This window comes from Bradyrhizobium guangzhouense (genome assembly GCF_004114955.1).
Lineage (GTDB): Bacteria > Pseudomonadota > Alphaproteobacteria > Rhizobiales > Xanthobacteraceae > Bradyrhizobium > Bradyrhizobium guangzhouense.
In genome coordinates, this window is record NZ_CP030054.1 from 576317 (window position 1) to 805862 (window position 229546).

A 229546-nucleotide genomic window follows, 5' to 3' on the forward strand; every position below is an offset into this window, starting at 1 on the left:
CTTGTCGAGCTCGATCAGAGCCTTCCTCAGTTCGTCCCTTCTGGCATGCGTCATCGAGGCCTGTGATTGAGCAAGCTCACCAGCTGCCTTCTTCCACTTGCCGAACTCCGTTGTCTTCAGGCGGCTGTCCGCAGGCCCAGGCAAACGACTCGTCCAAACGACTTCGCCAATATGTGCCATTGATAGGCGTACGGTTCGCTATTTGCAATCGGCCCGACTGTGACTTACGCGCGTCTCATCATCTAGCTGCGGGCGCAGTTGCTCTGAATGTCAGAACGCGCAGAAACTCTGCATCGAATTATACGATGGCAACGAAAAGCTGCATATGGCTTCCGATACTCTTGACGAAGCACGAGCAAAGCATTTCAATCTGGGCGGGAGATCCGCGCGCGAGCGACGCGAAGCGGACAGGGGGCACAATCGATGTGGAAGATCAGCCGGGCCGCGGCTTGCCTTGGCGCCTGCTTTGCGATGGGCGGATGCACCAGCCTGTACTATGTGCACGATCCGCAGACTGGCGTGATCACAGCCGGCGAACTGCCATATTTTCTCAAATCGATCCGGTGCGAGGTCGTCACCTTTTATCAGATCGAGCGCGAAAGGCGGAAGCACTACCTCAAGATCTACAAGACCAGGCCGGAAGAGGCGTTCGACCGCTTCGCCCATTTCGACATCGACCCGTTCCTATACGGCACCTTCTTCCTGGAACTGAAAGTAACCGATACCGGCGGTGTCGGGTCCGGCACCGCCTTCGACTATAAGCGCGTTCTAAGTGCCACCACCGCCGAAGTGACCCATGTCGGCCCCACGGCTTCGGCGCAGGACACCTACGACCTGATCTGGTCATTTCTCTTGAAACAGAATGCCGAGCTTGCGTCTGATACCTTGCCGCTGGCATCTAGCCCGGCAACATATGAGCGCGGCTGCTACCGGGGAACGCCGACCGAGCTCCTCGAGCTCGAAGCTCTCGCCGAAAACAAATATCCGGAACGGGCCGCTTTCAAGCGCATCACCGTCGATGCCTCCAAGCCATTGGCGGCCTGGCTGCGCGACAATGCAATTTTGATCGCCGCCAACAACCTGACGCCGGCTATGCCATCGGAAATAGCTGAGCCAGCGCAGATGACCTATACTTTTTCGATCCAAGTGACCGGAGGCATCGAGGCCAAATACTCCCTTACATCGGCGCGCTGGACACCGGCCGCCATCCAAGCCTCCGCATCTGCGCAGCAATTCAGCAATCTCGGTATCTACATCAATGGGCCGAATGCCGTCTTGGCCAACGGAGCAAAGTCTGGCTCGGCCAGCTATGCAGCCAAACAGCCGGCGCTCGGATCAAAGGACAATCCGATTTACACGACACCAATCCCGGGAGGGGAAAAGTCGCAGGAGTTGCCGGAGAGCGGGGGGGCCGCAGCCCGCCGGCCAAGGGCTGGTGGTGGCCCGCGGACGAACGGCTTTATCTTCGCGCCGGTGCCAGTCTTCCCGCCATCTCCAACGCCTACTCAATAAAACATGACTCGTTACTGCCTGCTCGGATTGCTGGTTCTTCTCGTGCTCCTCCCCTGCAGCAGCGCGAAGGCTCAGCCTGCGCTTCCCTCAGGGGTGTCGGAGATGGAGCTCTTCGGAACTGTGATCCGCAGCTCCAAATGGGACGTGAAGGAAATCCCGGTCTGCTGGGAAAACCTCAATCCTCATGACCAGAAATATGCAGAACTCGTCCGAAAAGCCGTGGCCGAGACCTGGGAAAGCGCAGCACAAGGAGGCGTTTGGTTCGCCAAGACCTGGCCTGCCTGTAAAGAGGGCGCAGCCGGCGTCCATGTGCGCATCGCCGACGAGGGCGCGCACACCGACGTCGTCGGCAAGTATCTCGATGGCAAGTCTTCGGGCATGACCTTGAATTTCAGCTCCAATCATTGGAGTAAAGGATGCATCAATAAGCGCGAATTCTGCATTCGTGCGGTCGCTGTCCACGAATTCGGGCACGCGCTCGGCTTTACTCACGAGCAGAACCGCGACGATGCTCCGGAACAGTGCCGCAACGAGAAATTTTCAGGATCGGTCGGCGACTACAAAGTCACTAAATACGACCCCAATTCCATCATGAACTATTGTAATCCAGCATGGAACGGAAGCGGACAACTCAGCCCACTCGATATCGCAGCCGTCAGAACGTTTTATCCGTCCTGACCCTCGCCTTGCTCTTTGTCATCTCCGGGCAGGCGCTAGCCGATCGCGCCGCGGTGCAGATCGCCGCGCGCTATAACGTCAGGACTGTTCATGTCCAGTTTGTCGGCGTTATGTACAACGGCAAGCAGGAAGTCGGAGGCGGCTCCGGCCTTCTGATCGGCGACAACCTCGTGCTCACCAACAGCCATGTGGTCGGACGCGAGGAAAACTACAAGAGCTTTGAGGTCGATGCTCGCCTTGGCTCGCGCAACGCAAACCCAATCAAAGTCAGCGCGATTCACCGCGACGACGCCAACGATCTTGCCCTTCTCGAGTTGGCCCAGCCGGCCAGCAACAGCGGCGGAGCATCGCGCTGCCCAATGCCGGTCATCAATGAAAGCCAGCAGGCCCCAATGGGAACCCAACTCTATCTGCTCGGCTATCCCCTCGACCTGGATCTGAGCATATCGAGCGGCCTGATCAGCAATCAAACCAGCCCAAATGGGCGCTGGCAAACCGATACTGTCATGAACGTCGGCAACAGCGGAGGTCCCGCGTTCAACGAGTTCGGCGCGCTCCTCGGTATCGCTGTCGGCGGCATCGTCAAATGGAACGATGCCCAGGTCAACGGAGTGAATTTCATCATTCCTGCCACGGTCATAGCCGCGAGTCCGCTCTACAAGCTGATTGCGGCTATCCCCCAACCATCCGTCTGCTGGACCAAATGGGTCGACACTACAATCTCATTCGAGAACTGGAGCAAGCTCAACTCGACCCATGTGCAGACGCAAGCCAATCAGGGCGTGAAAATTCCCGAGATCCTGGCCGGCGCGCTTCACACGTTGCTTCCAGAAGACCGGCGGCTCATCGTCAATGTTCCGCTATCGCAACTCGTCGAGCTCAAGCAGATCGAGCGCTCATACACCGTCGACAAGACCAAGGATGATCATCCCGTCGTGTTTGCCGAGCATTCGGCCGACTACGCCGAGACGTTCCCAGCCGAGCCGGGCTACCGTATCACCGGCTGCTCCTGGCATGTCGAGACGGCAAACGGAGCCGGCAACATTGCTTGCGCCATCAACGATGGCGGTGCAGAGGCGCGCTTCACCTACAAGCTGACCAGTGGACCCGCCGTCGATCGGTACCGTGGATGGCTCGGTGCTACCGTCAATCTATCTCAAGTTCTTGCGAAGTAAGGAGGAGGGGCCATGGTCGTCTCGACATTGCGAGCCGATTCTTCAAATGCGCTGCACTGGCTCTCGTCGTTCCGGCAGCTCCGCGCGGCTTTAATTGCTCTGGTCTGCATGTTTGTCGTCGGCTGCGCTCATCAAGCACCTATCTCGAGACCGTCAAAGCCCCAAGCCCAAAACACGCATCAGCACCACGGGCGTGCATTGACAGGATATCACCATCATGCCGCAAGGTATTACGGCCCGAGGTATTATGGTCCGAGACGCCATGATTATGGCTATCATCGCCCCACAACGGGTGAGGCAAGTGAGGAAGCACCTCCCGAGAAACCGACGCCAACTGGCGCCGAGGCTCCCAACAAGCCCGCCATCAAGGGCTTGGTGCCCGTTTATTTTGCGACCAACCGCGAGGTGATGGGAGGCCCGAATCTGCAGCTGAAACAGATCACCTATGATCGTTCGGCCACGAATACCTATGGCTGCGTGACTGTGAGCATACCGATCGTTCACAAGATGGGCGAAGTCGAAACGCCAAAGACATATCTGTACGGCATTTGGACAGAGGCCGAGCAGGACGGAAAGCACTTTCGAATCCAGACTCTATCGAAGCTCTCACGAGAGGAGTTTGCCTCCGCGATCGCCAATCCTGCCGACAGCCTGATGCTGTTCGTCCATGGCTACAATGTTCCTTTCTCGGATGCAGCGTTCAAGGCCGCTCAGATTGCCTTCGATGCAAATTACAAGGGCCGCGTCATGATTTATTCCTGGCCCTCGAAAGGCGGGTTGGCGGATTACGATTACGACCGCGAAAGTGCTTTGCATGCCACCGATGGATTGTTCGATCTTCTCAAGCTCATCAAGACGGAGGGGAACGTTTCGCGGATCATCCTGATCGCACACAGCCTTGGCAGCGAAGTGGTATTGGGCGCCTTGCAGCAGGCAGCGCTGAGCCAAACAGCGCTTGGCATTACCGAGCTGATTTTCGCAGCACCCGACGTCGACCGTGACCTCTATCTGGAGCGGGCTAACCAGATCAAAGCGGCCGCGGGTGCGGTGACCGTGTACGCCTCGTCAACTGATCTGGCTCTGCTCGCCTCGATGAAGAAGGCGCAGTCGAAATCGCGAATGGGCTATGTGACTAAGAGCGGTCCAACTCTCGTCTCGGGCATCGAGACGATCGATGTCTCTGCGGTCGGAAGCGAAATGTTCGCGCTCAATCATAGTACCTATTCAACGAGCCGGGCGGTCCTCGACGATATCGGCCGGATCATCTCCTCATCTAGCCACCTCAAGCCACCGCAGCGGACCCCAACTTTGCGCTCGATGCCTAACGAGCTCAACGCGACCTATTGGATGTATCCTTACTAGTCATCTGGAACGCAAGTTCATCACATTAGTTGATGGCTCGAATCTTTGTAGAGGAGAGCGCTTGTGGGGAATGCAGGTGTGAGAGGCCGGCCGATCGCGCCGTTAGTGCTCAGTCCGCAGGAGCGCACGTACCTAGAGAGGCAAGTTCGTCGTCATCGTGTCGCGCGGTGCTATCTGAGCGATGCCGCGCGATCCTGCGATGTGCGGATGGCCTGCCAAGCAAGTCTGTGGCTGCTGAACTCGGCATCCATGAACACACCGTTGGCAAGTGGCGCCGTCGGTTTTTTTAGAAGGATCGCTGTGATGGCCTGCTTGATGAAGCCCGCCCGAGCCGCCCTCGCACCATCGACGACGATCAGGTTGCTGAGGTAATCGAGCGGACATTGCGTACGACGCCGGCCGACGCGACGCACTGGTTGATCCGCTCGATGGCTGCGGAAACTGGCTTTTCCCACACCACGATCCGCCGAATGTGGTCGGCGTTCAGCTTGCAACCGCACCGTAGCCAGACATTCAAGTTGTCGAGCGATCCACTGTTCGTCGACAAGGTACATTGTCGGCCTTTATCTATCCCCACCGAACCGAGCCGTTGTCCTCAGCGTTGATGAGAAAGCCAGATCCTGGCACTCGATCGCGAGCAGCCGGTCTTGCCGATGATGCCTGGGATGCCAGAACGTCGCACGCACAGTTATGTGCGACATGGCACGACCACACTGTTTGCCGCGCTCGATGTCGCTTCCGGCTTTGTCATTGGCAAATGCTACAAGCGTCATCGGGCGGTCGAGTTCTTGAAGTTCCTCAAGGAAATCGACGCTCAAATCCCCGAGGGGCTTGCGGTCCACATCGTCATGGACAACTACGCCACCCACAAGACACCTAAGATCAAGGCGTGGCTCGCTCGCCGGCCGCACAACCATGTCCACTTTACGCCGACTTCCGCGTCATGGATCAATCAGAACGAGCGCTGGTTCGCTGAACTCACCAGAAAGCAGATCCAGCGAGGTGTTCACACCTCCGTCAGACAGCTCGAGGCCGACATCCGTACCTTCATCGAACTGCACAACAATAACCCGAGGCCCTTCAAATGGACCAAGTCTGCAGACCAGATCTTGGCTTCCGTCAAACGCTTCTGCCACAAAGCCCAGCAGACTTTATGCGGCGAACTTTAGATTCACGTGACTAGGGGGGCGTGCGCATTAATCCTCGTTGATGTGCGGCTCGTTCCTATTTCGAAGCCTTTATGTAACGGCAGCAAATGTCGCGCAGCTTTCGCGGAATCGAGCAGTCTTGCACGATAGTGAGAAGCGGGCCGTGGTGAGATCGGGGACCGTACATGCATGCGCCCGGGAAGACCACAGTTTGGATCGGGATAGCGCGCATCTCGTCGTACGAGTGCCGCTTACTCAGTTGATGGTAAAAGTCCGTTCGGGCTTTTGATGTTTGAGCGTGCGACGCTCCATCATAACAGCCAGCCTTTGCGCTTTTTAGGTCTTGCCGAAGGAGGCGCCCTCTGGGTCCTCTGGCCGGGTCCGCTCTTCAGCATGAAGCCCATCAGAATGAGAGCTGAATACAGGGCTGCGCCGTCACCGCACTTGATCGCGGGGCGAGCATCTCTGAGGGGCCGCTCAGTCCGTGGTGGCGGCGCAAAGATCCGGCAGGCCAAAAGCATGATGGGCAACGACTGCAGTGTCCGAACGGATCCTCCGCTATTAATACTTCCATTATAATGGGTTGATTCTTGAGCTCACCTGCCATATACATCCCTAAAGGGATTTGTAAATGGACCTGACTGTAGAAACTTTCATAGAAGGCACGTGGCACGAGGCGGCCATTGTCAACTTGGAAGCCCCCGAAAAGGGCTACACGACGCCTTCCAGAACTAGCTACGAAATGGGCTATTTTGCCAAGTTCGGCGCCATTCCATTTGCGGAAGACCGTCCCCTTAAAGGCGTACATGCTTACTCGATCAACGCCCCAGTCGATCTGGTGGATCGCGCAGCAAGCACCTGGCCAGCTTTTCTACTGGACCTAATTCCTCAAGGTCACCACGCCGAGAGGATCGCGCGATTTCTGAACCTTCCGGTCGAGGCGCCTTCTACCCAAGTCCATCTTCTCATGAGAGCTGCGAGTTCTCCCGTCGGCAATATTCGCATCAAAGAAGCATATGATCAGGAGGTCGAACGTCTTCAGGACATATCGGTCGCGGGAATCACTATGGAAGAAATTCTCGATCGGAGCGATGCGTTTCTCGAAGTTGCTGATCGCTTTTCCTTGCTTGCCTCGGGTTCGAGTGGGCTGCAAGGTGACTGGCCCAAGGTGTCACTGACTCGCTCCCGAGACGGACTTTGGTATCCGAATTCGATGGTCCCGGACGCGGACGCCCTCGAATTTATCATCGTAAAGCTTCTGCGTAGTGATGAGCCGGTGGATCAGCGGATCCTGGAGTCTGAATCGGGCTATTCGGTGGTCGCAAAAGAGTTTGGCGTCAACGTCGAACGCACGAGCACCTACGGCAATGGTGTGCTTGTCATTCCACGGTTTGACCGCAGGGTGACGTCGGGTGGTCTAATCCGCTACGGACAAGAGAGTCTGGTCTCTGCGATTGGCGTTGCGGAGTTTGCATTTCAGAGCAGGCACGAAACTTATCTGAAAACAATCCAACAGGTCTCGTCGTGTCCGCTGGAGGACACGACGGAGTATCTGCTGCGAGATGTCTTGAACCTGGCTATGGGCAATCCCGATAATCATGGTCGAAACGCCGCGCTTAGAAAATTCCCGGATGGAAGCATACGTCTCGCCCCCTTGTTCGATTTCGCACCAATGAAGATCGCGACAGCGGGCATCGTCCGTTCCACAAGGTGGGGGTGCATGCTCGATGGTGGAGGACAGGACACCAATCCTGATTGGAGGCTCGTCTGTGAGACAGTTTCTAGCCCCAAGGTGCCCGCCCACAAATTGATGTCCGCTTTGGCAGCTAAGGAAGATCTTCTCCGGGCCCTTCCAGAGATTGCAAGAAAGTGCGGCGTGCCGGTCTCCGTCGTGACGAATGCAATCATTCGCAACGAAGATATGGCGAACGGTGTTGCCAAACTGCGCAATGTGACAGATTAGGCGAGCCTCATGGCCAGATGGCGTAAACCTACGAAAGAGGAGATCCGAGATCGTCGCGCCGCAATTGCAGCCAAAGCGCGCGCGGGTACTCTCCGCTTGCCGGAGGCTGTCGCCGAGATGCGTCAAGCCCTCGGGCTCACCCAGATTGAGTTCGCCCGACTGTTTAAGCTGACACCGCGCCAAGTCGCCGACATTGAAAGAGGAGCGGCCAATCCTACTGCGCAAACGCTAGACAAAATAGGTCGCGCATTCGGTTTCCAAATCGGCTTTATTCCGATCGCTGCTGGGGCGACAACGGCCTCTCGCGAAGATGAGAAATCTGCCGGGCCACATTGATGATGAGCGCGTCTCGAACCGAATAGATTCTTCCGAATGGCCATTCGTGAGGAATCTCTTTGGCGTGTTCGCAAACGGTCCGTAATGCTCTGGAGTTTTGAGGAGGCGCAAATCCGGTACGCTGGTCTATTTCAAGATGACACTGCCGGTGTGCCGGGCGAGCCCTTGGCCGACCAAAGGAGCGACGCTGATCGCAAAAAACAGCGGCAAGAGGTTGCGTCGAAGTGCAATTCTGCGAGATCTTGGCCTCTTTTCATCCACCTTGGTCGCCTTCGAACATCTTCGGCCGGTCGGCTTCCCCGTGGCGTTGCTGCAAGATCTTCGTTCAAACTTGACTGGAGGACGAATGTCTTGAACTGAAGAACTGACCTCGTACCCAGGAGGACAATGTCATAATCTTGAGCCGTGGGGTTCACAAACAAAGACAGCGCTCCATATCCCCAGCGAAAGTCGCGAGGCTTTTCGCATAGGAGAGAAGCCGAGCCCGGGCTGGATGCGCGTTAAACCCAAGCTCGCTCCAAGAGATTCGTATCATCAAATGTCGTGGAATGCGTAACCATTTGCGTCTTTTCGTTTCCGCTAGCGTTCACCGGACGACAGAGCCTTGAATTGCCAAGGCTCCCACCACGAAACTGACGTCATCAGCTCTACGGCGATCGGCCAAAAGATGACGTGGGGCGACGCATCCATGGCCGCGCGACCCCGTCGAAGGCCTCGAATGCGTCGATATCGCTGACATAACGCAGCGTCAGCTGGATATCGTCGAGCCCTTCAAGCAATGCTGTCCGACGCGAAGGCGACACGACAAACGGTATCGATAGCGAACACGACATCCTGATCTCACATCGCTCAAGATCGACCTTAATTTCACGCCCGGGGTCTTTCGCAAGCGCGCCTAGGATTTGCTCATAGTCGGCTTTGGGCAATGTGATCGGAAGAACGCCATTCTTGAAGCAGTTCTCGAAGAATATTTCCCCGAAGCTCTCGCGATAACGCAGCGAATACCAAATTGCTTCAGCGCCCAGACTGCTGCTTCTCGCGAGCTGCCGCAGCCAAAGTTATCGCCTGCCACGAGGATCGAGCTGCTCCGAAATGGCGGAATATTCAGCACAAAGTCGGCGCGTTCGGATCCGTCGTCCTGAAATCGGCTGTTGGCGAACAGGGCCTTACCCAAATTAGCGTTCGCAGAACGCATGAAGCGGGCAGGGATAATTGCATCTGTATCAATATTCGGGTCCGCCAGCACTGCGGCGACACCTTCCAACGTCACAAACTTTTCCATTTGCCGCCTCTATGCGTGCGCGAGCTTGCGAACGTCGGTGATGACACCCGTCACGGCGGCCGCCGCCACCGATGCCGGACTTGCAAGATGCGTGCGGCTATTTGGTCCTTGGCGATGCTCGAAGTTGCGATTAGAGGTCGCCATGCAGCGCTCACCTGGCGCGACTTGGTCGTCGTTGATCCCCAGACACATTGAACACCCGGCCTCTCTCCAGTCGAAGCCTGCATCGAGAAATACTTTGTTTAGACCGAGGGCCTCAGCCGCGCGCTTGACCGACGTCGATCCAGGCACAACCAGCGCCCGCACGCCTTTGGCGACCTTGCGCCCCTTGACGATGGCCGCTGCCGCCTGAAGGTCCGATAGGCGGCTGTTGGTGCAGGATCCAATGAAGGCGACGTTGATCGGAATGCCTTCAAGAGGCTGATTAGGTTTGAGGCCGATATAGTGCAGCGCCTGCTCCGCCATGGCGCGACGGACAGGATCGCCAATCAACACGGGATCTGGGATGTTTTCGTCGATACCTACGACATCGCCAGGTGTTGTCCCCCACGTCACCTGGGGGGCAATCTCGCTACAGTTAACCCTGATTTCCTTGTCGAAGAGAGCTTGCTCGTCTGTGTTAAGAGTGCGCCACTGATCTAATGCGGCCTGCCAATGCGCACCTTTGGGAGCATAGTCGCGGCCAGCGATATATTCATACGTGGTATCGTCCGGCCCGATCATGCCAGCACGTCCACCAAATTCAATGGACATGTTGCAGATCGTCATCCTGCCTTCCATGGACATCGCACGAATGACGGGTCCGCAATATTCGATGGCATATCCGCGCGCCGCCTGTGTTCCCTCTTTGCCGATCAAGTAAAGTATGAGGTCCTTGGCACAGACATCCTTTCCCAGACGTCCGGCGAACGTCACCCGTAGCGCCTTTGGCTTGCGCTGAAGTACGGTTTGGGTTGCTAGAACGTGCTCGACATCGCTTGTGCCAAAACCCCACGCATAGGCACCGAGCGCGCCATTTGTTGGTGTATGGCTGTCTGCGCAAACAACAGTCATCCCTGGCGTGATAAGCCCGAGCTCCGGCGCCACGACGTGTTCGATACCCTGCCTGGCATCAGCCAAGTCAAACAGCTCAATTCCGTGTTCGCTGCAGTTCCGTTCCATCAAGGTGATTAGCTCGCGCCCCTCGGGGTTCGAATCGACCGTGCGCCCAGGACGTGTCGAAACGATGTGATCCGTGACACCGAAAGTGAGATCAGGTCGACGCACAGATCGCGAGGCGCGCCGTAGCCCATCAAATGCTTGTCCGCTCGCCGATTCCTGGATGATGTGGCGATCGACATAGAGCAAGAAGACGCCGTCACCCATTTCCCGGATGACATGACTGTTCCAGATCTTTTCAAAGATAGACCGCGGTTGGATCATGTTACACCATGGCCGAGTTGCTCCCACGCTAAGAGCGGGTAGGCTTCACGCCAATTGCGTGATCGGCGACACCGGTCTTGATGCAGGAGGAGCTCGTCGACTAGTAAGAAATTGCAATTTCGAGCGGATGAGGGCTTATGGTCCGGTCGCCCACTTTTTGATATTTAGTCCTTACCCCTTCAGGCCCGATGCACCGGTAACACGGGACGGCTCTCGACTGAGCAGTCGAAACTTCTCAACCCAAGACTTGGCCTGGAACGCCAATGCGCGAGCGTCAGTGGAAAGCGTGACGAATCGAAAGCCACGCGTGACCATGCGCCACGCTTGTTCGGGACCAGGTGCGAAAATGCCTGCAATCAGACCCTTCTTAATGCACCCCTTCAAAACGCGATCGATGGCAGCGTCCACCTCGGTATCAAACTCCTCCAGCTGCGGCTTCCTGTTCAGGGACAGCGAGAGATCGCCTGGTCCGATATAGACACCATCCAGACCTGGCACATCAAGAATACTCTCGATGTTGGCGACGGCTTCAGCGGTTTCAATCATAGCGATGACGCTGAGCTCCCGGTTCGCATGCGCAGCATAGTCCTCGCCATAGGCCGTCGCCGCACGGACGGGGCCTAAGCTGCGCTGGCCCATCGGTGGATATTTGCAATATTGGACGAGGCGCTCAGCGTCCGCTGCCGTGTTGACCATAGGGCATGTCACACCAAGAGCACCTGCATCAAGCGCTTTCATGATGATTGCCGGGTCGAGCCAGGGGATGCGTACCAACGGGAGCACGTCCACGGCCGTAATGGCTTGTAGCATCGCGACGGCGGCATCGTACCCGATGAGACCATGCTGCAGGTCAAGCGTGATTACGTCGAAGCCTTGTCGAGCATAAAGTTCTGCCGAAAACGCATCGGGGATCGCGCAATAGCCGTTCAGTAAATGGCCATTTTCGGCCATGCGGCGATTTAGTCCTCGAAAGGGGGCCATAAGGAAGCTTTCTTTGCTGTGAATATGACGACTGGCCTCGATATCCTGTTGACGGCTGCTGGCATCGGAATGTCGTCGACGCCGCGCGCAACAAGTACACCACTGACCGCGTGATCACTTGACTGCTCCGATTGCGCCGGCAACCGCGCCTTGTTGTGCGCCGGAGCGGATTAGACCCTCAAGAACTCTAGACAAGCTTTTGCAAAAGGTCTGTCGCCAGTGGCGAACTTCTCATGCGCTCGATTTGCCAGCTAGCTGGTGGCTACCGCAACATAGCGCTTTGGCGTCACGCCGTGGACACGCTTGAAGTGCTTCGTGAAGTGACTTTGGTCAACGAAACCGACCTCGTAAGCTACTTGTGCCGCTGGCTCTCCCTGAAGAAGAAGATCAGCGCCGCGCGCGACGCGCCGTTTTATCAGATAGGCATGGGGCGTTACTCCCAAATCTCTTCGGAATGCCCTAATCAGTTGAAAGATACTTGCGCCCGTCTGACGCTCAAGATCGCGAAGCGTAATCCTGATCTCAGGGCTCTTCTTAATAAACGCGAGCGCAACTTCTGTAATGCTTCCGTCAGGGTCGCCGGGCGGAGCAGAGAATGCGTCTGCCGATACGACTGCCGTTTCCATCCCACAAGTCATGTCCAACTCTTGCTGCAGTGGACGAGTTTCATCGCGGGGCTGAGGATGAAGGCGATCAGCATGCCGCGCAAAGCAAGTTAACTGATGACTTGCATGAGTTTTTGCGATATAAGCGAAAACCTAGGGAGAATAATGGGTTATGGGCCAATACTTGCCCATGAATGCGCTACGAGCCTTCGATGCTGCGGCGCGTCATGGCAATTTCAGTCGAGCGGCGGAAGAGCTTTGCATTACCCAAGGGGCCGTCAGCAGGCATATCGCGGTACTTGAGACCCACCTCGGAATAAAGTTATTTGTTCGTAAGCATCGTCGCATCGAACTGACGGAAGAGGCTCGACGATATCATAAGCGGCTTCAGGTTGCGTTTGACGAGATAAGGTCCGCGACGTCCGAGATCTGCGCGTCGTCAAAACACAATGTCCTAAAGCTTAGGTGTTTACCCACCTTTGCCATGCGCTGGTTGATCCCTCGCCTCGCGAGGTTTCGCGAGCAATATCCGCAGGTGGAAATTCAGGTCTCAACCTCACAACAATCCCCTGCCAATTTTGAAGCGCAAGGCATCGATGCCTCGATCGAGTACGGATTGGGCCAGTGGCCTGGGCTCGAGGCCAAACATCTGTTCGACGAACTGCTCATCGTCGTATGCGGCCCCAAGCTTGCGAATGGAATGCCGGTCCCGCGCTATCCGCACGAACTCGATCATCACGTTCTTCTCCATTCCTTGCAGCGCCCGGATTTTTGGCGGCAATGGCTCCAGACTGCAGGCGCGCCGCAGGTCCCGGCCAACACGGGCCTACGATTTGAAAACTCGGGGCTCGCGTGCCAAGCAGCTATCGACGGCCTTGGTATTGCAATTGTGCATCTTCCCTTGATTGAAAGGGATCTCGAAACCGGCCGACTGATCGCACCGTTCAATCTCATTGTCCGCAACCAGATGGCATTCTATCTCGCTTATCCAACCGAAAAGAGCGATTTGCCGGCACTTGTCGCGTTCCGCGCAATGGCTGCTCGGTGAGGCGGCGGCAACCGTCAGATCCATCGATCTGAAATGGACGGGAAAGAAGCGACTCTCAGCCCCGGACATGGACCTTGTGACATCCGCGTAATATAGCGTGAGCAGCCCTTAACTGGTCTGCCCTCCGCGACCTGCGACTAACAGTCCCGGCGTCCCGCAAGATTATACAAGAATGCACTCCTCTAATGCCCTCTATCTGGGCCGAACGATGGGCGCAGTCGTCGCCTTGCTTGCGGCGCATGGCGGTGCACAAATAGGGGGACGGAAACAATGAAGCGCTTCAGCTTGCTGGCCTTCGCGGCGGTTCTTGCCTCACTGTCCATTTCTACAGATGCGCATTCTGCCGAGGTCAAGATCGGCATCATCGGCTCTTTTAGCGGCCCCTATGCCGAGTGGGGCGTCCAATTCAAACGAGCCGTTGACCTCTATGTCGAGAAGCACGGAGGAAAGCTTGGAGGCCACACCGTTGAGGTCCTCTATCGTGATTCTGGCGGCCCAAATCCCGCTCGAGCGAAACAACTCGCTCAAGAGCTGATCACCCGAGAGGGGGTACAATTTCTCGGCGGTATGGACTTCACGCCTAACGCGGTAGCCGTTGCCGATGTTGTGACGCAAGCGAAAATTCCCTTCGTCATTTTCAACGCAAATACCGCAGATACCACACGTAAATCGCCATATTTTTTAAGAGTGGGCTGCACCATCTGGCAATTGGCGTATGGCATCACGCGCTATGCTATTGATCAGGGCAAGAAGAAAGCTGTTGTCTTTGCCGTCGACTACGCCCCCGGTCACGACGCAATTGCAGCTTATGATGCCAATTACGGCAAGCTCGGCGGCAAGATCGTCGATGTCGTAAAGGTGCCTTTGGATACAACTGACTTCTCCAGCTACTTCCAGCGGCTGCAGGACGCGAACGCTGACGTTCTATTTACGTTCGTCCCGAACGGGCCCATCTCCGTTGCACTGTTCAAAGGGTATTTCGAGCGCGGCTTGGCACAACGGGGCTTGCAGTACTTTGGCCTCGGTGAAACCGAGGAGGCACCCCTCGCGGCATTGGGACAAACCGGCGAACTGGCCATCGGTGTATATTCCTCTCTCTTTTATGGTCCTCATTCGCCAGAAAGCACCGCGAATAAGGAGTTCGTCAATGCGCTGGAAGCAAAATACGGGAAGGGCGCCATACCTAATATCGGGACCGTTGAGGCGTGGGACGGCATACACCTGATCGCCCATATGACCGAAGCAACCGACGGGAAACTTGATGGTGAAAAAGCCTTGGCGGCCGCCAAAGGGTACTCCTGGGAGAGCCCGCGCGGATCGATCCGGTCGAACGGGACCTGATCCAAAACGTCTATATCCGAAAGGTCGAGAAGATCGACGGCGTCCTCGTAAATAAACAGGTCGCCGTAATTCCGAATCTCAAAGATCCCTGGAAGGAGGCCAATCCTGCCTCGCGCTGACGACGTTTAGGCGCGCGAAAATAGGGGAGTAGAATCAGGCCGCATGACTCCAGGCCAATGCGGCGGGACGTAATGGCCATTGGCAGCATGCTTGTGATGCAGGCGGTGTTTGAGGGATCAAGTGAATAGCTACTGGACGACGGGTATATCGCTTTTGATCGACGGCCTGTCCTTCGGGATGATCCTCTTTCTGATCTCCTCTGGCCTGACGATCACGCTCGGCGTGATGCGTCTTCTAAACATTGCACATTGTGGTTTCGCCATGATCGGCGGTTACACTGCACTCTCGCTCGTCAATCATTTTGGCCTGGGTTTGCTCGCCGCGCTTCCGATTGCTGTTGCAATCACGGCGATACTCGGGGCCATTCTTGAACGGACCGTATATCGATGGATCTATGAGACGAGTGCTCTCGGTCAAATCCTGATGACAATTGGCCTCACATTCATAATGATCGCCTCGATCAACGCCGGTTATGGCTCGCTGACGCATACATTACCAACGCCTGAATTCCTGGCGGGAGCATGGCATTTTGAAGAGATATCGATTTCTGCTTACCGTAGCTTTCTTTCAATCGTCAGCCTGACAATCGCAGGCCTGATTTGGTACGTCATCGAACAGACCGATTTTGGCGCCCGCTTGCGCGCCTCCGTCGATAATCCGCGCATGGCTCGCTGTGTCGGGATCAATGTGCGGCGGGTGTTCGCTCAGACCTTCGTTGCTGGGTGCGCGTTAGCGGCCATAGCCGGCGTACTTGGAACGCAGATGCTGCCGCTGCAGCCATACTATGCCACGAACTATATGGTCATGGTTTTGATCGTCGTTGCGGTTGGCGGCTTTGGCAGTCTCAAAGGATCGCTTATCGCCGCGCTCGGCTATAGCATCTTCGATACCTATTTTCGCTATCTCTTTCCGGCGGCCGGCGCTTTCGGCATCTACATTCTTCTGGCCCTCATTCTGTCCATTCGACCTTTTGGGCTTTATGGCCGTGCTTAAGGTAACTCCCTCAAAGGACACACCTAAACGGGACATCGCCGCGTCCTTTGGATCCCACCGCTTGGGACTTAGCGATGCGCTGGTGTGGGCGCTTGCAATTTTCGCTTATTTCTTCTTGGGCGCCTATCACCAGCTCGGCACCCAAGTCATCATCATGATCATCTTGGCTCTGTCGCTCGATCTCGCCATCGGTTACTCTGGAATCGAAAGTTTAGGTCATGCCGTCTTTTTTGGTATCGGAGCCTACGCCGCCGCCCTTTTTGCGCTCAATGTTTTATCTGAACCCTTGACCGGCCTTGTGGTAGGAGGGCTAGCTGCCGGCGCGTTCGGCTTCGTCACGGGTTTGCTGGTTCTTCGTGTTCGCGGCTTGACTCAAGTCATCCTCACGATCGCCATTGGTGCCGTCGTCCTCCAAGTTGCGACAACCTGGAAATCAGTAACGGGCGGAGATGATGGCCTTGCGGGGTATCAGGTCGCACCCATCTTGGGACGTTACTCGTTCGACCTCTATGGCCATACTGCCTATCTCTATTCGCTTTGCGTGCTGGCCTTCGTGTTTGCCCTTGCCCGGATCTTGGTAAACTCGCCATTTGGATATGTTCTGCGTGGGATACGCGACAACGACCAACGCATGCGCATGCTAGGCGTACCGGTCGCCGCACGGTTGCTTCTCATCTATTCGATTTCGGCAGCAATAGCGGGTGTGGCCGGTGCAATTTCCGCACAAGTCACCGGGCTTGTCGCAACCGACTCACTCTCATTCCTGCTATCCGGAAACGTCCTCATCATGTTGCTAATCGGCGGGATGGGGCGCCTGACCGGCGCATTCATTGGGGGCATTATTTTCGTCATTTTTTCTGATCGGGCCGCGGCGATAGACCCCTTCAATTGGTTGTTTATGCTGGGTGGACTCCTCATTCTCGCCGTCAGGTTTACACCTCAAGGCGTTGGTCCCTGGATTGATCGTATGGGTGGCTATCTCCTCGATCGCAGGCGGAAACCATGAATGATACGGTCCTCGAAATCGTCGGTCTGCACAAAAGCTTCGGTGCTCTCGCCGTCACGCGTAATATCAACTTCCGCCTTGAGATTGGTGCAAGACACGCTCTGATTGGTCCGAATGGCGCAGGAAAGACCACCCTTGTAAATCTCATCACGGGAGCGTTGGCTCCATCCTCTGGGTCGATCCGACTTGAAGGACGTGACATCACACGGTATTCGCCGCAACGCCGAGTCTCTCTGGGGCTCGCGCGAACGTTTCAAATAAACTCGCTATTCCCGTCCATGACGGTGGTCGAAAATATTGCCCTCGCGGTCGTTGCAAATATGCATATCGACGCAAAACTGTGGGGCGCGCTCAATAGGCGCAAGCAGGTTCTGATCGAACTCGAGCGGCTCCTAGACGTTTTTAACCTCAGTGGTTCGGCATGCCAATTGATTTCCAATCTCGCATATGGTCAACGGCGGCTCGTTGAGCTCGCGCTGGCGCTGGCTCTCAAGCCAAAGGTGCTCATTCTCGACGAACCTGCTGCTGGCTTGCCGAAAGAAGACAGCGGAAAACTTTCGGAATTGCTGCGGCGGTTGCCCGCCGACCTCGCAGTCATCGTCATCGAGCACGACATGCAGATCGTTTTTGGTTTCGCTGACCGTATCACGGTGTTGGCAGAGGGAAGCGTGCTGACGCAGGGAACCCCGTCCGAGATTCGAGCAGATGCTAAGGTACGAGAGGTTTACCTCGGACAGGCGCGCAATGACTGATTTGCTGAGACTGGAAGCTGTCACCGCAGGATATGGCTATGGCGCCGCGGCTATTGAAAACGTGGCTCTTTCGCTCCCGAGAGGGTCGTCATTGGCCGTGTTGGGACGCAATGGTGTCGGCAAGACGTCCCTGCTTGCGACCATTATGGGCCTAACGCAAATGGCCTCCGGCAAGATCACATTTGACGGCGGCGAGATCGGAGGCATCGATACCTACGAGCGGGCTCGCCTGGGCCTCGGTTACGTGCCTCAGGAACGAGAGATCTTTCCTTCCCTGACGGTAGAGGAAAACCTTTCCGTTGCAAGGGTTGATCGGGGAAAGTGGAACATTGAATCCGTGTTTGAGCTATTCCCCCGGCTTGCTGAGCGACGGCAGAACTTCGGAAATCATTTGTCGGGTGGAGAGCAGCAGATGCTGGCTGTCGGCCGAGCGCTCGTCAGCAATCCCGCTTTGCTTATTCTCGACGAGCCGTTCGAAGGATTGGCTCCGGTCATTGTTGACCAGCTTGTGGAAGCGCTCAAACGCATCAGAAAAGAAAGCGATATGACGTTTATCCTCGTAGAACACCATGTTGATCTAGCGCTGTCACTAACGGTCCAGGCCCTAATTCTGGATCGAGGCCAAGTGGTTTGGAACGGCAAAAGCAACGATCTGGCGGGCAATAAGTCCGTTCTATCGAGCCTCGTTGGCATCAGCTAGGGAGGTAGACGACCTCCGATTACATACCTACCGGCAACGATACCAGTGCCGAGGTTACGGTACGGGACAATTGCCTCCATCGACATTAATGGCTGTTCCCGTTACGAACGAGGCTAGGTCCGAGGCTAGAAAGCAGGCCACATTCGCAACCTCGGTCACAGTTCCAAGCCGACCGAGACGCACGCTCTTTCCTTTCTGCAAAACGAAGTCTTCGTAGCTCGCTTGCGGTGCGGTGGACCGGTGCATTCGTTTCCACTGGTCGGTTTCGATCGATCCAAGGCAGATGGCGTTGATAAGGACGTTATCCGGCGCGCATTCGTTAGCCAGCAGCTTCGTCATGGATAGGCCGGCCGCCCGGCTCAGCGCCGACGGAGCGGCGCCGGTACCGGCCTTTGCCGCAATGCTGAGAATATTGACAACTCGTCCCCAGCGTCTTGCTCGCATTCCAGAGAGGCAACGCTGAGTTAAGTAAAGTGCCCCTCCGACTTTCAGCATGAAATCGGACTGGAGTGCGTCCCACTCAACTCCCGATATTGGCTCGTGGGCAGCGTTGCCTGCGTTGTTAACGAGGACGTCAACATGACTGAAGTCGGGGGAGAGCCTCGACCAGGCCTGGTCAATCTGCAATTTGTTTCCGAGATCACATGAGATTCCAATCACGCGCTGACCGGTTGTGCTACTTATCTGGTCGGCGGTATCACTCACTTGTTGTTTATCTCGGGCGAGAATTGCAACAGAAGCGCCGGCCTCGGCGAACGCCAGAGCTATCGCTCGGCCAATGCCTCGGCTTCCGCCCGTTACGATTGCGGTTCGGCTTTTCAGCGAAATCTGCACTAAACTATCCTTGCTTGCTCTAGCACCGAGATTTCCATCGCAGCAGTCCGAAAATGCGGAACCGCGGACGAGTTACGTGGCGGGCGCAGAGGCCTGGGACCGGGCAACTTTGTCGAGCGCCTGCCAGTCTCGAAGTCCGACCGCCTCAGCAAAGGCCGCGCGAGCCGCCGGAAAATCGGCCAGTGCCGGGAGAGGGGACCCGTCGGCCGTGGACAACAACAACCCTGCGAGCGCGCTCGCCATCGCTTCTGTGGTCCGCAGCATCAAATAACTCGGATAAGCGATAAGATCGTAGCCCATCACAAAGAGATCTTGTGCCCGCGGCAGTTGCGCTTTCCCATCTTCAGTTAGGGCAAGCAGCTGGTGTTTCCCCCGGAAGGCACTCCCAACCGTCACGAGATCGTCATGTGCTTTCAATCCTGGAATAAATACACCATCCGCGCCCGCGGCTAAGCTGCGCTCCGCTCGCTTTAGGGCGCCATCTAGGCCAAGCGTTGTTAAGGAGTCCGTGCGGGCGATAATCAACATGTCGCCTGAACTGCGGGCATCAACAGCTGCCCGAAGCTTTGTTTCGAATTCTGCCATCGCGACAACAGCAGGAGCAGGATTATCGCCGGGTTGCTTGCTCGGGCGAGCCTGGTCCTCCAGGATCACGGCGCCAACACCAAGCGCCTCGTACGCGCGGATCATGCGAACAACGCTCTTGATGTCACCGTAGCCGTCATCGCCATCGGTGATGAAGGGTAGATCGGAGGCCGCCGCAATATCCTGAATACCGGCGACCATCTCGCCAAGCGCCGCAATGCCTAGGTCCGGCAACCCGTAACGGGCAGCAAGCATTGCCGACCCACCAATTGCAAACGCTTTGAACCCAGCCCGCCCTATCAGCCGGGCGGCAAAAGCATCTTGAGCAACCGGAAGGACGAGCGGTCGTCCGGCTTCCATGACCTTGCGCAGAGGAATACGAGCTTTCAAAAGACACCCAATGATGCGAGTACGGCAACGACGCGAGTCCGACAACCGTGAAAGCGGTTAGTGAAGGTCGCTCCAGTGCAGAAGACCATCGTTGGACTCAGCACGTTTCATAAAGCACGTGTACTATCAACCGACAGGCGCCGGCATCACTAGGAGAAAATTGCACGATGGGCTGCCCCGATAGCATTGCAATTTCTTGCTAGCGGATCAGCGCCTAAAACCCTGTACTCGCGCAAAATCCTGTGGCGACACGGCGGGCCTCAGGGCTAGTACTGCTCAAGCCAGAGGAGAACGTCGCACTCTTCTTTCATGGACGAGGTCGCATGACGAGTGGCCACCTTAGCTAGCCAAAGGGTGCGCCATGCCATAGTGCACTCAGCCAAGCGCGTGGTCTCTTGGTTCGCTGGGTCAGTGTCCGACGTGACGACATGGAGTAGATCTCGACAGGCGCCAAGGCCGGTCGAGCCTGGCCTTTTACTCAACCGAGCTCGCAAGGCACACATCTGGGCAGCTCAGACTAATGTTGCGTCCCGATGCGTGTGGCCGGTTCTGTCAACAATCCCATTCAATCGACCAGACACGGAGACTTCCACGATGACAGGACACACCAAACAGGAGCCTCGCCTGGCGGGAGGCGAAGATGCGTCCCTCCGGGGCAAGGTTGCGATCGTAACGGGCGCAAGCCGAGGCATCGGTGCTGCCATTGCGCTCGAGCTCGCGCAAGCAGGCGTCGATTCCGTTATCGTCGCCCGGGATGAGGCCATGCTCAACAGCGTTGCCGAACGCGCACGATCATTTGGAACAAGGGTAGAGGTCGTTGCTGGCGACCTGCGAAACGTGGAAACCGTTTCCTGGACGATCGACCGGGCCTTGGCCGCTTTTCAGAAGATTGATATTCTTGTCAACAACGCCGGTGCGACCACGCGGGGGCACTTCCTGGAGCTGCCCGATAGTGATTGGGAGGATGGTTTCGGCCTAAAATTCTTTGGTGCAATGCGCCTCTGTCGGGCGGCCTGGCCTACACTTGTTCAGACGAGTGGATCCGTCGTGAATATCGCCGGTGCAGGCGGCCGAACACCCGACATCTATTTCGCTATCGGTTCGCCAGTGAATGCCGCACTCAATAGTTTCAGCAAATTCCTCGCCGAGCTTGGCATTAGGGACGGCGTGAGGGTCAATTGTATCAATCCCGGCTTGGTGAGGACAGACAGATTGACAAAGCGCCTGACGCTGGAGAGCCGCGAACGACGCATCGACCCTGCCGAAATGGAATATCAGCTCAGCCGCGAGTTGCGCATTGCGCGAATCGGCGAGCCTGAGGATATCGCGGCGCTGGTTAGATTTGTCTTGTCAGATCGCGGTCGTCTCCTGCAAGGGGCTGCTATCGATGCGGATGCAGGTCTGACAAAAACGCTTTAGATTCGCCTAACCGCGCAACTCTGGTTCGTCGGCCCCACTCAGGGAGAATGCCGAGGTTCAGGTCGCGCGTATAACCAGGGCTGGCACGCTCGGCTCTTCTGCTGGAAGTCCTCAATGTCGGCGACGAATCTTAGCGTTTGACCAATCTCGTCGAGGCCCTCTAGCAGCGTTGCGCGACGGGCAGTTGGAATGTTAAAAGCGATTGTCCTGTCGTTCGGTAATTCGATGGTGCAGCTTTCGAGATCCACCGACATCGTCGGATCGTTCGTGGTCGCCAGGTGGTGATGGATCTCATCAACCTCTGCCTGCGGTAACGTGACGAGTAGCAGCCCGTTCTTGAACGAGTTTTCGTAAAAAATGTCGCCAAAGGTGGGTGCAATCACGCAGCGAATACCGAACCGTACCAGGGCCCAAACCGCGAACTCGCGGGAGCTGCCACAACCAAAATTGGCTCCCGCAACAATAACTTTGCTCTTGCGAAAGGGGGCGCGGTTCAAGATAAAGTCCGGCACCTCTTGGCCTTGCAGATCATACCGCCAGATCGCAAACAGGCCTTCCCCCGGATTGCTCTTCAAGCTGCGTTGCCAAGCGACCGAAATGATCGCGTCTGTATCGATGTTAGGGCGCGGGAAACTGGCCGCGACACCCTCGACACGTGTGTATTTCTCCATACGAATTCTCCGGCGGCCTAGGTTAAGTACCTTCTGACGTCCGTTACCGCCCCGGCAATCGCAGCGGCGGCCACCGAGGCGGGACTGGCTAGGTGGGTGCGACTCTTTTGGCCTTGGCGCCCCTCGAAATTGCGGTTCGACGTAGAGATGCAACGCTTACCGGGTCCTACAAAGTCATCATTGATGGCGACGCACATGGAACATCCGGCCTCCCGCCACTCAAACCCAGCTTCCAGGAAGACTTTGTCGAGCCCCAGAGATTCAGCGGCATGTTTAACCTGCGCTGAGCCGGGTACCACAAGCGCGCGTACATGCGAAGCGACCTTGCGCCCCCGCACGACTTCGGCGGCAGCCTCTATATCGGAAAGGCGGCTGTTGGTGCATGAACCGATAAACGCCACGTCGACGGTGAGCCCTTCGAGAGACTGACCGGCCTCAAGACCGAGATAAGTCAGCGAACGGTCCATTGCGGCGCGACGCGCAAGGTCGTTAACCGCCGCGGGATCAGGAATCGGATCGCTGACGCTGCCAACATCCTCGGGGGTCGTCCCCCAGGTGACCTGCGGGCCGATGCTCGTGCAATCAACATCGACCTCTCGATCGAAAACCGCTTCTGGGTCGGTCGGGAGCGAACGCCAGTAAGCCAATGACTGTTCCCACATTTCTCCCTTGGGCGAATAAGGCAGATCGTGGAGATATTCGAATGTGACGTCATCGGCAGCTATAAGTCCAGCTCTCGCACCGAACTCGATCGACATATTGCAGATGGTTTGGCGTTCTTCTATCGACAAAGACCGTATGACGCTGCCGGCATATTCCACAGCGTAGCCACGTCCCGCCGCAACGCCGATCTGACCAATCAATCTCAAAATGAGATCCTTGGCGTATACCCCTCGGTTGAGCTTGCCTTCGAAATTGATACGCATGCGTTTCGGCCGCCGCTGGACGATTGTCTGGGTCGCGAGCACATGCTCCACCTCGCTGGTGCCAATGCCCCAAGCCCAACAACCAAGTCCTCCACACGTTGCCGTATGGCTGTCGCCGCATACCAGTGTTGTGCCGGGCAAGACGATGCCGAGCTCAGGTGCGATTACATGGACAATGCCTTGCCGAGGATCGTCAACATCAATGAGTTCAATCTTATGAGCCTGACAATTTTCACGTAACAGCTGCACGAATTCCCGACCACCAGCGAACGTCTCTCCCGTACGACCTTTCGCCGTGGAAAGGATGTGATCGACAACAGCATAGGTCAGTTCGGGATTACGGGTCTTGCGGCCAGCACGCTTCAAGCCCTCGAAGGCGGCAGCCGATGTGCATTCATGAACCATGTGCCGGTCCACATGAAGAAGAAACACGCCATCTTCAATCTCCCGGATAACATGCGACAGCCAGATCTTGTCGAACAGAGTTTCGCTGTTTGCCATGGCGCTAATCGACTTGTCCCAAGGGGCTTGAATTCTCACGAGGTGAGCGAGCCGTACACGAGCTTTGGGAAGTTAAGAACCTCGGACATTGCCCAATAGGAGAAAATTGCAAACACCCCTTTTGCCCGGCTAGCAAATCGATGCTGTGCGTCAGATGCGCTTAAGTACTCGCGGTCCACGCAAAATAGAACGATCGGCCTGCATCAGGCCTGCGCTATCTACAAGAGCAACTTTCTGGAAACGCGGAGCGAGCCAACGGGTATTGCCTGCGCAAACAACTACGCCGGGCACAACGATTGCAAGAGGCGAAAGCTGCCTATTGACGTCCGTTCGGATGATCTTCTTGGCGAGCCAAACCGAAAGGTTCCAATATAGGCTGATCGCTTGTCCGGAACAGAATCGATTTCTCATACGCAATATATTCGCACCACGACCAAGCCGGCTCTGCGATCACATCGCGCTCTGACCATTCGTGCTTGACGCCATCGATAATGGTGGCACCGCTTCCCTTCGCAACAACACAAAGACTACTCGATGTGCGTCGTCGTGCCTTCGAGTGGAAGCCTTTACGGAATCCGTTCACGTGACAGGCGATTGTCGGCATGACATGCCCACCCGTGATAGGATTTACGTATTCGTAAACGACACCCTCGTACGGGTCATCATCGTCGCGGTCCAGTCCGGCTTGTATCATTGCTTCGGCGGCAGCCCATTTGTACACCAACTGGGGCGAGGCCGGCGGTTGCGCGCGCGTCCGACCTTGTAGCATTCCGAGCGCGCCAATATCTTCGTAAGAGCCCACAGTATTGGTATAGGGTTCTAAGGATTTGCTAGGATGCATCTCGAAACAATCGGCTCGCATGTATGAAACGAATGGGGTATCGAGCGCATCGAACCAAACCATTGGCTCCGTCCCGCCATTGTGCGCGTGACTATGCCAGCACCCTCCAGGCGTGAGCAAAAGATCAAGCTCGTGCATATCCGCGCGCGTGCCATCGACGACCGTGAACGCACCACTTCCCGACAAGATGAAGCGCAGCGCTGAATAGGTGTGCCGGTGCGCCGGTGCGACTTCGCCAGGTAGGATCATCTGCAACGCGCCATTGAGCGTAGGCGTTGCTGCTGCGGACCGTGGCATCCCGGGATTCTCAAACAGAAGAATTCGGCGCTCAGTGCCCGGCCCGGCCAATGATGTCTTAACAGCTTCCTCGAACTCAGCGTGCAAGTCGCGCCACCGCCATACATGGCCGCGCGCCTTGTAGCCCATCTCTTCGGCGACCCCGCTGGTATTCCAGATGGGAATGATACTCAGCCGCTTCATACGATCGGCCCGCTCGGCTGTGGGATCGGCATGTTTCGGATCTGGCTGAGCCGTGCTGTTCGACATTTTGGTTCCTCAACTTTAGTTCGAGCTTGCCGCCACGCTGCGGTTGATTAGACCTGCCGGCTAGCATGAAATTGCAGGACGAGGACTGCGCCTCCTCTAATTTTTGGCTATGCGCGGTGATCGGAGCATTTCGTCCGCCGACCAATCGCCGGCCTCGATCAGGAGCGTCATTTCGCCAATATCCTGTACGCCAACGACGACGCGGTCGCCCGGTACAATTTCGGATACTCCTTCGGGAGTGCCGCTCATGATGATGTCGCCGGGATGAAGTGTATAATAGGCGGACGCGAACGCGATCAGCTTGGGAACCGACCATATGAGGTGTCGCGTATTCGATCGCTGCTTCTCCTTGCCGTTTATGCTCAGATAAAGGTCAAGAACCCCGGGATCGGGAATCTCATCTCGCGTAACCAACCAGGGTCCCAAGACGGAATAGGTGTCGATTGATTTCCGCAGGCTCCGCTCTTCGGGACCACGGACAACCGCGTCGACAGCAACGGCGTACCCAGCGACATACTGCAAGGCGTCTGCCTGCGGGATGTTGCGACCCCGTCGACCTATAACAACACCCAACTCGGCTTCGGGGTCGTGCCTTCGCGTCGGATCGCCCAGTCTGATCAGCGATCCCGGGCCCACTAGCGAACTATTGGCCTTCAAAAAAAGACCGGCTCTGTCGATCGTCTGAACCTCCGATCGGCCCTGCCGCAATTCTTGATTGTTCGTCCCCTCGTCGAGATGGAGCTGATAGTTGACAGGGGCAGCGATGATCTTAGACGGATTAGCGACGGGGCTATCAAGCCGAACCGAGCTCACGGGAATGCGTCGAGCGCGCCCGGCCAGCTCCTGTGCCTTGGCGATGACGCGGTCCAAATGCTCGATCATGATGTCGTGCTGCGGAAACGGCCACTTGAGGCTGGGCAGCACGTCCAGCGCCTCGGTAACGACGAGAATTTCGCCATCTCGCACGATACCAAGCTGATTTCCATCGAAACGACAGAGCCGCATATTATTCTCTCCTATCCAGATAGAGCGGTTAGGGCAGCCAAGCCGCCGGCTTATGCCCTAACCCTATGGCGTCGCCCCGACGTAAGTGTTGGAGTGGGCGTGGCGCCGAATCGCGCGAAAGAACTCGTCCGTCTCCGGCAGAAACTCGAACAGCGCAAAACTATGAATGCTATCGTCGAACAAGTGCAGTTCGGCATCTCCGCCCGCCGATTTAGCAGCAGCGACCAATGCACGAGCGTCGTCAGCGAGGGCTTCTCCACGCGCCGCAAAGACGCGCATCGGTGGTAGCCCGGCAAGATTTCCGCGAAGCGGCGAAATGGCGGGATCATCGGGCTCTCGGTCTTGGATGAACGCACCAGCCAAAGTCAGTAGTCGCCGCCGGGTCATCCAGGGCTCGGTTCGTCTATTGCCGTCGATACTGGCCGCCGTCAGCGTGAGATCGGCAAAGGGCGACAGGAGATAAAGGGCGGCGGGCCGAGTGACATTCTCGTGACGGAGCTTTGCGGCGAGACTTAAAGCAAGACCACCGCCCGAGCATTCGCCACTGACTGCAACTGGGTCTGCGCGCCGCGAAAGCCACGCAAAGGCCGCTCGCACATCCTCCTGCATTTGCATTGGCGTATGTTCCGGGACAAGTCGGAACTCGGGTACCAACGCCCAGCCACCGATCGCGCGCGCTAGACCAGCTGCAAGCAAAACCGAGCTCTTAGCCGAACCAAACACATATCCTCCCCCATGAAGATGAAGAACGGCAGGACCACTTTTCCCGCCGGGGGGAATGACGCATAACGCAGGCACCCCGTCGCAGTCGACGGTTTCTACCGACACATCCTCTGGCAACGCACATAGACTCGACATGAACCGCTCGTAAGCAGCCCGTTCGCTCATCCAGTCTTCATCTTCGAACTTGAGAGCATTCGACCAAAGATCGAACGCGCGGGCGGCGGCCGGCCGCGACGGCCGCACCAATGGACTGGCGTTAAACAGGTCGAATGGCTTGTTTGATTCGGCGACTTCATCATAGCCATAGAGCCACGCAAACCGCTCATACCCAGCTTGGTCGAGCTTCAGCATGCCCCGCCCCATCCGTCCGTAAGCCGCCTGACGCTCGGGTGCCTTTTCATGAAATGCCGTAAGATCGCCGCGACTTTGGTGAAGCAACCGAGTGGTCCGCGGCTTCCGCCGCGCTTGAAACTCGGAAAAAGCGGCTTCCAAGTTGCTCCCGCTCCGGTGCAAACAAGCCGCCAACGCCACCGAATCTTCGAGCGCCATCGCCGCACCGGAGCCGGATGTCGGCAGCACCGGGTGGGCCGCGTCGCCAATCAGAACTATTCGCCCGCGATGCCATTCTGGCAGGGGATAACGATAATTGATCGCCGTGATGAAAGCTTCGGTTACAGCCTCAGTGATCTCTCGGACGTCTTTGCAGGCGTCCTTAAATGAGGCGCGCAAATCCGCGACATCCCCAGCTGTGGCCCAGTCCTCACGATGGATCTCATCGGCAGGTACGTAGAAGGCTGCATAAAACTGTTTGCCGCGACGAATCGGATAGCAAACCACGTGGCGACCCGCACCGCTCCACACATTGGTATCCAATGTTAGCGCTTTGCTGAGAAGCGTCGTTGGTAGAACGGTCCGCCAGGCGAGGAGGCCCGTAGATATCGACTCGCTTTCTCCAAAAATTGCGCTTCGCACCTTGGAACGCAGGCCATCGGCTCCGATTAGGAGATCGCCAAGAACAGCCTCACCCCTCTCGAGAATGACGGTAACACTTCGATCATCTTGCTTCACATCGACAACAGAGCAGTTGAGCCGGATCTCCGTTCCGTCCAAATGTCTTGCAAGAGCGTCGATCAAATCGCGGCGATGCGTCTTGTAAAGCGGGGCGCCATACAGCTTGGCTCCCGCTTCGCCCAGTTGGGTGCGATTGCGTACCTCACCGCTCACCATATCATAAAATGTAATCGTCTCGGGCGGCTCATCCGAGCGCTTTATCTCCGCCGCAATGCCCAGCGATTCAAGAACGCGCATAGCATGAGGTCCAAGGACAACACCTGCTCCAACCTCGCTTAACTCCGCCGCTCGCTCGATGACGGTCACGTCGATGCCGTTACGACGCAAAGCAACCGCCGTAGCCAGTCCGGCCACTCCGGCTCCGACAATCAGGGCACGCATAGCCATCCTCCCGTAGTTGGACATCTGTGACCGATATCCTTTATTCGCAGGTTAAGCTCACCAGTCGTCGAACCGACCAGAGCGCTGCGGGTTAAGGCGAGCTTTCCGGGCTACTCACTGCCCGGTCAATCATCGACCTACGTCGCGCTGCCGCCTTGTCATTTTGGTAAACGTGTTTCCTATTCTGTCGTTTGTCAAGCAGCGCCCAGTCCTGGCGGCAAACCCCAAGCCAAACTCTTTCCGTCGCACAAGTATGCGGCGCAGTATTGTCCTATTCCGCTAGTCGCACCGATTGTAAGTTCCGGCGATACCCTCAAGCCCTGCGGCATGCATACGCCCGCCGCTACACAACTTTTGCTGACCTATGAAACAGCTGATCTCTCCTGTTCGGTGCAGCTTTCCACTATGCGGGGCCGTTCAAAGCGCACCGCCGCCACATAGCAGTGCGACGTGCACCAATCGATGCGACCCTGCTGCGAGCGAGGTTAAACAATAATGGCTGGCCGTCTGGCTGGACGTCACATTTTGATCTCGGGCGGCGGAAGCGGAATCGGCCATGCCACCGCCATGCGATGCGCCGAGGAAGGAGCGGTGGTGACTGTTGTCGGACGGCGGCTCGATTGCTTGAAAGAGGTCGCCAGGTTGACGCGAGGACACGCTATTGCGGCGGATCTTACCGACGAGGCGCAAGCATTTGCCGCGGTGAACGACGCCGCGGCCCTTATGGGCTGTCTCGATGGTATCATCAATTGCGTCGGCAATGCCGAGGCCGCTGTTCTAGAAGATATCGACTTAGCTCGTTGGGACGCGAGTCTTCGCACCAACCTTACGTCTCACTACCTGGTCTGCAGAGCAGCATTGCCACATCTTCGAAAGACTCGAGCAGCAGCCATCGTCAACGTGTCGGCACTGGCAGGTATACGACCCGGTGTAAGCAGCGCGGCGTACGGAGCCGCAAAGGCCGGCGTCATCCAATTTACCAAGACACTTGCTGCCCAGTTGGCGCCCGATATACGAGTGAACTGCGTCTGCCCGGGGGCCGTCGATACTGAGATGATGGACCGATTTTTGGCCGGAAAGTCAGCCTCGCAACAAGACGCTTTTCTGGCGAGGTACGCGCTGAGGCGGCTGGCAATTCCCCTAGAAATAGCAAATCTCTTGCTGTTCCTGGTCAGTTCGGAGGCTCAGTACATCACAGGCAGCAACTATGTCTGCGACGGAGGTCGGGCCTATCAGTGATAGGGAGGTCCTACCGAACGGAACTTGTCACCTGTCCAGTCGACACTGGATCATGACGGCTAGGCTAAGGCTGGCACGCTTGGATAAGGCGACCAGCCTAATTTGCAGATGAGATCGGGCCTAGACAGGCCCGCGATGGCTCGGTGTCGACAGAGCAGGCATGGCGCGCTGCCAAGCCCGCTCAGCCCTTTTGAAAGATCTGACAGTGCGAACCGCGGGTCGGACCGCTTGAACTAGGTCGGCAGCCGCGAATTCGCGGGGACGATCCGCGGCGGCCCCAGAGCGCCACGCTGGGTGCGCGGCTTCTTCACGAAGTCTGCAAACTCGGCATCGACGCCGTATGGCCAGCTGCGCTTGAGAGGGTCCTCCACTAACGTCGTCAGCCGACCGAGCCCCGTTATTTCCTGAACGATGGTATCGCCATGCTGCATCGGACCTAAACCCTGACGGTTGCAGCCTGTCGCGATTATATCGCCTGGGAAGAACGTATTGAACATCGAGGCCTTGTGAATGAGCGCCGGGATTCGATGGGCCATGTCACTTGTGTGGTAGTCCTGCCGTAGCTCGCCGTTGGCCCAAAGCCGGACCTGCAGATCGTGAGGGTCCCGCACTTCATCCTTTGTCACGACCAAGGGACCAAGAGGCGCAAACGTATCCCAATTCTTTTGCGTGAAAAATGACATCTGACCGTTCGACAATATGCCGCGTGCGGACCCGTCTTGAACGATCGTGTATCCAAAAACATAATCCAACGCTTCGCTCTCCGAGACGTCCTTGCAGGTCTTGCCTATGACCACGCCTAGTTCCAATTCGTGATGGACGATGGTCACTTCGACCTTAGGAAGAATCATTGTGTCGCCATCGCCAATGATCGCAGATGGCGATTTGTGAAAGAACTCAAGATCGCTGATATTGCCTTCGATCCCCTCTTTATAGTTCGCTGCGGCGCACAGAATTTTAGATGGTCGCGGCAGCGGCGCTCTCAGCCGCACTTCGGAGACTGGGCGGCCCTTCGTGCGCGACACGTAATCCTCCAAGAGCGGCCGGTAGGTCGCCCAGTTAGTCATCAGACCTTCCATCAGGTATTGAGGCCCGCATTTCGCGAGCGCGGAAACCGGCTTTGTGATGTCGACAATTTCATTCTCTTTGATTGCCCCGGGTATGAACTCGTTGAACAAAGCTAGTTTCATCGAAGTACTCCTCGCATCCCGCTGAAAGCCGCCGCCTAAGGTGCATAAACCAAGGCGCATCCGACGCTGCACGTCGCGACCGACGCAATGTCACTAGGCGTCAAACCCACCAATCAAAATAGTATGGAATTTTGCAAGCGCTGGAACAGCGCAATTTTTTACTCGAATTGCACAGCGAAGCACCGAATACTCTGATGTAAAGCATGGCAGGTCGGGGCTTGCATGACGGTAAGGAGAGCGGCCTCGGAAAGGCGACCGGACCGTAGCTCGCGGCCAAGTCTCTGACGGGAGGGGAGTGAAGGAGCGAGCCCGCCACCTGCGCTCGGCTTCACCTCGTCTGCGGCCATTGGCTTCCATGACCGAATGTGGACGCTGCGGCGCGGCGTGTCGAGCGGCAAGCCAATGATTGGACTTCCACAACATTCGTCCAACTGCTGGCTCTTGCGAGACCAATGCTCCTAAGTTGGCGGCTCGGCTAGGCCGCCCAGGCGCCGCGAAGCTGCTTGCGCGGCGGCGCGGAGCTTCTTTTGAAGTGCAGGTTCGCTATTGATGGACGAACCATGGACTGACCCAAAAAACGTGAGGGCCATTGGCACACGGCCGCGATGATCGAAAATCGGCGCTGCTGTGGTTTCCAATCCTAGTCTGATGACTGTGGGAAATACGGGGTCGAGCAGACCATTGCGTTGCTGCGATGGAACCGATGCTGAGAGACCGAACTCGCGAACCGCCGCACACATGCGCGTCACGTCCTGGCGCCGAATCTGCTGTTCGGGGTTCTCGCGATTCCACACGGCAAGCTCTTGCTTCACCAGCGGGGCAATTTCCCCTCCCTCGCGATAGGCCATGAGCACGCGCCCGGTTGCCGACCATAAGAGCGGGAGCACGCGGCCTTCGTCGATCCGGAAATGATAGCCCAAGCGTCCGGATTGCCAACGCACCACCGTCGGACCAAATGAGCCCCAAACGGAGAGATGTCCGTCAAAGCCGGTCTCCTCACTGAAGGCGACGAGCGCATCCACGCCGATCCGAATGTGATCCAATTGACCGAGGGCAACCAATCCTAATTCGACAACGGCTTGCCCCAAAGCGTAATGGCCTGATCTGACGTCCTGCTCCATAAAGCCCGCCGCGAGCAGGCTTGACAAATACCTATGAGCCCGGCTCGGGCTGAGTCCGCTGACGGTGGCAACATCCTTAAGCGGAAGCGGCCGGCGCTCCTTCGCGATCGCCTGTAGCATTGATAGACCAACGAGCATGGCACGGATGCCGTTGCCGGCCTCTTCCCCGTCCTCCCGTTCACGCAGCGGCATTCCCTTTGACCGGAGCCTGCCGCCAGCTGGAAGGCCCTTAGCTTTTTTCGGATCCGAGCGGAGGTTCTTTTTTCGGGCCATGTCTTTGATAGCGGTGGCTGCGCCGTGGTTCGGATCAAGATCGTTATTCGGTTCCGTGCCGTGCTTCAAGCGGCGGTCGGTTGAGACTTGGGGAGCGAGTGGCTAAAAGCCCGAGAGAAACTAACCGGCCGCTGGGCTGTTTCAAGCGCCAGGCACAACTGGGCAGCCTATCAAGATTACTGCCGGCTGAATGGCCGTGTGAGAGCGCAAACTTTGGTAGCTCCTCTGCTGGAGTAGCCGATCTGGAAGCGCAAAAGAGCCGATGTCGCCCTGCGCGGTGGCAGGTTTTGCTAGGCTACGTCGGATCAACAAACCGGACCGATGATCGTGACAGCGACGATATCGCGGGCCGTGCCGAGCCTGGAAGGACACGAACCGACGTCACGAACGTCGCACGTAGAAGGCGCCCCAGCCAAGGCCGAGCGTCACGGCTATGGCCGAGCCCAACAACACGCCCAATTTTGCTGCCCTTAAAAAACCTTCACTGGAGAAGGCCAGCATCGAGATGAAGATGGACATGGTGAAGCCGATGCCCGCTAGCAGTCCGACGAGAAAGACGCCGCCCCAAGAAACCCCGGGAGCAAGGCAGCAGAACCCCGATCGTACGGCGATCCAGGCCGCTCCGAAAATGCCAAGCGGCTTTCCCACTATCAAAGCAAGTGCGGTGCCCATCGTCACCAGCAGGCCGGCAGCGGGTAGATCCGCGCCCTTTATGCTGACCCCCGAATTCGCCAGCGCAAACATTGGCATCACTCCGTAAGCTACCCACGGATGAAGTACCATCTGCACGCGCGACGCGGGCGGCAAAATCTCACGGTGAGCTATGCGAAGGTCGCGCAACGGCTGCTGCAACAAATGCAGATCTCCTGTTTTCATCGCATCGCCAGTTTTCAACTGTCCGAGCGCTTGCGACGCCACCTCCAGCGGAGGTTCTCGCATCGCTATGGGGCGAGCCGGAGTCATCAACCCGAGCACCACTCCAGCAAGTGTTGGGTGGACCCCGGCAACGAACAATCCGACCCAAACCAACAAACCTGGCACCACATATGGCGATGCCGCACCGATCCCCATCCGCTGGAATCCCAAGACCCCGAGAACGCCAACGGCTGCGATAGCAAGGCCGCCTAATTGCAGAGTTTCGGTGTAAAAGACGGCGATGATCAAAATCGCAATGATGTCGTCGATGATCGCTAGAGCGAGTAGGAACACTCGCACATTGACCGGGATTCTTCGTCCAAGCAGGGCGAGGACGCCAACAGCAAAGGCGATGTCCGTCGCGGTCGGCACGGCCCAGCCGTGTCCCCGAGCAGCATCATTGTTGAGGCTTAGATAGATAAGCGCGGGAACGAGGACGCCACCGGCCGAAGCAATCAGCGGCAGAACGGCCTGGTCAAAGCGGCTCAGTGCGCCCTCATGAACCTCCCGCCGAATCTCCATGCCCACAACAAGGAAGAAGACGGTCATCAATGCGTCATTCACCCAGAAATGCAGCGACTGGGAAAAGACGTACTCACCAAGGCCAATGGTGACAGGGAGAGTCCAAAAGAGGTGGTAACTCGGGGCCGCGGTCGAATTCGCCCAGATCAAGGCCGCGGCTGCTGCAACGAGAAGCACCGCGCCGCTTACTGCCTCAATATGCAGAAATCGGTTAAGTGTGTTCGCAGCCTGTTCTGCCAATCGCTGAGCTGTCGGAAGATCGCCGAATTTAGGATCGTGGTTCATAGGCGCAGATCGTCCGCGTGGCGGCCCGACCATCGCGTTACCTGACGCCGCCCCAATGCAGCGAACACCCATGCGTCCCTATACAGGGTAATGGTGGCAATTCAACGTCGGGACGAGACCCTGGAACAAGGGCCAGCGGCAGATGGCTGTAAACTGCCGAGGGTCTTCATTTTGACTGTGCTCTAGATGCCTTGGCTGGCTCAGTGGCGCGCGACAATTCGCCGGCCAATTTTCGATAGGCTTCCATAGCCGTCAGCTTCAGGTCGCGCGAGAGTCGAATGGCAGATAGCAGGCAGAATTGGCGATGATTGCTCTGTGCCGGCTCCGGCAAACGGAAACGATCAACAAAATCGACCAAGTGTAGGTTGATGGCCGCTATCTCTCCTTCAACGAGCTCGATTTGCCGGTTGAGCACGGCCACAGCTTCACTGGGCGGAAGCAACCGCAATGCCGCCATCTTTACGCTGAACTCGTCCCGGACAGGCACATGGGTCGGACCTTTTCTCGCCCACTCCTTGAGAGCTTCGAGGCCGCGCTCCGTAACCTCGTAGACCTTCTTGTCCGGTTTGCTTTCCTGCGCAATGTCCTCGAACGTGACATAGCCGTGTTCCGCTAGCAGCTGCAGCGTCGGATAGACTTGGCTGTGCTTGGCCTCCCACATGTAATTGCGCGGGGGGCCCATCAATTGAGTCAGCTCATAACCGGTATGAGGATGGTGGGCCAAGCTCGTCAGAATGACATAACCAAGCGTCGGAATTGCTGGAGGAGTTGCCGCAGGGGCCTTCCGTTTTACGGTCGTCTTCTTCTTCGCCATCGCTAGTTCCAAGCTCGCCTAATCTCCAAGCACAATCACGCTCTTACGGAGCATTCAGTGACCTTGCCCTGACCCTGCATAGTCTGGAGGGCGAGCTTTTACCATCGGCAACATTTGACATATGCACATTCGCCTGTTACTCACATATGTAATATATGACATATGGAGGAAATCGATGCTTCCCGGCGTCGAATGCCCACTAAGCCCCGTTGCGCAGCCGGCGTTCGGGTTATTGCGAGGGCCTCTGAAGAATGAGTGGCATGCCCGCAGAGGGACGTTCCGGAGAGCAGCGCGCCCGGCCAATTCTCAAAAATGCAGGGCAGGGGCATGCCTCTTGGAAAGCCTCGGTCGCTGCCGAAACACCACCTCTAGCGCCGCAGCCCATTGACCGGTGCGGCCAGACGGTCTCCGGCGAGCAGTTCAATTCAGGAGGAATGTCCGTGGAAACGATCGATACGCCCGTCTTGATAGTCGGCGGAGGGCCGGTCGGCTTGTCGCTTGCAATCGATCTCGGTTGGCGCGGTGTCGAAGCGCTGCTCATAGAGCAGGAGCGGCCGACGGCCCGGATGGTTCATCCTCGCATGGACAATGTCGGCATTCGCACTATGGAATTCTGCCGACGCTGGGGAATTGTCGAGGCCATCGAAATGGCCGGGTTTCCTCGCGATCTGCCGGTCAGCATCGTCTATGCGACGGGGGTCCTCGGCCACGAACTGGCGCGCGATGTCTACCCTGATAAAGCGCACGCGGTCCCGCCACCGTTTAGCCCGCAAAAGCACGAGCTATGCCCTCAAAATTTTTTCGACCCCGTACTCCAGAACGCAGCTTCGAGCTACTCGACCAACCAGTTGCTGTATCAGCACCGCCTAGAGGAATTCGAGGACAAGGGCGACCACGTCATCGCTCACGTGCGCCCGCTGCTTGGTGGCGAACCACTATGCGTGCGTGCGCAGTACCTTGCCGCCTGCGATGGGGCAAGCAGCACAGTCGCACAGCGACTCTCGCTTGGTCCGACAAACAGCAAGGTATTGAGTTGTAGCACGAACATCTTCGTTCGGTGTCCGGCTCTGGCGCAGAAGACGCTCGCCCAACGGGCGTATCGGTACGTGTTAGTCGGGCCTGAGGGGGTTTGGGGAAGCTTCGTCAATATAGACGGGCGCGATACCTGGCGGCTTCAACTGCTCGGCGACGAGACCTGGCCCAATTGGAGCGAGGCGCAGATCAACACTTTTGTGCGACGAGGAATCGGAGCCGATGTTGACTACGAGGTGCTCTCTTGGTTGCCGTGGTCCCGTCGTGAGATCACTGCGCCGAAGTTCAGCTCCGGGCGCTGCTTCCTCGTCGGCGATTCGGCCCATCAGCTCTCTCCGACCGGCGGATACGGCATGAATACGGGCATTGCCGAGGCGGTTGATCTGTCATGGAAGATCGCAGCTGTGTTGGAGGGGTGGGGCGGCCCCACACTCCTGGAAAGCTACGACACAGAGCGGCGCCCGATCGCCATGCGCAACGTGTCGCAGGCGTCCGCGAACCTAGCCGCGATGCGCTCGGTTCCTCCAGAGCCGATGCTGCTCGACCAAGGCCCTGCGGGCGAGACGGCGCGGCGCGCAACAGGAGCCTATACCCAGCAGGCCATGCAGCGGGAATGGAGGTCGTTCGGAATTCATCTTGGGGCGGTCTATCGCAATTCGCCGATCGTCGTCGCTGAATCGTTCGAACGAGCCGAGCCCGATGTCGCGAACTTCGTGCAAGTAGCCGAGGCCGGCGGCCGCGCACCTCATGTTTGGCTCTCGCCGGGCCACTCCACGTTAGACTTATTCGGTCGTGGGTTCGTGCTGCTGGAGTTCGCATCGGAGGTGGGTGCTGCTGTGGGCGGTCTGACCCGTGCGGCGCACGCGGTTGGGCTGCCAATCCGTCATCAGCTCATCCCGGAGCCAAACACCATCGCCGTCTACGGGCGCCGCTACGCTTTGGTCCGCCCGGACGGACACATCAGCTGGATTGGGGACGCTATTCCTGAAGAGCCGGCGCGGCTCATTGATCGCATCCGCGGCGCGGGCGGCGTGCAGGGCACGTCGGCATTAAGAACGCTTCCCTTGAGCATGGGCAGCGTGGCCTCATGAGTCTGACCGGCAAAACCCTGTTCATTACCGGCGCAAGCCGAGGCATTGGGCTCGCCATTGCGCTGCGAGCCGCGCAAGACGGCGCCAACGTTGCAATTGCAGCCAAGACTGTCGAGGCGCACCGGCATCTTCCCGGCACGATCTATTCTGCCGCCGAAGCCATCGAGCGAGCTGGGGGCAGGGCGTTGCCGCTGGCCGTCGACGTCCGTGATGAATCCTCCGTCGAGGCCGGCGTTGCCCAAGCGGCAAAGACGTTCGGCGGCATCGACATTTGCATCAATAATGCATCAGCGATCCATCTGGCCGGCACCCTACAAACGGATATCCGGCGCTTCGACTTGATGGCTCAAGTCAACGCACGCGGGACCTTCATCACTACCAAGGCATGCCTTCCGCACCTGATGAAGGCAGCTAATCCGCATGTCTTGATGATATCTCCGCCGCTTGACATGACGCCCAAGTGGTTCGCGCCGCACACCGCCTACACCATGGCGAAGTTCGGCATGAGCATGTGCGTGCTCGGCATGAGCGCGGAATTTGCCGATCGCGGTATTGCTGTCAATGCTCTCTGGCCCCGAACCGCCATTGCGACGGCTGCCATCCAATTTGCATTGCTCGGAGAGAACGGAATGCGTCATTGCCGCAAGCCGGAGAGCATGGCCGACGCAGCCCATGCCATCCTCTCAAAGCCTGCGCGCGCCTTCACGGGCAACTTTCTGATTGACGACACGGTGCTCTATGACGAGGGGGTGCGCGAGTTTACGCATTATAGCGTGGATCCGGCGCTGCCTTTGATGGGAGACATGTTCGTTCCGGGCGACTTGCCGGCCCCACCCGGCGTGCAGATCAGCTCCGCTATCGATACCGCACGGAGCTAATGCCGGCGTGCCGGAAAGTCTTTTGCGCCAGCGCATCCAATGGAGTTGCGAATGAGTAATTCCTCTATCTCGCTCGATGATCGTTATTCCAAGCGCGGCGGAACAGTTCTCCTCGGCGGAGTGCAGGCGCTCGTCCGCCTGATGCTATTACAGGCCGAGCGAGATCGGATGAATGGCTTGTCGAGCGCGGGTTTCGTCAGCGGTTATCGGGGTTCACCCCTTGGTACGCTCGATGCCGCGTTTGCCTCTGCGAAGCGGCTAACGAGCGACCAAAAGATTGTGGTGCAGCCGGCGGTCAATGAAGAACTCGCGGCCACCGCCGTGGCCGGTACGCAGCAGATCCATCAATCACCCGGCGCCCGGGTCGATGGTGTTTTTGCGTTGTGGTACGGCAAGGGCCCTGGACTGGATCGCGCGGCGGACGCGATTAGGCACGGCAACTCGCAAGGTTCTTCGCCGAACGGCGGGGTGGTCGTCGCCGTGGGTGACGATCATCTGGCAAAATCCTCAACGGTCGCCTGCTACAGCGACGAGACTGTCGCCAGTCTCCTCCTCCCGCTGCTCTACCCGGCTGATCCCGGCGAGATCGTCAGCTATGGACTCCACGGCTTTGCCATGTCGCGGCTGACGGGATCTTGGGTTGCGCTAAAAGTGCTGACGGAAGTGGCCGACAGTACACGCACCGTGCCGGCCGCAGAATTAGGTAATTTGCCCGTTCGGCCCGACGTCACTGTGCCGGACATTGGCCTGCATAACCGCTGGCCTGACTTGCCGCTCGATCAGGAACGGCGGCAGCATGAATTCCGTTTGCCGGCTGCGCTTGCTTATGTCCGGGCAAACGGTCTCGATCGCGTCGCGGTGAGGCCTAAGGACGCGCGGGTCGGTTTCGTCGCGGCCGGCAAATCTTGGAATGATTTGCGCGAAGCACTCGACCTGCTGGGCCTTCACGATTCACGGCTGATCGAGCTCGGGCTGGCTCTCTACAAGCCGGCGATGATCTGGCCGCTAGAGCCTCAGGGCCTCACAGCCTTTGCCGAAGGCCTGCAGGAGCTCGTCATCGTGGAGGAGAAGGCGCCGCTGATCGAGCGCCAAGTAAAGTCTATACTCTACGGCCGGTCACAGGCTCCCTCGGTTTGGGGCAAATGTGGACCGGAGCAACACCCGATGTTTTCTGCAACGGGCGATCTAACGCCCGAGCAGATTGCTGTCCAGATCGCGGCGGTCATCGCAAGGATATCCGGTGATCAGGTCGTAGCAGCACGAGGCGAACGCTTGCGCCGGCACACGAACCAACGCGGATTTGCAGATGTGCCCGCATCCCGGCGTCCATTCTTCTGTTCCGGGTGTCCGCATAACCGGTCGACAGCCGTGCCAGATGGCAGTCGAGCTCTCGCTGGGATTGGCTGCCACGGTTTAGCCGCGCGCAATCGCCCTGACACGTTCAGCTATTCCCAGATGGGCGGCGAGGGAATCCACTGGCTCGGCCTCGCTCCGTTCACCGACGAATCGCATGTGTTTTCGAATATGGGCGATGGCACGTATTTCCATTCAGGCCTGCTCGCAATCCGCCAGGCGGTCTCTGCTAAGCTGAACATCACCTACAAGCTGCTCTACAACAGTGCTGTCGCGATGACAGGCGGTCAAGCAGTCGATGGCGACCTTTCCCTCGAGCGGCTTCTGCGCCAGCTCCGGGCCGAGGGCGTCAGCACAATAATTTTGGTCACCGATGATCTGGCGTCCTATCGTGAGCATGCCGAGGTCCACTCCCTGGCGGGAGAGGTGGTGGATCGCGACGAACTTGATGCCGTACAGCTCAAATTGCGAGCCCAACCGGGTGTAAGCATCATCGTATATGACCAGATGTGTGCTACCGAGCGCCGGCGGAAACGCAAACGTGGCCAACTGAAGGAAACCAGCCGCCGCGTCTTCATCAATCAGCTGGTCTGCGAAGGCTGCGGCGATTGCTCGATCAAGTCAAACTGCCTATCCGTGGAGCCGGTCGACACTCCACTAGGTACGAAGCGAAGAATCAATCAATCGAGCTGCAACACCGATCTCAGTTGCATTCGAGGCTTCTGTCCCAGTTTCGTAACTGTCGAGGGTGCCCGTGTGAACCGCGGGCCAAAACCGCAGCTTACGATCGACCAACCATTGCTGCCCCTGGTGAGCGCTGCGCCGCCGCAACACAGCCGCATTCTTCTTGCCGGCGTAGGTGGGACCGGAATCGTGACGACGAGCGCGGTGCTGGCAATGGCCGGACACCTGGCAGGTCGAGGGGCCGCGGTGCTGGACCAGATCGGAATGGCTCAGAAGGGCGGGGCGGTTACAAGTCACGTTCATCTTGGCGGCCCCATTCATGCTTTGCGGATTCCAGCGGAGCACTGTGACCTTCTCCTGGCTTGCGACCAGATCGTCGGCAATGCATCGGACGTGATGGCATCTCTCAACCGAGGGCGGAGCCGCGTCCTCGCCAATGCTGACGTGTCCATCACTGGAGATTTCGTCACTAATCGTCAGGCCGTCGTGAATTCGAGTTTGCTGACGAGACGGCTGAGCACACAAGTTGAACCGGAACATTTCGCGGTGTTTCCCTTCACGGCTTTGGCACAATCTTTGTTCGGCGATTCGATCGCCGCCAATTTCATGATGATCGGGTGCGCTTATCAGAAAGGCTGGCTTGGCCTTAACCTTGAGGACCTCCACCAGGCGATCGAACTCAATGGCGCCGCCAAGGAGGCAAATCTCGCTGCGCTTGAGTGGGGGCGTCGGTTAGCTTCCGACCCTCAATTCGTCTTTGTTGCAGCAGGCCTGGCCGAAAAGACTGAGCAGCGCACCCCTGAGGCGGAGATCCAAGATCTTACGACATTTCTTCGCAACTATCAGAGCAATGACTACAGCCAGCGTTTCCTTGATGTCATCAACCACATCCGTGAGGCGGAGACTAAGGTTCATACTGGCCATTCGCTAACGCTGGCTGCTGCGCGATCCCTGTTCAAGCTGATGGCCTACAAGGATGAGTACGAGGTTGCCAGACTCTATACGAGCGGAGAGTTCGAGCGGGCAGTCCGATCTCAGTTTGATAGCTTCGCAAAGCTGTCAATCTATCTTGCACCGCCTTTTCTGTCTCGCCGCGACAAGACAACGGGAGAGCCGCGCAAGATCCGGTTCGGAGCTTGGATCTTGCCCGTCTTCAGAATCTTGGCGGCCTTGAAGATCTTGCGCGGAACACCCTTCGACGTCTTCGGAAGGAGCGCCGAGCGCCGCACCGAGCGTGCTCTGATCGCCGAATTCATCGATGCCTTGAACCGCTTACCCCGTCGATTGTCAGCGGCATCGCTTCCACAGGCTGTCGCCATTGCTGAGCTACCGCTCGAGGTGCGTGGCTTCGGCCACGTGAAGCAAAAGGCGATCGAATTGTTCCGGCGGCGCCTTGGGGAGGCGCTCGCAGGTTACGAAAATGCGGCGCCTCACTTGGACGCTAGCGCGCGCACTACGCTAAAGGCATGAAAACCGAGGTGACAAATGACGAAGCGTTTCCCTGACGATCCGATTTATCATGGCTTCGACGCTCCTGGCCGTGTAGAGGCACACGTGTTCGATCTTGACGTTGAAGGACGCATTCCAACCGATCTCGACGGCACCTTTTTCGTGTAGCTCCCGAACCACAATGGCCGCCGAGCTTGGCCGTGACATCTTTTTTAACGGCGATGGCATGGTTGGCGCCTTCCGTTTCAAGGATGGTCATGTCGACTTTACGTCGAAATATGTCCTGACCGACAAGTTCGTTGCGGAGCGGGCGGCGCGCCGCGCCCTCTACGGCGCCTACCGCAATCCGTTCACTGACGATCCATCGGTTGCCGGTACTATCCGAAGCACGGCCAATACCAACGTCGTCGTTCACCATGGGCTGTTGCTCGCGCTGAAGGAGGACGGACCGCCGGTCGCGATGCGGCCAGATACGCTTGAAACGATCGGTAACTACCGTTTTGACGGAAAGATGACCAGTCAGACATTTACGGCTCACCCCAAGATCGATCCGACCAATGGCGAGCTGATTGGCTTTGGTTATGCCGCCAAGGGTGTGACGACCACCGATATCGCCTATTACGTCATCGATCGCGGCGGACACGTGGTGCATGAAGCTTGGTTTAATGCGCCGCGGGCAGCGATGATACACGACTTCGCCGTGACGGAAAACTATGTCGTCTTTCCCGTGAGCTCGCTGACGTCGGACATCGAACGCCTGAAGCAGGGCGAACCGGCCTTTGCCTGGCAGCCGAATGTGGACCAAATCTATGGGGTTCTGCCCCGCCGCGGCAGCGGAAAAGATATTCGTTGGTTTACAGTGCCGACGAACGGCTTCCAGGGCCACACCATCAATGCATGGGACGAAGGACACAAAGTCTATCTCGACCTGCCCGTCGTCAATGACAACGTGTTCTGGTTCTTCCCAGAATATAGTGGGCACGTGCCTGATCCCCGGTCCCTGCGTCAAGCCATGACGAGATGGACATTTGATCTATCTAGCAACAGCCCCGTTCCTCAGGCCGAGATCTTTACCCAAACGATGGGCGAGTTCCCCCATGTGGACGAGCGTTACGCCACGCGGCCCTATCGTCATGCCTTTCTCGCCCTTATCGACCCCTTCGCTCCGTATGACGCGGATCGCTGTGGCCCGCCCTCGGTCAACGCTTTCCTCAACGGCCTCGCTCACCTGGATATAGCGACCGGAAAGAGCGAGCGCTGGCTACCCGGTCCCACCTCGTCTGTCCAAGAACCGGTGTTTGCTCCCCGATCCCCTAATGCGCCGGAGGGAGACGGCTACGTCATTGCGCTCGTCAACAGGCTCGACGAAAGGCGGAGCGGCCTCGTCATCTTGGACACTCAACATTTTGCAGATGGCCCGGTCGCAGTCGCTCACTTACCGCTGCGGCTACGCAACGGCTTGCACGGCAACTCGGTGCCTTCAAGCGAGCTCACTGCACCAAACTGACACGGCTCCACTACGGACAGCAACCAGCTGACCTCAGCCACAGGCAACCACAAGAGGATGTAACATCTCTTGTGGTGACCTGCCTGTGGCTGATTTCGCTCGTGAGGCGACCGTCGCGCCAGGGACGGCGATCTTGGACGGCCTTGCATGTTGCCGCTTCAGCATGACGGGCGTTTGATCATTCACGAACAAGCGCCCGCGCTCAACTCCAGACAAATGCTGCATGGCGCCATATGTAATAGTTGACATATCGTCGAGCCCTGATAACCTAGAACTATAAGTCAAAAGTGTCATATGAGGAATCTGTCCCCATGAGCGTCCAATCGCTACCCGCCGACCTGCACAAGGCAACCTCCGCGCTGCCTTCGCCGCGCGTTTCGGAGATCGTTCTGCAAACTGCACAGTACGAGCTGATGCGCGACTGGTACTCATCTGTGCTGGGATTGAGCTGGAGCATCACAAATCCTGGCGGTGCCCCGGAAAACCGGCGCCGTTTCGCCGGCTCGCCCAAACAGACCCGAGCTAGCGACGTGCGATCCTGTTTCATGTTCTTGGACCGCTCGCCGGTTCATGGGCAGGTCCTGGCGCTATTCGAGCTGCCAGAGCTATCCGACTCGCCCAGCCGCGATCCCGGCTTGAATCACTTTCAATTTCGTCACGCAAATCTGGCGGCGCTGCTGGATCGCGTGGAATTGTTGCTCGGCGCTGGTCTGCAAGCCCACCGCGCTTCCAACCACGGTCCAGTGACAAGCTATTATTTCTCAGATCCAGACCAGAACGTCGTTGAGCTTTGCTGCAACAATTTTGACGACGCCGAGAAACTCAAGGCCTTCATCGACTCTGACGCTTTCAAGAACAATCCCTCTGGCATTGATGTCGACCCGAAGGATTTCTTGGCGCGCTTCCGCGCCGGCGAGCCATTAGACCAGCTGCTTAAGATCTGAGGGCCCATGCAGCGGGATAGGCTAGAACGAGCGGCGGATATCCTCGAGGCTCAAGCGACGGTCTTGAGCTTCATGGAGCATTTTGACTATGGCAATGCCGAGGCCGCTGCAGGGCTCTTCACAGAAGATGGTGTCTGGCACCGCGGCGATGGCCTTGTACGCGGCAAGGGCATGCTTGTTGATCTTATCAATCGCCGCGATCGCAACCTGGTCGTCCGACACCTGATCTCCAACATCAGATCGGAATGGCTGAACGAAGATCGCATTCTTATTCACGCGTACGTAACTCTGCTCAGCCAGCGCAGTGAGACCACTCCTCAACAGTTTCCTCTGCCATTTGATGGCGTAGCAGGATTTGGCCGTTACGAAGACGAGCTGCATCGGAGCGACGGGCGCTGGTTGATCGCAAGAAAGAAAACGGTGACCGAACTCAAGAAAAAATAAAACATGAGCTGAAAAGGGGAGGAAGATGATGACGAGCGTTAATACGCCTGCGCTGCCGGCCGTTGGCGACCTGTCGCCGCAGGTTCAGCTACGTGGAATAGAGGCAACAAAGGTCGTGCTCGGTTCCGGAATTGGCATGTTGACCAATTTCGGGCCGATCGTAATCTATACTTTCGGAACATTCCTGCTGCCAATTGTCAACGATACGGGCTGGTCGAGGGCCAGCGTGGCTGCCGCTCTTGCGCCAGCTGCTCTCTGCTCCGGCTTCTCGCAGCCAATCGTCGGGTGGCTGGTCGACCGATATGGGCCGCGCGTCTTTGCAGGCTTTTCTTTCGCTTTGTTTGCGCTCGGCCTGATTGCACTCGGTCAACTTCCACGTGATCCCTTAAGTTTTGCAATCTTTATGGGCCTGCTCGGACTCCTTGGCGCGGGGCAAGGGATCACGGCTTTCACCTACATAGTCACTCGGACTTTTTCGACCTTTCGTGGGTTTGCGCTCGGCATCATTAATGCAGCCTCGGCCGCCGGCATCATGTTAATGCCCGCGATCGCCACCTTTTCCATTGCAGAATACGGCTGGCGCAACAGCTACGCAGCGATCGGCGCTGGGGTCGCAATCCTTGGCGCAGTAGCCGTCATCTGGCTCATTCCCGGCAAGGAGCGCTTTCAGAAGTCCGCCGCTTCCGCGCAATCCTCCAAGCTTGTCTTCGGTGAGCTTTTGTCTGCTCCAATTTTTTGGATGCTTGCGTTGGCATTCCTACTGATGACGCTCGCCATTCAAGGTATGATTGTCCACATGACACCGTTGTTGATCGATCGCGGCTTTCGGCCCGTCGATGCGGCGGCTGTGATGGCGACATACGGCATGACGATGCTGGTAGCCCGCTTCTTGCTCGGGTCCATGCTTGATCGATGGTCTCCACGGTTGGTAGCGGTCGTTGGTTGCCTCGGTCCTGTGGCTGCCGGACTGCTGTTGGTCTCGACACGGCAGACTTCTATGGTTTATTTGGCCGCAGCTCTTCTTGCGCTTGGAGCGGGAGCAGAGTCGGATCTCATCCCATACACTGTCGCACGGCAATTCGGCGTTGCCCAGCTGGGGCAAAAGATCGGGCTGTTTATCGTCGTGTTCGCCATTGGCGTAGCCATTGGCCCGCTGATGTTTTCCGCGGTTCAAGCCTTGCGGGGAAACTACGACATCGCGCTCATCGCCAGTAGCGCCCTGATGCTGGCGGCGTCAGTCATCTTTGCTTTGATCCCATCCGCCTCGTTAAGCCAAAACGGCGAAAAGAGCGGCTGAGTCAGCCTTCATCAGCGCCTCAAAAAAAGAAGGTATCTCAATGAAAGTAGCTCGATTTGCTCGGAATGGCTCGGTCAGCATCGGCCTTGTGAAGGGCGACGGCATCATCTCCCTGTCGCCGTTTGATAAAGGCCTATCTGATATCGATGAAGTAGTGGCTGCGGAAGGCTGGGCTCGCGCAGAAAAGCTTATGACACGCGAGCCTGACCTGAAGATTGGTGACGTTGAGTTTCTTCCTCCCCTGTCTGCTAGGGCCAGGGTGTTCTGCGTTGGCTTCAACTATAAAGCTCACGTAGACGAGACCGGAAACGAGGCGCCTGCTTACCCGACTTTTTTCCAGCGAACGCACGAGAGCTTCGTTGGGAATCGCCAGCTGCTGCTTCGGCCTAAAGTGTCTGAGCGCCTCGATTACGAGGGGGAGCTTGCTCTCATCATCGGCCGGACGTGCCACAGAGTGGAGGAGGGAAGGGCGCTCGACTACGTCGGCGGGTACACCTGTCTAAACGAGGGCAGTGTCCGAGATTACCAAAAACACTCTGCCACTGGCATGACGGGCAAGAATTTCGATTCGAGCGGATCCATAGGACCCTGGATCGTGGCGGCGACTGACGTCCCGCATCCGGACCGCCTCGCGCTTTCCACGCGCTTAAACGGCGAGGTGGTTCAACAGGCATCGACGAGCCAGCTGATCTATGGGTTACCGCGGCTTATAAGCTATCTGTCCAGTGTTCTCAGGCTCCTGCCAGGCGATATCATCGCGACCGGTACTCCAGCAGGAGTTGGGTCGCGTCGCGTTCCGCCGCGTTGGCTGCGCGCTGGCGACCGGGTCGAGGTGGAGATCTCAGGCGTCGGAATTTTGGAAAACGCGGTGATCGACGAACCGACGTGAAAGCTCGCCCGAAAGCGGCCGCTTAAAACCTTCCCGATAGGCGGACCCAACAATCTGCTTTCAACAACGGCCCGCGGTTAAGCGCGCCAATACGACCTTACCAATTCAGCGCACGGAGGTGTTCATGCCCGCAGCCATGATGAAAGCTGTTCAAGTCGAAAAGCCGGGAGGACCCGAGGTCCTCAAATACATCGATCTGCCAATTCCCACACCGGCGGCTGGGCAAGTCCTCATTCGGACCGACACCATCGGGGTCGGGAAATACGATGCGCTGGTCAGGACTGGACGCTACCCGTGGCCCGTGGAGTATCCGGAGGTGCCGGGGATCAGTGTAACCGGCTATGTTGAGCGGGTGGGAGATGGTGTTGAAGGCTTCTCCCCGGGCCAGCCCGTTCTCGCATGGAAGTTTTCTCGCCGATGTTACGCCGAATATGTCGCCTGCGATGTCCACGAGATCACGAAGCTGCCTGAAGGCATAGACATTGAGGGCGCGGTCGCAATTCCCGACTATCAGGTCGCATGGGGCATGTTGAATGACGCTGCAGATCTGCGCCGGGTAAAGGTCGCCTCCATCAACGGAGCTACTGGCGGCGTCGGCTGCGCCATGATCGATCTTTGCCGCGCTGCTGGGATACAGCTGATAGCTGTCTGCCGGGCCCCGAACAAGGCAGCGTTCGCCTTGGAGCGGGGTGCAAGCTATGCGATCGACAGCAGCTCTGAAGCGGTTGGTGCCCGGATCTTGGATATCACCAAAGGTACGGGCGTCGACTTGATGTTCGACCAATTGGTCGGTCCGGATTTCCGCGACAACATCAAGCTCGTTGCTCCCTTGGGACAGATCGTCACGTTCAATGCGCTGTCGGGACTTCCATCGTCCGACCTATTCGCGGACTTGCGCAAGAACATGGACCGCAGCATCTCAGTGCGTGCTTATAGCGTTCACGTCTACGATCCATTTCCTCAAGAGCGCGTACGGATTGCGTCAGAGGTCTTCAAACTCGTGGAAGCAAGAGCCATCAATCCGTCCGTGACGGTGCGATTGCCGCTTAGGGAGGCTGTGCAAGCGCATCGAATGCTTGATGGCCGGGAAGTTATGGGCAAGCTGGTGTTAAAGCCGTAGCGAGGGATGCATCACCGCACACCCGAGACGCCGTGATTCGCCGCCTTCCATTTCCTGTCGATGGCAAGGAGATGCGGCGCAATCGACGACACGACAATTCTATACATAGGCATACCGCCACCAAGATGCGTCCCGGACTTAATGATGAATTAGCGAGAGCGCGATAGGTTCTCGGAAACTTATGCGAAATGTGGGGTACGCATGCGAATCGGAAAGCTCTTTGCGCTGTCGATGCTGACGGTGACCACGTTTGCGGTTATTCTCGGCGCCGAGGTTCTGCTTCCGCAGACGCGCATCTTCGTTAGTCGCTCCGAATCCATCAAAATGGTCGAGGCTTTCGGCGCGGTGCTGATGGTCAGTCAACACCTGGCGGGCCTTCGTACACCCTACATCACGATCTTTCAGGAAACGCCCGCCACGCCGACCCAGATCGAAGCGATGGGCAAGGCGTCGAGCGCCGCCGATGCGGCCTTCGACCTGGCCCGCAACAGTTTGCTGGCCCTTGATGGTGGCGAACCGATGATCCAAAGCCTGGACCGTACCGGGCGCCGTTTCAAGGATGTTCATGCGGCGGCCGATCGGGCCGTGCGCGTATCCCTCGGATCGCGCGATAGTGCGGTGGTCAAAGAACTCCTTCCCACTGTTGCCGAGATGATCGGCGCGATCGAGCCGATCCTGAATCGGCTGGAGGGGCAGGTGGTCAGCGCCGATTCTTCACTTGCAACGCTGCTGAGCCTGGCGCGAACCGCGCAGGATTTGCGGGTGACCGCCGGCAGCCACGCCTCGCCACTGTCGCCGGCCTTGAGCGCCTCGCGTCCGCTCACTCCCGCTGAATTTGCGCTGATGGATCGTATGCAGGGCCGCTTAGATGCCGACCGAGAACGCATCGAGGGCACGATCGACCAGCTCGGCAATCCGCCCCGCCTTGCCACGGCCATGAAAGCGGCCGTCGAAGCCTATTTCGGAAAGGCGATTCCGGTCGTCGAGAAGGAAATGCCGGCGGCCAGAGGCGACGGCAAATACAGTCTCAGTCCCTCCGACATGGCCAAGGTCATTGTGCCCGCTATCCAGATGTTCTTCGGCGTCCGCGATGCCGCCTTGGCCGAAGCTGCCGAGCGCGCCTCGGCGGTCCGTGACGGCGCGCTGGGGATGCTGGTGCTTGCAGGAGTTGCAGTGCTGGCCCTGCTCGGTACGCTCGCTGGCGTGACCATAATGCTGCGCCGACGCGTGGTGACGCCGCTAGGCCAGCTTGCGGAGGTGATCGGCACTCTTGCGGCCGGAAACCATGACGTCGAGATCCCATCGACCGGCCGGAATGATGAAGTCGGCCAAGTTGCCGGCTCGCTACAGCATTTCAAAGACAAGCTAGTCGCCCAAAAGGCTGCCGACGCCGCGGCCGCCAGCGAAGCCGAGGGCAAACTCAAACGCGGCCAACGCTTGGACCAGATTGCGCGCGAATTCGAGGCCATGATCGGCGATGTGATCAGGACCGTTTCGTCCGCCTCCGCGGCGTTGGAAGCGTCGGCCGGTATGCTGACTAGCACGGCCGAGCAATCCAAACAGATCACGGCTGCCGTGGCTGGCTCCTCCGAACAAGCTTCGACCAACGTGCAGACCGTGGCGGCGGCCGCCGAGGAGATGTCGTCGTCCGTCGACGAGATTGGTCGCCAAGTGCAAGATTCAGCCCGCATTGCTGGCGAAGCGGTGCTGCAGGCGGGACGGACCAACGAGCATGTCGCCGAACTCGCCAAGGCGGCCCGTCGGATCGGCGACGTAGTCGAACTCATTAGCCAGATCGCAAGCCAAACCAACCTATTGGCCCTCAACGCCACTATAGAAGCGGCACGCGCCGGGGAGGCCGGCCGCGGGTTCGCGGTGGTGGCGTCGGAGGTCAAGGCTCTGGCCGAGCAGACGGCCAAAGCAACCGACGAAATCGGTCAGCAGATAACAGGCATTCAGAGCGCAACCCAGGACTCGGTCGGCGCGATCAAGTCGATCGGAGACACCATCGGCCGCATGTCAGAAATCGCCTCCACGATCGCGGCGGCGGTTGAGGAGCAGGGCGCGGCAACGCGCGAAATCTCCCGCAACGTGCAGCAGGCGGCGCATGGTACCCGACAGGTTTCGGCCAGCATCGTTGATGTACAGAGGGGCGCCAGCGAGACCGAAACGGCGTCATTCAACGTGCTCGCCGCCGCGAAGTCACTGTCCGGCGAAAGCAACCGGCTAGAGACCGAGGTCGCCACATTCCTGGAAGCGATCCGCGCAGCCTAACGGGCCTAACACGGATCACCTGTCCTCGCCGGAACTCTCCGGGCTGAACGTCTCATTGCTCGTCTTGAACGGGCACTCACCACAAGGTCACCTGGACACACCGTCGATAGTCATGTCGGGATAGCACTCAATATGTTTGCCTCGAGTTCGTTGCGGAAACCCCGCAGACTCTGATCGTCCGCTGGATAACAATTGAGTGACAGGTCAGCACCCACACTAGTCACGACCGCCGCCTCACAAACTTTGCTGGCGGTGCAGCTGTGAGCCGTGTCGTGGAAACGTTGCGATCACGACGTGGCTGGGCAGCCTCCTACTTCCTTTTGGTAAACTCAGGCGGCGACGACATTCTCTTTTTCGCCCGTCGATCGGCTACTAATTCAGCAGCCTGCTAGGCGTTTTCGGGACACATCACTGCGCTAATGACGGCGATCAGCTCCTTGCGGAATTGCTTGTCGTCTTTAGCAACCGGCGCAAATCGCGCGATGAATTGCCGGTTAGCCATGGACATCGACATCGCGCCGAGGGCGGCAAAGAATCGCAAGTTCGGATCGACTTTCCGGCTGTTGCCACTCCGATTGACTGCTGCGATCAAGGGTACCAAGGTTTCTCGGAGTGGCTTAGTTAGGGCATTGTGAAAGAACTCAAATCGCTCGCTCTGGTCGATCCCGGCAACCTCGTTGATGACAAATCGCGCAAATTGCGGCTTACGCTGGCCCACATTGATCAATTGTTCAATCGTAAGCTCTAGGCGCTCCCTCGAAGACACTTCTGCCCCATCCGATCGCACGGATGCGAGCAGAGCCATCGCCTCCCCCGAAAACGACTCGATTACGGCCTTCCATAGTTCGAGTTTTGATCCGTAGTGGTAAGAGATCAGGGCGACATCAACTTTCGCGGCAGCAGCGATTGAGCGGAGGTTTGCCTTTTCGAAACCGTGCTCGGCAAATGCGTCGAGCGCTGCATCGAGAAGGTTGTCGGCCTCTAGTTCTGAGCCCTTCCGTGGTCGACCGCGCGTTCTCACGGCTTTTCGAGACATCCCTCCTCCTCCATCGACCATTCCGACCTCTTGACGTTTAGAACGATGCAACTAAATATTCAACGCCTGTTGAATATTACGCCTTGGAGTTCTTTGGCGGGGCGCTCAGACAACTTGAAACTTTGAGTTAAATCAGCATGTTGCAAATGCCCAGCGAAGAAGGGGACCTAATGCCGCGGCTGGCCAACAGGGCGCAATTCCGCACGTCGCTCGCGCTCGTCGCGACCGTGCTTACAGCGTTCCCGAACTCGATGGCGCGAGCGGGTGACAAGTCTTCGGCGCTGTTGCGCGTGACCGTCGCCACCGCCCGCCGGCAACACATCACGCCAGACCTTCCCCTCACTGGGACGATCCAGGCTCGCATCCTTTCGAACATTGCATTTCAGACCAGTGGACGAGTTGTCCGTCGCGACGTCGAGGTTGGGCAGTATGTCAAAGCAGGTCAAACTCTCGCGCATCTTGAACGGACCGAGCAGCAGACCGATGTTACCAGTGCTGAAGCAGCGCTGAATGCTGCGAATGCGCAGTTGCTGGAAGCCCAACGAAATTTCGAGCGACAACAGTCTCTGCTTAGCAGTGGCTCTACCACACGTGAGCGATTCGATCAGGCGTTAGCCACGCTTCGAACAGATGAGGCGCAGGTCAACAGCGCACAAGCTGCCCTGAATACGGCACGCGAGCGGCTAACCTACACGGAATTGAAGGCAGGACGGGACGGCATCATTGTCTCACGTAGTATCGAAGTCGGCCAGGTTGTGCAGGCCGGACAGACGGCTTTCGCCCTTGCCGAGGATGGCCCGCGGGATGCGGTATTCCAAGTTCCCGAGATTCTTGTCACCAATCCGCCAAACGACAGGACTGTCGACATCACCTCGCAATCGATGCCGAATGTAACTGTTGCCGGCTCTGTGCGCGAGATCTCGCCGATTTTGGATCAGGCCACCGGCACCGTTACGCTCAAGGTCGCGGTCGAACGAGCGCCGGCCGATTTGACACTCGGTTCGGCCGTCGTCGGTAGAGCCCGTTGGGAGTTATCGCCTGCCTTTGTCATTCCATCGAGCGCGCTGTTTGCAGCCAACGGTAAGCCCGCAGTCTGGATATTGGATAGCGAGAACAAGGCCCGGCTTCGCGGGGTCGTCGTGCAGGAATATCTCACTGGAGCGGTCGCGTTGGCCGCCGGATTGGAAGAAGGCGAGCGTGTCGTAACTTCCAGCGTACAACTGCTGTATCCAGGGAAGGTTGTCGCGGTCGCCTACGGAGCCGAGCCATGACGTCGCCCGCACCCACGGTCTTGCGGCTGCTACTTTTCGCCTGCGCCGCGGCGCTTTCCGGGTGCGAGGAGAAGAGCCTCGAATCGCCCGTCATTCGTCCCGTGCTCACCATGGTTGTGCAACCGGCCTCGTAGAGGATCGACACCTTCACCGGAACGGTGCAGCCTCGGTACCAGGCCGAGCTTGGCTTTCAAACAATGGGGCGAATGAGCTCGCGCGACGTCAATGTGGGAGATCTCGTTGCCAAGGGGCAAAGACTCGGGTCCCTTGATTCGACCGTCGCGCAGCTCGCGATCGTCTCAAGCCAGGCCGATCTGGCCAACGCTCGAGCGGTCCTTGCCAATGCCGAGGCCACTCTGGAACGAAAGCACAAACTGTTCAGCACGGGCAGCGGGACACAGGCGGACCTCGATGCGGCAACAGCAGCCCAGCAGAGCGCCCAATCACGCGCCACGCAAGCTGAGGCGAGTCTGCAGAAGGCGACCGAACAACTCGGCTACACGACCCTAAACAGCAGCTATGACGGTGTCGTCGTCTCCTGGTCCACGGAAATCGGCCAGGTCGTCTCGGTAGGCCAGACGGTTGTCACCATCGCTCGCCCAACTTTTCGCGACGGTGTGTTCGACATACCGGACGACCGAATTGGCCAATTCATCGAAGGTTCATCCTCTCGGGCATCGCTCCTCGTCCAGGATAGCATCGCAGCCAAGGCGGTCGTCCGTGAGATCGCGCCGCAGTCGGACTCCTCGACCAGAACTCGGCGCATTCGGTTCACCATCGAAGATCCACCTGAAGCGTTTCGGCTGGGAACCACGATCCGCCTCGCGGCTGCACAGGAGGGCCAAATGGAGATTCCGGTTAGTGCTCTTTTGAAAATCGAAGGTCAGGACGCCGTCTGGATCGTGGGAGCAAACAAGAGGGCTCTAGCACGTCCTGTGATGCTCGGCGCCCACAGGGGAGACCGCGTGGCAGTTACATCCGGCTTGTCGATTGGCGATCGCGTCATCACTGCCGGCGTGCATTCCCTCTCCGAAGGACAACTCGTCAAACTTTTGCAAGAGAATCAGTCGTGACCTCCTTCAATCTATCTGAATGGGCCCTAAAGCATCGCTCGTTCGTTTGGTTCCTGATGATAGCGTCCGCGATAGCGGGCCTGCTCGCCTACCGCAGCCTCGGTCGCGAGGAAGATCCTCCGTTCACCATCAAGACTATGGTGATCCAGCAACAATGGCCCGGCGCGACGGTTGACGACATGCTCAATCAAGTGACCGACCGGATTGAAAAGGAGGTGAAACAGATCGGCGCGGTCGACTACGTCAAGAGCTACACGACGCCCGGTCAGACCACGATTTTGGTCAATCTGAAGGACACCACCAAGCCAAAGGACGTGCCGTGGCTATTCTATGAGGTCCGCAAACATGTTCAGGACATCCAGTACACCCTGCCTTCAGGCGTAGGCGCAGCCTCCTTCAACGACGAATTTGGCGATGTCTTCGGCAACATCTACGCGTTTACGTCCGACGGACTCAGCCCACGGCAATTGCGCGACTATGTCGAGCGGGTGCGCTCGGAACTTCTCACCGTGCCAAGCATCGGCAAGATCACGGTGATCGGAGCACAAGATGAGGTCATCTATCTCGACATCTCCACGCGCAAGCTGGCGGCACTCGGTCTTAATATGCAGTCGCTCATCAAGACACTGCAAAATCAAAACACAGTGCAGCCGTCAGGCGTCGTACAAGCGGGCCCAGAACAAGTTTCGCTGCGCGTAAGCGGTCAATTCGCTTCGGAAGAGGCCCTTCGAAGCACCAACCTGCGCATCGACAACCGCTTCCTTCCGCTTAGCGACGTCGCGACCATCACCCGTGGATATCGCGATCCACCCGATCCGCTATTTCGTGTCGATGGAAAGCCTGCGATCGGGCTCGGCATCGCGATGATGGCCTCTAGCAATGTGCTTCAATTTGGTGAGGCGCTGAGAGCAAAGATGCGCGACATCTTGGCCACGCTTCCGGTAGGCGTCGAACTCCACCTGGTTTCCGATCAGCCGAAGATAGTTGAGCAGGCAGTCGGCGGCTTCACCGAAGCGCTCGTTGAGGCCATAGCCATCGTGTTGGTGGTAAGCCTGATCAGTCTTGGAGTGAGGGCAGGGCTGGTGGTCTCGTTCTCAATTCCGCTCGTGCTGGCGGTCGTGTTCGTCATCATGCAGTATTTTGGAGTAACGCTGCAGCGCATTTCCCTAGGTGCGCTGATCATCGCGCTTGGACTGCTCGTCGATGATGCAATGATAACAGTCGAGATGATGGTGCACCGCCTTGAGCGCGGGGACAATCTCTATAACGCAGTGACCTTTGCTTACACCTCGACCGCATTTCCGATGCTAACCGGAACCCTGGTAACTGTCGCAGGCTTTATCCCGATTGGGTTCAACGGCTCATCGGCTGGCGAATACACCTACACTCTGTTCCTCGTAATCGCAGCATCGCTACTAACCAGCTGGGTGGTAGCCGTTCTGTTCGCTCCACTGATCGGCGTCATGGTCCTTCCAAAAACCATGAAACATCACGACCATATCGGTGTCGGCCGGCTATCCCGCTACTTTGTCGTTCTACTGGAGGCCGCGATGCGCTTCCGCTGGGTCACAATCGGCGGAAGCCTCGGTCTGCTCGCGGTGGCAATCGTCGGTATGGGATTTGTGCAGCAGCAGTTCTTCCCGTCGTCAGACCGGTCCGAGCTGCTCGTCGACTTGACGCTTCCGCAGGGCAGCACGATCCTTGAGACCAAGAAGCAGATCGACCAGTTCGAAAAAGGGCTGGCCTCCGATCCTGACGTCGAAAGCTGGAGCTCTTATGTTGGGCAAGGTGCGATCCGCTTCTATCTGCCACTCGACCAGCAGATGGCCTTTAACTATTTCGGCCAGGTGGTCGTCGTAGCCAAGTCACTTGAAGCTCGCAATCGGATCGAAAGCAGATTGCGAAAGACCGCGGCCGATCAATTCATCGGGATCGACGTCTTCATCCACCCGCTCGACCTTGGACCTCCGGTTGGACGTCCGCTGCAATACCGCCTCAGCGGGCCGGACATCCAGCAATTGCGCGCCAAGGCACTGGAGATCGCCAAAATCATGAGCGACAACCCGCATCTTGACCCTCCGACATTTGATTGGAACGAGCCAGGCAAGGTCGTTCAAGTCGAAATAGCGCAAGACAAGGCGAGGCAGCTCGGGCTCGACTCCGTCGATGTTGCCTCGATACTGAACGGCCTTGTCGGCGGGACGTCCATTACACAGATGCGCGATAGCATTTATCAGGTCAACATCGTTGGGCGCGCCGCAAACGACGAACGCAGCCGAATCGAAACGCTGCAGTCGTTGCAGATCCCGACTGGCAATGGACAGGTGGTCCCGTTGCTCTCGTTCGCAACACTTCGCTATGACCTGGAGCAGCCCATTATTTGGCGACGCGACCGTGTCCCAACAATCACGATTCGAGGCACCATCCACGATGGCACGCAACCGGCAACTGTCGTCCAACAGCTTGCGCCGGCTATCGAGACCTTCGCCGCGAACCTGCCGGCGTCGATGAAGATCGCAACCGGAGGCGCCGTCGAGGAGAGCTCAAAGGGTCAGGGTCCAATCGTTGCGGTCGTGCCTGTGATGCTGCTTGCGATGGCGTTCTTCATTATGGTCCAGCTGCAAAGCTTTGCGAAGCTGTTCCTTGTCGTAAGCGTGGCTCCCCTCGGCTTGATCGGCGTTGTGTTCGCTCTCCTCGTATCCGGAAAACCGATGGGTTTTGTCGCGATTCTCGGTACGTTAGCCCTTATCGGGATCATCATTCGCAATTCGATTATCTTGATGGCGCAGATCGACGAAATGCTTGACGAGGGTCACGATCAATGGTCGGCAGTCGTGCTGGCAACACAGCATCGCATGCGGCCAATCCTGCTGACGGCCGCCGCAGCAAGCCTCGGCATGCTTCCGATCGCGCCGCAGGTCTTCTGGGGTCCTATGGCGCTATCGATGATCGGTGGCATCATGGCTGCGACCTTCCTGACTCTCTTTTTCTTGCCGGCGCTTTACATCGCCTGGTTCCGTGTAGAAGCCCCACTAAAGGACTCTTCTTCGCGCCAGGAGGAGCCCAGCAGGCTCGCCAGGGCCAGCTCACCATAGGGAAGCCCGAGCGCGATGCCACAAGGCCTTTGGCGTCCTGCTTGGTAACCGCCACGCTCCGCGCCGGTTTGTACCGGGAGTTCGTGATGCCTTTCCCTGCACCGGATCCGACCGTAGAGCTCTTCGGGCTTGGCGATCCGGTGCACGACGATCGGCGATTGCCGGCAGCGTCGCACGACGTTCACCGCGCTTTCACAATCCACGAGCGTCGTGAAATGATGTCACCGCCGTAGCTGTCGAGCTACCGAGTGATGGTCCTTAGGAGAATCAAACAATCGATCGCGAGACCGAGCACCAGAACGACGTTAAAAAAGCTCGCCACATCATCGTCCTGAATGTCTCTCCCGTAGCGTCCACGGCTATCGAAAGCGCAGCGCCACTGAATTGATCAGGAGCGTGGCACATTGGTCTCGTCTCAGAATGCCGGTGACGCGTCGAACTCGGCCCAGCTACAGTCGACGTGGCTCGGACGTGCGTTTCCGACCGTGCTTATGAAAGCGCACGGCGCAACATGGGTATGGTCGAGAACAAGACCACTGCTAGCAATGTCGTAGACCTTCTTATCAGGTCTGCTCTCCTGCCAGACGTTGTCGAATGCGACGACATCAGCCGTCCCAATCGGCGTATTCTCGTGGGCACAACAAAAGCCCCAAGCTTCAAATCTGGCGCTCTTTGCGGTTCTGCATAGTTGCCGGCCACGCGCATCCATACGTCAGATTTGACATATATGTTCATGCCTGCTAGCCAGTAAGTAATAAATGACATATGGAGGAAGGCCGTGAATTGCCGCTCGGGGGTGGACGCACCTGACCTGTTCGGAATGACGTCCGAACTCTGCACCAAACGCTCTGACCGGTGCTGGGTATCCTCAATTGCTGATCAACGGTGAAGCCATTTTCGCAAGCAGCTGCGCTTTGTGCAGATGCCATTGGTAATTGGCCGCGATGGCTAGTTGAAGCAACGGGCAATCGTCCCGTCTAGAGCTCTCATCCATGATGCTCTCGATGGATAGCAAAGCACTCTGTGAGGCGCGCGCCGGCAGCTCAAGAGTTTCGATGGCAGTGGGGAGCGAGCGTCGCGGCTCTCCATAGCTGTCGGATGCCTTCATCATGCCTGCATCGGTGCGGAGCTGCAATTCACGAGGGCCGACTATCATACGGGAGGAAAAAATGGCGCAGATTAACTCGTTGGGGTCAAAGATTTCATTAGTGACAGGGCACATGGCTGGGATGATAGACCAGCCCGCACTTCCGATTTGGGTCGGTGTTCTGATCTCGGAATATGCGTTTTCACCGGCGCGAGCGGGGGCGCTTCCGACCCTCTTTCTAGGAGCCATGGTCTTTGCAAGCGTTACACTATCGCCATTCTTCCATCGCGCTCCGGGGCGCTGGATGCCGACGCTGGGCTTCGGCATCAGTGCCGGGACCTTCTATGTGATGGCCGGCTTCACCGAATTTAGCATTCTGGCAGTTGGCCACTTCGTCGCTGGATTGGCGACAGGAGTCGCACGGATAACCCACATCGTGTCTTTGCAATGGGGGGGTTAACGCTTGGAGTCTTCGCGGTAATATTGCTCGGCGCATCGGCGACTCTCATCACGAAATTCGGTCCACCAGCCATCTTTGAGGTCTTTGCCGCAGTTACGGCCGTGGCAGCCGCAATAGCGACTTTCTTCTTTCCCTCTGCTTCCATCAGCGAAGACCTCGTCAGGGATGCCGCTGGATTCACACGCCCTGTGTGGTTCATTATCACTGGAATCGTCCTGATGTCGCTCGTCCAGGCAATGATATTCAGTTTCCTACAACCGATGGGCACCGATCGCGGACTGTCGCCTGTCCAGATCCAAAGCGTTCTGGTCACGTTAGGTCTGGTGGCTATGACACCGACCCTGCTCGCCGCGTTTCTCCAAAAGCGGCTTCCGCCGATGCGGGTCGCGATGACTGGAACCCTGCTGCAGGGAGCGGTAGCTGTCCTAATCTCTTGCTCTAGCGGTTTCTTGCCGTATGCGGTCGGAGCGGTCGTTTTCCCGTTCATAATGTTGTTCACGCATACTTTTGTCTTCGGGCATCTCGCGCGCCTTGATCTCACCGGGCGCGCGGTTGCTGCGACCCCAGCCATGTTGGTCGGCAACATGATTGGACCGCTCCTGGGCGGGACATTGGTCCAGACGACTGGCTATCTTGGTCTCGGGTCGGCGGCAGCGGCCGTCGATCTCATTGCTCTCTGCTGCTTCATTGCTGCATCACAGAGAGCCACATCCGCTATCCAGCCGTTGCCGCAGCTAAACCAGTAGGCAGATCTCTTGGCTTGCCGGAGCCTGACGAGAGCCAACGCTACGCGCGGATTCGAAATGCTGAAAGACGTTGAGATGCCGATCTAGTTTCTGCGAGCAGCCAAGTTCTCATTCGCTTTTATCCAATTCGACGCAACCCCTTTGGCAAATTCCCCAGGTGCCTGGCACCGGTGCGAGCGAGAGATGTCGAAAGAGGTATAGGGGCCGGGCTCAAAGAGGCCTCTCCGCCAATACGTTCTCGCGGGGACGCTCTCTCGCCGCTGTTACGCCGAATAGGGTGATTGCGTCAGGCACAATCACGACCCTTTCCGCGACATGCACATAAGGCGCAGTCGCCATGATCGCTTTTGCCGAGAGGGCGGCATTCAGCTGATAATGATCCGCCGGCTCCGGAGACGGCATGGTTCGAATTGGAGCAGGGTTGCGAGCTTTGCTATCGACAACAACATCTCGGATGTCAGTCTCGGTTCTTCGAGTTGACCAAAGGTGTGAGCATTAATCTGATGTTTGACCATTTCGTTGTTCGGTTTTCGCGACGACACTCGCTGGTCGCATCGTTAAGTCAGATATTAACGTTCAACACAAGTCCGGACGTTCTTTCCTCGGAGCTGCGCAAGAACATCGACGGAGGCACCTCCGTCTAAGCTCGCATGAAGTGCGAAGTCTACGATCCTTTCGCCGAATAAAGTGACCGCATCGCCAGGGAAGTCTCATCGCCTAGGCGGCCATCGCGCCATCCGTGATCACGTCGATGCCGACTAAGGTTCGATAGGGCAATCGTGGTAACTTCTTCCTACCTTCTTGTTTGCCGCTACTGCTCGGCGGTTGCCACGGCGAATTCTTCGCGTTCATACCTTTCAATCAGGCAATCGGCGAGCGCGGTACACACCTCGCCGCCCCGCATTCGGGAATTCCGCTTTGCTGAGCAGAAACAGAAAAACATAAGGTTGGTCCACCGGCAGGTAATATGTAAGGATTGCCATATGCGATAACCTGATGTATTCTTACTATAAGTCAAAACTGACATATAGGAGGATCCGTCCGATGGGCTTAGTCCGCCTGTTCGAGCAGTCGAAGGCTCCGTCAGGCTCAAGTCGGAGCGTCCGGATTGTGTGTGCTGGTCTTAAGGATCAGCCAACATTTGGTTCGCTTGACCGAGTAGCTCATTTCGAGCGACGTCCCGATTGGTCGCCTGTTTCCGCGCGCTTTCGATTTTTCTCACTCAAGTCGATGCACAGCCGCCGGCAAGCTCCTCCCGCAGCTTGCGCAGGGCCCCGGCACGAGTTGTCGCGGCACCGCATTTTGCAAGAGCGCCGCCTAGGTGCTCAATCGCCTTTGCAAAATCAGTTTGAAGTTCGTGTCTGCGCTACTGGTTGCGCGCATTGGGGAAACGCCGGTCGACTCCCTGCGTATGCGATGCGGCTCTTTGTACAAGCCGAGCTCCGCGCCAAGCCGCGAAGTCATGGAATGGCGGAGTAACGATCATGAAGAAGGGCTACAAGTGGATCAACAGGAGGATCGAGCAACTCGATCCGCACGTCGATTATGCTGAAATTTGGCGGCTATCCAGCTGTTACGGCCTGACGGATTTCATACAGAATTTTTCGTATTGTTTCACATTTCCCAACTTCGTAGTGACTGAGTGGGGCGCTCGGGCCGTTTGGCGCGAGGATGGCGGAAAGCTTCTTTATAGAGCCACTCATCGCGCCGAACAGACCGGAATCAACAACACAACCTGGTGGTATTACGGTCCTCAGGACGATCGCACCATCAAATCCGTCGAAAACATCAACAAGCTCCACGCCCATTATGCCAAACAGTACCCGGGCGATTTTTCTGATCACGAAGATTAGATCTACACGCTTGCCTTCACGGCGATCGCCATGGATCTGGCATTCAAGGCGATGGGATTGAAGGGCTTCAACGAGAAGCAAAAATAGCAGCTCACAAGTTTTGGGGTGAGATGGCAAAGCTATTCGTCGCCGAAGGTGGCGTACCTTTACACGGGTATCCTAAGGACTGGGACGGTCTCGTTGCATTTTGCCGGGATTTCGAAAGCAGGGAGCGATCAGTGACCGAGAGAGGGAATCTGATCGTCAACGCGCTCTTCGATCAGTTCAGCTATCGCTATTTTCCGCCAGGCTTGCGGTGGTTGGGTCACCAGATGTTGCGATCAATGGCGCTGCCTTCGACGCTGAAGGCGCATGGCATTCCGCCGGCGCATCCCTTGGCTCAAGTACTCATACCGCGATCGTTGGGCTGCGTGGCCTGGATTGCAAAGACGCTCCTTCCTGATCCGCGGATCAGCTACATGGAACAAAGGAGCAGTATGCCGGCGGAAAACAGGAAGAAGCTGCGTAATCGGATCAATGTCCTTGATGAACAGTTTCCATCCTACTTTATCGGACGTCATGCCGAGGATCAGGCATGGGCTGGCTGTCCCTATCATGCTGCGCTGAAGTGCACCTGGACAATCCGCCCCCGCCGTTCAGGTGAGGGCTCTTGAGAAGCAGTCGAGCGTGCTCGACGCCAATTGACCCGGGACATTTTGGAGAATGAAAGAAATGGTTAGCGACAACATCGTGGCAGGCTCGGTGCTGACTGGGCAATTCTTCACGGGCGAATGGTCATCTAGCAAATCCGCCTTTGAGGCAGTCGAACCTGCGACCGGTGCGGTGATTGGTAAGGTTGGTCTTGCAAGCGCGGTCGACATTGGGAGCGCTTCTGCGAATGCACGGCAGGCGCAGGTCTCGTGGGCCGCGACGGCGCCAGATGCACGCGAAAACATACTTCTAAAGGCGTGCGAAGTCGGCGAGCGTTATAGGGATGACATCGTCACCTGGATCATGCGAGAGAGCGGCGCGGTCCGCTTGAAGGCTGAGATCGAGCTCGCAGGTACGCTCAAAGCAATCCGGCTTGCGGCTGCGATGCCCTCGCAAGCTCAAGGGAACGTGCTTCCAAGCCCGGGAGGGCGCATCAGCTTCGTGCGGCGACGCCCACTCGGGGTGATCGGCGTGATATCACCCTTCAATTTCCCGCTCTACCTTGCCGAGCGCGCCATTGCGCCGGCCCTGGCCGTCGGAAACGCGGTGGTAGTCAAGCCGGATCTGCGGACTGCTATTTGTGGTGGCTTCGTTATTGCGCGCCTCTTCGAATTGGCGGGTGTGCCGAAAGGCGTTCTTCAGGTGCTGCCCGGTCGAGAGGATGCTGGTGAGGCTCTGTGCAAGGACCCCAATGTGGCGATGATCCAATTTACCGGGTCGAGCAGGGCGGGGCGAATGGTCGGACAGGTGGCTGGACAGCATCTCAAGAAGGTGTCCCTCGAACTTGGCGGCAAGAACTCACTTATCATCCTAGACGACGCAGATCTGGATACCGCCGTTCGTGCCGCCGCCTTTTCGGCGTTCTTTCATCAAGGACAAGTTTGCATGAGCGCTGGACGCATTCTCGTGCAGAGAAACATCTTCGACGCTTTCAGCGATGCGCTCGTCAGATATGCGAAGACTTTGAAAGTTGGCAACCCTCTCGACCCTTCCGTTGCCCTCGGTCCGATGATCAATCAGCATCAGCTAAATCATGCACTAACCCTGATTGACCGCTCCGTCACCGAGGGAGCTCGGCTGCTAACGGGAGGCAAGGCGGAGGGCCTGTTTCTTCAGCCCTCCGTGCTGGCGGAGATCTCACCCACCAATCCGGCCTATCGTGACGAGCTCTTCGCTCCGGTCGCGGTGCTTGTCCCATTTGAGACGGATGTACAGGCCGGGCAAATGGCGAATGATACCGAATATGGGCTCTCTGCTGTGATCATCTCGCGCAACATCGGCAGGGCAATGGCAATTGGCGAGCAATTACGAACGGGTTTGCTACACATCAATGATCAGACGATCAACGACGATGTGGTCAATCCCTTCGGCGGCTCCGGCACATCGGGCAATGGCACATCGATCGGCGGTATCGCTAACTGGGAAGAGTTCACTCAATGGCAATGGGTGACGATCAAAGCTGAGCTGCAGCCCTATTCACTCTAAACTCGACACTCGATCACTGACTGAATGACCAATGCGCCCGTGGCGCTGATTGTTTCTCTAAGTTCCCGGCGGAGTGTTCACCAAGCTCCCTCCCACTTGGCCGTACTCTACTACCAAGAGTACGGCCTCTCTTTTCGGATCAAGGCAAGATCTGTTCGAAGGCTATCGAGTTGATCCGGACTCGTAAAGCTCGATCAACGTCTGTCTTCGACACACGCAAATCTTTTTTGGGTAGATTGGCCAAAGCCTTGGCCATCCCGATCTTAGCTTTGAGCAATAGCAGGAAGCGCTCGCTCGCGGCGGCTTGACCTGCCACTGAATTTTCATCCAGCAGCAGTTAGAGTCTCGGAGTTCGCGCCAAGTGAGGCTGCTGCGCGCGCGTGGAGAAAGAGTGCGGTTGCTACGATTAGGTGAAGCCCAAAGCGGAAACGCCAATGGTATCGCTATAGCGCACCGAAACCTGATCTCGCCCTGCACGCTTGGCGCGATACAAAGCTTCGTCTGCAAGGCCAAGTACTTTCGACAATCCCTCGCTTCCCTTGGAAACCGCCAGCCCAATGCTAACCGTGACCTTGGTCAAGGCACCATTTCGGGCAACTTCTCTCTGCCCGCAAGCCTGCCGCAACTGCTCAGCGAGTAAAACTGCATCGCTCGGAGATACGCCCAACAGCAGCGCCGCGAATTCTTCGCCTCCATGCCTGCCAATCACGAGGCTATGCTCCTTCGCGAACGACTTGAGCACGTCCCCGATTTCAACCAGCACCGCATCACCGAAATCATGACCGTATTGATCATTTATGCCCTTGAACCGATCGATATCCATCATCAAGCCTATAGCGGGAAGGTGACGATCGTATGCCTCTGCGAGAGCCTTGGCTGCAACCTCGTTAAATCCTCTTCGATTCAAGAGACCGGTGAGTTGGTCAACTCTCGAAAGTCTTAGGAGCTCGGCCTGGGTCGCGATCAACTTTTGCTGCAGCAGGTTGCTGCGCAGGCTCATGGCGCCTCCAATTCCAATGGAGGCGAGCGTACCAAGCAGAGCGACGCAACCTGTCGCATAAAGGCTGCTCACGTTGCCCTCCGGTCCGAACAGATAGGCGTATGCTAGCCAAACCAGCGGAACAGTTAAGACAAGCCCGATCGCAACGTCGCGAACCGTCCGACGGTACACATCTCCCAACGTCATTAAGGGATCATTCATCAATCGCGCTCCGTGACTTTTTGAAAGCCTAGGAGGGATCGACTGGTCGTCATCTTAAAATGCTTGGGGACTTAACAGCGTTACTAACAGGAGGTTAAATTCGGAGCCAGAAATAGGCATTGACGCTCTCCTGTCGAGTCGCCTGCCGGCACGCGCCCGGCGCAGGCCCGCTGCCACGACCGGTATGCGCAACATGCATGGGCTAATTTCCACTATTGGCAGGCCTCTAGACCGCCTGCAGCTTCCTTGAAGCCAGAAACTGCGTGAATCGCAAAGCCGAGCCATCGTCTGCCGAGCAGACGCGTCTCTAAATTCAAGCCTTGGCGCCGCTCTCGCGCGTTTGCAGCGCATGGTAGCGCAACTTCTTCCGTGTCTCGTCGAGGCGATCGCCGCGCAGCACGGCTTCGCGGATCTTCTCCTCTGCGGCTGCGATCTGTCCGGCGACTTCGATCACCTCTTGGACGCGGCTCGCCGGGATGCAGATCACGCCGTCGCCATCCCCGACCAGCCAATCGCCAGGCGCGATGCGGATACCGGCAATTTGCACGGTCACATTGTAGGCGTCGGCAGTGACGCGATCCTTGCCAGTCCGCATCGTGTTGGCCCGGGCATAGATCGGATAGTCGAGTTCGATGCTGCGGTCGATATCGCGGCAGACGCCGTCAATGACGGTGCCGCCGATGCCGCGGCGGTCGGCGACCAGGGTCAGAATGTCGCCCCAGACCGTGGCGTCCATGCGACCGTCATTGTCGATGACGACGATCTGGCCGGGCTGCACATCATCGATATAGTCGCCGACCGAACCGCCGCTCTGGCCGGTCGGTAGCATTCGGATCGTAAAGGCCGGGCCGGCAAGACGCATCGAGCGCGCAAACGGCATGATCCCGAGACACTGCCCCTCGATGCCCAGTCGATCCAGTGCATCTGACAGGGTCGTCACCCCGAATGTCTTGAGGTTTTCAGCCGCGTCCTGTGTCATTTGCTGCGCTACCCTTTCAGCATATCTTCGTAGTTCCCGGCCATGACGTTGCCGATCGCTTCGCCGCGATCGATGGCTGCCGCCATCGCCCGCTCGCGCCCAAAAATGTCCTCGGCTCCGTAGCGATGATCTCCTCGGCGCGGAGTTGGTCGACGAACACCACGCCGCTGCCATCGGCTAGGACATAGTCTCCCGGCTTGACGGCGACGTTGCCGAACGTGATCGGCTCCTGGAACGAATGCTCCGCGATCCGGCCGCGAGCGGTCACGGGTACGGCTGCGCGCGCAAAGACCGGAAGCCCGAGCGCGCGACTTTCATCAAGGTCTCGGCAGGCGCCGTCAATCAGAATAGCGGAAACGCCCTTCTTGACGGCGCCGAGGCTGAGCAGGCCGCCCCAGCCAGACACATCGGTCCGTCCGCGATGCTCGACGACGATGATGTCGCCACGTTCTGCCGCCATCACCGCTCCCGCGCCGAGGTGGCGTTTCGGGAGGTTCGGCAGAGGTGCGCCGAGCTTCGTCGTAACGGCTCGTCCGGCGACTCGCGTCGGGCCGGTGAGGGCCGAGACTCCGATGACAGCGCCCGGCAAGTTGAGCTTGTCGAGCGCGTCGGACACCGCGCAGGTGTCGAGTTCCATCAGTCTGGCGACAATGTCAGATGTCGTTGAGGTGGTCACTCGAGAACCGCCATGGCATCGCATTGGACCAGCATGTTGGCCGGCAGATGATCGTTCTGGAATGTATGCCGTGCAGGTCGCGAAGCTGCATCGGGGAACGCTTCCAGCCAATGCTTGTTGACGGCCGGTCGGGCTTCCGGAACCTTGACGTAAACCGTCATCTTGACGATGCGATCCATCGCACCTCCGGCTGCCGCCATGATGCGCTTGAGATTGTCGAACATCAGTTCAACCTGTTTCTCGACCTCGTCAGGAATCTTTCCTGCCGCGAGATCCAACCCATAGACACCGCCGGTCATGACGATATTGCCGACGCGAGACGCTGCGGGTATCGGCTGAGCGCCATGGCTGAAGCCTTCGATTTCGATGCTGCGGCGTGCAGTCATTGCTGCTCCTCCCCAACCGGTCAGACGTCAAGCCGCGCGAACAGACGGCGCGCGTTGCCTTCGAAAATGCCCTTCTTGTCAGCTTCGCTGATCTCGGTGATCGATTCGATTACCGGCCTGATGTCGTCATAGGGCTTGCCCGAATTTGGATCGATGCCGCCGCCGCTGCCCGGCCGCTCGGTGCCGAAGACGCACCGATCGGCGCCGACCACGTCGAACAGCAGCTCCAGCGATTTCTTGTAGTGCAGTACCGTATCGAACCAGAAGCGCTTGAGCGTCTCGTCGAAAGTCTCGGCCTTCGCCCCCGAGGCGGCGGCGAACATTTGGCGATTCGAGCGCCAGCGACCGACTTGATACGGCACGGAGCCGCCGCCATGGCTGATCAGCAGCTTCAAGCTGGGAAAGCGCTTGAACACGTCGGACCGGGAGATCGAGGTGATGGCAAGGCTCTCTTCCGTGATGAAGTGCTCGTCATACGTTTCGCGGCCGCAGCAGGCGCAGCTGTGGATGTGACCAGGGATATCGTGCTCGCAGAGGAATTCGTATAGGGGATACCAATAGGAATCGCCCATCGGCGGCGACTTGCCGGCCCCCTCCGAAGGATCGGGATTGATCAACACGCCCAGAAAGCCGAGATCGTTGATGCACCGCTTGATCTCGTCGAACATCTTTTCAACCGGCACGCCCGTCGCTTGAGGCAGGCCGCCCACGCCGCGGAAGCGCTTGGGGTGCAACTTGATCGTGCGTGCGATCATGTCGTTGTTGTCCTGCGCCCAGCTGACGATGTCGTCCCAGCGGTTCTCGCCATGCAGCATCATGAAAGGCCGGGGTGAGAGAACCTGGATGTCGGTGCCGACGCCGTCCATGATCTGCACGTTCTGGGCTGCTGATTTCTCAAGCTCTGCATCCGGGATCTTGGCGTGATAGATGCCGTATTGGCCGCGCGCGACCTGGAGATTTCCGCGATGGGCGTAGAAGCTCGGCGGCGCGACGAGATGCGCGTGGGCGTCGATGATCATGCGGACATTTCTCCCTGGATGGATAGCGCGGGTCTTGCGACCACTAAATCTTCCACATGGTATAATTAAAAAGCGACCGTCGCAAGCCCTGGGAATTGCGTCGAGGCGATTGCCATTCGCGATCGCTCGTAGCAATATAGTCCATCTGGTAAAATTAAAAGAGAGGAAATGTCCAATGGCGAAAATCGTTCTCGGCCTCGCCGCGTCGCACACCCCCATGCTCGCGCTGGAGGGAAAGCGTTGGAGCGAGCGCGCGGCTGACGATCTCAAGAACAAAGCTCTCAATCTCTCCGATGGCCGCTATGTGTCCTACGACGAGCTCGCCCGCGAAAACGGCGCTCCTTATGCGGCGCTGGCGACCGAGGCGAAGTTCCTGGAGATCGAGGCCGCATCGCAGAAGGCTCTGGATTACATGGCCGACCGCCTGGCGCAGGTTGCACCCGACGTCGTGCTGATCGTGGGGGACGATCAGGCCGAATTGTTCAGCCTATCCAACATGCCCGCAATCTCCATCTTCTATGGAGAGGAGATCCTGACGCATGAGCGCCATCTCACGCCGCAGACGCCGAATTGGATCGGCACGGTCATGAAGGGATATGCCATGGATGCAGTCCATACGTTTCCGGGCTGTCCAGAGCTCGCCCGCGAGCTGATCCATGGTCTGATCGAGAACGACGTGGACATCGGAGCAGCAGCGAAGGTGGATGACCCGCACAAGGCCGGATTCGGCCATGCCTACGGCTTCATCATCGAGCGGCTGTTCAAGGGAAAGTCCATTCCGGTTCTGCCGGTCCTGCTGAACACCTACTTTCCGCCCAATGCCCCGACGGCACGACGCGCCTATGGCGTCGGACAGGCGATCGCGAGCCTCATTTCACGGTCGAAGTTGGATGCCCGAGTGGCCGTGGTGGCCAGCGGCGGCCTGAGCCATTTTGTCGTGGACGAGAAGCTCGATCGCAAGGTGCTCGATGCGATCAAGCGCAAGGACGTGTCCGTCCTCAAGTCGCTGACCAGGGGAGAGTTGAACTCCGGCTCTTCGGAACTCCTGAATTGGGTGATGGTCGCGGGCATGTCCGAGCATCTCGACAACGACTGGACGGAATACTATCCAGGCTATAGGACCCCGGCCGGTACAGGCACGGGTATCGGCTTCGCCGTCTGGTCCTAAATTTCCCGGCACAGCGAGCGACTGCCGCCGGCGAGGCGACTTGCCGGCGGAGTTCACGCCTGTGTCGCTCCGGTCTGTGTGTTCCGCTTGTGCGCGTCGGGCGCGGTGTTGACAAACCGGTCGCTCCGGCGGATAGGCTTCGTGCGGACATGGCATGCCACGCGGAGCTGTTTTGGCGACGGATCTGACCAAGGAAACCCTCGACGAGGTCGTGAATCAGCGCCGGCGCCAGCAGCGTTCCCTCGACACAAGGGAACGGATCCTGGAGGCCGCTTTCGAGGAATTCGCCGAGCGTGGCTTTGAGGGAGCGTCGACACGGACGGTTGCAGCCAAGGCCGGCGTTCAGCATCCGCTCGTGACTTATCATTTCAAGAACAAGGACGGGCTTTGGCGCGCCGTCCTATCAACGACGAGCGTGAATTTCAGCCGGCACTTCCAAGACTACCTTGCCGGCGTCTCTAAGCAGGACGAGGTGGGACAGCTCAGGGTTCTCCAGGAGCAGTTCATCCGCTTCGCCGCTGCCAATCCGAACTTCCATTGGCTGATGTCACACGAGGGAAAGCGCGAGAGCGAACGGCTGACCTGGCTAGTCGAAGATCGGGTCCGCAACTATTTCAACGTCGTCGCGAAGCTCATCCGTGCGGCTCAAAAGCAAGACCGTTACGTCGAGGGCGATCCCTATCATCTCCAGTATCTGTTCATCGGTGCGGTAACGCGTATCTTCATGCTTTCGGCCGAGGTCCAGCAGGTGATGGGCCACTCGCCTTTTTCAAAGAAATTCGTTGATGAGCACATCCGCACCTGCTGCGCGCTGTTTTTCCGCGAGCCGGCAGAGCAACCTCGCCGGCGTAAGCTCGCTCCGCGAAACAAAGACGCAAAACGCGTTACCAAGCGAGCGGCAAGCTCCTGAAGCCGCGCACCATCAGGTGACGAACACGAACTGCGCGGGCGAGGTCAATCTCGAAGTCCCCGAAAGTGCTCAGCACTTTCGGCAGAATGGTGCGGAGCATGGCGCGTGTCGCGGGGGCGCCGAGGCAAATATGCGGCCCCGAACCGAAGCCGAAATGGCGAACCTTGCCCCGGTCGACATTGAAGGTCTCGGCATTTGTAATTGCGCTCTCATCGCGATTGGCGGAGCCGTAAAGCAACACCACCCGGCTGCCTGCTGGAATGTCGGTTTCGCTGAGGGCGACCGGGCTGGAAGTGATCCGCGCGAAACACTGTGTCGAGGTATCCCAGCGCACACCCTCTTCGATGGTAGCTTCGACCAAGCTCTGATCGGCCAGGATGCGCGATCGCTGCTCGGGGTGGCGCCAGAGCGCATGGACCAGGTTGGGTAGAAAGTGGCCGATGGAGGCATTGCCGGCCAGGAGCACGGTCATCATGTTTGCGACGATCTCGGTATCCGTGAGGGGCGCTCCATCCTGTTGAGCAGCGATCAGGACCGAGAAGAGATCGTCCCCACGTTCGACACGCCGGCGTTCCAACTCCTCGGACAGCAGCGCAATGACCTTGGCGCGTTCTTCCTCGGAGAGCGCAGGCCCCGCGGGGCCGGAATTCCCGCGAAATAAACGCTCCGACAGCTCGGCTGCGCGCTGCGCCGAATCGGGTCCCAGCCCCAGCATCCTGCCTAGCGCGCCGAACAGCACCGGGCGGCTCACTTCGGCGACAAAGTCGCATCGGCGCCGGGTGCCAAGCGCTTCCAGGCCCTTAGCGAGAGTATCGCGGATCCAGGGCAGAACCAGCTCGATACGCGCCGGGCTCAGTCCCCGCATGATGATCCGGCGAAGCTCGTCATGCCGTGGCGGGTCGATCGAGCCGAGCGTCTTGCCCACGCGCAGCGGAGAATCGCTGAGGGCGTTCCCGGCGGAGGACGAGAGCAGGACGGGATTGTTCAGTGCATAGGCGATATCCGCATAGCGGCTCACGAACCAGAGCTTTGTGGTAGGGCAATGATAGACCGGACATTCGGAGCGCAGGCGACGATAGGTCGGATAGGGGTCATCGAGAAACCCATTGCCGGTGAGGTCGAACTCGCTCACCTCGTTCACCAGCGGATCGTCAGCTTGTAAAAGCCGCGTACCATCATGTGAGCGACGCGTTCGGCGTTCGCGACGTCGAGCTCATAGTCGCCGAGCGCCGGCAGCAGAGGGGTCATGACCGTTCGCATCATGGCCCGTGCTGCGGGCGCCCCAAGGCAGATATGGGGGCCGGAGCCGAAGCCAAAATGCCGGGTCTTTGGCCGGCTGATGTCAAAGCGGTCCGGATCCGGGATAGCGCGTTCGTCGCGATTGGCGGCCGCGAAACAGACCACGAGCCGGCTGTCTGCCGGAATTGCGATTCCGTGCAGCTTGACCTCCTTCGTGGTCTGCCGTCCGAAAGCCTGGGTTGACGTATCCCAGCGAACGCCTTCGTTCACGGCGGCATCCAGCAGGGCCGGATCGGCCTGCAACTTGCGACGCTCGTCCGGATTGGTCCAGAGCGCGTAGATCAAGTTAGAGAAATAATGCCCGATGGACGCGTTGCCCGCGAGCAGGACGGTCGACATGTTGCCCAGAATCTCGCCGTCGGAAAGTGGTGCTCCCCCCTCCTGTGCGTCGAGCAGGAACGAGAACAGATCGTCACTGCGGTCCTTGCGACGTCGCTCGAGCTGCTCGGTGAGCAGTTCAAACACCCCTTCCATCAAGCCCGGCCTCGCAGCCGGGCCCATCGGTCCCGTATCGGTATGAAAGATGTCCCGCGACAAATCCGCCGCCCGGTCCGCAGCTTCGCCGTCCAACCCGAGCATCCGCCCGAGTGCGCCATAGAGGATGGGCCTGCTGATATCTGCCATGAAGTCGCACTCACGACGGGTGCCGAACTTGTGCAGCAGTCGATCGACGTCGCGCTGAATGGCGGGCAGCATGGATTCGATGCGCGCGGGCGTGAAGCCCTTCATCACCACACGGCGAAGTTCGTCATGACGCGGCGGATCGGTCGATCCGAGCGTCCTGCCCACCCGCAAGGGTGAATCGACCAGCGCATTGCCACGCGCCGAAGAGAAGACCTCGTAGTCGTTGAGGATGCGCGCCACGTCCTCGTTTCGCGTGATGATGTAGAACCCGCTCCCTTCGTGCAGATAGACCGGATGGTCGTCGCGCAACACCTTGTAGGTGGGATAGGGGTCGTCCACGAAGTTCCGCTCCTCGGGATCGAAACGAAAGGCCATGTGGTTCTCCCAGGAAATTATTATTACGCTAAATCTACCATATGGACAGTATAATGAGCAAGCCTTCGGCTACGCGGCGCGACCGGGTTTGCGGATGCCGACATATTGTTCGAGGGCACCGCGATCCGCCGCAATAGCGCTGCTTTCTCCGTTGCGAACGGCAATGCCGCGCTCCAGGATGATCGCCTGCCGCGCCAGCCTGAGCGCGAAGCCTGCGTGCTGCTCGATCAGAATGACCGCCATGCTCTCGGTCTCGGTGATCGCGGTGATGCAGCGCGCGACGTCCTGCGCGACGACGGGGGCGAGGCCTTCGAGCGGCTCGTCGAGCAGCAGCAAGCGCGGGTTCGTCACCAGGGCTCGACCGATCGCCAGCATCTGCTGTTCGCCGCCCGACAGCTGATCTCCGAAATTGGTGCGACGTGCCTTCAGACTTGGAAACATCTCGAAGATGCGCTCGATTGTCCAAGGTCCGTTCGTCGCGGCAATCTGCAGGTTCTCCTCGACAGTGAGGGGGGCGAATATCTCGCGGCCTTGCGGCACCCACCCGATGCCCAGTCGGCATCGCCGGTGTGGCGCTAGGTCGGCGATCTCGTTGCCGCGAAAACGAATTCGCCCCGAGCGGGGCGTGAGATGACCCGCAAGGGCGAGCATCAGGGTTGATTTTCCGGCCCCGTTTCGGCCCAGAACCGCAAGAGAGCCGCCGGCCTCAATCGCGAAGGACAGTCCGCTGATGACGATTCCTTCACCATAGCCCACGTTGAGCTGGTCGACCTCGAGCAGCGGCTCAGTCACGGTCATCTCCGAGATAAATCCGCCGCACCTCCGGGTCGGTCGCGATCTCGCCGGGCTTGCCTTGGCGAAATACCGAACCGGCGACGAGAACGGTGATCGTGTCGGCAAAACGAAAGACCAGATCCATGTCGTGCTCGATGAAGAGAACGGCGATCTGATCGGGGAGGGATTCGATAGCCTGCATCAGCTCAAAGCTCTCGCCGGCGGGAACTCCCGCCGCCGGCTCGTCCAACAGCAGCACGCGGGGACGGCCGGCGAGGGCGAGAGCAATCTCCACAAGGCGCTGGCGACCGTAAGATAGTTCGGCAGTCCGCCGCAGGCAGTCGCGGTCAAGCCCGACCGAACGCGCCAACTCATACGCCTCGTCCGTGGTGTCGGGCTGCCGATGTAAGGCCTGAAGAGGCCTGCCAAGCCGTCCGCGGCGCCGGGCGACCGCGAGCATGATCGATTCCAGCGGCGTCAGATGCGGGAACAGGGCGTTAATCTGGAAAGTCCGCCCCAATCCGCGTGCGACACGCTGATCGGTGCTCAATCGATCGATTGGCTCGCCCTCCAGCAGAATGCTGCCGCTGCTCGGGGCCAGCACGCCGGTGAGCAGGTTGATCAGCGTGCTCTTGCCGGCGCCGTTCGGCCCGATCAGGGCATGTCGACCGCCTGCCTTTAGCACGAGGCTGACGGCATTGGTGACCTTCAAGGCGCCAAATTGCTTGCAAAGGTCGCGTGTCTGGAGCGCGGCAACCGTCATCTCGCTCGCCTCCAGCGCACGATCTTGCTCCGAACCAGGCTCACGACGCCGAGTAGGCCGCCTCTAGCCGTCAACACGATCGCGATCAGCACCAGGCCGAGCCAGAACATCCAATATACAGGATTGACCGTCGACAGCAGGTCGCGCATCCAGATGAACGCGGCAGCCCCAATGAAGCCGCCGATAAGCGTGCCAATTCCGCCGACGATCAGCATGACGAGGGCCGACACCGATCGTTCGAAGCTCAACGTTTCCAGTGCGACGATCTGTGTGGTCTGCGCCAGCAGCGCGCCTCGCCGCCGATATCGTGAAAGCGATCATCTTGCGCCGTGTGATGGAGACGCCGAGCATCGGAACGCGGGTCTGGTTCTCGCGAATGGCCTGCAGCGCGAGACCCTCCGGCGAGTGGACATAACGCCGGGCGACAAGATAAAGCGTCAATGCGCTGCAATAGGCATACCAGAACGCGGTTCGGCCGAAGAGATCGAACTCGAACAGCCCGAGCAGCGGCCACATCTCGATTCCCTGGAGACCGCTGTCGCCGCCGGTGAGCCAAGGCAGGCGGCTTGCGCCTTCATAGAGCAGAAGCCCGATGCAAAGCGTCACCATGAGCACTGCGGCGCCGCGGACTTTTGCAATCAGCGTGCTGAAGGCGAAGCCGAGAGCGCCGGTCACGAGCCCGGCAGCAAGAACGCCGGAGATCGGCTCGCCCCAGCCATGCGCAGCGAGCAATCCCGCCGTGTAGGCGCCGAGTCCGAAAAAGGCGGCATGTCCGAAGGACGGAATCCCGCCATAGCCGAGCAACAGATCGAGCGACATCGCAAACAGGCCGCCGATTAGGATCTGTGTGAGAAGGACGAGCTTGCCGGGAAAGAGGACATAGCAGGCCGCTGCAGCGATCCAAAAGACCAGCTCGACCAAGGTCCATCTGGCGCGAAAGCGCACCGCAGTTCGCGCGAGGTCGAGAGTGATGTCGCTCATTGCGGACGGCCGGCTAGGCCTTGCGGGCGCACCGTCAGGACGGAAAGCGCCGTTGCATAGATGATAAACGCGCCGATCTCCGGAAGCAGATATTTCCCGGCCACGTCAAGGACCCCGAACATGAGGCAGGCGGCAAACGTTCCGCGCAAGGAGCCGAGCCCGCCGACGCTGACCACGATCAGCAACTCCGTCAGAAATTTGATGGGGAAGTTCGGGTCGAGGCCAAGGAGCTTCACGCTGAGCGCGCCGCCTAGTCCAGCAAGCGCGGAGCCGAGAGCGAAGGCGAGGGCGTACAGTCTTGCGACGTCGATGCCGCAGGATGCCGTCATCCGCCGGTTGAAAACGGCCGCCCTTATCCTGGCGCCAAAATTCGTATGATCGATCAGAACAAGCAGCGACAGAAGAAGTGCCGTGCCGAAGCCGATCAGAAAAAGCCGGTAGCGGCTGACCTCGACAGCGCCGATGCGGACGTTTCCGTCCAGCCATGAAGGCACCGCGATCGCCATCTGCTCTGGACCGACCAGATAGGTGGCTGCGGCAATCGACACGTAGACGACGCCGATCGTCAGCAGGACCTGTTCCAGCTCCGAGGCCTCGTACAGTCTCCGGAAAAGGCTGCGCTCGAGGATCGCACCCACGGCGGCCGCGATGGCGGCAGCCGCTGCCACCGCCGCAAGGAACGGCCACCCGGCCTTGCCGATCAGCAATGCCGCCGTGTAGCCTCCAACCATGGCCAGCGCCGCATGCGCCATATTGGCGAAGCCCATCAGCCCGAGCGTGATGGAGAGGCCACCAGCCATCAGAAACAGCACGAACCCATAAGCGATGCCGCCGATCAGAACGTTGACGAAGCCGACCATGATCTAGCGCGCCGATCCAGGATCCTTGACGTCGGGAATGGTCGCAAACTCCAAATTGACCATCTGTCCGTCCCGATTCTCGACCCTTCGGAAGTAGATGTTCTGCACGATCTCACGGGTCGACGGGTCGATCGCAATCGGGCCGCGCGGGCTTTCGAATCTTGTTTGCTTCAGAAGCTCGATCGTGCGCTCGGGATTGAGATCGCCCTTCTGCGCATCAACGACCGTATAGATGGCACGCAGGACGTCGTAGCTGACGACCGGTATGAAACCGAGCGGCCGGCCCTGCGCGACCGCGTTGAACGCGGCTGCGAACTCTCGGTTGACCTCCGAATCATGCGTCGGGGTGTAATGGAAGGCCGTAACAACTCCGAGAGCGGCCTCGCCCGCGGCAGGTAGTGACGATTCGTCCGTGATGTCCCCGATGCCGATGATCTTGGCCGGATCCAGCCCTGCCTCCTTGAACTGGCGGAGAAAGATCGGCGTCAATTCGCCGGCAGCCATGAACACGAAGATGCCATCCGGGTTCGCGTCCTTGATGCGCTGGATATAGGCGGAGAAGTCCGTGGCCTTGAGCGGCGCCCGCACAGATCCGGCAATCACGCCGCCGGCCGCTTTGTATTCACGGACGAACATCGCCTCCGCATCGAGGCCCGGCTCGTATTCATGCACGAACGTATATACGGATTTCAGCTTTTGCTTGGCGGCGTAGAGCGCGAGCTGCTGCGCCATTTCGGTGGTCGTGAAGCCGAACCGAACGGCGAAGGGATGCTTGGCGAGGATGCCCGAAGTTGCCGAGTTGACGATGAGGAGGGGCACCTTGGCGCTGGTCGATAGCGGCGCAACAGCCATTGTGTTGGGCGTGTAGTCCATTCCTGCGAGGAAATCGACATTCTCGCTGACGATCAGCTCCTGGGCCAGGCGGCGGGCCACGTCAGGTGCGGGTCCCGTCGTGTCGCGCTTGATGATCTCGATCCTGCGACCGGCGACCGTAGTGCCGAACTTGCGGAAAAACACCTGGATCGCGGCATCGGACGCGGCGCCGGCCGCGGCGCCCGGCCCGGTATAGCTCATCAGCCAGCCGATCTTCAGCGGACGGTCGTCGGCCTTTGCCTGAATGCTGACGGCCAACATGGCCGCGGCCACGATTGCGATCCTGGCGATCATGCCGCTTATCCTCCCTTAGACTGATCATGCGGGGTCTCTCCCGGACCCTTGATACAAATTAGACCATATGGAAAATATATGCAAGATAGCGCGAGGCCGGTGGGGCTGCCCTAGCAGGACACGGTCTGACAGAAGCGAGCACAAGGGAGGGGAGATGAACGCAGATATCGGAGTTACGATCGCGAAAGCCCGCGAGCATTCGATTGGCGATCTCTTGCGCCGCTCGGCTGCCCGCGAGCCGAGCAAGCTAGCCTTGAGCTGCGGCGCGGTGCGCTGGACGTTTGCCGAACTGGACGCGATCTGCAATCGACTGGCGCGTGGCCTACCCGGCCTCGGCGTCGGGAAGGGCGACCGTCTCGCCGTGCTGTCGCGCAACTCGCATGCCTTTGCGGCGCTGCGCTTCGCGGTAGCGCGGATCGGCGCGGTGCTGGTGCCGATCAACTTCATGCTCAATCCCGACGAGATCAATTTCATCCTGAAAAGCTCCGGCGCCAGGCTGCTCGCGACCGGCCCCGATTTCGTCGAGGCCGCACGCGCCGCGAGCAGTAAGGGCTGCGCGGTGGAGAAGCTCATCTGGTTGCCGGGCGAGGATCCCGCTGCGCAGCCGGCGGGCCTCACCAGCTTCGACGATCTTCTCGATGCCGACAGCTCGTTGTTTGAGGCCTCCGTCGACAGCCGCGATCTCGCACAGATTGTTTACACCTCGGGCACGGAATCCCTGCCCAAGGGTGCGATGCTGAGCCATGAAGCCGTGATGTGGCAGTATGTGAGCTGCATCATCGACGGCGGCATGAGCGCCGACGATAAAGTGCTGCACGCGCTGCCGCTCTATCATTGCGCTCAGCTCGACGTCTTCCTCGGCCCGCAAGTCTATCTCGGCGCCTCCGGCGTGATCACGGGCAAGCCGACCGCAGACAACATTCTGGCGCTGATCCAGGCGCACGGGATCACCTGCTTCTTCGCGCCGCCGACGATCTGGATCGCGATGCTGCGCTCGCCAAATTTCGACAAGAGCGATCTGTCGTCGCTGCAAAAGGGCTATTACGGCGCTTCGATCATGCCGGTGGAGGTGCTGCTCGAGCTCCAGCGCCGCCTGCCCAACGTCAAGTTCTGGAACTTTTACGGTCAGACCGAGATCGCGCCGCTTGCGACCGTGCTGACGCCCGAGGACCAGCTCCGCAAGGCGGGCTCCGCCGGCAAACCCGCCATCAACGTCGAGACCCGCGTCGTCAACACGGCAATGGAGGACGTTGGCGTCGGCGAGATCGGCGAAATCGTACACCGCTCGCCGCATCTGTTGTCGGGCTATTACAACGATCCCGTGAAGACCGCGGCGGCTTTCGCTGGCGGCTGGTTCCACTCCGGCGACCTCGCCACCGTCGATGCCGAGGGCTACATCACCGTTGTCGACCGCGTGAAGGACATGATCAAGTCCGGCGGCGAGAATGTCGCCAGCCGCGAGGTCGAGGAGATGATCTACAAGATCCCGGCGATCTCCGAGGTCGCCGTCGTGGGCCTGCCCGATCCGCACTGGATCGAGGCCGTAACCGCGATTGTCGTGGTTAAGAGCGGCGAGAAGCTCGACGAGGATGCCGTCATCACGCATTGTGCGGGATCGATGGCGCATTTCAAGGTGCCCAAGCGCGTGATCTTTGTCGACAGCCTGCCGAAGAATCCGTCCGGCAAGCTGCTCAAGCGGGAATTGCGCCAGCGTTTCATCGGCGGCGAGACGCTCGACAAGGCGATCCAGAAAAACTTCGGGGCTTGAGGCGGCCACCCAGCCGCTCGCGGCAGGTTGGGGCCTTCGCCAGGGTTTATTGAGGTCTGTTAATGCGACACGGTCAGAAGAAGATTCCGAGCACGATTCTCATTTTCGGTGCAGCGGCTCATATCGGCGGCCCACTTGCGCACTTCTTGCGCGAGGAGGCGCCGCAGATCAAGCTGCGCCTCGTAACAAGCAATCCCGCCAATTGTGACGTCCTTCGCCGCGAGCACCCGCATGCGGAGGTCGTCATTGCCAGCTATTTTGATCTCGCATCGCTTGAGAAGGCGGTCGACGGAATGGAAGGAATCTTCGTACTGACCAGAAGCGGCACGAACGAGGCCGACGCGATGACAAATCTCGTTGTCCTGCTCAAGAAGGCAAGGTCCGCCGTTCACGTTATACGTCTTGTCGGCCTACAACCCGAAGCGAATCGAAGGCGAATTCCTCAGTCTCTCCGCGAGCATGGTCTTGGTTTACCCATCCAACACCCCATCGCAAAAGAAATCCTCGACGAAAGCGGTCTGCCTGTCACCTACCTGAACATCGGCGCAACCTTCATGGACAACTTCTACTGGATGAAGGACGGCTTGAGGAAGGAGCGAAAGCTGATCTGGCCCGAACGCTTGATTCCCTATATCGATCCACGCGACATTGCGGAAGTGGCCGGACGTCTTTTCCTGTCGAGCAATCATCGGCACATTGGTCAATTTCACACTCTGAACAACGGACAGGACATACTGAGGTTCAGCGACGTCGCCGATCTCATGACCAAGGTTTTTCAGGAAAGAATTGTTCACGACGGCAGCAGAGCGGGCTTCTTCGAGGCGTACCGGGAGCTCGGAGAGATCCGGCTGCACTATCTCTGGGATTTCTTCCAGTACGAAGAACAGAACGAGGTGGTTTGGGCGCGCAATGACTTCGTTGAGCGCACCCTAGGACGGATGCCCGTCTCCTTGAGCGAATGGCTGGCCGAACATCGGCAAGCCTTGCTGTTCGGAATATAGGCCTAAAGCGCCCTCGCGCGATGGAGATCTAGGGATCATTGCCCAGCGGGACCTCCGCTATATCGTACTCATGAAACGCTTTAAGTGGCGCGCAACTGGACACCCGGTTTGCCTGAGGCTGATTGCTGCTACCATCCATTTGGAGGGGCGAAGACATGCTGCGATGAGCGAAGCTGCATCGTGGGAGCGTGCCGCCGGGATAATTCGACGCCAATCGATCCCCTGAGAGCCTTCGGGAAGCACCGCCATGGCTGGTTAGGAGCTCGGCATCAGGATCGGCGCGGCGCGACCGGTATCTTGCGCCCGCGCCCCCAGACAACAAAGACGCTAAGGGCCAGCAAGATGAAGTTGAGAGGCGTGAGCTCGGCCTCGCCGCGAGAGACATGAAAAACGATAGCGAAGACCTGCAACACGGAGCAGCCAAGCGCGGCAAGCACTGTCAGCCGCGGCATAATCCGGGTTAACGCAGGCACGAGAACGCCAATTCCTCCGGCGAGGTCGATCAGTCCGATGACCCGGACAAATGCTTCAGAGTGCTGACCTGTCCATGGCATCATTGCCGCTAACTGCGGAATCGGCATGAACAGCTTCGCGAGCCCGGACGAAGCGAACACGCAAAAGAGGAGGGCTTGAGCGATCCAAAGGCTCACGCATAGGGGACGTTCCCGCGGGGCGGCTTGGGCGGTGGCGGTGGACATGGCAGGCACTCCGACGATCACAGGGCTGTCACCATGTTTGGTCGCTTCACGATTTTGGATCATTATCTGTTTTGGGATGGATTCATTTCCTATATGTTGATGATCTGAATGGATACGCTGGTCAGCATGAAGGTCTTTTGCCTGGTTGCCGAGCTCAAGAGCTTTGCAGCCGCGGCAGAGCGGCTGGGCATCTCGCCCGCCATGGCGAGTAAGCATGTGATGCAGCTTGAGAAGCGTCTGGGCTCACGGCTGCTCAACCGCACGAGCCGACGCGTCAGCCTGAGCGAAAGCGGCGCATTATATTTCGAGCAGACGCGTCAAATGCTCGAGTCCCTGGATGAGGTAGAGGCGGCCGTCAGCAACGTGACCGTAGTTCCTCGCGGCACATTGCGGCTAACCGCACCGGTCTGGATGGCCAATCCGAAGTTTTCGAAAGTCTTGGCAGACTATCAGGCTCGCTATCCACAGGTGCGGCTGAACATCGATCTCAGTGGACGATTGGTCAATCTGGTCGAGGAAGGTTTTGACCTGGCCTTGCGTGCGACGGGCACGCCTGACGAGGCATTGATCGCGCGGCCGATCACAAGGGTCCCATTTTATATGGTTGCCACGCCCGCTTATCTCGATCGCGCAAAGCGCCCGAAGAATCTGGCTGAATTGTCCGGACACAGCCTCTTGCACTATGCGCTGCACTCTCCAGGCGAGAGTATCACCATCCAGGGCGAAAGTGGGACGCAGACTATCAAATTCAACCCCGTTTTGCTCAGCGGCAACGAGACTCTGCTGCACCTGGCCGCCCTGGAAGGCATGGGGCTCGCGGTGCTGCCCAAATGGCTGATCAGCGAGGATCTCGCCGCCGGGCGCCTGGAACAAGTGCTGCCGGAGCAGAGCATCTTCGAAAGCCAATTGTTCGCGGTTTATCCGACGCGCAAATACCTCTCAGCCAAGGTCCGGACATTTATCGACTTCATCGCTGCTGATAAGCGACTGAGATAGCCGGGCCAAAAGCGTGACTGCTGCGGCATCAACTTTACTTACGTCATCGTGAATGTGTGGCTGCTTTCTCGATGTGCTGCCAGAATGCCTCCGCCGCCTGGGCGAGCCGCAGTTTAGGCCGGAATACGTGGATCTCGATCGGCACGTACCACTGCTGCCCGCCTGCCGCGACAATCTCGCCAGAGGCAAGCTGATCACTGATCAGGCTTTCCGGCAGCCACGCCATGCCCCGGCCTGCCTGAACCATCGTGACCAAAAGCTTCGCCAGATGCGACGTGAATGTTGTGTGAAGATGAGCTTGCAAGGGGGAGGTGGCACGCACCGCTTCCAGGATCCGTCCCATCCCTGATTCTGAACGGAAGCTCAAGAACTGTACAGGCGCGCCCTCCGTTCCCGGAAGCTTGAAGCGAGGCTTGCGGTTGCGGCGCGAAACCGGCACCGATGCGGGGATCAGCCGATCGTCACCAACATGCAGCGAGCGAAAATGCGACGGCGTCAACGCCGTCGTGGCGGCCGGATGATAATGGCAAAGCAAAAAATGGGCATCGCTCGCCAAGAGGATCCGTTCGCAGCCTTCCATATGATTGGCAACGAGCTGTACGTTGGGCACGAATGGTAGCTCGGTCTCGATGCGACGCAGCCAATCCGGAAAGAACGTCAGCGACAGCGCATTGGTCGAGGCGAACTTCAGTACGTCCGAGGCACCGCGCGCCCGCTCCTGCGCCTCGAGCCGGCCGGCACTCAATCTGCGCACGATATCGTCAGCAGTGTGACGAAAGGCTTCACCAGCGGGCGTCAGATTGACGCTGTGCGTGGTGCGATCGAGCAGCGATGCGCCAGCCCAGACCTCGAGCGCCTGTATCCTCCGGCTGAGCGCCGGCTGGGAACAGTTTCGCTCCTCTGCGGCCCGTGAAAAACTGCGCGCTGTCGCAACCGCGATGAAATCGTATAACCAGTTGATCTCCATGGAGAGCTCTCGTTTATGCAGGCCTTGCATAACGATATCAGCATCCGGCATTGGATTTCTAGTCGCGCGCGCGTCACGGTGGCCGGAAAGAAGCTTTGGAGGAAGGCGGGATGGCCGCGCGCACGTTGTATGACAAGCTGGTGGACTCCCATGTGGTCCGCAATCTGGATGATGCCGGGCTCGTCCTGCTGTACGTCGACCGAACCGTCCTCAACGAGTATACCAGCCCCCAGGCGTTTGCCGGCCTGCGCGCCGCGGGGCGGAAAGTTTGGAATCCCAAAGCGGCGCTGATGGTGGTCGATCACGTCAACCCTACAGCCGCACAACGCACCCGCGCCATGCCGGATAGCGGCGCCGCGCGCCAAGTTGACTACTTCGCTGAAAACGCCCGGGATTTCGGCATCGAATATTTCGATATTCTCGATCCGCGCCAAGGCATCGAGCACGTCGTCGCCCCCGAGCAGGGCCTCGTCATGCCAGGTATGGTCATCGCCGCCGGCGACAGCCACAGCACCGCCTATGGCGCCTTCGGCGCGCTCGGCTATGGCATCGGGACCTCCGATATCGAGCACTATCTTGCAACCTCGACGGTGCGCTACCGACGCCTCAAAACGATGCGCATCCACCTCACCGGAGACGTCCCGTTCGGGGTCACGCCGAAAGATATCGTCATGGAGATCATCCGGCGGATCGGCGCCGACGGGGCTACTGGCTATGCCGTTGAGTTCACTGGCCCCGTCGTCTCAAACATGAGCGTCGAAGGCCGCATCGTCATGTCCATCATGATCGTCGAAGCGGGCGCGCGTGGTGTCGTGGTCGCCCCGGACCAGAAGGTGCTGGACTATTTAAAGGGCCGGCCGCGCGCGCCAAAGGGCGAGATGTGGGAGCGAGCGGCCAAGAAATGGCTGACGCTCGCCTCGGACCCCGATGCCCGGTTCGACCGCGAGGTTGCGCTCGATGTCGCGGATGTCGCCCCTCTCGTCACCTGGGGAACCAGCCCCGACCAGGCAATTGCAGTGACCGATATTATCCCCGATCCTGCGCAACAGGTGGCGCCTGAACGCAAGGCCGCGGCCCTTCGCGCCCTGAGCTATATGGGGCTTCGAGCCGGTGATCCCATTCAATCCGTCCCGATCGATTTTGCGTTCATCGGCTCCTGCACGAATTCGCGCATCGAGGATTTGCGCGACGCGGCCGAGGTCTTTCGTGGCCGCCGTGTTGCGGCCGGTGTACGGGCAATCGTAGTGCCGGGATCGACCCACGTCAGAGCGCAAGCCGAGGCTGAAGGCCTTGCAAAAGTGTTCACGGATGCCGGCGTCGAATGGCGGCAATCCGGCTGCTCGATGTGCCTTGCCATGAATGACGATGTGCTCAAGCCCGGAGAGCGGTGTGCGTCCTCGACCAACCGAAATTTCGAAGGCCGCCAGGGACCAGGCGCCCGCACGCATCTCATGAGTCCGGCAATGGTGGCCGCGGCCGCGGTCACCGGCCACATCGCTGACGTTCGTTCACTGCTGGGAGTTGCAGGCCAATGATGCCATTCGATCAAGTTTCAGGCGTCGCTGCACCCATGATGTCGCCAAACATCGACACCGACGTGATCATGCCCAAAATGTTTCTTAAGGGCGTGGACCGGAGCGGGCTGGGCGAGGGCGCCTTCAATCTGCTGCGCTTCTCCGCCGGTAAACCCAATCCCGAGTTTATTCTCAATCAGGACGGTTATCGCAACGCTTGCTTCCTCGTGGTCGGCCCAAATTTCGGCTGCGGTTCGAGCCGCGAGCACGCGGTGTGGGGGCTTCAACAGCTCGGCATCCGGGCATTGATCGGCACCAGCTTCGCCGGGATATTCAATGACAATTGCGGCAACAACGGCCTGTTGACGATCTCGCTCGAACCCGATCTCGTAGCTGAGATCGCTAACGCTGTGGCACATCGTGAGCGCAACGACGTCTTCGTTGATCTTGCAGCGCAGACGATCCGCTTCGACCGTGGCCGCCGCCCGATCAAATTCGACATCGAGCCGACGAGGAAAGAGGCGTTCCTGACGGGCCGGGATTTCGTCGCATCAACCCTGGTCCTTGCTGACGACATCCGCGCTTTCGAAGCACGCCATGCTGCGGAGAATCCCTGGATCTTCTGACTGGCAAGCCAGTCCTCGCGGCCAGCAGACTGGCCGCAGCCCGGATGACGAAAATAACAAAATTGGAGGGAACTTTGGTTGACACGACTTTTCGTCCGGCCGCGCCGGAGGCAATCCCTTCGACGAAGCTCAACGGCGTCAAGATCGGCCCGTTGCCAATCAGCATATACGTCGGAGCGGCCATCGTCTGTGCTGCCGCGGTTTACTCTGGAAAGCTCCCGAACGATGTGATCGGCGGTCTCCTGGTCCTCATGCTGCTCGGCTTTCTGCTGGGCAAGCTTGGCCAGACGATACCGGTTCTCAAGCAGATCGGTGGGACCGCGATCCTATGCCTGTTCGTTCCGGCAGCACTGGTAAGCTATGGCTTGATGCCGGATGCCGCCCTTAAAGCAATCACCACGACGTTCCGGACCGCCAATTTTCAATACTTCTTCATCGCCTGTCTCGTCGCAGGCTCAATCCTCGGAATGCCCTACCGCGTCTTGGTTCAAGGCTTCATCCGCATGTTCGTTCCGCTTCTGATCGGGACCATTGCCGCCGTCTCGGCCGGCATTCTGGTCGGGCTGGCATTCGGGTATACTCCCAAGGACACGTTCTTCTTCATCATCATTCCGATCGTCGGCGGCGGCCTTGCCGAGGGCGTATTGCCGCTCTCCATTGCTTATTCCGAGATCTTGCAGCGGCCGCAAGCCGATCTTGTCGCACACATGGTGCCTGCGGCATTGCTCGGCAACGTGGTCGCAATCGTTTGCGCCGGGCTTCTTGCGCGCCTTGGCGAGAGACGGCGCGATCTGAGCGGGCAGGGCATGCTGGTCAAGACCGGCGACAATGACATCCTAGGCGACGTGCGGCCCGATCGGCCTATTGATCTCGGATTGCTGGGAGCAGGTATGGTGCTGTCCTGCGGTCTATTCGTGCTTGGCATGACCCTAGCGCCATTTACAGGGATACCTGGACCGATCATGATGATCATCGCGGCGGTCGCGTTGAAGCTGACCAAGATCCTACCGAACGAGATGGAGCTCGGCGCCTACCAGATCAACAAGTTCATGTCGACCAACCTGACCTTTGCGATCCTCGTCGCCATGGGCGCATTGCTGGTCAAATGGGAACAACTCGTCGCCTCCTTCAACCCGGGATACATCATGATCTGCACCGCGACCGTGCTGGCCATGATTGCCTCCGGCTTTTATGTCGGCAAGTGGCTAAACATGTATCCGGTCGAGGCTGCGATCGTCACCGCCTGCCATTCGGGACTGGGCGGCACCGGGGATGTTGCCATCCTTGGCGCCGCCGATCGCATGGGCCTCATGGCATTCGCCCAGATCGCCACTCGTGTCGGCGGGGCGATCATGATTGTGATCGCGACCCTGCTGCTGAAGTCGCTATCCTGATCTGGCGTGTTGGAGATGCAACAAATGGATCGGCGCGACTTTACAAAGGCCCTATTGGCCATGTCCGCCAGCGCTGGCATGTCAGGTGCAGCGGTCGCGGAGCAGGAGCCAAGCGGCGGCGTCCCTTCGCTTGCCGTGCGCGTCAACGACAAGATCAGGCTGGGTGGCCAACGCAACTTCGACAGAGGACCGGTGACCTCGCGGCAGAACATGCAGTGGCACCAGCGGTGGGGCATTCGCTATCTCGATGTCTCGCTGGAGACGAGAAACGCCGCTCCGGACGTCTTTGGAAGCGATACGCCCGACGAGGGTGCGCTTGCTCGCGCTCAGGCGCTCGGCACGGGCATGGGAGGCGCGCGGCTTCAGCCCACCACGCGCTGGAGCCTCGAAGGCATGATGCGCATCGCCGACACGCTGCAGAAAAACGATCTCATCTGGGAGAGCATCCGGATGGATTCGGCGTACATCGCGATGGCGCCGGGGCCGGAACGCGACCGTTATCTGGATCTGATTTGCGAAAACGTCCAAACCGCCGGCCGCGCCGGGGTCAAGATCATCAGCTATCATTGGAATTTGACCCCGATCCGGCGCAATCGCAAAGTTCAGGGCCGTGGTGGGTCGGAATACGACGCGTTCAAGCTAGAAGACAATTGGCGCGACCTCCCGCCGACCCCTGCAGGCCGTGTCTCAGCGGACGACTATTGGGAGCGCCTGCATGTTTGGGCGTCCCGCGTCATCCCCGTGGCCGCGGAGAGCGGGGTCAAAATGGCTTGCCACCCCTACGATCCGGGCGGCCTGCCTCTCGGCTATCTCGGTGTCGACAGCTTCGATGCCGGCGATTATGCGAACGCGCTGCTCAAATACGAGAAGCTGTACGATTCACCTCATAATGGCTTTCAATACGATACCGGGGTCTCACGGGAATCGATGCCTGAAGGGGTTGATCAGCTTGCGCTGTTATACGGTTTGATCAAGAGAAAGAAGATTCATCAGATCCACTTCCGCAATGTCCGCGCCAGCCAGAACGACTTCGTCGAGGTCTATCATGACGAGGGCGATGTGGACTTGTTCAACATCATTCGCCTGCTTCGCGACAGCGGCGGCTCACTGCTGGCCGATCATAGTCCGCGTCATCAGGATGATCCCTCTTACGTGATAGGCTTTGCGTTCGCAAACGGCTACATTCTCGGCCTCCTGCGCGCTGCCCATGAAGAGGCGCTCAAGTCCATCGCACGATAGCCCGTTATGGAACCAGATCGGATGAAGAAAATGAACAGGCTGCTAAAGCTCAATCCCAACAGGTTCACAATGAAGTCGGTGCTCGCAATCTCGATCCTTTCGGCCTTGGCATTATCCGAGGCCTTCGCGCAGAACACCGCGCTGCCGACTGGCCCCCAATGGGGCGATCAAAACCTATCGGCTTTTTATCGTTGGACCGATCCGCTGCCCACAAGGCCGGGCGTGATGCTGCGTGAAGAGCCAATGAAGGCCCAGCCGGAGATCACGAAAGCGGCTCTCGCCGAACGCATTCTCTACAGTTCGACGGATGTACGTTGGCACGCCGGGATCGTACCGGTGAGCGGGACACTGTATCTGCCGGTTGGAGAACCGCCGGCCGGAGGCTGGCCCCTCGTGGCCTGGGCTCATGGCACGCTGGGCGTTGCGGACGTGTGCGCGCCGTCCTGGGCCGGGCACAAGCCGCGCGATGCAACCTACATCCAAAAATGGCTAGAGAATGGGTTTGCGGTCGTTGCCACCGATTACCAGGGTCTCGGCGGTCCCGGCCCGCATCCTTACCTGATCTGGGAAGCTGAAGGGCATTCCGTGCTCGATGCCGTCCGGGCAGCGCGCGCCGCCCATGGCGACAAGCTCGCTCCCAAGGTCTTCATCAGTGGTCAGTCGCAAGGCTCAGGCGCAGCTTTGGGCGCAACAACGGTCGCACCGAACTATGCGCCAGATGTACCCTTGCTCGCCACAGTCGCCACAGGGGTCGTGTCGACCTTTCCCGACGGCCCTTACCGGCCTGCGGAGGCATTCAAGGTTGGCTCGCCGATTTACCTCACCCTCATGATGCTCGGCGGTTCGCTTCCCGATGAGGCACCCCCCGTAGACAACCTCGTGACTGACAAGGGAAGGCTCGTCTTACGCGCAGCACGAGAAGGCTGCACCGGCGAGATGCGCGCGATCGCGCAGAAAGATACTGTCACCGCCGACAACGCCTATGTCCAACCGATCGCGAACATCGAAGCGAGCCTTGCGTCTCCGACCGACATGAAGCCCGTGCGGCTGCCGGTGCCCGTTCTGCTTGGCACGGGTCTGGCCGATTCAGTACTGCCGCCCCGTCGCCAATATGCAGCCGTGGCGGCCTTATGCTCGGCCGGAAACGAGGTCGTTTGGAACACCTATCCTGGTGCCACTCACAACGGGGGCCTGATTGCCGCTTTCCCGGACGCATTGGCGTTCTTCAAACAGACACTTGAAGGCAAAAAGACGCCAAGCAACTGCGCGCGCATTACCGAGCCGGGGCTTCCGACGACACCGGCGCCTGGTATACCCTTCAATGACTGACTAGCGGTTCTTTGCATCTTAGCGCATCGGTTTGCACGAACCGATGCGATCCAAGCCAGGCAGTCCTTTCTGAGAAGCTCTGGGCTGCCGGTTTGACCTGCGCCTTCGGCTAAATTGAGCCCCTTCCAAGTGCGCCAGGGGAGGCTTTCGTTGGGTTAGTCTCGTCGAGCGCGATCCTTTCGATTTCTAGCGCTCGCGCCCGTGACGACCGGCGGCTTATTTCTTGTTTCTTATCGGTCGGCATATGCCGCGACCGTCTCTCCGCTCTTGAGGTAGAAAGCCATGTCAGGAACTTTAGCCATCGTCGCGCGCTTTGTCGCGAAGGCGGGTTGTGAGGAGGAATTGAGGGCTACACTACTAGAGGCTGCGGCAATCGCCCTGGCGGAGGAGCCTGGCTGTCGTCGCTTCGAAATCCTGCAGGCGGTTAATCCTGATGGCGTGGTGCTGCCGGATACTTTCATGTCCAATGAACTCTTCGACGACTACGAGGCCGTCGAGGCGCACCGTAACTCCAGGCACGCTCCCGTCCGCAAGGCTCGGATCCGTGCTCTTGTGTCGAGCCAGACCCGGATCGAGATGGGCGCTGTGATTGATGAAGTCTGATGACGCTCCCCCGAGATCGAGCATCCAAAATGAGCCGCTTTGCAACGAGGCAAGCACAGGGTGCTTATGGCTAGGACAATGTGATGGAACATAGGGGTGTCGGCCGTTCAGGGCTGAGGATCCCAGCCCTGGCCTTTGGGACAGCGACTTTCGGCGGTGGGAACGAGTTCTTTCGCAAGTGGGGCACGACCGATCTATCGGAGGCCCGACGGCTCGTCGACATATGCCTCGATGCGGGGCTGAATCTCTTTGACACCGCCGACGTCTACTCGATGGGCGCGGCGGAAGAAATCCTCGGAAAGGCTCTGGGCTCACGCCGATCGCAGGCCCTGATCGCCACCAAGCTCGGCTACCGCTCGCATAGCGGGCCGAACGGAATGGGGGCGAGCCGGCAGCACATCATAATGGCGTGCGAGGCCTCGCTGAAGCGACTTGGCTGCGATCACCTCGACCTGCTGCAACTCCACGGCTATGACGAAAATACACCGATCGAGGAAACACTGCGCGCCTTCGAGGAACTGATCAAGGCCGGGAAGGTCCGCTATATTGGGGCGTCTAACTTCTCCGGATGGCAGCTGGCCAAGATGGCCACCACCGCTGACTGGCTTGGCTTGCCGCGCCCCATCTCGCATCAGGTCCACTATTCCTTGCTGTGCAGGGACTATGAACACGAATTGATGCCCGCGGGTTTCGATCAGGGCATAGGCGCCATCATATGGAGCCCGCTATCCGGCGGCAAGCTTAGCGGCAAGATCAGCCGTGACCGGCCGCCGCAGGCCGACAGCCGAGCGGCGAAATTCGGAGGCCTGACCGAGCGCGACGCCAAGCTCTTTGACATCGTGGATGCGCTCAACGATATCGCGCAGGAGCGCGGGACAAGCGCGTCTCAAGTTGCGATCAATTGGCTACTCGCCCGGCCAACCGTCTCAAGTGTCGTCATTGGCGCCCGCACGGCCGAACAGCTCGTTGAAAACATCGCAGCCCTCGACTGGCAACTTTCCATCAAGGAGGTGGAGCGCTTGAACCAAGTGAGCGCCTCGCCAGCACCCTATCCCTATTCACATCAGTCTATGTTCCCTGAATTACTTCGTCCGCTCAGCGGAATCTCTCGGTAATGCATGCAACTGGCAGGCTAGGGTCTCGCAATGTTTGGCACTTTCGAACAATGCTCGCCTGAACGGTCCATCCCTGCCGGGGCGCGGCGCTTGCAAAGGGAGACCAAATGTCCGACGCCATCCGCAGCTTTGACCATCCGCGGCTATCAACTCATGGAAATCACAACAGAGCCCTTCAGCTCGTCTCCGGGTTCCAGAATCACAGTTCCAGTGTCAGCACAACCGCGAGCGAACAGGTTGAACCCGTCCGCAACGTGGCTGACGGGCTCTGCGCATAGATGTGCGGCATCAGCGGGCCGATGCAGCACAAAATGCGAAAATGCAGGATCCCCTCGCATTTCAATCCGATCACCATTCGAGCGGTGAATAACGCAGAGCCCGCGCCATCCACTGCGATAAAGCGTCACCTCACCGGGCGGCAATGAATCTGCTGTGGGCCCGGCAGAATGGGCATCCGGCAGCGCGGCGAGATAGTCCGTCGTCACGGCCCAGTCGATCGGTGCGTCAAACTCTATGTTGTCATCGACTTGGTGCTCGAAATAGGGATGCAGGCCGATTCCACCCGGCATCGGCGTCTGCGCCTCGTTTCGAAGATTGAGACAAAATATGGCACGCGAGGGTTCAAGTTCGACCTTAAGAGTTGCGCTGAACGCCCAAGGCCAGTCGGCGCCTCCCTTGTGCGAGTATCGCATCGTCACCTGCGATGGCGTCAGCGAGATCGTCTCCCAAGGCATCCTGTGCGCATGCCCGTGCAACGTATGCGGCAGCGCGTCGGGATGGGCCGCAAGCTCGTACCGCTTACCCTGGAAGAGAAGAACCCCATCCCTCACGCGGTTGCTATAGGGGACGAGGGGATAGATACCACCCTTGGGCCAGCGCAGTAACTGAGCGGGCTCTACCCCGGCCGGGAACGGACGCAAGACCCGTCGCGGCAAGCCGCTACCCTTGCTGCTGCACAGCTCGAGAGAGGTCACGCGTCCGCCAGCGGACGCCGAGAAGCCAAGTCGAGCCGCACCGGCCGTCAAAAGCTGGTTGGTGATCATAGAACGCCATTCAAACCATTTGAGATGGACCGTTTGAGCGCCCGTTCACTGCCGCAGCTTAATGCTCAGCTGATTCGGCGACGAACGCCGCCAGCTCGGGCGTCGCAGGCATCCGCAGGATGTCCGACGATCCCATTTCGTGCACCTTGCCATCGCGCATATAAATGACGCGGTCCGCCACCTTGCGGGCAAAGGCCATTTCATGGGTCACCAGGATCATGGTCATGCCGTCGGCCGCGAGCTGCTCCATGACACGCAACACTTCTCCCGTAAGCTGCGGGTCGAGCGCTGAAGTCACTTCATCGAACAGCATCAACTTAGGCTCCATGGCAAGGCTGCGGGCAATGGCTACGCGCTGCTGTTGCCCGCCGGAAAGCTGTTCCGGATAGCAGTCCATCTTCTCCCGCAGCCCCACTTTGGCGATCACAGTATCCGCAATTTCGCGGGCCTGCCGCTGCTTCATGCCTTTTACCATGCGCGGGGCCAACATGATATTTTCGGCCACGGTCAGGTGCGGGAAGAGGTTATAGCTTTGAAAAACGATTCCGACATCGCGTCTCAAAGACTTCAAGTCGATGTCGTCATCATGGAGCTCGTGGCCGCAGATCAGCATCGAGCCGCCTTGGATGGTCTCCAGGCGATCCATGCAACGTAGCGCCGTGCTCTTGCCCGATCCGCTCTGGCCGATGATAGCGGCGACTTCGCCCCTGTTCACCTCAAAGGTGACACCTTTAAGGACTTCCAGCTCGCCAAAGCTCTTGCGCACGTCCTTTAATTCAACGATTGGCGACATTGAGTTTCCTTTCGAGGGCTCTGCTTTGAACCGACAGCGGATAGCAGATCGCAAAGTACATCAGGGCAGCGATGCCGAAGTAGAGAAACGGCTCAAATGTTGCGTTGTTGATGATCTTTGCGTTGTAGGAGAGCTCGGCGTATCCGACCACAAGTGAGGCGATCGATGTGTTCTTGACGATCTGGACCAAGAAGCCGACTGTCGGTGGAATGGCAATGCGCAGAGCTTGCGGCAGGATGACAGCCCTCATGCGCTGCCAGCGCGTCAGGCCGAGGCACTCTGCGGCTTCCCATTGCGGCTTCGCCACCGCCTGAATGCAGCCGCGCCAGATCTCGCCCAGATAGGCGCTGCTGTAAAGTGTGAGCGCGAAGGTCGCTGCCGTCAGCGGAGATAAGGAGTCGTAGCCCAAAATGCTCGGCCCGTAAAAGCACAGACCCATGAGGACGAGCAACGGAAGTCCCTGCATGATCTCGATATAGGCCGCCGCCCCGCGCGAAATCGCCCAATTCCGCGAGATGCGTGCCAGAGCGACGATGAAGCCGGCGATGCCGCCAAACAGGAAAGTTAACAGGCTCAATACGACCGTCGCCCATAGCCCCTGGAGCAACGAGAGAATGTAGGCGCTATTCATCTGCTATCTCCATGCTCACAGCGGGGTTCCGAGCTTGCGGCGGCGAGGAAACATCGCAAGCCCGAGGAGAGCAAAACCCCCACGTACCAGTATGGCGAGACCTAGATAGATGCCGCCGAGCACGACGAAGATTTCGAAATTGCGATAAGTCTCGCTCTGGATACGGTTAGAGATCCCGAATAGCTCCTCAACGCCAACCGAGGACACGATGCTCGAGGCCAGCATCAACAGAACATACTGGCTCGACAGCGCCGGATAGACGCGCTCCAGCGCTGGCCGAATAATCACATGCAGATAGGTTTGGGTGCGCGACAGTCCAAGGCAGGTCGCCGCCTCAAGCTGGCCGCGATGGATCGATTCAATGCCCGCACGCACGATCTCAGTCGTATAAGCTCCGATATTGACCGTCAGCGCGATGGTCGCACCAACCAGGATGGGCAACCGAATTCCCATGCTCGCAATGCCAAAGATTAGGAAGTAGCACTGCACGAGCAGCGGCGTATTGCGGATGAACTCCACATACAAGGAGACGATCCAACGGGCCCAGGTTGGCCCGCCGGTCCGGACCACGGCGCAGGCACCACCTAAAAGGATGCCGAACACCGTGCAGAATAAAGTGAGCCGTAGCGTCGTCCAGATACCCTCCAACAGGAGCGGCCAATAAGCCAGCACGGCTGCGAAGTCGAAATTGTAAGTCATAGGACTTTGCTCGTTTCAAGGGCCGTAGGCCATGTCATTGAGACGCGGCGATGACTTCCTGGGGCAGGTCGGCGCCCTGAAACTTCTTGAAGATCGCTTGGAGTTTTCCGTTGGCGATGTTCTTCTTCACCCAGCTGTCGACCCATTCCTTCAGATCCGTATCCTCCTTACGCATGCCAACACCCATAGGCGCGGTCCGAAGCGGCAGCTTCAGCTCAAGCTCTTTGGCCGGGTTCTTCTTATTGATCAGGTCGACAAGGGTCGGCACCTGCGCGACCAAGTCAAGCTGGTTGGACACGACCGCCGTCATGGTCGTTGCTTCATCCTCAAAGCGCACGATTTCCGCATCTCGCGGGGCCGCCGCAGTCACATCCGCATCGTTCGTCGTGCCGCGCGTGACGGCAATGCGCTTTCCCGACAAATCAGCGAACGTCTTGATCTGCATGCTCTTCGGTGCTGCCACATAGGACGTCGCTCCAGAATATGGCAGCGAGAACGCGATCAGCTTCTTGCGCTCATCAGTGATCGACAAGGCCGAAAGGACTGCGTCTGCGCGATGCGACATCAGGAAAGGAATGCGATTGGCGCTGTTCGTCCCCACGATCTCCATCTTCACGCCGAGATCGGCAGCCAAGAGCTTAGCTGTTTCGACTTCCGAGCCAGTGGGATTGAGGTCTTCGTCCTTGAATGCCCAGGGAGGGACACTGAGATCGACGGCGATGCGAATGATACCCGCGGACTTGATCTTCTCAAGCGTCCCGGCTGTCGCTGTTTGCCCCAAGAGGGCCAGCGAGACAACAGCAGCTGTCAAAACTCTAGCAAGAGTCTTCATTTTCAATCCTCCCGATGGCAATTGACTGTTCGAATTAGAGCTACGCCCAGATTTTCGGCTAGAAGAGGTCGATTCGGACTCGGTATTCGGAGCGCATCCGCTTCCGCCCCGGCGTTATTCTCGTCGCGGCGGTGCCAGGCAGAGCGACCACTCAGGGAGCAGGCGGCGATCGATTCCTTTGGCCCGACCGCCTCGATGGCGTTCGCAAGTGTCTCCTCCAGAGTGCCAAGTATTGTTGTTATGATTGCGCGAAACGTTAGCGAGCGCGGCTTTCAACGTGAAGCCCGTCTTTCATTGTCCGCGAGAGATCGTCTCACTTCGTGAGACTGTCGCCGTTAGTGAGCGGTCTGATGCTCAATGACCAGAGGTCATGAAGGAGAACAGAAGCGCGATCTGTCCATCCAGCATGTGCGTGCCGTCTCGCGTGGCGCAGCCAATCTTGGCTGCCTCCGACAGGAGCCTTGTCGGGACCGGATCGGTGATAACGTCGGCAACGATCATGTGCGGCGCAAGTTGAGCGGGATCGACTGGTAGCGGGTCGCCGTCCCGCAAGCCTGCCGACGTCGCATTGACGACAATATCGCAATCGCGAGGAACGGCAGTATCGATGGAGACCTTGCCTGGATATGCCTTACTAAGCCTGTCAAACAGGCTGTTCTGGTTTGACGCGTCGAGGTCGTGGAAGGTCAACCGGCGGGCGCCTTCTTCGAGCATGGAGACGCCGATCGAGGAGCCTGCACCGCCCGCGCCGACCATGAACACGTTTTTGCCGGCGATGGCATGGCCCGCCTTCTTCAATCCGGCAGTCAGACCGGCACCGTCGAAATTGTCGCCGAGCCAGCGGCCGTCCTGTTCTCGTCGCATGGCGTTGATCGCCCCGAGGACCTTGGCGCGATCAGACAGGCGGTCGCAATGCGCGATCGCCCCGAATTTGTGTGGCAGCGTGATAAGAATACTGTCGATGTTGAGCATTGCTTTGAGGGCCGCCAGAGCCGTGTCAAGATTGCCTCTCTCGACCTGCAGCGGCACCAGCACACCGTCATATCCGGCATCCTCCATTCGCTTGGTCAGCCAGCCCGGTGCCAGCACCTGCGAAATAGGCGAGCCTATTAGCGCATGAACGCGTGTCTTTCCGGTCAGTGAGGTCATGAACAGGCCCGGGCGCTTCAGGACAATTTGGGCGGAGGCGAGGGCGGCGCCATGGCATAGCCCCTGGCCTCATAGTCGAAGTCATGCAGCTTGTTGACTGTCTCGGCCTTGTTGACGGGAGAGGCATAGTAGGCCCGGATCTCGGCAATCCGTGTGACGTCGTCGTTGAAGACGTACCATTCATCGCCGCGCAGCACCTCACCAAGGGCCGTCTTCCAATGGGTCCATTCGATCACCGCTTCGTGGCCGTCCGAGCTGGCCAGAACCTTCTCAATGGTCCAGCGCGATCCCATCGTTTTGACACACCAGACCCAGCCGTCGGCTATTGCCTGAGCGCCGCGCCAGGGCGCACCAGGCAGGCCGGGTGGGAAATAGTGGACAGCATTGCTCGTGAAGCAGTCCAGCAGCGCCTGGTGATCGGCATCGTTGCAGGCTTGAAAGTATCGGCGGATCAAGGCCTCCGCCTGCGCGGCTTTCGTGAGCGCACCCATCGCTTTACTCCGCCGCTCGCCGGGCTCGCCATTCCGCGTATTCCTTCAGCGTTGCCTCGTTCGGCGGGTAGGTGCCCCAAAGAGGCGCGCCAGCATCGATCTTGGTGAATAGAAATCTCTCGCGCAGCTCCTGCTCATGAGACTCCTCCGCCACCTCCTCGGCGATGGCACGTGGGATGACGACGACGCCATCGCTGTCCCCGACGATGATGTCGCCGGGGTAAACGGCAACATCGGCGCAGCCGATTGGCAATTGCATGTCAACCGCGCGATGATAGGCAGGGCGCGTCGAGGCCGTGTTGGCCCTGCAGTAAGCGGGAAACGCCATTTTTGAGATTTCTGTCCCGTCGCGGAATGCGCCGTCGGTAATGGCTGCCGCAACGCCCTTGCGCATCATGCGCGTCATCAACATGTTGCCGGCCGATGCGGCACGCGGGTCGTTGCGGCTGTCGATCATCAGGACTTGGCCTGCACCAATCGCCTCCACGGCCTCCCACTGCATATTGTCCTCACCCCGCTTGCGGAGATCAGAAAGATCCCAGTCCTTGTCTTCCCGCGAGGGAATGAAGCGCAAGGTGAAAGCCTCCCCGGCAAACGCACCAGCGCTCGGATTGAGCGGCGTGATCCCAACCAGGAATTGCTGACGATAGTTGCGCTTGAAGAGCTGCGTGGTCAGCGTCGCTGTCGAGCAGGCCTTCAGCTTTTCGAGGGTTTGGGAAGCAATCGGAGCCATGCGTATCTACCTCCAAGAACGGAATCTAAACCAGCGCAAGCAGTGCAATGCTTGCCTTCAGGCATCACCATAGCGGCAGCAGTGCTCGGCGGAAGGCCTATCAAGCTCGCAGCGAGTGCGCCGTCTCACATGTTGAGATCAGGTGCGGGGAGCGTAGCGCTTGAGGACATCGAGATCTGGTTCAAAGCCGATGCCGATGCGATCAGATGCGCTGACAACCCCCTTCACCGGCTTCGGTGTGCTCGCGAGCCACACTTCAGGGTCGACGAACAGGAACTCGATCAGCGTCTTCTCCTGCATCAAAGGCAGCATCGCCAGGGTCGCAAGATATCCCGGCCCGAAGTAAGGCGTATGTGGCATGACGCTCTTACCGTGTCGCTCGCATGCGGCCAAGATCTTGACGAATTCGGAGATCCCGCCGACTTTTGTCATACTCGGCTGTGGATAGGTAACAGCGTTGATGATCCGCATGAAATCAAAGGCCGTGCTGGCGTTCTCACCGCTGCCAACGGGGATTGCGGCCTTCTCAATCTCCTCCATACTCTTGTAGTCGTCGGGCGGGAATACCGGCTCCTCCACCCACAAGGTGTTGCAGGCGCGGAACGTTTCTCGCAAAGCGATCGTCTCCTGCATGGACCAGGCGCAATTGGCGTCAACCATCAGCGCGACACCGGGCCCGATGACCTCGCGCGCGTGCCTGATTACATCCGGGGCGATCTCGTGAAGCTTGATGTGCCGGTAGCCGCGCTCGAGCGCCCGCTTGCATTGCTCAGCGACGAGGTCCTTGTCGCCATACCTGACGAGGCTCGCATAGGCCGGCCGGTGCGTCGGCGCATTCGCCCGGAAAAGCCGCCATAGCGGCACGCCCTGCCGTTTCGCCTTCAAGTCCCACAGCGCGATGTCGACCCCTGACAGCGCGAACATGGTTATGCCGTAGCGTCCAAAGAGATGAAGTTTCTTTTGCACCTCCAGGTTCCAGGCAGCGATATCGTCGATGGCTGCCTCGGTCACAAACGGCGCGATCATGTGATCGACGGCCGCGCGCACCGCCTCCAAGCAGAAATAGGCAAAGGCATCGCCCCAGCCGACATGCCCATCCTCATCTTCGATACGAATCAGCACCATGTCGAGGCGATGCCAGCGGGACGGCGTGCCGCCCGTGCCCGGGCCGCCATCGGCGAACGGAATGCGCACCGGAAAGGTTTGCAGTGAGATGATCTTGGGTACGGTGTTGCTTTGGGGCATAATGCGAGTGGCCTGGGTCAAAGCCTTGCGACTGGATCGGCGAGGCCGCGCTCGCCGACATCGATCGACAGGAGGTGTCCCGAAAGAGGAGCATTGGCGAGGCTTTCGCGCGACAGGCCGGTGCGGGCACTGGTCACGAAGAGCTCGGACAGGGAGGCTCCTCCAAACGCGATACCGGTTGGTCTTGGCACGGGGAGGGCGACGGTTCGCTCAATCTCTCCGCTCTCATTAAGCTTCACGACGCTCCAGCCGTCCGACAATCCAACCCATGGGTTAAATTGCTCGTCGACGGCGAGGGCGCAAGGAGCGCCCGCGACCTTCGGAATATCGGCGAATTTTCGCTTTCGCGCCGCCTTTCGCTCAAGCAGATAGACGCATTGACGCGATGGCTCCGTCGCGAACAGGCCGGCATCACCGCAAAAGGCGATGTCGCTCACCTGGCCTTGCACTTCGAACACCGGTTCCATCCCCGATTGCCGTCGCCACGGTCCAACCAGGCTTATGTTGGCCTCGGCGCTGTAGGCTGCTGCCCAGATCTCACCAGCCTCCGAGACGCGCAGCACTTTGAAGGAAATACCCGGCTTTCCTTCAATGCGCTCCTGGCCGCCCGATAAATTGTCGATCACGATGTCATGGCCAACTGAATAGGCGACGCCGCCCTCGACAAGGCACAGCGAGTTGATGCCCTCAGAGAGCGCCTGCAGCGAGACGGTGAAGGGATGCCCGCCGTCGGCGCGGATAGCAGGCGCCAACAGGTCGGCCCAAACCAAGTTCTGCGCGCGCGCATCCCAGCGCGGCGCCGCGCCCACAAAGGCTGTGCTCTTCGTCCAGACCTTGTAATTTCCCGGATCATGCCGAGCGCTCTTGATGGCAGGTGCGAGCAGGCTCGAAATCCGTCTTGCGACATCAACGAGCTCTTGCCCTAATCGTTCGGCGCGCTCGGCGGTGATGCGAAAAGTCGGGCCGGCCACGCTGATGGCCGCAAGCGGTTTGCCGGCGGGATCGAGAATAGCCGTTCCGACGCAGCGGGTGCCGAGAACTATCTCTTCGTCATCGATCGCATAGCCGCGCGCACGGACGATGGCCAGATGTGCCTTCAACTGCTCGCCGTCACAAATCGTCTTCTCGGTAAACTTGGCAAGCCCGTCGCGGACCACCAAGTCGAGTTGCGCGTCGGAGAGATGAGCGAGGATCGCCTTGCCCTGGCTTGTGCAATGCATCGGTTTAAGCGCGCCGAGCCTCGCATTGGATCGCTCGGAATGTGCGCTCTCGAAGCGGCCGAGCGAGAGCACGTGGTGACCGTCTTGAACCGCGAGATAGGCGGTCTCACCGGTCAAATCGCGTAAGCGCCTCAACTCTACGGACGCAATTGACGCAAGGTCAGACGACGACCAAGCATTCTGTGCAAGATCGAGAAAGTTGAAACCAAGCGTGTAGGCCTGGGTGCGCGGATCTGCCCGGATCAGTCCACGCGAGATCAGCGCCGCAAGGATGCGATACAGGGTCGCCCTGGGGATGCCCGTCTGGTCCGCAAGACGCGCCTGGTCGAGGACGCCGGGTGATCTGCCGATCAGCTCGAGAATATCGCAGGCCTTTCCCAGAAGCGCCGTCCCGGCGACATTCTTAGGATGGATCAGCTCCGGCGACCACTCGACTTCGTGTTCAGACATGGCCCAATTTTAGGTTCACGAGACGAGACCATCCAGCCTGTCGCAGGCTTGGTGCGCCTCATCCAGCCGGGTTGCCCACATGGTGAGACCCGGAGGGGCAGATTCCGAGCCAGTGAAGCGAGGGGTTATGTGCTTGGTTTCAAAAAGGCATTTGTCTTGTGGGAACGTCGCATTGATATAACTCCTTGTGCAAAATCTTGACACTTGCAAGGTTTTGTATCATGCGGGTTTCCATGAGGAAGCAACCACAACGCCAGAGGGATAGGGCGATCTCGCTTCTTCAGAAGCGGGGCATGATGCGCCTTTCTGAATTTCTCCAGGAAGGGATCACGGCCGCAACCATTTCCCGAATGGAACAGAAGGGCACGCTCAATCAGCTCAGCCGCGGCCTTTACCAGCTACCCGATGCACTGCTCGACAGTAACCACTCGCTCGCAGTTGCTGCGAAACTCATTCGAAACGGCGTCATCTGTTACGAGTCTGCGCTCGCCTTCCATGAGCTGACAGACCGCATCCCGCCCTATGTATGGATGGCGATCGGTCCGCGCGACTGGCGGCCCAAGATTGCGCGGCCTCGCATTCAAATTACGCGCTTTGGTCCCAAGGAGTTTGACAAGGGGATCAAGCATTACACCATCGAAGGGATCTCGGTACCGATCTACACACCGGCCAAAACTATCGTCGATCTCTTCAAGAGCGGCCAACGTCAAAAAGCCTTCTACAACGTCCCCACAGGCCTTGCGCACGCCACGCAAGCGATGAAAGACGCGATCAGACTGCGCAAAGCGACACCCTCCGAAATCGCAAAATACGCCGCCGAAGCCGGCATATGGGACAAAATCGTTCAGCCGCGCCTTGAGACGCTGACCTTGAATGCGTAGGCCGCTGACGAATGTCGGAGCATCCATCCGTGGCCGCCTGCTCAATCTTGCAAACAGCGTAACGAGCCTTTCGATCTCTTGCTCACACAGTATGCGTTCGAACGGCTGCTCTACAGGCGAAATCTGCGGATCCCTGCTGTTGATTCCGACGTAGACCGAGTTAGCTAAGGAAAGCGCCTTGGTTTAGTTAGGGTTTGCCCGATGGTGGGCCGGGCATTTTATGATCGCGCGAAAGCGATGAGGGGCCCGAAATCATGGTTGTCGGCAGCCTGAAGCGCTGCAATGTAGGCCCTGCGTGCGGTGCCGGCTGTCTGCAAGCCGGCGGCGCCCCATGTAAAGCGCCGGCCCCCAAGCTGCACGATCAACAAGTCAGCAGCCAATCGTGACCAGCGACCGTTGCCGTTTGGGAACGGATGTACGGATACGAGGCGGTGATGGAAGCGAACCGCAAGTTCGTCCGGTGGATAGGTGTTGTTCTCAATCCAATACCTTGCGTCGTCGAGCACCTGATGCAGCGAAATTTCGATCAGATGTGGCGCGACACCAAGATTGCGCTCCGTCGTTCGAAATTTTCCAGCCCAGCGCCAGACGCGTTCGAACATGCGCCGATGCAAACTCTTGAGAAAACTTTCCCGCGTCGGAACCTTGCGGCGGCCAAACGCCCAGCGGTTTGCCGTCGCGATGTTCTGCTGCTCCAGTTCGTTCAACTCGCTACGTAAGGTAATGTGCGTTGGGATAAGATCTTCGCGCTCCTGAGGGGTCAGCGGTGTCGCGTGATCGTCGGCGGCATGCAGATCAGTCTCAGTCATTCGTCGTCCCAGAGGCGCGCGGGGCGTTTCAACAAATCCTCGATCGCTTGTTCCCGAAGCGCGCGGGCAGCCTGATTGTCCTCCACCGCTTGGTCCTCGAGCCGCATCGTTTGCTCGATAGCTCGTGATTGCCGCTCGGCGACCTCAGCAGCTCGCTTGGTTACAACTTCTGCGAGGGGGCGGTCGGGTACAAGCACATAGACCAGCCTGCAGCCGAGGGCCTCGGCCGCGCGTTGAAGCGTATTGAGGGTTACGCTGCCGCCTTGCTCGGATTTTTCGAGTTCCACGATGCGTGGCTGCGAAACCCCCAGCCTCTTGGCATATTGGGCGGTGGTCATGCCGAGGGCGTCGCGGATCGCGCGAATCCAGCCCTTGGGAGGGCGCTGGGAGTGCGAGAGCGCTCGGAGCGCGGCAAAGCGGCTGTCGAGATGCCGGATAGCGTCTTTCATCCGATAAGATATACCATATAACGAGCTGATAAATCTATAAGGAATACCATATTAATATTTCCCGCGGTAATAAGCTTTTTCTTATAATACACAAGGTTGACAATAAGATAAATCTTATCGAAGTGACGCAGGGCCTTCACTACGACCTTTCGTCAACCATTTAACATCATTGCAGAAGTAAGCGACGAGCCACCCCAGGGCGGCGGTGGCGGACCGAATCCGGGTCCGCGTTCTGGTTAGTGGCCTCTAGGGCTGCAGCTGCAAGGGCCGGCGGACACCGCTGCCCTCGTCCCGAAAGGCAAGCTCGCGCAGGCGCGGTAAAACAGGATTGCGATTGTCACTTCTCCAGATGGCGTGCAATTCAGCAAAGATAGAGCGCCCAAAGCGGATAGGCCGAAACACGACATTGTCGAAGCAGGCATTGCGGGTCTCTCCGGGAACAATCGCAAGACCCAACCCCGTGCTGACCAGCGCGAGGATGGCTTGTGCCTGGCTCATCGACTGCACGACATTCGGCCGGATGCCGGCGGCTCCAAACGCCATGGTCAGCAGCGAGTTCATGTAGGGGCCAGCGCTCGAATACATGATGAAGGGTTGCCCATCGAGCTGCTCAAGCTCGGGCCGGCGCCGCCCCGCGAGCGGGTGATCGAGTGGCAGGGCGAGCGCCAGCTCCTCGCGGAACACGCATGCGCTTCTGACCGTCTCGGCCGTCTGCAATGGGCGCACCAAGCCGAAATCGATTTGCCCTGATTTGAGAGCTTCGAGCTGCTCGCGCGAGGTCAGCTCGACAAAGCTTGCTTCGATGTGCGGTAGTTCGCTGCGCAAGCACGAGGCAAGCCAAGGCAAATACCCGTAAGTTGTAGCACCCACGAAGCCGATCGTCAGGGCACCACCAGCCAATAAGGCTGCTTGTCGCGCAGCCTTCACCGCATTCTCCCGTTGCTGAAGCAGCCCTCGCGCTTCAGAGAGAAACGCCCTTCCAGCGACGGTCAGCTCAACCGACCGGCTCGTTCGCTCAAGCAGCGTCACATCGAGCTGTTGCTCGAGCATCTGGATGTGCCGGCTGAGTGGCGGCTGAGTCATGTTGAGGCGCTTGGCCGCTCGCCCGAAATGAAGCTCGTCGGCAACCGCAACAAAGGCACGAATTTGTGCAAATTCGATCATTGATAACTTTAAGGTATTAGCTCGATCCAAAATTGAGTTTAGACGTGAATTGATCCTGCGTCTAGGTTGGGCTCCGTGATCGGCGAGAGATCGATCCGGGAAAACCTCGACGGGAGGATCGTATGTCAGGGAGCAGAGTGGCGCGCTTCCAATTTCGTTTCGTGATCTTGGCACTCATCACGATGTTGCTGGCACTAAGCAGCGGCGATCGAGCGACGCTCTCGATCGCGGGCCCCAATATGTCCAAGGCTCTTGGCATCAGCCCGGTCGAACTCGGCTGGATGTTTTCCGCTTTCGCATGGGCCTACGTGCTGGCTCAGGTGCCCGCTGGCTGGATCACGGACAAGCTCGGCGCAAAGCTCAGCATCCTGGTCGGATTGATCCTCTGGTCGGTCGTCACGTTCCTGATGAGCGGCGTGGCCTGGCTCGCCTATCCGTTTCTGGCCATGCTCGCCTTGCGCTTCCTGCTTGGCGTGTTCGAATCTCCAGTCGGGCCGGCTGCTGGGCGCATCATCGCTGCCTGGTTTCCATCGAGCGAGCGCGGCATTGCCGGCGCGATCTTCAACAGCGCGCAATATGTCTCCCTCGTGATCTTCACGCCTTTGATGGGCTATCTAGATCATCGCTTCGGCTGGGAGCACATCTTCACTGTGATGGGCGTCCTAGGGCTCGCATTCTCCGCCCTCTGGTTCGTCACGTACTATCCGCCTGCTCAACATCCAAAAGTCGCGCCAGCTGAACTCGATCACATTCGCTCTGGTGGCGGCCTTGTCGACCTCGGCGCAGCTCCTGTGCGCTCCGCCGAGCGCGGTCCAAAATGGTCGGATCTGGCCGAAGTCTTCCGCAGCCGCATGCTCGTCGGCATCTTCCTCGCGCAGTACGGCATTACATCCATCACCTGGTTCTTCGTCTCCTGGTTTCCGAGCTATCTCGTCAAGGCCCGCGGCTTTTCGGTACTCGACGCAAGTTTAGTGGCGACCATCCCGGCCATCGCCGGCTTCGTTGGCGGCGTCATGACCGGCTTCTTCTCAGATTGGCTTCTTCGCAGGACCGGATCGCTAAGCACCGCGAGGAAGACGCCGATTACGATTGGTCTGTTGATGACGATGCTGATCATCGGCTGCAATTACACAGACTCCACCACGTTGATCCTAGTCCTGATGAGCGCCGCCTTTTTCGGCAAGGGCTTTGGATCGCTAGGTTGGACCGTAGTGGCCGATACCGCGCCAAAAGAAGTCATCGGGCTGACCGGCGGCGTCTTCAACGCGATCGGTAATACTGCCGGCATCACGACCCCGGTTGCGATCGGCTACATCCTTGCAGCGACCGGATCCTTCAATGGCGCGCTGCTCTATGTCGGCCTCCATGGCCTACTCGCCATTATCAGCTACTGGGTCATCGTGGGCCCGATTCAACGTGCCGTCATTCAGGAAAGGCCCGAGCTTCCTCGCGCTGCGCCAATACCAGCCGAATAGACGCCGGGCCGCAGAAGAGTATTCAACGACGAAAGAGGACGAACAGATGAACTTTATGCAAAACACGACACGCATCATTGCCAATCCGCTAGCTGCGGGACTTGCGCCCGGCGAAGCCACCACCGATCGAATCGCATGGGTCAAGCTATCGCTGGTTTTCCTTCCACTTGCCGCACCGATCAGCGACGCGAAGGTGCTTACCGGCCGCCAAAAGCCGCTCACGGAGATCGCGTTCCTGTTCGCGGAGATCGAAACCGAGCAGGGCCATAGTGGCATCGGCTATAGCTATTCGAAGCGCGCGGGAGGGCCCGGGCAGTTCGCTCATGCCAAGGAAATTGCCGGTGAACTTATAGGTGAGGATCCCAATGACATCGCGCGCATCTGGGACAAGCTGGTCTGGGCCGGCGCTTCCGTCGGGCGTAGTGGACTGTCAACCCAGGCAATTGCCGCCTTTGACATTGCGTTGTGGGATCTCAAGGCCAAGCGAGCGAAGCTGCCGCTGGCCAAATTGCTCGGCGCCCACCGAGATTCGGTTCGCTGCTACAACACATCCGGCGGCTATCTCTCCATGCCCATCGAGGAGGTCAAGGAGCGCGTCTCGATGGCGCTCGAAAAGGGCATCGGCGCCATCAAGCTCAAAGTCGGCCAGCCCGACCCGATGGTTGATCTCGCCCGCATCGAGGCAGTGCGCAAACATATTGGCGACGTACCGCTGGCGATCGATGCCAATCAGCAATGGGACCGCACGACTGCACTGAGGTTTGGTCGCATTGCCGAGCAGTTCAGCCTGACCTGGATCGAAGAGCCGCTGGATGCTTACGATTACGAAGGGCATGCCGCGCTCGCCAAGGAGCTTGCAACCCCGATCGCCACGGGTGAGATGCTAACAAGCGTCGATGAACATTACGAGCTGATCCGGCACAATTCGGTCGACTTCATTCAGCCAGACGCCCCCCGCGTCGGGGGCATCACCCCCTTCCTGAAGATCCTCGCGCTTGCCGACCATAAGAAGCTGCAGCTCGCTCCCCATTACTGCATGGAGATCCACCTTCATCTGACGGCGGCTTACGGCCGCGAGCCCTGGGTCGAGCACTTCGAGTGGTCGGAAGCCATGTTCAACGAGAAACTCCATGTCGTGAATGGACGCATGATCGTGCCAAACCGACCGGGCCTCGGCTTCAGCCTCTCGGATCAGGCTCGGGCATGGACTCGCGCCACTCACGAAGCCGGAAAGCGGCCCTAATAAACAGAAGGCTGGTCCGGCCCCGCCGGCCCAGCCTTTTGAGGCCGAGTAGACTTAGCAGCACGTTACGAGGAGTTGAACGCATGAACCGCGCAGTGTCACTCAGCCGCCGTACGTTTGTAGGCCTCCTTGCCGCAGCGGGGCTATCGCCACGAGCAGTTGCTGCGCAGAACACAGCTCGCGCGGTCCTCTACGTCGCAGTTGGGTCCGAGCTGATGTGTTACGAGGCCGACGACACGAAGCTCGCCTTGCAGAAAATTGACACTATTCGCGTGCCAGAGGCGGTTCAGTACGCCTGGAAGCATCCATCAAAGCCGCTGCTCTACGTGGCTTTTAGCAACCGGTATACCTCCAAGGCTGACGACCGGCACGGGGTCGCGGTCTATGCGATCGATCAAGACACGGGGCGGCTGCAGCAATTTGGAGAGCCTGTCTTTCTCAAGAACCGCCCAGTTAACCTCACGCTCGATCCGGCAGGGCGCTATCTGCTTGTTGCTTACAACATGCCGTCAGATCTGACCGTCCATGCGCTCGGGGAGAACGGCTCCATCGGAGTTGAAATCAAGCAGTCCGGCTCAATCGATGCCGGCATCTATGCTCACCAAGTCCGTGTCTCACCGTCTGGCAAGCTCGTCGTGCTTCCGACGCGCGGCAACGATCCGGGCGCCGGCAAGCCCGAAGATCCCGGAGCCCTGAAAGTCTTCCGATTTGAAGCGGGGCAGCTTTCGCATGAGACTTCGATCACTAAAGGAAACGGACTTGGCTTCGGCCCGCGGCACGTCGACTTTCATCCGGAAAAACCGTGGATGTTCGTATCGATGGAACGCAACAACCAGCTGCTGGTCTATGGGACGAGTGACGAAGGCATCGATCCTAAGCCGCTGTTCGAAAGATATACTGCTGAAAACCACGAAGCTAGGCTACCGGTCCAGTTCGTCGGCCCCATCCACGTGCACCCCAACGGCCGGTTCGTCTATCTTGCCAACCGCTCGGACGGAACGATCGATTTCGCGGGCCGAAAGGTCCATGGGGAGGGAGAAAATACTGTCGCCGTGTTTTCGATCAATCCCGCAAGCGGAGAGCCGACGCTCATCCAGACCATTGATACCCTGACCTTCCATTGCAGGACATTCTCAATCCATCCGGCCGGACGAATGCTGGTCACAGCTGCGGTTGCGCCGCTTGACGTTCGCGACGGTGGCGCCGTTCGGACGGTTCCAGCAGGGTTGACAGTATTCGACGTCGCCGACGATGGCAAACTGAACTTCGCTCGCAAATACGAGGTCGATATCGGCAAAGATTGGATGTTCTGGTGTGGAATGGTTGCTCTCTGAGCATGCAGCTCTGCACGACGCGCTCGCGGGAGCTCTCGCACGAGCGGGCGCCTTATGTAGGCGAACGAACGAGCTTTGCCAGCTTACGACGTCTGTTGCCTAGTCGGCGCAATCAGAACGGCCCGAATGTCATTGACATTTGTGAGAGTGGGACCTGTTCGAACGAGATCACCAAGACGCTCGAAAAAGGTGTAACTATCGTGAGCCGTCAGAAGCGCGCGGGCATCGAGCTGGCTCGCAGCGGCGCGATGCAAGGTATCTGGCGTCACCAAAGCGCCGGCGGCATCCTCCGTTCCATCAATCCCGTCACTATCCCCGGCAATGGCCCAAATGCCCGCCGCTCCATCAAGGGCCACCGCAAGTCCGAGCAAGAACTCGGTATTGCGACCACCACGACCTGCTCGGCCATGACCGATGCTAACTGTCGTCTCTCCTCCTGAAAGCAGAACGGCCGGCGCCTTTACAGGATGCCCGTGCTGAGCGACCGACCGGGCAATTCCGGCCATCATGGTACCGAGCTCTCGGGCCTCCCCCTCGATTGCGTCCCCAAGTACAACAGCGCTCAATCCCTCGCGCTTGGCGAGCTGCGCTGCAGCATCAAGGGCCGTGAGTGGCGCGGCGATAATACGGACATCTTCGGCAATGTCCCCAGGCTTCGCCGTATCTTGTCCGCCGTCTAGAACGGCTTGCGCAGAGTCGGGCAGCTTGATCCCGAAACGGCGAACGATCTCGCGCGCATTGGCCTTCGTGCTGGCATCCGGCAGCGTCGGGCCGGAGGCGATCGCAGCCGGATCGTCCCCCGGAATGTCTGAGATCACGAGGGTGAGGAGGCGCGCAGGGCGCGCTGCAAGCGCCAGCCGACCGCCTTTGATCGCCGACAGGTGCTTGCGCACCACATTCATCTCCGCAATCGTCGCCCCGCTCGCGAGTAATGCCCGGTTTACCGCTTGCTTGTCCGCGAGGGTCATCGGAGGGGCGGGAAGGGCCATCAGTGCGGACCCGCCACCGGACATCAACGCTAGGACCAGGTCATCCTTCGTCAGCCCTCTGACCGCATCCAGCATCCGCAGCGCCGCGGCCTCGCTCGAGTGGTCCGGGACGGGGTGCGACGCCTCAAGGACTTCGATCCCGCCCGCCGGCACCGCGTGCCCGTGCCGCGTCACAACGACCCCCGACAATTCGACGTCGGGCCAGGCCGCATCGACCACCGCAGCCATTGCCGCGGACGCCTTGCCGGCTCCGACAACAATACAGCGTCCGCTGGGCTTTGGCGGCAGATGCGTCGTGACGGCTATGCGCGGATCAGCGCTCGCGATTGCGGCATCAAAGAGTTGCCGCAGCAAGCTGCGAGCCCGTGCGTCGGTCCACACAGCGGACATTGGGGGGCTTCACGCGTTTTCCGCTTGGATCGCGCTCACGACAGCGTCTGTCACCTTGCGGGTGTTCGCCGATCCTCCAAGGTCTGGCGTATGCAGTTCGGGGTTGGCGGTGACGCGCTCGATTGCCTTCATGAGCCGCTGCGCGGCTGCATTCTCCCCCAGATGCTCAAGCATCATAACCGCCGACCAGAATGTCCCGACGGGATTGGCAATGCCCTTGCCTGTGATGTCGAAGGCGGAGCCATGGATGGGCTCGAACATCGATGGGAATTTGCGCTCGGGATTGAGATTGGCGGTCGGGGCGATGCCAAGCGAACCGGCAAGGGCAGCGGCAAGGTCGGACAGCACATCAGCATGGAGATTGGTAGCCACGATCGTATCGAGGCTCTGCGGGCGCATGACCATGCGCATCGTCATGGCATCGACCAGCATCTTGTCCCACGTCACGTCAGAAAACTCGCGCGCGACCTCCGCTGCAATTTCATCCCACATGACCATTGCATGCCGCTGTGCATTGGATTTCGTCACGACGGTCAACAACTTGCGGGGACGAGACCGTGCAAGGCCGAAGGCAAAGCGCATGATCCGCTCCACACCGGCGCGCGTGAACATAGCGACATCGGTTGCTGCCTCCAAAGGAGATCCCTGATGGACCCGTCCGCCGACGCCCGCATACTCGCCTTCCGAATTTTCCCGAACGATGACCCAGTCGAGCTCCTTGTCCTTGACGGCACGCAAGGGCGAGGTGATGCCGGGAAGGATGCGGGTCGGACGCACATTCGCATATTGATCGAACGGCTGACAGATCGCGAGCCGCAGGCCCCAAAGCGTGATGTGGTCCGGAATTTCTGGGTGCCCTGCGGAGCCAAACAGGATTGCATCGTGATTACGGATCAGATCGCGCCCGTTTTCGGGCATCATGCGGCCATGCCGCTTATAATATTCCCCACCCCAATCAAAGTGGTCGAAGTGAAAGGTGAATGCCCCATCGCGCTTCGCCAGCGCCTTAAGAACTTCGACGCCGGCATCCACAACTTCGGAGCCGATACCGTCGCCTGGGATTGCCGCAACGTTGTAGGTCTTCATGAGAGATATCCTTCCTCTTCCGTATGATTAGTGCGCGACGGCCGCCTGATGGCGGCCGATCGAGCGCGCGAGCAGCAACGTCAGCGTGGCGGACAACAACAAGAGTGCGCAGACGAAATAGAGCCCGCCCTCGAAGCTGCCGGTGAGGTCCTTGATCCATCCGATCATGGCCGGACCGACGAAGCCGCCGAGATTGCCGATGGAGTTGATGGTTGCGATGCCGCTCGCCGCGGCCGGACCGGCCAGGAACAGTGTCGGCATGCTCCAAAGCGGCGGCTTGGCGGCGCTGATGCCGACGTTCACCAGCACCAGCGCAGCGATAACTGAAGCAACGCCAGTCGACATGCCTGCCAGCGCGAGCCCGGCCGCCGCAACGAGGCAAGCGATGACTACATGCCACGTCCGTTCGTTGGTGCGGTCCGAATGCCTTGACCACAGATACATGGCCACCACGGCGATCGTCGGCGGGATCGCATTGAGCGATCCAACCGCCATATTCGACAGGCCGAAGCCTTTGATGATCTGCGGCGCCCATACCCCCAGCGTGTACAGTCCCGCCGACGTGCCGAAGTAGACGAGGGACAAAGCCAGAACGCGTAGATCCGTCAGTCCCCGCCAGACGCTATGGCTCGCCGACCCTGCCTTGGCCGCCCGCTCCGCATTCATGGCCTCGACCAGCCAGGCCCGCTCATCATCGGCAAGCCACTTCGCCTGTTCCGGCCGATCCGTCATGAATCCGAGCACGATGAACCCAAGCACGATGGCGGGTAGCGCCTCGAGGAGAAATAGCCATTGCCACCCCTTAAGGCCGAACAAGCCGTGCAACTCCAGAAGAGCGGCCGAGACGGGCGATCCGAGGACCGTTGAAAGAGGCGCCGCTGCCATGAACAGAGCGGTGATCCCGGCACGCTGGCGCGCGGGAAACCAATAGGACAGATAGAGGATAATTCCTGGGAAGAACCCAGCTTCGGCCGCGCCGAGCAAGAAGCGAAGAACGTAGAAGCTTGTTTGCCCTTGGACGAACGCCATTGCCCCGGATATCAAGCCCCAGGTGATCATGACCCGAGCGATCCACAGTCGGGCTCCCACCTTGTCCAAAATGATGTTGGAGGGCACCTCGAACAGGAAGTAACCCCAGAAGAAAATGCCCGCACCAAATCCGTATACGGAGGAGGAGAAACCAAGATCCTTGTTCATCGTCAGCGCTGCGAAGCCGATGTTCACTCGGTCGATAAACGCGACGAAGTAGAGTAGCATCACGAATGGCACGATCCGGTAAGCTACTCGACGGATCGTGCGCTTCTGAACCTCGTTCACCACCTTGGGCCTCCTCGTTTTTCGGCTGGCGCCCCGGCTGGCAGCCATGCCTTTTATCTACGGCCAGCCTAGAAGGAAGAGACGGCGTCACTCAATACGCCCTTATTTGTACAAAAAAATGGTATAATGGCTCGGATTCGACAAAAGGGCCTGCTCATGGAGCTGCGTCAATTGAGATGTTTCGTCGCCGCCGCCGAGCAGCTGCATTTTGGCCGCGCGGCCCAACACCTGCAGATGCTACCTTCCGCCTTCGGCCGCCACATCAAACTCTTGGAAGAGGATCTTGGTACGCGGCTGTTTGCAAGGACCACGCGAGCCGTCTCTTTGACCGACGACGGCGCGCTACTTCTTCGGGAGGCGCGCATCATTCTCTCAAAGGTCTCGACCGTGGAGGCCGTCTTGCGCGGTCGCTCGCGTTCGGTCGGAGCCCGGAATCTCAAGGTAGGCGCCATAGACAGTGCTGCGGCCGGGCTTATGCCGCAGCTGTTGCGAGACTTCCGCGCGAAATACCCCGACGTCACCGTTCATCTTCTGGAGGAAAAGACGTTCCGGCTGCTTCCCAAGGTCCTTTCCGGAGCGCTCGATCTCGTTTTCATCCGTCCTCCGGAGAAGATGGACCGAAGGCTCGAATGTAAAACTCTGCTCATGGAAACCGCAGTGGTCGCCCTTCCCCGCAGGCACGCGCTTGCACGTAACGAATGTCTGTCGCTCTCGGCGATCGCTCATCAACCGATGATCGTTCCTGATCGGCGATCTCGGCCCCACAGCCACGACTTGACCATGAAGCTGTTCGAGGACGCCGGGCTGACGCCCCGCATCGCTCAGCTCGCCGATGAAAAGCAGACGATCGTGAACATGGTTGCGGCTGGACTGGGACTGGCCGTCGTCCCCCGCTGGACCTCTCGCATGGCTGTTGCGGGCGTTCGCTTTGTTCCGCTCAAGCTGGAGCGCTTTGGAGCAGTTGGACGGCTTCCGCTCGCTGCAAGTTGGCTGCGTGGTTCCCGCGATCCTATTCGCGATACGCTTTTGACGGTCCTCGAAAAGCGGTTGCGGTCTTATGCCAAAGGTGCCTGATGATTCTTGCAGAAAGCCAGGCGCCGAGCTCCGATGCGAGCGCAAATGTCAAGCTCGCCGGTCCGAAAGTGTTTGAACCGTGTTCGGTCGGGTACCGATGGTCATCGTTGAGCGCATCTGGAAAGGGAGGCAAGGAGCACGAATACTCATGAGCCGTCGATTGTCGAGGCATCCTGCAAGCCCACTTCGCGTGCGTTTCGATGTTCATCAGCGCGATCCAAGTTGGACGACCGATCGGGGGTGCGATCCGCTGCTAGCCCCCGAGCCGTAACTATTGCGTTTCACAAACACCTCTGTTCGACCGCGACGGTCGAGGAATGCAGATGACCGAGGCAAGCCTTCTCTTGCACCGGAGCGCATCTCAGATCCTGCGTGACCTTGCCGGTTAGGAAGTCATGGCCGACGGAAAGCATCTCACCAGTGATGTCATCATCGGTGCTACCCCGTCCGTCATTGCATTGGCAGGCGCGGAGCTGATCAGGGCCTACCGGGAGCGTCTGCCCGAGTACGCCCGCACTTGCTAGAGGGACGTTGACGCGCTCGATCGACGTCGCGTTGGTCCACGTCTTCAACCAGAAAGCCCACGCTTAATCAGCAAGCGCCTCGCAGTGGAGCGGCTGTTCGCAATCGGGCCGCCAGAAATGTTCGCCGGCGATCCGGTCAGCCCCGCGAGCCTGCTTGCTATACTCTTTCCCTCTGCTCAAAATCCGATTCGAAGCCTTCTCGACGCCGGTGCCGCGGGCATCGATCTGTCGGTGTCGATTGTGCTGGAGATCGACACGATGATTCCTCTAAAAGACCTCGTCCGGCAGCGCCTTGCCCCGGCGTCCTCCCGTTCTGCGCGGTCAGACATGAGTTCGTGACGGAACTTTGAGCGCCGGCTCAATCGTCAGGCCGAAATCAGAAGGGATCTGGGCCTTATCTGCCTTGCGGATCCGGCCGCCGACGCGCGTCGCCTCCGAGCTGATTGCCCGCTTCGGTATATCCTGCGCAAGATCGTCTCCGGAAAGAGAGGACACGGTTTCGTCGATCCGATAACCGCCTAAGATAGTAGGCCCCTAAATATACAGCGATGGCGCGATGAGGCGGCGCTCCACCAACTTTGGAAGCACAACAAAACCAAGATCCGCGGTGTCTATAACGCGGCCGCTTGAACCCCATGGGCTTCTTCCGAATCTACCTCGAGTGGCCCGAAATGATGTAGCCTTCCGGCCCGGTGGTTTTCCCAGTCTGCCTAACTCCCAAAAAAACGCCCGCCATAGGTGGCGGGCAGTCTGCGGGAGAGAGTAGTGCGATCGGGTGCGACTCAAGCTTCCTTTGCGTAAGCTGCAAGATCGGCCCGCAGCATCTTCAATATGTCGTCTCGGATGGGATCCCTGGTCCCGCGCGACCAAGCAGCCGCAAGGGGAAGTTTGTTCATGTCCGACGCCACGAGCCGGACATAGCGAACCCCGCGGCTCGCCAGGCGCGACGTCCAGCTAGGTACGATAGCGATCCCCAAACCGGCCGACACCAGGTTGACGATCGTTTGCTTTTCCTCCGCAATCTGAGCAATCCGGGCGTCTAGCCCGGCTTCCGCAAAGAGCTTCATCGTTAGATCGTGGCTATGAGGCCTGGACCGCCGTTCGGGAACGATCAGTGGCTCGTTCTTGAGATCCGCAACCTTGACCATCTTCCTCGACGCAAGTCGATGATGGTGCGGAAGGGCTACGACGGCTGTCTCAAAGAAGAGAAATAGAAACTCCAGCCGCTTGTTGGCGTCTTTTGGGGGGCGCACGAAGGCGAGATCAAGCCGTCCGGTCAAAAGGCGCGGCAACAGACGAATGGTCTTATCCTCGACCAGTTGAATCGTTGCATCAGGCCGACGCTTGCGAAAGTCTTTAAGAAGTTTCGGAATAAGTCCGGCGGCAGCACTGTCGATGGCACCAACGCGTATGATTGTTGCCCCTTTGCGCGAGCGCGTCCGAAATCTGACCGCAAGCGCATCGGCTTGCGTCAGCAGCGCACGCGCATCTTTAAGCAAGACAACACCGTCGTCCGTCAGCGCGACGTTTCGCGTCGTGCGCGTCAGAAGCCGCGTGCCGAGATCCTCCTCCAGCAGCCGAACAAACCGCCCCAGGGCCGAGGGAAGCATATTCATTCGTTGCGCCGCTCTTCCGAAGTGAAGCTCTTCGGCTGTTGCTACGAAGCAGCGCAGTTGTTGCAGGTCCATCAGTTCCTCCGTACGACGACGATAACATCAAAAACGCCGGTCTTATTATGTCATTCTTTTGTATAAACGATTGGAGATTGAATCCGCTCTGCCTTGATTGCAGCGTTTTCTCGATAGCGCCGTCGATGCGCAGAACAATCAAACGCCGATCGGGCCAGGAGCCCATCCGGCTTGACGAACGATCTGGAGGTCCGGTTTGCGAAAGTGATGCTGCTCTACTTGGCTGGGACGGAGACGCCGAGTGCGCCAGGCACGATCGTGCGCCGAGCGCGCTAGGCCAGGCACATGCGGCACACTTCGATCCGCTCTTGCCTCGCGGCCCGCGATAGCAACGGCCTTCTTGATCGCGTCGGCGCTCTCATTCGCATCGATTCGATACGCACGAACGTCGGCAATGTCAGGGCTGTTTGATGGGCGGCCCCGCAATTTCGCGAGGTAAAACATGCATCGTCGGCGAGCCAAGATTATTGCGACCGTCGGACCCGCCAGCCGTTCGCCAGAGATGCTCGCGGCATTGGGCCAGGCGGGCGGATACGTTCCGACTTACAGGCAGATCACGCAAGGCGTCATGGCGCAATTCGTCAACTCGAACGAAGATTCAGCCGCCCTATTGGTATTCTTCAGGACTTGCAGGGGCCAAAGATCCGGGTTGGTACCATAAGGAATGGCAGATTTTCCCTCAGTGCCGGTGACGCCGTTCGCTTTGTTCCGTCGGTCGGCGTCCGGGCATATCGATGACATCGTGCGCCTCTCCGATGGGATAGTGATCGCGCGCGTTGATCTTGGCGTCGCAATTCCGCATGCGGAGGTTCCCGGCCGACAAAAGGAATTGATCCGATCGTGCCGCCTCGACGCTCAATGGTTGCTGCGCCGACGCCGACACGCGCCGACACTTCGGATGCGGCCACAGCGATCTATGGCGGAGCCGACGCGATCATGCTGTCCGCGGAATCTGCGACCGCGCAATATCCGTGCGAGGCCGCCACCAACATGAGCCGCATAATCGAAAGCACCGAGCGACATAAAATGTATCGTTCGATCGTCAATGCGTCGGAGCCGGACGAGGAGCAGACCGCCCCGACCGCGGCGGCTGCGGATCTCGCAACGATGATCGGAGCCTCAGCGATCCTCGCCTTCACCTCGAGCGGTACGACTGCAACGCGCATCGCGCGCAAACGTCCCAAGGTACTGATCCTCGCGATCACACCGGAGGAACGGGTCTCGCGCCAACTATGCCTGTTGTGGGGGCGCCCACGGCATGAAGTCCCCCAACATAAGCTCCTACGAGGAGATGGTCGAACGCGCGACGCAAACCGCTCTCAACGTGAACTTTTGCGGAGAATGCCGATGTCATCGTCGCCGTGGCCGGCATACGTTTCGGCGATGCCGGCACAACCAATAATTTACGCGTGGTGACGATTGCTTAAGCGCTTCGCCGCCATCCTGGCCGCCCCCTTCCTCTAACCAGCTGACGTCGCAGCGCGGCCTATGCCGTTTGCCGGCCCAACCTTGCGCAACTGCCCAGCAGATCACGTCCTCGCAAGAAATTATTCTAATCGTTTGTATATTATAATGAGCATTGAGGTCAGCGAGCCAGTGACCTTAAGATTATAGATTAGCGGGCGAATAAGTTCCGTTTTGCAATCGGGAAACGTCGGGGTGAAACCATTAGCACAAGATCTTGAGGTGTTTATCGTTGCGGCGCGGCGGGGAAGTTTTGCTGCGGCGGCGACAGAGTTAGGTGCGTCGCCTGCCTACGTCAGCAAGCGCGTCGCGCTACTTGAGCGGGCACTCGGACGCGTGTTGTTCCTGCGTACCGCTCGACAAGCGGTGCTCAGCAGCGATGGGGAAGTGTTGCTGTCCAAAGCGCAGCGCGTTCTCGATGCCTATGCGGATTTTGTAGCTGACGGTCCTGAGACCGATTCCGTCGCCCGCGGCAGCGTACGAATTACGGCAAGCTCGGGTATTGGCTGCAATCATGTCGCACCACTTGTATCGGAGTTGGCGCTCCTACACCCGGAATTGGATATTCGGCTGGAAATCGTCGATCGGAGCGTGGATCTGGTTGAGGAGAATGTCGACATTGACATTCGGGTCGGCAGGGTACGCGAGCCTCACTTGCTCGTGCATCCTATTGCGCAGGGAAGACGCATTCTCTGCGCGGCTCCCAGCTATCTCAATCGACGCGGCATGCCGGAGGAACTCGGCGATCTCGCTGGACATTCGTGCCTGGTCATGCGCGAACGTGACGAGGTGTTCGAGCGCTGGACTTTGCATGGTCCCATCGGGATGCGCACCATCAACGTCACCGCTGCCCTCTCCACCAACCATGGCGATATCATCCGCAATTGGGCGATTGCCGGCCGTGGGATAATGCTGCGTTCTTATTGGGACGTGGCCAAGGGGCTCGCGAATGGCCAATTAGTCCACGTGCTTCCCCTCTGGTGGCAGCCGGCTGATATATCTGCCGTCACCAAAGTCCGCTCAAGCAGTGTGTACCGATATTATCTTTGCGTCCGCTATATTCGCGAGCGGCTCCGTGACGGGCCATTCGCACTTGCCACAAAGCGATGGCCCGAGACTCCAGGTGAAACAGAGCTCACACTTGAGGAGGCTCCCGCGCTTCATGAGGCCTGAAACCGTGACTGAGTTTGCAGAGCGCCTTCGGGGCGATGCGCATGTCGCAGCCGGCATGGGCGGCCTTGTCGCCGAAAAGCTCACGCTGCGCCAGCTTTTCGAATCGTCCGACCTGTCGGCCCAGGAGTTTGCCGACGCGGTCGCAGCCTTTTTCAAACATGACCGTGCGGCTTTAGCCGACCTCTTGGCTGGGACGAGCTTGGTCGAACACTTCTCGCCTCGCTTCCTCCGGGAAATGACGATTTTTCCGTATCAGCTCGCGAATGGACGCGCCGTGATTGCCCTGTTCGATCCCACGGACACGGCAGCGATCAGCGCCGCGGAGATTGTACTCGGCCCCGCGGTAAAGGTCGCCATCGCGTCGTTTGAGGACATTGATACCGCGCTCTCTCAGCGCCTTAGCGAAGGCGAGACCACCGCAGCGAATAGGGATAATACCATCGCTGTCCGCGAGGAGGATATCGAAAGCCTCCGCGACCTAGCTAGCGGCGCGCCGGTCGTCCGTGCCGTCTCCGAATTGATCGAAAAGGCCGCCGAGCTTCGCGCCAGTGACATACACATTGAGCCTTTCAGGACGGAACTGGCAGTGCGTATGCGGGTTGATGGCCTGCTTCGCCATATCCCCTCACCATCCCATGTACTCCCACAGGCCATAGTCTCCCGCATCAAGATCCTGGCGGGTCTCAACATAGCCGAGCGCCGATTGCCTCAAGATGGCGCCGCGCGTGTCCAACTTGGGCGAGCTGAAATGGATTTGCGCGTCGCTATCATGCCGACGCAGCATGGTGAGTCTGCCGTCATTCGGCTTCTGCCCAAGGAGCGGGGACTCCTTGCGATCGAGAAGCTCGGCTTTGCGCCCGACGACGAAGCAAAGCTCCGCGCAGTCCTGACGCTCCCGCACGGTCTCATCGTGGTCACCGGACCAACCGGCAGCGGTAAAACCACGACGCTTGCGACCGTGCTCGGCCTCCTCAACGAATCCTCCCGGAAGATACTGACGATCGAGGATCCGGTAGAATACGAAATCAAGGGCATCAATCAGTCCCAGGTAAACTCTGCTATCGGCCTGACTTTCGCGAAGGCATTGCGCGCTTTCGTGCGGCAAGATCCGGATGTCATCATGGTGGGCGAGATCCGTGATGCCGAGACAGCGGAAGTAGCGATCCACGCTGCCCTGACCGGGCACCTCGTCCTGACCACGCTGCACACCGAAACCGCTGCGGCCGCCGTGCCGCGACTGCTGGACCTCGGCGTCGAGGCGTTTCTGTTGAGTTCAACCCTCCGTGCCGTGATCGCGCAGCGGCTGGTGCGGCAGCTTTGCGACCGGTGCAAAACAACGAGCCGGCTCGAGCACTCGGAGTTTGCGGCCGATCGGCGGTACGCCGCGATCGGCCTTCGGGTTGGTGATGAAGTTTACAAGGCAGGCCGATGCGAGCGTTGCGGCGGAACGGGCTACCGCGGCCGCGTTGGCCTGTTCGAGGTCCTTGAAGTGGCCGATGAGGTTCGTCAGCTGATGAATGCGCACTGCGACGCCGTGTCGATTGATCGAACAGCGGTTCGATCTGGAATGACCACCATGATCCAAGACGGCCTCGCGAAATGCCGAGCCGGCGTCACGTCGCCCGCGGAAGTTCTCCGCGTAACGACCATACGATAACGTGATGCAAACCTTTCGCTATCTAGCTATGACCCAGAGCGGTGAGCTCGTAAACGGTATGATCTCCGCGTCCACCGCGAAGGAAGTTTTCGCGCGTATCGAGTATCTCGGTCTCGTTCCGATCGAAACAGTCGCTCAGGACACTAAGGTTGCGGTCGCTCATATCGCTGCTGGTTTTCTTGGGCGACCACGCGCCGAAGACGTGACCATCTTTACACGTGATCTTTCTTTGCTGCTCAAGGCGGGCGCGAGGCTTGACGATGCACTGGAGTTGTTGTGCTCAGATGACGACATCGGCCGCCTGCGCCCGATTGTGAGTAAACTCCGCGTCGCAGTGCTTGCGGGCGAAAGCTTCGCTGAAGCCGTCGGCAAATATCCGAGTTGCTTTCCGCCTATCTATGCGGCGCTCGTGCAAGTCGGCGAAACGTCCGGGAAGCTCGGCCACCTTCTCGATATGCTGGCAAGCGAGCGCGCGCGCACGGAGGCCTTGCGCCGAAGAATTACTGATGCGCTGCAATATCCTGCATTCGTGTTGCTCGCTGCATCCTGCGTGCTGGCATTTTTTGTTCTCGTGGTACTGCCACAGTTCGGAGCTGTGTTGCGCGATTTCGGCGCCAAGCAGGACTCGCTGATTGTCACGGTGCTTGGCGTTTCTGAATGGACGCGCTCCAACGGTCTGGCGATTCTTGGAGTCGCAGGGGCCGCCATCTTTGCAGCCTATGCCGTCCTCCGCCGGCCCGTGATCCGGTTCCGGCTGCTCGCAACACTGATGCGATTGCCGGGCCCCAGTTCGATTTTTCGGGCCTACCAAACTGCGGTGTTCTGCCGCAATCTCGGCATCCTTGCTGGCAGTCAGGTACCTTTGACCACCACCCTGCGCATCCTCGTCGATATCATGTCCTTTTCGGGCGATGTTCCCGCCTGGACAACCGCGGCTGATCAAGTACGACACGGCGCGAAGCTTTCTGACGCCCTTTCCCAGTCAACGGTCTTGCCCATGATGGCGATCCGCATGATCCGCATTGGCGAAGAAACCGGCCAGCTGCCAATACTCGCCGGGCGCATCGCGGAGTTCTACGAAGCCAAGCTACAGAGGAGTCTTGACCGGCTCGTCGCCGTTATCGGACCGGCGGCCGTGATCGGCATTAGCGTGGTTGTCGGCGGTCTCATCGTTTCCATTATGACGGCCCTGCTGTCTATCACTCAACTCGTATCGTGATCTCAAAACAGCGAGCGCAAATGACGCTTATCTCATCCCGCGCAATGGCCTGGCGGCGGCGGTCGTTCGCAGCGGGCGAGAATGGATTCACCTTGGTCGAGATGCTGGTCGTCATTACGATCATCGGGCTGATCATGGGACTGATCGGCCCCCGCGTGTTGAACTATCTCGCTGAGTCCAAGGTCAAGACGGCCAAGATACAAATCCGCAGCCTCGCCAGTTCGCTCGATCTCATGTTTCTCGACACGGGACGCTATCCGTCATCTTCGGAAGGCCTTAACGCCCTGGTAAAACCCGCAGCTTCGATGGCCGGATGGCACGGTCCCTACATCGATGGAAATAGCCTACCGAACGACCCGTGGGGTAGGCCCTATGTTTACCGGTCGCCCAGTGGGAACGCCAAGTTTGAGATCATGTCCTACGGGGCTGACGGGCATGAGGGCGGTGCGGATTCTGCCGCCGATATCTCGTCAAACAGCAATGAGAAATAGCCCGGAAGCACAAAACGGATTTACTTTGCTTGAGATGGTCTGCGTGTTGTCCATCGTCGCAATGCTGGTCGGTATCCTTCTGCCACGGCTTTCGCCTGGAACGTCGCGGCCGCGGCTCGAGGCATCGGCACTCGAAATCGCGTCCCTATTGAAGATCGACCGGAACGCGGCAGTTAAGAGCGGGATGCGCGTGCTGACCAGAATCGACGCGAGCACCCGGCGCCTGCAATCAGGTTCGAACGGCAGCGTTCTCGTGGTACCGGACGATGTGACGCTGGACGCACTATTGCCACGGGATTGCGAAGGACGACCCGCCCTTTCGACCATAAGTTTTTTCCCGAGCGGGTTCTCGTGCGGTGGCACGCTTAGACTCTCGCGTCTGAATACTGTCTACGAAGTTCGTGTGAATTGGCTTACGGGGGGAATCGAGATTGTGCGCGTTCCGGCTGTGTAATGCCTCCCGCAGCGTCGCGGGGTTTACGATCGTCGAGGCATTGGCCGCTCTCGCGATCGCCACCGCCATGCTGGCGGCGATCGGCTCGCTCATGTCGACCAGCATAAAAGGCGCGCGGAGGATTGATGATCGCATGGTCTTGGTGGAGACGGCGCGCACTCTGGCGGCAGCATTGCCGCCGCGCGGCGACGCAACCACGGGCGTAACGTCGGGTGAACTCAACGGCATTGTCTGGCGCGTCGATATATCGCCCTTGCTCAGGACAGCGTCCGACAAGCAGCAATGGGTGCCGAAACGGGTCCGGATCCAGGTTAAATCTTCAGCAGGTACGAGCTTCGCCCTGGAAACTGCGCGTCTGGGCCGGAGGTCGCAGTGATAGCCCGGGATCACCTCTCCCAAGCCTTGCACCGCGCGAGTATCGCGGGGTTCACGCTGTTCGAAGCTCTCGCGGCGATCGTACTTATGGGGATTGTTGTTTTTTGTCTAAGCACAATCGCGACGCATTGGCTACCCAGCTGGGATCGTGGCCTGGCGCGCGCGCAACGCGCCGAGCTTATTGGCATCGCCCTTGACCGTTTAACCGCCGATCTTGCGGCATCGCAGTTCATTTCCGCCAACGGCGGAAGCAAAAAGCCGCTGTTCAACGGCACAGAAGGATCTGTCACTTTTGTGCGCACGGTTACAAGCCCCAACGCCAAGTCGGGCCTCGAGATCGTTAAAATCGAAACAATCAAGGACCCTACTGGTCTCGTCCTCATACGCTCTTCGAGGCCCTTCGTCTTGTTTGAAGGTGCGATTGACCCGTCTGGCTTTGGTAATCCCGTCGTCCTGCTGCGATCGCCCTATCGGGCCGAGTTCGCCTATGCGGGACCCGGCGGCGTGTGGAAGGCGAACTGGCTGAATGTCGGCCACTTGCCGGCCGCCATCCGCCTCACGGTCCAAGATCACACCCTTGGGGAGGCGAGGGTAATCTCGACCACGACGCTTATTCATGTTGACGCGCCTGCACTATGCATCAGCGGAAAGAGCACGGATTGCACGGGAGAGCCCGACACTAGTCCCGATACGGCTCCCGCAGCGGACTCTCTCGAGAGCCGTCGGACCTGAGGCCACAATGATATTTTGCAATCCGCAGGAAGGACACTTATCTGGGGGGCGGGAGGGCTTTATCCTCATTGCGGTCCTCTGGATGTTGATTGCACTCGCGACACTTGCGTCCATCTATTCGATTTACATAGGCAGTTCTTCCTGGTCGAGTTCGGTGATCGAGCGCCGTCTGCAAGCCGATCAATTGGTGTCAGCCAGCCTTAATCTCGCGACCCAACGCCTTGCTGTGGCAGACCAGCGCGATCGACCTACGCATGGCCACTTCAGCTTCCGGCTAGGCCAAGCCAACGCATCGGTCAGATTCGTTTCCGAAGCGGCCCGGCTCGATCTCAATCAGGCCCCGCGCGAACTACTATCGAGTTTCTTCATAGCGATCGGCGCATCGGAGGAGGATGCCCCGCGTTTTGCTGCGCGGATTGTTGGTTGGCGAGAGCGCTTAAGACCATCCGATCGCGCTAATGAAGCGCAGCTTTACCGCGCCGCCGGCCGCGGCTATGGACCGCGAGGCGCTCCCTTCGCACATGTAGGAGAGTTATGGTTAGTTCAAGGTCTGCCGCAGGTCATCATAGAACGAATGTTGCCTCTGGTGACCGTTTACAGCGGCAGGTCCGATATTAACGTCTTCGACGCGCCGCCCGAGCTTGTTGCGGCTTTGCCTGGCATGACCCTAGATCGTCTGAATGGTTTTCTTGGCCAACGGCAGCTCGTGGCTCCCAGTAAGGACGCTCTAGTCCGACTGCTCGGTTCAGATCAAACCGCCGCGACCGCCGATGCAAGTGACGCGTTCCGGCTGGACATAAAAATAGGGGGCGCAGGGGGATGGAATAGCTGTGCGGAAGCGGTCATCTTGCTACAGGGTCCGGACGATCCTTTTCATATCCTTGCCTGGGATGACAGTTTGCGCGGTGACTGTCGTCAGGGCATGGCAACGGCGAACCCGCCATGATCCTGTTTAATTCGATAGCGGCAGGCCTCGCTTCGTGGGTACAAGCCGTGGCGTCCGAAGTTTCATCGCTCTCGAACGGCTTGCGCCGACGCTCGCAGGTTCGGATGGTGGAATTCGAGAAGGATCAATTCACCCTTCATCTCGTGACCGACCCCAAAAACGCGAAAGCGCCTGACCACGCGCTCGCGGTCCTGGAGGGAGCGGTTGCTAGCCCAATCCCTCCAGCATGGAAGTTAGCTCTGACTGGAAGTCAGCTTGAACTTGTCCTTCACCCGGCGCGATTTCTGTTTCGCCCGCTGGATTTGCCGAGGCGCGCTGCCGAATATGCGGCGGGTGTCGTGAGGTCCCAAATCGACCGACTAACCCCGTGGGATGTGCAAGAAGCGGTCTATGGTTGGAGTGCTTCACCTGACGAGACTGGCGACCGCATTCAGCTGACAATCGCTGCCACGCCTCGCGCTAAGCTAACGCCCTTGCTCGATGCTATCGGATCGCTTGGGACTTGGTCAATCCTGGTCTCCACGTCACGTTCGAACGTGCCAATTAGGATCGTTGAGACACAAATACACGGACCGACCGATTTCCGTCGTGTTCGTACGTGCCTGATGGTAGTTCTGCTGTTAAGCGGCTTTGCTGCCACTTCGTCGCTTTGCATTTCAGCGCTCATTTCGGACGGTTTGGCCCTGAGACGGGAAGAACTCTCTCGAAAGATATCGGTGCTCACAAGAGCGTCGCAGAATGTTGTTGCCGAATCCGCTTTGCGAGAGCTCGAACAACAGAAGCGCAACACTCCTTCGCCCGTAATGGCGATTGAGGCGCTGTCGGATCTACTGCCAGACAACACGTTCCTAACGGAGCTGCGTATCGATCACGCGAAACTACAGATAGCGGGCCTTACGAGCGACGCCGCATCGCTCATCCGCCTGATCGAGCAGTCGCCCCAGTTTTCACACGCGATCTTCTTCGCTCCAACCACACGGTCTGAAGGAGCAACCAAAGAGCAATTCCACGTCGAGGCTCAAATCAACCCCGCATTCGCCGCTATCCATGAACCAGACCTACCGCATTAGACGCTACGTCAGCGCCATTCCGTTCGTTGCCACAATTTGTTACGCGGCAATGACGGGATTTCTATTGCTGATCACGGGCTGGACGGCGTTGGACCTGGCGGAACAGCATCGTACGCTGGCGAACGCGAACGAAATGTTCGACAGGTTGCAGTCACAACAGCGGGCGGCCCGCAGCACGAACGACGGGGCGCTCGCTGTGAGTCCACCAGTTGTCGAAGGTCCCACGGTCACAGTCGCGGCCGCCGTGGTGCTGCAGCACGTTTCTGCAGAAGCGACGCGGATGGGAAGCAACATCTTATCGTCGCAGGTCGATCTGCAGGACGCAGGAGCACAACACGGGATCGTCAGAGTCTCTGTCGATCTCGAGATCGAGCAGCCGGCCCTTCAAGGCCTCCTTTACGAGCTGGAGGCGGGATCGCCCTTCCTGTTCATCGATCAATTGGTCATACAGGTACCCGAGTCGTCGACAAGACACGCCGCGACGAAGGTGCGCGTCGCAATTGTCGTCTCCGGATGGTGGCGGAGTGTCAAATGAAGTGCCCCCTCACGATTCAAGCTCTCGCGCTGGCCTTCCTGATCTTGGCAGTCGAATCGGGGAGGCGGCCTGCCGAGGCGAGTCAGACTTCAACGGCTACTGGCCTGAATCCGCCAGTGTCGCCCACAATGGAGTACCTGCTTGCGAAGGAGCCATTCGAGGCTACCCGATCGGAGCATAATCCCATTGCCAAAGTCCCCCTTGCGCAGCTCAATAAAACGCAAGAGCGCCCGCTATTCTCTCCGTCACGCCGCCCTCCGTCTCTGCCGCCGCCGAACGCGCCCACTATCCCCGTTGTCGTCGCGGCTCCCAAGCCGCTCGAGCCTGAGCTTCCGCCATTTGAACTCGTGGGCACGATAACTGGGGGCGCCGACAGCATCGCCGTCTTTGTGAATCGCGCGACTGGCGAGACGGTGAAGTTGCGGCAGGATGAAGTTCAATCAGGATGGACGTTGCGCGACATCGGAGCGCGTGAAGCCACGCTTTCGAACGGCGAGAACATCAAGGTTCTGGCTCTCGCCTTGCCCGGCACGACCGCAGATCCGGCGCCTGTGGAAGCCAGCACCGCTTCAATACGGCATCCTGCGAAGCGTTAAGGGTAAATGCGATTATGTTAGCGGATCAATCGCAACCGCCAAGTGTGCCGCGCTGCGATGGGTCGCCTTCAGGTACACCGACACGACGATCTCGTAGCCGCTCGTGCCATTGCGTGCAATGCCGCAGACCCTACGTTGCAGCGCACAGAGGCAATTCATCTTGACAAGCAACACTTCGTGTCGCTCGACAACACACCTCAGATATTGATGTCCGTCATTCAGTCCCTAGCATCGCGAGAAAGCGCCTTATGAACCGCTTTTCGTTTGGCGCGGCTGGCGGGGGACTTTCAAACATCAATGGCCCGATCCGATCTGTCGCCTATCTACTCGGAAACACGAGCGAGGCTTTTCGAGATGGCGACCTTCACTCTAACGATTGAACAACCGAAAGAGGAACCTTTATATGTTACGCAGGAACTCAATCCCAACCAAGTGTGCCTTGGCTTTGGCCGCGACGCTCATGGCAGGTTCGGCGTTGTCGACCACGGCTCACGCAAACAATGGCGACTTGATCGCAGCGCGTCAGAAATTTTTCGGCGACGAGAACGTCGATCCCGAGTCCGGGCGGGTCAGTCCCGACAAGGTCATCTTGTCGTGGCTCTCGAATTCAACTCTGGCGGCTTCCATTGCCGGCCACGTTTTGCTTTTGGACACTTACGTCACTCGGCTCGAAGTTTCGCCGGGCCGCACGCCCTTCGTTATCGGCGATTTGGTTGCTCTCAAACCAGAAGGCCTTCTAATCGGGCATGGTCACTTCGATCACGCGGACAACGCGGCCTACATCGCTGCGATGACCGGCGCGAAACTCTACGCCACCGCGGAAACCTGCGTTGCCCTGCAAGCCGATTTCGCGCGCGAGCAGGCCGACCCGGCGATTCAAGGTAATCCGGCTACGGCGTTTCCTCACAAGGCGTCGATCTCCTGCAACACGGTCACGACGACCGGTTCGGTTCCCGGCACCCAAATTGTCAAACTGGACTTCCTGGAACCGGACGCCTGCGTAATCGCCTTCCGACACTTGCACTCGGTTGCAGTCCCGGTCGACCCGACCTGGCCGCGGGCACCTAATCCGTCCGTTTATTATGCGGTTGACCCGCGCGATCCGGGGCTGTTTCCGGCCGGAACGCCGCTTGCGCCCGGGAAAAGTGGGACGCTGCCTGGGCAGATCAACATTGCTACCAGCGGCAGTGGTGGTCCGGGTGGCCCTATTCCGCTGTTTTTCGATTTTGTGTTGCGCGAAGGTCGTCACTTCACCTTTGCTTGGTATAACTCGTCGGGAGCACTCAAAGAAGGATTGGGAAGCGGGTGGCCCAACGGCACGCCAGCTGACGGCCAGCGTATCACGAACATCCTGAAGAGTTTACCGGCCACCGATGTGGATGCCGGTACGATTGCGACAGCCAATTTCGATAACAATTCTTATCGTGATCCCTTCGCGTATATTCAAGCGCTGAACCCGAAGATCTTCATTCCGTTGCATCTGACCACCGGGTCGACCTTCAAGGAATCCATCTCGCCCGCCGTTTACGGCGGATACCTGGATCAAATTAAGCGCCTCGGCCTGACACTCGATCAATGGCCAGACACACGATGGCTCGTTGATCCCGAAGATTACGCAAAGCCCATCGTCTACGACATTCGGGACCCGCGCTGGGACAATCCAAAGAAGCTGCCCGCCATCAAGCATTATTGCGGTTCTGATCCAGACGACCACCACGACGACCACGGGAAGCCGTGACCACCGCGCCGACGGCTGCTCGAAAAGAGGAGCCGTCGCGCCCTTCCACGATCCGCGCGCCGGATGCAACTGAAATGATGCAATGAAACGCTCTCTGATTTGGTTCGTAATCGTCGCAACGCTGTGTGTGTGCATCCACGCAAGGCACGTCGACGCTCATCCGGATATATTGGTTCACATGCATGATGCGGTTATCTTTGATGGAAATGGCTCTATCAGCGGCGTCCGCGTATCTTGGACCTACGATAGGGAAACGTCGGTGACGGCATTGCGAAGTAGCGGCCTCAACGAAAGCGCCCCACACCTCGGGCGTGACCAGCTTGATCCGCTGGCCAGGGCGACGGTTAATTCGCTGCGCGCGTCTGACTTCTATACGTTCGCGCGCGTCAATGGCACCAAGCAGCCATTCGATGGCGCATCCGATTCATGGCTCGAGTGGGATGGATCGGTGCTAACATTGCATATGGCTCTCAACTTCAAGCAGCCCGTGAGCAACAGCAATTTCACGCTCGAGCTCTTCGATGAAACAGACGAGATCGAGTTCGATTTCCAAGAAGGAGACGCCGTCATCATGACGAAGGCACCCAAAGACTGCGCGCTCGTCGTCGCACGGCCAGGCGATGCCGCCGCTCAACGGGAACTTCTCGGCGATGCTTATCTCAATCCCAACGTTCAACCGGTCGGTTGGGATGCGCAATACTCAAACAAGGTTTCGGTGCGATGTCTAAGTTAGAGGCAATTACAGCCTTGCTCAACCGAATGAAGTCGCCGCTCGACGCTGAACAAGCTGTCTTATGAGCGATTTCGCGCGCGGAGACATTGCTTTGCAGAATTGTCACGGGCGAAACGAAAGTGTCGGTGCAGCGATATTGTTGCATGCGGCTTAGCCGTTGCGACAACAACATAAGGAGTAACGTCAATCATTGAGAAGATTGGGCGCCGCGCGGTTCACGCGCTCGACGATCTGCTCGCATTTGTAATGAAGACGCGAGAGAGTGAGAGGCTACGCGCTATGTTGACACGCCTGCACCGTTTGCGATGTGGCGCGAAGCTGAAGAAGACAATTGCCCTAGTTGCCGCGGGGGCTCTGACGGGATGCGGCGCGCCACTCACGTGGCAGGACACTCACACCAAACCTGACGTAATGGATGAGGTTCGTAATCAGGATCTGCTTCCCCGATTTCCGGAACGCACCGCAGAAGCCGATCTGCAAGGCACTGTCCGGCCAGGTCGCGCCCAACTCTTTTCGGCCGAGCCGGTCTCTTCTATGCAGGCAATCGTGGCCCCGGCGACGAGTACCGGCACCGGTCCCGGGTATGAACTGAATTTCGAAAACGCCACGATTGCGTCGGTTGCAAAAACTGTACTCGGCGACATCCTGAAGACGAGCTACACAATCGACCCGCGTGCTCAGGGCAATATCAATATTGCGTCGGGAAGGCCGGTTCCGAAGCAGGACTTGCTGTTCGTGTTCGAGAGTGCGCTCCGATTGGCAGGAGTCGCGCTCGTCCGCGACGGCGCCGCTTATCGAATTGTCCCACAGACAGAGGCACTCGCAGCCGGCAGTCTTGATTCGCAGCCTGCAAACGTGGAGCCGGGATTTGGCGTCTCTGTCGTGCCGCTTCAATACATATCGGCCGGGACGCTGATGCAGCTCCTGGATAGTTTTGCTACGAAGCCCGGTGCGGTTCGCGTGGATAAGGCTCGCAACATGCTGCTGGTTCAGGGCACAGGGCCCGAGCGTCGCACGGTCGTCGATACGGCTGTTGGTTTCGACGTTGATTGGATGCGGGGGCAGTCAGTCGGTATCTTTCCACTCCAGAACAGCGCTCCTGAGCCTGTCCTGACAGAACTCGAAAAAATCTTGAATTCAAAGGAAGGCGACGTTGGGCACGATCTTGTCAAGTTTCAGGTAATGGAGCGCCGCAACGCGATTTTGGCGGTAACCTCCAAGCCGCAGCTCCTGCGAACGGTCCAGACTTGGATTGGCCGACTCGACGCATCAGATCCTGCCCGTGTTGTTGTACATGTCCGCCGGGTCAAGTACGGCGACGCCCGGCAGCTCGCGAAAGTGCTCGGCGAAATCTTCGGCGGAGGCAGCTCAAATGCAACCGACAGCGCGGCGGGACAGGTCGCGCCTGGGAGCGGTTTGGTGAGGACATCGTCCAATGCCGACCGACTACCAGCCATCTCAACGACTTCCAGCTCCTCCACAAGCACAAAAGGCAATACTGATTTCGGCGGAGGCGCACTCGGGGGCGGATCGCGAACAGGGAACGACACTGGCGGCTCGGAGCTACAGAGCGCTGGCCTTAGCGGCAGGCCCGTGATGGAGGGGATTCGCATCGCAGCCGACGTTTCCACGAACTCCCTGCTTATCTATGCGAACGCTCAGAATTACCGGACCGTCGAACAGACCATACGCCAGCTCGACCAACCGCAGGCTCAAGTCGCGATCGATGCGACCATCGCTGAAGTTACGCTCAACAACAATCTGAGCTACGGGGTTCAATTTTTCATCCAAAGCAAAAACCTCGGTATGGCTCCCGATCGAGGCTCCGCCCTGAACGTCCCAAGCTCCCCCCCAGGACAGCAGTCGAGCGTCCTCAATGGCGTCGCATCCGCTTTCCTTAACCGCGCCTTCCCAGGCTTTAATTTCCTCGTCGGCCCTGAGGCGCAGCCCAACATGATCATAGATGCGCTGCACGCGGTGACAGATGTCAAGATATTATCGAACCCTTCGCTGGTTGTGATCGACAATCAGGTCGGCACACTACTCGTTGGGAACGAGATCCCGGTATCGACCGGCACCGGCAACGTTCTCAATTCGGCGACCGGCACCAACAACACGATCATCAACTCAATCGACTATCGCAACACCGGCATTATCTTGCGCGTCATTCCTCGGGTTAGTCCCGACGGCAACGTGCGCCTCGATATCGAGCAAGAAATCAGTCAGGCGACGAACGCGACCGCGAACTCGCTCACGCCGACCGTCTCGCAACGCAAAGTGAAGAGCTCTGTCGCCGTGCCGAACGGGCAAACCGTACTCTTGGCAGGCCTCATTCAGGAAAACACTGAAGTCGATCGTGGTGGGATTCCGGTTCTCGACGAGATACCGAAAATTGGCGACCTCCTGTCGCACCAGAACAAGACGACGACCCGGACCGAGCTCATTATCTTCATCCGTCCGCAAGTCATTCGGGACAGCATTGCCGCCCACTACGTCGCCGAGGAGTTTCGGGCAAAGCTGCGCGGAACGGTCGAGTCCCTTCCTTCCAAGGGAAGACAACCGCCACTACTTCAATGAAGGAGCAACGAGGAAAATGCCGGAACGCCTCTCGCGTTGCTCGCAAAAGTTTCTCACGTTCCGAGCACCGACCCACGTCACGGTCACGGCGGCATTCGTCCTCTGCGCCGTCTGCATGGCGACGAGCGTCGCAGCGGATCCGAGCTCCGCAGGCCTCCTCGGGGCGGCATTCTCCGCCGTTGCCATCGCAATCGCCGTTATAGATGCGCGACTCTTCGTAATACCAGACGAACTGACCATCCTGGCGCTTGTACTCGGATTGGCAAACGTGTTCGTGCAACCTCCAGACTGGATGGTGCCGACGCTCGCGACGGCAGCATCGCGCGGAGCGGCATTAGCCGCGATGTTCTGGCTATTGCGCATCGCCTACAGGTCCGTCCGTCTGCGCGACGGCATCGGGTTGGGGGACGTCAAACTCGCCGGCGTTGCTGGAGTCTGGCTCGATTGGAATCTGATTCCAATCGCAATCGAGGTCGCGGCCGGATCAGCTTTAATCGCCTGCGGAATTGCGGCGCTTCTCCGTCGCGACAGCATCCAAGCCATCACCCGGCTGCCGTTCGGTCTGTTCTTCGCGCCAGCCATTTGGGTCACATGGCTGATATGGAAGGTCTGGTGAGGTTCGAATGATCGTTGCAGATTGCAAATCGACTCGGGAACATCTATGAAGAATGCACGCCCCCTGATCGGAACTTTGTTCCTCACACTGTGGACTATCGGCAACGTGTTCGGCGCCGAACTCTCCGAAAACGGGCGCTCATTCGCGCGGCGACATGTTTCGGCGGCGGGCGGTGCGATTGAAGCATGCCGGTCCGCTCGAGCCGCAGCTGTCTTGGGCTTCAGGCACGAACATGGCTTCAATGTCCCGCAGTCCTACGAGATAGCCGCGGCGTATTACCACACGGCAGCCGCATGCGGTGATCCGACAGGCCAATATTTGTTCGGCCTCTCCTACGATAAGGGGCATGGCGTTGCGCAGGATGGCGTTCTTGCGTACATGTGGCTGAATTTGGCTGCCGCCCACGCTCCTCAGCTACGGCGCCCGTATTACCTTCGAACAAGAGACGCGGTAGCCAATAATCTCACGCCTGCACAACTCAGCCAAGCTCAATGGCTAGCCATTCAATGGCGGCCCGGAACGGCACCTTAATCCCACTTTTCGAGGTTCCGACCAGGCCTTCTTCGATCATGTGCGAATGGTGCTAGCCGTCGCTTTTCGCGGCGCAGCTAGGATGCATCTGTAGACTCTCGGTTCGGCGGCGTGGCGGTCGACGTCGGTTCTGATCTGCTCGGGTTCGGCGCACGAGCCACCGGTCTTGCGCGCCTTCTGCTCAATTCCTTCGCTCGGAATAGCGAAATTCACAGCGAGCAGATCATTGCCGTGCCTTCTTAAGTTACGCCTTGCTTGCGTATTCACGTGGAGCCAGCCCGGCAATTTGGCTATAAAATGCGGAAAGTCAGTCCCATGGGCGGGTGACAAGGTCTGCCGGAGTTGCCGCCCCGGCGCCGAGCGGTTTTGGCGGTCCCAATCCGTCCAACATGATTGCATCGCCTTCCGGCGGCACCAACCTACTCCGCATGCGCCGGCTCGGGCTGTCCTGTGTTCGTGCTGAATTCGTTACTGGGCGTCGTTGCCGAGTAAGAACTCTGCGGCGTAGCACTATATATATCGCGTCAGGGCCCAGAGTTGTGTTACCGCACACAGTTCGAGGGGATGACGGAGCGTGCGCGGTAAGACCCTCACGATCCATATTCGGCCGCAGCCAGTCCAAGAAGGATAGCCAGCACGAAACTTCTTGGGCATCGTTTGAACGCGGCTGCTGGAAGTCGCCTGAGTTGCCGATGCGAAGCGCGGGCCCCCGAGCCCTAGAGACCGATCCGGTCACGTCTTGTACAAGCTATACAGATTGGATTCGAAGCTCGCTTCTGCGACCCTGAACCAGGTCACGATGTCCTCACGAAACTTCAGCCATTCGCTGTAGATCTTGCGAAACTCGGCATTCTTCTCCGTCTCTTCGGCGTAGAGCGAGAATGCCGCGCGATAGCCGCCCTCCATGATCTCGCGCGAGAATGGCCTGAGCTCGGTGCCGTTTGCGATCAGCCGACGCAGCGGCGCCATGTTGCTGGCGTCGTAATGCGACAGCATGTCCCAGGAGGCCTCCGCGGCGGCCACCTCGAATGCCCGCTGATAATGAGCAGGCAAGGCCGACCAAGCCTTCGCTCCTACATAGAAGGCCAACTGCCCCGTGCAATCCCACCAGCCCGGGTAATAGTAATATTTTGCGACTTTGTTGAAGCCCAGCTTCTCGTCATCGTAGGGGCCGACCCATTCGACCGCGTCAATCGTGCCTCTTTCTAGTGCAGCATAGGTGTCGCCGCCGGCAATGTTCTGAGGAACGACGCCGAGGCGTGCGACCACGTCGCCCGCAATGCCGGGGATGCGCATCTTGAGGCCCTTCAGATCATTGAGCGTATTGACCTCGCGGCGAAACCAACCGCCCATCTGCACGCCCGTGCTGCCGCCGGGAAAGTTCACGACGCCGTAGGACTTGAAGAACTCCCTGAACAGTTCGAGCCCGCCGCCGCGATACATCCACGACAGATGCTGGCGTGGCGTCATTCCGAACGGCAGCCCGGTGTCGATCGCAAACGCCTTGTTCTTGCCGCTGTAGTAGATCGATGCCGTGTGTCCTATCTCGACCGTTTCGCTCTGCACGGCATCGAGTACCTGCAGGCCTGGCACGATTTCCCCGGGGCCGAACACCTGAATCTGGAAGCCGCCATCCGTCATCTCCTCGACGTGCTTGGCAAGGCGAACGGCGATACCGTGAATGGTGTCGAGGTTCTTGGGATAGCTGGACGCCAGGCGCCAGCGGATCGTGGCCTTTTGCGCTCGGACGACAGAGGGGGCGGTCAGCGGCAACAGGCCGACCGCGGCAACTCCAACAATAGCTCGACGGGTCTTCATGGTTCCACCCTGGTTCTTTATGATTGTTGATTGTCGTAGGTTGGATCGCTGACGGCGTGCCCGCTCCTCCGGCGCGCCGTCCGCCAATCTAGAGCTTCCGTTCCATCACGGCATCGAAATTGGTGACGGGCGGAAAGGCTTCCTTGTCGATGACGACGTCGATCACGAACGGATTGGATGCCTTCATTGCGACCGCCATGGCTGCCACAAATTCCTCGCGATTGGTGGCGCGTGCGCCCCTTGCACCCAGCGCGATTCCGGCCGCGGCGAAGTCGACGCGCCCGAAATCGTTCGCTTCCGCAACCACATTTCCCTTCCAGCGATATTTCTCGTGATATTCGAAGGCGAGCGCGCTGTTGTTCATGACGATGATCACGACCGGCAGCCTGTAGCGAACCGCCGTCTCGACATCAGCCAGGTGATAGCCGGCGCCGCCGTCGCCGGTAATGCATACCACCTTCTCCGATCGCGCGATCTGGACGCCGAGCGAGGCGGGGAGCGCCCAGCCGAGCGATCCGACTGCGCGGAAGAAGGCGTCGTAACGCAGCGTCGGGAACAGCACGCCGGTCCAGGCAGCCATGTAACCTGTGTCTGCGACCAGCGTGATCTCGCTGCCATAGCGGGAGAGCTCGTCGAGCACCGAAAGCGGGGAGAGGGCCGTGTTGCCACCTGACGCAGCGAGTTGTTCGCGGTGATTAGCTGTCCATTTATCAGTATCGCGGCGGCAGCGGTCCAGCCAGGCGGACGATGTCCGCAAATTCTGCTGTTTAACGAGGTCAAGTAGGTCGGTGAGGAAGATCTTGATGTCGGCGCGGACACCGAGGCGTGGCGCGTAGGTGTTAATGAGGGAAGCCGGATCATGGTCGATCTGGATCACGGTCGCCTTGCGGCTCGGCAAAGTGTAGCCGTTGGTTGCCAGTCCGCCCAATCGGGTCCCGAGAGCGAGGGCGCAATCGGCCTCTGCCACGAGCTTGTTGGCGCTCACCGAGGAATAGCGTCCGACGATGCCGCAGAAATTCGGGTGTGACGTCAGAATGGCCGGCTTGCCGCCAGCCGTGGCGACGATCGGGATGCCCGCAAGGTCCGACAGCAGTGCCAGTTCGGCCCACGCGCCGGCAAGCCGCACGCCCTCGCCGACAAACAGAACCGGGCGCTCCGCGCGCTTGAGGAGGTCGAGCGCCGTAGCAACCTCGGTGCCGAGCGCACGCACCTTGCTGGCGGCATTTGAGTAGGAACGTTCTAGCCGGTTCGCGGTTTGCGGGTCCCCGGGCAGCGCGAAGAAATTCTTCGGCACGTCGAGATGGGTGGGTCCGCATGTCGGTGTCGCCGCGATGTGAAGCGCCTGCGAGACGAGACTCCCAGTCATCTCAGGAGCGGCGACGGCACCGTTCCACTTCGTGACGGGCTGGAAAATGACATGTTGGTCGAGGTCCTGATACTCGTTCATGTGCAGGGCTTGCGTCGCGGTCGCTCCTGTCAGCGCGAATACCGGCGATTGGGCCCAGACGGCATCTGCCAGTGCGGCCGCGACGTTGGCGGCGCCGGGCCCGGCCTGCCCATAGGCCGGCGCGACGCGGCCGCTGGCGCGGGCATAACCGTCCGCCATGTAGACCGCGCTGGCCTCGCTGCGTGCGACCACCATTCGAATTCCGGCATCGCGAAGCGCGATCCACAACGGCTGGTCGCCGCCGGTGAGGAGGAAGAAGTTCTCGACACCGGCATGCTTTAGCGCAGCGGTGATGTCGGTGGCCACGTTGTTTGTCATTCTAGTCCTCCCCGCGCGGGTTCGTCGACCTGCAACGTCAATAAAGTATGTCATACCGTATTATTGCAAAAGATATTTTGTCAAACCTCCCTCAGGGCGCGTAGTAAGCAATAGCTTGACCTCACTAAAAGCCAATAATACGATATTATGATTCCAGATATTTATGCTGCAGGGAGGCGTTCCGTGAAGAAGTACCAGATGTATATCGGTGGAAAGTGGGAGGATCCGGCCTCGGGCGAGTGGTTCGAGACCATGAATCCCTACACCGCCGAGCCATGGGCGTTGATCCCGCGCGGCAATGCCGAGGATGCCGCGCGCGCAGTCCAGGCGGCGCATCGGGCGATGAATGTGGGGCCGTGGCCCAAGCTGAATGCAACGCAGCGCGGCGCGCTGATGCGCAAGCTGGGGGACCTGATCGCGGCGAATGCAGAGCGGCTCGCCGAGATCGAAGTGAGGGACAACGGCAAGCTGATCAGCGAGATGCGAGGGCAGCTCAATTACATTCCGCAATGGTACTATTACTTCGGCGGCCTCGCGGACAAGATTCAGGGCTCGGTCATCCCGATCGACAAGCCCAACATGTTCACCTACACCAAGCACGAGCCGGTCGGCGTCGTCGTCGGTATCATCCCCTGGAATTCGCCGTTGATGCTGGTCGCCTGGAAGCTTGCGCCGGCGCTGGCGGCCGGAAATACCGTGGTGCTCAAGCCCTCGGAATTCACCTCCGCATCGCTCCTCGAGATGATGGCGCTGGTGGAGGAGGCGGGCTTCCCCCCTGGGGTCATCAACGTGGTTACCGGCTTTGGCAATGAGGTCGGGCCGGCGCTGGTCGAGCATCCTCAGGTCGCCAAGGTCGCGTTCACCGGCTCCGATGCCACCGGCCAGAAGATCTACAAGGGCGCTGCGCGCGGCCTGAAACGCGTCAGCCTGGAGCTGGGCGGCAAGTCGCCCAATATCGTGTTCGACGACGCCAATCTCGACAATGCGGTCAACGGCGCCATTGCCGGAATCTTCGCGGCCGTCGGGCAGGCGTGCATCGCCGGTTCGCGAATGCTGGTACAGGAATCTGTCCACGACGCCTTCGTCGAAAAGCTCCTGAAGGCGGCGGCCACGATCAAGATGGGCGATCCAATGCAGAACGAAACACAGGTCGGGCCGGTCGCCAACCGGCCGCAGTTCGACAAGGTCCTCGCCTATATGGAGATCGGCAAGAAGGATGGCGCGCATCTGGCACTCGGAGGCGATCGTGCCCATCGGCCGGAATGCGGCAAGGGTCTCTTCGTCGAGCCCACGGTCTTCACCGGCGTCAAGAACAGCATGAGGATCGCGCAGGAGGAGGTGTTCGGCCCGATCCTGTCCGTGATCCCATTTCGCGATGAGGAGGAAGCCGTCGAGATCGGCAACGACATCCTCTTTGGTCTGGCCGCAGGCGTCTGGACGCAGAACATGAAGCGCGCCCATGTCATGGCTGACCGGCTAAAGGCCGGCATGGTCTGGGTCAATACCTACCGCACGGTGAGCTACATGGCCCCGTTCGGCGGTTACAAGCGCAGCGGTCTCGGTCGCGAAAACGGCATCGAGGCCATCAACGAATACATGCAGACCAAGACCGTCTGGATGAGCAGCGGCGACGAGCCCTATCCGTTCGTGCTGCGATAAATCGCTGAGTTAGGTGATCCAGGGCGCATCGTCTCGGGATCAATTGCTAATTGCTCGTAATATAGTACTATAAGATTTAATGGCCCCTGGGACCAACCCGTGGGGAACGAGGAAACAGGGAGGAGCGCCGCATGAGAGCCGCATCGGTCGTCATCTTGGCCATCGCGGGCCTGTGTCTATCGGGCATGCCGGGACAGGCGCAAACAAAGTCAGTCGTCCTGAAGGGAGCCACTCTGATCGACGGAGCGGGTGGAAAGCCGCTTCCCGATTCCGTCTTGGTCATTCGCGACGGACGCATCGCGGCCGTTGGGTCCGTAACGGCGGTGCCGGTGCCATCCGATGCCGATGTCGTTGACCTCAAGGGCAAGTCCATCATCCCCGGCATGATCTCGGATCATTCCCATGTGGGTATCGTCAGGGGCCTCAAGGCGAGTCCGGACAACTATAATCGCGACTACATCTTGTCCCAACTTCGACAGTGGGAGGCCTATGGCGTCACCACGATCACGTCGCTGGGCCTGAACGCACCTGAATTCTACGATCTGCGAGCGGATCTACATGCCGGCAAGGCGCCAGGGGCCGACATCTTTGGCGCCGACCGCGGCATTGGGGTTGCGATGGGAGCACCGCCCGTGGCGATCGTTCCCGTCGGCCCGAACCAGATCTATCGCCCGGATACGCCCGACGCAGCGCGCGAAGCGGTGAGGGAGATGGCGGGACGCAAGACCGACCTGATCAAGATCTGGCTTGACGACTTCGGCAAGCTGCTGCCAGTCAAAGTGAAGCCGGAGGTCTATACCGCCGCCGTCGACGAGGCCCACAAGAACGCGCTTCGGGTCGCCTTCCACATCAACGACCTCGAAGATGCTCAGGCCGCCCTGAAGGCCGGCGCTGACATTCTGGCGCACGGCATCCGTGACAAAGAGATCGATCCGCCGACGATCGAATTGATGAAGAAGAATGCCGCCTGGTACGTTCCCACCTTGGCGCTCGACGATTCAAATTTCATTTTTGCCGACAAGCCGCAGGTCTCGGCGGATCCGTTCGTGAACCGGGCACTGGATCCCGCCGTGAAGACGCAATTGGAGGATCCGGCTTGGCAGCAGAAGGTCCATGACGCACCAGCTTCCGAGCGCGCCCGCAAGGCGCTGGCGATGAACCAGAAGAACCTGATGACGCTTTACAAGGCAGGTATCGGCATCGGGTTCGGATCCGATTCCGGCGTGGGCCTGCGTTTCCCCGGCATTGCCGAACATCGTGAGCTCGATCTCATGGTTGAAGCCGGCCTCACGCCGATGCAGGCGCTGACCATCGCGACCAGCGGCGCGGCGAAGCTGCTCAAGCTGGATGACCGCGGTGTCCTGCTAGCTGGCAAGCTCGCCGATCTCGTCGTGCTCGACGCCGATCCATCGGCCGACATAGCCAACGTCCACAAGATCTCGGCGGTCTGGCACCGCGGAAAACCTGTTGCAGGGCCGATCGCAACGTTTGCGCAGCGATAAGGAGAATGGGCGGGGCCGGCGACGCTTGCATGCCGTCCTGGGCCACCCCCCGAACTGTTGGTCCGAAGTCTTGTTCTCGATCATCACCTCGGGAGAAACACATGGGACAACTGACACGACGTGCCGTGCTCGCCGGCGCACTCGCCACCCCCTTTGTTGCCAGGGCAGAGGACTGGCCTGCGGGTCAGATGAAGTTCATCATCCCGTTTCCTGCCGGCGGAACGCTGGACGCTATCGCCCGTCTGGTTCAGCCGGGTTTGCAGCAGAGACTGGGAACGACGATCATCATCGAAAACCGTCCGGGCGCAGCGGGCAGCATCGGCGCGGCGGCAGTGGCGAAGTCACCGCCAGATGGCCGCACGTGGCTGTTCGTATTCGATACTCACGCGACCAACCCGGTGACGCAGCCGAGCCTGCCATATAATTCCGAGACAGATCTGGATCCGGTCATGCTGGTCGGTACGGCGCCGAACATCATTGCCTGTCAGCCGTCACGCCCTTACCAGACTTTGGCTGAGTTGATCGCTGCGTCGAAAGCCAAGCAGGGCGGCTTCGCATTTGCGTCGGCTGGAACGGCGAGTCTTGGCCATCTCACGATGCTGCTGCTTGCCAAACGCTCCGGCGCGCAGTGGAGCCACGTTGCCTATAAGGGAGCAGCCCCCGCGGTGAACGACGCGATTGCGGGACATATTGACCTGATCATCGCAGCGACCACGGTGCTCAACAGCCAGATCGACGCCAAGTTGCTGCGCCCTCTCGCTCAGACCGGCGCAACACGCCACCCGACCCTTCCCGACGTACCGACGCTCGCCGAAAGCGGGTTTCCCGATCTCGTCGCGACGCCTTGGTGGGGACTGTATGCGCCCGGGAAGACGCCCAAACAGATCATCGCGCGTTTCAATACAGAGATGCGCGCGGTTCTGAAGGACGCCAGCGTGACGGGACGGATCAACGCGATGGGGCTGACGGTCGCTGCGAGCGATCCGGACTACATGCGCAACTTTTACGCGGAGCAGGCGCATATTTGGGGGCAGGTGGTTCGAGACAACGGTCTCCAGGCCGAGGGTGGATAGCAGATAGACCATCGCGCGGACCGGTTTTTACATCGTCACCCTACCGACCGGATTATTTGGTGCCGCGTCACGGCGCGGCCGTCCCCGCGGACGTTTCGCCCGAAGCGCGGCTTCCGCGTCCAGCGCGGCCTGGTGTTCCGCCGCCACCTCCAGCTGCTCCAGCACCTTGAGGGTTGCTCTCGCGCCCATGTTGACGTGATTGACGGCAGCCTGCCACGCCGCCTGCGGCTTCCGTGTGATGATCGCGTCGATTATCGCATGGACCTCGACAGCGTTTTCCTTCAGGCGTTCGGGCTGCGACAGAACAATGGGACGAAGATAGCTGAGACGTGCGCGAATGACGCTCACGAAGCCCTTGACGACGCTGTTGGCCGAAACGCTCATCAGGAATTCGTCGAGCTGATTCTTGCATTCGAGCACCTTAGCAACGCTACCTGATTTGAAGGCGCGGTCCAAATCTCGTTTGAGCCGGTGCAAGTCCTTGATTTCGCGCTCAGAGATCCGCTCGGCGGCGGTCCTTGCCGTCAGCCCTTCCAGCATACCCCTGACTTCATAGTGTTGCCGCGCCTCGTCGGGGGATACCCGCGCCACCACGGGTCCTTGATTGGGGATGTTGTCGACGATGCCCTCGGCCTCCAGTTGCCGCAGGGCTTCACGGACGGCAGTCCTACTGACGCCGGTCCATGCACACAGCTCGCCTTCCTTCAACCGCTCGCCTGGTTGAAAGCGGCCATCAATGATGGCGGTGCGCAGATTGCTTGCGACCTGTTGCCGGAGCGGTGCGGCCTTGGCCGGTACGCGCTGGACTTTGGAAACCTTCACGCAGTAATTCCTTGTACTAATTCGGTAATTGGTATCATACAATACTAGTTGATTATCCTGCTGCCTAGCTGCGATTTAGTCTCCTCAGGCTTGAGACGCTCGGACTGACATTGCCGAATATCCAACTTGCACTGGGCGAGAACGAGCCGCGGTCGAAAGAGTTGCCGCCGCACGCGCCTTGCCATCCTTGCTCACCAGGCGTCAAGGTCGGAAAGGGGTCCTGCGGATTGCGGCTCAACGAAGCACGTTCTCGCGGTCCTTTTCGCAGATCGCCGTTCAGGCCCCGCAGACCCATTCATACCTACGATGCCGGAGAGCTCGGCAGCCGCCGCCCTTGCGATGCGTTTGCCCAAGCTAGCTGGCGAATGGGCGAGGAAGAAACCAACGTCTACTGGTGCGCTCTGCCAGGCTCGCATAAGCTGAGTGGCTAACATGTGAGGGCCAAAAATTCATGCGGCAAGCTCGGTTTGACGGTTGGTTGCAGAGCTGTCGCGGTCCCGTCCGCACAAGCCGAACGGCATTTGCTATGTATCAATTCGCCCGTTCATAAGCCATGGACCTACGACAGCTTCGGTACTTCGTTTTCGTCGCGGATCTGAAGAGCATCGCCCGCGCTTCGGCTCACCTCGGCGTAGCAGGCCCTGCCATCAGCCGGTCAATCAGTGCTCTCGAAGACGAACTGCGAACGCCGCTGTTCGACCGAGACGGGAGAGGCATGCAGATGACGGAAGCAGGCCTCATGCTGCACCGAAGCGCATCCCAAATCCTGCGCGACGTGGAGCTTGTTCGTCAGGAGGTCATGGCCGAAGGAAAACACCTGACCGGCGACGTGATTATCGGAGCCACGCCGTCGGTTATCGCCATGGCGGGAGCGGAGCTCATCAGGGCCTGTCGCGAACGTCTGCCTCGCGTTCGTCCGCGCTTACTTGAGGGATATAGCGCTTATTTGCAAAACTGGGTGCTGACCGGCTCGATCGATGTCGCATTAGTCAACGGCCTTCAGCCAGATAGCCCGCGCCTCGTCAGTGAGTGCCTTGCCGTCGAGCGGCTGTTCGCCATCGGGCCACCAGGGATGTTCGCTGGCGATCCGGTCGGCCTTGCGAGCCTCCTTGAACATGCTCTGCTGCTTCCGTCGGCTCAAAATCCGATCCGAAGTTTGCTGGATGCGGGCGCCGCTGGCCTCAATCTCTCCGTATCCACGGTGCTGGAGATCGATTCCGTTACCCTTCTGAAAGACCTCGTGCGACAGGGCCTTGCTCCCGCTGTCCTCCCCTTCGGCGCTGTCAAATACGAGCTCGAGACTGGCGTCTTGAGCGCCAGCCCCATTGTCACCCCCGAAATCAGAAGCGATCTGGACCTCATTTACCTTGCCGATCGTCCGCCAACGCGAGTGGCATCCGAGGTGATCGACATGCTTCTGGAAATCCTACGCCAGATCGTTTCCAAAAAGGAGCCGAATGGTTTCGTCGAGATCCGGCATCGCGCCAGCGTCCGCCGCAAGGCAAAGACGTAGCCAAATCGCCGACAGCCAGAAGCGCGTGCCCACATAGCTCGATAGTGTCCACTGCTCGTAAAGGCCGGTGCGCAACACTCGAAACGAGGCAATGGTACCGGAGCCAAAGGCCATCATGGGTGTTAAGCGCTGGCGACTTCGCAATGAAGGCGTGATCCCTTTGTCGGCCTAACTGTTTCTGCGCGTTTGAGATGGGGCGTCTGAGGTTGACCTTCGCCAAACCGTCGCACGGATTCCGGCCGCCGTGAACGGCAGCAACTCCAGCCAAGGCTCAATTTCCCAGACCGTGATCTTCACTGGCCTTTCCGCGTCGGAATTGTGGGGCAGGCAGGGGTCAATGTCGATTTCACCAAGCGTAAGTTTCATGTTCATGAGCGCGCCGACGAATACAATCAGCTCGGCCGCCCGAAATCAGGCTCGGAGGAGCGTTCGTCCCATTGCCGCCGATCGCATTCAATGCGTTGCGTGAATGGAGGCTGCAATGTCCCAAGCCCGATCTCGGATCGGTGTTTCCAGTCCGGTGAAGGACGTCGAGATCGTCACCCGCGATTACATGGTCAAACGGGGCCCTGTGACCGGTGCAAATCGCCGCCGGTATCACCAAGTTAGGTAAGGCTCCAACGAGAAGGCCATGGACGCCGCAAAATATCCGGGCTTCACTCTCTTTCGGCACTTCTTTGCGAGCTGATATATAAACCGCAAGGTTGATGGCGGGCTTGAATTGCGGCGCCTAAGGTGGTCCAGGAGCGGCTCGGCCATTCGGTACTGGGGCAGTTGGATTGTGACGCCATTAGAGTGCGTCGATGGCAGTTTCGATAGGGAGGAAAAATGTTCGGGACCCAATCGGACTTTCTATGAATTCCGCTTCTTTCCAAAAAGCGGCAGCCTTCTCATCGATCGCGTGTACCAGGATGGCGCGAATACCGATCGTTTCAGATGCGTGAACGATTTGGTGGAGGGCATGTTGAAGCAGGTCTTGGCCGAGCCCCTTGCCCTTGTAGGTAAGATCTCGCGCCAAGCGGCCTATAATGGCTACAGGTACGGGATTTGGGAGTCCGTGCCTTTTTATGGGCGGCTTGGGAATTGCAGCCCTCTCAACACTTCCAGAGGCGATGCAGTAGTAGCCTACGACCGAATTGCCCTCGCAAACAACATAGGTGCGAGCAGTCTTGCCCTCGCTGTCGAGGGCGCGATTCTTCAACCAATCGGTCAGGGCTTCATTACCGCAATCAAAGCGGCTAAAGTCATGCGTCGGCTTGAGAAGCGTGGGGGAGGTTATGCCCGCACGCTTCCTCGGATGTTCGATTACTTCTGCCAAAGCGGCTTACGCTTCATCAGTGCCTTCAACTTGGTCCCGGCCGGAGGCGGGTTATCAAGTGCATTCAAGAAGGCATCGTGCTTCTCTGGATCAAGGACAAATAACCTTTGGTCCAAAAGCACATCGATGGCATGTTGCCGCGCACTATCCAGCATGAATTCGCTAAGCGTCTTGCCCACCGCCACTGCAGCGGTATCGATCAAGTGCTTTACCTGTGCGGTAGCGCGAATGTGGATATTGGTTTCGCTCCGGACGCGGCGCGACCTTACTCGCGCCGCAGGGCGCTGTAGTGCTGCTTCCATTGCGGTTACTCCTCACTTCTTATGAAGCGTTATATTGCATTCGTGTACACAATGTCAACACGGTTCGAATGGTTCCGAAGAAACTATCCAAAAAAGGGCCGAAGAGGACATAAGTGACCAATGGATCAACCGAAACGTTCACATAACCCAACTTAACTCCCCAAGTCGATTCTCAACGGGCGAGGTCCCTGGCAACGGTCGGAAAACCAAAAGCGGAAAAAACCCAGCTGCGGTCGAGCGGGGTCGCCGCTTGCTTGGTCAATGCCAAACTAAGCCGCTGTCGGCGTCTCAAATGATTGGACATCCCGGCGCAGATGTCGTCGATCGGCGACATTCTAAAATGTTGTCAAACGCTGACATTTCCGATTGTCAGCGAACGGCGACACGGTAATGTAAGCGATCGCTGACATTTGGATGTTCCATGCTCACACGTACCGCAGCCGATCTTGGCGCCGTCATCCGCGACCGGCGCAAGCGCCTCAAGCTCGATCAGTCGACGCTAGCTAAACAGGTTGGTGTCAGTCGCCAATGGATCATCGAAGTCGAGCATGGCCACCAGCGCGCAGAACTCGGGCTCATCCTTCGCGTCCTTGATGCTCTCGGCATCAAGCTCGATGCAGACAGCAATCTCTCCTCGGGCCACGCCGCCCCGAAGTCCGCCGTCGATCTGGATGCCATTGTGGCGAAAGCCAAGAAAGGCAAGCCATAATGGCCGAGCTCATTGCACTCCTTGAACGAAGTCGGTCGCGTCCGTAGTGATGCACGCGGCCGGCTGATCGTCGACGTTGGAAATCAGTGCATTGAACGTCATGCGTCGAAAAAGTTCTTTCGCATCCTTTCCCGGCTCCTCCGTGACCCGGCGCATCTCTTCCGCCATCAACACATAGGACCAGCGATCGCGCATCTCGACGGCTTCATCAGCTCGCAAACCGGTTAGCCCGCTGATCATCCGCGAACGCAAATATCCCTTGCCCGTCTACGTGCGATCAAAGCGCTTGACGAGAAGAACGTCCTTCGCTGCAAACCTTGGCCAACTCGAGCATCGCGCGTTCGACGCGAGTGTTGTTCCAGCGGTCGTCCGGACGATTGAACTTTGCGATCCAGAATCCGTGGTCATCTTCGACGACAGCTTTCGGACGGGCTCCGCCCATGGAGGTGCCGAGCAGCATCCAGTCTCGAACCTGGGCGCCTTCCTCGGTTTTACATCTTCCTAGAGCATCAAGGCTTCGGCGATTTCCTGAAGCTTTGCAAGTTCGAGCGTCTTGTTGAATTTGCGACGTGGTGCCGGAGGTTGTTGACCAAGTCCAAACCAAGCGCCCCTACGCCGTCGTCGGCTGAATTCAGCAGATAGTCGAGTTCGCCAAGCTGGGGAACCCCGGCATGCTTCTCGATGACGCGGCGACCCCAATAGTCCGAGCTTGCATCGCGTAACGCGCCAAAGACCGCCATTCAGTCGGCCTGTTTCGTAAGTCTCATCCGATAATTCAAGCTCGATAGGATCAATCGCGACCGCATCTCCGTTTGAGAGGTACAACTTGCCGTAGACGAAGCGAGCCAATGCATTGCCACGGCGATCCTTAGCGAGCTAGAATCGGGCCGGCGGTTATCGGTTCGGTCTGACACGGCAGCGTGATGTAGACGAAGCATTCGGTGTTGCTTTAGAAGTCATTGTCGAGCCCTCCGGACTTGCGCGCCCGCTTGCGTTCCCGCGTCGCTTGCAGAGCAATCCCTTCCCTGTCCTTTGAGGGGTCAGCGAGTTCTTCGAGGGGCTGGAGCATATCGTAGAGCCACAGCAGCCCGGCATACACCACGATACCCGTCGATGCTTTGCCCTTTTCGGCGTCCATAACAGCGCGCACGCCCGTTCCAATTCTGCTGGCTGCGTCCTGCATGGTCATGTTGCGGCGGATGCGTGCAGTACGCAGATCCGCTCCCAATTGCGTGAGCGTCCGTGACACCGGGTAAGGGGGCGCCTTTTGAAGTTTGTTGGTTGCTACCATGCTCTTGAAGGCCATTAAGCAGATTATTATGCTCTTAAGAGCATACAGCAATTTCCTGCAGTTTGCCATATTTTGCTTTTAAGAGCGCTTTATGTGCGATAATTTGCTCTCAAGAGCACTTATTCCATTTTCTAGTGCCGTAAATATATCAACGGGATATGTAACCAAAATATGCAGCTATTAGTTGTGAAAGTTCCTATGATAATCTATTTGGGAAGCTCTTTGACTCGTCAGGGGCAGCCATTTGGGACCAGCACCGAGGGTGCCGCCAGTCACGACTAACCAGGCGGGTCGGAATCCAGAAACATGTCTGGAGCCAACAACGAACAGCTTCGTCCGCCGCCGAGCTGGGACAAATTCGAGGAAATCTGCGCGGATCATTTTTCGCGCATCTGCAAGGACAACCAACACGACCGTGCCGGGCAAGGCAACTCGGCGTCGATGACTACGGCAAGGATAGCGGAGCTGATGCGAGATGAAGCGTGAGTTGACCTCCGAGATCGTCACGCGCGTTGTCAAGGAGGTGCGAAGCACTAATGTTGTTGCTGGTCCCAGCCCTGCGCAGGCACCGACCGGTCGGTCTGATCCACTGGACAACGGCTGACGGAAGCGCTCGAGCGCGACTACGCTGCGCGTTGCGAACCCCTTCTCCAGCAATCGGTCTTTCCCGAACTCCACAAACGAGACGAGCTCCCGCCGCTCCTTCCGATTTGCTGGAAACGAAAGGCAGGCCGCGTACGCTTCTCCCGGCACAGACGCTCGCGTCCGTGAATCAGTCGCAGAGATCCAGGCTTCGCCATCGTCTCCGGATCTCTCGCGAAATACGGCCTTGCTGACTTTGTCGCGTGACAGATTGGCCCTCCCAGGCTTGTCACCGTACGCATCAAGACTCTGGAGAAGAGGCTGCTTAGATGGGCACGGAACGGGAGGAACTCTTCTCACACGATGATCAAGAAGGGGGCGTCGGGCACGCCGCCGCCGCAGCAGGCAGCCGCGGGCGGAGGACTAATGCTCCCTTAAAGCTGGATTGCCCAAACGGTAATTCGGCTGTCACCCCATAGTCGCTAATCCTACCAAATCCTGAATTTGGAGGAGCGGATGCGTTTAGGCGCCGATATTGGGGGAACTTTCACAGATATCGTCCTGGTCGACGATGAGACCGGTTTATTTCGGCTCGGTAAGGTCCTGACAACTCCAGATCAGCCTGACAATGGCGTAATCAATGGAATTAAGCAGGTCATCAACGGTGATGCAGGCCAAGTTTCGCATGTTGTGCATGGGACGACGCTTTTCACCAACGCGCTGATCGAGAGAAAGGGGGCGCTGACCGCTCTCGTCACGACCCGCGGATTCCGCGATGCCGTCGAAATTGCGCGCGAGCACCGCTACGACATGTACGACCTTCGGCTGCGTCGTCCCGCCCCGATTGCCCGGCGGCGTCACCGGTTTGAGATTGCCGAGCGAATTCTGTCGGATGGAACAATCCGCCAGGCCCCCAACGAAGACGACGTCGCGCGCATCGCCGAGGAGATGCGCAGAATAGGCATCGAAGCGGTTGCCGTCAGTCTCATCAACGCCTACGTTTGTCCGGATCACGAGCGCATCGTTGGCCGCATCCTACGGGAAAAGCTCCCCGGCGTTGCGATAACTCTCTCCAGCGACATCTCCCCGGAAATCAGGGAATTCGAGCGTTCGACGACGGCGCTCTGCAATGTCTATGTCAAGAGCATCGCCGAGAAATATCTGACGCGGCTCGAAGCGCGTACGCGCGACGAGCTCAGCGATGCAGCCGGTCTTTATGTGATGCAATCGAATGGCGGTCTGCTCACCGCCAGCCAAGCCATCGAAGCGCCGATCCGTCTTGTTGAGTCGGGACCTGCGGCCGGCGCGTTGGCTGCGGCACATTATGCCAAGTCACTCGGACTTTCAGACGTGCTCTCTTTTGACATGGGCGGCACCACCGCCAAGGCCTGCCTCATCGTCGATGGCGAGCCTCTGCTGGCCCCGGAATTCGAGGTCGATCGGCAATATCAGTTCAAGAAAGGCAGCGGTCTCCCAGTCAAGGTGCCCGTCATCGAAATGATCGAGATCGGCACGGGCGGCGGTTCGATCGCGCAGATCGATGCACTCGGCCGCCTCAAGGTCGGGCCGCATAGCGCCGGATCCGTGCCAGGACCTGCCTGCTACGGGGCGGGCGGGGAACGACCAACGGTCACTGATGCCGATCTGCTGCTCGGTTACCTCAATGCAGGCTTCTTCCTCGGCGGAGATATGAAGCTCGACAAGACCGCCGCAGAACGTGCCATTAACGAACAAGTCGGGGCCTCGCTTGATCTCGACACGATAGCCGCAGCCTGGGGAATCCATCAACTGGCAAACGAAGCAATGGCTTCTGCTGCACGCATCCACGCCATCGAGCGGGGGCGCACCATTTCCCAGTTTCCGATGTTTGCGTTTGGTGGCGCGGGGCCGGTTCACGCCTACGGCGTCGCGCGCGTCCTGAAGTTGCCGAAGATCATCTATCCGTTCGGTGCGGGCGTCATGTCGGCCGTCGGCTTCCTCACCGCGCCACTGGCATTTGACTTTGTGCGATCAAGCCCGGCACGGCTGGAACAACTGGATTGGGGCGCAGTCAATCGGTCTCTCAAAGAAATGGAGGAGGAGGGGCGAAGCCGTCTTGCTCATTCAATGGGTGATCGAGAGGTCTCGTTCCGTCGCTGGGCCGATATGCGCTACCGCAAGCAAGGCTTTGACATCCGTGTGCCGATTCCCTCCGGTAAACTTGGGCCAGACAGCATCGCGGAAATCACCGCTTCGTTCGAGCGGGTCTACACCGAACTCTACGGACATACCGTACCCAACACGCCAATCGACGTGATGTCATGGCGAGTGGTCGCATCGGGGCCCAAGCCTGACTTCAAGCTACCGGTCAATACGTCGAAGTCCGACGGTCCACTCAAGGGCTCCAGAAAGATCTACGTCCCTGACGCAGGACTCATCGACGTGCCGGTCTACGACCGTTATCGCCTTGGAGCCGGTGATCGCCTGCAGGGGCCAGCCATCATCGAAGAACGTGAATCGACCGTTGTTATCAACGGACCCGGCGAAATTAGCGTCGATCAGAACCGTAATCTCATTGTCGATCTCGAGGTGGCCCGATGAGCGCCAAGGAACTGGACCCCATTACGCTCGATATCATGTGGGGGCGGCTCATTGCCGCCGTGAACGAGCAGGCCGCGGCCCTGATGCGTTCGTCCTTTACGTCCATCGTCCGGGACGCCGAAGACCTTTCTGCGTGCGTGTTCGATCGCCGCGGCCGGATGGTGGCCCAATCGGTCACGGGCTCGCCGGGGCACATCAATTCCATGGCGACAGGAATGGAACACATCTTGAAGACGTTTCCGCTGGATACGCTCCAGCCCGGGGACGTCATCATCACGAATGATCCTTGGATTACGGTCTCTCAGCTTCACGACATCACGATTGCAACGCCCGTATTCCACAATGGGCGAGTCGTTGCGCTTTTTGCAAACTGCTGTCACGCGCTCGATATCGGCGGCAGGGGGCTGTCGTGTGATGCCCGCTCCGTCTATGAGGAGGGTCTCTTCATCCCGATCATGAAGTTGCATTCGAAAGGAGAACCCGTCGAAGCCGTTTATCGGCTGATCGCGGCCAACGTGCGGACCCCCGATGAAGTGATTGGCGATATTCATGCACAGATCACCGCGAACGAAGTCGGAGCAAAGCAGCTCAAGTCTTTCCTCGAAGAGTTCGATCTTGCGGATATCGAAGGGGTGGCAGACGCCATCGTCGCGCGCACCGAAAGGGCGATGAGAGCCGCCATTACGGCTCTGCCCAACGGATCGCATCCGTTCAAGATCACCATTGACGGGTTCGACAAGCCGATCGAGATTCAGGCCAAGGTCACTATCAAGGACGATGAGGTCATCGTCGACTATGAAGGGTCTTCCTCAACGGTTGATCTCGGTATCAACGTCGGTTTCAATTATACCGTTGCTTACACCACCTATGGCGTGAAGTGCGCAATTGCGCCAGACGTGCCCAATAACGCCGGTTCGTTCACGCCGATACGCACGATCGCCGCCGTCGGGTCAATCCTCAACGCTCAGCATCCTGCTGCCGTCGCTGGCCGTCATACGGTCGGTCACTTCCTCCCTTCAGCCATCATGGGCGCGTTGTCAGGTATCCTGCCGGATAAGGTGATGGCACCCGGCGCCGACAGTCTCTGGAATACGCATATCAGCGGCTTCGATAAGCGCGACAATCAGTTCTTCTCGTACACTTGGTTCTCTACCGGCGGAACTGGCGCCCTCAAGGGACTCGATGGCCTCTCGGCCACCTCCTATCCAAGCGGTGTCGCCGGTGTGCCCGTGGAAATCATCGAAGCTTTGACGCCTCTGGTCGTACGGCAAAGAGCGCTTCGACCTGACTCCGGCGGAGCCGGCGAACATCGTGGTGGCTTGGGCCAGACAATGGAAGTCGAGGTTCTGACCGAGAAGCCCTATCTCTTCTCAGGCATGTACGATCGATGTCACTATCCAGCACCAGGTTTGTACGATGGCAAATCCGGCGCGACCGGTTCGATCGCCAGTTCGAATGGCGAGGAGGTCCGCCCCAAGCTGAGCCGCATGTTGCCGCCAGATACGGTTTTAACGCTCTCGCTACCCGGCGGCGGCGGATTCGGTGACGTTAAACGTCGGGACCGGGAGGCGATCCTCAACGACGTGCTGGACGGTTACGTAACGCCGGAGGCGGCGAAACGTGACTACGGCTTTGAATACACTCCTCCTCACAAGTAGCAACGGAGCGCTTGATGCCGATCCAATCCCGCTTTGTCCTGATTGCTTCAATGGACGTCGATCCTGCGCACGAAGATCTCTTCAACGAGGTGTACGATGGGGAACATGTCCCGCATCTCCTGAAAGTGCCAGGGGTTCACAGCGTTACGCGCGTCAAAGGAGTTCCCTTCGCGTTCGCCATTGCCAACGGCATCAAGGATATGCCGGCGCCCAAGCCGATCTATACGGCCATTTATGAGATTGACCATCCGGACGTCTTGAAGAGCGCCGAATGGGCAAAGGCAGTCGAGGCGGGCAGATGGGCAAGCGAAGTGAGGCCGCATACCCGCAATAGGCACCACGCTGTCTATCAGAGGCAATCCACTAGCCCATAGAGCACAATCACCAATCAAACGTCGTGACGCTTGCCGGGGCGCCAACGACGGGCAGATCAAATGATAACGCGCAGGAGATAGGGATGACGACAAGCGCAGAGACGACATTGACGCCGCAGCTCGACACTGTCGGCCCAAGCACGGCAGGAAAGATGACGCGGCTTGCACTCGCCAGCATGGTGGGTACCTCGCTGGAATGGTACGAGTTCGTAATCTACAATTCCATGGCAGCTCTGATCTTCAATAAGCTCTTTTTCCCGTCATTTGATCCGATTGTCGGTACAATTCTTGCGTTTTCGACTTATGCCGTAGGTTACATCTCGCGTCCCATCGGCGGAATTATCTTCGGTCGCCTCGGAGATAAGGTCGGGCGTCGTGCCGTCCTCGTCTATACGCTCGCTTTGATGGGCATTTCTACCCTGGCGATGGGCTTGCTGCCTACGTACGGGAGCATCGGAATCGCCGCGCCCCTGCTGCTCGTTAGTCTCAGGACCATTCAGGGCATCGCGCTCGGTGGCGAGTGGGCTGGCGCCATCCTTCTTTCCGTGGAGCATGGCAAGCCACAAAATCGCGGGCTCAATGCGTCGTGGACGCAAGTCGGCCCCTCTGCCGGTACTCTTCTCGCCGCAGGGGCCATCGCCGTCACGACGACGCTGCTGAATGAGGCCGATTTCCTGTCCTGGGGCTGGCGCCTTCCGTTTCTGGCCAGCACCGTGCTGGTGTTCTTCGGATTCTGGATCCGCTGGAGCGTTGAGGAAACACCCCACTTCCATCAGCTGCAGGCCGGCCATGCGACGACCAAGGCGCCGGTTGCCGAGGTCCTGAGGGACCATTGGCGCAACCTGTTAGTGGCCGGTAGCGTTCGAATCGGTTCGGACGTGGTGTATGGACTGCTTGCCGTATTCACCTTGACGTATGTCACTCAGAAGCTGGGTTTGAGCCGCACATTGGCCCTGACCGCTGTTCTGATCGGCGCCGGCGTGCATGCCATATCCGTTCCCCTGCTTGCGGCGCTCTCTGACCGGATTGGTCGACGCACTGTCTATGGGCTCGGTGCTCTGGCATCTATCATCGGCAGCTTCCTCCTGTTCGGCTTGTTCGATACAAAATCACCAGCCATCATCATTGCCGCAGTTTCAGTCGGCATGGTGTTTCAAGCCGCGATGTTTGGTCCGCAAGGTGCTTTCGTCACTGAGCAGTTTCCAACACGTGTGCGATACACGGGGTCCTCGCTCGCCTACACCTTCGCAGGTGTCCTCGGTGGCGGTTTTGCCCCGCTGATCTTCGCCACCTTGTTGAGAGAGTATCCCGACACGTATGCGATTCCAGCCTACGTGACCGGAGCCCTCGTCATCACGCTCATTGCTTTGTTGGCAGCAACGGAAAAAGCCGGCCGCGAGATCGATTAGCCACCTTGTGCGATTTGGCGCCGCACATTTGCGATGCGGCGCCAGATCGCCGGATTGACCGGATGTGAACCATGAACGTCAAAACCGCGCTTGCCAGCGTGCCAAAGCCGCCTTCCGCTCTCATTGAAGCCTTCAAAGATGCCCCCACTTCGGTCATCTCGGACAATCTCGACCGATTGGCGGGTGCTGTTGGCTTGAGGCCATTCCATCGTTCCGGACGGTTGGTCGGAACGGCTTTCACCGTGCGGACGCGTCCTGGAGACAACCTCGCAATTCACAAGGCGCTTGAACTGGTCGGCCCCGGGGATGTCATCGTCGTGGACGGAGGCGGCGACGAGACGCGGGCACTGGTGGGTGAGATCATGAAGAATATCGCAGAAGAGAGGGGAGCTGCCGGCTATGTAATCGACGGCGCCATCCGAGACGTCGCGGCCTTCAGCGGTTCGGATTTCCCCTGCTTTGCCCGCGCAGTGACCCACCGCGGCCCCTATAAAAGTGGCCCAGGCTGCATCAACGTGCCAGTGTCGATCGGTGGGTCACCGATCGCCCCTGGCGACATCGTCGTTGGCGATGAGGATGGCGTTGTATCCTTTCCGGCCGCGATGGCAGATTCCCTGATTGAGGCTGTTCGTGCCCAGATCGCGCGCGAAGAGGAGACCATGAAGGCTATTCGCGAGGGGCGTTACGAGGGCTCTTACGGACGGTAGTAACCAGAACCAGAGGACGACATGACTGACCAGAAAAAGGAATTTCACAATCTTGATACACCGGATGACGGCTTGCTTCGCGAGCTGGCGCCCGGACTCACCACGCGCATCTTTTCGGGCGAACACGCGATGCTCTCGGTGGTGAGCTTCGCACCGCACGCCGAAGGCGTGCTCCATCATCATCCTGAGGAACAATGGGGCGTGCTGCTGGACGGCACTGCCATTAGGATTCAGGGAGGGGAGGAGATCCCTGTGCGCAAGGGCGACTTCTGGCGTACGCCCGGCAACGTCCCTCACACCATGCGAGCTGGTCCCGAGGGCGCCCGTGTGCTCGACATCTTCAGCCCACCCCGGCCCGAATATAAGAAGCCGGGATCCGGGTTCGGACAGACTTAGCCAGTGGCCTGGCTCTTGCTGCAAAGCGAGAGCCAGCTTTGCCCGTTAACGCTTCAAAGGGAAAGCCGTGCCGGAAAACCGTGAACTGGCCTTGGTTCGGTTGCCGTCACAAGTTGATGGCGTCGAATTGAACCTGTCAGCGATTCATCGCGCCGGAAAAGCGGCGCCAATCGTCTTCCTGCACGGCTTCGGATCTACCAAAGAAGACTACGCTGACATCGTGCGCCACGAAGCTCTCGCGGCGCATCCGTTTCTCGCCTATGACGCACCGGGTTGCGGAGAGACGTATTGCGCGGATCTATCAGACATTTCAATTCCGTTCTTGTTAAAGACTGCGCAGCGCGTAATCGAGCATTTTAAGCTCGACCGATTTCATCTCGTTGGCCACTCCATGGGTGGTCTGACGGCACTTCTGCTCGCGCACAAGTATCCCCAACACGTACTCAGCTTCGTCAATATCGAGGGAAACATTGCGCCCGAGGACTGCTTCCTCAGCAGGCAGATCTTGCAATTTCCGGAGCAGAACGTGGAGCGGTTCTTCGCCGATTTTATCGACCGAACCCGGCATATGCCAGCCTATGCCAGCGCGCTCTACGCTTCCAGTCTTCATCACAAAGTGAGGGCGGCTGCGGTACCTGGAATATTCCGCTCGATGGTCGATCTGTCGGACAGTGGAAAGTTGATGCAAAAGTTTATCGGCCTTCGCTGCCCGAAGATGTTCATGTACGGCGAACAGAATGCGACGTTATCCTATCTCGGCCTGCTTCGCACAAATGGCGTACGCCTTACCGAGATTCCGGCGTGCGGCCATTTCCCGATGTATTCCAATCCGATCGCCATGTGGACGCAAATTGCAGCGTTCCTGGCTGACGTTTAGAGGTCCCGGCGATCGCTAAAGCGCTCACCGAGGCTGTGCGCAATGAGGCCTTCGGCGGCTGAACGCGGGGTTGCTATTCGAGTGGATTCATCAGCAAGATCGTAATGAGCAAAGGAAGCGTCACTGCCGACAAAAGCGTGCCTAAAGCAACCGCAGCAGACGTTGAGTTCGCCAGCAATTTGTACTGCGTGGCGAACAGGTACGCATTGGCCCCTGCCGGCATGGCCGCAAATAGAACGATGACGTCGCCAACCAAGGGCGGCAGATGTAGAACGGGAAAGGCCAGCGTCCAGGCAACAAGGGGCATGATGATGAGCTTCAGAAAGCACATGACCGCGAGGCTCAGTGCTTCTCCGCGGAGTTCGAATCGCATAAGGCCGACCCCCAGCGCGATCAGAGCTGCCGGAGACCCGGCTTGAGCGAGTTGCTCGCAAGTCCGATCTACCAGCGAATTCAGTCCTGCCCCGGTCATTCGCCAAAAGAAGCCAGCTGCAATCGCGATTATGATCGGATTGCGCAAAAGATCTAACAGGAGGCGAAGCACAAGTGCCCAAATCGAGGCGCCATCTTTCCGCTCGATCCAGGCGATCTGAAGTGTTCCGCTGAGCCATAACAACGGTGTGTTAATGGCAAGGATCAGCGCCATTGGCCCCGCCGCCTTCGGACCGAACGCCGTGAGCGCGAGCGGAATACCGAGCATCGCTATGTTGCCGTACACAGCGCTCGTGGCTGCGACAACGCCGGCCGCGGGCGTCACGCGAAGCAGGCGTGCCGACAGAGCTAGAGCGGCGATCCAGGTGAGGGCGACAGCGCCATAGTAGGCGCCCCATGCCAGCAAAGGATTCATAGCAGGAAATTGCGAGATGACGATGGTCCGGAAGAGAAGCGCTGGTATTGCAATCGAGAATGCGAACTCGGAAATGCCCTTCTGCGCACCTTCTGAAACCAGTCCGCTAACAGCTGCGGCGTAGCCCACAGCAATGAGCCCAAAGGTCGGAGCAACGATCGCAAGTACATTCATATCGGGGTTGACGAGCAGACTGATTGTGATGCCGACGATTAGTCCAGACCGGCGCCGCGGTCCACCCGAAATTCAATAGGCAGTCTGTTTGAATTTCGATGAAGCGCAGCGAGCGAAAAAGCGGTGAGGTGCACCTCGCTCTCGACCGCCTGGCACGCGGCTTCGTTCCAGCAGCAGACTAACTTCGATGTCGAGGCGCATGCGCATCAGCTCGCGCTAAGGCCAGTCGTGGCATCCTGGTGAACTTGGCGCGAGGATGCGCGCGCATCAGCCGCCTGATTGCGAATGGCCAATGTCTTCTCCTTGTAAACGATACGGTCAAGATTTGATTAAGAGTCTAAAAGGGGCAGATCCGATTTAGCAGGCCGATCAAAGTGGATCGCTCCGTTTCATTAAGGGGAGCAAGCATTCGGCGGTTATAGGGCGCCGTGAGCCGGACGGCGTCCCTCATCAATTTCTCGCCTTTCGACGTCAATGTGATCTCAATCGCACGCCGGTCGATTTTGGACCGGCTTCGCTTCACCAGACCCGCGTCCTCGAGCTGGTGCAGAATTTTTGTCAAATTCGGGAGTTGAAGCCGCAACAGTGCTGCGATGCTACTCGGAACGACCCCCGGGTTGTCCCGCACCAGCATGAGGATTGCGTAGGTCGCAGGCGTCAGTCCGAGCTCGGCGAAGGTCTCATAGAAGCCGTCGAAGAACTTCAACTGGATCAATCGGATCACGAAGCCCGGGACGTTGCGAAGTGCGGCCAAATCGAGCTGCTTCTCTGCCGCCGTTGTTGCTATTGTCATTAGCTCCCCTGGGTCATCCACGTTCGCATCTATCATGACGCATGCCGAATTGACATCGCCCAATATACTTATAAAATATAAGTATTATGCGGCTGAGACCGCAACGGTAGCCGGGAGGAGTATCCATGAGGGTGACAAGCCTATTGGCGACGTGCGTCTCCTTGCTTGCGCTGATTTGCGGATCGGCCGATGCGCAGGAAACGGTGAAGCTCGGCGTTCTCAATGACCAGTCCGGAGCATTTGCAAGCTATCAGGGCATTGGGTCCGTCATCGCGGCTCAATTGGCTGTCGAGGATTATGGCGGAAAGGCTGGCGGCAGGCAGGTCGAAGTCGTCAGTGCGGATCACCAGAACAAGTCGGACACCGGCGTCAACATCGCGCGTCGCTGGTATGAGAATGAGGGCGTCGATGCAATCTTCGACGTCCCCAACTCGGCGATTGCGCTGGCAGTCGCGGGGATGAGCGCCGAAAAGAACAAGGTGTTCGTCGGCTCTGGCGCCGGTACGGCATTGTTGACTGGAGAAAAGTGTACGCCGAATACGGTGCACTGGACTTACGACACCTATGCTTATGGCCGCGGGCTCGGCAAGACCATCGTCGAGCAGGGCGGCAAAAAGTGGTTCTTCATCACGGCCGATTATGCCTTCGGCCACGATCTGGAGAAGCAGGCGTCCGAATCGGTCAAGGCATCCGGGGGACAGGTCCTCGGAGCCGTCCGTCATCCCCTCGGGACGGCCGACTTCGCCTCGTTCCTGCTGCAGGCGCAGGCTTCCGGCGCCGACATCATCGGTATCGCCAACGCCGGCGACGATACGATCACTTCGATGAAGCAGGCCGCCGAGTTCGGCCTGACCAAAGATCACAAACTGGTCGGTCTGATTCTGGGCATGAACGGCATTCCGTCTCTCGGGCTGCAATTCGCCCAAGGCGCCCAAATCATGAATCCGTTCTACTGGGACCTCAACGAGGCCACCCGGTCCTTCGCCAAGCGCTTCTCGGAGCGCATCCCATCCAAGGCCTATCCCAACGACATGCAAGCCGGCGTCTACGCTGGCGTCATTCACTACCTGAAGGCCGTCGACAAGGTCGGTGGCGCGAAAGACGGTAGGGCGGTCGTTGCCGCCATGAAGGAGCTTCCGACCGACGATTCCTTGTTCGGCAAAGGTTTCATCCGCAAGGACGGACGTAAGATCCATCCGCTCTATCTCCTCCAGGTCAAATCGCCCGACCAGTCGAAATCCAAGTGGGACCTCCTGAAGGTTGTCGGGATCATCAAGGGCGAAGATGCCTTCAGACCCGAGAACGAGGGCAATTGTCCTCTCAGCAAACAATAAGTCGAGGGGCCGCCATGAGCCAGTTTGCTTCTACTCGGATCGATCCGTTCGCTGATGAGGTGCTGAGGGATCCGTATCCGGCGTACCAGACCTTTCGCGAACTGGGACCGGTGTTCAGGATCGAGCCGTACGACATCTGGGCCATGGCGCGGTATGAGCAGGTTGATTCCACGCTCAAGGATTGGCAGACCTTCATCAGCGGAGAGGGCGTCGGCCTAAAGGGTATGAACCCAGCGCTGCCCCGGCCGATGACGCTACAGATCGACCCGCCCGATCACGAGAAGGGACGCCGAATCCTCGCCCGGACCATGTCACCGGGCGTAGCGAAGAACCTGCGCGACACCTTTCAGAAGGAGGCCGAGAGGAAAATCGGCGAGCTCGTCGAGCGGGGGACCTTCGACGCGATGACAGATCTGGCCATAGCTTATCCCCTAAAGGTGTTCCCCGACGCCATTGGCGTCTCAGAGGAGGGACGCGAGAACCTGCTTGCCTGGAGCACGTTCGTCTTCAACAGCTTCGGACCGGATAATCACATTCTCGCCAGATCTCGTGATCCAGGGCTGACCGCGCAGAAATGGATCATGGACCGTTGCGCACGCAGCGCGCTCAGACCCGATGGCATTGGAACGATGATCTACGAAGCTGCTGATGCAGGTGAGATTACTGAACACGAGGCCACGCATTTGGTCCGGCCATTCCTAACTGCGGGTGTCGACACGACGATCAATGGACTGGGGAATACCTTGCTTGCACTCGCAAGCCATCCAATGCAATTCGCCAAACTACACGAGCGCCCGGCACTCGCCCGCAATGCGTTTGAGGAAGGGCTACGCTATGATTCACCTGTGCAGACCTTCTTCCGCACCACCTCGCGTGAAGTGGAAATGGCGGGCGATATCATACCAGCGAGGACCAAAGTGCTGGTCTTCATGGCATCCGCCAACCGTGATCCGGCTCGTTGGCAAGAGCCCGAGCGCTTCGATGTGGAGCGACCTGTAACAGGACATGTGGGCTTCGGCTCCGGCATTCATGCTTGTGTGGGCCAGATGATCGCACGCTTGGAGGGTGAGTTGGTTCTAACGGAACTTGCGAAGCGGGTAAAATCAATTGAACTCATTGCCGAACCCGAGCGCATGCTAAATAACACCCTTCGGGGGCTCAAAAGTATGCCAGTCCGCGTGACTGCTGCCTGAGCGACCAATGGTGGCACTGTCCGATCTTGAGACCACCATCATCGACAGAGCAATTCCCATGCTACCAACTAGGGTCGGCCGCGAGGCGGGCAAGCCGCAGTTGGTTTGCTGCCCTGTTCAACAGCGTAGCCTCTCAGGCCTTGAAACGTCGCAAGACTACCGTTTTCAGGAGGCGCCAAGTCAAGGACAGACAATCGGCAGAATTTCAGCGTTGGTGCCAAACGACAATGAGCGAGACGATCACGCACTTGTCCCGAATTGGGCTCGCGATGCATGCGGCCTGAGCAATACAAAGGCGCAGTGTCAGGTCAAAAAAGACGAGAGGGAGCTCCGCCAAAAGACCGGTTGTCTGCCCCCTCCCTGACTTGGCCGCCACAAGAGTGTAGGGAGGTCCTTTCAGGCATTCGGGCTTTCTAGAATAGCGTGAAAAGCTTCAAAGCCATGATCGGAGTAGGCAAGGCGTTTTGTTGCCTGAGGGCTGTTTTGTTCTCCTGATCTCCTCGTTGAGTCTCTCCTGCCAGCATGTAGACTAGCTTTGCCCCCAATGGCTACATCAGTAGCGGCCCGCCGCGGTGTTGGCGCGAACGGCTCGAAGTGTTAAGGTGCATCAAGACCTCAGCGGGTGGCTTCCGCTTTAAAATAGCCGAGGGGTTCTCGAACCTTGGGCAGCTCCAGATTAGGCAACAGCTTTCAGCTCCTCAATGACGCGGATCAGCTGCGCCGCAGGCTGGGGGTAAGCGATGAAGTAGCCTTGGGCTTGCGTGCAGCGTTGGTCACCAAGAATCCTAAGCTGCTCAGCTGTCTCAACCCCCTCAGCGACAATGGTCATGTCCAAGGCTTGCCCCAACTCGGAAATTGCCCTGACAATCGCCGCCGCGCTCGTCTCGCGGCTGAGATCCTGCACAAAGGATCGGTCGATCTTGATCTTGTCCAATGGGAAGCTCCGCAGATAGCTCAATGCGGAGTAGCCTGTGCCGAAGTCATCTATGGCGATGTGAACTCCTAGCACCCGCAACCTATTGAGAATGTCGCGCGTGATCTCTTCGTCGTGCAGCAGAATGCTCTCGGTAATCTCCAGTTCGAGACGAGACCCATGCAAGCCCGCAGCAGCCAGGGCGCGGGTCACGGACAGTTCCAAGGCTCCGCGCCTGAATTGAACAGACGACAGATTGACCGCAACTCTTACGTCTTGCGGCCATGATGCGGCATCGCGGCAGGCCTGCTGAAGCACCCAATCACCAATCGGAACGATGAGCCCTGTCTCTTCGGCGAGGGGAATAAAGGTCGTAGGGGGTATCGTCCCTTTTTGCGGATGATGCCAGCGTAAGAGCGCTTCGAACGTGACAATCTGCTTGGATTCGATATTCACGATGGGCTGATAAAACAGTTCGAACTCAGATCGTTGCAAAGCCTGGCGAAGGTCTACCTCGAGCTGCAGGCGCTCTTGCAAACGGACGTTCATTTCGTTCTGGAATATTCGATAGGTGCCGCGTCCATCGGACTTTGCCTGATAGAGCGCCACATCGGCATTCTTAATCACTTCGTCTGTTCCGTTTTCGGAGCATGCCGTGATATTTATGCCAATGCTCGTGCCAATCATCACCCGGTGTTCATCGAGGAAGTAGGGTTCGCCAATGGATGCGAGGATTCTCTCAGCGAGGCTGCTGGCGTCCTCAGGATCGGCGGCATCAACCCGCAGAATCGCGAACTCGTCCCCGCCAAGCCGAGCGACGAGGTCTGTCGTCTTGGCGCAAGATTTCAATCGCTGCGCCACCTCAAGCAGCAGGGCATCGCCAACGCCATGTCCAAGCGTATCATTGACGCTTTTGAAGCCATCAAGGTCCAGACACAAAATCGCAATGCGCTTGTGCCGCCCTCGTGTTCCAACCGCGCGCTCCACAAGCTCGTGAAAGCTGCGCCGGTTGGCCAGTCTTGTGAGGGGATCGTGGGCCGCCAGAAATGCAATTTGCGCCTCGTGCAGCTTGCGCTCGGTCACATTCCGGCAGGTGCCTCGATAACCCTGGAATTTACCCCTCGCAAATGTCGGATTGCCGTTGATCTCCAGCCAAAGCTCGTCCCCCGCACGTCCGTCCAAGCAGATTTCGAACCCCCGAAATGGCTTTCGATTGGAAAGAGCCTGCAGATATTCGATCCAGGATTTGCTCGCGAGCGGATTGATCCCCAAGGCCTCCGCCAACTTGATTCCAATTTGGCCGGCCGGCAGCCCGAGGTCTTCCTTGCCGCTTGTAATCGTCAGCTGGTCATCGGTTTCCCAGACGACCTCCGAAGAGGTATCAAGGAAATCGCTCAGGCGTTTGAGCTCGCGCCTCAAACGGTCATTGTCCAATCTAAGCTGCTCGAGCGGGCCGGCTTCGCCAGAGCGACATGATTCTAGCGGGCTAGGCTTTGCTGCAGTCAACCAACAGCGGACATCGTTCATGCAGCTTGCAAGCGCCGCCGCGATAAAGTTGACCGGAAATGCCATTTGCACTGCCCCCAAACAGCGAGGCCGCGATAGTAAGTGGGGGAAGCTGCGAAAAGGTTGCCGGCCTTTGGGGAATTGCGGCGGGGTTAATTGCGGGTTCACGGACCTGCCGAACCACTATGGACAGCGCAAGCCTCGCGAAGTTGATTTATCTTGCAGATATTGCTAACCTGCTTTGCATTTTGGAAAGAATGTTGCATGCGCGACCTGCAAACAGTGCTGATCATCGCGCGGAGCGGCCCTGAATGGGCTGCCATCGCAGACACCTTGTCAGACCAATACGACTACCGCGTTCTTTCCGCCGATTCGGTCGAAAATGCGAGGGCATCCCTGGCCGACGCCCAAGTAGACATTGCTCTCGTCGAGTATGGCGAAGGCAAAGGTCTGAAGTTCCTCGTTGATCTACGAGTATCTCATCCTGACGTGATCCGCATCCTGGCGCTCGAGGCCAAGACCGAGATCGGCCAACGGGAAATGGCGCCCGCCGGCATCTATCAGCTCATCCGTAAGCCGCTGGACGCCAACCAGATTGGACTTATGGTGGAGCGTGGCCTTGAGGCCCGTGAACTTGCCCGTCGACATCGCCTTCTTACACGAGAGTTCAAATTTCCAGCGAATGCCACAGGCATTCACGCAAGGCCCATTCTGCCGATGCAGCCGGAGAGCCGCCGTTTCGAAAAGCTCGTCTACGTCAGTGAAAAACTACACAACCTCAGCGAGCTCGCGCGAAAAGCAGCCAAAACGGAGCTGCCTATCTTGATTCAGGGGGCAACGGGGACGGGCAAAGAGCTTCTCGCTCGCGCCATTCATTACAACTCTGGCCGCCGCGACAGCCCGTTGCTGGTCCAAAACTGCGGGGGGATGTCCGATGAGCTCTTACAATCCGAGCTCTTTGGGCACAAGCGCGGCGCTTTTACGGGCGCTGTCTCAGACCGGCTGGGCCTTTTTCGCGCCGCGGACCGGGGAACGGTATTCCTCGATGAAATATCCGAGGTGTCTTCATCTTTTCAGGTGAGCCTGCTTCGTTTCCTGCAGGAGGGAGAGGTCAAGCCGCTCGGCTCCGACAAGATCGTCACCAGCAATGTCCGCATTATCGCTGCCTCCAACCGTCCTCTCCGCGCGTTGGTCGCCGCGGGCAAATTCCGACAGGATCTCTATTTCCGCCTGCGGGGATTCGAGCTGGAAGTTCCCTCGCTGAGTGATCGCCGAGAGGATATCCCGGTGCTAGCGGAGTTCTTTGCCGCCAAGCACAGCGAGGCGATGGGGCGCAAGATCCTTGGAATTTCTGCAGCCGTTCTCGAAAAGCTCTCCGCTTACGACTTTCCGGGAAACGTTCGAGAACTTGAGAACGAAATCCGCCGCATGGTGTCACTGACGGAGGAGGGGGAGTACGTCACCACCACGCACATGTCGCCCGCTATATTGGCGGCCCCGCCGCGCTCCCGCTTCAAGTCAGCCGGCGGGTACGAGCTGCGGGGCACCACCTTGAAAGAAAAGGTCGAATGCCTCGAAAAGCAAGTTGTCGCCGAAGTGCTGTCGCGGCATCGGTGGAATCAAAGCAAGGCTGCGAACGAACTTGGACTCTCGCGCGTTGGACTTTCCAACAAGATCAAGCGCTATAGCCTCGATGAGGCAGAGTGAGACAGCCGATGGTACGCAACGAAGATCAGTTTAAGAGGGATCCCTCACCCAACCTGGTGCGCTTCCCCCAGTCGCGAGTTTCGCCTGCTCGCAGGACGCCAGCAAAGGATCTCGGGCTGAGCCTGCTTTCCAGAAGGCTCGGTCTGCCGGAGCGCCAATTGACTGGACATTGGTGCAGCCGCTGCGAGGGCATCTGGTACGGTTATCTGCTCGAGGTCGATTGTCCTGCATGTGGCAATCGTCACGGCTGAGTACCGCTGCTCGTCTTCAAAAAATCAGCACCGAACGAGCGATACTTCAGCCTGCCTCAGGGAAGGAGCTTTGGGCACCGTCACCCCGTAACAAGGACTAATGCCAACCCTTGCAATATTTGATGCGCTGCAACGATCATTGCTTACATTGACAAGCTGGTATGCATAGCAAACTTAGTATGCGCGGCGTCACACACCGTAGATCGCCCTGCGAAGTCAGCTGACGCTTAGAATCCTTGAGCTTTTTGAAAATTGCAAGGTACGAGCCGCTCGGCATGGTCCTTGCTACCTCCTTCCGACAAAGATGCCATGCCAGCGCGTCTGATTTGGTGGAGGAAATAGATGACTAATCTTCTTTGGCTCCAGGGGGGAGCGTGCTCCGGCAACACGATGTCGTTTCTCAATGCCGAGGAGCCAAGCGCCTGTGATCTCGTCACAGATTTCGGCATCAACGTCCTATGGCACCCATCGCTCGGCCTTGAGCTCGGCGAGAATCTGAAGAAGCTTCTCAACGCGCTGACATCAGGACAGATGCCGCTCGATATTTTCGTGTTCGAGGGCACGGTGGTCAACGCGCCGAATGGCACTGGCGAATGGAATCGCTTTGCGGGCCGCCCGATGAAAGATTGGGTCACCGATCTTGCCAAGGTCGCCGGCTATACTGTCGCGATTGGCGACTGTGCAACATATGGCGGTATTCCCGCGACTGCTCCCAATCCGTCAGAAAGCCAAGGACTACAATTTCTCAAACGTCAGCAAGGTGGCTATCTCGGCACAAGCTACCGATCAAAGGCAGGCTTGCCCGTCATCAACATACCGGGATGCCCAGCCCATCCGGATTGGATCACGCAAATTGTCGTCGCGGTGGCGACCGGCAGAGGTGCTGAACTCTCGCTCGACGAGTTTCAACGCCCAAAGACGTTTTTCACGAGCTTCACCCAGACCGGCTGTACGCGGAACATGCATTTTGCCTATAAGGTCTCAGCCACGGAATATGGCCAGCGAAAGGGGTGCCTGTTCTACGATCTCGGCTGCCGTGGACCGATGACGCATTCACCCTGCAACCGCATTCTCTGGAATCGGCAATCGTCGAAGACCCGAGCAGGCATGCCGTGCATGGGCTGTACCGAGCCGGAATTTCCGTTCTTTGAGCTGGCCCCCGGGACGGTATTCAAGACCCAGACTCTGATGGGCGTGCCCAAGGATCTGCCGTCCGGCGTTGACAAAGCCGGTTACGTCAAGCTGACCGCGGCCGCGAAAGCCGCCTCACCAGCATGGGCCGAGGAAGACATCTTCGTCGTCTGACGAGTGTCCTGCTCACAGACCTGTCGCTCAACCATCAGTCATCAGGAACCGATTCACATGCCAAGCGCAGTGCAAACTCTGGACATTTCGCCGGTCGGCCGGGTCGAAGGCGATCTCGACGTGCGTGTCAACATCCAGGATGGGGTCGTGGTCGACGCCTGGACCCAAGCGGAGCTGTTTCGCGGTTTCGAAATCATTCTGCGTGACAAGGATCCCCAAGCCGGCCTCGTTGTCACACCGCGCGCCTGCGGCATTTGCGGCGCCTCGCATCTGACCTGCGCCGCATGGGCGCTCGATACGGCCTGGCAGACCGAGGTGCCACGCAACGCCATCCTGGCCCGAAATCTCGGCCAGCTCGTCGAGAGTCTGCAGAGCCTTCCGCGCCATCACTACGGGCTCTTCATGATCGACTACACTCACAAGAATTATTCGAGCTCGAAATATTATAAAGAGGCGGTGAGGCGCTACGCTCCCTTCACCGGCGCAAATTACGAAATCGGCGTGACGATTTCTGGCAAGCCCGTCGAAATCTATGCTCTGCTGGGCGGGCAATGGCCCCACTCGAGCTACATGGTACCGGGCGGGGTGATGTGTGCCCCGACGCTCACCGACGTGACGCGCGCCTGGTCGATCCTCGAGTATTTCCGCCGCGAATGGATGGAAAAGATATGGCTAGGCTGCTCGCTCGAGCGGTACGAACAAATCAAAAGCTATGACGATTTCATGGCCTGGCTTGATGAAACGCCGCACCACGCCAATTCTGATCTGGGCATGTTCTGGCGGATGAGCATCGATTGCGGCATGGACAAGTATGGTCAAGGTCACGGCCGCTTCGTGTCCTGGGGATACCTTCCCCACGAGGACAAGTATCAGAAACCGACGATCGAAGGCCGCAACGCCGCGGTCATCATGAAGAGCGGCGTCTACGATGGCCGTAGCGATACGTTCAAGCTCATGGACCAGAACTTTACGCGCGAAGACACAGCCCATGCTTGGTACGATGAGCCGGGTGGGCTGCATCCGTTTGACCGCAAGACTGTACCGACCCAGAAGAACGCCGTCGACATGGGTGGAAAGTATTCCTGGGCCACCGCCGTGTGTCACGATGAAAGCGGCCGGCTCGAAGCTGGGCCGCTATCGCGGCAGCTGATCGCAGGCGGCAAGCACGGCGAGAGCTGGCAACATTACGATCCGCTGGTCCTTGATATGTACAAGAAGCTGGGGGGCGCCAGCGTCATGCTCAGGCACTTCGCCCGCATGCACGAAGGTGTCAAGTTATACCGGCAAGCTGAACACGCGCTTCGTGAGTTTCGGCTGAACGACCCGTGGTATATCAAGCCCAACGAGCGCGACGGGCGCGGCTGGGGCGCCACAGAGGCAATCCGAGGAGCGCTGTGCCATTGGATCGACGTCAAGGACGGCAAGATCAAGAACTACCAGATCATTGCGCCGACTACCTGGAATGTTGGACCGCGGGCGGCGGACGGCACCCGAGGACCGATGGAGCAGGCCTTGATCGGCTCGCCTATCAAGGATCCGAGCGATCCCGTTGAAGTCGGCCATGTCTGCCGCTCCTATGATTCGTGCTTGGTTTGCACGGTCCACGCGCACGACGCAAAGACAGGAGAGGAACTGGCGCGCTTTAGAACAGCCTGACCGCAAACTCGCTCGAGTCACTGGATTGCATCAACAGGCTTCGTTTGGTCATTCTCGCAGGCCGAGCGAACCACGGTGGATCACTACGTCAAAAGGCGCGTCGCACAATGGCGTCCGAAAACGGGGCTACCCTGAAAGCCATCGCCGATATGCTTGCGGATGGGCTCGAAACGCAAGTCGAGCCCTTTCCCGAGACGGACAAGGAATTTGCGGAAATTTTGCTGCAGCTGCGTCAGCTCGATACGAAGGACCTCAAGGCCAAACTCGTGATCTCGGGGTTCCTCGACCATCCTTACGGACCTGACAGGCAACGCTGCCTGGAATGCATGTACTATCTCGTGCACCGCAAATGGTGCGATCTGCCAGAGCTGTCTGTGCCTGTCGAGCCGGACTGGTGGTGCCGGCTATGGCGCATCTAGCTTCTCACCCGAGGCGCTCGTCATGGCCTCCGCCAGCGATGAAAGCTTACGTTCCCGCATCATCGGTCTCCTGACCTCTGGTCTTGCCACGGACGTGTATCCGCGCGCAGACAGCCATGAGCAAGTTCAGCGGCTTGTCTGCGACCTTCGCCTTGCAGGCGATGATCTGGAGGCTAAGCTCAAGCTCGCGGGGTTTACCTCATATCCGATTGAGCACGCCGGCATTACGCAGCTTTGCGAAACTTGCATGTACTACAAGGTGCACCAGCGCTTCTGCGAGCTGCCGGAACTGAATGTGCCGGTCGAACCCGATTGGTCCTGTAAGCTCTGGCGCATCTGATGCGCCTCATGGAAAGGGCACGCCGTGATTGCCGTGGTTGCTTGTGGAAATCCAAATCGTTCCGACGACGGCGCCGGTCTTGCTGTTCTCGGGCAGCTCAAAGATCGGGGGTTCGGACAGAATGCTGACATTCGTCTGCTCGACGCTGGCACCGACGGGATGGCGGCGATGTTCGCTGCGCGGGGCTGCCGAACGCTGATTATCGTCGATGCCTGCAGATCCGGCTCCGAGCCGGGCGCAATCTTCGAGGTCCCAGGACACGAATTGACCAAACCTTATGGAGGTGGACTTAATCTGCACGACTTTCGCTGGGAGCACGCACTTTTCGCCGGAAAGGCGATATTTCGCGATGCGTTTCCCGACGATGTCATCGTATTTCTGATCGAGGCAGAGCAACTCGATCTTGGTCTGTCGCTATCTTGTCGTGTATCGCAGGCGGTCATGAAGGTCGCCGCTAGGATCGAAGAGTTGCTGCGAACGCCCCAGGAGGCCGTGCCGGTGGGCTGATGCCAAATCTTGCGGTCACCATCAAAGACGGCTCGCTCTACTTTTCTGCCGCGCTCTGCAGACGCTTCTTCGATGGCCTTCAATGCGTCATCCTGCTCCGACGAGACAACGATCTTTGCATCCTGCCAGTCCGTCACCAGGCGGGCGGTGGATATCTGTTGAAGATGCGCAACATCGCTGGTGATCGCGTGGTGCATGCACCCGACTTCTTCAGCGAGCACAATGTCCCGATAGACGTCCGCGAGTTCGCAGCCGAATGGTCCTCCGCTGACCAAGCTCTCATCATCGCGCATGCGTTCGATTTGTAAACTTTCTTTACATTTCGCTTATTGAGTAGACAGACTGAAAATTTGGCTGCAAGATTGATCCGCATCAATGACGCGCGGCAAATCAAGCGCTCGGTCCGGGAGGACACCTTGGCGGCAGGCCTTCTGAGCGAACAGGTACGCGCAGCCTTGCAAGCAGCGGAGGCCGAGACGGCTACGCCGGCCGAGCGAGCCGAGATGCTCATGGAGATCGGAATAGGGCTGCAAACGAGGCCCAAGTCGCCGGATGAGATCAACTCCGCAATAGAACTCTACGACAAAGCCCTGACCGTCTGTCCCGGTGAGCTGGCTTTGCTGCGATCTCGTATTCTGGCGCGCAAAGCAACGGCGCTGCAGGCGATGCCCGAGCAGGGCACAAAGTCAATCGAGCTCGCTCGGTCCATCTTCGAAGCCATCATGCCAGAGCTCACTCAACTCGCAACGCTTGAAGAAACCGCGGAAGCCGAGATGAATCTCGGGCTGTGCATCCAAAGCCTCGCTGCCGTTGGCCGCGCAAAGATCTCTGAGGCGATAGCAGCCTATCAACGCGCCCTTCGTACCTTCACTCGAACGAGCCACCCCAAAGAGTACGCCATTCTTCAGAACAATTTGGCGACGGCCTTTCTCTCCATGCCGATGACCGATCAGCGCGGCAAAATGCGAGAGGCTCTTGCTGTTCAAGCCTTCGAGGAAGCGCTCAAAGTCGTGACTCTCGTCGATGATCCTGTCGAATACGCGATGTTGCAGAACAACCTCGGCAATGCCCTCCAATATGTCGCCTCGAGCCACGTGCTCGAGAATAATCTTCGCGCGCTTGAGGCCTATGACGAGGCACTTAAGGTCCGCACCCGCGAGACGATGCCGATCGAGTACGCGAACACCATCTCGAACAAGGCAAACTGCCTGTGGAATCTGCCCGGTCATGCCTCGAACTCGGAAACCGGCAGGGGCATCAATCTCTCAATGGCCCTCGTCTATTACAGAGAGGCGCGCGAAATATTCCTGGCCCATGGAGATCCCGGTCGCGCTCAGATCGTCAGCGAGGCCTCCATGCAGATCGAGCGCGAGCTGATGGAGCTGTCGGCGCTTCTCGATCGACCTACCACCCTGCATTCCTAGCAAATCTGGATCGAAGGAGTTCTTGCAAATGAGCGTGTCACTTACTCCGGCAATATTCGCCTTAAGTCTCGGTCTGGCGATGATTGCATCAATCGCAGGAGGAATGGTCGGCGGCCTCATCGTCGGCGGAAAAGTGCTCGGAAATGAGCTCGCAGCGCTGCTCGGTGGTTTCTACGGCCCGTTGGCTGGAATTGCCGGCGTTTTCGTCGGCCTTATCGCTCTTTCGATCATCGCTTGAGGAAGATGACATGTGGGCAATGACACAGAACTCCATCTTGTTGTTCTTCCGCGGAAAGCTTTTCGCAGACCCAGCCAAGGCTTACCGGCAAATTGCGATCGGGGTGGCGGTCACAGCCATGCTGCTCATCATTCTTACGCTGGTCGGGGCGCCGATATGGGCGGCTTCAGCCCTGGCAGCAGCAATTGGTGGGGGCTTGCAGCCTTATCTCTTCCGAAACCTCCGCTATAGGTGAGGAGCGCGGCCGGCGCGAGATCGCATGAACGCTCACGAATCGACACCAACACTTCGGGAGGATCTCGCCGGCTTTGTCGGCGATATCGAGCGGTTGGAAACGGTCGTGGCGACCTGGGATGAAACGCAGCGGGGCGTCGTTTCCGCCTACAAGATCGCGATCGAAGCGCTCAATGCGGAAGCGTTCCGGCGCCTGATACGTGCCTTGAAGGCCGATCCCGCCGCGCTGGCCGCCATGAAGAGCGCAGCTTCGGACGAGCTCGTCTACGCGGTGCTGCGGCGCTACAACCTCTTGAGGGCGGCCCTCAACGAGCGGGTCGAGCAGGCACTCGAAAGCGTCCGGCCGATGCTGAAATCGCATGGTGGGGATGTCGAACTCGTCTCGGTTCGCCCGCCGGCAGTGGAGGTTCGGTTCAAGGGAGCCTGCGACGGCTGTCCCGCCTCGGCGCTGACATTCCATGCCGGCGTGAAGAAGGCGCTTCAGGATGTCTGCCCCGAGATCACCGACGTTATTCAGGTCAAGGGGCTGGCCGCGGCGAGCGAAGGCGGCGTTCGGTTCATCAGCCCCTTCGCGCTGAATGCGGAAGGACAGTGGATACCGGCGGGAGCTTGGGCGGATTTTCCGGAGGGCTTGGTCCGCGCGATGGAATTGGGCGGACGCAAGATCATCCTGTCACGTAGTGGGGAATCGATCTCCTGTTTCGAGAATGCCTGCGCGCATCTCGGCCTTCCGATCCATGATGGCGAGGTGCAGGGCGGCATCATCACCTGTCCCTATCATGGGTTCAGATACGACCTCGCCAGTGGCGAATGCCTGACCGCGCCTGAGGTGCAACTGCAGCCGCACGCGGTCAGGATCATCGGAACCAGGGTTGAAGTGAGGATAACGGCATAGCCATGATCACTTCAGCCGCAACCATTCGCTTGGACCGACCGCGCGCTAGGATGCGCGACAACCACGTGCCACGCCGGTTTCTCTCGCCGGCCGGCGCCCGCGTGATTCTGGGTGGAGAGGTCACGCCGGACGGACTTGTGCAATCGATCGTTCCGTCGGCCCAGACGTTGTTCGGCCCGCGTGGGGTGTGTCTCGACAAGAACGGGCCCATGTTCGTCTGCGACAGTGGCCATCATCGGCTGCTGATCTGGAGCCGCTGTCCGTCCTCCGATCAAGCGCCCGCCGATATTCTGATCGGTCAATCCGACTTCTCGCGCGAGGGCCGCAACGCCAAGCGCGACATCGGCCCCGACACGCTCAACTTCCCGACCGGCGTCGCTGCCGCAGACGGCATCCTGGCCGTGGCGGATGCATGGAATCACCGGATCCTGATCTGGAATCGCTATCCATCCGCCTCGAACCAGCCCGCCGATGTGGTTCTAGGTCAGGCGGACTTCGTCTCAGGCCTAGCCAATCGCGGAAGAGCGGTGTCTCGCTCCGACACACTGAATTGGTGCTACGGGGTCGCGATCTTCCAGGGCAGGCTGATCGTCTGCGACACCGGAAATCGCCGCGTTCTGATCTGGAACGGCATTCCGACCGCCAACGGCACGCCGGCCGATCTGGTCCTCGGCCAAAGAGACTTCGTCACCCGTGATGACAATGCCGGCGGCGACGTCTGTGCCACCAGCATGCGGTGGCCGCACGGCATCGCCTGCCATGACGGCGCACTCGCGATCTCGGACGCGGGCAACAATCGCGTCATGGTATGGCGCCATTTCCCCACCGTCAGCGGGACGCCGTGCGATTTCGTGCTGGGCCAGGACGATTTCGCGGGCGTCGATCACAATCGCAGCTCGTACGATCCATCCTCGAGCGCGATGAGCATGCCCTATGGTCTCGTCATCTGGGATGGCCAGCTCGTGGTCTGCGATACCGCAAATTCGCGGCTGCTTGGCTTCCATCTCCAGGACCTCGCCATGGATGCGCCGGCCACAGGGCTGGCGGCCCAGAACGGCTTTGCCGACAAAGGTGACAATCGCTGGCGCGCGGCAAGTCGCGACAGCCTGTGCTGGCCTTATGCTGCTTCGGCAGTCGGTCGGACTCTGGCGATCGCCGACACCGGCAACAACCGGATCCTGATCTGGGACAAAACACCATGAGCAGGCTCAACCTCGCCGCGCCGCAGAACCCTGTCGAGGTCGTTGAAATCCGGTTTCGCGGACGTGTGCAGGGCGTCGGCTTCCGGCCGGCGGTCTGGCGCCACGCGCGGGAACTGCGGCTTGGCGGCGAGGTGCTGAATGACGGAGAAGGCGTTCTGGTTCGCGTGCAGGGAGAACGGGCGATCATTGACATGCTCGTCGACCGCATCGCTGGCGATCCGCCGCCGCTGAGCCAGATCGAGGCAATCGAGATCACCGCCTATGCGGGCGTGCTGCGCGACGATTTTGCGATAGTCGAGAGCGCACATGGCGGGGCTCATACCGAGATTTCACCTGACGCGGCGCTCTGTGCCGATTGCGCGCGCGAAACCACCGATCCCTTTGCGCGCCGCTTCCGCTACCCCTTCACCAATTGCACCAATTGCGGGCCGCGGCTGAGCATCGTCGACGGCATCCCCTACGATCGCGCCAAGACCGCGATGTCGCCGTTTGCAATGTGCGCCGACTGCGCCCGCGAATACCGCGACCCTTCCGACCGGCGGTTTCACGCCGAACCGATCGCCTGCCATGCCTGCGGGCCCAAGGCGAAGCTGGTCAGGCTCGACGGGCGTCACTTTACCTTCGAGCAGTTTTCCATGCTTGACGATGTGGATGCGGCGTGCAGCCTGATCCAGAAGGGCGAAATCGTCGCCGTCAAAGGGCTCGGCGGCTACCAGCTCGCCTGTGACGCCACCCAGGCCGACACGGTCAGGAGGCTGCGCAAACTGAAACAGCGGGACGGCAAGCCGTTTGCCCTGATGGCCAGGGACGTTGACGTTATCCGCCGGTTCTGCGATCTCGCCGAACACGAGTTGGTCGCGTTGACAAGCCCGGCGGCCCCCATCGTGCTCCTGCATGCGAATGGGCCGGAGCACCTGCCTGACGAGATTGCACCGGGATTGCGGACGCTCGGTTTCATGCTGCCGACGACGCCGCTGCATGTCTTGCTGCTGCGGCGGATGGACCGGCCGGTCGTCATGACCAGCGGCAATTTGTCGAGCGAGCCGCAGGTGACGGGCGATACGGAGATGACGGAGCGCCTCGCGGGGATTGCGACGTTCGCGCTCACCCACGATCGGCGCATCGCCAACCGTGTCGACGATTCTGTGGTCCGGGTGGTGGCGGGCGGGCCGCGGCTCCTGCGTCGCGCCAGAGGATACGCACCGGCGCCGATCGCCCTGCCCAGGGGGTTCGCGAAAGCGCCCGATCTGCTCGCCATGGGCGGGGAGCTGAAGGCCACGTTCTGTTTGCTCAAGGACGGCGCTGCGATCCTGTCCCAGCATCAGGGCGACCTGGAGGATGTCGCGACATTCGACGATTACAGGAAGAACCTATCGCTCTATGCCGCGCTCTTCGAGCACGAGCCTACGGCAGTGATCGCCGACATGCACCCCGAATATCTGTCCTCCAAGCTCGCGCGCGAGCACCTGGCGGGCGGGACGCTGCCTTTGATGGAGGTGCAGCATCATCACGCCCATGTGGCGGCCTGTCTTGCCGAGAACGGATATGCGCTCGACGGCCGTCCGGTCCTCGGGATCGTTCTCGATGGTCTCGGATGGGGCGAGGACGCGACGTTCTGGGGCGGCGAGTTCATGCTCGCCGACTATGTCGGCTACACGCGGGCCGGTACGTTCAAGCCGATCCCGATGCTTGGCGGCGTCCAGGCCGTGCGCGAGCCCTGGCGCAATCTCTATGCGCATCTCATGGCGGAGATGAGCTGGGCCGAGCTGACAATGAATTTCGCCGAGCTCGAGCTCCATTCATATTTGGCGGCAAAGCCGCGCGCGCTGCTGGATTCGATGGCGCGCAACCGCATCAACGCTCCGCCAGCATCATCCTGCGGGCGCTTGTTCGACGCCATGGCCGCCGCCCTCGATGTCTGCCGGGACGCGCAGAGCTATGAGGGCGAGGCGGCGGCGCGGCTGGAAGCCATGGTCGACGAGAAAACTCTCGCCGATGAAGACGAGGCGCTGGCCTATCCGCTGACGATCCCCAATCTCGCCGGCACGGGTTTGCCCTATATCGAGCCGCTCGCGATGTGGCATGCGGTGCTGGGTGACCTGATCCTGAAGACACCGGCGCCGGTGATGGCTGCACGGTTCCACAAGGGGCTGGCCAAGTCCATCGCCGCCATGACACGCAAGCTCGCCGGCTCCCCCGAGGACGGCGAGCGACGCTTCTCGACCGTCGCGCTCACCGGCGGCTGCTTCCAGAACCGCATCCTATTCGAGGAGGTGGTGCGCCGGCTGGAGCGCGAGCAGTTCACTGTGCTGTCACATGCGCGCGTTCCGTCCAACGATGGCGGACTTGCTCTCGGCCAAGCCGTCATTGGAGCTGCGCATCTGATGAAATCAAACAAAGACTTCAGGGAAGGAAAGCCGTCATGTGTCTCGGTATTCCCGGGCGGATCGTAAGGATCGACGACGAAGCGAGAAAGCTTGCGACCGTCGACGTCAGCGGCGTCAAGCGGCAGGTCAACATCGCCTGCATCGTCAGCGAGGATCATCCGCCGTCGGCCTGCCTCGGCGACTGGGTGCTCGTCCATGTCGGATTCGCGATGAGCCGGATCGACGAGGAAGAAGCCGCGCAAACGCTCAAGATTCTCACAGAACTGGGTGAAGCACAGGCTGAAATCGAAGCCATGAAGCGTTCGGCAGCTGAGCCGGGAGGGTAGCGCCATGTCAGGCAACAGCGACCTGAAGGAACTTTATCCGTTTCTGCATGGCGGACAGCAGGAGCCGGCGCGGCTGGATGCCGCCCTCCTGCTCTCGGTCGAAGAGAAGGCACGCGATTCGCGCGACACCAATGCGCGCTTCTTTGCCGAGAACGCCGCGGTGCTGATCGCCGCGGCGAAAACGGTCGCGGATGTCTATCGCAACGGCGGACGGCTATTCTCGATGGGCAATGGCGGCTCGAGCTGCGACGCCTCGCATGTCGCCGTGGAGTTCGTCCACCCGATCACGGCGGGCAGGCCCGCACTGGCCGCAACCAACCTCGTCGCCGATCTGGCGATGATCTCGGCGGTCGGAAACGACCTCGGTTTCGATCACGTCTTCGTCCGCCAGATCGTGGCCCAGGGGCGGAAAGGCGATGCGCTCATTGGCATCTCCACCAGCGGCAATTCGTCGAACCTGATGGCCGCCTTTGCCAAGGCGAAGGAGATGGGCCTCGTGACCATTGGGCTTGCGGGCGGCGACGGCGGAAAGATGAAAACCGCGGGTGTCGTCGACCATTGCCTGGTCGTCCCGACGACGTCGATCCATCGCACCCAGGAGTGCCATGTAACCGCCTACCACATCCTCTGGGATCTCGTTCACACGCTCTTGGCTGACGACCGGGGATCGGCGCGAACGAAGGGAGCCGTGGCATGAAATATGTCGACGAATTCCGCGACGGCGAAAAGGCGCGCGTACTCATCGGCGAGATCGAGTCGCTGGTTTCCGGCATGAAACTTCCGGAGGGCCGGCCGCTTTACCTGATGGAGGTCTGCGGCGGGCACACCCATTCGATCTTCCGCTATGGGCTCGAGGGCATGTTGCCCAAGGCTATCGAGCTGGTTCATGGTCCGGGATGTCCGGTCTGCGTCCTGCCGATGGGACGGGTCGATGATTGCGTCGCGATCGCGGAGAACCCGAAGGTCATCTTCACAACCTTCGGAGACGCGATGCGCGTGCCCGGCTCGCGGAAGAGCCTCCTGCAGGCCAAGGCGGATGGTGCCGACGTGCGCATGGTCTATTCGCCGATGGACGCGCTCCAGCTCGCTCGGCGCAATCCCGCTCGCGAGGTCGTTTTCTTCGGCCTCGGCTTCGAGACCACCATGCCGTCGACCGCATTGACGATCCTGCAGGCGGAGAGCGAGGGGATCCGGAACTTCTCCGTGTTCTGCAACCACATCACGATCGTTCCGACCATCAAGGCGATCCTCGACAGTCCCGGCCTGCAGCTCGACGGCTTCCTCGGGCCCGGCCACGTGTCGATGGTGATCGGCACGGCTCCTTACGAGTTCATCGCCAATTTCTATCGCAAGCCGATGGTGGTCGCCGGCTTCGAGCCGCTCGACATCCTCCAGTCTATCTGGATGCTGCTGAAGCAGATCGCGGAGGGGCGGGTCGAGGTCGAGAACCAGTATGCCCGCGTCGTGCCGAGCGAGGGCAACAACGCGGCGCTGCGCGCGGTGGCCCAAGTATACGAATTGCGCGAGTTCTTCGAGTGGCGCGGGCTTGGATCGATCGATCATTCCGGCGTGCGCCTGCGCGATGCTTATGTGCATTTCGACGCGGAGCGCAAATTCGCGATTCCCAACGTCAGGATCGCCGACCCGAAATCGTGCCAGTGCGGCGAGGTGCTGAAGGGCGCACTCAAGCCGTGGCAATGCAAGGTGTTCGGCACCTCATGCACGCCGGAAACGCCTCTCGGAGCACTGATGGTGTCCTCCGAAGGAGCCTGTGCTGCCTACTACCAGTATGGCGGCCAAAAGCGCCAAGCGGAGGTCGTATGAATTTCGTCCCCTTCGTCAAGACGCGCACGCGCGGCAAAGTCAATGTCAGCTCGGTGACGCTGGCTCATGGCGGCGGCGGCAAAGCCATGAAGGACCTGATTGACGACGTGTTTCTGACGGCCTTCGGCGAGCACGCCTGTGAGCCGCTCGAGGATCAGGCGCGGTTCGATCTGGCGGTCTTCGCAGCCCATGGCGACAGGCTCGCCTTTACGACCGACTCCTTCGTGGTCGATCCCCTGTTCTTCCCGGGCGGCGATATCGGAAAGCTCGCGGTTTGCGGCACGGTGAACGATCTCGCCGTCGGCGGGGCGGTGCCCATGTATCTGTCCTGCGCGGTCATCATCGAGGAGGGCGTGCAGATCGATCTCTTGCGACAGGTCGCGCTTTCCATGGCGCGAACGGCTTCGCAAGCGGGGGTGCAGATCGTCACGGGCGACACCAAGGTCGTGCCACGGGGAGCGTGCGACAAGATCTTCATCACGACCACGGGCGTAGGCGCGATCCCTGCCTCGCTCGCGCTCGGCGTGGACAAGGCCCGCGCCGGCGACGCCGTCCTCGTGAACGGACTGCTGGGTGACCACGGTGCCGCCATCCTGTGCGCCCGCGGCGACATGGCGCTCGAGACGCCGATCGCCAGCGATTGCGCCTGTCTGCACGAGCTGATCGGCGCGATCCTCGCCGCCGCACCGGGCACTCGCTTCATTCGGGACGCGACGCGCGGCGGCGTCGCGACGGTGCTGAACGAGATCGCGGACGGCTCGGGGGTCTCCATCGAGATCGAGGAGGGCATGACGCCGATCCGCGAGGAAGTGAAGGCGTTCTGCGAGGTGCTTGGGCTCGATCCGCTCTATCTCGCCAATGAGGGCAAGATCGTCGTGATCGTTCCCCCCGATCAGGCCGAAGCCGCGCTGGCTGCCATGCGGCGAGATCCACTGGGTTTGGATGCCGCCCGTATCGGCCGGATCACCTCGGACCAGGATAGCCGCGTCATGATGCGGACGAGCTTTGGCGGACACCGAATGGTCGACATGCTCGTCGGCGAACAGCTGCCTCGGATCTGCTGAGAGGACCCATGCACGAGCTCGGCATCACCCGTAACATCGTGGCGATCGTCAGCGATGCCGCCAAGGGCCGCAAGGTCCGCCGCATCACCGTCGATGTTGGAGATCTCTCCGGCGTGATGGGAGAGGCGATCGCATTCTGCTTCGAGACCGTCGCCCGCGGGACGCCTCTTGACGGCACAGCGCTCGACATCAGGCGCGTGGCCGGGCGAGCGCTGTGCGCGACGTGTCGTTCGGAATTCGAGCAGGCGAGCCTGTTTGCGCCGTGCCCTTGTGGCTCGCGGCAGTTTACGCGCCTTCAGGGCGAGGAATTGAAGATCAGAAGCATGGAGATCGAAGGGGAGGCTGCCTGATGTGCGGACATTGCGGTTGCGGCGCCAAGGCGGGTGCCACGGTGATCAATCTCCAGACCGGACATGAAGCGAGCCTGGGCGGTGGGGAGACCGGTGAGCACCTGCATGATCATTTCCATGTCCACGCGGATGGCGTTGCTCACGCCCATTCGCATGACCATGATCCCGCCCACGTCCACTCTCACGCTGGACACGGCCATGATCACCATCATCATGACCATCATGATCACGGACATCATGGACGCCGACATTCGCATGACCATGCCCACGAACACGGGCATACCAATCATGACGAAGCTGCGGGCCTGGTGCTCGATCTGGAAGCCCGGATCCTCGCCAAGAACGACGTTTTGGCAGCAAGGAACCGGGCCTGGTTCGCCGGTCGCGAAATCCTGGCCCTGAACCTCGCAAGCTCGCCCGGCGCCGGCAAGACCACGCTGCTGGAGCGAACCATTGGCGACCTTCATCACGAGGTCAATCTCTTCGTCATCGAAGGAGACCAGGTGACGGCCAATGATGGGGAGCGAATTCGACGCGCAGGCGCCCCAGCAGTCCAGGTCAATACGGGCACGGGTTGCCATCTCGAGGCCGACATGATTGCGCGCGCTCTTTCAGAGCTGCGTCCACCGCCGGAATCGATCGTGATGATCGAGAATGTCGGAAATCTAGTTTGTCCTGCGATGTTCGACCTTGGCGAACATGCAAGGGTCGTCATCCTCTCAGTGACCGAGGGAGAGGACAAGCCGATCAAATATCCTCACATGTTCCGGTCGGCTGACCTCATGATCTTGAACAAGCTCGACTTGCTTCCGCATGTGGATTTCGATGTCGATCGCGCGGTGGCATACGCCAGAGACGTCAACCCGGCCATCGAGGTTCTGCAGGTCTCGGCCAGAAACGGCGCAGGATTTGAGGAGTGGTACGGTTGGATACGACGGCAAAGCAAGTTGCTGAAGGACACCGTATTTCCCTCTTGATGATTGGATCTTGCCATGTTCGGAATATTGGGGCTGGGACTGCTGCTGGGCATGCAGCACGCGCTCGAGGCCGATCACATTGCGGCGGTATCGAGCATTGCGGCGCGCCGCAGCGATGTGGGCGAGATCGTCAAGCATGGGTTGACGTGGGGAATTGGACACACCATCACTTTGTTCCTGTTCTCCGGGGCGGCTTTGGTGCTCGGATATGCAATTCCGCCGGGCGTTTCGCAACCGCTAGAGGCGGCCGTCGGCTTCATGTTGATTCTGTTAGGAAGCAACGTCATATGGCGCTTATGGCGCGAACGTGTCCATGTTCACCATCACATCTCAGATTTTCGTGCTCCTAGTCACAAGAGCGAAATTTGGCGCCCTGAGGCGCGCGCGCATGATCATGACCATGGTGCGCGCTGGCGGACGCTGGCGGTCGGGCTCATGCATGGGATGGCAGGCTCAGCCGCGCTCCTCGTCTTAACCGTCTCACAAGCGCCGAACCATCTAGCGGGGATACTTTACGTGTTACTATTTGGTATGGGCTCGATGATGGGGATGGCCGCACTGTCGTCGCTGATTGCGGTTCCCTTAGTCATCTCAGCCCGAACCTTAACTTGGGTCAACCGGTCTTTGCAGTTCGTTATCGGAAACATCGCGATGGGACTTGGCCTCTTGACCATCTATGGAACAGTCGCCGCCGCTGGCTAGCGAGAGGTCAGCTACCCTTCGCCATTTGAATGCGTCTTTTTTCTAAGGATGGTCCGGAGAATCGATACCGGGGGTGTCTCGACCGCCCCTAGCAGCGCGCTGCTCTCCTCGGTCGTGCCGCTTGGGTGCGACCCGGTAGATACGCTGCGCGAGCCAGCAAGCTCCCAATGACGGCGGCTCCCTTCGCTCTCGCATTTACGGACTTTATCTCTTCATCCTCTCGGCAGTCCCGGGTTGACATTAAACCGCTAGCGCCGTCTCGAACTTGGCCTCTATGTTAGTAGCGATCCTTTCCGATGGCTCGACATTGAGCATCTCGCCGCGCGCGCTGCCAGGATGCTCTGCCAGACGGCGGATTGTCGGCCCCTCGCAATCGACAAAGGGTCTATAAGCGGTTGCCGCCTATCCGCGAACCAGGAGAGGTTCGCGAATAAGGAAGGGAGGGTTCAAGCCGGAGGCAAAGGTTTTTTGTTGCCTAGGCAACTAATTCATGCGAACCTTCGCGCAAGGGAAGATGGCGGGACAACCGCTACGCCTTTCCTGGGAGGACCGATGTTCGGCAGGGATGGTATCGCCAGCAAACGCCGGCGCAAGCGTGAAGGTAACGAAGCCTTGCGTGCACATCGTGCTGTGCGCCCTGGCTTAGCTATCGGTATCCGTCACCGCGCCGAGATTTTCATGCAAACGGCGCAGCAGCCCGATCAGTATTTCCTGCTCATCCCTGGAAAGGCACGACAGCAGCCGCCGCTCGCGCCCAAGCGCCACGGCGATCACCTTGTCGTGGGTGGTGCGCCCCTTCGCTGTCAGGGAGATCGAATGGGTGCGGCCGTCATTCGGGTCGATGCGGATCGCGATCAGGCCTCGCTTCTCCATGGCGGCGAGCGTCCTGCTCACCGGCCCCTTGTCGAAGCCGATGACGTGGCAGATGCGGGCGGCCGGAATGCCTGGCTCGATTGCGAGCAGGGCAATGATGCGCCACTCGGTGACGTTGACGCCGAACGCGGGCTGATAGAACGCGTTCGCGCTCTTGGACAATTTATTGGCGATGAAGGTGATCAGAGCCGGGATGTAGCGGTCGAGATCGAGCAGCGGCGCATCGCCTTCAGTCGCGGTGTTGTGTCTCGATTTGCTGGTCGGTGGCTGCATCACGTCGGGGCTCGCTTCATGCGCTGCTCCAGAAATAAGGACATGCGCGAACGCTTCACAAGCCCAAATTTGCGAGGACTGCAATGACTGTACCGAGCGCCTGTGCTTCGACCGCCGGTCCAATGGCCATTCCACACCTTGACGTCGACCCCTTCGCGATCTCGTTCTTCGACGATCCCTATCCGACCCATGAAAGGCTGCGAGAGGCCGGCCCTGTCGTCTATCTCGATAAATGGAACGTCTACGGCGTGGCGCGTTATGCCGAGGTCTATTCAGTCCTCAACGATCCCCAGACCTTCTGTTCCAGCCGCGGCGTCGGTCTTTCCGACTTCAAGAAGGAAAAGCCCTGGCGGCCGCCGAGCCTGATCCTGGAGGCCGATCCCCCCGCGCACACCCGCACCCGCGCCGTGCTGTCAAAGGTGCTGTCGCCCGCGACCATGAAGCGGATCCGCGACGGCTTCGCTTTGGCGGCCGAAGCCAAGATCGACGAGCTGCTGCAGCGGCGCAAATTCGATGCGGTCGCCGATCTCGCAGAGGCCTATCCGTTGTCTGTATTTCCGGATGCGCTCGGACTGAAGGCGGAAGGGCGCGAGCACCTGATTCCTTATGCTGGTCTCGTCTTCAATGCCTTCGGCCCGCCAAACGAGCTACGTCAGACCGCAATCGAGCGATCGGCGCCGCACCAGGCCTATGTCGCCGAGCAGTGCCAGCGACCGAATCTTAAGCCTGGCGGCTTTGGCGCCTGTATCCATGCGTTCTCCGACACTGGCGAGATCACGTCGGATGAGGCGCCGTTGCTCGTGCGCTCACTGCTGTCCGCAGGCCTCGACACCACAGTCTATGGCATCGGAGCCGCTCTCTATTGCCTGGCACGCTTTCCGAAGGAATTCGCGCGGCTGCGGGCCGATCCGTCGCTGGCGCGCAACGCCTTCGAGGAAGCCGTTCGCTTCGAAAGCCCGGTGCAGACCTTCTTCCGCACCACGACGCGCGAGGTCGAGATCGGCGGCACGCGCGTCGGCGAGGGCGAGAAGGTCCTGATGTTCCTCGGCGCGGCGAACCGCGACCCGCGCCGCTGGATCGAGTCCGATCGCTACGACATCACCCGCAAGACTTCGGGCCATGTCGGCTTCGGCTCCGGCATTCACATGTGCGTTGGCCAGTTGGTAGCGCGGCTCGAAGGTGAGGTGGTGCTGTCCGCGATCGCGCGAAGGGTTGCATCGATCGAAATCTCCGGTCCCGTCGAGCGCCGCTACAACAACACGCTGCGCGGGCTAGAGAGCCTGCCGATATCCATCACCCCGGCCTGACGAGGACCTTTGATGCCAGCCATTACTTTCGTTCATTCCAACGGCAATAGCGATCACCTCGACGCCAGCGACGGGGAGAGTGCGATGCAGGCGGCAACCCGCTACGGCCTCGACGGCATCCTCGCCGAGTGCGGCGGCAACGCCATGTGCGCGACCTGCCATGTCTATGTCGACGACGCCCTGGCTGGCGCGATTGCCGGCCGTCCGCGACGACGAGGACGCGCTGCTCGATGGCACCGCCGCGGAGCGGCGGCCGACGAGCCGGCTGTCCTGCCAGATCAGGATCACGTCTGAGCTCGACGGTCTCGTGCTGCGTCTGCCGGAGCGGCAGGTCTAGGTTCCAGTTTTCGGCAACGACCGACTCGCGGGAGTGAGGGAGGACAAAGAATGAAGCACCTGGGGTGGACCATTGCGCTTGCCGCAAGCTTTTGGGTCGGCGCCGCGAACGCGGAGATTTCGGATGGCGTCGTGCGTATCGGCGTGCTCAACGACATCTCCGGCATATTCCAAGACACCAACGGCATGGGCTCGGTCGAAGCCGCACGCATGGCGGCGGAAGATTTCGCCGGCGGCGGCAAGGACGTCAAGGTTGAAATCGTCTACGCCGATCATCAGAACAAGGCGGACGTCGGCTCGGCCATTGCGCGAAAATGGCTCGATGTTGAAGGTGTCGATGCCATCGTCGACGTGCCGAACTCGGCGGTGGGCCTTTCCATCAACAATGTGCTACGCGACAGCCGGATGACGTTCCTGGCGTCCTCCACCGCGAGCGCCGACCTAACCGGCAAGGCCTGCTCGCCCAACACCATCCAATGGGTCAACGACACCTGGGCGACCGGCAACACCACGGCGGCGGCAATGATGTCGCACGGCGGCAAGGAGTGGTACTTCCTCACCGTCGATTACGCGCTCGGTAAAGGCATCGAGGCGGAAGCGCAGAAATATATCGAGGCGCATGGCGGCAAGGTGATCGGCTCCTCCAAGCATCCACTCGGCACTTCTGACTTCGCCTCCTTCCTGCTTCAGGCGCAGGGCTCGAAAGCCCAGGTGATCGGGCTTGCCAATGCAGGCGGCGACACCATCAACGCGGTGAAGCAGGCGGCTGAGTTCGGTATCCAGCAGAGCGGACAGAAGCTCGTTGCCTTCCTCCTCTTCATCAACGACGTCCACGGAATGGGATTGAAGGTCGCTCAAGGACTGCAACTCATGGAGGCTTTTTACTGGGACATGAACGACGACACCCGTGCCTTCGCCAAACGCTTTGCGGCACGCCCCGGCATGAACGGCAAAATGCCGAGCGGCAATCAAGCCGGCGTCTACGCCTCCACGCTCGCCTACCTCAACGCGGTCGCCGCTACTGGCAGCGACAACGCCAAGGACGTCGTGCCGCAGATGAAGACGTTCAAAGGCCACGATAGGCTTTTCGGCGATACCGCGATCCGTCAGGATGGCCGCGTCGTGCATCCGATGTACCTGTTCGAGGTCAAGAAGCCGGAGGAGACGAAATATCCGTACGATTATTACAAGCTTGTTTCGACGATCCCGGCAGACCAGGCGTTCCGGCCAATGGTGGAGGGCGGCTGTGCGTTGGTGAAGTAGGGAGCGCTGCCGAGTAACCAGGACATTGGCACGCTTCACGTTTTGGTGCGGCGTTTCCAGCCTGCAGGAAGTACCTGCGAACTGGCTGGTTGGTAGCGGCCGGGGTTGCGATTTCGCTGTCCGGGCTGCGCCGCGAGCCATGATCTCAAGAGCGCATATCCGTGACTCCGCCCGGTGTCCTTATCTCAAGAGTTCACCTGGCTCTGCGGTTGTTCTGGCGTGAAGACGCCGCAGCAAGCTTTAACAGAGGCAGAAACGCGCTCAATTGGCGCAGCGCGCTTCCAGCGCGTCGACAAAGGAACGGTCCCAGCGGCCCTCGCGAATGGCCTGCATCGTCGCCTCCTCCTTCTGATGTTGAGCCATCGCCTTCTCGATCACGCTTGCGGCAAGACCGGGCGGGAAGGCGAGAAGTCCATCTTGGTCCCCGACGATCACGTCTCCCGGATTGACCACCATACCGCCGACCGTGATCGGCACGTTGATCTCCCCTGGACCGTCCTTGTAGGGGCCGCGGTGGTTCACGCCGCGGGCATAAACGGGAAAAGCTCGTGCGCCGATTTCGGCCGCGTCCCGAATGGCGCCATCGAGCACCATGCCGGCGAGACCCAGCGAAGCGGCGGCGAAGGTCATGATGCCACCGACCAGAGCGTTGGTAGTGTCTCCGCCGGCATCGACCACCATGACGTCTCCGGGCCGGCAGAAATCATAGGCGCGCAGAATGGCGAGGTTGTCCCCGCCACGCGTCTTCACGGTCACCGCCGTGCCGGCCATGGGGGCGGGCGAATGGTAGGCGCGAAGACCGATGCTGCCGCAGTTGCGGTGCAGTTGATCGCTCAGCAGCGCCACCGCGATGCTCCGCAGCTTGGCGACGGTGGACGGGTCGACCTGGGGAGCGGAGGGGTTTCTGACGATTCCGGGATTGGTCATGGAGGATGCTTTCGATCAATTTCAGGTTAGTGCAGCTCGGCAACTGCACGGGCGATGCGATCCGTGCCTTCGTCGAGCGCCGCTTGCGATGTCGCGATCGAGGCACGGAAGAATGGCGACAGACCGTAGGCGGTGCCCTGGACGACGGCCACGCCGGCCGCCTCCAACAAGTACATCACGACGTCACTGTCGCTCTCGAGGCGAGTCCCGGCCGGCGTTGTCCGGCCGATCAGGCCTGCACAATTGACGTAGAGATAAAACGCTCCGTCGGGCGGCCGGCAACTCAGCCCGGGGATCGCGTTGATACGCGCGAGCGTGCGATCGCGACGCGCCCGATAAGTCGCAACGGTCTCGCCAACGAAGCTCTGGTCGCCGGTGAGCGCCGCGACCGCCGCCGCCTGGCTGATCGAGCAGGCATTGCCCGAGGCCTGCGACAGCAGCGTATTCAGCGCGCCGACGAGGTCCGCGGGGCCGGCGATCCAGCCGATGCGCCAGCCGGTCATCGCATAGGTCTTGGATACGCCGTTGATGGCGAGGACGCGCTCACGCAGCTCGGGTGCTGCGTTGAGCAGATGCGGCGTACTCTCGCCGTCGAAACGGATGTGTTCGTAGATGTCGTCGGTCATGACCAGCACATGCGGATGGCGGGCGAGAACCTCGGCAATCCCGCGATATTCCGCTGCGGAATAGCTTGCGCCGGTCGGGTTCGATGGCGAGTTGATCAACAGCCAGCGCGTCTTCTCCGAGATCGCCGCCTCCAGCTGGGCCGGCGAGATCTTGAAGCTCTGGCTTTCCGGACAGGCCACGATCTTAGGTATTCCTTCGCAGGCGAGCACCATGTCCGGATAGGACACCCAATAGGGCGCTGGGATGATCACCTCGTCGCCGGCCTCGAGGGTCGCTTCGAGCGCGCTGTAAATGGCGCTCTTGGCGCCGTTGGTGACGACGATCTCCGCGGGATCGTAGACGAGGCCGTTTTCGCGCTTCAGCTTGGCGACGATCGCCTGGCGCAGCTCCAGCGTGCCGGCAAGCACCGTGTACCGCGTCTCTCCCTTCTCCATCGCCCAGACGGCGGCAGTGCGAATATGCGCGGGCGTGTCGAAATCCGGCTCGCCGACCACAAGGCTGACGATGCTCTTGCCCTCGCGCTTGAGCGCGCTCGCCCGATCCGCAGCCGCCGTGCTGGGCGAAGGCTTGATGCGTCTGACGCGCGCGGAAATACGAGAACGGTTCATGGCAATTGACCCCGGTCTGGAGAGGTGCGACGCTAAAGACAGCCGCCGGCGCTGACCAACACGAGTTCAATCTGGCCTGATAGGCATATCTTATGGTTGGATTCCTCCTCGGCGCCCCGTTGAATGCCGCGCAGCCGGGAAGGCCGCTGCGCCGATCGATCCGAGGGACAAGGTGAATCTGAGGCGTCTTCAGTATTTCGTGAAGATCGTCGACGTCGGCAGCCTGACGCAGGCCGCCGATGTGCTCCATGTCGCGCAGCCGGCGCTCAGCCAGCAGCTCGCGACCTTGGAGGGCGAGGTCCGCCAGCAGCTCCTGGTGCGCACCAAAAGCGGCGTCGTGCCCACGGAAGCGGGCAAGGTGCTGTATCGCCACGCGCAGCTCATCTTGCGTCAATGCGAGCAGGCGCGCGCCGATATGAGCGCGGCGGCCAAGAGCATCTCCGGTGCGGTCGCCGTCGGACTTGCGCCTGGAACGGCCGCGGCCGGACTCGCGCTGCCGCTGCTGCGGACCGTGCGCGCCCGCCACCCTGGCATCCTGCTCTACCTCAACGAGACCTACGGAACGACGCTCTCGGAGCTCGTCATGAACGGCCGGATGGATCTCGCCGTGCTCTACGGCGGCAAGACGGCCGTTCATGGCCTCTCGTTCGTGCCGCTGCTGCGCGAACAGCTCTACGTGGTCGGCCCCGCCAGCATGATGGCCCCGCCGGGCGAGATCAGCGTGCCAGCGCTGGCCGACATGGATCTCTATCTCGCCCGTCCCTACAACGTCGTGCGCAAGATGGTGAACGAAGCCTTTGCGGCGATCGGTCAGGCGCCGAAGGTCGTCGCGGAAATCGAATCGGCGAGCACATTGACGGCGGTGATCGCCGACGGGCTCGGCGCGACGATCCTGCCGGAATCGATGGCCCGACAGGTGGCGGGCTCCTGCGGCGGCTGGCAGTCCCGCATCGTCGATCCGATCATCGAGGCGCCGTTGGCATTGTGCCAGTCCGATCATTTGCCGCTATCGGAGCCGGCCCAGGCCATCAAGGAAATCCTGCTCGAGCTCGTTGCTGGGCTGCCTGGCAATCTCGTCGTCGCCGAGGAGCGGGCGCAGAAAGCGTCATAGCGCTCTCTTATATGGGCAAAGCCAAACCGTCTTGGTCGGGGAAGACCGCCAGCGGTAGCGTTCGTCGGTAGGTAGCGACGCCGCGGGCGCCGACCTCGACGAACGGCCGGAGCATGGATCTCGATCGTATCAAGTCACTGATTGACGCCATGGCGGCTTCCGATCTGGCCGAGATGGAGTTCAGCCAGGGCGGCATGTCATTGCGGCTGGTGCGCCGACCGCAGCCGACCGAATCGCGGCCGGCGGTGCCAGTGGTCGCCGCCACGGCGCGCCCCCCGAGCCGTCCCGAGCCTGCGCAACCGGCACCGGTCAACGCCGCGGCGGATGGCGTCGTCGCGCCGCTGTTTGGCGTTGCCTATCTGCAGCCCGATCCTGACGCGCCGCCCTTCGTCACGGTGGCCCAGGCGATCACCGCCGGCACGACATTGTGCGTCATCGAAGCCATGAAGATGTTTCACGAGGTCCGTGCCGATCGGGACGGCGCCGTGATCGCAATTCTCGTCTCCACCGGGCAGGAGGTCGAGGCCGGGCAAGAACTGATGCGGATCAGGTAGGCACATGTTCGGCTCGGTCCTCATAGCCAACCGGGGCGAGATCGCGCTGCGCATCCAGCGTGGTTGCCGGCGGCTCGGGCTGCGCACCATCGTCGTCCATTCGGAGGCCGATCGCGATGCGCCCTACGTGCATCATGCCGACGAGGCCATCTGCATCGGGCCGGCCGCGGCAGCGCAGAGCTATCTCAACCAGACGGCGTTGCTGTTCGCCGCCGAGGTCAGCGGAGCGGAGGCGATCCATCCGGGCTACGGGTTCCTGTCCGAGAACCCTGGCTTCGCCGAGCAGGTCGAAGCTGCCGGCCTGACCTTCATCGGCCCGACGGCCGCGGTGATGCGCGTCATGGGCGACAAGGTCGCGGCCAAGCGGGCGATGCGCGCCGCCGGCGTTCCCTGCGTACCCGGTCCGGATGCGGCGCTCGGCGACGACCTCGATCTCGCGCGCGCAACCGCGCGGCAGATCGGCTACCCCGTGATCCTGAAAGCGGCGGGCGGCGGCGGTGGACGCGGCATGCGCATGGTGGAGAGCGAGGCTGGCCTCATCGATGCGATCGCCGTGACGCGGGAAGAGGCGCGGCGCGGCTTCGCCAACAGCGCGATCTACATCGAGAAATTCCTGCGCCGGCCGCGACATGTCGAGATCCAGGTGATTGCCGATACCCATGGCAATGCCGTCTGGCTCGGCAGCCGCGATTGCTCGCTGCAGCGACGGCACCAGAAGGTGCTGGAGGAGGCGCCGGCACCGGGACTGGACCAGGACGTGCTGGCGCAGATCGGCGAGCGCTGCGCGGAGGCCTGCCGGCAGCTCGAATACCGCGGCGTCGGCACGTTCGAGTTCCTCGTCGAGGATGACGCGTTCTACTTCATCGAGATGAATACGCGCCTGCAGGTCGAACACCCCGTCACCGAGATGACCGCTGGGATCGATATCGTCGAGGCGCAGATTCGTGTGGCTCAGGGCGAGGCGCTGCCGTTCGCGCAAGCCGACATCGTCTGCCGCGGTCATGCCTTCGAATGCCGGATCAACGCCGAAGATCCCGACACGTTCGTGCCGTCCCCCGGTGTGATCACCGCCTGGGAGCTCCCCGGCGGCCCCGGCGTGCGCATCGATAGCCATGCCAGCAGCGGATATCGCGTGCCGCCATATTACGACTCGCTGATCGGCAAGCTCGTCGTGCACGGCGCGAATCGCGCCGAGGCCCTGGACCGGCTGCGCATCGCCCTCGACGAAATGCGCGTGGAAGGAATCGCGACCAACCTGCCGCTGCACCGGCGGCTCGTCAGGGATGCCGCGTTCATCAGGGGCGGCGTCAGCATTCACCATCTCGAGCAGCAGTTGTGCGGGAGCGGCAAGGCATGACGACGGACCTGCCACAACTCAGCCTGCTGGGAACGACCGCGCTGCTGTTCGAAGCTCCGGGCGAGACCTCGCTGACGACGCAGTGCCGCATCTGGGCCCTGGCGCTGGAGGCGGGCCGTCTGCCCGGCGTTCGGGAGGCCGTGCCGGGCATGAACAACCTCATGATCGCTTTCGCCGAGCCGCCGCGGCACCGGGGACAAATCGAGCACAGACTGATCGAGCTGTGGCACGCCCTCGAGCCGCTTCCTGTCGCCGGGCGCTGCCTTGATCTGCCGGTGGTCTATGGCGGCGACGGCGGCCCGCACATGGCCGATGTCGTGGCCCACACCGGATTGAGCGTCGACGATATCGTCGCGATCCACAGCGCACCGACTTACACCGTCTACGCCCTCGGCAGCCATCCCGGGTACTGCTATCTCGGTGGCATGGACCAGCGCATCGCGACGCCGCGGCGCAAGGTGCCGGTGCTGCGCATCCCACGCGGCGCCGTCTCCATCGGCGGCAGTCAGACCGGCGTCTCTGCCTCCGATGGGCCGAGCGGCTGGAATACGATCGGCAGCACCGAGGTCGCATTCTTCGATGTCGAGCGCACGCCGCCAGCGCTGCTGCAGCCCGGTGACTGCATCCGCTTCAAAACCATCCGGGTGCTGCGATGATCGAGGTGCTGTCGGCCGGCGCGCTCGCCACGGTGCAAGATCTCGGCCGCACCGGCGCGCTCAACCTCGGCGTCGGGACATCGGGTGCGATGGACCCGTTGGCGCTCGCCGCTGGAAACATCCTGCTGCGCAACGAGGAGAATGCGGCAGCCCTCGAGATACCGCTGTTCCCGTTCCGCGTCCGCTTCACCCATTCGACGGTGTTCGCCGTGACCGGCGCGGATTGCGCGCCGCGGCTCGACGAGGCGCCAGTGCTACCATGGTGGGCGCACCGCGCCGATGCCGGCCAGGTCCTCTCGCTCGCCGTTCCCTCAACTGCGACCTGGCGCGCCAGCCGCGTCTACCTGTGCATCGCGGGCGGGATCGATGTTCCCTCGGTGCTCGGCTCACGCAGTACCCAGCTGCGCGGCGCCTTCGGCGGGTTAGAGGGCCGTCCGCTGCGCGACGGCGATCGGTTGCCAATTGCCGAGCCCCCCGGTCGCGCCAAGACAGGCTTCGGCATCACGCCGCCCGGCCTCGCCTTGCCATTGGAGGTGGACGGGTTGACCGCCGTGCGGGTGCTGCCGGCTGCCGAATACGATAGCTTCACGCCGTCTTCCCACGAGGCGCTATGGTCCGAGCCTTGGAAGATTACGTCACAGAGCGACCGCTACGGCTATCGTCTCGCCGGCCCCGAACTCAGGCCGCAGCGACCCATGGAGCTGCGCTCCCACGGCATTGTCCCAGGCGTGATCCAGGTCCCCCACGGCGGCCAGCCGATCATCCAGATGCGCGATGCGCAGCCATCGGGCGGCTATCCCAAGATCGGCACCGTCATCGACGCCGACCTCTGGCGCCTCGGCCAGGCTCCCATCGGCAGCCGGATTCGTTTCGTGCTGTGCAGCTGGGACGAGGCGCTGGACGCGTCGGCGGCGACCCGGCGCTGGCTGAGCAACGCCCGCCGATTGGTCGAGCTCTACTGCAACCAGGGAGCGGTGCGATGACCAACCCGCTCGACCATGTCGACCAGCTCTGCGCCTTCCTCGCGGCGACCGACATCGGCCTGCTCGAGCTGAAAGGCCCAGCCGGGGTGCTGCGCCTGCGGCATGACGGCGCCCGAGTCGAAGTCGAAATGATCGAGGCTGCGACGGCGGCGCTGTCTTCTTCCCCCACGCAGATCATTCGGGCACCGGTGCCGGGTCTCTACCTCGACCGCCATCCATTGCGCTCGCAACCATCGGTCGCCGTCGGCGACGAAGTTGCGGCCGGCACGCCGCTCGCCTTTCTCCAGATCGGACCGCTCTTGCTTCCGGTCCCGGCCCCGGAGGACGGCATGGTGGTCGAGACGTTCGCCGAGCATGGCGCGACGGTGGGATACGGCGCGCCGCTGATCGGATTGCAGCCGCACGGGAGTGACGCCGAATGAAGATCGATCTCAATGCGGATCTGGGCGAGGGCTACGGTCCCTGGTCCATGGGCGACGACGACGCTCTGCTCGGCCTCGTCTCGTCGGCCAACATCGCCTGCGGCTTTCACGCGGGCGACCCGCTGATCATGCAGCGCACCGTGGAATCGGCAAAGGCGCGGGGTGTCGATGTCGGCGCCCATGTCGGCTTCCCGGATCGCCAGGGCTTCGGCCGCCGGGCGATGCACATCGATCCTACCGAGCTCGCGGCGATGGTCACCTATCAGCTCGGCGCGCTTGCAGGGATCGTCCGCGCAGCCGGTTACCGCATGACCCACATGAGTTTCCACGGCGCCTTGGGCAACATGGTGGCCGCCAACGCCAAACTCGCCGAACCGCTGGTCCGCGCTGTCGCCGCCTTCGATCGAGAGCTCCTCATCGTATCGTCGACCAGCCGCGCCATCGAGGGGGCGGCGGCGGCCTGCGGCCTGCGCGTCGCCACCACTTTCCTCGCGGATCGCGCCTACGACGATGACGGACTGCTCGTGCCACGGGGCACGGCCGGCGCGGTCATTCACGACCCGGCGCTCGTGCTCGAACGGGTGCAGCGCCTGCTCTGCGACGGCGTCGTCATCACCGCGACCGGCCGGGCGCTGCCGATGCAGGCCACATCGATCCTGCTGCATGGCGACACCCCGGGCGCGGTCGAGTTCGCCCGGACGATCCGTGCGGCGATCGAGACCGCCGGTGGCGAGATCGCGCCGGTGTCGCACCTGATCGCCGGCGGCCCCGGGCGTGGCCCATCATAAGCGCCCCTTATCCCGCCAAAGTGATTCCATCTTGGCGGCGGAACTGCTCCGTCGGTAGCCTCTGGAGAACAGCGAGGACTCAGATGCCATTTTCCGACTACAGGACGGCTCTCGTCACCGGCGCCTCGTCAGGCATCGGCCTCGCCGTCGTCGAGCGCCTGGCGCGCGAGGGACTGCAGGTGCACGCGTTGGCGCGTAGCGCCGATCCACTGAAGGCGCTGGCAGATCGCACCGGCTGCATTCCCCATGCCGTCGACGTTCGCGATCTGCCTGCGCTTACCAAGCTCGCCGGCAGCGTCGAATTCGACGTTCTCGTCAACTGCGCCGGCGTCGACCGGCCCAAGAAATTCCTGCAGGCGGATGCCGAGGATATCGAGCTACTGCTCGGCGTGAATCTGGGGGCCGTCCTGCATCTGTGCCGCCTCGTCGTGCCCGGCATGGTGGCGCGCGACCGCGGTCACGTCGTGAACATCACTTCAATCGCCGGCGCCTATAATTTCGGCGGCAACTCGACCTACCACGCCACCAAGGCGGCGGTCAGCATGCTGTCCCGTCAGCTCCGGATCGATGCCTTCGGCAAGCGTGTTCGCATCACCGAGATCTGCCCGGGGCGGGTCGAGACCGATATCTTCGCTCACGTCCACGGCGACTCCGCCGCGACCCGCGCTGCCTTCATCGACGGATTCGAGCTGCCCAAACCGGAGGACATCGCCGACACGATCGCTTTCGCCATTGCCGCGCCAGTGGCGGTAAACATCGGCCATATCGAGATCACACCGACCCTGCAGGTGCCGGGCGGACTGTCGACGGTCCGTCCCGAGCACCCCGCCAGCCCTCCAGCCGTCACCTAGAGCGGAGGGTGCGATGAAGGGCTTCGACCTCATGGCGATCCTGCTGAACCCCGAGTTCAGCCGCATGCTCGTCCACGGGGTGAAGATGACCTTCATCATCTTCGCAGGCTCCTGGCTGCTCGCCATGAGCCTCGGTATCACCCTCCTTGCAATTCGAATGCTGCCGGGCCGGATCGCCGACGCCCTGGTCGAGGCCTACGTTGCCTATCACCGCAACGTGCCGACACTGGTGCAGCTGATGCTCTGGTATTTCGGTGTCTCCAGCCTGCTGCCCGAGCGGCTCCAGGTCTGGCTGTCCGATCAGAACGGCGAGGCAATCTTCGCGGTGATCGCGCTCGGACTGTGTCAGGCCGCATATTTCAGCGAAGACCATCGGTCGGGCTTGCGCGCCGTGCCCAAGGGCCAGTGGGAGGCCGCTCGCGCGCTGGGTCACAGCTATCTCGGCGCGATGACTTACATCCTGCTGCCGCAGGCGGTCCGAAATGCGATGCCGGCGCTGGTGAACCACACGGTGTCGCTGTTCAAGAACAGCAGTCTTGCCATGGCGATCGGCGTCACCGAGCTCACGCATGCGGTGAAGGAGGTCGAAAACCAGAGCTTCCGCGCTTTCGAGACCTACCTGATCGCGACCGTCTTCTACCTCGTGTGCTCGCTGCTCCTGATGTGGCTTGGCTATTATTTCGAGCGGCGCAGCCGCATGGCGGGAGCGCTCTGACATGACGCTCCTGTTCAACATGATAGGCATCGTCAGCGACAACTGGCTGCTGCTGCTGGTCGGCCAGTTTCCGAACGGCCCGCTCGGCGGGATCGCCGCGACCCTGATCCTGTCGATTCTTGGAATTGCGCTGGCATTCCCGCTCAGCGTGGCGATGGCGCTCGCGCGTCTATCGCCTTGGCCCGTGCTGCGCTGGCCGGCGACGGCGCTGGTCTATGTCGTGCGCGGCGTTCCGCTGCTGCTGATCATCCTCTGGGTCTATTTCCTGCTGCCGCTCCTGATCGGCGAGAGCGTTCCCGGCTTCGTGACCATGCTCGCCACCTTGGTCATCTACGAGGGGGCCTTTCTCAGTGAGATCGTGCGAGCCGGAATCACGGCATTGCCGCGAGGGCAGATGGACGCGGCGCGGGCGCTCGGCCACAGCCACCTCGGCGCGATGCGCTACGTGATCCTGCCGCAGGCGCTGTTCAACATGATCCCGAGCATCATCAGCCAGTTCGTCTCCACCATCAAAGAGACGACGTTGGGCTACATCATCAACGTGCCAGAGCTGACCTTCGCGGCGGGACAGATCAACAACCGGCTTCTGACCAAGCCGTTCGAAGTCTACTTCATACTCGCCATCATCTATTTCGTCGTCTGCTGGACTCTCACTAAGCTGGCCAGCACGCTCGAACGTCGGATTGCCGTTCGGCGCGCCAGGTCGATGGATGGTGCTGCAGCGCCGGCTTTGGCAGCCGCATCGAGGACATGATCATGTCAAACCAGGCCTCGAACAGTACGGCAACTCCGATGATTGAATTCATTGGCATCAACAAGTTCTACGGTTCGCTGCCCGCCCTCGTCGACATCAACGCGGAGGTGAAAAAGGGCGAGGTGGTCGTGGTATGTGGCCCCTCGGGCTCTGGCAAGTCGACGCTCATCCGCACCGTCAACCGGCTTGAGGAGATCCAATCCGGAGTGCTGCGCTTCGACGGACAGAATGTTCATGCGAAGATTAGCAGCTTGGCAATGAACCACCTGCGCAGCCGTATCGGCTTCGTTTTCCAGAGTTTCAATCTGTTTCCACACCTCAGCGTGCTGGACAATGTGATGCTGTCGCCTGTGAAGGTGAACGGCATCAAACGGAGCAAGGCAAGGGAGATCGCGCTTCAGTTGCTCGACCGGGTAGGCCTTTCCAGCAAGGCGCAGAACTATCCGGCGCAGCTGTCCGGCGGCCAGCAGCAGCGTGTCGCGATCGCGCGAGCGCTGGCCATGGAGCCGCCGGCGATGCTGTTCGATGAGCCGACCAGCGCGCTCGACCCGGAGATGGTCGGCGAAGTTCTGGCGGTGATGCGGGGACTTGCTCGCGATGGCATGACCATGATGTGCGTCACCCATGAGATGAATTTCGCACGCGATGTCGCTGATCGTGTCTGGTTCATGGATGCCGGGCGCCTGCTGGAATCGGCGTCGCCGAGCGCGTTCTTCGGCTCGCCGCAGCATCCGCGTGCGCAGCGCTTTTTGTCGGATCTGCGGGCACGATGACAACGCCTGCCATCATTGCAAAACAGGGAGTTCGAAATGTCGATCGGGATCGGGACTAAGACTGGAAAATGCGTGCTCCGCGCCGCCATCGTTGCCACGGGCCTGAGTTGCTTTGCCAGCGTGGCCATGGCTGATCAGCTGGCCGATATCATGCAGCGCAAAGAGCTGCGCTGCGGCACCTTCGCCGACGTACCCCCGTTTGCCGCGCCCGATCCGAAAACGCGGGAGATGGTTGGCTTTGATGTCGACCTCTGCAGAGCCATTGCCAAGCGCTGGGGCGTCGAGGCGAAGATCAGCCCGCTCTCGGTCGAGGCGCGGGTGCCCGAGGTCAAGCTCGGCCGCGTCGACATCACAGTCGCCAATCTCGCCTATACGCTGGGCCGCGCCGAGCAGATCCAGTTCTCCGACCCCTATTATCTCGCCAAGGAGATGTTGGCGGTGAAGGCTTCGGATCCAGGAACCAAGAAGGCCGACTTCAAAGGTAAACGTCTGGCTTCGACCAAGGGCTCGACCTCCGAGCTCGCGATCAAGCTGAATGAGTCGGATCCCCTCACTTTCGTCGACACCGGCTCGGCTTTCATGGCCGTCCAGCAGAACAAGGCGGTCGGAATGGTGGCCAATACCATGACCATCACCAAGCTCGTCAACGAATCGAAGTCCGCTGGCCAACCGCTGAAGATGATCGATGAGCCCATGGTCTTGCAACCGATCGGCATCGGCATGAAGAAGGACGAGCCGGCGCTGCTCGCCAAGATCAACGAGACACTGCTCGCACTCGACCAGGCAGGTGAGATCAACCAGCTCTGGGACAAGTGGCTCGGCCCGAACACCGAGTTCAAGATGACCCGCACCGACAAAGTCGTGCCGCTCGGCCAACTTAAGTTCACGCCGTTGCCGTAACCGGTGCACCGGGGCACACCTCCAAGAACCGGCCCGGACAGACTTGGTGGTTGAAACGGCGTCGGCTCCTGGACGCGGTGGGTCAATGCCTGGTCGACGTGCAATAAAACATTGGAAGAAGTCGAGAAAAAAGCGCGATGGGTTGAATCGTCATGGCGCTTTAGCTCTTTGTTTGAGCATGAGTTTTGGGAAAACCGCTTCACACTTTTCCGGATCTTGCTTTAGCGCCCGCCGAGTTCAGGTAGGTACGGCAAATAATTCGACCCTTCAGAGCCAAGAAAATCGAACATAGCCTGCGCCGGCGGCAGCAGGACCTTGTCACTGCGGCGGATCACGTACCATTGCCGCACGATTGGTAGGCCCGCGACGTCGAGCACGACGAGGCGGCCCTCGCCGAGCTCGTGCGCGACGGTGTGCGCCGAGATGAAGGCGATGCCGAGCCCGGCGATAACAGCCTGCTTGATGGTCTCGTTGCTGCTCATCTCCATGCCGATGATTGGCTCGAGATCCGATTTCTGGAACATGCCCTCCATTAGTGTTCGCGTGCCCGAGCCCGGCTCGCGAGTGAGAAAGGTCTCGTGCACAAGGTCGGTCAGACTGAGTCCTCGGTCCTTTTCCAGCCAATGTCCCCTGCGGGCGACGATGATGTGCGGATTGCGGCCGAGCTGGCGCACGTCGACGTGGACGTCGGCGGGTGGCCGGCCCATCACCGCGAAGTCGAGATCATAACCGTGCATGGCTGCGCGGATCTCATCGCGATTGCCAATCGTCAGCTTGATCTCGATCTTGGGGTAGCGCTTGGAGAACGCCGCGATCGCATGCGGCACGAAATATTTAGCGGTCGAGACCGCACCGAGATGCACCGCGCCGCCGCTCCGTCCGGCGAGCAGGTCGAGCGCGCCCTGGCAGTCCGCGATCGCGGCCTCGACCCGCTCGGCCAGCGCCAACACTTCCTTGCCCGCCGCGGTCAGCTGCATGCCGTCGCCGGTCCGCTGCACCAAGGGCAGGCCGGCGAGGTCCTGAAGTTGCCGCAGCTGCTGGGTCACGGCCGGCTGGGTCAGCCCAAGATGGCCGGAGGCCGCCGTCACGCTGCCCTTGGCCGACAGCGCCGCGAGCGAGCGCAGCTGCCTGATCGTCAGATGCCGGAGCTGTGCAGCCGCCTGTCCGGGTCAATTATAAGAAAATTCTTTGGTGCTCATTACGAATAGAAATTTTCCTTATTAATCTGTCCCTGTCAATCTCCTGGTGCTGGGACTGACCGCGACCGACCTTCAGAGGGGAGGGCATGGCTGCGGCGCCGGCCAAGGGGATGGACGCAGATGACTGGGCAACTCAGGCTGGACGATCACCTTCAACGGTATTCCGAGACCGCGCCGCATGCGCTGGCCGTGGCGGCCGCAGTCGATGCCATCGCGGCGGCGGCCATCGAAATCGCCGACCTCATCGCGTCAGGTGATCTCGCTGACGCCTCTGGCCTGACCACGGAGCGCAACAGCGACGGCGACATCCAGCGCGACCTCGATGTCCAGGCCGATGCGATCCTGCGCCGCTGCCTCAGCAAGCTGCCGATCGCGGCGCTGGCGTCGGAGGAGATGCGCGAACCCCAGATCGGCGACCGCGAGGGCCGCGTCTGCATCGCGATCGATCCGCTCGACGGATCCTCCAACATCGACATCAACATGACGGTGGGGACGATCTTCTCGATCCTGCCGGCACCCGACGACCTCTCGCTCGCCTTTCACCAGCGCGGATCAGTGCAGCTTGCGGCGGGCTTCGTCACCTACGGGCCGCAGACCTCGCTGGTGTTGACGCTCGGCGAAGGCGTCGACATCTTCACGCTCGATCACAAGGCCGGCTGCTTCCGTCTCGCCCGCAGCGGCGTGCAGATCTCCGAGGCCTGCGAGGAGTTCGCGATCAACGCCTCGAACCGTCGGCACTGGGATCCGCCGGTGCGCGCCTTCATCGACGAATGCCTCGCAGGCGTCGAAGGCCCCGCCAACCATGATTTCAACATGCGGTGGGTCGGCTCGCTGGTTGCCGAGGCCTACCGAATCCTCACCCGCGGCGGCGTCTTCCTCTACCCTTCGGACGCGCGCCCCGGCTACGGCGAGGGCCGCCTGCGCCTGACTTACGAGGCGCATCCGATGGCCATGATCATCGAGCAGGCCGGCGGCTCCGCCTCCACGGGACGCGAGCGCATCCTCGACCTCTCCGCGCAGAGCCTGCATCAGCGCGTGCCCCTGATCATGGGCTCGAGCAACGAGGTGCGGCGCGTCGAGGAGCTTCATTGCGATCCAGTGCTGGTCGCCAGCGTCTCTGCGCCGCTGTTCGCGCGGCGCGGATTCTTCCGGCTCTGAGCGAGGTGTCCCATGTCCAGGAAGCATCCGATCATCTCCATCACCGGCTCCTCCGGCGCCGGCACCACCTCGGTCAAGAAGACTTTCGAGCAGATTTTTTTCCGCGAGAAGGTCAATGCCGCCTACATCGAAGGCGACGCCTTCCACCGCTACGACCGCGCCGAGATGCGCGCGCAGATGGCGAAAGAGGCCGAGCGCGGCAACAAGCATTTCAGCCATTTCAGTCCCGAGACCAACCTGTTCGAGGAGCTGGAGCGCGCGTTCCGCGACTACGGCGAGACCGGTACGGCGGTGACGCGGCACTATGTCCACGACGCCGAGGAATCCGCGCTGCATGGCACGGCGCCCGGTACTTTCACCGACTGGAAGCAGCTGCCGGAGAACTCCGACCTGTTGTTCTACGAGGGCCTGCACGGCGCCGTCGTCACCGACAAGGTCAATGTCGCGCGCTATGCCGATCTCAAGATCGGCGTCGTGCCCGTCATCAACCTCGAATGGATTCAGAAGCTGCACCGCGACCGCAGCGCGCGCGGTTATTCGACCGAGGCGGTCACCGACACCATCCTGCGGCGGATGCCCGACTATATCCACTACATCTGCCCGCAATTCACCGAGACCGACATCAACTTCCAGCGTGTGCCGACGGTCGACACGTCCAATCCGTTCATCGCGCGCTGGATCCCGACGCCGGACGAATCGATGGTCGTGATCCGCTTCAAGAATCCACGCGGCATCGACTTCCCCTATCTGCTCTCGATGCTGCCGCAGAGCTGGATGTCGCGCGCCAATTCGATCGTCTGTCCCGGCGCGAAGCTCGATCTCGCCATGCAGCTGATTCTGACGCCGCTGATCATGCAGTTGATCGAGCGCAAGCGCAGCCTGAAGTGAACGAGGAGAGACACCGATGAATATCTCCGTCCACGCCGAAGCCGACATCACGGCAGTCGCGCATAACGATCTCGCCAACGCCGTCCGCTTCCTCGCGGTCGATGCCATCGAGACCGCGCAGTCGGGCCATCCAGGTCTGCCCATGGGTATGGCCGATGTCGCGACCGTGCTGTTCTCGCGCTTCCTGAAATTCGACTCGGCGCATCCCAATTGGCCGGACCGCGACCGCTTCGTTCTGTCGGCGGGCCACGGCTCGATGCTGCTCTATGCGCTGCTGCACCTGACCGGCGGCGACCTCAGTCTCGATGACATCAAGGCGTTCCGGCAGTGGGGCTCGAAGACGCCGGGCCATCCCGAATACGGCCACACGCCGGGAGTCGAGACCACGACGGGTCCGCTGGGGCAGGGGATTGCGACCGCGGTCGGCATGGCGCTTGCCGAGCGCATGGCCAATGCGCGGCATGGCGACGGCCTCGTCGATCACTTCACCTACGTGATCGCGGGCGACGGTTGCCTGATGGAAGGTCTCAGCCAGGAGGCGATCTCGCTCGCGGGTCATCTCGGGCTCGGCCGTTTGATCGTGCTGTTCGACGACAACGGCATCTCCATCGACGGTCCGACGTCGCTCGCGACATCGGATGATCATCTCGCGCGCTTCGCGGCCTCCGGCTGGTCGGTGCGCCGTGTCGACGGACACGATCCAGAAGCCGTGGCCCAGGCGATCGCGGAGGAGCGGGAGACCGCCAAGCCGTCGCTGATCGCGTGCCGCACCATCATTGGTTATGGGGCGCCTGATCGGCAGGGCACCGAGAAGGCGCATGGTGCGCCACTCGGCACCGAGCAGACCGCGGCGGCGCGCCGCGCGCTCGGTTGGGATTATCAGCCTTTCGTGGTGCCGATCCCGGTGCTCAAGGCGTGGCGGATGATCGGACAGCGCGGGCAGGTCGAGCGACTCGCCTGGCTCGATCGTTATGAGCGCGCAACGCCCGAGCAGCGCGATTTGTTCGTGGAAGGTAGGGCGGTTGCCCTGCCTGCTGCCTATGTGCTCGCCGCGGCGAAGTTGCGCGAGCGCTTCGCATCCGAACGGCCGAAGCTGGCGACGCGGCAGGCTTCGCAGCAGGTGCTTGACGGCATCGCCAGCACCATTCCCGGACTGGTCGGCGGCTCGGCGGATCTGACGCATTCGAACCTGACGCAGGCGAAGGCGCAGACCCCCGTTAAAGCCGGTGCGTTCGCCGGTGGCTACATCCACTACGGTATCCGCGAGCACGGGATGGCTGCAGCAATGAACGGCCTCGCGCTGCATGGCGGCTTCATTCCCTATGGCGGCACGTTCCTCGCCTTCTCCGACTACAGCCGTCCCGCGATCCGGCTCGCAGCGTTGATGCGGCTGCGGGTTATCCACGTGATGACGCACGACTCCATCGGGCTCGGTGAGGACGGCCCGACGCATCAGCCGGTCGAACACCTTGCCGCGCTGCGGGTGATCCCGAACTTGCTGGTGTTCCGTCCCGCCGACGCGGTCGAGACGCTGGAGGCTTGGGACTGCGCACTCGGCTCCGAGCATCGCCCGTCCGTGCTGTGCCTGTCGCGTCAGGCGCTGCCAACTTTCCGCAGCGATGCCCGCGGCAAGAACCGCGTCGCACGCGGCGCCTATCTCGTCGTCTCGCCCGACGGCGGCCGTGACGTGACGCTGATCGCGACCGGCTCGGAAGTCTCGATTGCGCTGGAAGCAGCCCGCCTGCTCGCGACCGAGCACATCCGCGCGGCCGTGGTGTCCGCGCCCTGCTTCGCCTTGTTCGAGGAGCAGCCGGACGATTACCGCGCCACCGTGCTCGGCACGGCGCCGCGCGTCGGCGTCGAGGCAGCGGTTGTCGGCGACTGGCATCGCTGGATCGGTGCCGACGGTGAGTTCGTCGGCATGCGCAGCTTCGGTGCCTCGGCGCCGGCGCCCGTGCTGTACCGCGAATTCGGCATCACACCGCAGAGCATCGCAGAAGCGGCCAGGCGCTCGGTCGCACGTCGGAACCAGGGAAGAACAGCATGAGCTTGCGTGTCGCCATCAACGGATTTGGCCGGATCGGTCGCAACGTGCTGCGTGCGATCGCCGAGTCCCGCCGCAACGACATCGAGGTGGTCGCGATCAACGACCTCGGTCCGGTCGAGACCAATGCGCATCTGCTGCGCTTCGACTCGGTCCACGGCCGCTTTCCCGGCGAAGTCAAGGTCGACGGCGATACGATCGACGTCGGCGGCGGCCCGATCAAGGTGACCGCGATCAAGGACCCGGCGCAGCTGCCGCATCGTGCGCTCGGTGTCGATATCGCCCTGGAATGCACCGGTCTGTTCACCTCGCGTGAGAAAGCCGCCGCACATATCCAGGCCGGTGCCAAGCGCGTGCTGGTCTCGGCGCCGGCAAGCGAGGTCGATCTCACCGTCGTGTTCGGCGTCAATCATCTCGCCCTGACCGGCGATCACATCGTGGTCTCCAACGCCTCGTGCTCGACCAACTGCCTCGCGCCGCTCGCTCAGGTGCTGGACGACGCCGTCGGGATCGAGAAGGGGTTCATGACCACGATCCACTCCTACACCGGCGACCAGCCGACGCTCGATACGTTCCACAAGGACCTCTATCGCGCCCGCGCCGCGGCGCTGAAGGCGCTGCGGCTCGAGGACATGCGGCTGCCGGTCGCCTATGTGAAGACGTTCCAGGGGCCGGCCACCGGCATCGTGGTCGAGCGCGAGCGGCTCGACAAGTTCGGCCGGCCGCTGCTCGGCGCCACCATCAAGCCGAAGCTCGGCCTCTCGGGCCGCAATTACGGCCGCGTGGTCTATGAGGCGCTGAAGGGCGGGCTCGACTTCACCAAGGACGACGAGAACATCAACTCGCAGCCCTTCATGCACTGGCGCGACCGCTTCCTCTACTGCATGGAAGGCGTCAACCGCGCGCAGGCGGCGTCGGGCGAGGTGAAGGGCACCTATCTCAACATCACGGCCGCGACCATGGAGGACATGTACGAGCGTGCGGAGTTCGCCAAGGAGCTCGGCTCGGTCGTGGTCATGATCGACCTCGTGATCGGCTACACCGCGATCCAGTCGATGGCGAAATGGGCGCGCCGCAACGACATGATCCTGCATCTGCACCGCGCCGGTCACTCGACCTATACGCGCCAGAAGAGCCATGGCGTGTCGTTCCGCGTCATCGCCAAATGGATGCGGCTCGCCGGAGTCGATCACATCCACGCCGGCACGGTCGTCGGCAAGCTCGAGGGCGATCCCAACACCACGCGCGGCTATTACGACATCTGCCGCGACGACTTCAACCCGATGAAGCTCGAGCACGGCGTGTTCTTCGACCAGAGCTGGGCGAGCCTGAATAAGCTAATGCCAGTGGCTTCCGGCGGCATCCATGCCGGCCAGATGCACCAGCTGCTCGACCTGCTCGGCGAGGACGTCGTGCTGCAGTTCGGCGGCGGGACCATCGGCCACCCCATGGGTATCCAGGCCGGGGCGACCGCCAACCGGGTGGCGCTGGAAGCGATGATCCTCGCTCGCAACGAGGGACGTGACTACGTTCACGAAGGCCCAGAGATCCTGGCCAAGGCCGCAGCGACCTGCACGCCGCTGAAGGCCGCGCTGGAGACCTGGAAAGACGTCACTTTCAACTATCAATCCACCGACACGCCGGACTTCGTGCCGACGGCGCTCGCCGCTGTCTAAAGGAGAGCAAAGATGAAACTGACCCAAGGCTGTTTCTCCTTCCTGCCCGATCTCAGCGACGAGCAGATTACCAAGCAGGTGCAATATTGCCTGAGCAAGGGTTGGGCGGTGAACATCGAGTTCACCGACGACCCGCATCCCCGCAACACCTATTGGGAGATGTGGGGTCTGCCGATGTTCGATCTCGCGGACGCTGCCGGCGTGATGATGGAGCTCGCCGAATGCCGCAGGGTGTATGGCGACCGCTACATCCGCGTCTCGGGATTCGATTCCAGCCATGGCTGGGAGTCGGTGCGCATCTCGTTCCTCGTCAACCGGCCCGCGAAGGAGGCTGAGTTCGAGCTGGTGCGCCAGGAGATGGCCGTACGCTCGGTACGTTACACCACCGTACACCGGCAACCTCAGCCGGCTTCCTCTTAGTCGCTTTCCGCTCGGAGCGACTCTTTCTCCCCGCTCCGACTCCCTGGCGGACAACTGCTTCGCCGTCATTTGCGGCGGCGAAGCCTCTTTATTCGAGGTCCAAGATGCTGGATGTGCCGCACACGACGACCATTGAGGTCAATGAGGTGCCTACTGCGTTTGACCTGCGCAAGGAGGCCGAGGCGGCGGGGATCACGGAGACCTTGCACCAGCTCGAACAAGAGTTGATCGGCTTGAAGCCCGTCAAGCAGCGGGTGCGGCAGATCGCTTCGCTCCTGTTGATTGAGCGGATCCGGCAGCGGGCCGGGCTCGTCTCCTCGGCCCCGACGCTGCACATGTCCTTCACCGGCAATCCCGGCACCGGTAAGACTACCGTCGCCCTGCGCATGGCGAAGATCTTGCACGGCCTCGGCTTCGTGCGGCGCGGACAGGTGATCTCGGTGACGCGCGACGACCTTGTCGGTCAGTATATCGGTCACACTGCGCCGAAGACCAAGGAGATCCTGAAGAAGGCGATGGGCGGCGTACTGTTCATCGACGAGGCCTATTACCTGCACCGGCCCGACAACGAGCGCGACTATGGTCAGGAAGCCATCGAGATCTTGCTGCAAGTCATGGAAAACCAGCGCGAGGATCTCGTCGTCATTCTCGCGGGTTATGGCGAACGGATGACCAGTTTCTTTGCCTCCAATCCAGGCTTCCGATCACGCATCGCCCACCACATCGAGTTTCCCGACTATTCGGAGGCGGAGCTGCTCTACATTGCCGAGCTTATGCTGAGGGAGCGCGGCTACCGCTTCTCGGCCGCGGCACGCGAGTCGTTCGAAAGATACATTGTGCTGCGCCGGACTCAGCCGTTCTTCTCCAATGCGCGCTCGGTCCGCAACGCTGTCGATCGCATCCGGTTGCGCCAGGCCGATCGGCTGGTCTCCGATCTCGACCGGATGCTCGAGATCGCTGATCTCGAAACCATCGATCCCTCCGACGTATTGGCGAGCCGCGTGTTCAGCGGCGGAGCTGGCAGCGAGCAGGCGACCGGGAGCAAATGTCCATGACCAGGGATATCGTCATTGCTCCCTCGATCCTGGCGGCGAATTTCGCGCGTCTCGGCGAGGAGGTCGCGGCGATCGACGCAGCCGGCGCTGACTGGATCCATTGCGATGTCATGGACGGGCACTTCGTGCCGAACATCAGTTTCGGTGCGGACGTGATAAAGGCGGTGAGGCCGTTCACCACGAAGACGTTTGACGTTCACCTCATGATAGCGCCCGTCGACGCTTATCTTGAAGGCTTTGCCAAAGCCGGTGCCGACATCATCACGATTCATGCGGAAGCCGGTCCACATCTCGATAGTTCGCTGCAGGCTATTCGCGCGCTCGGCAAGAAAGCGGGCGTAAGCCTGTGTCCGTCGACGCCGGAGGGTACAATCGAATATGTGCTCGATAGGTTGGATCTGGTGCTTGTCATGACCGTCAATCCGGGCTTCGGTGGCCAGGCGTTTTTGGAGTGCCAGATCCCCAAGATCAGGCGCATTCGCGCCATGATCGGCGATCGCCCGATCCGCCTTCAGGTCGATGGTGGTATCACGTGCCACAATGCTGCCGCCGTCGTGGAGGCTGGGGCCGACACGTTGGTGGCGGGTTCAGCCCTGTTTGGCGGCAATATCGCTGCCGAGTACGCCACCAATATCGCGGGCCTACGAATGGCAACTAGGGTTGGCCGGTCCCCGAGTTAGACTTCGGCATGGGTCAACAAACACGCAGGACGCGGCGGCTAGGCGCTATGCCGGAGGGACGATGGGGCCGTCGCGGTGAATTCCTCTGCCGTGCGCTTTAGTGGGAACTGCTCGGCTCGACCTCATCGTGATGAACCGCTGAACCATCACAAAGGCGTCAAGTCGAGCGCAAAAGCCATTGCGACGAGTAGAGAGAGCAGAAGGCCTGCTCCACAAAATATACCAAGAATCTTGAGAGTATCGCCGTCCTCAGCTGGTTTTCTGACCGTGCTGGAAACGACTCTTGCGATTTGCGCGATCATCCTGCAACTCCAATTGGCAATGCCAGACTGAAAGCAATTTATACTGAGAACAGCGTCATCGGGCCAGCATTGCAAGCATGAGAGGCTACTCTGCCTAGACCAAATGTCTGGCGGAGGCTTTTTTCAGATCGTTTTCGTATGCCTGCAAAAGTGCTGTTGAAGCGTCCACTGGCGCTTCGCATTGCGTAGCCTCGTCGCGGCCAGCCGATCTTATTTTAGAAACCCCGATTTCTGGCTCTTACCCAACCTTACCCAAACTCTGTGTCAAAAGCCGCTTAGCCCGTTAGAATGGCGCATAGCCTTCGCCTACCACGGCCTCTGCTAGAGGAGAGGGCGCGTGGTTTGCGGGCCAAAGAGCCCATCGGAGGGAATCATGCCAAGGACGCTAGCCGTTGTTTGCGGTCATTCGGCTCAACTTATCAAAAAAGCTCTCATTAACTCCACCGTGTGCGCCGGGGCGGCACTGGCTGCCACCCAGGCCTACGCAGAAGACATCAACTGGCGGCAATTCGAAGGCACGTCCATCGTCTGGGCCTACGATATTCACCCCTATGCTGACGCTGTTGCGGCTCAACTGCCCGAGTTCGAGAAACTCACCGGCATCAAGGTGACGCCGGAGCTTTATCCGGATGATGCCTATTGGAATAAGCTAACGATCCAGCTCAGCACGAAATCGCCAAGCTGGGATGTCGTCGGCACGGGCATCCAGCCCGCCTGGGACCTTGCCCCGGGCCAACTGCTCGAACCGCTCGATCGCTATCTAAACGATTCAAAGCTCACCTCTGCAGCCTACGACTACAAGGACTTCTTCCCAGCCTTGCGCGAAGCGCTGACATGGAAGGTCAAGGAGGGCCAGATCGAGGCCGGCAGCGGGCAGGTCTGGGCGATCCCCCATGGCTTCGAGAACATCCAGTTGTTCTACCGCAAGGATGTGCTGGACAAGCACGGTATCAAAGTCCCGAGCACCCCGCCGGAGATGTCGGCCGCTTGTGAGAAACTCAAAGCTGCCGATCCCACCATCACGCCTCTCGGCGTTCGCGGCGTAAGGTTCTGGAGCAGCATCCACACGGCTGCGATCTCGATTGCGAGGTCCTATGGCGTGCACGATTTCGTCGTCAAAGACGGCAAACTCGACACGGGCCTGGATTCGCCAGAGTCGATCGCCTTCCACAAAGACTATGTCGACATGATCAAGAAATGCGCTGCTCCCTCCTTTGCCAATGACAATTGGTACCAGGTGGTCGAAGGGATCAATTCAGGGCGGACCGCCATGGCGATCGATTCCAACATGTTCGGTTTCTGGAACGACGTCGCCGGCAAGCCCGCCTCCGGCAAGATCGCCTTTGCACCACCGTTGCGCGCACCGAACGGCAAGAACTTCGAATCCAACATCTGGATCTGGTCTCTGGCCATGAACGCCGCCTCCCAGAAGAAGGGCGCGGCCTGGCTCTTCATCCAATGGGCGACCTCCAAGCAGGTCGAGCTGAACGGTGCCGTTGCGGGCAAGCTCGTCAACTCTCCGCGCGCATCGACCTGGAGCGACAAGGCCTGGCTCGAATACGCCGCAAAGCCTGAATTCAACAACTTCGTCGAGACGTTCAAGACTGTGCAGGACCAGGCGCAACTCGCCTTTACGGCCCGCGTCGGCTTCGCCGAGGCAATGAATGCCTGGGCGGTGGCGATGCAGAAGATGGTCAATGGAGCGGATGTGAAGGCAACGCTGACCGACCTTGCCTCCGAGATCCGTTCGTCGATGTGAAGTCCCAAAGGGGGTGGTAGGCTTGCATGCCGCCCCCTTGGATTTCGATGTCAGTTGAAATGTATTCTTCAGGATTAGACGCAATCGTGACGCTGCAGTCTTCAGTGAGCCAACTCGCTTCGGCGCAAGACGGCGCGGCCAAGAGTGCCAGCCCGCCGCGCCTTGACTGGTGGAGCATCGCCGCGATCGCGCCGGCGGTCTTGATCCTTCTTGGCTTTCTGTTCCTGTTCTTCTACGGCGTATTTCAGTCCCTGACGGATCTCAAGTTCGGCCGGCCACTGGTCCACTTTATTGGCCTTACCAATTACGCCGCGTTGATCAAGACAGACGACTTCTGGAATAGCGTCCGAGCAACACTTGTCTACGCTGGTTCAGCGGTCCTTGCGGAAGCCGTGCTCGGCGTTGCCCTCGCCAAGCTCTTTGCCACCGAAGTGTTCCTGGCACGCGTGATGCGGCCGGTCATTCTGTTGCCACTCGTGCTTCCGCCCATGAGCGTTGCCTTGATGTGGACGACGATGATGGATCCGCAGAGCGGCATCCTGAACTATCTGCTGTCGCTTGTAGGAATGGGCCGGTTTGCATGGATTTCTGATCCCGCGACAGCGATGATTTCCCTCGTCCTGATCGACATATGGACTTACACCCCCTTTTTCACGCTGATCATCTTCGCCGGCCTCCAGGGCATCAATGAGGAGATCAGGGAGGCCGCGCGCGTCAATGGTGCAAAGGGCTGGGCAACCTTCCTCTACATCGAGCTGCCGTTGATCGCGCCCTACATCCTGATTGCTGCGGTCTTCCGTCTGATCGAATCTCTCAATCAATTCGACATCATTTTCGGAACGACGCAAGGCGGTCCCGGCAACAGCACCTCCGTTCTTTCCGTGCGCGCCTACATCACCGCATTCCAGAACCTCGCCTTCGGCCGGGGCGCGGCCCTCATGGTCGTCAATTGGATCATCGTCCTGGCCGGAGCGTTCCTCACGGTCAAGTTGTGGCGATACGTCCGACAACGCGTTAGCTGAAGAGACGCGACATGCGCCTAAATCGCTCAGGATCGACAAATATCGCTCTCAATCTGCTGGTTGGCATCTGCGCGCTCACTCTCGCTTTTCCGCTGATCTGGATCCTGCTGATGTCGTTGAAACAGCAGGGCGAGGTCATGGCCTGGCCGCCCAAGTTCATCTTCTCGCCGACGCTTGAGAATTTCCGGGTGCTGTTCGACGCCGCGCAGGCCGGCGCGACAAGCTATGGCACCATCAAGGTTGATTTCCTCACGCCAGTGACAAATAGCGTCGCCATCGCGCTCGGATCTGTTTTCGTCTCAATGCTCCTTGGCGTGCCCGCCGGTTACGTTCTGGCAAGGCGAGACATCCCGATGAAGGAGGACATCGCCTTCTTCATTCTTGGCTTCAGGTTCGCCCCGGCCTTGCTCGTCGTCATCCCGCTCTTCAACGTGTTCCAGACCATCGGACTCTACGACACCTATCTCGGCATGATCTGGGTCTACCAGGTCGTCACGCTGCCTATGATCGTGTGGTTGAGCCGCTCCTACATCGAGGATATTCCAAAGGACATCGAGGAGGCTGCAGCGATGGACGGGGCCAAACCTGTCAGGGTCATTCTGCATATCGTGCTGCCGCTTCTCAAGCCCGGCCTGATCGGCGCCTCCTTGCTGATCTTTCTGCTGGCCTGGCACAACTTCGCGCTCGGCTTGATCCTGAGCTCCACCAAGGCGCCGGTGACCGTCGCGCTACTCAAGCTGCTCAATCCGGGGGTGCAGTTCTATCCCGTCATGGCTGCAGGACTGGTCGTTACCATGATCATTCCGGTGATCTTGATCGTGATGGGCCAGCGCCACCTCGAACGTGGTCTCACTTTCGGGGCAGTAAAATGAATCCCAGGCCCTTGATGTTCTTTGGAACGACCAATCTCGACCTCTGCTTCAATGTCGAGCGGCTGCCAACGCCGGGTGAAAGTTTGATGGGCAAATTGAACCGCAATCCTGGAGGGAAGGGCGCCAATCAAGCCGTAGCGGCCGCACGGCTTGGACTGAAGCCCCTATTCTACACCCGTCTTGGCGGGGACGAGGCTGGCCAGTCCCTCTTGCAGTCACTGCGCGAAGCCGGAGTCCGTGCTGAGGCCATCACCATTTGTGCCGGTGAGGTCTCCGGCTCGGCCCTCGTCCTGGTGGGAGACGACGGTTCGAACATGATCGTGATCGATCCGGGCGCCAATCTGAATGTGATGCCGGCCATGGTTGAGAGCGCGGCCGCATTCATCGCGCCAGGCGCGCTCGTTGTTGCCGAAATGGGCTTGCCCATCTCCGCCCTCAACCGGCTCTTTGAAATGAAAAGCGAGAAGGGCTTCGAACTCATTTTTAATCCGGCGCCGGTCAGACCCGGGCTTTCGCCGGCGGCATGGCGACAAGTCGATTACGTGACCCCCAACCAGACCGAGGCCTTCGAGCTGACCGGGGTAGAGGTGACCGATTTCGACAGCGCCGCAGTGGCGGCGTCCAAGCTTCTGCACCTCGGACCCAAAGCCGCACTGATCACGCTGGGAGCGCAGGGCGCCTTCTATGCCGACGCGGCGCACTCGTTTGCGCTGCGTGCCTTTCCCGTCAAAGTCGTCGATACCACGGCCGCCGGGGACGCCTTCAATGGCGCTTTTGCCGCTTCGCTCGCTCAAGGCCTGCCTCTGAGGGATTCGGTCAGACGAGCACTAGCCGTTGCTGCCCTGTGCGTAACGCGCCGCGGGGCGCAGGCCTCAATGCCGCTGGCAGCAGAGGTCGATGAATTCCTCAAATCACAAACGATCTTGGAGTTGGAATGACCGAACAGTTCTCAGTCTCAGACAGAACGGTGCTCGTGACAGGGGCAGGGGGCGGCATCGGATCTGCCATTGTGAATGCGTTTCGGGCAGGAGGGGCCAACGTCGTTGCCACCGACGCCAATCTCGAAAGCCTCAGGCAGACATTGGTAGGACTTCCCCATGGCAATGGCGTGTTGCCGATGGCCATGGACGTTTCGCGCGAAGAGGACGTGGCGCGCGTGCTCGAGGAGATCGGAAAACGATTCGGCCGGCTCGACGTGCTCGTCAACAATGCCGGCGTTAAATCTGCCCAGCCGCTCCTCAGCGGGGCGGCCGACAAGATCGAACGCACAATCCAGATCAACTCGGTCGCAATCCTCCGCTGCTCGAAGCTCGCGATCGAGCGCTTCATGACAACCAAGGGCGGCCGCATCGTCAATGTCGGTTCCTCCTTGTCTTCGCAAGGCGCCGTATTCAACTATCAGGCCGGAGGGGCGGACTATTGCCTCTCCAAGGCAATCGTTCACGACATCACAAAGCTCCTTGCTTATGAATGCGCGCCGCTCAAGATCAATGTGAATGCAATCGCACCGGGGATCATCGACACCCCCATGCATGGCCGTCCGCGTGAGGAGACGGAAGCCCGCCATAGCGGCCGAATCCCATTGGGACGGGTTGGATTGCCGAACGACATTGCCGGCCTTGCCGTGTTTCTCGCAAGCCCTGCGGCCTCCTACATGACCGGCCAGATCGTTCACGTGAACGGCGGGATGCTGATGAATGGCTAAGTCCGGCACTCAGCTTCAATGGCCCGAGATCGCCGGTGTCATTTCCGATCTGGATGGCGTGGTCTACCGGGGGAACGCCGCGATCGCGGACGCCATCGAAGCCTTCAAGAGCTGGCAGCGGGCAAAACTTCCCTTCTGCTTCGTCACTAACAATTCGACCCACACGCCGGAAGATGTTGTGCGCAAGGTCGGAGGTTTCGGGCTTTCGATCTCCCCGAGGCAGGTCGTGACGAGCGCCATCACGGCCGCGGCGCTCATTCGCGCCCAATACCCGAAACTGACACGGGCCTTTGTCATCGGCGCGCCATCCCTTGCCAAAGCGATCGAGGAGGCGGGCCTCGAAGTCACCGATGCGAAGCCTGAAGTCGTGGTGATGGGGCTCGACCGCCAGATTACGCATGACAAGCTGCGAATTGCTGCTGCGGCTATCCTGGGCGGCGCCGTGTTCATAGGCACAAACCCTGATCTTCTCTTGCCGACTGCGGACGGCTTCGAACCAGGGGCAGGGGCCATGATCACGGCAGTTGCAGCCGCAACTCAAGTCCAGCCTCTGATCGTCGGCAAACCCGAGACGCACATGATCGAAGCCGCGCTTTCGCGGCTTGGAACGCCACGTCAATCCACATTGATGATCGGCGACCAGATACAGACAGATATCCAGGCCGGCAAGCGCGCCGGCCTTCCTGCCGTGCTCGTCACGACAGGCGTCCCACCTCGCAAGGACGCCGCGCTGCTGCCAGCCGACTTTACCGTGTCCAGCCTTTCAGAAATCGCCGTGAAGGCTGGTGTAGACACCGTACGGCAGAGGAGAGCGTGATGGCCAATGTTCGCCTGGAAGGCCTCAACAAGGCCTATGGCACTATCCAGATCCTGCGCAATATCGACCTCACCATCGATCACGGCGAATTCGTCGTCTTCGTCGGGCCTTCAGGGTCGGGCAAGTCGACCCTGCTGCGCATGATCGGCGGTCTCGAGCCGATTAGCGGAGGACGGCTTTTCATCGACAATGAGCTCGTCAACGACGTGGACGCGGCCGACCGCAATCTAGGCATGGTGTTCCAGAGCTACGCCCTCTATCCGCACATGACCGTCCGGGAAAACCTGGCTTTCCCCTTGCGGATGGCCAAAGCGACGAAAGCGGAGATCGGGAAGCGTGTCGCTGAGGCCGCGTCCTTATTGCAGATCGACCATTTGCTCGATCGCAAGCCACGGCAGCTCTCCGGCGGCCAGCGCCAGCGCGTGGCGATCGGGCGGGCCATCGTCCGCGAGCCCAAGGTGTTTCTGTTTGACGAGCCGCTGTCCAACCTCGACACCGAGCTGCGGGTGCAGATGCGGGTCCAGATCGCCAAGCTCCACGAGCAGCTTGGAAACACCATGATCTACGTCACTCACGATCAGGTCGAGGCCATGACCATGGCTGACAAGATCGTCGTGCTCAAGGACGGCAATATCGAGCAGGTGGGGAGCCCCCACGAGCTCTATCACTACCCGGCGTCGCGCTTCGTCGCCGGCTTCATTGGCTCGCCTAAGATGAATTTTTTGGGCGGTCATATCGAGGCCGCGCACGAGACAGGGGTGGAGGTCAGGCTTGACGCGGGCTCGACCGTCTCGGTCCCCGTTCGGCCGGATCAATTGCTGGTCGGCAAGCCGATCACGCTCGGGATCCGTCCCGATGATTTCTCGCAGCCGGCAGAAGACAAAGAGATCGCTCTCGAGCTGGACGTCGATTTCGTCGAGCACCTTGGCAGCGTCACCTACATCTACGGCAACGCGGGCAAGGAAGCCGTGGTCGCCAAAGCGCCACGGCTCGAGCCAGCCAAACGATCTGGCAAGGTCCGCCTTGCGGCTTCACCAGCCGATTGCCACCTGTTCACGGCCAACGGCAAGGCCCTGCAGCGGTTGCACGCACCGGCAAATTGGAGCTAATTTTCGGGCCTGCCGCACAGGAGGGGCGGCCGGTATGCACAACCGGGTAGAGCAGGTCAAGAACGCAGGAATCAGGCAGTTCTTCCGCAATTCCCGTTCATTCGTGCTCGGGGCAGGCATCGGCTCGGGCATGACCGCAAGGGCGGCCGAACGGGCGGGTGCAGATTTTGTCCTTGCGCTCAACGCTGGCCGTTTTCGCGCCATGGGCGGCTCCTCGCCAGCCTCGATCCTGCCCATCCGCGATAGCAACGAATTCGTCGCCGGATTCGGCCGAACCGAGATCCTGCCCAGCACCAAACTGCCGGTCTTTTTCGGCGCATGCACCTTCGATCCGCGCCTCGATCTCGATCGCTTCCTCGACCGGATCATCCGATGGGGCTTTACAGGGGTTACCAATTTCCCCTCCGTCATCCACATCGACGATTTTAGAAGGTCCTTGCTCGAGAAATCTGGCCTCGGCTACGAGCGAGAAATCGAACTTCTAACAAAAGCCCGTCAACGCGGTTTGATGACGATTGCCTATACCCGCTCCCAGGCCGAAGCGCGGCGCATGGTCGAGGCAGGCATTGAGGCGATCTGCATCAACTTCAATCTCAATCGCAGCGTCGAAAGCGGATCTGATCCATCGATCAGCCAGTCCGAGCTCGCAGCGCGGACCAGCGCCGTGACACGGGTGGCGCACTCCACCGACAAGAACGTCATCTGTCTACTCGGCGGCGGACCCATTACAAAGCCGGACGAACTCCTCGATATCTGCCGCGAAACGGGCGTCCAGGGCTTCATAGGCGGCTCTTCGCTGGACCGGGTCCCGTTGGAGATGTCGGTCCTCGAGGTCACATCCGGGTTCAAGACGATTCATCTCTTGCGCGAGAAAGTCGATCTGCTCGAGCGTCAGCTCCAATTGAGCGGGTTCAGGCACGGCGTCATTGCCCAATCCTCAGTCATGAAGCGGGTGCTCGAGACCGCCAAACGCCTGGCTGCCAATCCTAATCCTGTGCTCGTGTGGGGCGAAACGGGCTCGGGAAAACGCAGGATAGCGAATCTCGTTCACAGCTTCAGCGACCGCAAACATACAAAGGCTGCGCTCTTCCAGTGCCGCGCGGGGCCGGCAGCGGGCAACATCGGTGCATTGTTCGGCGCGGAGCGCGACGAGACCAGGAAGCGCCAACTATCGATTCTTGAAGCTGCAAACGGCACTGCCGTCCTGCTGCTGCATCTGGATCAACTGCCGCGGGATGGCCAGGAGCGTCTTGCTGATTACCTCGAGACCGGCGGTTTTGCACCCCTGAACGGGGTATCGGTCGTGCGGTCCAACGCACGGATCATTGCAACAGCGACAATTGCTCGCAGCGCCAGCCTTCAAACCGTGCTCTGTCCTCGGCTTCTTGCCCTGTTTACCGGGCTTGACATTGCCCTGCCGGCCTTGCCGGACAGGCTCGAAGACCTTCCCCAACTGGTCCAGCATTTCACGGTGGAAGCGAAGGGAGATTCAAACGCGCCGACGTTGGGAATAGAGAATTCTGCCTTCCTGGCGCTTGCCGGGCATGATTGGCCGGGAAACCTGCGAGAGTTGCGCCAAATCGTCAACCAGCTGGTGACGCTGCAACTGTCACACATTACGGCTGACGTCCTAAGGCCTTTGCTGACCGCGTCATCGGCCGTGAAACGGACAAATGTGTTCTCCGAGCGCGAGTGGATCATCGAAGGGCTGAAACGAAACAAGCTCCACCGCGGAAAAACTGCCCAGTCCCTTGGACTCTCCAGGAAGACCCTCTACAACAAGATCAAGAAGCTGCGGATCCTGGAGTAGCTCTGCTCCTCATTATTTTCGCGCTGGCGGCTTCGTGCCGCTCAGAAGCGCGAACTTCGCCACCGGCGCTCCTCGCTTCCCGGCGCTTACCAAATCGACGCCATCGCCAATCACGAACTTGAGCGCTTCTTCCGGCATCTGGACCAGGCCGGCCAGATGCGAGCCGATGCGCCGCTCGGCCATTGCGGTCTTAGAGATGTCGTCCGTCGCGAACAACACCCTGAAGTCCAAATTGGCAAACCATTCCAGACGTCGAAGCTCGATCTCCTGTCCGCTTTCAATGGGCGTCCCTGTCGTTGACCGCTCAATGAGAGACGCCGGCGGGAAGTTGATGATCCCCTTGATCCCGGCCTCTTTCAACGCATCGGCAAGATCCTCCCAGCACGCGAAGGGATCGATCATGACGATCGCGGCGTAAACACCCGCAGATCTCTCCTTTCGGAACGTGCGCAGATCCCGTAACAGACAATCGTTCCAGTCAACGACGGGCAAGGTCGCCATGACCAGCATGGAGCCTTCCGGAAGGCTCCCTAAAGCCGGCGCATAGATTGCTAGGCAATAACCCTCGCGCGTGTCCGACCTGCTTGAAATGAGCTCGCCGACTGCTCTTTGCTTCAACCGCCTCTACCCAATCTTACCCATTTAAACATCGCACTGATCTTATACGGCATTTCAGTTCGGTCTAGAGATCTGCACGACATCTAGGCACGTCAGGCTTCCGACGACGTCTCATCTATCCGCTGGCAGGCCGGCCTCGTCTGCTTCCTCCCTCGACTTACGCCGCTGTTGGAGAGCTCCAGCAGCGGTCTCTTTTTAGAATTCAATTCACAGGCATTGAACCGCGCGAGCTGTCCACCCGCCCGCCACTTGGCACTTTTTGCAATGGGTGAAACAGCGTCCCAAGGGCTGGCGGAGATGACCTTCGCCTGCTGCGCACCGCGTGCGTCTCATGGGCCCGAAAGGACGCCGGACAGAAGATGCCGGAAGAGGAGAGGGGAAGACACGCCGCAGACAGGACAGGCAACCTTGGCTAGAGCCACCGGTGCGCTCCCGAGCGCTTCGAGACATCTACCCAATATTACCCAACTCTCCCCGGCGCGGCACTTATTGAGCGTCTCGGCCGCGTTTAGACCATTCGTATCAAGCAGGATCGGAGAGGAAAGATCGTGTCGCACCATTGCACCGACGACGCGAAGTCGGCCAGGCTTGGGCGCTCGCCCAAGGTCGGAGCCGCTGGCGCCGTTGCAATCGTGGCGACGCTCGATACGAAGGGCGCAGAAGCATCTTATCTCCGAAACGTCATCGAAGGCCTGGGCCGCACGACGGTGGTCTTAGACGTCGGTACGTCCAAGGCAGGGTCGGACAAAGAGCCGACAGATGGCGGCCGCGCCGTTTCTCCCGTCGAGCTCTTGAACGACATTGCCCAATCGGCCCGCAAAATGGTCGATGATCTTCGCCAATCAGGCGCGATCAGCGCAATTGTCGGAATTGCGGGTGGCAAGGGCAGCGCCGTCTTTGGCGAAGTCGTCCGCGATTTACCATATGGCTTCCCGAAGCTCCTTGTGAGTAGCGCCAGGCCCGCACTGCTCGCCGAACTGGCCGTCCATAACGACATCATCCTCTATCCGACCCTTGTCGACCTCTTCGGGATCAACGCCTTCACCCAACGCGTGCTGGACAATGCCGGCCGCGCCGTGGCCGCCATGCAATATGAGCCATCCCGTCAGAGGAGACGGAAGAAAATCGTCGCCATCACGGCCTTCGGAGTTACGACGCCGGCGGCCAATCAATGCGTAAGACGTCTTGGAGAGGCCGGCCTCGATGCGATCGTTTTCCCCGCTAACGGGGCCGGCGGGCGCAAGATGGAACAGCTAATCGCGGCCGGTGAGTTTGACGCTGTAATCGATCTGACCACAACCGAGCTTGCTGACGAAATCGTCGGTGGCACCGCCAGCGCCGGACCGGATCGGCTCAAGGCAGCCGCGGATCGATCAATCCCGCAGGTCGTCGCGCCAGGCGCAGTCGACATGGTCAATTTTGGTCCACCATCCAGCGTCCCCGATCAGTTTCGCTGCCGCCAGTTCTACTCCCATACTCGCTACACCACGCTCATGCGCACAACTCCGTCCGAAAACGCAAGCATCGGCCGGCTTACGGCCGAGCGGCTGTCGCGGGCCGAAGCGCCAGCCATCGTGCTCTGGCCGGCGAAAGGCGTCTCCGACTACGACCGCGACGGCGGCGTGTTCCGTGATTGCAATGCCGACCGCGCTTGGCTGGACGCGGTCAAGAACAATCTGCCGCCCAAAATCACGGTGCGCGAATTGAACTGTCACATCAACGATCCCGAATTTGCCGAGGCGGCCGCGAGTTGGATCCTCGAGCAATTGGCGCAGGAAGGCTGACTGCGATGCGGATGTTTGAGCGAAGCGAAATCCTAGCGAAGATCGCAAGCCAGGTGGCCGAGCGCAGAGCGGTTCTTGCCGCAGGCAGCAGCTGCGGCCTGGTGGCCAAATGCGCTGTCCTCGGGGGCGCGGACATGCTGGTGGTCTACTCTACCGGGCTGTCGCGCCTGATGGGGCTTCCGACCAGCCGGATCGGAGACTCCAACGCGCGCACGCTCGAGCTTGCCGCAGAAATCCGCAACGTTGTCTCTTCCATCCCCGTGATCGGCGGCGTTGAGGCCTGGGATCCCGTTCGGCTCGATCTCGATGCGTTGCTCGACAAATTCTGGGCGGCCGGCTTCTCAGGCGTGATCAACTATCCCACCATCTCGACCATGGGCGACAAATGGCGCGACCGCCGCGGCCGCGTCGGGCTCGGCTTCGAACGCGAAGTCGAGATGATCGCATCTGCGCGCAAGAAGAACATCTTCTCGCTCGCCTATGTCGCAAACCCGGACGATGCCAAGGCGATGGCAAGCGCCGGGGCCGACTGCATCATCCCTCATGTCGGCGCCACACGGGGCGGGCTCGTTGGCCATGAGGAAGGGCGGTCGGTCAAAGACGCGATCAATCGCATCAACGACATCAACGCCGCGGCCAGGAGCGGGCGCTCCGACGTTGTCCTGCTCTGCCATGGTGGTGCGATCGCAGAGCCCGCGGATACGGCCGAGGTGTACCGGTCGACGCAATGCGTCGGATTTGTCGGCGCCTCCTCCATCGAACGAATTCCGATCGAACGGGCAGTAAAGGCGGCAGCCGAGGAATTCAAAGCCGTCCCGCTTCCCCAACATCACTGACCTCAGTTCCAAGAAATCGCAGCGAGGCTGGAATGGACACACCGATGGGCCAATCAAGCAAGGGCATGACCGTGGCGATCGCCCGAAGCGCAAGGGCGGATCACGAATGGGCAACCGACGTTCTCGTAGTCGGGAGTGGTGCAGCCGGGCTCTCGGCCGCCCTCTATGCGGCAAAAGCAGGACTGCGCGTCACTGTCTGCGAAAAATCCGCCCGGCTCGGCGGCACGACAGCTCTTTCCAATGGTATGATCTGGGTTCCTTGCTCACCCCAGGCGCGCTCAGCGAAGATCGACGACTCGCTTGCGAAGGCAAGGACCTACCTGCAGCACGAACTTGGCACCTATTACCGGGCAGGCTTCATCGATGCTTATCTCGAGGACGGCCCAGCTGCACTTGCCGCCCTTGAGGACGGGACAGAGGTCAACTTCACGCTGGCCTCGGCGCCCGATTATCATTCGAGCCAGATCGGCGGCGTCGACAAGGGCCGGGCACTGAGCCCGGCTCCCTATGATGGGCGCCTTCTCGGAGCCGATTTCGATCTGATCGGCGATCCCATCCGGGTTGTGCTTGGTGGAATGATGATCTCATCCAGCGAGGTCAGAAGCTTCCTCAATCCCTTCCAATCCTTTGCCGCCCTCAGACACGTCTTGCGGCGTGTCGGTCGCTACGCGCGTGACCGGCTGGGCCACAGGCGCGGGACAGAGCTCAGCGGAGGGAACGCCCTGATCGCGCGCCTGGTCGTCAGTCTGCGCAAGCACGGCGTCGAGATATGGCCTGGCTCCCCGCTGATAGAGCTGATCAGGGAAGATGGGCGTGTCACCGGAGCCGTCGTCAAGCGGAACGGTTCCGACCTTCGCGTGCGCGCCTCGCATGGCGTCATCCTCGCAACGGGCGGATTTGCTCGCAGCGCAGAGTTAAGAGCCAGCCTCAGCGGTCCCCACCAGCACGATGACACGCTGGCCCATGTGGACGTTGTGGGCGATGGCATTTCCCTGGCGTCCAGGCTTGGAGCTGCGATTGACAACAATGTCGCCTCTGCCGGCTTTTGGACTCCCGTCTCAATTCTCAAGAGCGGCAGCTCCTCCCAAGTGGTCCCCTATGGCTGGCTCGATCGCGGCCGTCCCGGCGTCATCGCAGTGGGGCCGGATGCCAAGCGTTTCGTCAACGAATCCAATTCGTATCACGACATTTGCCTGGCGATGTTCACCAGCGGCTATCCGGCAGATAAGCGATTTTACTTCATCTGCGACCTGGAGTTCGTACGGTTGAGAGGTATGGGACATCTGCTGCCCTGGCCCTGGACCTTGAGGATCGGAAAATATGCGCGCCTTGGGTACATCAAGGTCGGCCGGACAATTCCTGAACTTGCCAAACAGCTGGGGCTAGATCCGGCTGCGCTTGAAAAGACCGTCGAAGAGCACAACACGCACGCTGCTGAGGGGCGCGATCCGCTGTTCAAACGCGGTGAATCCGCCTTTAATCGCACGCTCGGCGATCCGGCCGTGAGCAAGAAAAACCCAAATCTCGGACCCATCAAGACAGGCCCGTTTATCGCGCTTCCAATCGTTCCGGCAACGCTCGGCACGGCCACCGGCCTGGCAACCGACACTTGCGGCCAGGTCCTAGACGGGCAGGAAAGATCCATCGCGGGCCTTTACGCTTGCGGCAACGACATGACATCCCCGATGCGCGGCATCTATCCAGGAGCAGGCATCACCATCGGGCCTGCGATTGTGTTCGCGTACCGGGCTGTCAACGCCATCCTATCGGCGACGCAGCAAAAGACAAAGGCTGCCGCTTCTGGAGCTTGACATCGTTTGCATGGGGCGAGCGCGTGATCGACGAAGCATTGGCTTTCGCCAGGAGCGGCTGGCTCGAAGGCGGCTCATCCAAGGGGTTTGATTTTTGATGCGCCGCTCGCGCCATGCCAAGATCGTCGCAACCATCGGCCCGGCAACCGTCGAGCTCGACCAACTCCGTGCTCTCGATCTTGCAGGTGCCGATACATTCCGCCTGAACTTCAGTCATGGCACCAAAGACGATCACGCGCGCGCCTTTACCGCCATTCGCGCGCTCGAGCGCGAATTCGGCCGACCCATCGGCGTGCTACAAGATCTGCAAGGCCCGAAGCTGCGCATCGGTTCGCTTGAAGAGGGTGAGCTCACGCTGCAGGCCGGCGAAACGGTCCGCTTTGTTCTGGACGGAGCAAGAGGCGGAAAGCAGGCGATCCCTCTGCCACATCCGGAGATCTTTGTAGCTGCGTATCCAGGTCAAAATCTGCTCATCGATGACGGCCGTGTTCGCCTAAGCCTCGAAAAGCCAGGCGATGGCGACATGATAGCGCGCGTCATTGTCGGTGGAACGATCCGCGATCAAAAAGGCGTAAACGTGCCGGGAGCGTTGCTTGATATCTACCCCCTGACCAAGAAGGATCGTGACGATCTCGTCTTCGGCCTAGAGCTGGGCGTCGACTGGGTTGCCTTGTCCTTTGTTCAGAAGCCTTCAGACCTGATTGAGGCACGAGCTCTAATCGGTGAGGCAGCCGGCCTCGTCGCCAAAATCGAAACGCCAATGGCGCTTGATCACATCGATGATATCATCAAATTGTCCGACGCCCTCATGGTCGCCCGCGGCGATCTTGGGGTCGAGATTCCCCCGGAAAACGTGCCTGGCCGACAAAAAGAGCTCATTCGTGCTTGCCGAATGGCCGCAAAGCCCGTGATCGTCGCAACCCAAATGCTTGATTCCATGGTGGCAGCGCCGACGCCGACGCGCGCGGAAGCCTCCGATGTTGCGACCGCCATCTATGATGGAGCCGATGCTGTGATGCTATCAGCCGAAACGGCAAACGGCGCTTATCCGGCCGAAGCCGTCGCCATGATGGATCGTATCATCCGGAGTACGGAGCAACATCGTCTCTATCGCTCCTTGATCAGGGCTGCGCAAGTCGACGAAGAGATTACCCCTCCACACGCTGTCGCAGCGGCAGGCGCAGATCTTGCCGCCACGATCGAGGCCAAAGCCATCATCGGCTTCACGGCGAGCGGGACGACCGCAGCCCGCATTTCGCGCAAACGACCACCGATCCCCGTTCTTGCTCTGACGCCAGACGACATTGTGGCGCGACGCATGTGCCTGTTGTGGGGCGTCCATAGTGTCGTGGCCAGCGATCCCTCCGGCCATGAAGAAATAACCCGGATCGCGGCCGTGGCAGCGCAACGGGAAGGCTATGTGCGGTCCGGCGACTTGGCCGTCGTGGTCTTTGGCCTCCCATTCGGACAAATAGGCGCGACAAACAACGTACGCGTTGCTGTCTGCTAGAACAGTCCGTTCGCCCTGAAACGTCTGTCGAGCCATCTTGATGTCGATCCGGACTGCGGCGAGGCTCTACGCATGGTCGTGCACGAGATGCTCCAAGCCCGGCTGCAACTCCGGCCAGGAGCTTACATTGCCTGACGACCACGAGGCAGCTCTGCGCGGATGGGCGGTTTCGGTCGAAACCGCACAGCCTTTTTAGTCGAATGCCGCTTGCAGCGAGCAGACGGGCTGTATCGCTGGCATGAGGGCCTCAGCGGCAGGCATCTGCGTGCCGCCCGCGGCCTGTTGAACTGGTCCGTCAAGGAAGTGGCCCAGCGGGTGTGCGTCTCCACGGCGATCATCTGGCGGATCGAGGAGTACAGCGACACACCAATGTCCGACGCGCAGAGGGAAAGCTTGAGAAAGACCTTTGTCGATGCAGGAATCAAAGTTACCCTTCCGGTCGTAGGCAAGCCCCGGTGTTCAGCCGCGATGACGCTCCATCGGCAAATCGAGATGGCTATCAATCGTTATCTTTTTTGCAGCGCAGGAGGGCAGCGCCGGTCTCAAGAATCAACAAAATTGAGCTTCCGGCAGCTTCTCCTCGTGTGAAAGTGCTACTCAGGTGCCCCATGCTGGCAAGTCTCGGTCTTATCCTCCTCTGCCAATTGATCGGAGAGGCCATTACGCGCGGGTTCGGCCTGCTGCTGCCTGGTCCGGTCGTCGGGCTCCTGCTGCTGTTGATTTTGCTGCTCGTCCGTGACCGTTTCGCAATCATCGCTCAAGGACCGCTGCGAAACGGCGGCGTTGAGACTGCCAGCAGGGGGCTGCTCAACAATCTGTCTCTCCTGTTTGTCCCGGCCGGCGTGGGTGTCGTGGAAAAACTCGATCTCATTTATGCTCATGGGATAGCAATTGTGTTGATTCTTGCCCTTTCCGTCGTAGTGACCCTTCTCGCGACCGTGCTAACGTTTCGCCTGGTCAGCCGGCTGTTCGGTCATGAGGCGCCATGAAGGACCATGCATTCTCGCTCTGGGTCTATCTGTCGCAATCGCCTCTGCTTTGGCTGACGATCACCTTACTGGTTTATGCAGTCTCGGAAGCGCTGTCGCTTGCCCTCCACCGACATCCGCTCGCCAATCCTGTTCTCCACGCGGTCTGGATCATCGGCGTGTTTCTGTTCGTGACCAGCACGCCATATCCGGTCTATTTTAGCGGAGCGCAGTTCGTACATTTCTTGCTCGGCCCAGCCACAGTCGCGCTCGCTATCCCGCTCTACGAGAACCGCAGGATCGTCCTTGCCTCGATCGTGCCAATGCTGGCAGCCCTCGTTGTGGGCTCGGTCACAGCGGCCGCGTCGATTGTGCTGCTTGCGAAAGCTGCAGGCTTGCCGCGCGATGTTGTACTGTCCCTTGCGCCTAAGTCCGTGACAGCCGCGGTCGCAATGGGGATCAGCGAAACACTGCACGCCGACCCTTCTCTGACCGCCGTCGCGGTGATCCTCACGGGGATCATGGGAGCGATCATTGTCACGCCATTGATGAATTGGAGTGGTATCATTGATTTTCGTGCGCGTGGTTTTGCCGCGGGCATCGCCGCGCACGGCATTGGTACCGCGCGAGCGTTTCAGGTGGACGAGGTTGCGGGCGTGTTCTCGGGGATTGCGATGAGCCTGAACGCGCTGGTTACGTCTTTGCTCGTCCCTCTCGCAGTCACACAATTGTTGCGATAAGCCACCGCGCATGGCCGTTCTGACGAGGCCCATCCTCACTTTTTCGGATAGCCAAACCATCGCGGCAACGAGCGATACTTACTGGGAGGAAAGGCTAGCTTCGCCTCCGAGCTGGGCGACGATCCAATCGGCAAAAGCGCGCACCGCCGAGCGTTGCCGGCTGGCGCGCGGATAAATTAGCCTGTGACCGACGTATCGAATATCGGTTGCGCGGCCGGCCAATGGAGCAACCAGTCGTCCGCTAGCCAATTCGCGCTCCGCTAGAAGCGTTGATTCCAAGGCTACTCCCAGTCCTTCGGCGGCGGTTGCAATCGCCAGGAAACTTCGATCGAATCTCATGCCGTGAATCGCTGGAGCTTCCAATCCATTGGCGGCGAACCACTGATGCCATTGAACTTGCTTCACGTCTGAACGGATCAATGTCTGATCCAGGAGGTCGATCGGCTTCTTGATTGATTTTGCAAGCTTCCGGGAGCATAGGGGAGTGACTGTTTCCTCTGGCAGAGGAACAATCTCGACGCCCTCCGCCCTCGGCGGACCGTAAACGATGTCGACATCGAAATCATCGTTACTGAAACGCGCATAGTCTGTGCTGGCAGCCAAGCGAACTTCTAGCTTCGGATGGGCTGCAAGAAACTGCGCCAGTCGTGGCGTTAGCCATTGCGCTGCAAAGCTCGGAGCGGAGTGAACCCGCACCAACTGCGGACCACGAGCAGCGACTTCCTCCAAGCCGCGGCGGAGCTGATCGAATGCAGCGCCGGTATGTCGCATCAGGTTCTCGCCGGCCGGCGTGAGCCGCACCGCGCGTGCACTGCGCTCGAAGAGAACGGTCCGGAGCGTGTCCTCCAGCTTACGGATTGCATGACTGACTGCACTTGGCGTCAGGTGAAGCTCATTCGCCGCATCGCGAAACGATCCGGTGCGGGCCGCCGCCTCAAAGGCGCGAATTGCCGATATCGGAACATTCGAGAGCATCGCATAAGTGAACCAGATTCATCGACCCATGACAACTGTGCGCTTGTCGGCGCGGAGAGCGAGGGTCATTCCTAGCATTGTCAAGGAAAACAATTTGCGGGAGGAACTGATGCTGCTCAGCGGGAAGACAGCCATCATTTCGGGCGCGGCCTCGCCGCGGGGGATCGGGCTCGCCACCGCCCGGCGGTTTGCCTCCGAGGGCGCTCGGGTCGCAATCCTCGATATCGATGCCGGAGCCGCGGCAGGGGCAGCAGCCACTCTTGGCAAGGAACACCTCGGTTTGCGCTGCGACGTCGCTGACAAATCGTCCTGCGAGCGGGCAGTTGCAAGCGCGGTCGAGGCATTCGGTGGTATCGATATACTGATCAACAATGCCGGCATTACCCAGCCGGTGAAGCTCCTGGACATATCAGCCGCCGATTGGGATCGCATTCAAGACGTCAATCTCAAAGGCGTTCTCTTCCTCTCCCAGGCCGTGATCCCGCATATGCGTGCGCGGAAGTCCGGATCGATCGCATGCATGTCGTCGGTGTCGGCCCAGCGTGGCGGCGGAATTTTTGGGGGACCACACTATTCGGCAGCGAAAGCCGGCGTTCTTGGTTTAGCCAAGGCCATGGCTCGCGAGTTCGGTCCTGACAACATCCGCGTCAACTGCGTCACGCCTGGCCTGATCGGCACCGATATCACGGCCGGCAAGCTGACTGATGAAATGCGTGCGAAAATTCTGGAAGGCATTCCACTCAATCGTCTCGGCACCGCAGAAGATGTCGCCGGCATCTACACTTTTCTGGCCTCCGATCTCTCCGCGTACGTCACTGGTGCCGTGATCGACGTCAATGGCGGCATGCTCATCCACTGAGCCAGCAAGAGAAGGTCCAGATCGATGGAAGCGCCGACCAAAACGTTGACCAACACGCCCAAGCTGGCGGACCGCGCCTATAACATTCGCCGCAATGCGCTGCGCATGGGGGAAGTTCAGGGCCAAGGCTATATCGCTCAGGCGCTCGATATCTCCGACGTTCTCGCCGTGGCTTACTTTCACGCGATGCGCTATCGGCCGGAGGATCCGACCTGGGAGGAACGCGATCGCTTCCTGCTCTCAAACGGGCACTACGCTATTGCGCTTTATGCGGCTTTGATAGAAGCGGGGATCGTCCCCGAGGAAGAGCTTGAGACCTATGGCAGTGACGAGAGCCGCTTGCCAATGTCGGGCATGGCCTCCTACACGCCCGGAATGGAAATGTCGGGTGGCTCGCTCGGCCTCGGGCTCAGCATTGCTGTCGGCATGGGCCTTGGCCTCAAACGCAAAAGGTCCGAGGCGCGGGTATACACCTTGTTCTCCGACGGCGAGCTCGACGAGGGCTCCGTGTGGGAGGCCATCCAGTCGGCGGCCCACTACAAGCTGGACAACCTGATCGGCATTGTCGATGTCAACAACCAGCAGGCCGACGGTCCCTCGACGCAAGTCATGGCCTTCGAACCCTTGGTCGACAAGCTCCAGGCATTCGGCTGGTTCGTACAACGTATCGATGGCAATGATCTCGATGCCGTGCTCGCAGCATTCGACCGTGCAAAGTCGCATCCCGAGCCGAAGCCGCGAATGATCGTCGCCGACACCCTCATGGGGAAGGGCGTTCCTTTCCTCGAGCAGCGCGAGAAGAACCATTTCATTCGCGTCGAGCAGCACGAATGGCAACTTGCCCTTGCCGCGCTGGAAGCCGGGAGGCAGGCATGAAGACCGTCAGATCAGCACCGCAAGCGGGCAAGCCGCGCCTAACCACCTCTGCCATGATCGCCTCGATTGCGGCCGAGGGCCAAAAGACGAAGCCAGCGCCGTTCGGACATGCACTCGTCGAACTGGCACGGAGCCGGCCAGAGGTGGTCGGCATGACCGCCGATCTCGGCAAATACACCGACCTGCACATCTTCGCCAAGGAATTTCCAGACCGCTATTACCAGATGGGCATGGCCGAGCAACTTTTGTTCGGAGCAGCCTCCGGACTCGCCGCAGAGGGCTTCATGCCCTTTGCGACGACATATGCCGTGTTCGCATCGCGGCGCGCCTACGATTTCATTCATCAGACCATTGCGGAGGAAGACCGCAACGTGAAAATCGTCTGCGCCTTGCCCGGCCTGACCTCGGGCTATGGCCCAAGTCATCAAGCCGCCGAGGATCTCGCGTTGTTTCGGGCCATGCCAAATATGACGGTGATCGACCCCTGCGATGCCAGTGAAATCGAGCAGGTGGTGCCAGCCATAGCCGCGCATCAAGGTCCAGTCTACATGCGCCTGCTGCGCGGCCAGGTGCCTGTCGTTCTGGATGAATACGACTATAAGTTCGAGCTTGGAAAGGCCAAGCTGATCCGTGATGGCAAGGACGTCCTGATCATCTCGTCCGGCATCATGACCATGCGGGCACTCGAGGCCGTCCAAGCTTTGAAGGATGACCGCGTGGATGCAGCGGTGCTGCATGTTCCAACCATCAAGCCCCTCGACGCAGAGACTATCCTGCGTGAGGCCAGCAAGCCGGCACGGCTTGTCGTCGTTGCCGAAAATCACACGACCATTGGTGGCCTCGGCGAAGCAATTGCCGCACTCCTCTTGCGTTCTGGGGCACATCCGCCTTTCCGCCAGATCGCATTGCCGGACGAATTTCTCGACGCCGGCGCGCTTCCAACGCTGCACGACCGTTACGGGATTTCCACCGCAGAGGTCGCAAGGCAAATCAAACAGTGGCTTTAGCGCCGCTGGGCTGAGGTCCAACAAGCTGTACTCAACGTTGCCCGCCGCACCTTGCAGCGGCGAACGCTGGCTTTTGCCCAAATGCCGGCACTCAAGACGCGGGCACACGAATGAGCGGAACGGCTGCGCCGCCTGCGCTGAGATCGCCACCGCTAGGTAAATAGAACGAGGAGGAAGACATGAGCGTATCGAAACGCAGAGATATCAGCCGGCGTTCCCTGTTGAAAGCTGCAACGGCCGTACCTCTCTGCGCAATTCTCACTCGACCGGCATCTGCGGCCGAATTCGTTTATAAATTTGCAACCGGCCAGGATCCGACGCATCCGGTGAACGTCCGCGCGCAGGAAGCCATCCAACGCATTCTAGAGGCTACCAGTGGCCGGCTCGAGATCAGGCTGTTTCCGGCCAACCAGCTCGGGTCCGACACCGAGCTCATGACCCAGGTCCGCAGCGGCGGCGTCGAATTCTTTAATCAGTCCTCTTCGATCCTCGCCACCCTGGTCCCAAGTGCGGGCCTGGTGAACACCGGCTTCGCGTTTACTGACTACGATAGCGTTTGGAAAGCTATGGACGGAGATCTCGGAACCTACATCCGGACGCAGATTGCCAAAACTCCGATCATGGCGGTTTCCAAAGCGTGGGATAACGGCTTTCGTCAGGTGACTTCTTCCGGACGTGAGATCCGCAGCCCTGACGATCTAAAGAATTTCCAGATCCGCGTCCCCCCGGCGCCGCTTTTGACCTCGCTTTTCAAGGCGCTTGGAGCCGGCCCGACGCCTATTAACTTCAACGAGGTCTACTCCGCGTTACAGACCAAAGTCGTGGACGGCCAGGAGAATCCGTTGCCGATCATTGCAACCGCCCGCCTCTACGAAGTGCAAAGCACGTGCAGCCTGACCGGGCACGTTTGGGACGGATACTGGATCCTCGCCAACAAGCGCGCATTCGAGCGCTTACCGAAGGATGTTCAGGAGGTCGTGACCCGCGAACTAGATCGCTCCGCCGTCGATCAGCGGGCTGATATCGCAAAGCTCAGCCAGTCCTTGCGCACCGATCTGTCGGCCAAAGGTCTCAAATTTATCGAAGTCGATCGCGCCGCCTTCCGACAAGCCTTGTCCAAGACTAGCTTCTACTCCGACTGGAAGGGCAAATTCGGCGAGGAGGCGTGGTCGCAGCTCGAAAAAGCGGCGGGTCAGCTGTCATGAGCAGCGTGAGCCACGCTCCACATGCTGATGACGGTGGAGCGACCGCCTCGACTGAACGGGGTCCCCGACATTGGGCGGTAACAGCGAACACGATGTTGGGCCACCTCGTCGCGGTCCCAGCCGCGCTACTCGTCCTGGCCGAAGTCGCAATCCTGGCCGCAGGAATCGTAGGCAGATACGTATTCCGCTCCCCCATCGTCTGGTCCGACGAACTCGCCGGTATTCTCTTCCTTTGGCTTGCCATGCTCGGCTCCGTCATTGCTTTCCAGCGCGGCGAGCACATGCGTATGACAGCCATCGTCGGCGTGCTCAGTGCCCAGGTGCGTGCGTTTTTGGACGTGGTGGCGGCCGCAGCCTCGCTGGCGTTTCTTTTGCTCGTCGTTTGGCCGGCCTATGAATTTGCCGCCGACGAGGCCTTCGTCACCACGCCGGCGCTGGAGATCATCAACACTTGGCGTGCGGCGGCGCTACCGATCGGAATTGGGCTGATGCTGATCGCCGCGGCCCTCCGGCTCTGCCGAATTGCCAATCTACGCAGCTTGTTGGCCTCTCTAGCGATCGTCGCCGGTCTCATCCTTGCGTTCGTGCTGCTCGCGCCGGTTTTTAAGCCGCTCGGCAATCTGAACCTTCTGATCTTCTTCGTCTTTGTTGTCGGTGCGATGGTCTTTGCCGCCGTTCCGATTGCCTTTGCATTCGGTCTCGCCACCGTGGGTTATCTCACGCTTACGACGAGCACGCCGGACGTAGTGATGATCGGGCGGATGGATGAAGGGATGAGCCATCTGATCCTGCTCGCCGTGCCTCTTTTCGTCTTCCTGGGCCTGCTGATCGAGATGACGGGCATGGCTCGCGCAATGGTCGGTTTCCTCGCAAGTCTCCTCGGCCACGTCCGCGGCGGGCTGCACTACGTCCTGGTCGGGGCTATGTATCTGGTCTCCGGTATCTCAGGGTCCAAGGCGGCAGATATGGCGGCCGTGGCCCCTGTGCTGTTTCCCGAGATGCGGCAGCGTGGCGCCAAACCCGGCGACCTCGTTGCGTTGCTGGCCGCCACGGGGGCGCAAACCGAAACGATTCCGCCGTCGCTGGTTCTGATCACGATCGGCTCGGTGACGGGCGTGTCGATCTCCGCGCTATTCACCGGCGGATTGCTCCCGGGCGTGGTGCTCGCAGTTATGCTCGGGGCGATCGTGTGGTGGCGCTACCGGCGCGAGGACCTCTCTCACGTCAAAAGGGCGACTGGGCGGGAGATCGGCCGAGCCTTTGTCATTGCTCTTCCTGCGATCGCCTTGCCTTTCGTGATCCGGACCGCCGTCGTCGAAGGCGTTGCAACGGCAACGGAGGTCTCGACCATCGGCATCTTGTACTCGGCCTGCGCCGGTCTCCTCATTTACCGCCAGTTCGACTGGCGACGCATCTATCCTATGCTGGTCGAGACGGCCTCCCTGTCGGGCGCGATTCTGCTCATCATCGGCGCCGCGACAGGAATGGCCTGGGCGCTGACCCAGTCGGGATTTTCAGCCTCGCTTGCCAAGTTCATGACCAGCCTTCCCGGCGGTGTCCCCGTCTTCCTAGCGGTGACGATCGTAACTTTCGTGATTCTAGGCAGCGTGCTGGAGGGGATCCCAGCCATCGTCTTGTTCGGTCCGCTCCTGTTCCCGATCGCGCGGCAGGTTGGGGTCCACGATGTCCATTACGCAATGGTCGTGGTTCTCGCGATGGGCATCGGCCTGTTCGCACCGCCGTTTGGGGTCGGCTACTACGCGGCCTGCGCTATCAGCCGCATTAACCCGGACGACGGTATGAGACCAATCGTGGGATACATGATTGCGCTGCTCATTGGCACGCTGATCGTCGCCGCGGTGCCCTGGCTGTCTATCGGCTTCCTGAAATAAGACTATCCGGTCCCGTGACCGGACCGCGATCGGCTGCCACCTTAAGTGACGCGAGCGGATAGAACTTGCTGGCACCGGCAGCAGTTTATAACGCTGGCGAAGCGAAGCGCCCCGATCAGCGTGTGAACTGGTTCATATGCGCGGCGTGCAGCCTTGGATAACCAACAGAGCGAAGCAGGCTCCGGCTCGGCTGAGGCGGTACGTCAGCCGTTCGTCTTCTGATGAACGCTTGGCCCGCGCTTTGCAGGTGATTCATTGCGCCTAAAGCAGCAAAGTAGGCTGCCATGACGTGGATAGAAGCTTGTGGCTATCTGGCCTCTTCGCTCGTCCTCGTGACATTCTGCATGCACACCATGCTGACTCTGCGGGCCGTCGCCATCTGCAGCAATCTCGCATTCATCGTCTATGCCACTGGCGCCGGTATCTACCCTGTGCTGATTCTGCACTTTATTTTGCTTCCACTAAACGCTGCCTACTTCGTCCGCATGGTCTTGGTACTACGCCGCGCCAAGCTCGCCGCTAATACAGATCTTTCTCCGAACTGGCTTCAGCCGTTCATGCACACACAGCGGATCAAGGCTGGAGAGACAATCTTCGAGAAAGGGGATCACGCCGATGCACTCTATCTCATCGGATCAGGACAAGTCGAGCTTCCCGAAATAGACAAGCTCTTGTATCCAGGAGAGGTTTTTGGTGAGGTTGGGCTGTTCGCCGTGGATCGACGCCGCCGCACGCAATCTGCTCGAGCGGCCAGCGATTTGGAGCTTTTCTGGATCAAGGCCGACGCATTAAAGAGGATTTGCGAACGGAACCCTGGCCTCTCGCTGTACTTTCTTCGTCCTGTAGCCACTCGGCTTAGCTCAAATGCTTCCGAGCGAACAGAGCCCCGGCAAGCCCCGTCCGCGCGTTGCGCTGGGGACATTAGATGAACCGCATACGCTCTCGCTGACACCGCGGTGGCGGGCGTTGCGTAGCTTCTTTGATCTCTACGCTTTGTGGTGAGCGATATTGTAATCTCCCGGCATGCATTTGTGCCGCTGAATATGCCAAGTATCTGAGCGGTAAATTGGATGCGCTTCTTTCCACTGGGCCAGCCCTGTCTGGCCGTTCATAACGCAGCCCTGGAAAGTAAGCGTGCTGTCGAATGCAGAGCTCGTCACGATCTTATCAACGCAATCGGCGGATGCAAATTGGCAAAGCACGGCAACCATCGTCACGAACAAATCGTCCTCGAAATGAAACTCTTCAAAAACAAACTATGGACCTATGGACTGCAATTACCACAAGAGCTGCTCTCGTGCTAGCTGATGGTGGCTTTTTGACCAGCTCATAAAGCAAAGACGGGAAGCGGAGTCAGCAAATCGGCCAACTGGTGGAGGAGCATCGAATATCCAGGCTCAAAGTCTTTTGGGTACGTATGCATCCCTGGGGCTGATAATCGATCGGAATGCAGCGACACTTCCAGCTCCATCCTCCTCCTTGTTGATTGTCTCCTTGGTTTGAGATTTGATGCGAAATCATTTCAGATGAGGTCCTATGAGCGTCAAGGCCGTGATGGCAACAATCCTGCAGCACGAGCTCGCCTCCCGTGGCGTGAACTCACTCACGCGTTCTGATTACGAGGCGGTTATTGAGCAGCTGATCAAAAAGCTGACAGAGCTAGAGTTTGAGCTCCGCTCGCGATCAACTAACGGCTCGCAAGGAGTTCCGACCTAACCAATCACTCAACTCGCGTCGTAGCCGGACGAGTAATTGCCCAACTTCCGTTCGCGGCTCCGCGACATAGGCCGTCCTGGTGGGCGACGATCACGGCACTTCAACTGGCGGCACCGCCATGCTGACCAAAACAAAACATAACATCACCTCGCGCCCTGCCATTTACGTTAACTGCAGCCGAGATTTGCGGAGGAGCCGCCGCCGGGCCATCTCGTGCCTGTCAGCTATCGCTACTGCACCTGGGGCAGGGCAATTTCAAGTAGCTGACGCCGGGGCCGGTGGCCATAATCCTCGGCAAGCCAGCGGCCCCACTTGTCTTAGCTCCTGTTTTGAACTGTTCATGCTCGTATGTATCCGCCCCAGGCGCGCCGTCGCGAAATGCTAAGACCGCGAGCTGCCGCCAACTCATCTGCGGCCTGCACCAGCTAGTTGCTCTGTGCCAAGTGCCGCGTGCCGACCGGAAACGAGTTTCCAACCTTAACCGAATTTAGGCAGATGTAGAGGCACCCCTTCGCAGGGCACATCGAGCTCTTCAACCTGGCCCTTGCCGACCTCTGTCACGCGCAACTTCTTGCCTTCAATCGTGAAGGCGCAATTTGTCGGTTGCGGCCCATCCAGCATGAGCCGGTCCACGACGTTGCCGCCGCGGTCGAGCACAGTGACGTTCTTCTGATTATAGACTGTGCAATAGAGCCGGCCGTCGGTGCCAAAAGCCATCCCGTCGGGCCCCTTGAAGTCAGGATTGGAGTCGGGCTGCAGCACATTGCCGAAAACAACACGTTCAGGCATTGGCTTGCCGAGTACGTCATAGCGGTAGATTTCGCCTGTGAACGATGCGTTGGCATAGAGATGGTCGTCGGGCCCGAAAGCAATCCCGTTGGTGAATCGGATCTTGCGATCGAGGACGCGAAGGACCTTCATGGCCGCGGGATCGATTTCGTAGACGCGGCCGTCCCAATCAAGGTCCATATAGCCCTCGACGAAGGCCTGCCCGTTGATGAAATCCTCAGCCGCCATGCCTGAATCAGTCATGTAGAGTAGTCCGTTGGGGCCGAAGCAGAGGTCATTCGGAAATAGAAAGCGATCGGCGCCTTCGCCCTGCATGCGCCGGATCTCGTTTCCGGCTTGGTCGATGCAAATCAGCGCCCGCAGGCCCGCTTCCGCGATCCAGATGCGGCCGTGGCCGTCCGTCGTCAGTCCGTTCGGGCGGCCGCCCGTCGCGCGAACCACTCTGCGATTGCCTCGCTGATCGAGCCGCGTGATGCACAACGTCGATGCGGACATCTCCGTGACATACATCGATCCGTCGGGGAGGCAGATTGGCCCCTCGGGCGCTCCGATTCCGCTAGCAAAAAGTCTCGATGCCATGCTTTTCCCCCTGCATCCCGTTGTTGGGTTTGCGAACTCTTGCGCTTAGGCGATGACCGAGCCTGTGGCCGGATCGATCAGCACCATCCGATTGAGGTCGATGGCGAGCTGGATTCGCTCGCCATGGCTCTGAACATCATGTGCTTGCAGCTCCGCGACTGCGTCTACTCCGCCGATCTTGATGGTCGTGAAGGTACGAGTACCTGTAGGCTGGATGAGATCGGCGACCGCTGAATAGGGCACCACCCCATCGCGCAATGGTCCGTCGCCGGCTCGGCCGAAATGCTGAGGCCGAATGCCGACAATGACCTCACGTCCCGCCACGCTAGAAAGGGCAGTGGCCTTCGCAGGCGGCACAGTCAGGGACTCTCCGGAACCGAAA

215 protein-coding genes and 6 pseudogenes (2 of these 221 cut by a window edge) are annotated in these 229546 nt (G+C 59.7%); 149 read left to right on the top strand and 72 right to left on the bottom strand.

Translation table 11 applies throughout. The annotated features are described in order from the left end of the window. Positions 1-144: the 5' portion of a carbon-nitrogen hydrolase family protein gene (locus XH91_RS36700; RefSeq protein WP_128929971.1), read on the bottom strand. 1182 nt of this gene lie to the left of the window's left edge; the window shows 144 of its 1326 coding nt (coding positions 1-144); it begins with the start codon at positions 142-144; its stop codon lies off the left edge, out of view. A gap of 279 nt (positions 145-423) precedes the next feature. Between XH91_RS36700 and XH91_RS36705 the strand changes: the two genes are divergently transcribed. The 7 genes and pseudogenes from XH91_RS36705 to XH91_RS36740 all read left to right on the top strand — a co-directional run bounded on the left by XH91_RS36705 (position 424) and on the right by XH91_RS36740 (position 8174). Further along, positions 424-1512 carry a hypothetical protein gene (locus XH91_RS36705; protein ID WP_128955132.1) on the top strand — a complete coding sequence of 363 codons (1089 nt, stop codon included), beginning with the start codon at positions 424-426 and terminating at the stop codon, positions 1510-1512. Between the two features lie 102 nt (positions 1513-1614). After that, the gene (locus tag XH91_RS36710) at positions 1615-2190 is read left to right on the top strand and encodes a matrixin family metalloprotease (protein WP_232995544.1); all 576 of its coding nucleotides are present in this window, start codon (positions 1615-1617) and stop codon (positions 2188-2190) included. Positions 2191-2198: 8 nt separating this feature from the next. Further along, positions 2199-3365: a S1 family peptidase gene (locus XH91_RS39795; RefSeq protein WP_232995545.1), complete on the top strand. Its 1167-nt coding sequence runs from the start codon at positions 2199-2201 to the stop codon at positions 3363-3365. A 12-nt stretch (positions 3366-3377) separates the two neighbouring features. Then, entirely contained in the window at positions 3378-4727 is a 1350-nt protein-coding gene (locus XH91_RS36725) for an alpha/beta hydrolase (RefSeq protein ID WP_128929974.1), read from the top strand. A 63-nt stretch (positions 4728-4790) separates the two neighbouring features. Further along, positions 4791-5896 (top strand): annotated as a pseudogene (locus XH91_RS36730) (IS630 family transposase). A gap of 610 nt (positions 5897-6506) precedes the next feature. Continuing rightward, complete coding sequence (locus XH91_RS36735) at positions 6507-7838, top strand: type II toxin-antitoxin system HipA family toxin (protein ID WP_128929975.1); 1332 nt, start codon at positions 6507-6509, stop codon at positions 7836-7838. A gap of 9 nt (positions 7839-7847) precedes the next feature. Continuing rightward, positions 7848-8174: a helix-turn-helix domain-containing protein gene (locus XH91_RS36740; protein WP_128929976.1), complete on the top strand. Its 327-nt coding sequence runs from the start codon at positions 7848-7850 to the stop codon at positions 8172-8174. A 647-nt stretch (positions 8175-8821) separates the two neighbouring features. On the opposite strand, the pseudogene leuD (XH91_RS36745) reads toward XH91_RS36740, so the two are convergent. The 4 genes and pseudogenes from leuD (XH91_RS36745) to XH91_RS40300 all read right to left on the bottom strand — a co-directional run bounded on the left by leuD (XH91_RS36745) (position 8822) and on the right by XH91_RS40300 (position 12497). Then, a pseudogene (gene leuD / locus XH91_RS36745) lies at positions 8822-9456 on the bottom strand (3-isopropylmalate dehydratase small subunit). A gap of 9 nt (positions 9457-9465) precedes the next feature. Further along, positions 9466-10875 carry a 3-isopropylmalate dehydratase large subunit gene (leuC, locus tag XH91_RS36750; protein ID WP_164933598.1) on the bottom strand — a complete coding sequence of 470 codons (1410 nt, stop codon included), beginning with the start codon at positions 10873-10875 and terminating at the stop codon, positions 9466-9468. A 174-nt stretch (positions 10876-11049) separates the two neighbouring features. Further along, positions 11050-11829, bottom strand: a complete 780-nt coding sequence (locus XH91_RS36755; RefSeq protein ID WP_206733115.1) for an HpcH/HpaI aldolase family protein — start codon at positions 11827-11829, stop codon at positions 11050-11052. A gap of 281 nt (positions 11830-12110) precedes the next feature. Next, positions 12111-12497 (bottom strand): helix-turn-helix transcriptional regulator, encoded by a 387-nt coding sequence (locus XH91_RS40300; RefSeq protein ID WP_128929979.1) that lies wholly within the window; start codon positions 12495-12497, stop codon positions 12111-12113. Positions 12498-12636: 139 nt separating this feature from the next. Here XH91_RS40300 and gcvA point away from each other — a divergent pair, with 139 nt between their 5' ends. From gcvA to XH91_RS36790, 6 genes are all read left to right on the top strand, one after another. Beyond that, entirely contained in the window at positions 12637-13512 is an 876-nt protein-coding gene (gcvA, locus tag XH91_RS36765) for a transcriptional regulator GcvA (protein WP_128929980.1), read from the top strand. A gap of 270 nt (positions 13513-13782) precedes the next feature. Further along, positions 13783-14853 (top strand): ABC transporter substrate-binding protein, encoded by a 1071-nt coding sequence (locus tag XH91_RS36770; protein ID WP_128929981.1) that lies wholly within the window; start codon positions 13783-13785, stop codon positions 14851-14853. Positions 14854-15093: 240 nt separating this feature from the next. After that, positions 15094-15966, top strand: a complete 873-nt coding sequence (locus XH91_RS36775; RefSeq protein WP_128955133.1) for a branched-chain amino acid ABC transporter permease — start codon at positions 15094-15096, stop codon at positions 15964-15966. Between the two features lie 61 nt (positions 15967-16027). Further along, positions 16028-16972, top strand: a complete 945-nt coding sequence (locus tag XH91_RS36780) for a branched-chain amino acid ABC transporter permease (protein ID WP_206733114.1) — start codon at positions 16028-16030, stop codon at positions 16970-16972. After that, positions 16969-17724 (top strand): ABC transporter ATP-binding protein, encoded by a 756-nt coding sequence (locus tag XH91_RS36785; protein WP_128929984.1) that lies wholly within the window; start codon positions 16969-16971, stop codon positions 17722-17724. Before XH91_RS36780 ends, XH91_RS36785 begins: the two co-directional genes overlap by 4 nt. Further along, positions 17717-18424 carry an ABC transporter ATP-binding protein gene (locus XH91_RS36790; RefSeq protein WP_128929985.1) on the top strand — a complete coding sequence of 236 codons (708 nt, stop codon included), beginning with the start codon at positions 17717-17719 and terminating at the stop codon, positions 18422-18424. Before XH91_RS36785 ends, XH91_RS36790 begins: the two co-directional genes overlap by 8 nt. 54 nt (positions 18425-18478) lie before the next feature. On the opposite strand, the gene XH91_RS36795 is transcribed toward XH91_RS36790, so the two are convergent. Both XH91_RS36795 and XH91_RS36800 read right to left on the bottom strand, forming a co-directional pair. Further along, positions 18479-19258: an SDR family NAD(P)-dependent oxidoreductase gene (locus XH91_RS36795; RefSeq protein ID WP_128955134.1), complete on the bottom strand. Its 780-nt coding sequence runs from the start codon at positions 19256-19258 to the stop codon at positions 18479-18481. Between the two features lie 72 nt (positions 19259-19330). Then, entirely contained in the window at positions 19331-20233 is a 903-nt protein-coding gene (locus tag XH91_RS36800) for an isocitrate lyase/PEP mutase family protein (protein ID WP_128929987.1), read from the bottom strand. Positions 20234-20827: 594 nt separating this feature from the next. Here XH91_RS36800 and XH91_RS36805 point away from each other — a divergent pair. After that, positions 20828-21652 (top strand): SDR family NAD(P)-dependent oxidoreductase, encoded by an 825-nt coding sequence (locus XH91_RS36805; protein WP_128929988.1) that lies wholly within the window; start codon positions 20828-20830, stop codon positions 21650-21652. 38 nt (positions 21653-21690) lie between these two features. Here the strand turns inward: XH91_RS36805 and leuD (XH91_RS36810) are convergent, their stop codons facing one another. The 5 genes from leuD (XH91_RS36810) to XH91_RS36830 form a co-directional block, all read right to left on the bottom strand. After that, positions 21691-22323, bottom strand: coding sequence for a 3-isopropylmalate dehydratase small subunit (gene leuD, locus XH91_RS36810; RefSeq protein ID WP_128929989.1), 633 nt, complete (start codon positions 22321-22323; stop codon positions 21691-21693). 17 nt (positions 22324-22340) lie between these two features. Then, a complete protein-coding gene (gene leuC / locus XH91_RS36815; RefSeq protein ID WP_128929990.1) occupies positions 22341-23750 on the bottom strand; it encodes a 3-isopropylmalate dehydratase large subunit in 1410 nt (469 codons plus the stop codon). 316 nt (positions 23751-24066) lie between these two features. Further along, positions 24067-25137, bottom strand: a complete 1071-nt coding sequence (locus XH91_RS36820; protein ID WP_128929991.1) for a cupin domain-containing protein — start codon at positions 25135-25137, stop codon at positions 24067-24069. Between the two features lie 96 nt (positions 25138-25233). Next, the gene (locus tag XH91_RS36825) at positions 25234-26142 is read right to left on the bottom strand and encodes a fumarylacetoacetate hydrolase family protein (RefSeq protein WP_128929992.1); all 909 of its coding nucleotides are present in this window, start codon (positions 26140-26142) and stop codon (positions 25234-25236) included. 63 nt (positions 26143-26205) lie between these two features. Beyond that, on the bottom strand, positions 26206-28317 hold the full coding sequence (locus tag XH91_RS36830) for an FAD-dependent monooxygenase (RefSeq protein WP_164933583.1): 2112 nt from the start codon (positions 28315-28317) through the stop codon (positions 26206-26208). A 495-nt stretch (positions 28318-28812) separates the two neighbouring features. Between XH91_RS36830 and XH91_RS36835 the strand changes: the two genes are divergently transcribed. Continuing rightward, complete coding sequence (locus XH91_RS36835) at positions 28813-29556, top strand: SDR family NAD(P)-dependent oxidoreductase (protein ID WP_128929994.1); 744 nt, start codon at positions 28813-28815, stop codon at positions 29554-29556. A 233-nt stretch (positions 29557-29789) separates the two neighbouring features. Here XH91_RS36835 and XH91_RS36840 read toward each other — a convergent pair whose 3' ends face one another. From XH91_RS36840 to XH91_RS36855, 4 genes are all read right to left on the bottom strand, one after another. Then, positions 29790-30746, bottom strand: coding sequence for a fumarylacetoacetate hydrolase family protein (locus XH91_RS36840; RefSeq protein WP_164933584.1), 957 nt, complete (start codon positions 30744-30746; stop codon positions 29790-29792). A gap of 458 nt (positions 30747-31204) precedes the next feature. Further along, positions 31205-32209: an IclR family transcriptional regulator gene (locus XH91_RS36845; protein ID WP_128929996.1), complete on the bottom strand. Its 1005-nt coding sequence runs from the start codon at positions 32207-32209 to the stop codon at positions 31205-31207. A gap of 312 nt (positions 32210-32521) precedes the next feature. Then, positions 32522-33862 (bottom strand): Na+/H+ antiporter NhaA, encoded by a 1341-nt coding sequence (nhaA, locus tag XH91_RS36850; protein WP_128929997.1) that lies wholly within the window; start codon positions 33860-33862, stop codon positions 32522-32524. A 166-nt stretch (positions 33863-34028) separates the two neighbouring features. Beyond that, positions 34029-34676, bottom strand: coding sequence for a PadR family transcriptional regulator (locus tag XH91_RS36855; protein WP_128929998.1), 648 nt, complete (start codon positions 34674-34676; stop codon positions 34029-34031). A 440-nt stretch (positions 34677-35116) separates the two neighbouring features. On the opposite strand from XH91_RS36855, the gene XH91_RS36860 reads away from it, so the two are divergent. From XH91_RS36860 to XH91_RS36905, 11 genes are all read left to right on the top strand, one after another. Beyond that, positions 35117-36799: an FAD-dependent oxidoreductase gene (locus tag XH91_RS36860; protein ID WP_164933585.1), complete on the top strand. Its 1683-nt coding sequence runs from the start codon at positions 35117-35119 to the stop codon at positions 36797-36799. Continuing rightward, on the top strand, positions 36796-37677 hold the full coding sequence (locus tag XH91_RS36865; protein ID WP_128930000.1) for an SDR family oxidoreductase: 882 nt from the start codon (positions 36796-36798) through the stop codon (positions 37675-37677). Before XH91_RS36860 ends, XH91_RS36865 begins: the two co-directional genes overlap by 4 nt. Before the next feature lie 51 nt (positions 37678-37728). Continuing rightward, on the top strand, positions 37729-41184 hold the full coding sequence (locus XH91_RS36870; protein ID WP_164933586.1) for an indolepyruvate ferredoxin oxidoreductase family protein: 3456 nt from the start codon (positions 37729-37731) through the stop codon (positions 41182-41184). 15 nt (positions 41185-41199) lie between these two features. Next, positions 41200-41331, top strand: a complete 132-nt coding sequence (locus XH91_RS40050) for a hypothetical protein (RefSeq protein WP_276575769.1) — start codon at positions 41200-41202, stop codon at positions 41329-41331. Positions 41332-41344: 13 nt separating this feature from the next. Continuing rightward, entirely contained in the window at positions 41345-42670 is a 1326-nt protein-coding gene (locus XH91_RS36875) for a carotenoid oxygenase family protein (protein ID WP_206733113.1), read from the top strand. A 311-nt stretch (positions 42671-42981) separates the two neighbouring features. Beyond that, complete coding sequence (locus tag XH91_RS36880; RefSeq protein ID WP_128930002.1) at positions 42982-43614, top strand: VOC family protein; 633 nt, start codon at positions 42982-42984, stop codon at positions 43612-43614. A 6-nt stretch (positions 43615-43620) separates the two neighbouring features. After that, on the top strand, positions 43621-44058 hold the full coding sequence (locus XH91_RS36885; protein WP_128930003.1) for a nuclear transport factor 2 family protein: 438 nt from the start codon (positions 43621-43623) through the stop codon (positions 44056-44058). Positions 44059-44083: 25 nt separating this feature from the next. Continuing rightward, positions 44084-45355 (top strand): MFS transporter, encoded by a 1272-nt coding sequence (locus tag XH91_RS36890; protein ID WP_128930004.1) that lies wholly within the window; start codon positions 44084-44086, stop codon positions 45353-45355. 40 nt (positions 45356-45395) lie between these two features. Further along, positions 45396-46244, top strand: a complete 849-nt coding sequence (locus tag XH91_RS36895; RefSeq protein ID WP_128955136.1) for a fumarylacetoacetate hydrolase family protein — start codon at positions 45396-45398, stop codon at positions 46242-46244. A 124-nt stretch (positions 46245-46368) separates the two neighbouring features. Next, positions 46369-47364, top strand: coding sequence for a quinone oxidoreductase family protein (locus tag XH91_RS36900; protein WP_128930006.1), 996 nt, complete (start codon positions 46369-46371; stop codon positions 47362-47364). A gap of 201 nt (positions 47365-47565) precedes the next feature. After that, positions 47566-49638 (top strand): methyl-accepting chemotaxis protein, encoded by a 2073-nt coding sequence (locus XH91_RS36905; RefSeq protein WP_128930007.1) that lies wholly within the window; start codon positions 47566-47568, stop codon positions 49636-49638. A 388-nt stretch (positions 49639-50026) separates the two neighbouring features. Here the strand turns inward: XH91_RS36905 and XH91_RS36910 are convergent, their stop codons facing one another. Beyond that, positions 50027-50695: a TetR/AcrR family transcriptional regulator gene (locus XH91_RS36910; RefSeq protein ID WP_128930008.1), complete on the bottom strand. Its 669-nt coding sequence runs from the start codon at positions 50693-50695 to the stop codon at positions 50027-50029. Between the two features lie 149 nt (positions 50696-50844). Here XH91_RS36910 and XH91_RS36915 point away from each other — a divergent pair, with 149 nt between their 5' ends. The 3 genes from XH91_RS36915 (at position 50845) to XH91_RS36925 (ending at position 56113) form a co-directional block, all read left to right on the top strand. After that, positions 50845-51945: an efflux RND transporter periplasmic adaptor subunit gene (locus XH91_RS36915; RefSeq protein WP_164935433.1), complete on the top strand. Its 1101-nt coding sequence runs from the start codon at positions 50845-50847 to the stop codon at positions 51943-51945. A 137-nt stretch (positions 51946-52082) separates the two neighbouring features. Continuing rightward, a complete protein-coding gene (locus XH91_RS36920) occupies positions 52083-53018 on the top strand; it encodes an efflux RND transporter periplasmic adaptor subunit (protein WP_128930010.1) in 936 nt (311 codons plus the stop codon). Then, positions 53015-56113 carry an efflux RND transporter permease subunit gene (locus tag XH91_RS36925; protein WP_128930011.1) on the top strand — a complete coding sequence of 1033 codons (3099 nt, stop codon included), beginning with the start codon at positions 53015-53017 and terminating at the stop codon, positions 56111-56113. The genes XH91_RS36920 and XH91_RS36925 overlap by 4 nt, the downstream gene beginning before the upstream one ends. An 868-nt stretch (positions 56114-56981) precedes the next feature. Here XH91_RS36925 and XH91_RS36930 read toward each other — a convergent pair. Beyond that, positions 56982-57224 carry a hypothetical protein gene (locus XH91_RS36930; RefSeq protein WP_128930012.1) on the bottom strand — a complete coding sequence of 81 codons (243 nt, stop codon included), beginning with the start codon at positions 57222-57224 and terminating at the stop codon, positions 56982-56984. Positions 57225-57282: 58 nt separating this feature from the next. Here XH91_RS36930 and XH91_RS36935 point away from each other — a divergent pair, with 58 nt between their 5' ends. The 5 genes from XH91_RS36935 to XH91_RS36955 all read left to right on the top strand — a co-directional run bounded on the left by XH91_RS36935 (position 57283) and on the right by XH91_RS36955 (position 62434). Continuing rightward, positions 57283-57660: a hypothetical protein gene (locus XH91_RS36935; protein ID WP_128930013.1), complete on the top strand. Its 378-nt coding sequence runs from the start codon at positions 57283-57285 to the stop codon at positions 57658-57660. A gap of 23 nt (positions 57661-57683) precedes the next feature. After that, positions 57684-58406 (top strand): MFS transporter, encoded by a 723-nt coding sequence (locus tag XH91_RS36940; RefSeq protein ID WP_128930014.1) that lies wholly within the window; start codon positions 57684-57686, stop codon positions 58404-58406. A gap of 1484 nt (positions 58407-59890) precedes the next feature. Then, positions 59891-60259, top strand: a complete 369-nt coding sequence (locus XH91_RS36945) for a hypothetical protein (protein WP_128930015.1) — start codon at positions 59891-59893, stop codon at positions 60257-60259. 218 nt (positions 60260-60477) lie between these two features. Continuing rightward, positions 60478-60912 (top strand): hypothetical protein, encoded by a 435-nt coding sequence (locus tag XH91_RS36950; RefSeq protein WP_128955137.1) that lies wholly within the window; start codon positions 60478-60480, stop codon positions 60910-60912. Positions 60913-60961: 49 nt separating this feature from the next. Further along, complete coding sequence (locus tag XH91_RS36955; protein ID WP_232995548.1) at positions 60962-62434, top strand: benzaldehyde dehydrogenase; 1473 nt, start codon at positions 60962-60964, stop codon at positions 62432-62434. 406 nt (positions 62435-62840) lie between these two features. On the opposite strand, the gene XH91_RS36960 is transcribed toward XH91_RS36955, so the two are convergent. The 5 genes from XH91_RS36960 to XH91_RS36980 form a co-directional block, all read right to left on the bottom strand. Then, positions 62841-63635 carry a GGDEF domain-containing protein gene (locus XH91_RS36960; RefSeq protein WP_128930017.1) on the bottom strand — a complete coding sequence of 265 codons (795 nt, stop codon included), beginning with the start codon at positions 63633-63635 and terminating at the stop codon, positions 62841-62843. Positions 63636-63948: 313 nt separating this feature from the next. Continuing rightward, positions 63949-64614 carry an RraA family protein gene (locus tag XH91_RS36965; RefSeq protein WP_128930018.1) on the bottom strand — a complete coding sequence of 222 codons (666 nt, stop codon included), beginning with the start codon at positions 64612-64614 and terminating at the stop codon, positions 63949-63951. Between the two features lie 16 nt (positions 64615-64630). Next, a complete protein-coding gene (locus tag XH91_RS36970; protein ID WP_210326182.1) occupies positions 64631-65251 on the bottom strand; it encodes an RraA family protein in 621 nt (206 codons plus the stop codon). A 35-nt stretch (positions 65252-65286) separates the two neighbouring features. Further along, on the bottom strand, positions 65287-65676 hold the full coding sequence (locus XH91_RS36975) for a RidA family protein (protein WP_128930019.1): 390 nt from the start codon (positions 65674-65676) through the stop codon (positions 65287-65289). Between the two features lie 20 nt (positions 65677-65696). Beyond that, positions 65697-66695: an amidohydrolase family protein gene (locus tag XH91_RS36980; protein ID WP_128930020.1), complete on the bottom strand. Its 999-nt coding sequence runs from the start codon at positions 66693-66695 to the stop codon at positions 65697-65699. A 109-nt stretch (positions 66696-66804) separates the two neighbouring features. Here XH91_RS36980 and XH91_RS36985 point away from each other — a divergent pair, with 109 nt between their 5' ends. Then, positions 66805-67863 (top strand): DODA-type extradiol aromatic ring-opening family dioxygenase, encoded by a 1059-nt coding sequence (locus tag XH91_RS36985; RefSeq protein ID WP_164935432.1) that lies wholly within the window; start codon positions 66805-66807, stop codon positions 67861-67863. Between the two features lie 172 nt (positions 67864-68035). Continuing rightward, the gene (locus XH91_RS36990) at positions 68036-68773 is read left to right on the top strand and encodes a TetR/AcrR family transcriptional regulator (RefSeq protein ID WP_164933590.1); all 738 of its coding nucleotides are present in this window, start codon (positions 68036-68038) and stop codon (positions 68771-68773) included. Here the strand turns inward: XH91_RS36990 and XH91_RS36995 are convergent. The 7 genes from XH91_RS36995 to XH91_RS37025 form a co-directional block, all read right to left on the bottom strand. Further along, positions 68748-69914: a cytochrome P450 gene (locus XH91_RS36995; RefSeq protein ID WP_128930023.1), complete on the bottom strand. Its 1167-nt coding sequence runs from the start codon at positions 69912-69914 to the stop codon at positions 68748-68750. The genes XH91_RS36990 and XH91_RS36995 overlap by 26 nt on opposite strands. Continuing rightward, positions 69911-71071, bottom strand: coding sequence for a cytochrome P450 (locus XH91_RS37000; protein WP_128930024.1), 1161 nt, complete (start codon positions 71069-71071; stop codon positions 69911-69913). The genes XH91_RS36995 and XH91_RS37000 overlap by 4 nt, the downstream gene beginning before the upstream one ends. 69 nt (positions 71072-71140) lie before the next feature. Then, a complete protein-coding gene (locus XH91_RS37005) occupies positions 71141-71863 on the bottom strand; it encodes an ABC transporter ATP-binding protein (protein ID WP_232995550.1) in 723 nt (240 codons plus the stop codon). After that, a complete protein-coding gene (locus tag XH91_RS37010) occupies positions 71856-72608 on the bottom strand; it encodes an ABC transporter ATP-binding protein (RefSeq protein ID WP_128930026.1) in 753 nt (250 codons plus the stop codon). Before XH91_RS37010 ends, XH91_RS37005 begins: the two co-directional genes overlap by 8 nt. A 63-nt stretch (positions 72609-72671) precedes the next feature. Continuing rightward, positions 72672-73589 (bottom strand): branched-chain amino acid ABC transporter permease, encoded by a 918-nt coding sequence (locus tag XH91_RS37015; protein ID WP_128930027.1) that lies wholly within the window; start codon positions 73587-73589, stop codon positions 72672-72674. Continuing rightward, positions 73586-74449: a branched-chain amino acid ABC transporter permease gene (locus tag XH91_RS37020; protein WP_128930028.1), complete on the bottom strand. Its 864-nt coding sequence runs from the start codon at positions 74447-74449 to the stop codon at positions 73586-73588. Before XH91_RS37020 ends, XH91_RS37015 begins: the two co-directional genes overlap by 4 nt. A 3-nt stretch (positions 74450-74452) precedes the next feature. Further along, positions 74453-75616 carry an ABC transporter substrate-binding protein gene (locus tag XH91_RS37025; RefSeq protein ID WP_128930029.1) on the bottom strand — a complete coding sequence of 388 codons (1164 nt, stop codon included), beginning with the start codon at positions 75614-75616 and terminating at the stop codon, positions 74453-74455. 154 nt (positions 75617-75770) lie between these two features. Between XH91_RS37025 and XH91_RS37030 the strand changes: the two genes are divergently transcribed. Beyond that, the gene (locus XH91_RS37030) at positions 75771-77384 is read left to right on the top strand and encodes an acyl-CoA synthetase (protein ID WP_128930030.1); all 1614 of its coding nucleotides are present in this window, start codon (positions 75771-75773) and stop codon (positions 77382-77384) included. A gap of 62 nt (positions 77385-77446) precedes the next feature. After that, on the top strand, positions 77447-78385 hold the full coding sequence (locus tag XH91_RS37035) for an SDR family oxidoreductase (protein WP_128955140.1): 939 nt from the start codon (positions 77447-77449) through the stop codon (positions 78383-78385). A 269-nt stretch (positions 78386-78654) separates the two neighbouring features. Here the strand turns inward: XH91_RS37035 and XH91_RS37040 are convergent, their stop codons facing one another. Then, entirely contained in the window at positions 78655-79083 is a 429-nt protein-coding gene (locus XH91_RS37040; protein ID WP_128930032.1) for a DoxX family protein, read from the bottom strand. 108 nt (positions 79084-79191) lie between these two features. Between XH91_RS37040 and XH91_RS37045 the strand changes: the two genes are divergently transcribed. After that, entirely contained in the window at positions 79192-80079 is an 888-nt protein-coding gene (locus tag XH91_RS37045) for a LysR family transcriptional regulator (protein WP_128930033.1), read from the top strand. Between the two features lie 43 nt (positions 80080-80122). On the opposite strand, the gene XH91_RS37050 is transcribed toward XH91_RS37045, so the two are convergent. Next, positions 80123-81097, bottom strand: coding sequence for a LysR family transcriptional regulator (locus tag XH91_RS37050; protein ID WP_237864940.1), 975 nt, complete (start codon positions 81095-81097; stop codon positions 80123-80125). A 59-nt stretch (positions 81098-81156) separates the two neighbouring features. Between XH91_RS37050 and leuC (XH91_RS37055) the strand changes: the two genes are divergently transcribed. The 7 genes from leuC (XH91_RS37055) (at position 81157) to XH91_RS37085 (ending at position 88866) form a co-directional block, all read left to right on the top strand. Continuing rightward, a complete protein-coding gene (gene leuC / locus XH91_RS37055) occupies positions 81157-82581 on the top strand; it encodes a 3-isopropylmalate dehydratase large subunit (RefSeq protein ID WP_128930035.1) in 1425 nt (474 codons plus the stop codon). Next, positions 82578-83186, top strand: coding sequence for a 3-isopropylmalate dehydratase small subunit (gene leuD, locus XH91_RS37060; RefSeq protein WP_128930036.1), 609 nt, complete (start codon positions 82578-82580; stop codon positions 83184-83186). The genes leuC (XH91_RS37055) and leuD (XH91_RS37060) overlap by 4 nt, the downstream gene beginning before the upstream one ends. Before the next feature lie 74 nt (positions 83187-83260). Further along, on the top strand, positions 83261-84580 hold the full coding sequence (locus tag XH91_RS37065) for a 2-hydroxycarboxylate transporter family protein (protein WP_237864939.1): 1320 nt from the start codon (positions 83261-83263) through the stop codon (positions 84578-84580). A gap of 24 nt (positions 84581-84604) precedes the next feature. Further along, complete coding sequence (locus XH91_RS37070) at positions 84605-85819, top strand: mannonate dehydratase (protein WP_164933591.1); 1215 nt, start codon at positions 84605-84607, stop codon at positions 85817-85819. A 21-nt stretch (positions 85820-85840) separates the two neighbouring features. After that, positions 85841-87148 (top strand): lipase family protein, encoded by a 1308-nt coding sequence (locus tag XH91_RS37075; RefSeq protein WP_232995552.1) that lies wholly within the window; start codon positions 85841-85843, stop codon positions 87146-87148. A gap of 282 nt (positions 87149-87430) precedes the next feature. Further along, the gene (locus XH91_RS37080) at positions 87431-87751 is read left to right on the top strand and encodes a putative quinol monooxygenase (protein WP_128930039.1); all 321 of its coding nucleotides are present in this window, start codon (positions 87431-87433) and stop codon (positions 87749-87751) included. A gap of 83 nt (positions 87752-87834) precedes the next feature. Continuing rightward, positions 87835-88866: an aldo/keto reductase gene (locus XH91_RS37085; protein WP_128930040.1), complete on the top strand. Its 1032-nt coding sequence runs from the start codon at positions 87835-87837 to the stop codon at positions 88864-88866. Positions 88867-89012: 146 nt separating this feature from the next. On the opposite strand, the gene XH91_RS37090 is transcribed toward XH91_RS37085, so the two are convergent. The 10 genes from XH91_RS37090 to XH91_RS37135 all read right to left on the bottom strand — a co-directional run bounded on the left by XH91_RS37090 (position 89013) and on the right by XH91_RS37135 (position 98152). Then, entirely contained in the window at positions 89013-89909 is an 897-nt protein-coding gene (locus tag XH91_RS37090) for an aldose epimerase family protein (protein WP_128930041.1), read from the bottom strand. 58 nt (positions 89910-89967) lie between these two features. After that, positions 89968-90702: an amino acid ABC transporter ATP-binding protein gene (locus XH91_RS37095; RefSeq protein WP_128930042.1), complete on the bottom strand. Its 735-nt coding sequence runs from the start codon at positions 90700-90702 to the stop codon at positions 89968-89970. After that, complete coding sequence (locus XH91_RS37100) at positions 90686-91333, bottom strand: amino acid ABC transporter permease (protein ID WP_128930043.1); 648 nt, start codon at positions 91331-91333, stop codon at positions 90686-90688. The genes XH91_RS37095 and XH91_RS37100 overlap by 17 nt, the downstream gene beginning before the upstream one ends. Before the next feature lie 15 nt (positions 91334-91348). Beyond that, the gene (locus XH91_RS37105; protein ID WP_128930044.1) at positions 91349-92032 is read right to left on the bottom strand and encodes an amino acid ABC transporter permease; all 684 of its coding nucleotides are present in this window, start codon (positions 92030-92032) and stop codon (positions 91349-91351) included. Positions 92033-92066: 34 nt separating this feature from the next. Further along, positions 92067-92864 carry a transporter substrate-binding domain-containing protein gene (locus tag XH91_RS37110; RefSeq protein WP_128930045.1) on the bottom strand — a complete coding sequence of 266 codons (798 nt, stop codon included), beginning with the start codon at positions 92862-92864 and terminating at the stop codon, positions 92067-92069. Positions 92865-93218: 354 nt separating this feature from the next. Then, positions 93219-94013 carry a shikimate dehydrogenase family protein gene (locus XH91_RS37115; RefSeq protein WP_128930046.1) on the bottom strand — a complete coding sequence of 265 codons (795 nt, stop codon included), beginning with the start codon at positions 94011-94013 and terminating at the stop codon, positions 93219-93221. 17 nt (positions 94014-94030) lie between these two features. Beyond that, positions 94031-94504 (bottom strand): nuclear transport factor 2 family protein, encoded by a 474-nt coding sequence (locus XH91_RS37120; protein WP_128930047.1) that lies wholly within the window; start codon positions 94502-94504, stop codon positions 94031-94033. A gap of 4 nt (positions 94505-94508) precedes the next feature. After that, positions 94509-95237, bottom strand: coding sequence for a ribonuclease activity regulator RraA (locus XH91_RS37125; protein ID WP_128930048.1), 729 nt, complete (start codon positions 95235-95237; stop codon positions 94509-94511). Between the two features lie 138 nt (positions 95238-95375). Beyond that, a complete protein-coding gene (locus tag XH91_RS37130; protein WP_128955142.1) occupies positions 95376-96482 on the bottom strand; it encodes a mandelate racemase/muconate lactonizing enzyme family protein in 1107 nt (368 codons plus the stop codon). 17 nt (positions 96483-96499) lie between these two features. Continuing rightward, complete coding sequence (locus XH91_RS37135) at positions 96500-98152, bottom strand: IclR family transcriptional regulator domain-containing protein (RefSeq protein WP_128930050.1); 1653 nt, start codon at positions 98150-98152, stop codon at positions 96500-96502. A 233-nt stretch (positions 98153-98385) separates the two neighbouring features. On the opposite strand from XH91_RS37135, the gene XH91_RS37140 reads away from it, so the two are divergent. Beyond that, a complete protein-coding gene (locus tag XH91_RS37140; protein WP_128930201.1) occupies positions 98386-99033 on the top strand; it encodes a type IV toxin-antitoxin system AbiEi family antitoxin domain-containing protein in 648 nt (215 codons plus the stop codon). A 218-nt stretch (positions 99034-99251) separates the two neighbouring features. Here XH91_RS37140 and XH91_RS37150 read toward each other — a convergent pair whose 3' ends face one another. From XH91_RS37150 to XH91_RS37160, 3 genes are all read right to left on the bottom strand, one after another. After that, entirely contained in the window at positions 99252-99842 is a 591-nt protein-coding gene (locus tag XH91_RS37150) for a mobile mystery protein B (RefSeq protein WP_128930051.1), read from the bottom strand. Further along, positions 99839-100291, bottom strand: a complete 453-nt coding sequence (locus tag XH91_RS37155; protein WP_128955143.1) for a mobile mystery protein A — start codon at positions 100289-100291, stop codon at positions 99839-99841. The genes XH91_RS37150 and XH91_RS37155 overlap by 4 nt, the downstream gene beginning before the upstream one ends. 246 nt (positions 100292-100537) lie before the next feature. Next, positions 100538-101455 carry a LysR family transcriptional regulator gene (locus XH91_RS37160; RefSeq protein WP_128930053.1) on the bottom strand — a complete coding sequence of 306 codons (918 nt, stop codon included), beginning with the start codon at positions 101453-101455 and terminating at the stop codon, positions 100538-100540. Positions 101456-101577: 122 nt separating this feature from the next. Here XH91_RS37160 and XH91_RS37165 point away from each other — a divergent pair, with 122 nt between their 5' ends. The 3 genes from XH91_RS37165 to XH91_RS37175 all read left to right on the top strand — a co-directional run bounded on the left by XH91_RS37165 (position 101578) and on the right by XH91_RS37175 (position 105507). Then, a complete protein-coding gene (locus tag XH91_RS37165; RefSeq protein WP_128930054.1) occupies positions 101578-102930 on the top strand; it encodes an MFS transporter in 1353 nt (450 codons plus the stop codon). Positions 102931-102985: 55 nt separating this feature from the next. Further along, positions 102986-104173, top strand: a complete 1188-nt coding sequence (locus XH91_RS37170; protein ID WP_128930202.1) for an L-talarate/galactarate dehydratase — start codon at positions 102986-102988, stop codon at positions 104171-104173. Positions 104174-104256: 83 nt separating this feature from the next. After that, entirely contained in the window at positions 104257-105507 is a 1251-nt protein-coding gene (locus tag XH91_RS37175) for a lactonase family protein (protein WP_164933592.1), read from the top strand. A gap of 83 nt (positions 105508-105590) precedes the next feature. On the opposite strand, the gene XH91_RS37180 is transcribed toward XH91_RS37175, so the two are convergent. Genes XH91_RS37180 through XH91_RS37190 form a run of 3 tightly spaced genes read right to left on the bottom strand, consistent with a single transcriptional unit; the run spans position 105591 to position 109292 of the window. After that, positions 105591-106886, bottom strand: a complete 1296-nt coding sequence (locus XH91_RS37180; RefSeq protein WP_128955144.1) for a glycerate kinase type-2 family protein — start codon at positions 106884-106886, stop codon at positions 105591-105593. 9 nt (positions 106887-106895) lie between these two features. Continuing rightward, the gene (locus tag XH91_RS37185; protein ID WP_128930057.1) at positions 106896-107972 is read right to left on the bottom strand and encodes a tartrate dehydrogenase; all 1077 of its coding nucleotides are present in this window, start codon (positions 107970-107972) and stop codon (positions 106896-106898) included. A 27-nt stretch (positions 107973-107999) separates the two neighbouring features. Then, the gene (locus XH91_RS37190; protein ID WP_128930058.1) at positions 108000-109292 is read right to left on the bottom strand and encodes an MFS transporter; all 1293 of its coding nucleotides are present in this window, start codon (positions 109290-109292) and stop codon (positions 108000-108002) included. Between the two features lie 153 nt (positions 109293-109445). Here XH91_RS37190 and XH91_RS37195 point away from each other — a divergent pair, with 153 nt between their 5' ends. Continuing rightward, positions 109446-110363, top strand: a complete 918-nt coding sequence (locus tag XH91_RS37195; protein ID WP_128930059.1) for a LysR family transcriptional regulator — start codon at positions 109446-109448, stop codon at positions 110361-110363. A gap of 608 nt (positions 110364-110971) precedes the next feature. Continuing rightward, the gene (locus XH91_RS37200) at positions 110972-111226 is read left to right on the top strand and encodes a type 2 periplasmic-binding domain-containing protein (protein WP_232995554.1); all 255 of its coding nucleotides are present in this window, start codon (positions 110972-110974) and stop codon (positions 111224-111226) included. Positions 111227-111669: 443 nt separating this feature from the next. Here the strand turns inward: XH91_RS37200 and XH91_RS37205 are convergent, their stop codons facing one another. Continuing rightward, complete coding sequence (locus tag XH91_RS37205; protein WP_128955145.1) at positions 111670-112575, bottom strand: LysR family transcriptional regulator; 906 nt, start codon at positions 112573-112575, stop codon at positions 111670-111672. 442 nt (positions 112576-113017) lie between these two features. On the opposite strand from XH91_RS37205, the pseudogene XH91_RS37210 reads away from it, so the two are divergent. The 17 genes and pseudogenes from XH91_RS37210 (at position 113018) to XH91_RS37290 (ending at position 129482) form a co-directional block, all read left to right on the top strand. Next, positions 113018-114002: pseudogene (locus tag XH91_RS37210) on the top strand (pyruvate kinase). Positions 114003-114234: 232 nt separating this feature from the next. After that, positions 114235-115212 (top strand): LysR substrate-binding domain-containing protein, encoded by a 978-nt coding sequence (locus XH91_RS37215; RefSeq protein WP_128930062.1) that lies wholly within the window; start codon positions 114235-114237, stop codon positions 115210-115212. Then, complete coding sequence (locus XH91_RS37220; RefSeq protein ID WP_128930063.1) at positions 115202-116869, top strand: GspE/PulE family protein; 1668 nt, start codon at positions 115202-115204, stop codon at positions 116867-116869. Before XH91_RS37215 ends, XH91_RS37220 begins: the two co-directional genes overlap by 11 nt. Before the next feature lie 4 nt (positions 116870-116873). After that, positions 116874-118088 carry a type II secretion system F family protein gene (locus XH91_RS37225; RefSeq protein ID WP_128955146.1) on the top strand — a complete coding sequence of 405 codons (1215 nt, stop codon included), beginning with the start codon at positions 116874-116876 and terminating at the stop codon, positions 118086-118088. A gap of 20 nt (positions 118089-118108) precedes the next feature. Then, positions 118109-118579 carry a type II secretion system major pseudopilin GspG gene (gene gspG, locus XH91_RS37230; protein ID WP_128930065.1) on the top strand — a complete coding sequence of 157 codons (471 nt, stop codon included), beginning with the start codon at positions 118109-118111 and terminating at the stop codon, positions 118577-118579. Continuing rightward, positions 118569-119033: a GspH/FimT family pseudopilin gene (locus tag XH91_RS37235; protein WP_128930066.1), complete on the top strand. Its 465-nt coding sequence runs from the start codon at positions 118569-118571 to the stop codon at positions 119031-119033. The genes gspG and XH91_RS37235 overlap by 11 nt, the downstream gene beginning before the upstream one ends. Further along, positions 119011-119409, top strand: coding sequence for a general secretion pathway protein GspI (locus XH91_RS37240; protein ID WP_128930067.1), 399 nt, complete (start codon positions 119011-119013; stop codon positions 119407-119409). The genes XH91_RS37235 and XH91_RS37240 overlap by 23 nt, the downstream gene beginning before the upstream one ends. Then, positions 119406-120140 (top strand): general secretion pathway protein GspJ, encoded by a 735-nt coding sequence (locus XH91_RS37245; protein ID WP_128930068.1) that lies wholly within the window; start codon positions 119406-119408, stop codon positions 120138-120140. Before XH91_RS37240 ends, XH91_RS37245 begins: the two co-directional genes overlap by 4 nt. Before the next feature lie 7 nt (positions 120141-120147). Next, entirely contained in the window at positions 120148-121086 is a 939-nt protein-coding gene (locus XH91_RS37250) for a type II secretion system minor pseudopilin (protein ID WP_164938335.1), read from the top strand. Further along, positions 121083-122156, top strand: coding sequence for a PilN domain-containing protein (locus tag XH91_RS37255; RefSeq protein ID WP_128930070.1), 1074 nt, complete (start codon positions 121083-121085; stop codon positions 122154-122156). The genes XH91_RS37250 and XH91_RS37255 overlap by 4 nt, the downstream gene beginning before the upstream one ends. Continuing rightward, entirely contained in the window at positions 122134-122691 is a 558-nt protein-coding gene (gene gspM / locus XH91_RS37260) for a type II secretion system protein GspM (RefSeq protein WP_128930071.1), read from the top strand. Before XH91_RS37255 ends, gspM begins: the two co-directional genes overlap by 23 nt. After that, entirely contained in the window at positions 122688-123287 is a 600-nt protein-coding gene (locus tag XH91_RS37265) for a hypothetical protein (RefSeq protein WP_128930072.1), read from the top strand. Before gspM ends, XH91_RS37265 begins: the two co-directional genes overlap by 4 nt. A gap of 460 nt (positions 123288-123747) precedes the next feature. Next, positions 123748-125025 carry an MBL fold metallo-hydrolase gene (locus XH91_RS37270; RefSeq protein ID WP_128955148.1) on the top strand — a complete coding sequence of 426 codons (1278 nt, stop codon included), beginning with the start codon at positions 123748-123750 and terminating at the stop codon, positions 125023-125025. A gap of 82 nt (positions 125026-125107) precedes the next feature. Continuing rightward, positions 125108-125758, top strand: a complete 651-nt coding sequence (locus XH91_RS37275) for a DUF1007 family protein (protein WP_128930074.1) — start codon at positions 125108-125110, stop codon at positions 125756-125758. A 279-nt stretch (positions 125759-126037) separates the two neighbouring features. Beyond that, entirely contained in the window at positions 126038-128335 is a 2298-nt protein-coding gene (gspD, locus tag XH91_RS37280; protein WP_128955149.1) for a type II secretion system secretin GspD, read from the top strand. Positions 128336-128351: 16 nt separating this feature from the next. Continuing rightward, positions 128352-128951: a prepilin peptidase gene (locus XH91_RS37285; protein ID WP_128930076.1), complete on the top strand. Its 600-nt coding sequence runs from the start codon at positions 128352-128354 to the stop codon at positions 128949-128951. 45 nt (positions 128952-128996) lie between these two features. Continuing rightward, positions 128997-129482 carry an SEL1-like repeat protein gene (locus tag XH91_RS37290; protein WP_128930077.1) on the top strand — a complete coding sequence of 162 codons (486 nt, stop codon included), beginning with the start codon at positions 128997-128999 and terminating at the stop codon, positions 129480-129482. 732 nt (positions 129483-130214) lie between these two features. Here XH91_RS37290 and XH91_RS37300 read toward each other — a convergent pair. Further along, positions 130215-131300 (bottom strand): TRAP transporter substrate-binding protein, encoded by a 1086-nt coding sequence (locus XH91_RS37300; RefSeq protein WP_128930203.1) that lies wholly within the window; start codon positions 131298-131300, stop codon positions 130215-130217. A gap of 88 nt (positions 131301-131388) precedes the next feature. Beyond that, positions 131389-133065 carry a thiamine pyrophosphate-binding protein gene (locus XH91_RS37305; RefSeq protein WP_164933594.1) on the bottom strand — a complete coding sequence of 559 codons (1677 nt, stop codon included), beginning with the start codon at positions 133063-133065 and terminating at the stop codon, positions 131389-131391. Between the two features lie 183 nt (positions 133066-133248). Here XH91_RS37305 and XH91_RS37310 point away from each other — a divergent pair, with 183 nt between their 5' ends. From XH91_RS37310 to XH91_RS37320, 3 genes are all read left to right on the top strand, one after another. Beyond that, positions 133249-134724 carry an aldehyde dehydrogenase gene (locus tag XH91_RS37310; protein ID WP_128955150.1) on the top strand — a complete coding sequence of 492 codons (1476 nt, stop codon included), beginning with the start codon at positions 133249-133251 and terminating at the stop codon, positions 134722-134724. Positions 134725-134855: 131 nt separating this feature from the next. Continuing rightward, on the top strand, positions 134856-136226 hold the full coding sequence (locus tag XH91_RS37315; protein WP_128930081.1) for an amidohydrolase family protein: 1371 nt from the start codon (positions 134856-134858) through the stop codon (positions 136224-136226). Between the two features lie 101 nt (positions 136227-136327). Continuing rightward, positions 136328-137299 carry a Bug family tripartite tricarboxylate transporter substrate binding protein gene (locus XH91_RS37320; protein WP_164933595.1) on the top strand — a complete coding sequence of 324 codons (972 nt, stop codon included), beginning with the start codon at positions 136328-136330 and terminating at the stop codon, positions 137297-137299. Positions 137300-137326: 27 nt separating this feature from the next. On the opposite strand, the gene XH91_RS37325 is transcribed toward XH91_RS37320, so the two are convergent. After that, positions 137327-138121 (bottom strand): GntR family transcriptional regulator, encoded by a 795-nt coding sequence (locus XH91_RS37325; protein ID WP_128930083.1) that lies wholly within the window; start codon positions 138119-138121, stop codon positions 137327-137329. A gap of 553 nt (positions 138122-138674) precedes the next feature. Between XH91_RS37325 and XH91_RS37330 the strand changes: the two genes are divergently transcribed. Next, a complete protein-coding gene (locus XH91_RS37330; protein ID WP_128930084.1) occupies positions 138675-139634 on the top strand; it encodes a LysR family transcriptional regulator in 960 nt (319 codons plus the stop codon). A 790-nt stretch (positions 139635-140424) separates the two neighbouring features. Here the strand turns inward: XH91_RS37330 and XH91_RS37335 are convergent. Both XH91_RS37335 and XH91_RS37340 read right to left on the bottom strand, forming a co-directional pair. Continuing rightward, positions 140425-140952, bottom strand: a complete 528-nt coding sequence (locus XH91_RS37335) for a GNAT family N-acetyltransferase (RefSeq protein ID WP_128930085.1) — start codon at positions 140950-140952, stop codon at positions 140425-140427. Beyond that, positions 140940-141254 (bottom strand): type II toxin-antitoxin system TacA family antitoxin, encoded by a 315-nt coding sequence (locus XH91_RS37340; RefSeq protein WP_128930086.1) that lies wholly within the window; start codon positions 141252-141254, stop codon positions 140940-140942. The genes XH91_RS37335 and XH91_RS37340 overlap by 13 nt, the downstream gene beginning before the upstream one ends. 421 nt (positions 141255-141675) lie before the next feature. Here XH91_RS37340 and XH91_RS37345 point away from each other — a divergent pair, with 421 nt between their 5' ends. Next, positions 141676-141963, top strand: coding sequence for a type II toxin-antitoxin system Y4mF family antitoxin (locus XH91_RS37345; protein WP_128930087.1), 288 nt, complete (start codon positions 141676-141678; stop codon positions 141961-141963). 9 nt (positions 141964-141972) lie between these two features. Here XH91_RS37345 and XH91_RS39300 read toward each other — a convergent pair whose 3' ends face one another. The 4 genes from XH91_RS39300 to XH91_RS37355 form a co-directional block, all read right to left on the bottom strand. Next, positions 141973-142203 carry a hypothetical protein gene (locus tag XH91_RS39300; protein ID WP_188637393.1) on the bottom strand — a complete coding sequence of 77 codons (231 nt, stop codon included), beginning with the start codon at positions 142201-142203 and terminating at the stop codon, positions 141973-141975. Positions 142204-142240: 37 nt separating this feature from the next. After that, a complete protein-coding gene (locus XH91_RS39305; protein WP_188637394.1) occupies positions 142241-142423 on the bottom strand; it encodes a hypothetical protein in 183 nt (60 codons plus the stop codon). 49 nt (positions 142424-142472) lie between these two features. After that, positions 142473-142703 (bottom strand): hypothetical protein, encoded by a 231-nt coding sequence (locus XH91_RS39310; RefSeq protein ID WP_188637395.1) that lies wholly within the window; start codon positions 142701-142703, stop codon positions 142473-142475. 209 nt (positions 142704-142912) lie between these two features. Next, the gene (locus XH91_RS37355) at positions 142913-143269 is read right to left on the bottom strand and encodes an XRE family transcriptional regulator (RefSeq protein ID WP_232995558.1); all 357 of its coding nucleotides are present in this window, start codon (positions 143267-143269) and stop codon (positions 142913-142915) included. Positions 143270-143560: 291 nt separating this feature from the next. Here XH91_RS37355 and XH91_RS37360 point away from each other — a divergent pair, with 291 nt between their 5' ends. From XH91_RS37360 to XH91_RS37395, 8 genes are all read left to right on the top strand, one after another. Then, positions 143561-143740 (top strand): hypothetical protein, encoded by a 180-nt coding sequence (locus tag XH91_RS37360; RefSeq protein ID WP_128930088.1) that lies wholly within the window; start codon positions 143561-143563, stop codon positions 143738-143740. Positions 143741-144352: 612 nt separating this feature from the next. Continuing rightward, the gene (locus XH91_RS37365) at positions 144353-146416 is read left to right on the top strand and encodes a hydantoinase/oxoprolinase family protein (protein ID WP_128930089.1); all 2064 of its coding nucleotides are present in this window, start codon (positions 144353-144355) and stop codon (positions 146414-146416) included. Then, on the top strand, positions 146413-148074 hold the full coding sequence (locus XH91_RS37370; protein WP_128955152.1) for a hydantoinase B/oxoprolinase family protein: 1662 nt from the start codon (positions 146413-146415) through the stop codon (positions 148072-148074). The genes XH91_RS37365 and XH91_RS37370 overlap by 4 nt, the downstream gene beginning before the upstream one ends. A 14-nt stretch (positions 148075-148088) precedes the next feature. Then, on the top strand, positions 148089-148448 hold the full coding sequence (locus tag XH91_RS37375; protein ID WP_128930091.1) for a DUF4286 family protein: 360 nt from the start codon (positions 148089-148091) through the stop codon (positions 148446-148448). Positions 148449-148600: 152 nt separating this feature from the next. Next, positions 148601-149857, top strand: a complete 1257-nt coding sequence (locus XH91_RS37380) for an MFS transporter (RefSeq protein WP_245477392.1) — start codon at positions 148601-148603, stop codon at positions 149855-149857. A gap of 71 nt (positions 149858-149928) precedes the next feature. Beyond that, a complete protein-coding gene (locus tag XH91_RS37385) occupies positions 149929-150564 on the top strand; it encodes an RraA family protein (protein ID WP_128930093.1) in 636 nt (211 codons plus the stop codon). Positions 150565-150585: 21 nt separating this feature from the next. After that, entirely contained in the window at positions 150586-150960 is a 375-nt protein-coding gene (locus XH91_RS37390) for a cupin domain-containing protein (RefSeq protein ID WP_128930094.1), read from the top strand. Between the two features lie 67 nt (positions 150961-151027). Beyond that, a complete protein-coding gene (locus tag XH91_RS37395; RefSeq protein WP_128930095.1) occupies positions 151028-151837 on the top strand; it encodes an alpha/beta fold hydrolase in 810 nt (269 codons plus the stop codon). A 73-nt stretch (positions 151838-151910) separates the two neighbouring features. Here the strand turns inward: XH91_RS37395 and XH91_RS37400 are convergent, their stop codons facing one another. After that, on the bottom strand, positions 151911-152858 hold the full coding sequence (locus XH91_RS37400; RefSeq protein ID WP_128930096.1) for an AEC family transporter: 948 nt from the start codon (positions 152856-152858) through the stop codon (positions 151911-151913). Positions 152859-153195: 337 nt separating this feature from the next. Then, a complete protein-coding gene (locus XH91_RS37405; protein ID WP_128930097.1) occupies positions 153196-153651 on the bottom strand; it encodes a MarR family winged helix-turn-helix transcriptional regulator in 456 nt (151 codons plus the stop codon). A gap of 125 nt (positions 153652-153776) precedes the next feature. On the opposite strand from XH91_RS37405, the gene XH91_RS37410 reads away from it, so the two are divergent. Continuing rightward, positions 153777-154985: an ABC transporter substrate-binding protein gene (locus XH91_RS37410; protein ID WP_128930098.1), complete on the top strand. Its 1209-nt coding sequence runs from the start codon at positions 153777-153779 to the stop codon at positions 154983-154985. Between the two features lie 14 nt (positions 154986-154999). Further along, complete coding sequence (locus XH91_RS37415) at positions 155000-156178, top strand: cytochrome P450 (RefSeq protein ID WP_128930099.1); 1179 nt, start codon at positions 155000-155002, stop codon at positions 156176-156178. 676 nt (positions 156179-156854) lie between these two features. Here the strand turns inward: XH91_RS37415 and XH91_RS37420 are convergent. Then, positions 156855-158663, bottom strand: coding sequence for a putative bifunctional diguanylate cyclase/phosphodiesterase (locus XH91_RS37420; protein WP_128930100.1), 1809 nt, complete (start codon positions 158661-158663; stop codon positions 156855-156857). Positions 158664-158861: 198 nt separating this feature from the next. Here XH91_RS37420 and XH91_RS37425 point away from each other — a divergent pair, with 198 nt between their 5' ends. The 18 genes from XH91_RS37425 to XH91_RS37515 all read left to right on the top strand — a co-directional run bounded on the left by XH91_RS37425 (position 158862) and on the right by XH91_RS37515 (position 174726). Next, positions 158862-160304 carry a sigma-54 dependent transcriptional regulator gene (locus XH91_RS37425; protein WP_128930101.1) on the top strand — a complete coding sequence of 481 codons (1443 nt, stop codon included), beginning with the start codon at positions 158862-158864 and terminating at the stop codon, positions 160302-160304. 593 nt (positions 160305-160897) lie between these two features. After that, positions 160898-161860, top strand: a complete 963-nt coding sequence (locus tag XH91_RS37435; RefSeq protein ID WP_128930103.1) for an NADH-quinone oxidoreductase subunit B family protein — start codon at positions 160898-160900, stop codon at positions 161858-161860. A 57-nt stretch (positions 161861-161917) separates the two neighbouring features. After that, entirely contained in the window at positions 161918-163516 is a 1599-nt protein-coding gene (locus XH91_RS37440) for a nickel-dependent hydrogenase large subunit (protein ID WP_128930104.1), read from the top strand. 107 nt (positions 163517-163623) lie between these two features. Then, positions 163624-163935 carry a hypothetical protein gene (locus XH91_RS37445; protein ID WP_128930105.1) on the top strand — a complete coding sequence of 104 codons (312 nt, stop codon included), beginning with the start codon at positions 163624-163626 and terminating at the stop codon, positions 163933-163935. 22 nt (positions 163936-163957) lie between these two features. After that, entirely contained in the window at positions 163958-164275 is a 318-nt protein-coding gene (locus XH91_RS37450) for a hypothetical protein (RefSeq protein WP_128930106.1), read from the top strand. A gap of 24 nt (positions 164276-164299) precedes the next feature. Then, entirely contained in the window at positions 164300-164782 is a 483-nt protein-coding gene (locus tag XH91_RS37455) for a hydrogenase maturation protease (protein WP_128930107.1), read from the top strand. Then, positions 164782-165090, top strand: coding sequence for a hypothetical protein (locus XH91_RS37460; protein WP_128930108.1), 309 nt, complete (start codon positions 164782-164784; stop codon positions 165088-165090). The genes XH91_RS37455 and XH91_RS37460 overlap by 1 nt, the downstream gene beginning before the upstream one ends. A 54-nt stretch (positions 165091-165144) precedes the next feature. Next, a complete protein-coding gene (locus XH91_RS37465) occupies positions 165145-166206 on the top strand; it encodes a tetratricopeptide repeat protein (RefSeq protein WP_232995559.1) in 1062 nt (353 codons plus the stop codon). A gap of 28 nt (positions 166207-166234) precedes the next feature. Further along, the gene (locus XH91_RS37470; protein WP_128930109.1) at positions 166235-166444 is read left to right on the top strand and encodes a hypothetical protein; all 210 of its coding nucleotides are present in this window, start codon (positions 166235-166237) and stop codon (positions 166442-166444) included. Between the two features lie 10 nt (positions 166445-166454). Then, positions 166455-166679: a hypothetical protein gene (locus XH91_RS37475; RefSeq protein ID WP_128930110.1), complete on the top strand. Its 225-nt coding sequence runs from the start codon at positions 166455-166457 to the stop codon at positions 166677-166679. Between the two features lie 24 nt (positions 166680-166703). After that, the gene (locus XH91_RS37480) at positions 166704-167573 is read left to right on the top strand and encodes a NifU family protein (protein WP_128930111.1); all 870 of its coding nucleotides are present in this window, start codon (positions 166704-166706) and stop codon (positions 167571-167573) included. 65 nt (positions 167574-167638) lie between these two features. Then, the gene (locus tag XH91_RS37485; protein ID WP_232995560.1) at positions 167639-168775 is read left to right on the top strand and encodes an NHL repeat-containing protein; all 1137 of its coding nucleotides are present in this window, start codon (positions 167639-167641) and stop codon (positions 168773-168775) included. After that, positions 168772-171228, top strand: a complete 2457-nt coding sequence (hypF, locus tag XH91_RS37490; RefSeq protein ID WP_128955153.1) for a carbamoyltransferase HypF — start codon at positions 168772-168774, stop codon at positions 171226-171228. Before XH91_RS37485 ends, hypF begins: the two co-directional genes overlap by 4 nt. Further along, the gene (locus XH91_RS37495; RefSeq protein ID WP_128930114.1) at positions 171198-171488 is read left to right on the top strand and encodes a HypC/HybG/HupF family hydrogenase formation chaperone; all 291 of its coding nucleotides are present in this window, start codon (positions 171198-171200) and stop codon (positions 171486-171488) included. Before hypF ends, XH91_RS37495 begins: the two co-directional genes overlap by 31 nt. 4 nt (positions 171489-171492) lie before the next feature. Next, on the top strand, positions 171493-172185 hold the full coding sequence (locus XH91_RS37500; RefSeq protein WP_128930115.1) for a D-sedoheptulose-7-phosphate isomerase: 693 nt from the start codon (positions 171493-171495) through the stop codon (positions 172183-172185). After that, the gene (gene hypD / locus XH91_RS37505) at positions 172182-173312 is read left to right on the top strand and encodes a hydrogenase formation protein HypD (protein WP_128930116.1); all 1131 of its coding nucleotides are present in this window, start codon (positions 172182-172184) and stop codon (positions 173310-173312) included. Before XH91_RS37500 ends, hypD begins: the two co-directional genes overlap by 4 nt. After that, entirely contained in the window at positions 173309-174376 is a 1068-nt protein-coding gene (gene hypE / locus XH91_RS37510) for a hydrogenase expression/formation protein HypE (RefSeq protein ID WP_128955154.1), read from the top strand. Before hypD ends, hypE begins: the two co-directional genes overlap by 4 nt. 8 nt (positions 174377-174384) lie before the next feature. Beyond that, positions 174385-174726, top strand: coding sequence for a hydrogenase maturation nickel metallochaperone HypA/HybF (locus XH91_RS37515; RefSeq protein WP_128930118.1), 342 nt, complete (start codon positions 174385-174387; stop codon positions 174724-174726). Here the strand turns inward: XH91_RS37515 and XH91_RS40355 are convergent. Continuing rightward, positions 174672-175016, bottom strand: coding sequence for a hypothetical protein (locus tag XH91_RS40355; RefSeq protein WP_308421686.1), 345 nt, complete (start codon positions 175014-175016; stop codon positions 174672-174674). The two genes, XH91_RS37515 and XH91_RS40355, sit on opposite strands and share 55 nt — an antisense overlap. Positions 175017-175034: 18 nt before the next feature. On the opposite strand from XH91_RS40355, the gene hypB reads away from it, so the two are divergent. Both hypB and XH91_RS37525 read left to right on the top strand, forming a co-directional pair. Further along, complete coding sequence (gene hypB / locus XH91_RS37520; protein ID WP_308421687.1) at positions 175035-175703, top strand: hydrogenase nickel incorporation protein HypB; 669 nt, start codon at positions 175035-175037, stop codon at positions 175701-175703. A 15-nt stretch (positions 175704-175718) separates the two neighbouring features. Next, positions 175719-176405 carry a sulfite exporter TauE/SafE family protein gene (locus XH91_RS37525; protein WP_128930120.1) on the top strand — a complete coding sequence of 229 codons (687 nt, stop codon included), beginning with the start codon at positions 175719-175721 and terminating at the stop codon, positions 176403-176405. 642 nt (positions 176406-177047) lie between these two features. On the opposite strand, the gene XH91_RS37530 is transcribed toward XH91_RS37525, so the two are convergent. Beyond that, the gene (locus tag XH91_RS37530) at positions 177048-177551 is read right to left on the bottom strand and encodes a MarR family winged helix-turn-helix transcriptional regulator (protein ID WP_128930206.1); all 504 of its coding nucleotides are present in this window, start codon (positions 177549-177551) and stop codon (positions 177048-177050) included. 83 nt (positions 177552-177634) lie between these two features. Here XH91_RS37530 and XH91_RS37535 point away from each other — a divergent pair, with 83 nt between their 5' ends. The 3 genes and pseudogenes from XH91_RS37535 (at position 177635) to XH91_RS37545 (ending at position 180457) form a co-directional block, all read left to right on the top strand. Beyond that, on the top strand, positions 177635-178858 hold the full coding sequence (locus XH91_RS37535; protein ID WP_128930121.1) for a cytochrome P450: 1224 nt from the start codon (positions 177635-177637) through the stop codon (positions 178856-178858). A gap of 12 nt (positions 178859-178870) precedes the next feature. Next, positions 178871-179195 (top strand): annotated as a pseudogene (locus XH91_RS37540) (2Fe-2S iron-sulfur cluster-binding protein). A gap of 50 nt (positions 179196-179245) precedes the next feature. Then, positions 179246-180457, top strand: a complete 1212-nt coding sequence (locus tag XH91_RS37545) for an ABC transporter substrate-binding protein (RefSeq protein WP_128930122.1) — start codon at positions 179246-179248, stop codon at positions 180455-180457. Between the two features lie 261 nt (positions 180458-180718). On the opposite strand, the gene XH91_RS37550 is transcribed toward XH91_RS37545, so the two are convergent. Both XH91_RS37550 and XH91_RS37555 read right to left on the bottom strand, forming a co-directional pair. Next, complete coding sequence (locus tag XH91_RS37550) at positions 180719-181384, bottom strand: RraA family protein (RefSeq protein ID WP_128930123.1); 666 nt, start codon at positions 181382-181384, stop codon at positions 180719-180721. A gap of 26 nt (positions 181385-181410) precedes the next feature. After that, on the bottom strand, positions 181411-182619 hold the full coding sequence (locus XH91_RS37555; RefSeq protein ID WP_128955156.1) for an aspartate transaminase: 1209 nt from the start codon (positions 182617-182619) through the stop codon (positions 181411-181413). 172 nt (positions 182620-182791) lie between these two features. On the opposite strand from XH91_RS37555, the gene nac reads away from it, so the two are divergent. The 12 genes from nac to XH91_RS37615 all read left to right on the top strand — a co-directional run bounded on the left by nac (position 182792) and on the right by XH91_RS37615 (position 192483). Next, positions 182792-183730, top strand: coding sequence for a nitrogen assimilation transcriptional regulator NAC (gene nac, locus XH91_RS37560; RefSeq protein ID WP_128930125.1), 939 nt, complete (start codon positions 182792-182794; stop codon positions 183728-183730). Positions 183731-183843: 113 nt separating this feature from the next. Beyond that, the gene (locus XH91_RS37565) at positions 183844-184284 is read left to right on the top strand and encodes an acetyl-CoA carboxylase biotin carboxyl carrier protein (RefSeq protein WP_128930126.1); all 441 of its coding nucleotides are present in this window, start codon (positions 183844-183846) and stop codon (positions 184282-184284) included. A 4-nt stretch (positions 184285-184288) separates the two neighbouring features. Continuing rightward, on the top strand, positions 184289-185641 hold the full coding sequence (gene accC / locus XH91_RS37570; RefSeq protein WP_128930127.1) for an acetyl-CoA carboxylase biotin carboxylase subunit: 1353 nt from the start codon (positions 184289-184291) through the stop codon (positions 185639-185641). Beyond that, entirely contained in the window at positions 185638-186297 is a 660-nt protein-coding gene (pxpB, locus tag XH91_RS37575; protein ID WP_128930128.1) for a 5-oxoprolinase subunit PxpB, read from the top strand. Before accC ends, pxpB begins: the two co-directional genes overlap by 4 nt. After that, the gene (locus XH91_RS37580) at positions 186294-187280 is read left to right on the top strand and encodes a 5-oxoprolinase subunit C family protein (protein WP_128930129.1); all 987 of its coding nucleotides are present in this window, start codon (positions 186294-186296) and stop codon (positions 187278-187280) included. Before pxpB ends, XH91_RS37580 begins: the two co-directional genes overlap by 4 nt. Then, complete coding sequence (locus tag XH91_RS37585; protein WP_128930130.1) at positions 187277-187702, top strand: acetyl-CoA carboxylase biotin carboxyl carrier protein; 426 nt, start codon at positions 187277-187279, stop codon at positions 187700-187702. Before XH91_RS37580 ends, XH91_RS37585 begins: the two co-directional genes overlap by 4 nt. Next, positions 187699-188490, top strand: coding sequence for a LamB/YcsF family protein (locus tag XH91_RS37590; protein ID WP_128930131.1), 792 nt, complete (start codon positions 187699-187701; stop codon positions 188488-188490). The genes XH91_RS37585 and XH91_RS37590 overlap by 4 nt, the downstream gene beginning before the upstream one ends. Positions 188491-188573: 83 nt before the next feature. After that, the gene (locus XH91_RS37595) at positions 188574-189341 is read left to right on the top strand and encodes an SDR family oxidoreductase (protein ID WP_128930132.1); all 768 of its coding nucleotides are present in this window, start codon (positions 188574-188576) and stop codon (positions 189339-189341) included. A gap of 13 nt (positions 189342-189354) precedes the next feature. Further along, positions 189355-190056 carry an amino acid ABC transporter permease gene (locus tag XH91_RS37600; RefSeq protein ID WP_128930133.1) on the top strand — a complete coding sequence of 234 codons (702 nt, stop codon included), beginning with the start codon at positions 189355-189357 and terminating at the stop codon, positions 190054-190056. Between the two features lies 1 nt (position 190057). After that, the gene (locus XH91_RS37605) at positions 190058-190810 is read left to right on the top strand and encodes an amino acid ABC transporter permease (protein WP_128930134.1); all 753 of its coding nucleotides are present in this window, start codon (positions 190058-190060) and stop codon (positions 190808-190810) included. A 38-nt stretch (positions 190811-190848) separates the two neighbouring features. Next, on the top strand, positions 190849-191583 hold the full coding sequence (locus tag XH91_RS37610) for an amino acid ABC transporter ATP-binding protein (protein ID WP_128930135.1): 735 nt from the start codon (positions 190849-190851) through the stop codon (positions 191581-191583). Positions 191584-191709: 126 nt separating this feature from the next. Continuing rightward, the gene (locus tag XH91_RS37615) at positions 191710-192483 is read left to right on the top strand and encodes an ABC transporter substrate-binding protein (protein ID WP_232995647.1); all 774 of its coding nucleotides are present in this window, start codon (positions 191710-191712) and stop codon (positions 192481-192483) included. Positions 192484-192704: 221 nt separating this feature from the next. Here the strand turns inward: XH91_RS37615 and XH91_RS37620 are convergent, their stop codons facing one another. Next, entirely contained in the window at positions 192705-193622 is a 918-nt protein-coding gene (locus XH91_RS37620; RefSeq protein WP_232995648.1) for a LysR family transcriptional regulator, read from the bottom strand. 180 nt (positions 193623-193802) lie between these two features. Here XH91_RS37620 and XH91_RS37625 point away from each other — a divergent pair, with 180 nt between their 5' ends. The 8 genes and pseudogenes from XH91_RS37625 to rpe all read left to right on the top strand — a co-directional run bounded on the left by XH91_RS37625 (position 193803) and on the right by rpe (position 201603). Next, complete coding sequence (locus tag XH91_RS37625; protein WP_128955157.1) at positions 193803-194840, top strand: class 1 fructose-bisphosphatase; 1038 nt, start codon at positions 193803-193805, stop codon at positions 194838-194840. 12 nt (positions 194841-194852) lie between these two features. After that, the gene (locus tag XH91_RS37630; RefSeq protein WP_100233973.1) at positions 194853-195728 is read left to right on the top strand and encodes a phosphoribulokinase; all 876 of its coding nucleotides are present in this window, start codon (positions 194853-194855) and stop codon (positions 195726-195728) included. A gap of 16 nt (positions 195729-195744) precedes the next feature. Continuing rightward, entirely contained in the window at positions 195745-197775 is a 2031-nt protein-coding gene (tkt, locus tag XH91_RS37635; protein WP_128955158.1) for a transketolase, read from the top strand. Beyond that, positions 197772-198371, top strand: a pseudogene (locus tag XH91_RS39805) (type I glyceraldehyde-3-phosphate dehydrogenase); the annotation flags it as partial. The gene tkt and the pseudogene XH91_RS39805, both read left to right, overlap by 4 nt. 9 nt (positions 198372-198380) lie before the next feature. Continuing rightward, positions 198381-199448: pseudogene (locus XH91_RS39810) on the top strand (ribulose-bisphosphate carboxylase large subunit); the annotation flags it as partial. A 12-nt stretch (positions 199449-199460) separates the two neighbouring features. Then, entirely contained in the window at positions 199461-199868 is a 408-nt protein-coding gene (locus tag XH91_RS37645) for a ribulose bisphosphate carboxylase small subunit (protein ID WP_128929478.1), read from the top strand. 104 nt (positions 199869-199972) lie between these two features. Next, positions 199973-200923: a CbbX protein gene (gene cbbX, locus XH91_RS37650; protein ID WP_128955160.1), complete on the top strand. Its 951-nt coding sequence runs from the start codon at positions 199973-199975 to the stop codon at positions 200921-200923. Further along, positions 200920-201603 (top strand): ribulose-phosphate 3-epimerase, encoded by a 684-nt coding sequence (rpe, locus tag XH91_RS37655; RefSeq protein ID WP_128929480.1) that lies wholly within the window; start codon positions 200920-200922, stop codon positions 201601-201603. Before cbbX ends, rpe begins: the two co-directional genes overlap by 4 nt. A gap of 146 nt (positions 201604-201749) precedes the next feature. On the opposite strand, the gene XH91_RS39200 is transcribed toward rpe, so the two are convergent. Continuing rightward, positions 201750-201905, bottom strand: a complete 156-nt coding sequence (locus XH91_RS39200) for a hypothetical protein (protein ID WP_164933596.1) — start codon at positions 201903-201905, stop codon at positions 201750-201752. Between the two features lie 373 nt (positions 201906-202278). Here XH91_RS39200 and XH91_RS37660 point away from each other — a divergent pair, with 373 nt between their 5' ends. From XH91_RS37660 to XH91_RS37695, 8 genes are all read left to right on the top strand, one after another. Further along, the gene (locus XH91_RS37660; protein ID WP_128929481.1) at positions 202279-203664 is read left to right on the top strand and encodes an ABC transporter substrate-binding protein; all 1386 of its coding nucleotides are present in this window, start codon (positions 202279-202281) and stop codon (positions 203662-203664) included. A gap of 86 nt (positions 203665-203750) precedes the next feature. Beyond that, positions 203751-204686, top strand: a complete 936-nt coding sequence (locus XH91_RS37665; protein WP_232995562.1) for a carbohydrate ABC transporter permease — start codon at positions 203751-203753, stop codon at positions 204684-204686. An 11-nt stretch (positions 204687-204697) separates the two neighbouring features. Continuing rightward, on the top strand, positions 204698-205558 hold the full coding sequence (locus XH91_RS37670; protein ID WP_128929482.1) for a carbohydrate ABC transporter permease: 861 nt from the start codon (positions 204698-204700) through the stop codon (positions 205556-205558). Continuing rightward, a complete protein-coding gene (locus XH91_RS37675) occupies positions 205555-206496 on the top strand; it encodes a ribokinase (RefSeq protein ID WP_128929483.1) in 942 nt (313 codons plus the stop codon). The genes XH91_RS37670 and XH91_RS37675 overlap by 4 nt, the downstream gene beginning before the upstream one ends. Then, positions 206493-207263, top strand: a complete 771-nt coding sequence (locus tag XH91_RS37680) for an SDR family NAD(P)-dependent oxidoreductase (RefSeq protein WP_128929484.1) — start codon at positions 206493-206495, stop codon at positions 207261-207263. The genes XH91_RS37675 and XH91_RS37680 overlap by 4 nt, the downstream gene beginning before the upstream one ends. Next, positions 207256-208080, top strand: coding sequence for an HAD-IIA family hydrolase (locus XH91_RS37685; protein ID WP_128955161.1), 825 nt, complete (start codon positions 207256-207258; stop codon positions 208078-208080). The genes XH91_RS37680 and XH91_RS37685 overlap by 8 nt, the downstream gene beginning before the upstream one ends. Next, positions 208080-209189, top strand: coding sequence for an ABC transporter ATP-binding protein (locus XH91_RS37690; RefSeq protein WP_128929486.1), 1110 nt, complete (start codon positions 208080-208082; stop codon positions 209187-209189). The genes XH91_RS37685 and XH91_RS37690 overlap by 1 nt, the downstream gene beginning before the upstream one ends. A gap of 34 nt (positions 209190-209223) precedes the next feature. Then, the gene (locus XH91_RS37695) at positions 209224-210999 is read left to right on the top strand and encodes a phosphoenolpyruvate hydrolase family protein (RefSeq protein WP_128929487.1); all 1776 of its coding nucleotides are present in this window, start codon (positions 209224-209226) and stop codon (positions 210997-210999) included. A 12-nt stretch (positions 211000-211011) separates the two neighbouring features. On the opposite strand, the gene XH91_RS37700 is transcribed toward XH91_RS37695, so the two are convergent. Next, positions 211012-211509, bottom strand: coding sequence for a hypothetical protein (locus XH91_RS37700; RefSeq protein WP_232995564.1), 498 nt, complete (start codon positions 211507-211509; stop codon positions 211012-211014). 656 nt (positions 211510-212165) lie between these two features. On the opposite strand from XH91_RS37700, the gene XH91_RS37705 reads away from it, so the two are divergent. From XH91_RS37705 to XH91_RS37735, 7 genes are all read left to right on the top strand, one after another. Next, a complete protein-coding gene (locus tag XH91_RS37705) occupies positions 212166-213401 on the top strand; it encodes a Tm-1-like ATP-binding domain-containing protein (protein WP_232995565.1) in 1236 nt (411 codons plus the stop codon). Positions 213402-213412: 11 nt separating this feature from the next. After that, the gene (locus tag XH91_RS37710; RefSeq protein WP_232995566.1) at positions 213413-214237 is read left to right on the top strand and encodes a phosphoenolpyruvate hydrolase family protein; all 825 of its coding nucleotides are present in this window, start codon (positions 213413-213415) and stop codon (positions 214235-214237) included. Positions 214238-214269: 32 nt separating this feature from the next. Continuing rightward, on the top strand, positions 214270-216048 hold the full coding sequence (locus XH91_RS37715) for an FAD-dependent oxidoreductase (RefSeq protein WP_232995567.1): 1779 nt from the start codon (positions 214270-214272) through the stop codon (positions 216046-216048). A 97-nt stretch (positions 216049-216145) separates the two neighbouring features. Next, positions 216146-217558 (top strand): pyruvate kinase, encoded by a 1413-nt coding sequence (pyk, locus tag XH91_RS37720; protein ID WP_128929489.1) that lies wholly within the window; start codon positions 216146-216148, stop codon positions 217556-217558. 207 nt (positions 217559-217765) lie between these two features. Next, complete coding sequence (locus tag XH91_RS37725; RefSeq protein ID WP_128929490.1) at positions 217766-218146, top strand: helix-turn-helix domain-containing protein; 381 nt, start codon at positions 217766-217768, stop codon at positions 218144-218146. A gap of 20 nt (positions 218147-218166) precedes the next feature. Next, entirely contained in the window at positions 218167-218547 is a 381-nt protein-coding gene (locus XH91_RS37730) for a CidA/LrgA family protein (RefSeq protein WP_128929491.1), read from the top strand. After that, complete coding sequence (locus tag XH91_RS37735) at positions 218544-219266, top strand: LrgB family protein (protein WP_128929492.1); 723 nt, start codon at positions 218544-218546, stop codon at positions 219264-219266. The genes XH91_RS37730 and XH91_RS37735 overlap by 4 nt, the downstream gene beginning before the upstream one ends. A 78-nt stretch (positions 219267-219344) precedes the next feature. On the opposite strand, the gene XH91_RS37740 is transcribed toward XH91_RS37735, so the two are convergent. Continuing rightward, the gene (locus XH91_RS37740) at positions 219345-220241 is read right to left on the bottom strand and encodes a LysR substrate-binding domain-containing protein (RefSeq protein WP_128929493.1); all 897 of its coding nucleotides are present in this window, start codon (positions 220239-220241) and stop codon (positions 219345-219347) included. Positions 220242-220350: 109 nt separating this feature from the next. Here XH91_RS37740 and XH91_RS37745 point away from each other — a divergent pair, with 109 nt between their 5' ends. The 6 genes from XH91_RS37745 (at position 220351) to XH91_RS37770 (ending at position 227009) form a co-directional block, all read left to right on the top strand. Beyond that, positions 220351-221100 carry an SDR family NAD(P)-dependent oxidoreductase gene (locus XH91_RS37745; protein ID WP_128955190.1) on the top strand — a complete coding sequence of 250 codons (750 nt, stop codon included), beginning with the start codon at positions 220351-220353 and terminating at the stop codon, positions 221098-221100. Between the two features lie 24 nt (positions 221101-221124). Then, positions 221125-221976: a transketolase gene (locus XH91_RS37750; RefSeq protein WP_128929495.1), complete on the top strand. Its 852-nt coding sequence runs from the start codon at positions 221125-221127 to the stop codon at positions 221974-221976. Beyond that, positions 221973-222983, top strand: a complete 1011-nt coding sequence (locus XH91_RS37755; protein WP_188637396.1) for a transketolase family protein — start codon at positions 221973-221975, stop codon at positions 222981-222983. The genes XH91_RS37750 and XH91_RS37755 overlap by 4 nt, the downstream gene beginning before the upstream one ends. A 179-nt stretch (positions 222984-223162) precedes the next feature. Then, the gene (locus XH91_RS37760; RefSeq protein ID WP_128929497.1) at positions 223163-224188 is read left to right on the top strand and encodes a TRAP transporter substrate-binding protein; all 1026 of its coding nucleotides are present in this window, start codon (positions 223163-223165) and stop codon (positions 224186-224188) included. Beyond that, positions 224185-226080, top strand: a complete 1896-nt coding sequence (locus tag XH91_RS37765) for a TRAP transporter large permease (protein ID WP_128929498.1) — start codon at positions 224185-224187, stop codon at positions 226078-226080. The genes XH91_RS37760 and XH91_RS37765 overlap by 4 nt, the downstream gene beginning before the upstream one ends. 344 nt (positions 226081-226424) lie before the next feature. Further along, entirely contained in the window at positions 226425-227009 is a 585-nt protein-coding gene (locus XH91_RS37770) for a cyclic nucleotide-binding domain-containing protein (RefSeq protein ID WP_237864935.1), read from the top strand. A gap of 57 nt (positions 227010-227066) precedes the next feature. Here the strand turns inward: XH91_RS37770 and XH91_RS37775 are convergent, their stop codons facing one another. After that, entirely contained in the window at positions 227067-227297 is a 231-nt protein-coding gene (locus XH91_RS37775) for a hypothetical protein (protein WP_128929500.1), read from the bottom strand. Between the two features lie 319 nt (positions 227298-227616). Here XH91_RS37775 and XH91_RS37780 point away from each other — a divergent pair, with 319 nt between their 5' ends. Beyond that, a complete protein-coding gene (locus XH91_RS37780) occupies positions 227617-227796 on the top strand; it encodes a hypothetical protein (protein ID WP_128929501.1) in 180 nt (59 codons plus the stop codon). A gap of 477 nt (positions 227797-228273) precedes the next feature. On the opposite strand, the gene XH91_RS37785 is transcribed toward XH91_RS37780, so the two are convergent. Next, positions 228274-228900, bottom strand: coding sequence for an SMP-30/gluconolactonase/LRE family protein (locus XH91_RS37785; protein ID WP_347338575.1), 627 nt, complete (start codon positions 228898-228900; stop codon positions 228274-228276). A gap of 309 nt (positions 228901-229209) precedes the next feature. Then, a protein-coding gene (locus XH91_RS37790) for an ABC transporter ATP-binding protein (RefSeq protein WP_128929503.1) crosses the window boundary here: on the bottom strand, positions 229210-229546 show its 3' end. Its footprint extends 767 nt past the window's final position; 337 of the gene's 1104 nt are visible here — the last part of the coding sequence; the start codon falls outside the window, past its right edge; it ends in the stop codon at positions 229210-229212.

What these genes read in the sequence shown, in the direction of transcription:
- XH91_RS37275 (WP_128930074.1), top strand. Translation starts at nt 125,108, where the DNA reads ATGAAACGCTCTCTGATTTGGTTCGTAATCGTCGCAACGCTGTGTGTG.
- XH91_RS37445 (WP_128930105.1), top strand. Translation starts at nt 163,624, where the DNA reads ATGGCGTCCGAAAACGGGGCTACCCTGAAAGCCATCGCCGATATGCTT.
- gcvA (WP_128929980.1), top strand. Translation starts at nt 12,637, where the DNA reads ATGGGCCAATACTTGCCCATGAATGCGCTACGAGCCTTCGATGCTGCG.
- XH91_RS37715 (WP_232995567.1), top strand. Translation starts at nt 214,270, where the DNA reads ATGGACACACCGATGGGCCAATCAAGCAAGGGCATGACCGTGGCGATC.
- XH91_RS37025 (WP_128930029.1), bottom strand. Translation starts at nt 75,616, where the DNA reads ATGATCGCCAGGATCGCAATCGTGGCCGCGGCCATGTTGGCCGTCAGC.
- XH91_RS37475 (WP_128930110.1), top strand. Translation starts at nt 166,455, where the DNA reads ATGTGGGCAATGACACAGAACTCCATCTTGTTGTTCTTCCGCGGAAAG.
- XH91_RS40355 (WP_308421686.1), bottom strand. Translation starts at nt 175,016, where the DNA reads ATGATTGGTATGCCCGTGTTCGTGGGCATGGTCATGCGAATGTCGGCG.
- XH91_RS37585 (WP_128930130.1), top strand. Translation starts at nt 187,277, where the DNA reads ATGACCAACCCGCTCGACCATGTCGACCAGCTCTGCGCCTTCCTCGCG.
- XH91_RS36875 (WP_206733113.1), top strand. Translation starts at nt 41,345, where the DNA reads ATGGCCGCCGAGCTTGGCCGTGACATCTTTTTTAACGGCGATGGCATG.
- XH91_RS37405 (WP_128930097.1), bottom strand. Translation starts at nt 153,651, where the DNA reads ATGACAATAGCAACAACGGCGGCAGAGAAGCAGCTCGATTTGGCCGCA.
- XH91_RS40050 (WP_276575769.1), top strand. Translation starts at nt 41,200, where the DNA reads ATGACGAAGCGTTTCCCTGACGATCCGATTTATCATGGCTTCGACGCT.
- XH91_RS37595 (WP_128930132.1), top strand. Translation starts at nt 188,574, where the DNA reads ATGCCATTTTCCGACTACAGGACGGCTCTCGTCACCGGCGCCTCGTCA.
- XH91_RS37580 (WP_128930129.1), top strand. Translation starts at nt 186,294, where the DNA reads ATGATCGAGGTGCTGTCGGCCGGCGCGCTCGCCACGGTGCAAGATCTC.
- XH91_RS37155 (WP_128955143.1), bottom strand. Translation starts at nt 100,291, where the DNA reads ATGAAAGACGCTATCCGGCATCTCGACAGCCGCTTTGCCGCGCTCCGA.
- XH91_RS37470 (WP_128930109.1), top strand. Translation starts at nt 166,235, where the DNA reads ATGAGCGTGTCACTTACTCCGGCAATATTCGCCTTAAGTCTCGGTCTG.
- XH91_RS37345 (WP_128930087.1), top strand. Translation starts at nt 141,676, where the DNA reads ATGCTCACACGTACCGCAGCCGATCTTGGCGCCGTCATCCGCGACCGG.
- XH91_RS36905 (WP_128930007.1), top strand. Translation starts at nt 47,566, where the DNA reads ATGCGAATCGGAAAGCTCTTTGCGCTGTCGATGCTGACGGTGACCACG.
- XH91_RS40300 (WP_128929979.1), bottom strand. Translation starts at nt 12,497, where the DNA reads ATGACTTGTGGGATGGAAACGGCAGTCGTATCGGCAGACGCATTCTCT.
- XH91_RS37020 (WP_128930028.1), bottom strand. Translation starts at nt 74,449, where the DNA reads ATGGTCGGCTTCGTCAACGTTCTGATCGGCGGCATCGCTTATGGGTTC.
- XH91_RS37765 (WP_128929498.1), top strand. Translation starts at nt 224,185, where the DNA reads ATGAGCAGCGTGAGCCACGCTCCACATGCTGATGACGGTGGAGCGACC.
- XH91_RS37095 (WP_128930042.1), bottom strand. Translation starts at nt 90,702, where the DNA reads ATGTCGCCAATCGTTGAATTAAAGGACGTGCGCAAGAGCTTTGGCGAG.
- XH91_RS37750 (WP_128929495.1), top strand. Translation starts at nt 221,125, where the DNA reads ATGGAAGCGCCGACCAAAACGTTGACCAACACGCCCAAGCTGGCGGAC.
- leuC (WP_128930035.1), top strand. Translation starts at nt 81,157, where the DNA reads ATGGCCGCGCGCACGTTGTATGACAAGCTGGTGGACTCCCATGTGGTC.
- XH91_RS37040 (WP_128930032.1), bottom strand. Translation starts at nt 79,083, where the DNA reads ATGTCCACCGCCACCGCCCAAGCCGCCCCGCGGGAACGTCCCCTATGC.
- XH91_RS37270 (WP_128955148.1), top strand. Translation starts at nt 123,748, where the DNA reads ATGGCAGGTTCGGCGTTGTCGACCACGGCTCACGCAAACAATGGCGAC.
- XH91_RS37535 (WP_128930121.1), top strand. Translation starts at nt 177,635, where the DNA reads ATGACTGTACCGAGCGCCTGTGCTTCGACCGCCGGTCCAATGGCCATT.
- XH91_RS37555 (WP_128955156.1), bottom strand. Translation starts at nt 182,619, where the DNA reads ATGAACCGTTCTCGTATTTCCGCGCGCGTCAGACGCATCAAGCCTTCG.
- XH91_RS37170 (WP_128930202.1), top strand. Translation starts at nt 102,986, where the DNA reads ATGCAAAACACGACACGCATCATTGCCAATCCGCTAGCTGCGGGACTT.
- XH91_RS36710 (WP_232995544.1), top strand. Translation starts at nt 1,615, where the DNA reads ATGGAGCTCTTCGGAACTGTGATCCGCAGCTCCAAATGGGACGTGAAG.
- XH91_RS37375 (WP_128930091.1), top strand. Translation starts at nt 148,089, where the DNA reads ATGCCGATCCAATCCCGCTTTGTCCTGATTGCTTCAATGGACGTCGAT.
- XH91_RS37565 (WP_128930126.1), top strand. Translation starts at nt 183,844, where the DNA reads ATGGATCTCGATCGTATCAAGTCACTGATTGACGCCATGGCGGCTTCC.
- XH91_RS37185 (WP_128930057.1), bottom strand. Translation starts at nt 107,972, where the DNA reads ATGAAGACCTACAACGTTGCGGCAATCCCAGGCGACGGTATCGGCTCC.
- rpe (WP_128929480.1), top strand. Translation starts at nt 200,920, where the DNA reads ATGACCAGGGATATCGTCATTGCTCCCTCGATCCTGGCGGCGAATTTC.
- XH91_RS37590 (WP_128930131.1), top strand. Translation starts at nt 187,699, where the DNA reads ATGAAGATCGATCTCAATGCGGATCTGGGCGAGGGCTACGGTCCCTGG.
- leuD (WP_128930036.1), top strand. Translation starts at nt 82,578, where the DNA reads ATGATGCCATTCGATCAAGTTTCAGGCGTCGCTGCACCCATGATGTCG.
- XH91_RS37070 (WP_164933591.1), top strand. Translation starts at nt 84,605, where the DNA reads ATGGATCGGCGCGACTTTACAAAGGCCCTATTGGCCATGTCCGCCAGC.
- XH91_RS37205 (WP_128955145.1), bottom strand. Translation starts at nt 112,575, where the DNA reads ATGGACCTGCAACAACTGCGCTGCTTCGTAGCAACAGCCGAAGAGCTT.
- XH91_RS37255 (WP_128930070.1), top strand. Translation starts at nt 121,083, where the DNA reads ATGATCCTGTTTAATTCGATAGCGGCAGGCCTCGCTTCGTGGGTACAA.
- XH91_RS37075 (WP_232995552.1), top strand. Translation starts at nt 85,841, where the DNA reads ATGAAGAAAATGAACAGGCTGCTAAAGCTCAATCCCAACAGGTTCACA.
- tkt (WP_128955158.1), top strand. Translation starts at nt 195,745, where the DNA reads ATGAATATCTCCGTCCACGCCGAAGCCGACATCACGGCAGTCGCGCAT.
- XH91_RS36865 (WP_128930000.1), top strand. Translation starts at nt 36,796, where the DNA reads ATGAGTCTGACCGGCAAAACCCTGTTCATTACCGGCGCAAGCCGAGGC.
- XH91_RS37400 (WP_128930096.1), bottom strand. Translation starts at nt 152,858, where the DNA reads ATGAATGTACTTGCGATCGTTGCTCCGACCTTTGGGCTCATTGCTGTG.
- XH91_RS37100 (WP_128930043.1), bottom strand. Translation starts at nt 91,333, where the DNA reads ATGAATAGCGCCTACATTCTCTCGTTGCTCCAGGGGCTATGGGCGACG.
- XH91_RS37225 (WP_128955146.1), top strand. Translation starts at nt 116,874, where the DNA reads ATGCAAACCTTTCGCTATCTAGCTATGACCCAGAGCGGTGAGCTCGTA.
- gspM (WP_128930071.1), top strand. Translation starts at nt 122,134, where the DNA reads ATGAACCAGACCTACCGCATTAGACGCTACGTCAGCGCCATTCCGTTC.
- pxpB (WP_128930128.1), top strand. Translation starts at nt 185,638, where the DNA reads ATGACGACGGACCTGCCACAACTCAGCCTGCTGGGAACGACCGCGCTG.
- leuC (WP_128929990.1), bottom strand. Translation starts at nt 23,750, where the DNA reads ATGGCAAACAGCGAAACTCTGTTCGACAAGATCTGGCTGTCGCATGTT.
- XH91_RS36980 (WP_128930020.1), bottom strand. Translation starts at nt 66,695, where the DNA reads ATGATCATCGACGCCCACGCGCATCTCGTCGCGCCGCCGAGCTTCTAC.
- XH91_RS37195 (WP_128930059.1), top strand. Translation starts at nt 109,446, where the DNA reads ATGGAGCTGCGTCAATTGAGATGTTTCGTCGCCGCCGCCGAGCAGCTG.
- pyk (WP_128929489.1), top strand. Translation starts at nt 216,146, where the DNA reads ATGCGCCGCTCGCGCCATGCCAAGATCGTCGCAACCATCGGCCCGGCA.
- XH91_RS37615 (WP_232995647.1), top strand. Translation starts at nt 191,710, where the DNA reads ATGGCTGATCAGCTGGCCGATATCATGCAGCGCAAAGAGCTGCGCTGC.
- XH91_RS39305 (WP_188637394.1), bottom strand. Translation starts at nt 142,423, where the DNA reads ATGCTGCTCGGCACCTCCATGGGCGGAGCCCGTCCGAAAGCTGTCGTC.
- XH91_RS36930 (WP_128930012.1), bottom strand. Translation starts at nt 57,224, where the DNA reads ATGATGAAGGCATCCGACAGCTATGGAGAGCCGCGACGCTCGCTCCCC.
- XH91_RS37305 (WP_164933594.1), bottom strand. Translation starts at nt 133,065, where the DNA reads ATGACAAACAACGTGGCCACCGACATCACCGCTGCGCTAAAGCATGCC.
- XH91_RS36735 (WP_128929975.1), top strand. Translation starts at nt 6,507, where the DNA reads ATGGACCTGACTGTAGAAACTTTCATAGAAGGCACGTGGCACGAGGCG.
- XH91_RS36740 (WP_128929976.1), top strand. Translation starts at nt 7,848, where the DNA reads ATGGCCAGATGGCGTAAACCTACGAAAGAGGAGATCCGAGATCGTCGC.
- XH91_RS37380 (WP_245477392.1), top strand. Translation starts at nt 148,601, where the DNA reads ATGACGCGGCTTGCACTCGCCAGCATGGTGGGTACCTCGCTGGAATGG.
- XH91_RS37135 (WP_128930050.1), bottom strand. Translation starts at nt 98,152, where the DNA reads ATGTCTGAACACGAAGTCGAGTGGTCGCCGGAGCTGATCCATCCTAAG.
- XH91_RS36880 (WP_128930002.1), top strand. Translation starts at nt 42,982, where the DNA reads ATGAGCGTCCAATCGCTACCCGCCGACCTGCACAAGGCAACCTCCGCG.
- XH91_RS36820 (WP_128929991.1), bottom strand. Translation starts at nt 25,137, where the DNA reads ATGTCGAACAGCACGGCTCAGCCAGATCCGAAACATGCCGATCCCACA.
- XH91_RS37150 (WP_128930051.1), bottom strand. Translation starts at nt 99,842, where the DNA reads ATGACTGAGACTGATCTGCATGCCGCCGACGATCACGCGACACCGCTG.
- XH91_RS37050 (WP_237864940.1), bottom strand. Translation starts at nt 81,097, where the DNA reads ATGCCGGATGCTGATATCGTTATGCAAGGCCTGCATAAACGAGAGCTC.
- XH91_RS37090 (WP_128930041.1), bottom strand. Translation starts at nt 89,909, where the DNA reads ATGATCACCAACCAGCTTTTGACGGCCGGTGCGGCTCGACTTGGCTTC.
- XH91_RS37630 (WP_100233973.1), top strand. Translation starts at nt 194,853, where the DNA reads ATGTCCAGGAAGCATCCGATCATCTCCATCACCGGCTCCTCCGGCGCC.
- XH91_RS37000 (WP_128930024.1), bottom strand. Translation starts at nt 71,071, where the DNA reads ATGGCCTTTCGTTTCGATCCCGAGGAGCGGAACTTCGTGGACGACCCC.
- XH91_RS37780 (WP_128929501.1), top strand. Translation starts at nt 227,617, where the DNA reads ATGAGCGTCAAGGCCGTGATGGCAACAATCCTGCAGCACGAGCTCGCC.
- XH91_RS37085 (WP_128930040.1), top strand. Translation starts at nt 87,835, where the DNA reads ATGGAACATAGGGGTGTCGGCCGTTCAGGGCTGAGGATCCCAGCCCTG.
- nhaA (WP_128929997.1), bottom strand. Translation starts at nt 33,862, where the DNA reads ATGAACCACGATCCTAAATTCGGCGATCTTCCGACAGCTCAGCGATTG.
- XH91_RS36965 (WP_128930018.1), bottom strand. Translation starts at nt 64,614, where the DNA reads ATGACACAGGACGCGGCTGAAAACCTCAAGACATTCGGGGTGACGACC.
- XH91_RS37165 (WP_128930054.1), top strand. Translation starts at nt 101,578, where the DNA reads ATGTCAGGGAGCAGAGTGGCGCGCTTCCAATTTCGTTTCGTGATCTTG.
- XH91_RS37625 (WP_128955157.1), top strand. Translation starts at nt 193,803, where the DNA reads ATGACTGGGCAACTCAGGCTGGACGATCACCTTCAACGGTATTCCGAG.
- XH91_RS36970 (WP_210326182.1), bottom strand. Translation starts at nt 65,251, where the DNA reads ATGGAACTCGACACCTGCGCGGTGTCCGACGCGCTCGACAAGCTCAAC.
- XH91_RS36975 (WP_128930019.1), bottom strand. Translation starts at nt 65,676, where the DNA reads ATGACTGCACGCCGCAGCATCGAAATCGAAGGCTTCAGCCATGGCGCT.
- XH91_RS37235 (WP_128930066.1), top strand. Translation starts at nt 118,569, where the DNA reads ATGAGAAATAGCCCGGAAGCACAAAACGGATTTACTTTGCTTGAGATG.
- XH91_RS36915 (WP_164935433.1), top strand. Translation starts at nt 50,845, where the DNA reads ATGCCGCGGCTGGCCAACAGGGCGCAATTCCGCACGTCGCTCGCGCTC.
- accC (WP_128930127.1), top strand. Translation starts at nt 184,289, where the DNA reads ATGTTCGGCTCGGTCCTCATAGCCAACCGGGGCGAGATCGCGCTGCGC.
- XH91_RS37685 (WP_128955161.1), top strand. Translation starts at nt 207,256, where the DNA reads ATGGCTAAGTCCGGCACTCAGCTTCAATGGCCCGAGATCGCCGGTGTC.
- XH91_RS37410 (WP_128930098.1), top strand. Translation starts at nt 153,777, where the DNA reads ATGAGGGTGACAAGCCTATTGGCGACGTGCGTCTCCTTGCTTGCGCTG.
- XH91_RS37425 (WP_128930101.1), top strand. Translation starts at nt 158,862, where the DNA reads ATGCGCGACCTGCAAACAGTGCTGATCATCGCGCGGAGCGGCCCTGAA.
- XH91_RS36870 (WP_164933586.1), top strand. Translation starts at nt 37,729, where the DNA reads ATGAGTAATTCCTCTATCTCGCTCGATGATCGTTATTCCAAGCGCGGC.
- XH91_RS37360 (WP_128930088.1), top strand. Translation starts at nt 143,561, where the DNA reads ATGTCTGGAGCCAACAACGAACAGCTTCGTCCGCCGCCGAGCTGGGAC.
- XH91_RS37105 (WP_128930044.1), bottom strand. Translation starts at nt 92,032, where the DNA reads ATGACTTACAATTTCGACTTCGCAGCCGTGCTGGCTTATTGGCCGCTC.
- XH91_RS36835 (WP_128929994.1), top strand. Translation starts at nt 28,813, where the DNA reads ATGGCTGGCCGTCTGGCTGGACGTCACATTTTGATCTCGGGCGGCGGA.
- XH91_RS37735 (WP_128929492.1), top strand. Translation starts at nt 218,544, where the DNA reads ATGAAGGACCATGCATTCTCGCTCTGGGTCTATCTGTCGCAATCGCCT.
- XH91_RS37390 (WP_128930094.1), top strand. Translation starts at nt 150,586, where the DNA reads ATGACTGACCAGAAAAAGGAATTTCACAATCTTGATACACCGGATGAC.
- XH91_RS36955 (WP_232995548.1), top strand. Translation starts at nt 60,962, where the DNA reads ATGAAAGAAATGGTTAGCGACAACATCGTGGCAGGCTCGGTGCTGACT.
- XH91_RS37525 (WP_128930120.1), top strand. Translation starts at nt 175,719, where the DNA reads ATGTTCGGAATATTGGGGCTGGGACTGCTGCTGGGCATGCAGCACGCG.
- XH91_RS36785 (WP_128929984.1), top strand. Translation starts at nt 16,969, where the DNA reads ATGAATGATACGGTCCTCGAAATCGTCGGTCTGCACAAAAGCTTCGGT.
- XH91_RS36805 (WP_128929988.1), top strand. Translation starts at nt 20,828, where the DNA reads ATGACAGGACACACCAAACAGGAGCCTCGCCTGGCGGGAGGCGAAGAT.
- hypD (WP_128930116.1), top strand. Translation starts at nt 172,182, where the DNA reads ATGAAATATGTCGACGAATTCCGCGACGGCGAAAAGGCGCGCGTACTC.
- XH91_RS37125 (WP_128930048.1), bottom strand. Translation starts at nt 95,237, where the DNA reads ATGGCTCCGATTGCTTCCCAAACCCTCGAAAAGCTGAAGGCCTGCTCG.
- XH91_RS37740 (WP_128929493.1), bottom strand. Translation starts at nt 220,241, where the DNA reads ATGCTCTCGAATGTTCCGATATCGGCAATTCGCGCCTTTGAGGCGGCG.
- XH91_RS37180 (WP_128955144.1), bottom strand. Translation starts at nt 106,886, where the DNA reads ATGTCCGCTGTGTGGACCGACGCACGGGCTCGCAGCTTGCTGCGGCAA.
- XH91_RS37760 (WP_128929497.1), top strand. Translation starts at nt 223,163, where the DNA reads ATGAGCGTATCGAAACGCAGAGATATCAGCCGGCGTTCCCTGTTGAAA.
- XH91_RS37530 (WP_128930206.1), bottom strand. Translation starts at nt 177,551, where the DNA reads ATGCAGCCACCGACCAGCAAATCGAGACACAACACCGCGACTGAAGGC.
- XH91_RS37370 (WP_128955152.1), top strand. Translation starts at nt 146,413, where the DNA reads ATGAGCGCCAAGGAACTGGACCCCATTACGCTCGATATCATGTGGGGG.
- XH91_RS37730 (WP_128929491.1), top strand. Translation starts at nt 218,167, where the DNA reads ATGCTGGCAAGTCTCGGTCTTATCCTCCTCTGCCAATTGATCGGAGAG.
- hypF (WP_128955153.1), top strand. Translation starts at nt 168,772, where the DNA reads ATGAGCAGGCTCAACCTCGCCGCGCCGCAGAACCCTGTCGAGGTCGTT.
- XH91_RS36960 (WP_128930017.1), bottom strand. Translation starts at nt 63,635, where the DNA reads ATGAATGATCCCTTAATGACGTTGGGAGATGTGTACCGTCGGACGGTT.
- XH91_RS37515 (WP_128930118.1), top strand. Translation starts at nt 174,385, where the DNA reads ATGCACGAGCTCGGCATCACCCGTAACATCGTGGCGATCGTCAGCGAT.
- XH91_RS37500 (WP_128930115.1), top strand. Translation starts at nt 171,493, where the DNA reads ATGTCAGGCAACAGCGACCTGAAGGAACTTTATCCGTTTCTGCATGGC.
- hypE (WP_128955154.1), top strand. Translation starts at nt 173,309, where the DNA reads ATGAATTTCGTCCCCTTCGTCAAGACGCGCACGCGCGGCAAAGTCAAT.
- XH91_RS36755 (WP_206733115.1), bottom strand. Translation starts at nt 11,829, where the DNA reads ATGGCCGAAAATGGCCATTTACTGAACGGCTATTGCGCGATCCCCGAT.
- XH91_RS37330 (WP_128930084.1), top strand. Translation starts at nt 138,675, where the DNA reads ATGGACCTACGACAGCTTCGGTACTTCGTTTTCGTCGCGGATCTGAAG.
- XH91_RS36935 (WP_128930013.1), top strand. Translation starts at nt 57,283, where the DNA reads ATGGCGCAGATTAACTCGTTGGGGTCAAAGATTTCATTAGTGACAGGG.
- XH91_RS37700 (WP_232995564.1), bottom strand. Translation starts at nt 211,509, where the DNA reads ATGCTGGTCATGGCGACCTTGCCCGTCGTTGACTGGAACGATTGTCTG.
- XH91_RS37660 (WP_128929481.1), top strand. Translation starts at nt 202,279, where the DNA reads ATGCCAAGGACGCTAGCCGTTGTTTGCGGTCATTCGGCTCAACTTATC.
- XH91_RS37785 (WP_347338575.1), bottom strand. Translation starts at nt 228,900, where the DNA reads ATGCAGGGCGAAGGCGCCGATCGCTTTCTATTTCCGAATGACCTCTGC.
- cbbX (WP_128955160.1), top strand. Translation starts at nt 199,973, where the DNA reads ATGCTGGATGTGCCGCACACGACGACCATTGAGGTCAATGAGGTGCCT.
- XH91_RS37355 (WP_232995558.1), bottom strand. Translation starts at nt 143,269, where the DNA reads ATGGCCTTCAAGAGCATGGTAGCAACCAACAAACTTCAAAAGGCGCCC.
- XH91_RS36855 (WP_128929998.1), bottom strand. Translation starts at nt 34,676, where the DNA reads ATGGCGAAGAAGAAGACGACCGTAAAACGGAAGGCCCCTGCGGCAACT.
- XH91_RS37140 (WP_128930201.1), top strand. Translation starts at nt 98,386, where the DNA reads ATGAGGAAGCAACCACAACGCCAGAGGGATAGGGCGATCTCGCTTCTT.
- XH91_RS37550 (WP_128930123.1), bottom strand. Translation starts at nt 181,384, where the DNA reads ATGACCAATCCCGGAATCGTCAGAAACCCCTCCGCTCCCCAGGTCGAC.
- XH91_RS37220 (WP_128930063.1), top strand. Translation starts at nt 115,202, where the DNA reads ATGAGGCCTGAAACCGTGACTGAGTTTGCAGAGCGCCTTCGGGGCGAT.
- XH91_RS37435 (WP_128930103.1), top strand. Translation starts at nt 160,898, where the DNA reads ATGACTAATCTTCTTTGGCTCCAGGGGGGAGCGTGCTCCGGCAACACG.
- XH91_RS37320 (WP_164933595.1), top strand. Translation starts at nt 136,328, where the DNA reads ATGGGACAACTGACACGACGTGCCGTGCTCGCCGGCGCACTCGCCACC.
- XH91_RS37035 (WP_128955140.1), top strand. Translation starts at nt 77,447, where the DNA reads ATGCGACACGGTCAGAAGAAGATTCCGAGCACGATTCTCATTTTCGGT.
- XH91_RS37745 (WP_128955190.1), top strand. Translation starts at nt 220,351, where the DNA reads ATGCTGCTCAGCGGGAAGACAGCCATCATTTCGGGCGCGGCCTCGCCG.
- XH91_RS37175 (WP_164933592.1), top strand. Translation starts at nt 104,257, where the DNA reads ATGAACCGCGCAGTGTCACTCAGCCGCCGTACGTTTGTAGGCCTCCTT.
- XH91_RS37670 (WP_128929482.1), top strand. Translation starts at nt 204,698, where the DNA reads ATGCGCCTAAATCGCTCAGGATCGACAAATATCGCTCTCAATCTGCTG.
- XH91_RS36910 (WP_128930008.1), bottom strand. Translation starts at nt 50,695, where the DNA reads ATGGTCGATGGAGGAGGAGGGATGTCTCGAAAAGCCGTGAGAACGCGC.
- XH91_RS37010 (WP_128930026.1), bottom strand. Translation starts at nt 72,608, where the DNA reads ATGACGGTTGCCGCGCTCCAGACACGCGACCTTTGCAAGCAATTTGGC.
- XH91_RS37450 (WP_128930106.1), top strand. Translation starts at nt 163,958, where the DNA reads ATGGCCTCCGCCAGCGATGAAAGCTTACGTTCCCGCATCATCGGTCTC.
- XH91_RS37545 (WP_128930122.1), top strand. Translation starts at nt 179,246, where the DNA reads ATGAAGCACCTGGGGTGGACCATTGCGCTTGCCGCAAGCTTTTGGGTC.
- XH91_RS37415 (WP_128930099.1), top strand. Translation starts at nt 155,000, where the DNA reads ATGAGCCAGTTTGCTTCTACTCGGATCGATCCGTTCGCTGATGAGGTG.
- XH91_RS37710 (WP_232995566.1), top strand. Translation starts at nt 213,413, where the DNA reads ATGTTTGAGCGAAGCGAAATCCTAGCGAAGATCGCAAGCCAGGTGGCC.
- XH91_RS36705 (WP_128955132.1), top strand. Translation starts at nt 424, where the DNA reads ATGTGGAAGATCAGCCGGGCCGCGGCTTGCCTTGGCGCCTGCTTTGCG.
- XH91_RS36830 (WP_164933583.1), bottom strand. Translation starts at nt 28,317, where the DNA reads ATGCGTGCCCTGATTGTCGGAGCCGGAGTGGCCGGACTGGCTACGGCG.
- XH91_RS37130 (WP_128955142.1), bottom strand. Translation starts at nt 96,482, where the DNA reads ATGCCCCAAAGCAACACCGTACCCAAGATCATCTCACTGCAAACCTTT.
- gspD (WP_128955149.1), top strand. Translation starts at nt 126,038, where the DNA reads ATGTTGACACGCCTGCACCGTTTGCGATGTGGCGCGAAGCTGAAGAAG.
- XH91_RS37420 (WP_128930100.1), bottom strand. Translation starts at nt 158,663, where the DNA reads ATGGCATTTCCGGTCAACTTTATCGCGGCGGCGCTTGCAAGCTGCATG.
- XH91_RS37265 (WP_128930072.1), top strand. Translation starts at nt 122,688, where the DNA reads ATGAAGTGCCCCCTCACGATTCAAGCTCTCGCGCTGGCCTTCCTGATC.
- XH91_RS36885 (WP_128930003.1), top strand. Translation starts at nt 43,621, where the DNA reads ATGCAGCGGGATAGGCTAGAACGAGCGGCGGATATCCTCGAGGCTCAA.
- XH91_RS36770 (WP_128929981.1), top strand. Translation starts at nt 13,783, where the DNA reads ATGAAGCGCTTCAGCTTGCTGGCCTTCGCGGCGGTTCTTGCCTCACTG.
- XH91_RS36825 (WP_128929992.1), bottom strand. Translation starts at nt 26,142, where the DNA reads ATGCGGCTCTGTCGTTTCGATGGAAATCAGCTTGGTATCGTGCGAGAT.
- XH91_RS37080 (WP_128930039.1), top strand. Translation starts at nt 87,431, where the DNA reads ATGTCAGGAACTTTAGCCATCGTCGCGCGCTTTGTCGCGAAGGCGGGT.
- XH91_RS36895 (WP_128955136.1), top strand. Translation starts at nt 45,396, where the DNA reads ATGAAAGTAGCTCGATTTGCTCGGAATGGCTCGGTCAGCATCGGCCTT.
- gspG (WP_128930065.1), top strand. Translation starts at nt 118,109, where the DNA reads ATGACGCTTATCTCATCCCGCGCAATGGCCTGGCGGCGGCGGTCGTTC.
- XH91_RS37440 (WP_128930104.1), top strand. Translation starts at nt 161,918, where the DNA reads ATGCCAAGCGCAGTGCAAACTCTGGACATTTCGCCGGTCGGCCGGGTC.
- XH91_RS39300 (WP_188637393.1), bottom strand. Translation starts at nt 142,203, where the DNA reads ATGATCAGCGGGCTAACCGGTTTGCGAGCTGATGAAGCCGTCGAGATG.
- XH91_RS37690 (WP_128929486.1), top strand. Translation starts at nt 208,080, where the DNA reads ATGGCCAATGTTCGCCTGGAAGGCCTCAACAAGGCCTATGGCACTATC.
- XH91_RS39310 (WP_188637395.1), bottom strand. Translation starts at nt 142,703, where the DNA reads ATGGCGGTCTTTGGCGCGTTACGCGATGCAAGCTCGGACTATTGGGGT.
- XH91_RS37495 (WP_128930114.1), top strand. Translation starts at nt 171,198, where the DNA reads ATGTGTCTCGGTATTCCCGGGCGGATCGTAAGGATCGACGACGAAGCG.
- XH91_RS39200 (WP_164933596.1), bottom strand. Translation starts at nt 201,905, where the DNA reads ATGATCGCGCAAATCGCAAGAGTCGTTTCCAGCACGGTCAGAAAACCA.
- XH91_RS37160 (WP_128930053.1), bottom strand. Translation starts at nt 101,455, where the DNA reads ATGATCGAATTTGCACAAATTCGTGCCTTTGTTGCGGTTGCCGACGAG.
- XH91_RS36900 (WP_128930006.1), top strand. Translation starts at nt 46,369, where the DNA reads ATGCCCGCAGCCATGATGAAAGCTGTTCAAGTCGAAAAGCCGGGAGGA.
- XH91_RS37755 (WP_188637396.1), top strand. Translation starts at nt 221,973, where the DNA reads ATGAAGACCGTCAGATCAGCACCGCAAGCGGGCAAGCCGCGCCTAACC.
- XH91_RS37300 (WP_128930203.1), bottom strand. Translation starts at nt 131,300, where the DNA reads ATGAAGACCCGTCGAGCTATTGTTGGAGTTGCCGCGGTCGGCCTGTTG.
- XH91_RS37645 (WP_128929478.1), top strand. Translation starts at nt 199,461, where the DNA reads ATGAAACTGACCCAAGGCTGTTTCTCCTTCCTGCCCGATCTCAGCGAC.
- XH91_RS37120 (WP_128930047.1), bottom strand. Translation starts at nt 94,504, where the DNA reads ATGGGTGCGCTCACGAAAGCCGCGCAGGCGGAGGCCTTGATCCGCCGA.
- XH91_RS37045 (WP_128930033.1), top strand. Translation starts at nt 79,192, where the DNA reads ATGGATACGCTGGTCAGCATGAAGGTCTTTTGCCTGGTTGCCGAGCTC.
- XH91_RS37115 (WP_128930046.1), bottom strand. Translation starts at nt 94,013, where the DNA reads ATGACCTCACTGACCGGAAAGACACGCGTTCATGCGCTAATAGGCTCG.
- XH91_RS37385 (WP_128930093.1), top strand. Translation starts at nt 149,929, where the DNA reads ATGAACGTCAAAACCGCGCTTGCCAGCGTGCCAAAGCCGCCTTCCGCT.
- XH91_RS37480 (WP_128930111.1), top strand. Translation starts at nt 166,704, where the DNA reads ATGAACGCTCACGAATCGACACCAACACTTCGGGAGGATCTCGCCGGC.
- XH91_RS37460 (WP_128930108.1), top strand. Translation starts at nt 164,782, where the DNA reads ATGCCAAATCTTGCGGTCACCATCAAAGACGGCTCGCTCTACTTTTCT.
- XH91_RS36890 (WP_128930004.1), top strand. Translation starts at nt 44,084, where the DNA reads ATGATGACGAGCGTTAATACGCCTGCGCTGCCGGCCGTTGGCGACCTG.
- XH91_RS37610 (WP_128930135.1), top strand. Translation starts at nt 190,849, where the DNA reads ATGATTGAATTCATTGGCATCAACAAGTTCTACGGTTCGCTGCCCGCC.
- XH91_RS37015 (WP_128930027.1), bottom strand. Translation starts at nt 73,589, where the DNA reads ATGAGCGACATCACTCTCGACCTCGCGCGAACTGCGGTGCGCTTTCGC.
- XH91_RS37605 (WP_128930134.1), top strand. Translation starts at nt 190,058, where the DNA reads ATGACGCTCCTGTTCAACATGATAGGCATCGTCAGCGACAACTGGCTG.
- XH91_RS37250 (WP_164938335.1), top strand. Translation starts at nt 120,148, where the DNA reads ATGATATTTTGCAATCCGCAGGAAGGACACTTATCTGGGGGGCGGGAG.
- leuD (WP_128929989.1), bottom strand. Translation starts at nt 22,323, where the DNA reads ATGGAGAAATACACACGTGTCGAGGGTGTCGCGGCCAGTTTCCCGCGC.
- XH91_RS37675 (WP_128929483.1), top strand. Translation starts at nt 205,555, where the DNA reads ATGAATCCCAGGCCCTTGATGTTCTTTGGAACGACCAATCTCGACCTC.
- XH91_RS37315 (WP_128930081.1), top strand. Translation starts at nt 134,856, where the DNA reads ATGAGAGCCGCATCGGTCGTCATCTTGGCCATCGCGGGCCTGTGTCTA.
- XH91_RS37600 (WP_128930133.1), top strand. Translation starts at nt 189,355, where the DNA reads ATGAAGGGCTTCGACCTCATGGCGATCCTGCTGAACCCCGAGTTCAGC.
- XH91_RS36840 (WP_164933584.1), bottom strand. Translation starts at nt 30,746, where the DNA reads ATGAAACTAGCTTTGTTCAACGAGTTCATACCCGGGGCAATCAAAGAG.
- XH91_RS37770 (WP_237864935.1), top strand. Translation starts at nt 226,425, where the DNA reads ATGCACACCATGCTGACTCTGCGGGCCGTCGCCATCTGCAGCAATCTC.
- XH91_RS36945 (WP_128930015.1), top strand. Translation starts at nt 59,891, where the DNA reads ATGAAGAAGGGCTACAAGTGGATCAACAGGAGGATCGAGCAACTCGAT.
- XH91_RS37110 (WP_128930045.1), bottom strand. Translation starts at nt 92,864, where the DNA reads ATGAAGACTCTTGCTAGAGTTTTGACAGCTGCTGTTGTCTCGCTGGCC.
- XH91_RS36725 (WP_128929974.1), top strand. Translation starts at nt 3,378, where the DNA reads ATGGTCGTCTCGACATTGCGAGCCGATTCTTCAAATGCGCTGCACTGG.
- XH91_RS37285 (WP_128930076.1), top strand. Translation starts at nt 128,352, where the DNA reads ATGCCGGAACGCCTCTCGCGTTGCTCGCAAAAGTTTCTCACGTTCCGA.
- XH91_RS37030 (WP_128930030.1), top strand. Translation starts at nt 75,771, where the DNA reads ATGAACGCAGATATCGGAGTTACGATCGCGAAAGCCCGCGAGCATTCG.
- XH91_RS37695 (WP_128929487.1), top strand. Translation starts at nt 209,224, where the DNA reads ATGCACAACCGGGTAGAGCAGGTCAAGAACGCAGGAATCAGGCAGTTC.
- XH91_RS36790 (WP_128929985.1), top strand. Translation starts at nt 17,717, where the DNA reads ATGACTGATTTGCTGAGACTGGAAGCTGTCACCGCAGGATATGGCTAT.
- XH91_RS37680 (WP_128929484.1), top strand. Translation starts at nt 206,493, where the DNA reads ATGACCGAACAGTTCTCAGTCTCAGACAGAACGGTGCTCGTGACAGGG.
- XH91_RS37365 (WP_128930089.1), top strand. Translation starts at nt 144,353, where the DNA reads ATGCGTTTAGGCGCCGATATTGGGGGAACTTTCACAGATATCGTCCTG.
- XH91_RS37290 (WP_128930077.1), top strand. Translation starts at nt 128,997, where the DNA reads ATGAAGAATGCACGCCCCCTGATCGGAACTTTGTTCCTCACACTGTGG.
- XH91_RS37340 (WP_128930086.1), bottom strand. Translation starts at nt 141,254, where the DNA reads ATGGAAGCAGCACTACAGCGCCCTGCGGCGCGAGTAAGGTCGCGCCGC.